Source organism: Lysobacter sp. A289 (assembly GCF_054072675.1).
The window spans coordinates 2221408-2449096 of the sequence record NZ_JBSVRN010000001.1 but is presented as its reverse complement, the minus strand read 5'-3'; the positions used below and the strand labels follow the sequence as shown (position 1 = coordinate 2449096).

Genomic DNA, 227689 nt, shown 5'->3' with positions numbered 1-227689 from the left:
TGCAGCAGGGATGGACAACGACGCACAGCCAGGTTCACGGAGGAACAATGGCTTACACCGATCTGCGCAGAGGACGCGTTTCCCAACCGGGTCTGCCCTATCACATCACAACGGTGACACGGGATCGCTTGCCGCATTTTGCGTCCCTTGATAGCGGACGCAAGGTAGTACGCGAGCTGATGGCATTGCAGAACGAAGGGCGTGCCGAAACCCTGTGTTACGTGGTGATGCCAGATCACCTGCATTGGTTGATGGTGCTACACGAGGGCAAGTTGTCCGACGCGGTGCGTTTGCTGAAAGGACGCACGGCGCGCACGATTGGCCATGGCGTCTGGCAGCCAAATTATTTTGATCATGCGGTGCGCAGGGATGAGCAGTTGCGCGCAATCGCACGCTACATCGTCGCAAATCCGCTGCGAGCAGGTCTGGTCAAGCGGATCGGCGACTATCCGTTGTGGGACGCGATCTGGATCGACGAGACCCTGTCGGGGTAGGTCGGGTTTCAACCCGACATCGGCAGTGATGCCAGATCCCCGGTGTCGGGCTGAAGCCCGACCTACGGCGGAGGGATGCGGTTTGGATCGACGAGACCTTGTCGGGGTAGGTCGGGTTTCAACCCGACATCGGCAGTGACGCCAGATCCGCGGTGTCGGGCTGAAGCCCGACCTACGGCGGAGGGATGCGATCTGGATCGACGAGACCTTATCGGGTAGGTCGGGTTTCAACCCGACATCGGCAGTGATGCCAGATCTGCGGTGTCGGGCTGAAGCCCGACCTACGGCGGAGGGGTGCGGTTTGGATCGACGAGACCTTGTCGGGGTAGGTCGGGTTTCAACCCGACATCGGCAGTGATGCCGGATCCCCGGTGTCGGGCTGAAGCCCGACCTACGGCGGAGGGATCCGGTTTGGATCGACGAGACCTTGTCGGGGTAGGTCGGGTTTCAACCCGACATCGGCAGTGACGCCAGATCCGCGGTATCGGGCTGAAGCCCGACCTACGGCGGGGGATGGGGTTTGGACCGATGAGACCTTGTCGGGTAGGTCGGGTTTCAACCCGACATCGGCGGTGACGACGGATTTGCGGTGTCGGGTTGAAACCCGACCTACGGGGCGGATGGGTGCGTCTTTGCTCCGGCCGGCATCGGGGGCGACAATGGCGGGCCCGACTCGGGGGTGCCGCTGGCGCCGTCGGGTCGACGCGGCGGGGTCGGGTTGAAACCCGACCTACCCGTACGCCCCCATTCCGCACGCGAGACCACCATGCCCAAGATCATCTACACCCTCACCGACGAAGCCCCGCTGCTGGCCACGCAGTCGCTGCTGCCGATCGTCCAGGCTTTCACCGGTACCGCCGGCATCGGCGTGGAGACCCGGGACATCTCATTGGCGGCGCGGATCCTGGCCCAGTTCCCGGAGCTGCTCGGCGAGCGAAAGGTCAGCGACGATCTCGGTGAGTTGGGCGCCATGGCCACCACGCCGGAAGCCAACATCATCAAGCTGCCCAACATCAGCGCTTCGGAGCCGCAGTTGCAGGCCGCGATCGCGGAGTTGCAGCAACGCGGCTACCCGTTGCCGGAGTATCCCAGCGCCCCGGCCAACGACGAGGAGCGCGACATCCGGGCCCGTTACAACCGGGTCAAGGGCAGCGCGGTCAATCCGGTGTTGCGCGAGGGCAACTCCGACCGGCGCGCACCGCTGTCGGTGAAGAACTTCGTGCGCAAGCACCCGCACCGGATGGGCGCGTGGAGTGCGGACAGCAAGTCGCATGTCGCGCACATGGAAAGCGGCGATTTCTACGGTAGCGAGCGCTCGGTGGTGATCGGCCATGACGGCGCAGTCCGGATCGAGCTGATTGGCAACAACGGCGTCACCACCGTGCTCAAGGAAAGCACCGCAGTCCTGGCCGGCGAAATCATCGATGCGGCAACCATGAGTCGGCAGGCGTTGGCAGGCTTCACCGATGCCCAGATCGAGGATGCCAAGGCCAACAACGTGCTGTTTTCGCTGCACCTGAAGGCGACCATGATGAAGGTCTCCGACCCGATCATCTTCGGCGTGGTGGTGCGCGAGTTCTACCAGCCGGTACTGGAAAAACACGCCGCCGTGCTGAAGGGCATCGGCTTCAACCCCAACAACGGCATTGGCGACCTGTACGCGCGCCTGGGCGGTTTGCCGGAAGACCAGCAGGCCGCGATCAAGGCCGACATCGATGCGCTGTCTCAGCGCCCCGGCCTGGCGATGGTCAACTCGGACAAGGGCATCACCAACCTGCACGTGCCCAGCGACGTGATCGTCGACGCCTCGATGCCGGCGATGATCCGCGACTCCGGCAAGATGTGGAACGCGGCCGGCGAGCTGCAGGACACCAAGGCGGTGATCCCCGACCGCAGCTACGCGAGCGTCTATCAAACCGTGATCGACGACTGCAAGGCCCACGGCGCGTTCGACCCGGCGACGATGGGCAGCGTGCCCAATGTCGGGCTGATGGCGCAGAAGGCCGAAGAATACGGCTCGCATGACAAGACCTTCCAGGTGCCCGCCGATGGCTCGGTGCACGTGGTCGACGAGACCGGCAAGATCCTGCTGGAGCATGCCGTGCAGGCCGGCGATATCTGGCGCATGTGCCAGACCCGCGACGCGCCGATCCAGGACTGGGTGAAGTTGGCGGTCAGCCGTGCGCGCCTGAGCCACACGCCGGCGGTGTTCTGGCTGGACCCGCAACGCGGCCACGACACCGAGGTGATCGCCAAGGTCGAGCAGTACCTGAAGGACCACGACACCGAAGGGCTGGACATCCGCATCCTGGCGCCGGTGGAGGCCACGCAGTTCTCGCTGGACCGCATCCGCAAGGGTGAGGACACCATCTCGGTGACCGGCAACGTGCTGCGCGACTACCTGACCGACCTGTTTCCGATCATGGAACTGGGCACCAGCGCCAAGATGCTGTCGATCGTGCCGCTGATGGCCGGCGGCGGCCTGTTCGAGACCGGCGCCGGCGGGTCGGCGCCCAAGCATGTGCAACAGCTGGTGCAGGAAAACCACCTGCGCTGGGATTCGCTGGGCGAGTTCCTGGCCTTGGCGGCGTCGCTGGAACACCTGGCCACGACCACCGGCAACGCGTGCGCGCAGGTGCTGGCCGACACCCTGGACACGGCGACGGGCACCTTTCTGGACAACAACAAGTCACCCTCGCGCAAGGTTGGCGAGATCGACAACCGTGGCAGCCATTTCTACCTGGCGATGTATTGGGCGCAGGCACTGGCCGCACAGGACGTCGACGCGGGCTTGAAGGCGAAGTTCGCCCCGCTGGCCAAAGCCTTGACCGACAACGAGGCAAAAATCATCGGCGAGCTCAACCAGGCCCAGGGCCAGCCGGTCGACATCGGTGGCTATTACCACCCCGACCTGGCGCTGCTGGGCCAGGTGATGCGGCCGAGTGGCACCTTCAATACCGCGCTGGCTTCACTGGCCGGTTAATGGACGATGCTTGCGCTACGCTGCCACCTCCGCTGGTTACAGGATTGCCGCATGAAACGACTTCTCCTTGCCGCCTTGCTGCCGGGGCTGCTCACCGCCTGCAACGTTAATTTCACTGGCGGTTCCACAGACGCGGTCGCACCGGCGGATAGCACTGTCGCCGACGTTCCGGCCAGTGAAACCGCTGCTACCACCCTCGACGCCGCCATTGCCGGCGACTGGCGCGACCCCGCCAACGCGGCGCGCGACCAGTACCGGCACCCTGCCCAGACGCTCGGCTTCTTCGGCCTGCAACCCGACCAGACCGTGGTGGAGATCGTCCCCGGCGGCGGCTGGTATGCCGAGATCCTTGCGCCCTACCTGCGCGACGGTGGCCAGTACATTGCCGCGGTGGTCGATCCAACGGCCCTGCCCGCCGGCAATGGCCGCGATTACCAGCAGCGCACCAAGGACGGAATCGAGGCGAAGTTTGCCGCCGCACCGGCGCAGTTTGATCATGCCAACCTGATCGCCTACGACCCGGCCGCGCCGGTGTTCGGCCCGGCCGGGTCGGCCGATCTCGTGCTCACCTTCCGCAATGTCCACAACTGGCGCTCCAGCGGCCAGGCCGAGGGCATGTTCGAGGGCTTCTTCGCGGTGTTGAAGCCCGGCGGCACCCTCGGTGTGGCCGAGCATCGCGCCGCCGCGGATGTCGCCGACGACGACAAGACCGGCTATGTCGGCCAGGCCCAGATGATCGCGCTGGCCGAGGCCGCCGGTTTCGTGCTCGACGCCAGCAGCGAGATCAACGCCAACCCCCTCGACACCAAGGACCACCCGAACGGGGTCTGGACGCTGCCGCCGAGCAACAACCACGACGATGCCGACGACGCCCGCTACGCCGCGATCGGCGAGAGCGACCGGATGACCCTGCGTTTCAGCAAGCCCGACTGATCACGTCCTGACCCGTCGCTGCCAAGCGTCGTATCGCGTGCCACCGTCGGTACCGACACCATGCTGATCGCGTTCAACAAACCCTACGGTGTGCTGTGCCAGTTCACCGATGCCGCACACGGACGTGCGAACGCAGAGCCTCCGCGGCAGACGCTGTCGGGGTTTGGGCTGCCGCCCGGAGTGTATGCGGCCGGCCGGCTGGACTTCGACAGCGAAGGACTGTTGCTGCTGACCGACGACGGCAAGCTGGCGCATCGGCTGACCGACCCGCGCCACAAGCAGGACAAGACGTACTGGGCGCAGGTGGAGGGCGATCCAAAGCCGGCGCAACTGGCCGCGCTGCGCGCCGGTGTCGAGCTGAAGGATGGGCCGACATTGCCGGCCCGCGCTCGAATGATCGCGCCGCCGGCATTGTGGCCACGCAATCCTCCGGTGCGGTTTCGCAAGAGCGTTCCCGACGCGTGGCTGGAGCTGGCGATCCGCGAAGGTCGCAACCGCCAGGTGCGTCGCATGACCGCCGCCGTGGGACTGCCGACGTTGCGGCTGGTGCGGGTGGCCGTTGGCGCCTATCGGCTGGATACGTTGGCTCCCGGGGAATGGCGCGAATTGTGAGGCCAGTACTACGGCGCCCTGACTGAACGGTTCAGCGTTACTGCCGGCAGCCCTTCCGCTGGGAGCGATATCGCGCCGCCTCGCAGGTCTTTTCTGCTAACGTTTCATTTACGTTCAGCTTCTTCGCACGCCGCGCAACGGGATGAACCCCTTTTGACGGATTCAACCATGCCTGTAGTCACCGCCGTTGGCAGCATCCTGGTCGTCGATGACCAGCCAGCCAACTTGAAGATAGTCAGTGTCTTGCTGACGCGACAGGGCTACCACGTGACGACCGCCACCAATGGCCAGGACGCGCTGGCGTGCTGTGCCGCCGCGGCACCGGACCTGATCCTGCTGGACATGATGATGCCCGGCATGGACGGCTTCGAGGTGCTGGCCGCGCTGCGTGAGCAGGAGCCGAGACTGCAGGTGCCGGTGGTGTTCGTCACTGTCGCCCACGATCGCGATCTGCTGCTGCGCGCATTCGAGGCAGGCGTTGTCGATTACGTGACCAAACCCTTCCTGCCCGAAGAACTCCTGGCGCGCGTCAATGCCCACGTCGGCCTAAAGCTGGCCCGCGACCGCTTGGAACGGGTCGCCCAGGAGCGCCAGGAACTGGTCAACCTGGTTGCGCATGACCTGAAGAACCCACTGTCGAGCGTATTGTTCGCCAGCGAAATCCTGATTCAGGACGGCTGCAAGCAGGAACGCATTCCCCGCTATCTGCAGATGATCCACGAGAGCGCCAATGACGCGCTGGGCTATATCCGCCACTATCTGGAAACCAGTCCGAGGGCGACTGGCGAAGCCGACCCACACGCCTGCGCCAGCCTCGGCGCTACCCTGGAATGGCTCGCGCAGCGCTACGCAGTACAGCTTGAGGCGCACGGCTGCCAATTGCAGCTGTCGCTGCCGGCGGGCGATGCCAACGTTGCAATCGACGAGCGGGTGTTGCGCCAGCTTGGCGAGAACCTGATGACCAACGCGATGAAGTACGCGCCCGGTACCGAGGTCGTGCTGGCGGGACGCGCGGGTGCACCGGGGTTCTGGCAGCTGGTCGCGGCGGACCGTGGACCGGGTATCTCCAAGTCGCGGCAGCGCGAATTGTTCAAGCCGTTCAACCGACTGGATCAGCCCGAGGACGGGAATTCCAGCGGGCTGGGACTATCGCTGGCCAAACAGATCGTCATCAACGCCGGTGGGCAGCTCTGGTACGAAGATCGCGCGGATGGTGGCGCGATGTTCGTGATCGAGTTGCCGGAGGCGGCGTCGACGGCGGGTTGCGATGTAGAGGAAACGCCTGCGCCCGCCTGATTTGGAACGCTGATCCAGTGCGCCTGGTTCAGCCGGGACGAAATCGGTTAATCCGAACGGGCAGTGGTTGCCGCCGCACTGCGCTTGCGCACCGGAGTCTTGCGCGCAGGACGCTTGACTCGCCGCGTCTCCACCCGTTTTGCCGTGCCTTCTATCGCTGCGTTTTCCGCCTGCCTGGCCCGGCGGCGTGCGGCGTACCACAGCAGTCCGGCGCCCGCCGCGGCGGCAACCGCCACCGCCGGGTTGCGGCGGACGAATGTCGTGGCCACGCGCCCACCGGTCTTGAGCGCACCCAGCGCCACTCCGGCTTCCAGCAGGCCGCCGTTGCGCAGCTGCTTCGCGGTGCTCGGGATGGCATGCCGAATGCGGTCGCCGACCTGGCTGGCCAAGTCCAACGCGCGATCTGGGAGGTGGTCGAATCTGCTCATTGCGTTATCCGCGATATAGAGGTCGGATCCCAGTGTCGACAGATCGCCGTTGATGCGGCGTGAGACCGGTGCACCAATACCCGCGTCGGTTCAGGTGCCGCGCGGCTTGGCGCGATGGGTCGCCGTGGCCGTCCACGGGTCTTCCGGCCAGGGATGCTTGGGGTAACGGCCCTTCATCTCCTTGCGGACCTCCGGATAGGTGCGTTCCCAGAACCCGCGCAGGTCGCTGGTGACCTGCAACGGGCGACCACCCGGCGACAGCAGGTGCAAGGTCAGCGGCACCCGTCCGTCGGCGATGCGCGGGGTGTCGGCCAAGCCGAACAGTTCCTGCAGCTTGACCGCCAGTACCGGTGCGAGGGGGACGTCGGCAGCATCGTCGAAACCGTACTCGATCTTGCGTTCCAGCCCTGAGGGCACCGCGATCCGGGTCGGCGCCAAGGTGTCGATCGCCTGCCGCGTCGGCCAAGGCACGCCCGTCTTCAGTGCTTCGGCCAGTTCGGTCTCAGTCACCGCATCCAGCCGGCTCTTGCCCGCCAATGCCGGTTTCAACCAGCTCTCCAAGCTGGCCAGTAACACCTCGTCCGCCAACTCCGGCAGTGATGGATCCGGTCGCCAGACCGCCAGGCAACGCACCCGCGCCCGCCACTGCCGCAAGCCGTCGCTCCATGGCAGTGCCGCCAGGCCGAGTTGCCGCACCGCATCGATCAGGGCCTCGGCATAACGCGAGCGATCCGGGTTCGGCAGCGATTGGCTGTCCAGCACGATGCGGTCGAAGTGTCGCTCGCGCACCGCCGCGATGCGCCGCGCATCCGCGTCCCAGAACACCCGGTCCCGGCTGATGAACCGTTGCGGCCAATCGCGCTCAAGCCGTACCGGATCCAGGGGTACGGCGCGCAGGATTCGCGCATCGCGCGGGTCATCACGCAACTCGCTGACCAGCAGCCACGGCTCGCCAAACACCGCGCTGTCATCAAACAACCGGGCACTGCGGCCATTGGCGAGCTGGTAGCGCAGCGGATCACTGCGGTGCTGGTGGGCTATCCGGTCCGGGAAGGCATGCGCGAGCAGGTCGCCGAGACGGTGGGCGGCGACATCCGTCGGAGACGTCGCGCGAACCCGCAAGCGTCGGCGCCACTGCGCGGCCGCCTGGTCGATTGCCACCAGCGCGCCGCGCGACGCCTCGGCCGGAACGCGACCATTGCGGAAGCTGGCCAACGCCTGCCAACGCGCGGCCAGCGCATCGCTGCGACTGCGCAGCGGGTCGCGCGCCTCGATCAGAGCGGCAAGGTCACAGGCCAGTGCGCACTCGACCGGATCCTCGCAGGCCAGCAACATCGCCGCCAGTCGTGGGTGGGTGCCCAGGCCCAGCATGCGTCGGCCCAGTGCGGTGATGCTGGCCTCGTCGAGCGCCCCCAAGCGCTGCAACAGCTCTCGCGCCGACGCCATTGCACCCGGTGGCGGCGGGTCGACGAAACGCAGCTCCGGATCGCCCCAGGCCGCCAACTCCAGCGCAAGTCCCGCCAGTTCGACCTGGGTGATTTCCGCCCGGCGCTGCGGCTCCAGTCGTTGCGATTGCGGCCACAGGCGGTAAGCCCAGCCATCGGCCACTCGTCCGGCACGACCGGCGCGCTGGTCCGCCGAGGCCTGGGCGATGTGAACGACATCGAGCCGGGAGAAGCCGCTGTTGGGGTCGAAGCGCGGCTCGCGGGCCAGGCCGGTGTCGATCACCACGCGCACCCCGGGCAGGGTGACGCTGGACTCGGCGACGTTGGTGGCCAGTACGACCCGGCGGCGACCCTCGGGATCCGGTTGCAGCACTCGTGACTGCTGCTCCACCGACAACGCGCCATGCAGCGTCAGAATGTCCACGGCAGGGCGCGTTGCCGTGGCTCCGAAAGCGTCCTTCGAACTGCTATCGCGCCCGCCCAGCAACCGCTCAATCCGGTTGATCTCCTGCTGCCCGGGCAGGAACACCAGCACATCCCCGGGATGATCCGCCAAGGCATCCGTTACCGCGCGAGTGACCTGGTGTTCAATCTTCTCGTCACGCCGCGCGGGGAAGTGATGGATCTGCACCGGGTAGCTGCGGCCCTGGCTGCTCAGCCGCGGCGCATCGAGGAACTGCGCCAGTCGCGCGCCGTCCAGGGTCGCCGACATCAGCACGATCCGCAGGTCCTCGCGCAACGCCGATTGCACGTCCAGCGCAAGCGCCAAGCCCAGGTCGGCGGCCAGGTGACGCTCGTGGAACTCGTCGAACACGATCGCGCCGATGCCGTCCGGTCGGCCTTCCCCCAGCGTGGGATCGTCCTGGATCATCCGGGTCAGGATGCCTTCGGTGACCACCTCGATCCGGGTCTGCGCCGAGACCTGGTTGTCGAAGCGGATCCGGTAGCCGATGGTCTGCCCGACCGCTTCCCCGCGCTGGCTGGCCATGAACTGCGCCGCCGCACGCGCCGCCACCCGCCGGGGTTCCAGCACGATTATTTTGCGACCGGCCAGCCACGGCGCGTCCAGCAGCGCCGGCGGCACCTGCGTGGTCTTGCCCGCGCCCGGCGGCGCCTCAAGCACCAGCCGGGAGTGCGTGGCAAGGCTGTCGCGGATCTGCGGCAGCAACTCATCGATGGGAAAGGAAGGTTGACTCACCGGACAAGGATATGGGTAGCGCGCTCGCCTAGACTAGGCGCATGGATTTGATCGATATCGGCGCCAACCTTACCCACGACTCCTTCGACCACGACCGCGACGCGATGATGCATCGCGCGCGCGATGCGGGCGTCGTGCAGATGATCGTCACCGGCGCCAGCCGCGAGCATTCGCCGCAGGCGCTGGAGCTGGCCCGCGCGCATCCCGGCGAGCTGTTCGCGACCGCCGGCGTGCACCCTCATCACGCCAGCGAATACACCACCGAATGCGATGCGGAGATGCGCGCGCTGCATGCCCATCCCGAAGTGGTTGCGGTCGGTGAGTGCGGCCTGGACTACTTCCGCGACTTCTCGCCGCGACCGGCGCAACGGCGCGCATTCCAGATGCAGTTGCAGATCGCTGTCGACAGCGGCAACTCCGCGACCGGGCGGAAACCGCTGTTCCTGCACCAGCGCGATGCCCATGCCGATTTCCTGGGAGTGATGGCCGAGTTCGACGGCCAACTGGGTGCGGCCGTGGTGCACTGCTTCACCGGCAGCAAGCAGGAACTGTTTGATTACCTGGACCGTGACTGGCACATAGGCATCACCGGCTGGCTGTGCGACGAGCGCCGCGGCCTGCACCTTCGCGAGCTGGTGAAGAACATCCCGGCCAACCGTCTGATGATCGAGACCGACGCGCCCTATCTGCTCCCGCGCACGGTCAAGCCCGCGCCCAGCCACCGCCGCAACGAGCCGATGTACCTGGCCCACATCGTCGAGGAGTTGGCGCGCGACCGCGGCGAGGAGGTCGAGATCACCGCGGCCAACAGCGTTGCCACCACGCGCGCGTTTTTTGGCTTGCCGACGCCGGACTGATCTGGCTTCCGCCAGCTCAACTGCGCAGGCCAACCCCGCGCTTCAGCAGCCACAGCGCCAGCGCCGTCAGCGCCACCACGAAGCCGATCATCAGCGCGTAGGCTACCCACAGCGGCACGTCGCTCACACCCAGCAGGCCGTAGCGGAATGCGTTGACCATGTAGAAGATCGGGTTGGCGTGGGTCATCGTCTCTGCCCAGCCGGGTAGCAGCTTGACCGAATAGAACACGCCGCCCAGGTAGGTCAACGGCGTCAGGATGAAGGTCGGCACGATCGCGACATCGTCGAACTTGGTCGCAAACACCGCGTTGATGAAGCCCGCCAGCGAGAAGATCGTCGCGCCCAGCAACACCGTGGTCAGGGTCACCAGCGGATGCGGGATGTGGACGTCGGTAAAGAAGGTGGCGATCAGCAGCACGATCACCCCGACCGCCACGCCACGGGTCACCGCGCCGATGACGTAGCCGCCCAGGATCACCCAGTTAGGCATCGGGCTGACCAGCAACTCCTCCACGAAGCGACTGAACTTGGCGCCGAAGAAGCTGGAGGCGATGTTGCCGTAGCTGTTCTGGATCACGCTCATCATCACCAGCCCGGGGACGATGAAATCCATGTAGCCGATGCCGTCCATGGTCCCGATCCGCGAGCCGATCAGGCCGCCGAAAATCAGGAAGTACAAGGTCATGGTGATCGCCGGCGGCACCAGGGTCTGGGCCCAGATACGCAGGATGCGATGGACTTCGCGACGGGTGATGGTGCCCAGCGCGACCAGGTTGGGATGGCTCATGCGGATTGCTCCGGCCGGGCCACCAGGCGCACGAACAATTCCTCCAGCCGGTTGGACTTGGTCCGCATCGAGCGCACCCGGATGCCCGCCCCGTCCAGGGCGGAGAACACCTGGTTGAGGCTCATCTGCCGGGGCATGTCCAGGTCCAGGGTGTGGTCGTCACGGGGAAACATGATTGCGCCGTCGATCACCGGCAGCACCGGCGGCAGGTCGCCATCGACATCCAGCACGAAGCCTTGCACGTCCAACTGCGCCAACAGACTGCGCATCGGGCCCTGGGCGACGATGCTGCCGTGGTCGATGATCGCCAGGTTGCGGCACAGGCTCTCCGCCTCTTCCAGGTAGTGGGTGGTCAGGATGATGGTGGTGCCGGCGTCGTTGATCTCGCGCAAGGTCTCCCACATGCCGCGGCGGATCTCGATATCGACCCCCGCGGTCGGCTCATCCAGGATCAACAACCGCGGGCGGGTCATCATCGCCCGGGCGATCATCAGCCGGCGTTTCATCCCGCCCGACAGGGTCCGGCTGGTCATCTGCGCCTTGCCCCACAGGTGGGCCCGGCGCAGTTCGACCTCCGCGCGCTCCAGCGCCACCTTGCGCGGCACACCATAAAAGCCGGCGTAGTTCACCAGGATATCGAGGGGCTGCTCGAACAGGTTGAAGTTGATCTCCTGCGGCACCAGCCCGATCAATCGCATGGCGGGCTCGCGCTGCCGGCTCAGGTCGGCCCCGAAGATCTCCACCGAGCCGGAAGTCAGGTTCACCAATGACGAGACAATGCCAATCAGGGTGCTCTTGCCGGCGCCGTTGGGGCCCAGCAAGGCGAAAAAATCGCCCTCCTGGACATCAAGGGACACGCTTTTCAGCGCCTCCACCGTGTTGCCGTAGGTCTTGCGCAGCTCTCGCACCGACAAGGCCGGCGGGGTGAGGGTCGGAACCGGAGCATCGGGCGCGGCCATGGCGCTCGGTCGGGTTTGAGTCATCGGGTTTGCAGCCTTTGCCAGGGCCGTCGCAGGGAAGCGGGGCGACGATCACGGTAGTATAGGCGGCTTGATGGCCACGCCCCGGCCACGCTGTGTTCCGGTTGCCACGCGCCGCCGACACGGTCGCCCACCGACCAAGACAAGGCCTTCGTATTCGTGGCAATCCAGCACTTCTCACTGAAACTCGTTTCCCGCCGCATGATCGCCCCCCAGGTCGGTCATTACGTGTTCGCCCGCGACGACGGCCAACCGCTGGACTTCATCCCCGGCCAGTTCATCCAGGTCCACTTCCACTACGCCGATGGCACTCCGACCAAGCGCAGCTATTCGCTGGCGACCATTCCGGACCCTGCCAGCGACCCGAACCACCTGGTGGAGATCGCCGTCAGCTATGTGCCTGGGGGAGCGGCGACGGCGTTGTTCGAGGGGCTCGAGGAAGGCGACGCGATTGATGCCACCGGGCCGTTTGGGCGCTTTTGCCTGCTGCCCACCGACAGCAACCCGCGTTACCTGTTGATCGGCACCGGCACCGGGGTCACTCCGTACCGGGCGATGCTGCCGCAGCTGGAACAGGCGATTGTCGAGCGCGACCTGCGCGTGGTGCTGCTGTTTGGTGCCCGCAATACCGCCGAGCTCCTGTATGGCGATGAGTTCCGCGCGTTCGCGAATCGCCATCCGGACAACTTCCGTTTCATCCCGTGCTTCTCGCGCGAGTTGCCAGCGCCCGACTCCCCGCATGCGCATCCCGACGTGCGTCATGGTTATGTGCAGCAGTTCCTGCCCGAGTTCGCGCCCGACACCGCCACCGACGTGGCTTATCTGTGCGGCAACCCGAACATGGTCGATACCTGTTTCGAGGCATTGAAAGAGTCCGGCCTTGAGGTTCGTCAGGTCCGACGCGAGAAGTACGTGTCCTCCAAGTAAACCACCGGTCCCTGCCGGCTCGCGTGCATAAATACCGATGCACGTGTCAGGTTTACCGCCCTGGCTACGTCTATCATCCTGAACGGCGCAGCAACCGCGTCGGATTCCTGAAGACAAAAGGGCCACTCATGACGATTCGTTGTTTGCTCGTCGCAATCGCGATGACAGCTTTCCTTGCCGGCTGCGACCAGACCCCCGATGGCGATGTCGACGATGCCGGTGCAGAGCGCGCCGCACCAACGGCGTCGGCCGGCGACCGCCAGGGCATCCGTTATTTCGGGGACATCGCGTTTGAACCGTGCGCGTTGGCCAGCGCCACCGGCGGGAAAACCACCGAGGCCCAATGCGGCAGCTTCCAGGTAGCCGAGAACCCGGATCAACCCGACGGTCGCAAGATCGCCCTGAATATCGCCTGGCTACCCACTGACGGTGGCGGTGCGGCCCCCGACCCGGTGTTCTTCCTTGCCGGAGGCCCCGGCCAGGCCGCGACCGAGCATGCCCAAGCGGTGATGTTGACGCTCGCCGAAGTCGCCAAGCAGCGCGACATCATCCTGGTGGACCAGCGTGGCACCGGTGAGTCCAATCCACTGGATTGCCGGGATGCCAGCGGCGAGCCAATGGAAATGGATGACTCCGTTGTGCCAAGCCTGGCGCAGATGCAAACGTTCGCCGCCCAATGCGCCCGGGGCCTGCAAGATCGCGCCGACCCGCGCTTCTACACCACCACCGACGCCGTGCGAGACCTGGATCTGGTGCGCGCTGCGCTGGGCGCGGAGAAGATGAACCTGGTCGGCGTGTCCTACGGCACCCGCGTCGCCCAGCAGTACGCGGCGACCTATCCGCAGCACACCCGCACCGTCGTGCTTGACAGCGTCGCACCGAACTCGCTGGTGGTCGGCGGCGAGTTCGCCCGCACCCTGGAAGACGCGCTGGCGCTGCAATCGAGCAAGTGCCAGCAGCTGCCGGCCTGTCGCGAACGCTACCCGACCGACATGCGCGAGCAGCTGCGGACGGTGATGACGCAGCTGGAGCAAAACCCGGTCGAAGTCGATTACCGTGATTCGCGCACAGGCGAGCTGCACCACGACACCGTTACCGCGGACGCAGTCGGTGGACTGGCCTTCATGTTCTCCTACGCCCCGCAGACCGCCTCGTTGTTGCCGCTGATGATCGACGAGGCCGCGCAGGGTCGTTACGCGCCGTTGATGTCGCTGGTGCAGATGAACACCGAGCAGATGCAAGGCCAGATGACCCGCGGCATGCAGTGGTCGGTGTTGTGTGCCGAGGACGCGGGTCGCTACCGCCCCGATCCAACGGCGGACGAGACCATCATCGGCAGCGACGTGGCCGAGATCTTCTTTGCGCCATGTTCGGTCTGGCCGCACGGGACTGCCCCGGCCGAGTTCCACCAGCCATTCACCTCGGACCTGCCGGTGCTGTTGTTGTCGGGCGAACTGGATCCGGTCACCCCCCCGCGCTACGCCGATGAGGTCGTCGCCAACCTGGCCAATGGCCGCCACCTGGTCTTGCAGGGCCAGGGCCACAACGTGTCCGGCATCGGCTGCATGCCCAAGTTGCTGGGCCAGTTCATGGAAACCGCCGACGCGGCGGCACTGGAGGCCAAGTGCCTGGACAACCTGAGCTACGTGCCGCCGTTCGTGAACTTCAATGGCTGGCCACCATGAACCGCGCTGCCATCTCGCACTTGTCCACCGCAACGGTCCACGGTTGCCATCGATCCGCAGGGAGTCACCCATGATCAGCGCAGAAAACCTGCACAAGTCGTTCCAGACCAAGAAAGGCAAGAAGGATTCGGGCGTGGTCAAGGCAGTCGACGGAGTCGATTTCCAGGCGCCCGACGGCAAGATCACCGGCTTGCTGGGCCCCAACGGGGCCGGCAAGACCACCACCTTGCGGATGCTTTACACCCTGATGAAACCCGACGCCGGAAAGATCCTGGTCGACGGCATCGACACCGCCATTGACCCGACCGCGGTACGTCGCTCCCTGGGTGTGCTGCCGGACGCACGCGGCGTCTACAAACGCCTGACCGCACGCGAGAACATTGCGTACTTCGGCGAGTTGCACGGCTTGTCGAAGGCCACCATTGCCGAGCGCACCCGGGCCCTGTCGGCCGCGCTGGACATGGACGAGATCCTGGATCGGCAGACCGAAGGGTTCAGCCAGGGCCAGCGCACCAAGACCGCGATTGCCCGCGCACTGGTGCATGACCCGCGCAACGTGATCCTGGACGAGCCGACCAACGGACTGGACGTGATGACCACCCGCGCGATGCGCGGCTTCCTGATGCACCTGCGCGACGAGGGCCGCTGCGTGATCTTCTCCAGCCACATCATGCAGGAGGTCGCCGCGCTGTGTGACCGCATCGTCATCATCGCCAAGGGCCAGGTGGTTGCCGCCGGCAGCGCCGATGAGCTCCGGACCCGGTTCAACGAGCCCAACCTGGAAGACGCCTTCGTCAAGGCGATTGGCAGCGACGAGGGGTTGCACGCATGAGCCGTCAGGATCCGTCCCACCATCGACTCGGCCTCTTCGCCACCTTGTGGTCGGTGATGCGCAAGGAGTTGCGTGATTTTTCCCGCGACCGACGCACCCTGGCATTGACCCTGCTCATGGGGCCGTTGTTGTACCCGGTACTCATCCTGGGCATGGGTGCGCTGGCCGAGAACCGGGCCAAGACCCAGCTGGACAAGGAATTGGAAGTGCCGGTGATCGGCGCGGAACGGGCGCCCAACCTGGTCGCATTCCTGGCCACCCATGGCATCAAGGCGATTGCGCCACCGGCCGATGTCGACGCCGCGGTACGCCAACAGGATGTCGATGCCGCCCTGGCGATCGACGACGATTTCGCCCGGGACTGGAAAGCCGGCCGGCCGGCGCGCGTCGACCTGATCCTCGACAGTACCCGCCGCAATGCGGATATCCCGGTGACCCGGCTGCGGACGGCATTGGCGGCCTATGGCGGGCAGGTCGGAGCACTGCGGCTGTATGCGCGTGGCATCGACCCGGCGATCATGCAACCGGTTGCCGTGGGCCGTCGCGACCTGGCCACCCCGGAGGCCAAGAGCGGCGTGATGATGGCGATGCTGCTGCCCTACCTGCTGATCCTGATGTCGTTCCTGGGCGGCGCCTACCTGATCATGGACGCAACTGCCGGAGAGCGTGAGCGTCAATCGCTGGAACCGTTGTTGGCCACGCCCGCGTCACGTGGAGCGATCGTCAGCGGCAAGATCGCCGCCGCCTGTGTGGTGGGCATCACGTCGCTGTTGCTGACCTTGCTGGCGTTCAAACTGAGTGCGCAGATGGCCGGACAGATGGCCTCGATGCTTGACGTGCGTTTCGCCGCCATCGGCAAGTTGCTGTTGATCCTGTTGCCGATGCTGTTCATTGGCACCACCTTGCTCAGCTACCTGTCGGCCACCTCCAAAAGCATGAAGGAAGCACAAAGCCATATGACCTGGTTGATGCTGCTGCCGATGCTGCCGATCATGTTGCTGGCGGTGAACCCGCTGAAGTCCGAATTGTGGCAGTACGCGGTGCCATTCCTGGCCCAGAACCAGTTGATCCAGAAGGTGATCCGGGCCGAGCCGATTGGCGCGGACATCTGGTTGGTCTACATGGTCGCCGGTTTCGGGCTGGCCGCCTTGTTGTGGTACGCGGCCGTGCGTCGCTACCACCAGGAGAAGCTGGCGATCTCCGGCTGACGGCGATCGCACGCCCACCAACAACAAACCCGGCCGAAGCCGGGTTTGTTGTTGCGCGAGGAACCGGTCGGATCAGCCTCCGGCCGGACTGAAGCCAATGGTGCGTCGGGTGGTCACCGGCGCAGGCAGCGGCTGGAAGCGCCAACGCTCCACGGCCTCCAGGGCGGCGCGATCGAAGATACGTCGCGGCTGGGAGTGGATAACCCGGGCCGAACTGACCGAGCCATTGACCCCCACAATGAATTCAACCTGCACCTCGCCGGACGTCCCGGCCCGGAACGCGGCACGCGGATACTCCGGCGCGGGCGTCGACAGCGGGCGCAAGTCAGCCGCGGTAGGCTTTGCGGCGGCCTTGACCTGCGCAGCAGCAGCCGCTTTCGCCTCCTCGGCCTTGCGCTGCTCGGCCGCTTGTTCTGCCGCCGTGGCGGCTTGTTGCGCCGCGGTGTTCTCGGCATTGTCATCCGCCGCCTGCTTGGCGAGCAGCGCCTTCGCCGCTGCTTCCTGCTGCTGCTTTTGGTCGGCCAAGCGTTGGCGCTCCAGATCGGCTTGTCTGGCCAGTTGTTCCTCAGCAGTCACCTCTTGTCGGGCGGCACGCGCGGCAACCTCTTGCTGACGCGTGTCGATGCTGGACTTCAGGCGCGCCAACGCCGGGTGCTCCGGCTCGGCCTTCTCCAACAAGGCAGCCAGACGCTGGGCTTCGGCGAAGTCCTCACGGCTGATGCTCTGCTCGGTGGCAATCACCGTCATCGGCAACAGGTCGGTCAACGCACTGGACACACCAGCATCGGCAGGCGACTTGTCGCGCAAGGCAAGGAAGTACTCAACCGCGTTGTCCCCGGCGGGTGCGTACAGGCGATTGTCGCTATATGCCTTGCGTGCCGCGTCGCGCAAATCCTCGCTGCTGAGGGCCTGCAGCTCCTCGGACACCGCTGTCTCGGGCGTCGCGGCGGGCGCCGCGGCGGGTGTGGCCGTGGTCGCGGCCGGTGCGGTGACGTCTTCGGCAGGCTGCTCGTTGCCGCAAGCGCCCAACGCCAGGCCCATGGCCACTACCAGTGAAAATCTTGAAACCGTGGACATCCGGCAGGATGGCCGGATGGATGAATTGCTGATCATGACGAGCTCCCCTGAAGCGCATCCTGTTGGACACACTTGCACAAGGTCGCGAGAGTAAGCCTGCTTTGTCAAGTTCAATCGGACAATCGGATACCACGCCGCGGCGCCTGACAGTGGCCCACATTGCCATCAAGGATTCGGCGTGGGTTTTCCTCCGCAGCGTTTTTGTGGTCGAATCGATCCCTTCAAGCCGGTTCTGGGGTGGCTTGGGCGTGGACAGCTCTGGATTCCGGGCCTCACGGGGGAACGCCAAGCATCATGTTGAAAGCAGACTCCGACCACGAATTTGAACTGCGCGGATGGTTGCCGATCCCGGTGCGACTGCCGATGCAACGCGATCCGTCACCTAACTCAGTAAAAAAGGACTTCAGATGAGCCACTTGATCGATATTTTCCTGCAGCCCAGCAAAGTGTTCGCCGATCTGCGCGAGAAGCCCACGTTCGTGCTGCCGTTGCTGGTCATCGCCGTGTTGTCGGCCGCCATGACCCTGGCCTACTTCCTGCGCGTCGATCCGGACTGGTTCCTGGACCAGGCCACCCTGGCGATGAGCGCAAGCGAGGCCGCGCAAGCCCGCGAGATGATGCCGGGCGCGCGCACGATGGGTTACATCGGCGCGATCAGCTCACCGCTGGTCATCGTGGTGATCATGGCCCTGACCGCGTTGTACTACCTGCTGGCCGGCAAGGTCACCGGCAACGCCGTGTCCTTCAAGCACGGCATGAGCCTGGCCAGCTGGGCCAGCATGCCGGCCGTACTGGGCACCCTGGTGGCCCTGATCGGCGCACTGATGATGGACCCGCAGACATCGCTGGAGTCGCTGATGCTGGCCAACGTGGATCCCTTGCTGGTGCAGCTGCCCGCGGATAGCCCCTGGTCTGCACTGGCTCGCAGTTTCAGCTTGCTGGTGTTCTGGTCGCTGTTCCTGACCGCACTGGGCTGGCGCATCTGGGGCAAGACCAGCTGGTTGCAGGCGATCGTGGTGGCAGCGCTGCCGAGCGTGCTGATCTATGGCGGCATGGCTGCTTTCGCGCTGTTGAAGTGACGGATTCGACCGAATGAAGTTCAACAGGAAGTGGGTCGCAGCCGCGTTGGTGATCGCGGTCGTCGTGGTTCCGCTGGTGATCAAGAACAGCCGCGACGCCCGCGGGATCGAGGTCGAGATCGCGCCGGCCGAACAGCACGAGGTGCGGCCGACCATCCTGGCGTCCGGGCTGCTGGCCTATCGCACCGAGGTCGACCTGACTGCCGAGGTGGTCGGCAAGGTGATCGAGATCCTGGTTGAGGAAGGCGATACGGTCGAGAAGGGACAGCTGTTGGCGCGGCTGGACCCGGAGACCTACAACAACGCCATCCAGCGCGAGGAGGCCAGCCTCCGGCAGAACCGCATCAGCATCGAGCGCCAGCGTGCGGAACTGTCGCTGCGACAAAAGCAGTTCGAGCGCAGCCAGCAGCTGGTCGCCGCGCAGATCATCGATCGCAATACCTTTGATGAAGATCGCAACCGCCTGGACGTGGCGCGGGCAGACCTCCGCGGCAGCGAGGAAGCCTTGAAACGCACCGTCGCGGTGCTCGATGAAGCGCGCGAGCAACGGGCCAAGACCGAGATCCGCTCGCCGCAGTCCGGCCAGGTGGTGTCGCTGCCGATCAAGGTCGGCGAGACAGCGATCCCATCGACCTCATCGCTGGCCGGTGCAAAGTTGATGCAGATCGCCGACACCACCACCGTCCAGGCCGAGCTCAAGGTCGATGAGGGGGATATCGCCAAGGTCGCGTTGGGCCAGCACGCCGACGTCTATCCGGCGGCCTATCCCGAACAGGCGATCAAGGGCACGGTCAGCCAGATCGCCCTGGTACCGACGGTCGAAGGCCAGGGCCGCGCCTACCTGGTCACGGTGCACCTGGACCGGCCCGACGGGCTGGTATTGCGCTCCGGCATGAGCGTGCGTGCCGACCTGTTCCTCAGCGATGGCCGCAAACACCTGGTGGTGCCGGTGGAGGCCGTGCTCACCGACACCAGTGAGGCCGACCAGACCACTCGCCATGTATGGGTGGCGCGCGATGGACAGGCGCACAAGGCGACCGTCACCACCGGCCCGTCCGATGACCGTTGGGAGTCGATCGAGAAGGGCTTGTCGGCGGGTGACAAGGTCATCGTCGGTCCCGCCCGCACCCTGCGTACCTTGAACGAAGGTGACAACGTGGAGGCGGTCAAGGCTGACAAGAAGAAGGACGCAGATAGCGACAGCAGCGATCGCGACGACGGCGACAATGCCAGCGACGACGACGCCGCATGATCTCGCTGAGCAATATCGTCAAGCGCTACCAGATGGGCGAAGAGACGGTGATGGCGCTGGATGGCATCGACCTGTTCATCGACCGCAACGAGTATGTCGCCCTGGTCGGCCCGTCGGGTTCGGGCAAGTCGACCCTGATGAACCTTTTGGGTTGTCTGGACACGCCCAGCGAGGGCACCTACACGTTGAACGGCCGCGACACGTCTTCGATGAACGAGGACGAGCTGGCGCAGGTGCGCAACCGTGAGATCGGGTTCGTGTTCCAGAGCTTCCATCTGCTGCCGCGGCTGACCGTACTGCAGAACGTGATGCAGCCATTGGTCTATCGCGGCATGCCGATCGCGGAGCGGCGCAAGCAGGCGACCGAGGCGCTGGTCAAGGTTGGTCTGGCGGATCGGCTTGGGCATCGGCCAACGCAGCTGTCGGGCGGCCAACGGCAACGCGTGGCCGTGGCCCGCGCGCTGGTCGGCCGGCCTTCGATCCTGCTGGCCGATGAGCCCACCGGCAACCTGGATTCACGGACGTCGGCGGAGATCATGGCGCTGTTCGACGAGCTGCACGAACAGGGCCAGACCGTGGTGGTGGTCACCCATGAGCCGAGCATCGCGGACCATTGCCGACGCTCCATCCGGGTCAGCGACGGGCGCATCGTCGAGGATCTCGTCCAGCCTGGCAAGACGTTGGTGAACTGACGTGAGCGCCCTTATGGAGTCGTTTCGCGCCGCCCTGATCAGCCTGACTTCGCACCGGATGCGCAGCTTCCTGACCACCCTGGGGATCCTGATCGGGACCGCCTCGGTGATCGCGGTGGTCTCGCTGGTGCAGGGATTCTCGGACTCGATCAAGAGCCAGCTCGCCGACATGGGCGGCAGCACGCTTACGCTGACCGCGGAGAACAACAGCGAGAACTTCCGCACCGGCAAGCTCAACCACATCACTTTCGATGACATCGACGTGCTGCGCTACCGCGTGTCGGGCGTGGACATGGTGGCACCACTGATGGCGATCCAGGCCACGGGTGCGAGCTATGGCAACCACAGCGCGAGCCCGCAGATCTACGCCACCACCAGCGAGTTCCAGCAGGTTCGCAACGAGTACCCGGAACATGGGCGCTTCATCGTCGAGAGCGACGACCAGGGCCGGCGGCGCGTGGCGGTGATCGGCACCGAATTGCGCGACGAACTGGAGATGCCGGACAACCCGGTCGGCGAGTATTTCCAGATCGGCAGCGAGTGGTTCAAGGTCGTCGGGATGATGGAGAAGAAAGGCAAGATCCTCGGCTTCAGCCAGGACAACTTCGCCTACGTCCCATTCGGCGTTGGCCGGTCAATGATGGGCAACAGCAACGAGCCGATGCTGCAGGCGACCTTCACCGTCGCCAACCTGGAGGACGTCGACCTGGTCCGCGAGCGGGTCGAACGCGCGATCCGGGCCTCGCGCGACATCGCACCGGGCAAGGATTCGGACTTCAAGGTCGACGCCGCCGATTCCTTCCTCAAGCAGTTCAACCAGATCGCCGGCATGGCCACCGCGGTGCTGGGCGGCATCGTCGGCATCTCGCTGCTGGTCGGCGGCATCGGGATCATGAACATCATGCTGGTTTCGGTGACCGAGCGTACCCGCGAGATCGGCATCCTCAAGGCGCTGGGCGCGACCCGCCGCGACATCCTCACCCAGTTCCTGCTGGAGGCGGGCCTGCTGGCTTTGCTGGGCGGGCTGATGGGGATCGTGCTCGGGGTCGGGGTCGGGATGGGCGTTGCCGCGTTGATCCCCGGCTTTCCACCGGCCAATGTGCCGCTGTGGGTGGTGGTGGCGGCGGCCGGTTTCTCGGCCATGGTCGGGGTGGTGTTCGGGATCATGCCGGCATCGAAGGCGGCGGCGCTGGATCCGATCGAGGCGCTGCGCTACGAGTGAGCGCGCCGCGCGGTGGTGCTACTTGCCGACGCAGAAGCTCGAGAAAATGTGTCCCAGCAGGTCATCGGCACGGACCTTTCCGGTGATCTCTCCCAGGGCATCGTGACTGGCGCGCAGAGCTTCGGCGGCCAGTTCAAGCACCTCCTGGTCAAGCTGTGCGGCCGCCTCGACCAGCTCGGCGCGGGCGCGTTGCAATGCGTCCACGTGGCGGGCGCGGGCGGTGAATGCGCCGTCGCCGGCGTCAACTCCATCGCCCAGGGCCAATGCGCCCAGGTGGGCATGCAGGTCGTCCAGGCCGATGTGGGTGCGCGCCGATACCCACAGGTGCGATGACCCGCGATTGGCGTCCATCCGGCCCGATGCCGCTCGGCCGGACTTCATCGAATCGGGGATTCCGTCCTCCAGCAAGTCCGCCTTGTTGTGCAGCCACAAGATCCGCGGCACGCCGGCAATCGCCTTGGCCACCGCCGCGGTGCCGGCCTGCGGGTCGCGTGCATCCAGCACCACGATGGCCAGGTCGGCGCGTTCCAGCTCATCGTGGGCGCGGCGCATGCCTTCGCGCTCGATCGCATCCCCGCCCTCGCGCAGGCCGGCGGTGTCGACCAGGGTCAATTCAACGCCGTCGATGCGCACCACTTCCTGCAACAGGTCGCGGGTGGTGCCGGCGATGTCGGTGACAATCGCCCGGTTGCTGCCGGCCAGCACGTTGAGCAGCGAGCTCTTGCCGGCGTTGGGCGGGCCAATGATCACCGCATGCAGGCCATCGCGCAGGCGGCGGCCACGCTCGGCGGCCGCCAGCAACTGATCCAGGGCTTGCTGCAGCTGCCCCAACTTGGCGCGCAGCTCATTACCACCCAGGGTGTCCAGGGGTTCGTCGGCAAAATCAATGGCCGCCTCCACATGCACGCGCACGCCGATCAGGCCGCTGGCGATCGCCTCGACCCGCGATGAGAACTCGCCGTCCAACGCCCGCCGCGCCGCGCGGGCGGCGCGCACGTCAGCCGCCGCGATCAGGTCGGCAACCGCCTCGGCCTGGGCCAGGTCGAGACGACCTTCCAGGAAGGCGCGCTCGCTGAACTCTCCGGGCCGCGCCTGCCTGGCACCCAGGTCCCAGCAGCGAGCCAACAATGCCTGCAGCACGGCCGGCCCACCATGGCCCTGCAACTCGACCACGTCCTCGCCGGTGTAGCTGGCAGGTGCGGCGAAATACAGCGCGATGCCATCGTCGATCGTCCCACCGCCAGCTTCGGCGAACCGCACGTAATGGGCATGGCGTGGAATCAGCTTACGCAGGCAGACGGCCTCGCCGATCGACCGCGCACGCGGGCCTGACAAGCGCACGATGCCTACGCCGCCGGCGCCGGGCGCGGTAGCGATGGCAGCAATGGTGTCGCGGTCGGGCCCGGTCATGGGGTGCATGGTCGCAGATGGTCTCGTGGTGCGCATCGGCGGCCAATGGCAGAAACCCGCCGGTTGGCGGGCTCCTGTCATCATTCCAGCGCGTGGTCTACGCCTTCACTGGCGCCGGTTCTTCACTGTACTTCTTGATCATCCACCACTGCTGGATCAGGCCCAGGCCCGCGTTGGTCACCCAGTACAGCACCAGGCCTGCCGGGAAGAAGGCAAACATGACCCCGAACGCCAGCGGCATGAACTGCATCATCTTCTTCTGCATCGGATCGACGCCGGCCATCGGAGTGAGCTTCTGGGTCGCCCACATCAGCGCGATATTGATCGCCGGCAGCACGAAGAACGGATCGCGTGCGGTCAGATCCTGGATCCACAGGATCCACGGTGCATGACGCAGCTCGACCGACTCGGACAACATCCAGTACAGGGCCAGGAACACCGGCATCTGCAACAGCAGCGGCAGGCAGCCACCGACCGGGTTGATCTTCTCTTTCTTGTACAGCTCCATCATGGCCGCTTGCAGCTTCTGCTTGTCGTCGCCGTAGCGCTCCTTGAGCTGGGCCATGCGCGGCTGGAACTTGCGCATCTTCGCCATCGACTTGTACTGCGCCGCCGACAGCGGAAACATCACGGCCTTGAGCAGGAACACCAGCCCGACGATCGACCAGCCCCAGTTACCCAACAGGCCATGCAACCACTGCAGCACCCAGAACAGCCAGCCGGCCAGGGTCGCCATCGGTGAAAACCGGCTGAAGTCGACGGCGCGGTCCAGACCCGGCACCTGCTGGGCCTGGATCTGGCTGACCAGCTTGGGGCCCACCCACAGGCGCGCCTGGGTGCTGGCAGTACCGCCTGGCGCCACGCTGACGCCCGGGCCCACTTCACGGATCAGGTACCGGGTGGCCCCGTTTTCACTGGCGGTCGTCAGCGAGAAAGTGCTGGCATCGGCCGCACCGGGAATCCAGGCACCGAAGAAATGGTGCTGCAGGAACGAGATCCAGCCGCCGCTGACCTGCTTGTCGAGCGGGCCGTCTTCGATGAAATCTTCGTAATTGCGCTTCTCGTACTTGTCCGTGGCACTGAACCACGCCGCGCCCTGGAAGCTGTACTTCTCCGGGCTCATCGGCGCGCTGCTTTCCAGTGCGCGCGGTACTCGGCTCAACTGCCGATAGACAAAGCCCTGCCAGGGATCGGTACCGCCGTTGACCACCTCGTCACGGACATCCACCACGTAGTTGCCCCGGTGGAAGGTATAGGTGCGCTGGATGCTCAGGCCATTCGGGCCATTCCATGTGAAAGGCACCACCAGCTGGTCTTCACCCGCATCCAGCCGGAAATCCGTTGCCGCCGGCAGCGCGTCGCGGTCCAGCACGAAACCCGATTGGTGGGTCGGCGTGGTGCCGCTATTGCTGACCCAGCCACTCTGGGCGACGAAATAATCCACCGGATCCTGGCTGAACAACCGAACCGGCGCGCTGTCTTCGTCCGCGGTACTCGGATAGGCCAGCAGATCGGCCTGGAGCACCTCGCCACCATCAAGCACGACCTGGAGCACGTCAGTGGAGACAGTGACCGTGGCCGATTTGACGCCCGAGACGGCAGCAATCTCGGGAGCGGCGGCCGCGGACGGCGCGGCCATGGTCGGTACCCCGGGGACGCCGGCGCCCTGGCTGCTGGCGCCATCAGCCCCGGCGAGGCGGTTTGCGGCCGGGATCGTCGACGTGCTCGCCGAGGTACTGGTCGTCGGCGTCGTGGGAGGCGCGGCCTGCTCCTTGTTCCACTCCATCCACAGCAGGGTCGCCACCATCAGCCAGGCGAAGATCAGGAATACACGGGTCTGGTTCATGGGCAACAGGCAGGCTCATCCGCCGCCGGAAGGCGGCGTGGGGTCGGTGGAAGAAGGAACGTCGGAACGTCGGGATGGCGGCATTGTGCCGTCCGCGCCGGGTGCCGGCAACGGCGCCGACGCGGAACCGCGGGCCGCCATGGCGTCGATCGGCAGTGCACCCGCCCGCTGCAACAGCCCGAGGAAGGCCGCTTGCAATTGCTGGTGGTCACAACGTGCGGCACCGACCCGGGCGACCAGCACGTAATCACCGTCGGCCAAATCAGCACGACAGGCGCGGAAAGTCTCGCGCAACACGCGCTTGATCCGGTTGCGCCCGACCGCATGCGGATCGACCTTGCGCGAGACCGCCAAACCCAGGCGCGGGCCCGAGTCCGGCCGTTCGGGACAAACCTGCCAATGCAATGCAAGCACGGGCAGCGCCACGCGCCGGCCGTGCTTGAATATGCGGTCGAAATCGGATTTCGCGCGAACCCGCGCAGTGCGCGGGAAGCGGATCTTCGGCATCAGGACGTCAACGGCGGCAAAGGGCTGCCGTTGCGACATCACCTGCGCTTAGGCGCAGAGACGCTTGCGACCCTTGGCGCGGCGACGCGACAGGATCTTGCGGCCGTCGGCCGTCGCCATGCGTGCACGGAAACCGTGGTCGCGCTTGCGCTTGAGGTTGCTGGGTTGGTAGGTGCGCTTGGTGGACATGGCTGCGGTTCTGCATTTACGGCGGAATAAGACCGGCAAGTCTAACGAGGATTCAGCGGGCTGGTCAAATGGCGGCGATCCGGGCCGCTGCGCCAGGCGCGCCCAGCCGCTACAACACGCAGCACACCCGGGCAGCTGCGGCACCTGCGCCGGCTTCATCGCCCGGTTCTGCTGCGTGCTAGTCTGGCTGGCCACAACCTTGATCCGCGCGGCGCGATGCCCATCCTCGCACACGCCGATCTTCGCCATTGCATGAAAGACCCTATGGACGCTTGGCCCCACTGCCTGGAACGACTCGAGGCCGAATTGCCGGCCGAGGACGTCCACGCCTGGCTCAAACCACTGCAGGCCAGCCGTCGCGACGGTGCCACCGTGCTTTTCGCGCCCAATGCCTTCGTCGTCGAGCACGTACGGGAGCGCTACCTGGGGCGGATCCGCGAATTGCTCGCGCACTTTTCCGGTGATGGCGATGTCAGCCTGGAGGTCGGCTCCTTGCCGCGGGAAGCCATGCCGGCCGCGCTGGTGCCCTCCCCGGTACGCCCGATCAGCATCGCTGCGATCGAGCCGTTCAACGGCAACCTGGACAACCACTACACGTTCGAGAATTTCGTCGAGGGGCGCAGCAACCAGCTGGGCCGTGCCGCCGCCATGCAGGCGGCACTCAGTCCCGGTGAGCGTGGGCACAATCCACTGCTGCTGTATGGCGGTACCGGATTGGGCAAGACCCACTTGATGTTTGCCGCCGGCAACCTGATGCGTGCCAACAACCCCGCCGCGCGAGTCATGTACCTGCGTAGCGAGCAGTTCTTCAGCGCCATGATGAAGGCGTTGCAGGAAAAGGCCATGGACGGGTTCAAGCGGCATTTCCAGCGAGTCGACGCCTTGCTGATCGACGACATCCAGTTTTTTGCCGGCAAGGACCGTACTCAGGAAGAGTTCTTCCACACCTTCAATGCGCTTTTCGACGGCAAGCAACAGATCATCCTGACCTGCGACCGCTTCCCGCGCGAGGTCGAAGGCCTGGAACCCCGATTGAAATCGCGTCTGGCCTGGGGCCTCAGCGTGGCGATCGATCCGCCCGACTTCGAGACCCGCGCCCAGATCGTGCTGTCCAAGGCACAGGAACGCGGCGTGGCGATCCCGGAGGATGTCGCGTTCCTGCTGGCCAAGAAAATGCGATCCAACGTGCGTGACCTGGAAGGCGCCCTCAACACGCTGACCGCCCGCGCCAACTTCACCGGTCGCGCGATCACCATCGATTTCGCCCAGGAAACCTTGCGTGACCTGCTGCGCGCACAGCAACAAGCCATCGGCATCCCCAACATCCAGAAGACCGTGGCAGACTACTACGGTCTCCAGATGAAGGATCTGTTGTCGAAGCGACGGACGCGTTCGCTCGCCCGCCCACGCCAGATGGCCATGGCGTTGACCAAAGAGCTGACCGAACACAGTCTGCCGGAGATCGGCGACGCGTTTGCCGGACGTGATCACACCACCGTGCTGCACGCCTGCCGACAGATCCGGACGTTGATGGAAACGGACGGAAAGATGCATGAAGACTGGGAAAAGTTGATCCGTAAACTCAGTGAGTAGTCGCTCCGGAAACGGTGTGCAGCAGTGGGGTACAAGTTGTGGATAACTCGAACATCGGGGTACGGGTCAAAACTTGTCCACAGGTTCAAGCTTCATTGAAGCAGCAGTTGTACCAGGTTTTTGATTGGCAATTAATCTAGTTAAATCAATAGGTTGGGATGGTTATCCCGGATATTCCCGAACACCACCACCACCAGGCTTTTGATTTATACATTCTTTTGTATTGGGCATAGGGGTAGGACCGAATGCGTTTCAGCCTGCAACGAGAAGTGTTTCTCAAACCGTTGGCCCAGGTCGTCAACGTGGTCGAACGCAGACAGACCCTTCCGGTCCTGGCCAATTTGCTGGCCCAGGTCAAGGATGGCCAGCTGTCCCTCACCGGCACCGATCTGGAAGTCGAAATGGTCTCGCGAGTGGCGGTGGACGAAGCCGAGGATGGGGAAACCACAATTCCGGCGCGAAAGCTGTTCGATATCGTTCGGGCCCTGCCCGATGGCAGCAAGATCACGGTGTCCCAAAGCGGGGACAAGCTTTCCGTGCAGGCTGGACGTTCGCGCTTCACCCTGGCCAGCCTGCCGGCCAATGATTTTCCTTCGCTGGACGAGGTTGAGGCCACCGAACGGGTGCAGGTCTCCGAAGCAACGCTGAAGGAGTTGATCGAACGCACTGCCTTCGCAATGGCCCAACAAGACGTCCGCTACTACCTCAACGGGCTGCTGTTCGACCTGCGTGAGGAGAGTCTGCGCTGTGTAGCCACCGACGGCCATCGCCTGGCGCTGTGCGAGGCGCCCTACGAGGGCAACGCCCAGACCAAGCGCCAGATTATTGTTCCTCGCAAAGGCGTGACCGAGTTGCAACGCCTGCTGGAAGGCGGTGACCGCGAGCTGGAGCTTGAAATGGGCCGAGGCCACATCCGGGTCAAGCGTGACGACGTTACCTTTACCAGCAAGTTGATCGACGGGCGATTCCCCGATTATGAAGCGGTGATCCCGATCGGCGCCGACAAGGAAGTCCGGATTGATCGTGAGGTACTGCGCGCCTCCCTGCAGCGCGCTGCCATCCTGTCCAATGAGAAGTATCGGGGCGTTCGCATCGAGGTCTCCCCGGGGCAGCTCAAGATCAGTGCGCACAATCCTGAGCAGGAAGAAGCGCAGGAGGAAGTGGAAGCAGATACCAAGGTCGACGACCTGGCGGTTGGCTTCAATGTCAATTACCTGCTGGACGCGCTGTCGGCGCTGAGGGGCGATCAAGTGGTGCTGGCACTGCGTGACGCAAATTCTTCGGCCTTGGTGCGAGAGGCCGACAACGAGCGTTGCCGCCATGTGGTGATGCCGCTCAGGCTTTGACGGGCCCCGTACCCCACATGTTCCACGTGGAACGCGCTGATCCCATCACTACGCCCGGTTCGCCCGGGCGTAGTGGTTTTGGGCCGGCGCCGGTCGGCTTGAGGTGCGGTCAATGCGCGTAACCCGCCTTGATATCCGGTACCTGCGGCGGTTTCAGGAAGTACTGTTGCAACCTGGCCCGAAGGTCAACCTGATCACCGGCGATAACGGCGCGGGCAAGACCAGCATCCTTGAAGCGCTGCACTTGATGGCTTACGGGCGCAGCTTCCGCGGGCGTGTACGCGATGGTCTGGTCCGGCATGGTGACGACGCATTGGAGGTTTTTGTCGAATGGCAGGAATTGACCAGAAGCCGGTCACAGAGCCACGACATGCCAGCAGGAGCCCCTGCCGCCGATATCCGGATACGGAAGGCCGGTTTGCGCCATAGCGGGCAAGACTGGAGTGGCCGGCTCGACGGGACCGGCGTGTCTCATCTGGGCGAACTGTGCGCCGCATTGGCGGTGGTAACGTTCGAGCCGGGAAGTCACGCCCTAGTAACGGGTCCCGCCGACATTCGCCGGCGCTACCTTGACTGGGGATTGTTCCACGTGGAACCTGGCTTTCTCCCCTTGTGGCGGCGTTACTCACGCGCGCTCAAGCAGCGCAACGCATTATTGAAGTCCCGTTCCGGCCATTCACAGATCGGCGCCTGGGATCACGAGCTTGCCGAGGCCGGTGAGCCGCTCACCAGGTACAGGCAAGCTTATCTCTCCGCTCTGCAGCCCCTGTTCAGCGAGGTTGCGGCGGATCTGGCACCGGCATTGGGGGGGGTCACGATGGATTACCAGCCGGGTTGGCGACGTGATGACCTTCCTCTTGCTGATGCGTTGCTGCTGGCACGTGACCGGGATCTACAGACGGGTTTTACCTCACTGGGACCACATCGTGCCGATTGGCGCATCCATTTTGGTGCGCTTCCGGGGAGGGATGCGCTGTCTCGCGGGCAGGGAAAGCTCACTGCGTTGTCAGCCCTGCTGGCGCAGGCGGGTCATTACGCGACGATTCGCGGTGAATGGCCCGTAATCGCCTTGGACGACTTGTCCTCGGAGTTGGACCGCAACCATCAGCAACGCGTGCTTCAACGCTTGTCTGACAGTGACGCGCAGGTATTCATCACTGGAACCGAACTGCCAGCGGCACTGGCTGTCCTGTCCATCGACGCCACCTTGTTCCACGTGGAACAAGGTGTGCTGAGCGCAGGCGATACCATTTAATTTCGCTGCAGGAGGCGGTCCACGCGGCCCATGCGGCTGCCTGAATGCCAATCCGGGCGCCGGGCCGTCGAATCCGTGGCAAGGCGCAAGGAGACTCGTCCTGCCTGCTATACTGAGCTACGTTTCCCCTTGCGTTTCGACGCCGCCGCGTACTTGGCGGCCGCGTCGTCGGAGCCTGTTGCCGCATGACCCAGATCGAACACGATCCTTCCCCGATCCGCAGCGAAACCCAACCGGACGCTACCCTGCCATCGCAAACCTACGATTCCAGCAAGATTACGGTCTTGCGTGGACTGGAGGCCGTGCGCAAACGTCCAGGCATGTATATCGGCGACGTGCACGACGGCACCGGGCTGCACCACATGGTGTTCGAGGTGGTCGACAACGCTGTCGATGAGGCTCTGGCCGGCCACGCCGACGATATCGTGGTTACCCTGCACGAGGATGGCTCGGTGGCGGTGTCCGATAACGGGCGAGGCATCCCGGTCGACCTCCACAAGGAAGAACACGTCTCTGCGGCCGAGGTCATCATGACCGTGCTGCATGCGGGCGGAAAGTTCGACGACAACAGCTACAAGGTATCCGGCGGCCTGCATGGCGTCGGCGTGTCTGTGGTCAACGCCTTGTCCGAGCATCTCTGGCTCGATATCTGGCGTGATGGCTTCCATCACCGGCAGGAATATTCGCTGGGCGAACCGCTGTATCCGCTGAAGAGGGTGGAAGCCTCCGACAAGCGTGGCACCATCCTGCGCTTCAAGCCGGCCACCGAAATTTTCTCAGATGTGGAGTTTCACTACGAAATCCTGGCCAAGCGCCTGCGTGAGCTGTCTTTCCTCAACTCCGGGGTTCGCATCACCCTGCAGGACGAACGCGGCGAACAGCGAAAGGACGTGTTCGAGTACGAGGGCGGCATTCGCTCGTTCGTCGAGCACTTGGCCCAGCTCAAGACCCCACTCCACCCGAATGTGATCTCGGTCACCGGTGAGGAGAACGGCATCACCGTGGACGTCGCGATCCAGTGGACCGACGCCTATCAGGAAACGATGTTCTGCTACACCAACAACATCCCGCAAAAGGATGGCGGTACCCACCTGATTGGTTTCCGGGCCGCGCTGACCCGCACGCTGACCAACTACATCGAGCAGTCCGGGCTGGCCAAGCAGGCCAAGGTGACCTTGTCGGGCGATGACATGCGCGAAGGCATGATCGCTGTGTTGTCGGTCAAGGTTCCGGATCCGAGCTTCTCCTCGCAGACCAAGGAAAAGCTTGTCTCATCCGACGTGAGACCCGTAGTTGAGCACACGTTTGGCGCACGTTTGCAGGAGTTCCTGCAAGAACACCCGGTTGAAGCCCGTGCGATTACCGGCAAGATCCTGGATGCTGCACGTGCCCGCGAGGCTGCACGCAAGGCGCGCGACCTGACCCGCCGCAAGGGCGCATTGGACATCGCCGGCCTGCCCGGCAAGCTCGCCGATTGCCAGGAAAAAGATCCGGCGTTGTCGGAGCTGTTCATCGTCGAGGGTGACTCCGCCGGCGGCTCCGCCAAGCAGGGCCGCAACCGCAAGACCCAGGCGATCCTGCCGCTGAAAGGCAAGATCCTCAACGTCGAGCGTGCCCGCTTCGATCGCATGCTTTCCAGCGCCGAGGTCGGCACCCTGATCACCGCGTTGGGCACCGGCATCGGCAAGGACGACTACGACCCCGACAAGCTGCGCTACCACCACATCATCCTGATGACCGATGCCGACGTCGATGGCAGCCACATCCGGACGCTGTTGCTGACCTTCTTCTACCGACAGATGCCGGAGTTGATCGAACGCGGTCACATTTATATCGGGTTGCCGCCGCTGTACAAGATCAAGCAGGGCAAGACCGAGCTGTATCTCAAGGACGACGCGGCGCTCAACGCCTACCTGGCCAGCAATGCAATCGAAGGCGCGGCGCTGATCCCGGCCGAAGGTGAGCCACCGATCACCGGCGTTGCCCTGGAGCAGTTGTTGCTTGCCTACGCCGGCGCACGCGATGCGATTGCCCGCAATGCGCATCGTTACGACCCCGAGGTGCTCGAGGCGTTGATCGATTTCACGCCGCTTGACGCCGAGCATCTCTCACAGAACATCGACGAACGCCATGAGCTGGATCTTCTGGAACAGCGCCTCAATCAAAAACAGTTGGGCAAACCGCGTTATGCGTTGAGTTTGCAGGCCGCCACCGACGCGCATCCCGCAGCTCTGGTGGCCAAGCGCTCGCACATGGGCGAGGAGTTGCTGCAGGTGCTGCCTTTGGCCGCGTTTGCCGGCGGCGAGTTGCGACCGTTGCGCGAAGCCGCCGCCCAGCTGCATGGGTTGATCCGCGAGGGTGCGAAAATTATTCGCGGCAACCGCGAGCAAGCCATCGACAGCTTTGCCGATGCCCAGGTGTGGTTGCTGGAAGAGGCCAAGAAAGGCCGCCAGATCCAGCGCTTCAAGGGCCTTGGCGAGATGAACCCGGAGCAACTGTGGGAAACCACGGTCAACCCGGAAACCCGGCGCCTGCTGCAGGTGAAGATCGAGGACGCGGTGGCTGCCGACCAGGTCTTCAGCACCTTGATGGGTGATGTGGTGGAACCTCGTCGCGCGTTTATCGAAGACAACGCGCTGAAGGCGGGCAACCTGGATATCTGACCGGTCGTGCACCGGCATGTGAGACCGCGCGGTGCAGGCATCGCGCGGGTGCCCGCTGGTGGCCTTGACCTGGCATTCATCGCTTTGCGGTTACACCGAGGCATTGCAAACAAGGATTATCACTATGAAGCGTCTGCTCCTCGGCGTTGCGATGGCGGCCGTCGTCGCCGCCTGCGCGACCACCACCTCGCCCACTGGCCGCACTCAGGCGGTGGGCGCGATCTCGCAGCAGCAGCTCGACCAGATGGGCGCACAGGCGTTTGCCGAGTACAAGGCCAAACTGCCCCAAAGCAAAAATGCCAGCCAGACCCGTTATGTGCGTTGCGTGGTTGACGCTGTCACGCAGCAGCTGCAAAGCGGTGGCAACACCCAATGGGAGGTGGCGCTGTTTGCCAACGATGAACCGAACGCCTTCGCGCTACCGGGCGGGAAAATCGGCGTCTACACCGGGATCTTCAAGGTCGCCAAGAACCAGGATCAGCTGGCCGCGGTGATCGCCCATGAAATCGGGCATGTCATCGCCCACCACCATGACGAGCGCATTACCCGGCAGATGGGCGCGCAGGCCGGGCTGGGTGTCCTGGGCGCGTTGATCGGTTCGCAATATGGAACCGGCGCAGCGCAAACGACCCAGCAGCTTGGCGGTATGGCGGTACAGACCGCGCTGTTGCTACCCAATAATCGGACCCAGGAGTCCGAGGCGGACGTTGTCGGACAGCGATTGATGGCACAGGCCGGATTCGACCCGGGGCAAGCGGTGAACCTGTGGCAGAACATGATCGGTGCCAGCTCCAGTCGCGCGCCCGAATGGCTGTCGACCCATCCCGATCCGCAGAGTCGTATCGCGGAGCTGGATGCACGGGCGGACGGGTTGGCGGCGACCTATCAGCAAGCTCGCGCCGCCGGCCACGTTCCCAAATGCGGTTAGGACGGCATCGGGGTAGGACGAAATGCACCTTCTACCCGCAATAACTTTCTGCTAGGTTGTTCGTCCACTGTCCTCCAACCGATCCGCCGCCTCTGGCAGCGATCGCTGCCAAGGTGATCCAATGAACGCTTCCATGTCCTCCAAGCGGCTGCTCGCCGTTGCCATCGGCGCGATGCTCGCCGCGGCAGGTGGGGTCGCAGCGGCTCAGACGCAGCAGGCGCCTGACGCCGGTGCGACACAGTCGGCCGCGGCGGCGCAAACCGGCTCTTCGTCGTCCGCGCAGCAATCGACCCAGCGTCGCCGCGGCGGTGCCAGGCAAGCACGGACGGATCGGAACACTCGAGGGAACCAGGACGCGCGGGCTGAGGTTGAGCAGGACTACCCCGAGGCAACCCGGCAGAATCCTGAGACCAATGCGAGCGCGAGCGCATCACGCAAGATGAGCAAGATGATGGATCTGTATGAGGCGGACGAGGGTGCCCAGGCGAGCGCGATCGCCGATGAAATCCTCGCTGACTCGGGAACCAATCCTTACGAGAAGTCCTATTCGGCCCAAGTCGCGGGACAGATCGCCTACGACGCGGATGACGTGGGCGCCGCCATCGGCTACTACCAGCAGGTTATCGAGTTTGATGGGCTGGACAACAACGCCCACTACAACGTGATGTTGAACCTCGCCCAGCTGCAACAGCAGCAGGACCAGTATCCAAAGTCGCAGGCGACGTTTGAGCGCTTCTTCAAGGAGACCGGAAGCCAGGATCCGACCGCACTGATGATGCAGGGTCAGGGCCTCTATCTGATGGAGCGCTACGAGGAAGCCGCTGCGATCATGGAACGAGCGATCGCAGCAAGCGCCGATCCCAGCCCGCAATGGCAGGCGCTGCTCATGCAGGTCTATGCCGAAGGTGGCAACAGCGCCGAGGCGGTCGGCATGGCCGAGAAAGTGGCCGCCGCCAAACCAGACGACAAACGAGCGCAGATGAACCTGGCGGCAACCTACCAAAACGCCGGCATGCCCGACAAGGCAATCGCCATCCTGGAGCAACTGCGTGCCAGCGGTCAGCTCAGCACGGGCAACGAATACCAGGTGTTGTACGCGACCTATGCCAACATGGACGGTCGCGAGAAGGACGTGATAGCCGTGATCAACGAGGGCATGCAAAAAGGCGCGCTGGAACCCGATCACCAAGCCTATGTCGCGCTGGCCCAGGCCTATTATTTCTCTGACCAGCCCGACCTTGCGATCGACACATATAACAAGGCCGCCCCACTGGACAGCGACGGAAGCACGTATCTGAACCTTGCGAAGGTCCTGCATCAGGAAAGCCGTATTTCCGAGGCGAAGGATGCTGCCAGGAAGGCACTTGAAAAAGGCGTCGAGAAGCAGGATGACGCCAACCGGATCATTGCGTTGCCAGGAAGCTAACCGCATCACGAAAACGTGCATTGCCACTTGGAACCAGTGGTTGAGTTTGGTATATCCTAGGAGGTTCCCGCCGCCCAAAAGCAGCGGAAACCATTTGACGGCCCGAGGCGTTACGTACGCTCCCGGCACCCCCACCCGAGCTGATGGCGCATGACGCAAGACCTGGAAATCCCAATCAAGAAACGAGACGACCGCGAAGGGTTGAACTGGGCGCGTGTCGCCGGTATCACCATCGCGATTGCCGTGCACGCCGCAGCGTTGCTGTTGATGCTGGCGCCGATGGCCGCCCCGCCGACGGACACGGCCGAGGAGGAGGTGACGATGGTGAACATCATCAAGCCACCGCCGCCGCCGCCACCGCCGCCGCCGCCGCCGCCGGAGCCGCCCAAGCCGATTACTCCGCCCAAGGAGTTGTCGCCGCCGAAGCAGACGCCGTTGCCGCCGCCGCCGGAGCAACCGCCCATCATCGTCGATGACCCGAGTCCGGTGGATGTCCCGGCGCCGCCCCCGGCACCGCCAGCACCGCCGGCACCACAAGACACGCTGGGCTCGGTCAACCCGTCGTCCAGGGCCATGAACCCGCCGAAGTATCCGCCCTCTGCGGTTCGAAGCGGAATCGAAGGCACGGTGATATTGGTCATCAGCATCGATGCCCAGGGCAACGTGTTGGACATCGAGGTAGAGAAGTCCAGTCGCAACCGCGATCTTGACCGCGCAGCAATAGAGGCGGCCAGAAAGTGGCGGTTTGCTCCGGAGATCAGTAACGGGGTTCCGGTCGCCAGCCGGGTTCGGGTTCCAGTGGACTTCACCCTTGACTGACCTGGCAGCAAATGATTTCGCAACAACTGTCCAGATAACATCCTGTGCAGGCAACACCGATTCCCAGAACCACCCATTGCAGTACTTTGACTTTGCAGTTCCCTTCTTCCACGACATCCAAAGGTAAGCGTCATGCTTCAGGAAACCACCACCGCTGCCGCTGCTGGAGGCAACAACGCCGACGCGTTCCAGCAGATGAGCTTCTCCCACATGGTGCAGAACTTCGATCTGGTAGCCTGGATCGTATTCCTCACCCTCACGCTGTTTTCGGTGCTGTCGATCTACTGGATCGTCGTGAACCTGATCAAGGGTGCGCGGCTGCGCTCCAAGGCCGATCGGGTCATCGAGACGTTCTGGGAAACCACCAACGCGCAGGATGCGATCCGTTACATGGAAGAACAGGGCAGCTCGGAGCCGTTCTCCAAGATCGCCCTCGATGCGGCCCAGGCTGCGGCCCATCATCAGCGCAACGAAGGCTCTCGCCTGGTCGAATCGCTGAATCGCTCCGAGTTCGTCGACCGCGCCTTGCGCCAGTCGGTGACCCGTGAGTCGATGAGGCTTGAAAATGGACTTACCGTACTCGCGACCGTCGGTGCGACCTCGCCGTTCGTCGGTCTGCTGGGTACCGTTTGGGGCATCTACCACGCCCTTATCCGTATCGGCCAGAGCGGCAACGCGTCGATCGATGCGGTGGCCGGCCCGGTGGGTGAGGCGCTGATCATGACCGCATTCGGTCTGTTCGTCGCGATTCCGGCGGTGGTGGCATTCAACTTCTTCACCCGCGTCAACCAGGTGACGAACAGCCGCTTCGACACCTTCGCCCACGACTTGCACGACTTCTTCGCCACCGGTTCGCGGGTGGGTGAGTTGCCGTCCCAGCGCTGATAGTCCAGCGTTCCCAGGCATGAGGTTGGAGTCCGGATATGTCCTTCAGTTCAAATAGCGGCGGCCCGATGGCCGAGATCAACGTGACGCCGTTGGTGGACGTGATGCTGGTGCTGTTGATCATCTTCATGATCACCGCACCACTCATGTCGCACAAAGTCCAGGTCAAGCTGCCTGAAGTGGTGATCGACGATACGAAAATGGAGGCGCCGGAGGTGCCGCCGATCACGATCGCGATCGAGGCCGACGGTTCGGTGTTCTGGAATGACGAGCCGGTCACGCCATCGCTGATGGAGAGTCGTCTGTCGGTCGAAGCCCAGAAGACACCCCAGCCTCAGATCAACGTGCGCGGCGACAAGACCACCAAGTACCGCATCATCAAGGACGTGGTGAACGTTGCGCAGTCGCAAGGCATGCGCAAGGTGGGCTTCATCGCTGTCAGGGATCGCACCCAATAAACCCGGAGAACACCAAATGTCCATGAGTTCCAGCTCCGGCGGCGCGATGGCCGATATCAACGTCACCCCGCTGGTTGACGTTCTATTGGTGCTGCTGATCATCTTCATGGTGACCGCGCCAATTGCCACCTACCCGATCGAAGTCAACCTGCCACAACGCTCGAACCAGCCACCGCCGTTGTCCGAACCACCGCCGCCGATCAGCGTGCGGATCGAGGCCTCCGGCCAGGTGTTCTGGAATAACTCGCCGTACCCGTTGAGCGTGATCGCGAACATGATGAAAACGGAAGTCGCGCGCGATCCGACCAACCAGCCGCAGCTGGAGATCGACACCAACGACGATGCCGACTACGGCACGTTGGCCCAGGTGCTGTCGCTGGCCAGGAATGCGGACATGAAGAAAATCGGTTTCGTCGAGAAATAGTCGTCAAGCGCTACCGTGGATTTGGAAACGCCACCTTCGGGTGGCGTTTTTTTGACCAAATCGATCAGCCCTGATCGCCGTCCTGCAGGATCGATAAGTAGCCGCGTACCGTCGCCGCCAGTCCGGCATATAGCGCTTCGGCAATCAGGGCGTGCCCGATCGATACCTCCAACAAACCTGGCACCGCGCGCACGAACGCCTGAAGGTTGTCCTGGCTCAGGTCATGGCCGGCGTTGATTCCCAGCCCGACCGCCTGCGCCCGGGCGGCAATGGTGTGGAATCGGGCCAGCATCGCTCCGCTGTTGCCAGTCGCTGCGGATTCGGCATACGGGCCGGTATACAGCTCGACCCGGTCGGCGCCTGTCTGTGCGGCCAGCTCGATGCTCGCGGCGCGCTCCGGATCCCACGCGTCGGCAAACAGGCTGACCCGGCAGCCCGACCCGTGCAGTTGGTCCACCAGCGGGCGCAACCGTTCCGCGTCACGTCGGAAATCGAAGCCGTGGTCCGAGGTCAGTTGACCGTCCCCGTCGGGTACCAGCGTCGCCTGGGTGGGTCGCACCCGTTCACACAGGGCCAGGAACCCGGGGTAACCGGGGCGGGCGGGAGCGAAAGGATTGCCCTCCAGGTTTAGTTCCACACCGTGTGAGGCGGTCAATTCCGCCAGCGCAAGCACATCAGCGGCGCGGATATGACGTGCATCCGGACGTGGGTGAACGGTGATGCCATGAGCTCCGGCATCCAGGCAGGCACGCGCGGCATCCACCACGTCAGGCTGGTTGCCACCGCGCGAGTTGCGCAACACCGCGATCTTGTTGACGTTGACACTGAGAAAAGTCATCGCCGCAGCATAACGCGGCGGGCAGGGATAACGCGGACGGAGTACACGATCCCTACAGCAGCGGCGATACCAGCCGGGCCAGCGCCTCCGGTAGCCGGTTACGCCACAACGGTCGTTCCCGGTCATCGCGCACCCGCAACGAGTTTCCGCACTCGTGCTCGACCAGTTGCGCCAGCTGCTGCGCCAACGGCCGGTTGCGAAACAACACCGAGACTTCGAAGTTGAGGCGAAAGCTGCGGTGGTCGAAGTTTGCACTGCCGACGATGACAAGATCCTCGTCGCACACCAATGCCTTGCTGTGCAGCAGGCGCGGACCGTACTCGTAGATTTGTACCCCAGCGGCCAACAGGTCGTCGAAGTACGAGCGTGCCGCGTGGGTAACCAGCCAGCTGTCACTCATCTTGGGCAGCACCAGCCGAACGTCCAGCCCGCCCAGTGCAGCGGAAGTCAGCGCCATCATCGCCGCTTCACCGGGCACGAAATAGGGCGTCATCAGCCAGACGCGGGTGGTGGCGGAATGGATGGCGGCCACGTGCAGCCGGTGGATCGCCTCCCAGGAGGAATCCGGGCCAGATACCAGGGTTTGTGCGGATATCGCGCCTCGCTGCGGCGGCGGGTGATCCAGCGTCAACGGGGCGGCGCCGGTGGCGTAGGCCCAGTCCTCGACAAACACCAGCTGAAGGGAACGCACGACGTTGCCTTCCAGGCGCACGTGCAGATCGCGGTAGGCATTGGGGTGGAGCTGTTCGTCCTGCTCGTCGGTGATATTGATGCCGCCGGTAAAGGCGATGCGACCGTCGATGACCACGATCTTGCGATGGGTCCGCAGGTTCAGCCAGGGGCGCTTCCAGAACCAACGCAAGCGCATCGGATGGAACCAGCAAAACTCGCCGCCGGCATCCAGCAAGGGCTTCAGGAATCTGCGCGAGACCCGTCCGGAACCGACCGCATCCAGCAGCAGGCGCACCTTGACCCCGGCCCGCGCCCGCTCGACCAGCGCGTCGCGCAAAGCTGTCCCGGTGTGGTCGGGCAGGTAGATGTAGTACTCCAGATGGATGTGCTCACGCGCCTGGGCAACGGCGGCGAGCAGTTGCGAATAGGTCTGTGCGCCATCGATCAGCAGCGTGGCGCTGGTGGCGGTATTGGGGGGGATGCCTGTCGTTGACTGGGCCAACCGGGCCAACTCGATCGCATCCGGATCCAGGGACTGGCCGGGCGGTGGCGGTGGCAGCGCGGCATGCGCGCGAACCCGGCGCAGACGATGCCGCTGGATCTTCTGTGGCCCGAAGAAATAGTAGATCAGGAAACCGAGGTAGGGCAGGGCTGCCAGGCTGATCAACCAGCTGAGGGTTGCCGCCGGCCCGCGCTTTTGCAACACGATCCACAGTCCCAGCCACACCACATAACTGGCCCAACCCAGTACCAGCCACAGTTTCAGGTGCTCGATGGTCAGCAGCTCGCGCCATAGACCGGTCAGGAAGTCGATCACGGCGCACCCCGCAGGCTCACGCGGCGACCGCAATCAGAAGAACAGCGGCAGCAGGGGGCCATCCAGCCACAACCAGCGGGTCATCCAGGCGGACACGAATGCAACCAGAATCGTCAGCGGCCCCCCCACCCGCAAGAAGTCGCCGAAACGATATTGGCCTGGCCCGAGGATCAGCAAGTTGCCGTGATGGCCGATCGGGGTAAGGAAGGCGACCACCGCTCCCAACGCGGTGCAGACCACGAACGGGGTGGGGTCCATGCCCAGCGACTGGGCAAGCTCGACGGCAATCGGACCCAGCAGCACCGTGGTTGCGGAGTCGGAAAGGATCTGGGTCAGCAAGCCGGCCATCGAGAACAGCACCAGCAAGATCGCGAGCACTGGCCAGCCGGCCACCACGTGGCGCAATCCGGAGGCCATCAATTGCGCGGTACCGGTCTGTTCCATGGCGATGCCCAGCGGGATTACCCCGGCAATCATCACGAACACCCGCACATCGATTTCCCGGTAGGCCTGGCCGATCTCCACGCAACGGGTCGCAACGATCGCCACCGCGCCCAGCAGGAACGCCAGCGGCACCGGGAGCCACTCGGTCACCGCTGCAAGGATGGTCAAGCCGAGGATCACCAGCGCCAGCGGCGCGCGTACCCGTCGCTTGGCCTCGCCGGCGAACGGCACCAGCATCAGGAACCCATGGTGAGTGGCCAGTTCGGCGAATCGCGACGGCCGGCCCCACAGCACCAGCAAGTCCCCTTCGCGCAGCCGGGCGTCCGCCAACCGTGGCGCGACATGGCCTTCGCGCCGCCACAACCCGACGATGACGGCGCGGAACTGACGCGAGAAATCCAGCTCACGGATGCTGCGACCAATGAACTCCGAACCCGGCGCGACCACCGCCTGGACCAGCTGCGCCTTGCCTTCGTCCTCGCCGGTGGCTCGCGCCCCGAAGCGCGAGATGGCGTGCAGGTCGATACCGGTGTCGTCGTGCAGCGACGCCAGCGCATCCGCCGACGCCTCCACCAGCAGCACGTCGCCGCTGATCAGTGGACTGGAGTCGCCCAGGTCACGGCGCAGCTTGTCGTCGCGCATCCAGCCGATCATGCGGAACTTGTCGCCCAGTGCTTTCTGCAATTCGGCCAATGGCCGGGTGCTCCAGCGCGAGCCTTCCACGATCAGCAGCTCGGTGCGGTAGCGATCCAGCCGCAGGTAGCCCTCATCGCCGAGCTCGGCGCCGCGCTTGGGCAGGATCCACCGCGTGAGCAGCATGTAGACCATCCCGATCAAAACCAGCGCGATGCCGATCGGGGTGATCGAGAAAATCCCCAACCCTTCCGCACCGGTGCGTTCCAGCAGGTTGTCGGCCAGCAGGAAGGCCGGTGCGCTGACCAGGGTCAGGCAGGTACCCAGCGAAGCGGCCAGCGACATCGGCATCAGCAATCGTGATGGGGCCAGCCCCTTGTCCTTGGCCAGCCGGCTCAGGATCGGCAGCATCATCGCGGTCACCATCACGTGATGGGTGAACGATGCCATCACCGCCACTGCCGGCATCGTCACCGCGATCGATCGTGCTTCACTCTTGCCCGAGGCGCGGCCGATCCATTGGCCGATGTGCTCGGTGATACCGGTGGCTGCCAGCCCGCCGGAGATGATGAAAACCGCTGCGACGATGATGGCCGGCTCACTGGCGAAGCCGGACAACGCCTGCTTCTCATCCAGGATGCCGGTGACCACCAGCGCCAGCAGGATCAGCATGGCGGCCACGTCGACGCGCACCCGTTCGCTGATGAACAGGTACAGGCCGCCAGCCAGGATCAGCAGGAATGTCAGTTGTTGCAGGGTTATCGGAAGCCAGTCCATGGGACCCATTGTGCGGTACAACACCGAAGCTTCGCACGGTCGGCGCTTCCGTGACCGGCCACCGAACCATCACAGGCCATCCCATTACAATGGGACTGCCGCGATCACGTACTGCAGATGAACCAGCCCAGCCCCCCACAACCTGGCGATGATTGCTTCCGACTCGCGATGGCGGCTTCCGTCATCGGCATGGGCATTACCGACCTGGAAGGCCGATGGCGCGCGGTCAATCCGGCAATCGAACGGATGTCTGGCCATGATGCGACCCCCCTGATCGGTCGGTCGGCGCTCGACTGCCTTCATCCGGACGACGTGCAATCGACACGCGAACAACTGGCGGCCTTGGTGGATGGCCAGATCGAGACCATCGATCAGCGAAAACGCTACCTGCGCAGCGACGGCGAGTCGGCCTGGATGCACGCCAATGTAGCGATGCTGCGAGACCCCGGCGGCGCGCCGCAATACCTGTTGATGCAATGGCGCGATGTCTCCGCCGAACACGACGCGCAGATCGCCAACCGCCAGCTGCAGCTGTTCGTTGACGCGGCCACGCACGACCTGCGTGCGCCGTTGCGGTCGATCGAAAGCTTCGCCTCACTGCTGACCCATCGCGCTGGCGACGTGCTGGATCCGACCAGTCAGGAGCACCTGACGCGCATCCAGGACGCCGCCAAGCGCATGAGCAGTCTGCTGGCGGCGCTGAGCGACCTGTCGGGTGCGACCCGCGCCGACCTCAAGTACGGCCCGGTGGACATCAGCCTGCTCGCCGACTGGGTGGCGGCGGAACTGCAGGATGCCGATCCGGAGCGGAAAGCCGAGATCGTGGTGCAGCCGGGACTGATGGCACACGGCGATGAGCATCTGCTCAAATTATTGCTGGTTCAGTTGTTGCACAACGCGTGGAAGTTCTCCCGTGACCAGCCTGCGGTGCGGATCGAAGTAACCGGTCGGGTGCAGGGGGCAACCCTGGAGCTGCACGTACGAGACCACGGCTGCGGTTTTGACGGGCATTACGCCCACAAGTTGTTCGAACCCTTCCAGCGCCTGCATGGCCCCGATGACGGCGGTGGACATGGGCTGGGGCTGGCCATTGCCCACCGCATCGTCGATCGTCATGGCGGACGCATCCGGGCGCAGTCCGAGCCGGGCGCCGGCGCCACCTTTCATCTGGAGCTGCCCGCCGCGCGGGCCCGGGAACGCAATGCAGACACATAAGGTCATCCTGCTGGTCGAAGACAACCCCGACGATGTCGAGCTGACCCGGCTTGCCTTCGACGAGGCCAAGATCGCCAACCGCCTGGTCGTGGTCGGCGACGGTGCAGAGGCGCTGGATTACTTGTTCGCGCGCGGCGTCCACGGTGATCGCGATCCGGCCGACCTGCCGTCGATCGTCCTGCTCGACCTGAACTTGCCCAAGGTCGATGGCCGCGAGGTGTTACAGGCGGTGCGCGCCAACGAGGCGACCCGCAGCCTGCCCGTGGTGGTGCTGACCACCAGCACCGAACCGTTTGACGTCGAGGCCAGCTACGCCTTGGGCGTCAACAGTTACATCCAGAAGCCGGTGGACTTCGAGCAGTTCGTCTGGGCGGTCAAACAGGTGGGTTTGTACTGGTTGGTATTGAACCACCCGCGCACGCCGTAACTGCACGAAGCCGCCAGCCGCCAGCCGCCAGCGCGTCACCCCTGCGCATAGAGTGTTTGCGCCCGCTGGAACAGTATCCAGCTGGTGGCAATGACCTTGTCACCGCCCACGGGCCGGTTACCGCGGTGGGTATGGGTGAACGCCGCTGGCGCGATCAACAACGAGCCGGTCCGGGGTGCCACCTTGCGCCGCTGGTACAGGAACTCGGTCTCGCCTTGCTCGAACTCATCGTTCAGGTACACCGTCCACAGCAGGTGCCGGTGCAGGGTTTCCGCGTGCTGGTCGCGGGGATAAAGCTCGCAATGCCAATAGGGATAACCGCCGCGGTCGCCGCGGTAGCGCTGCAGGTTGATCGCCCCCGGTCGCAGGACGGTCTGCACCACCGGCGCAAGGGTCGCGTCGTCCATCGCCCGCAGGCGCTCGGGCGTGAGCCGATGGCGCCGGCCTTCGGCGTCCGGAACTTCCAGCATCAGCGGCGCGATCAACACATGCGGATAACGGCGCAGGTAGGCCAGCAAACCCCGGAGGACCGCATTGTTGAGCGCAGACTCCACATCGCGCCATGGCTCGCGCCCGGTGATGGTCAGGTCCAGGCTGTCCTTCAGGTCGGGGTGCACACCGCCACCGACCCGGCCCGGCACGGTGTCGCTGCTGCGCTCGAAGCGCGCCACCACGTCGGCGCACCAGTCGCGTTCGAGCGCATCGTGTTGGGTCTCGATGAAGTCATCGAGGTGGCCGCTGCCCGGGTCGGTGCGGGGCTCGATTGGTGAGACGGTCACGTCAGGCATGGTGCTCCACGGAGCGATGGCAACAGCGCCCATCCTCGCACTTGGCCGGCGAATATCGAAGCCGGGCGTACGAACCGTACGCCGGCGTTGTAACCCTGCGGTCGTGATGTGTATCACCGGCGTTACACCCCTGAAAGCCAGTCACCGCGGGCGATGAACCAGATCGGGCGGGCCTGGCCTGACTTGATTGTGAGCTGGGTGTAACAACCGGTGATATGAAACCACAAGAATATTTCATTAACTCATTGTAAATATTGGATTTTTCCGATTTGGCATGGTGTCTGCGTGGAGGCTTAGACACCTACCGCGGGGAAATACCATGCAAGGCGCTCGTCTCAATCTCAGTCATTTGCTGTCGCCGCTGTTCATGGGCGTGTTGCTGGCACCGGCGACGGCATTCGCGGCGGATGCCCACCAGGGCGTCAATGCAGAGCCGGGTGAGATCGTGCTGCTGCGGGATGTCTCCGCCCGTCATGCCTACCGGTCACCGCCACCGGGCATGGCGCTGATCGTGGACCCGTCCCCGAAAAGCGAAATCAGCATGATGCTGGGCACCGGCGAGTTGACGGACGCGGAATACGCGTCCATGGGCGCCGGCACCGTGAGCCCGCGGCCGATTACCACCGTGGAGCAGATGACCACCCGCGCCATCGGCGGCTCGCTGGCGGGAGTGACGTCCAACAACGGCATGCTTTCGGGCAGCGGAATCACCCAGACAATGGGTGTATCGATGGGCGCGGTGGGCAATGTGACCCGAGGCGTCGGTGACCAGGTGCGCGGCGCCCTGTCGCAGTTCCCGTTGGTCTCGCCGCCCGCCAATGCGCCGCCGGGAGGGTGAGGATGGACATTCGTTCACTCACTCCGTTGACGACCGTGCTCTGCGCTGCGGCATTGGCCGTGGCCGTGGCCGTCGCGCCCGCCAACGCACAATCGGCCGATGACTACGCCGGCATGCTCGATTACCTGGCCAACAGCCGGATCGATGGTCAAGCGTTCGACGCGGCCAATGGCGCCATCGCTGTCAACCTGGCGGCGGGTGATTTCAACCAGCAAGCCAACCTGCGCAGCTTCTCCAGCGGTGAACGGGCCGATAGCCAGGTCGTGGCCGTCCAGAAACAAACCGACAACCAGTACGACATGCCCGTGCATGCCGCGGCCAGCATTGGCGGCGGAGCGTTCCATCGGGCGAGCGGACTGGTGTCGATCAACCAGGCCAGCGGCAGTGGCAACGCGGAACTGAACGTTGTTACCGCCGCGCTGGCCAACCAGGGCATACGCGAGACGACCGACGGCGGCTTGTCATCGGTCGTCTTGGCGACAGCGGGGGGGCAGCCGCTTCCGGATTCGAACGTGGCCAGGACCGGCACGCGCAGCGTTGCGGTGGAGTCCACCGCGCTGCAGGGATTCGAAGGCGTCCTGCAACTCAACCAGATCGCGGGATCCGGCAACAGCATCAGCAACCAGTTTGGTCTGTCGGTGCATGGAGGCCCGTGAGCGACGTGTTTTTCAAGCAGTACCACGAGAGAGAGAGGAGTTACATCATGATCAACGTAAGGAAAACCGCCATCGCCATGGCTGTCGCCGCATTGGTGACCAGCCCGCTGGCCTTCGCGCAAAGCGTCGACGACCCCAACCTCGACGCCGACATTCTCCATAACCACGTCGTCGTGGAAGACTGGGACATCACCGTCGACGACACCCGCAACACCACCGTCAACAACGACACCACCAACAGCACCACCAACAACACGGTCAATAACACCCAGGATACGGATGTCGACCTGAGCCTGGATGCAGCGGCGCGGTTGCGCCTGAATGCGACCGCCAACATCAATTACGACGGCGATTTCAGCCAAAGCTCCGATGAGAGCTATAGCTCTACGGTGGTTGAGGACTACTCAAGCAACATCGTTTTCGAAGATATCCAGAAGACCGAAGTCGTCAACTCCGATATCCGCAAGGAAGGCAACGAGCATCAGGTCGCGGTATCGCTGAAGAAGGATCTGTCGCTGAGCTCGGATATCGCCATCACCGGCGCCCCCACCGTCTCGGGCGACATCGTCATTGATTCGGCCGCCATTGCGGTCGTAGACAACCGTCAGTCCTCCAGCGACAACGAGGGCTTCAACGACATGTTGGAGAACGAAGCGTCCATCGACGATGACGTCGGCTCGGAAGCGTCCGGCAACCTCGCGTTCAACGTCGCCGCCGGTGACAACAACGTGCAGGACAACGCCGCCGCGCTGTCGGCCGCCGATGCCAGCTTTGCGTTTGGCATGGCCGACGCCGAGGTGTTCGTCAACCAGACCGGCAGCGGCAACCTCACCACCAACGTGGGCGTGACCAATGACGCCAGCCTGGGTGGCAACGCGTTCAATGCCGCTTCCGGCAACATCGGGGTCAACGTCACCTCAGGCAACAACAACCAGCAGAAGAACGCGCTGGCAGCCTCGGTCGCGACCAGTGCCTATGCGCAGTCCAGCGTCAGTTCCAATCAGAACAGCTCGGGCAACCTGACCGACAACATCGGCCATTACGAGCGTCGTAGCGAGACCGTCGATATCGACATCACCGGCTTTGTCGATGGCTTCACCGTCGCCGAAGGCTCGGGCAGCTATGAAGGCAGTGCCTCCGGCGAGTACGCCGGTACCGGCAACGCCTACCAGGCGCACAACTTCTATCCGGATGACTGGGATGAAGGTCCGCACCCGGGCGGTAACGATTCGGGCCATACCGACTTCGACGGCGAGGCCCAGGGTGCGATCAACAACCCGTATCGCGACGTGGACGATGACGGCACGGAAATCGGCGGGTTTGCGTTCGATACCGATGAAGCCGGCACGTACGAAGGCAGCGAGTCCGGGGAGCTGGGCTATTCCGAAATGGGCATAGCGATCCTCGACGCGACGTTGAGTGGCAGCGTCACCAACTGGTATGACATCGCGGTCAATGCCACCAACACGGCCAGCTTGTCGGGCAGCGCGTTCAGTGCCGCCTCGGGCAACATCGGCGTCAACGTGTCGGCCGGCACCGGCAACATGCAGGCCAACAGCCTGGCCATGGCCGTGGCCCAGCCGTCCACCGGCGGTGGCGGCGAAATCCCTCCTGTTGAGTAACAAGATTCATCAAGGAGCGTAAAACCCCGGCCACTCCCTGATGGCCGGGGGTTCCCCGGAAGCCCCGCTCCACTTCCCCCAGGAGTGGGGCTTTCTCTTTCCAATGGATGAACCATGTACCAAGGACTATTGATCACCGCCCTGCTGTCATGCGTCTGCATGGGAGTGGCGGCACCGGCCCAGGCCAGCGAGGTCGCCTTCAGCGGCGTGCTGCCCAACGGCGCGGTGTACACGGGCAACGTGGAGAGCATGCGCGAGGGCCGGTTCCGCAACGTGGTCCGGCAACAGACCGACTACAGCTGTGGTGCCTCCGCGCTGGCGACCATCCTGCGCTACGCCTACAACCTGGATGCGGACGAGAAGACCGTGATCCAGGGAATGCTGGGGGTATCGGACGCGGAGTTGGTGGCCCAACGCGGGTTTTCGCTGCTGGACATCAAGCACTATGTCGAGTCGCTGGGCATGCGCGGTCGCGGCTACCGGGTCACCGAGGCGCGGTTGCGCACGTTGCGGGTCCCCGGACTGGTGTTGATGGATGTGCGCGGCTTCCGCCATTTCGTGGTGCTCAAGCAGGTGGTCGATGGCTATGCGGAGATTGCCGACCCGATCCTCGGCAACCGAAGTGTCCCGATCGAGGAATTCCTCGAGTCGTGGCCCTCACGAGCGGTATTCGTCGTTATAGGCAGTGACTTCAATCGAAACACCGTGTTGCTGGATCCGGTCAGCCGGCCCAGCGCACGCGCATTGCTTGCCCGGCAAGCGCCAGTCACCGATGCGGAGTTGCTGGATTTTGGTTTCACCCATGCGGATCTATTCTGAAGGAGCGCAATCATGCGCATTCGCCATATTCATCTTCTGGTCGCCGCCTTCCTGGCCTGTCTGCCAGCGGTTCCGGCCATCGCGGCGCAGGACGCCGAGCAGGCAACCCCTGGGCAGGCCGCTGCGGCTGGACTGACAGCCATCCCCGATCCCGAACTGGCCCTCATGCGCGGTCGCTATACCGTTGGCGACAACGCAGTGGCGTGGTTTGGGGTGTCGATGATCTCCACCTGGCAGACCGCGTCCGGTCAGACCCTGCAAAGTACGTTGGCGTTGGGTATGGACTTCAGTCAGTCACAAACTCCGACGATCTCTTTCACCCCGACGGTCAGCATCACCGCGGCGGATGCCTTGATGCCGGAGACCAGTGGCGTGGTGCGTAGCGTTGATGCCTCCGGGCTTGCCAACGTGTCGGGCATGACCCAAAGCGTGCAGGTTGCCGGTGATGGCAACCGCGCCAACAACATCACCCAGCTGAATGTCCGTGACGGGTCCGCACCGGCGGGCGCGACGACCGGCATGGGTGCCAATGCGGCCCAGAGCCAGGGCAATGCGTTGGCGAGCGCCAGCTTCCAGGACAACTCGGCCAGCGTGCTGCTGGCCATCGACGGCCAGGGCGCGGTGCGGCAGTGGATCGGCAATGGCGGTCTCGGCCAGTCCATCCAGTTGACCGCGGATAACCAGCAGGTCAGCAACCAGTTGCAGATCGATCTGGTACGACAGTCGCTCGCCGCCAACGTGCAGCTTTCACAGAACGTGGCCCAGGCGATCAACCTGACCCGCGGCATCCCTGGCGGCTACTAGGCGTAGGCGGAGTCGATCCATGAGCAAGGATGGCAGCTTTGACACCCACGGAACTTGGTCGATGAAGATGCTCGCCGCCATGGCTGGCGCCTTGATGTCGGCTGCGTCGGGCCTGGCGCTTGCCCAGCAGGCTCAAACCGCGCCGGATGCGGATGACACGCCAGGTGTTGCCACAGACGTCACTGCCGCTGATCAGGCCGATGTCCAGGCGTTGCTGGCCGAGTTGGAGCTGCTCAAAAACAGCTACGCGCAGGAAGTTCGTCGCCTGCGCGAGCTGGACATGCAGGTCCAGGCCTTGCAGTCGCGCGTGCAGGGCAAGACCATGCCCGCGCAGACTCCCGCGCCAGCCCAGGCTGCTGCAATGCCGGCACAGGCACCCGCGCCGCCGGCGGAAGGCTACGCCAGTACGGCGGCCGAGGCCAAGCAGGCACAACAGGCTCCGACCCGCAGCGTGCAGGACGTAAAGCAACAACAATCGGCGTTGTTCAATCGCCGGTTGACGCTGGAGAACAGCGTTTCCTACAACCGCTACGACCGCAAGCAACTGACCCTCACCGGCTTTCTCGCGCTGGACGCGATCTTCCTGGGCAATATCGCGATCGAGAATGTCGAGTCCGACACGCTGACCCACAACTTCGCCGCCCGGTATGGCGTCAGCCCACGCGTGACCCTCAATCTGGACGTGCCCTATATTGCCCGCAAGACGGTGTACCAGAAGGGCGGTGCAGGCGGGTCGGCAGCGGCGATCGCGCAAGAAGACACCACCGGTCACGGCATCGGCGACATCACCGTCAGTGGCAACTACCGCGTGCATCCGGAGAGCACGAGTTGGCCGGAAACCATCCTCACTCTTGGCGTTACCGCCCCCACCGGACGCGAGCCGTACGGGATCTCCTGGAACGTGCTGGAGCGCGATGACGACGGCTTTATCCGGTTCGCAGTGCCGGAAGACGAGCCCACCGGAAACGGCGTGTGGCAGGCCAATATCGGCATGTCGATGGTCAAGACCGCCGACCCGGCGATCCTGTTCGCGAATTTCGGCTATATCCACTCGTTCAAGAACAGTTTCGACGACCTGGACAACAATCCGGACACCGTCAACCCCGGTGACGTGCAGCTTGGCCGCAGCTTCTACTTTGGCGCCGGCGTTGCGTTCGCCTTCAACGAGCGCACCAGCCTGAGCATTTCGGTGAGCGACAAGCTCAGTGCACGTGCACGCACCCGTTATGACGGTCAGGACTGGCTGAAAATCATCGGCAGCGATGCCAATGCGGCGATGTTCAACCTGGGCGTGACCTACGCGTTAAGCGAGCACACCACCCTGGTCAGCCAGCTTGGTATTGGCTTGACCCCGGACGCGCCGGACTTCAGCCTGTCATTCAAGGTTCCGTACATGCTGTAACCGGTGCCGGCGGCTCGGCGTTGCTAGCGCAGGTCACTCAATACCAGTCCGTGTTTCTTGCACAGCCGGTACACCGTTACCCGGGACACCTTCAACCGGCGCGCGGCTTCGCTGACGTTGTAGCCACTGTCACGCAGGCAAACCAGGATGGCGTCGCGTTCGGCGGCCTCGCGTGCGCGGTCCAGGAGGTTGTTGCCGACAGTGGAAGCGCACTTGCCATGCCCTGCTGGCAAGGCGCCATCCACGTCCGCCAAGCCTGCATCCGCCAAGCCCATGTCCTGTGCGGTTATCAGCTCGGTGTCGGCGGTGACGGCGGCGCGCTGAACCCGGTTGAGCAACTCACGTACATGGCCGGGCCAGCCGAAGCTGCGCATCGCCTGTCGGGCTTGCGGGGTGAATGAGCGTGCACGGCCAGGATACTTGCGCTGGAAATCGTCCAGGAAATGCTGGGCCAGCAGCTCGATGTCGCCGGCCCGGTCGGTCAGATCGGGCATGTGCAGGCGCAGCACGTTCAGGCGGTAGAACAGATCGCTGCGAAACCGTCCTTGCGAGACGGCCAGATCCAGGTCGATATTGGTCGCCGCCAGCACCCGGACGTCAATTTCGATCGACTGGCGGCTGCCGACCCGCTCCAGGCTGCCTTCTTGCAACACTCGCAACAAATTCGTCTGTGCGTCCAGTGGCAGGTCGCTGATTTCATCCAGGAACACGGTGCCGCCTTCGGCGATTTCGAACAGCCCAGCCCGTCGCGCGGTAGCGCCGGTGAATGCGCCGCGTTCATGGCCGAACAATTCCGACTGAACCAGATTGGCCGGCAACGCGCCGCAGTTGATTGCAGCGAACGGCTGGGTGCGGCGGCTGGAAAGATCGTGCATGGCCCGCGCGGCGACTTCCTTGCCGGTACCGGTGGCGCCGGTGATCAAGACTGAAAGATCCACCTGGGCGTACTTGCGGATGCTCAGATGGGCGTCCTGCATGACCGGGCTTTTTCCGATCAACGCATCGATCCCTCGTGCATCGCCGCCGTGCTGGCTGCCGATGGCGATATCCAGTGCATGGATCAGATTGGCCAAGTCCACGGGAGTCGTGAACACCTTCACGCAGTGGTCCAACAGGCGTTGTGTCGCGGGGTCTGCGGTCGTCGCGCGTGCGGGCCGGATGGCCATCAGCAACAGGTAGGTGTAGTCGGAGGTCAATTGTTCGATTTGCGCCAAGCCGTCGTTACCGGCGCTGCGAAAATCGACCAGTCCGACCACCGTATCGCCGCCACGCATGCCGACCCCGCCGCCATCGGCCAGGTCCGCAGTGCGGACTTGCCAACCCGCTGCGGCGAGGGCTACGCGCTCCTGTTGCAGCGGACGCCCAAACCAGATGACGCACTGTCTGGACAGGTGTGGAATCGCAGGCATGAGTCCCCTCGAAAGCCGGTCGAACCGGAACTGCCCGCCGGCCATGGCTGTGCAGCTTTCGGTGGCATCAGTCATCTCGTAGCGCCCATGGGTACCACGTGGCGGTGACGGCGCCATGAAACCGGCGGTACGACAACGCCGATGCATCCCGACGGGAACCTGTCCGGCAAGGGGCGCCACCAAAAACGGCCGGCTACCGCAGTAGCCGGCCATCCCCCCGAGCCGGGCCGCAGATACGCCAGCGGACATTGGCTGTAAACGGCGCCAGGGAGGTTTCCCGGCCACTGCGCGGCAAGCGGTTCAGCAACCCCCGGTTGCGAGGATCCAGGTGGCTGGCTTACGCCTTTGCAGCGTCCTGGTCATGCTCGTGGTGATAGCGCACCGCCGCTTCCACCTCGTGCCGGGAACCCAGGAACACCGGCACCCGCTGATGCAGGCCGGTAGGCCCGACCTCCAGCATCCGCATCCTTCCGGTGCTGGCGGCGCCACCGGCCTGTTCGACCAGCATCGCCATCGGGTTAGCCTCGTACATCAGCCGCAACTTGCCGCCCTTGGCCGCGCATTTGGCATCCAGCGGGTAGCTGAAGATGCCGCCGCGGGTCAGCAGGCGGTGCACGTCAGCGACCATGCTGGCGACCCAGCGCATGTTGAAATCCTTGCCGCGCGGACCGGTCTTGCCGGCCAGCAGGTCGGCCACGTAGGCCTGCATCGGCGGCTGCCAGTGGCGCTGGTTGGACATGTTGACCGCGAACTCCTGGGTGTCGGCCGGAATCTGCATCCCACGGGTGGTCAGCATGAAGCTGCCGATCTGGCGGTCCAGGGTGAAGGCGTGGGTGCCATGGCCGACGGTCAGCACCAGGGTGGTGTTCGGCCCGTAGGTGCAATAGCCCGCAGCCAGCTGGCTGGTGCCCGGTTGCAGGTAGTGCTCGTCGGCCGGCACGGTCACGCCCTCGGGACAACGCAGCACCGAGAAGATCGTGCCGACCGAGATGTTCACATCGATGTTGGAGCTGCCGTCGAGCGGATCGAACAACAACAGGTAGTTGCCGCGTGGATAGACATCGGGGATTGGCACGCTGTGGTCCATTTCCTCCGAGGCAAGCCCGGCAAGGTGGCCACCCCAGGCGTTGGCTTCCATCAGCACGTCGTTGGCGATCACGTCGAGCTTCTTTTGCGCCTCTCCCTGGATATTCATGCTGGCCTGGCCGGGCGTCCCTGCGTCTCCCAGCACGCCGCCCAGTGCCCCTTTTCCAACCTCGATGGAGATGCGTTTGCAGGCCCGTGCGACCACTTCGATCAGCAGGCGCAGGTCCGGACCGATGTGACCGGCGCGTTCTTCCTCGATCAGGAACCGGGTCAGGGAGCGGGGCGAGGAAGTACTGGCAGAGTTGATCATGGCATCGACGTGGCAGTGGCAACGGCCCGCATTGTAAGCCGCCCAGCCGGTTGCGACCGGCGGCACGGCGGTTCAGGCCAGGAGTTCAGGGTGTCAACACCGGTCTTGGCGTGTTTAGATCAACTACCCCATTGGTTGGAGTGTCATGCCTACCTACTCGGCGTTATCACTTGCATGTTTGCTCGTCGCCGGGCTGTTGGCAGGCTGCGAGGCCGCGCCGCCTGCGGCTCCACCGCAAGTGGATGCCAGCGCCACGCCGGCGCGCCAGTTGACCGAGTCGGTGGGCAGCGACGAGCAACTCAGCCTGGATGACCGGCTTACCTGTCAGGAAGCCGAGCTGTTCGAGCAACCGCCCTGGGTCCAGGCGGCGTGGCTGGCCCACGGTGTCGCGTTGTTATGCGAAGTCGATCCCGGCACCGCACCCGAACCGCCGGCGATGCCGACCGCTGACACGACCGACGACGGCCAGCAGCTGCGCGCCAGCGCGAGGTGCACCGGTAACGGCAGCCTGCGCCTGTTCGGCTTGCCGGTACTGGCGGTCCGCGTTGCAGCGGTGGGTCAGCCCAGGCAAGGGCTGGAAATCGACTTGCGCGCCAGTGCCGGTGAGCTGGCCGCCGCCGCCGGACAGGCGCTGGGTCTGGTGCTTGCGCCGCGCCCACCGGTCCCGGGACATGCTGCCCAGGGCGCGGACGACGAGGATGCGTACCAGACAACGGCAGACGACGGCCGCATCTTCTATGTCACTGTGCGACAAACCGGCCCGATCCGGGTGAGCCCGGAGCCGACCGCGACCTTTGGCTGCCTGCGGCCGGACGTCATTATCGCAGCGGCCGATGGTAGAAACGCCGAACCGGGGTAATCGGCTCAGACGTCGCCGTCATCAAGCCAGCCCTCGCCGCTCCCGCGGTGGTAGACCTTGTCGCCATCGCGCACCTCGCCGGCGGGGATTGAATCCTGATCAGCCAGTCGCTGGTAGATCGGCACAAAGTCCGGCCCGGTGGCTTCCATCAGTTGCTCGAAGCCGTCGATCACGAAATAGGTCTTCTGGTAGGTGTCGATGCGGTAGCGGGTGCGCATGATGCGCTCCAGGTCGAAACCGATCCGGTTGGGTGCGTCCGATTGCAGGCAGTGGATCGACTCGCCCTTGGAACTGACGATGCCGCTTCCATAGATCCTCAACCCGTCCTTCTGCTTGATGAGTCCGAACTCGACTGTGTACCAGTACAACCGGGTCAGGTTGACCAGCGCATCGGCGCCGATGCCGTGCGCCTTCACGCCGCCACGGCCGTAGGCCTGCATGTAGTCGGCGAAGACCGGGTTCATCAGCAGCGGCACGTGGCCAAACAGGTCATGGAACAGGTCCGGCTCGGCCAGGTAGTCCATCTGCTCGGGCTTGCGGATCCACCAGGTGACCGGGAAGCGGCGATGGGCGAGGTGCTCGAAGAAGGTCAGCTCGGGCAGCAAGCCCTCCACCCCGATCAACTCCCAGCCGGTGGCCGCGCGCAAGGTCGGGTTGAGATCGGTGAACCGGGGGATCTGGTCGGGCGTCATTTCCATCGCCGCCAGCGCCGCAATGAACTCGTCGCTGGCCAGTCCGGGCAGGACCTGCTTCTGGCGTTGGAACAATTGTGCCCACACCGCGTGGTCGGTCTCGGTATAGCGCTCCCAGGGCTGTTCGACGACGGCGGTGGTATACACCGGCACGTAGCCCTTGTCGGTCATGCCGGATTGATTGTTGTGAGGGGGCGATTCCATGCACGGCTCTCCTGTAACGGGTGAAACCCCGGTGATACACACAACTGTAGCGACAAACCGCCGCAAATGGATTGCGTTGTTGCAGGTGGTGCCGGCTGTATTGCACGATACTTGCGTGTAACAAACCATGAGCGCAGATATATGCCAACCGCCACCCTCGACCGTACCGATCTCCTGTTGCTGGCGGCGCTGCAACAGGCCGGACGGCAAACCAATGCCGAGCTGGCGCAGCAGGTCAACCTGTCGCCATCGGCTTGCCTGCGCCGGGTCCAGCGCCTGGAGCGCGAAGGGGTGATCGCCGGCTACCGGGCGGTGGTCGGCCCGGAACATATCGGGCTCGGCCTGCAGGCTTTCGTACGCGTCCAGTTGAGTCGCCACGACACCAAGGCGATCGATGCCTTCGGGGAGTTCGTCAATCAGTGGGACGAGGTCGTCGCCTGCCACGCCTTGACCGGCGACATGGATTACCTGCTGCAGGTCGTGGTGCGCGACCTGGAGCACTTTTCCCACTTCTTGCTCGACCGGCTGCTCAACCAGGCCGGCGTTGATGACGTCAATTCAAGTTTCGTGCTGCGCACGGTCAAGGCGTTCCGGGGATTGCCGTTGCCAAGTGCCACATCCTGAGTGCCGCTGATCCAGGGCTTGACCTTAGGTGCCAGGCGGCAACTAGCTGCCGCTGTCGGTGATGACCGCGGCACCGTCGCAGTCGGACTTGTCGTCGAACCAGCCTAGTGTGGCTTTGCAGCGGTCAATCGCCTCGGCCTTCGCCGCCGCCGCGGCTCGCGACTTCAGGATCGCGGCATCGACCCGCGCCTGCTTCATCGCCGCCAGCTGCGTGCGTATCTGCGGGATCGCCGCCAGTGCGGCCTGTTCGCCGGCAAGGATCGCGCGGTTGCGCTGCGCGAAATCGGCGGCACCGATATCGTTGACCTTCGGCCGGATCACCACGTCGGCGCGCGCCAGTTCCTGGGTGCCGAGCTGGCGACCCATGATCGTGACCGACTGCTTGATGATGCCCAGCAGGCTGTCGGGCATGTGGCCGCTGGCCTGGCTGGAGATGTCGACCGCGATCACGAACTCCGCTCCCAGCTGACGTGCGGCGTCGACCGGGACCGGGCTGACCACGCCGCCGTCGACGTAATGCCATTGGCCGATCGCCGCGGGTTCGAACACGCCGGGGATGCTGCTGGAGGCGCGCACCGCCTGGCCGGTGTCACCACGCAGGAACACGCTGCGTTTGCCGTCCTCAAGCCGGGTCGCGACCGCGGCGAAAGGTTTGTCAAAGGCGTTGATCGGGCGCTGGTCGACCAGCGTGTTGACGTAATCCTGCAGCAACTGGCCCTTGATCAGGCCGCCCGAGAACAGCCGGACATCGCGGATCTTGCTCTCGTCGAGCGCGACCGCGTGGCGCTGCAACGCGAATGCATCCATGCCGCTGGCGTAGAGCGCGCCCACCATGCTGCCGGCGCTGGTGCCGGCGACCACCTCCGGCTCCAGGCCATTGGCTTCGAGCATCTTGATCACGCCGATATGGGCGAAGCCCTTGGCCGCGCCACCACCGAGGGCGAGGCCGATGCGGATTTCGGGCACCACCGGCTCTGGCGCGACGGCATCGGGTGGCGTCGGCCGGGTCTGACCAAGGCACGCGCTCAGCAGCACGGCGATGGGCAGTAACAGCAGCGGGCGCAGCCGCGAGGGCGCGTTCGTCGACATGATCAGGCAGCGATGCGGGTGAGCGGAGCGCGGAGCATACCGGTAACGGCTTGAACCACGGATTAGAACCCGCGGTCGCCGCTGATCAGGCCGCCAAGGCCGCCGAGCACCGAGCCTTCGCCTTTGTCGCGGCCGCCACCACCGGGCGCCGCCGCCAGCATCCGTCCGGCCATTCGTGAGAATGGCAGCGACTGCAACCAGACCTTGCCCGGCCCGGTCAGGGTCGCCAGGAACATGCCTTCACCGCCGAACAGCATGCTCTTGATGCCACCCACGGCCTTGACGTCCATGTCGACGCTGGAGTGATAGGCCATCACGCAGCCGGTGTCGACGTCGAGCCGCTCGCCGGCCTTGAGGTCGATCTCCATCACGGTGCCGCCGGCGTGCACGAACACCCAGCCGTCACCCTCGAGCTTCTGCATGATGAAGCCCTCGCCGCCGAACAGCCCGGTCAGGATTTTGCGCTGGAACTGGATCCCGATCCGCACCCCGCGCGCGCCGGCGAGGAAGCTGTCTTTCTGGCAGACCAGCCGGCCGCCGTGGTCGGACAGTTTCATCGCCATCACCGTGCCCGGATACGGCGCGGCAAATGCGACCTTGGCCTTGCCCTGGCCGGCGTGGGTAAACACGGTGGTGAACAGGCTCTCGCCGGTGACCACGCGCTTGCCGGCCGACAGCAGCTTGTCCATGAACCCGCCGCCGCCCTGGCCACCGTGGCTGCCATCGCCAAACACGGTGTCCATCTGCACCGCAGCGTCCTTGTACATCAGCGAGCCGGCCTCCGCGATCGCGCTTTCACCGGGATCCAGCTCGACCTCGACGAACTGCATGTCGCTGCCGACGATGCGGTAGTCGATCTCGTCATCGTGGCCGCGGCCGGAGCCGGTTGATGGCAGTGCCGGCATGCTCGGCGGAGCGCCGGCGGTCGCCAGATTCAGTTCGGCGACGTTGCCGACCGGCTGCCATTCGACAAACCCTTCGCGCCAACAGAAGTCTTCGGGATGCTGCTGCGCGTACGCGGATGCCGCGTTGTCGTCGAGCGGGCCGACCCGCGGGCTGTTGCTGCCGGCGCTGAAGTACCAACGGTCCATGGCGAATCCTTGTGTTCTGGTCGGGTGGGAATCCGAGTTTACCCGCCGCTGCGGGTGCCACTTCAACCCGGGGTAGGCACACGAGCGGCAGCGCGGTTGCTCTATGCTCAACCCGTGTTCGAACTCAGAAGCGTCACCAAATCCCACGGTCGGGTGATTGCGCTCGACCGCGTCGACCTGCGCATTTCCGCCGGCCGCACCACGGCGCTGATCGGTCCCAGCGGCGCCGGCAAGTCGAGCGTGCTGCGGATGCTGATCGGGCTGGACTGGCCCGACAGCGGCGAGGTGCGTTTCGATGGCGAGCCGCTGCAGACCGGGCAGTTGCTGGAACAGCGTCGCCGGATCGGTTACGTGATCCAGGAAGGCGGCTTGTTCCCGCATCTGAGCGCCGCTGCGAACGCCGCGTTGCTGGCGCGCACGCTGGGCTGGCCGGCGGCGAGAATCGACGCGCGCATTGCGGTGCTGGCTGATCTTTGCCGGCTGCCGACAGATGCGCTGCGACGTTATCCGGCCGAGTTGTCCGGTGGCCAGCGCCAGCGGGTGGGACTGATCCGGGCGTTGATGCTGGACCCGAAAGTGCTGTTGCTGGACGAGCCGCTGGCCGCGCTCGATCCGATCGTCCGCCATGGGCTGCAGGAGCAGATGCGCGAGCTGTTTGCCGAGCTGCGCAAGACCGTCGTGCTGGTCACCCACGATGTTGCCGAGGCGGCGTACCTGGCCGACACCTTGGTGTTGCTGCGCGGCGGGCGCATCGTGCAGCAAGGCAGTGCGCGTGAGCTGCACGATGCACCGGCCGAGCCCTTCGTGACCGAGTTCATGACCGCCCAGCGCAACCTGGAAGACAGCCTGTGAGGGCGTGGCTGGCGGTGGTTGTGATGGTGATCACGGCGGTGTGCTCGGCCGCAGCGTCGGCGGCGCAAGCCAAGCCGGTGGTGGTCGGCTCCAAGGCCTTCACCGAGTCGGTGATCCTGGGCGAGATCGCCGCCAAGCTGCCGCACCCGGAGGACGTCAACGTCGAGCACCGTCGCCAGCTCGGCGGCACCCGCATCCTATGGCGGGCGTTGATCGAAGGTGAGGTTGACGCCTATCCCGAATACACCGGCACACTGAAGCAGGAGTTGCTGCTGATGCCCGCCGCGACCACCGACCAGGTGCGCGACGCGCTGGCCGAGCGCGGGTTGGCCATGACCGAACCGCTGGGTTTCAACAACACCTATGCCCTGGGCATGCGGGCGACACGGGCGACGGAGCTCGGAATCGAGACGATCTCCGAGCTGCGCGCGCATCCGGCGCTGGTGATCGGCCTGAGCAACGAGTTCATGCAGCGTGCCGATGGCTGGCCCGGCCTGCGACGCGAATACCGGCTGCCGCAACAACCCAACGGGCTCGACCACGATCTCGCCTACCGCGGTCTCGCCAGCGGCGCGCTGGACGTCACCGACCTGTACAACACCGACGCCGAGATCCCGTACTACCAGCTGGCGGTGCTCGAAGACGATCGTGGGTACTTCCCGCAATACCAGGCGGTATATCTGTACCGCGCCGACCTCGCGCAGCGCGCGCCGGACTGGTTGGCGCAGCTGCGGGGCCTTGCCGGACGAATCGATGCGGCTAGCATGCAGCGGCTCAACGCACGGGTGAAGATCGACGGTGAGACCGAAGCGGCGGTCGCGGCGGATTGGCTCGGCGTCGCCGCACCTGAGCAGCGCACTCGCGCATCCCGGGTCTGGCAGCGCACCGGCGAGCATCTCGCGCTGGTCGGCATCTCGCTTGGGTTGGCGTTGCTGGTGGCACTGCCGCTGGGAATAGTGGCCGCTCGCAGGCCGCGGCTGGGGCAGGTGATCCTGACCACAACCGGGCTGTTGCAGACCTTGCCGTCGCTGGCGGTATTCGTGTTCATGATCCCGCTGTTCGGGATCGGCGCCGGGCCGGCGATCGCGGCGCTGTTCCTGTACAGCCTGCTGCCGATCGTGCGCAATACCCACGCCGGGCTGACCGGCATCCCGCGCGAGTTGCGCGAGACCGCCGCCGCGCTCGGGTTGCCGCCGCGCACGCGGTTACAGCGGGTCGAGTTGCCGCTGGCGTCGCGCACGATTCTGGCCGGTATCAAGATTGCGGCGGTGATCAACGTCGGCACCGCGACTCTGGGCGCGCTGATCGGCGCCGGCGGCTATGGCCAGCCGATCCTGGCCGGCATCCGGCTGGATGATATCGGGCTGATTCTGGAGGGCGCGGTACCGGCGGCCTTGCTGGCGCTGGTGGTGCAGGGAGGATTCGAACTGATCGAGCGCGGACTGACCCCGCGCGGGTTGCGGCTGGCCGCGCGGCAGTGACCGCTACGCCGAGGCAGGCGTCATTGCCGGCGACGGAACGGCAACACCACGCCGCGTTGCTCATCCTCGGGCCGATGCCACAGCACCGGCACGTCATCGGGCGAGGGTAGCTCCAGGCTGTCGCGCTCGTCGCGTAGCGCCTCTGCCGCCGCTTGCTCCTCTTCCAGATCCCAGCTGTACTTCTTGCGTGGGGGTTGCGGATCCAGTCGACGCCACAGCAAGGCGGCAAGCACCCCGCCGATGGCGCCGCCGAGATGGGCCTGCCATGAGACCCCGACCTCGCGCGGGAACACCGTCAGCAACATGCCGCCATAGAGGAAGAACGCGATCATCGCCGCCGCGATCGCCGGCCGGTCGCGGCGCAGCAGCCCGAGCACGAACACCAGGAACATCAGGCCGTGGGTGATGCCACTGGCGCCGAGGTGATGCGAGCCGGCCTCGCCCAGCAACCATGCGCCCAGTCCCGATCCCAGCCACATCAGCGGCAGTGCGCGCACCGTGGCGCGCGGGTACATGCCGCCGGCGAGCGTGCCCAGCATCAGCAGCGAGATCGCATTGGCGACCAGATGGTCGAACGAGCCATGCAACAGCGGCGCACCGATCAGGCCCAGCAAGCCGACCGCCGACCACGGCTGCACCATCCAGTTACGCAGGTCGACGCTGCCCTGGGCGGAGAACACCACCAGCAGCAGCAACACAAACCCCAGGCTGAGGTTGAATGCGCCCATCCAGCGCTTTCGGTCCACCGCGCGCTGGGTCTTGGCGTCCAGCGGGCGGGCTTCAATGTCATCAGTGGCAGCCATCACTCAACTGTGGAGACCGCGGCGGCAAATACAAGGCTTGCGGCCCCGGTAGAATGGCCGGATGAACAATGCAATCCCTGCTGCCATCCCCACCGTCCACCTCAAGAACGCCTGGAAATCCTCGCACCCGTGGATCTTCCAGCGGCTGGTCGCCAAGCCCGAAAAGCGGCCCAGGTCCGGCGAGATCGTCGATGTGATCGGGGTGGATGGCGACATGATAGGTCGCGGCTTCTACAACGGCCACTCGCGCATCGCCTTGCGCATGCTCGACCACAACCCCAATGCGGTGATCGATGCGGACTGGTTCGCGCGCAAGATCGCCGCGGCGGTATCGCTGCGCCGGGACGTGCTCAAGCTGGACGAGGTCAGCGATGCCTGGCGCGTGTTCCACAGCGAGGGTGACGGCATCTCCGGTCTGGTGATCGACCGTTACGCCGACTTGCTGGTGCTGGAGTTCTTCAGCGCCGGTGCGTTCCGCTACCGCGAGTGGATCCAGGCGGCGCTGCGCGAGCAGTTCCCCGGTTGCCGCTTCTACATGTTTGCCGACGAGCATGTGCAGAAGCAGGAGAGCTTCGACTTCCGTGGGACCGAGCCGGTCCAGCCCAGCGTCATCACCGAGCACGGGATCAAGTTCCGAGCCGATCCGTGCGGGGCGCACAAGACCGGCTTCTTCGCCGACCAGCGCGACAACCGCCAGTGGCTGAGCCAGCATGTCGAAGGCAAGCGCGTGCTGGACCTGTGTTGCAACACAGGCGGCTTTGGCATTTACGCCGCGGCGCGTGGTGCGGCCGAGGTGGTCGGGGTCGATATCGATGCCGACGTGCTGTCGATCGCCAAGGGCAACGCCAAGCTCAACAACGCTCACGTCAAGTTTATCCAGGCCGATATTTTTCCGTGGCTGCGCGATGCGGGCAACGCGGGCGAGCAGTACGACGTGGTGATCCTGGACCCGGCCAAGATGACCCGCGACCGCGAGCAGGTGATTCCGGCGTTGAAGAAGTACCTGGACATGAACAAGCTGGCGATGAGCGTGGTCAAGCCCGGTGGCCTGCTGGCGACGTTTTCGTGCACCGGGCTGGTGGCCGAGGATCAGTTCCTCGACATGATCCGGCGCGCGGCGTTCTACTCCAACCGCACCGTGCAGATCCTCAAGGTCGCCGGTGCCGGCGCGGACCACCCGTGGCTGGCGCAGGTGCAGGAGTCGCGTTACCTGAAAGCGGTGTTCTGCAGGGTGCTGGACTAAGCGCCGCAACCGCAACCGCGACCGCGAGAGCGAGAGCGAGAGGTATGCGGGCTCCGGATGGGCGACGCCCTGTGCGGGTATTGCTACTCGGTTCGGGCGGCCATCCTTGGCCGCACTCACCGCCGTGCGCCATCCATGGCGCACTCTCCGCAATACCCGCACAGGACGCCGCTTCGGCGTTTGGCTGTCGGCGGCTCTTTGAGTGAGCGTCGTCGCGCGTGACGTACTCGCGACCTCGAATCGGTTAGCGCTCCAAGGAGTATCTGAACAACTGTCATCACCGCGCGGCAAACCGTCACCCCTCAACAACCGTTACCCCAACAAACCGATATCTCCCAACAAACCGTCATCCCCGCGAAAGCGGGGATCCATGGACTTTGAGCTGTTGATCGGCAACGAAGCAGCAGACGATGGGGCAGGAGGTGGCCTGCGGGGGGATTGCGGAAAAGCGGGCCATGGATGGCCCGCGGCCCGCCTCAGGGCAGGGTGAGTGCAGGCGGTTTGCGCGGCACTGCCGCGCATCTGCGCGAACGCCCGGCGGGCTCCCGCCGGGCGGGACCGCGAAGCGGCCCTGACGAAGGGCTGCAGCAATCCCCCCGCAGGTCGCCTCCTGCGCACGACGGGCGCTCCGAAGCCGGTACTCTCCCGTTGTCGCGTCTCAGCTGCCGCGACGGCGCCGGATACACTGGGGGCATGCCTGAATCCTCATTGCTCCTGGTTGTCCTGTTGCTCGCGGTCCTGGTCGCGATCGTATTGCTGGTCCTGCTGTTGCTGCGCAAGCCCGATGCGGTGTTGGAGGCTCATCGGGCCGGGCTGGAGCAGGCCTTGCGCGATGAGCAGCGCGACGGCCGCGGCGAGTTGCGTCAGCAGTTGGACAGCATCGCCGGCCAGCAGGACACGCGCATGGAAGGCTTCGGCGGCAAGCTGACCGAGCTGACCGTGCGTACCGACCAGCGGCTGGACCTGTTGCGCGACGCGCTGCTGGAGGACTCGCGCAAGGCGCGCAGCGAGGGCGCCGAACTGCAGCAGCGCTCCAGCGATGCGGTCGGCCAGCGGTTGACCGAGTTGACCCAGCGCAACGAGCTGCGCATCGGCGAGATGCGCACCACGCTCGAGCAGAAGCTGCGCGAGCTGCAGACCGACAACGCTGCCCGGCTGGAGCAGATGCGCGCCACCGTTGACGAGAAGCTGCAGACCACCCTGGAGACGCGCCTGGGCGAGTCGTTCCGATTGGTGTCGGAGCGGCTGGAGCAGGTTCAGCGTGGACTCGGCGAGATGCAGCAGCTGGCCAGCGGTGTCGGTGACCTCAAGCGCCTGCTGACCAACGTCAAGACCCGCGGGACCTTTGGCGAGGTGCAGTTGGGTGCGCTGCTGGAGCAGGTGCTCACCGTGGAGCAGTTCGACTGCAACTACGCCACGGTGCCGGGCAGCAGCCAGCGGGTCGAGTTCGCGGTGCGTTTGCCCGGTACCCGGCCGGACACACCGGTGCGGTTGCCGATCGATGCCAAGTTCCCACGCGAGGATTACGAGCGCCTGCTGGATGCGCAGGATCGGGCGGACGCGGAGGCCGTCGCAGTGTCGTCGTTGGCGCTGGAGCGCCGTATTCGCGATGAGGCCAAGAAGATCCAGCAAGCCTATGTCGCCCCGCCCCACACCACCGACTTCGCGCTGATGTTCCTGCCCACCGAGGGCCTGTTTGCCGAAGTGCTGCGCCGCCCAGGTCTGTTCGAGAGCCTGCAACGCGAATACCGGGTCACCGTGGTCGGCCCGACCACCTTGCTGGCCCTGCTCAACAGCTTGCAGATGGGTTTTCGCACCTTGGCGATCGAGCAGCGCTCCAGCGAGGTCTGGCAACTGCTGGGCGCGGTCAAGAGTGAGTTCGGGAAGTTCGCCGGGGTGTTGGAGAAAACCCGCAACCAGCTCGACACGGTGCGCAACAGCATCGACGCCGCCGGCGTGCGTACCCGGGCGATCGAGCGCAAGCTCAAGGGCGTGGAAACACTACCGGCCGACCAGAGCCAACGCCTGCTGGGTGCCGCGCTCGAGGTTGATGATGAAGACGAGGGTTGAGCCTGGCTCTCAGTTGCCGGGAGGCATTACCGGCATCGCGCCAACCGGCACGATCGGGTTGTCGTCTTCGAGCAGGTAGTCGGGCAGCGAGGTCTCCCCGTTTTGCTGCATGCGCTCACCAAAGATCTGGTAATCGCGTCGCTGCATCCACGCGTCGCGAACCAGCGCATAGTCGTCGGCGACGCCGACACGCAGGCTGTCGGTGGCCAGCAGCTGGGTACGTACGTTCACCAGTTGCAGGCCCTGCAGCGGGATCCGGACGGCATCTTCATCGACCTGGCGCAGCGGGCTCAACGGCGCATCACCCACCATGCCGAACACGTCACGGATGGTGCGCGGCCCAAACAATGGCAACTCGACGTAGCGTGAGCGCTCCCAACCCCAGATCCCCAGGGTCTGGCCGAAATCTTCACTGCGGTTGTCCAGCGAGGCGTCACTGGCCGGGTCGAAGATGCCGCCGATGCCCAGCGTGGTGTTGAGGGTGAAGCGTCCCAGCGACTGCGCTGCCTCCGCCGGCTTGCCCTGCAGCAGTGCATTGACGGCGGTCACCGGCTGGCCAAGGTTGCTGAAGAAATTACTCACGCCCAGCCGGATCGGGCGCGGTACTGCGGCCACGTAGGCTCGCGCCAAGGGCCGTGCAACGGCGCGATCAATGAAATTGTTGAACACGTGCATCTTGCGGTTGTAGCTTTCCCACGGGTCGTAGGCTCCGCGTATCCGGGCCGGTTCGGGCAGGGTGGGATCGGCCACCGGGTCATAGGGCTGGCCATAAATCGCGGCGAAATCGAGTTCGGCCTGGGTTGGCCGGGGCTCCTCGCTGGCGGGGCGGCTGATGGCTGTGGCTTCCACGGCCGTGACTGTCGCGCTGTCGGTTGCCACGGCCGGTGTGGCAACGCCGCCGGTGACGACCGTCGGTGCCGGCGTTGCAGCAGGTTGTGCGGCGGGAGTCGATGCACAGCCGACCGCGCCAACGGCCAGCGCGAGCGCCAGCACGGGACCACAAAGGGTTGCGGCGTCCTTGTCAAGGCGAGGATTGATGGATTTTTGAAAAGGCATTGAGTGGATTCTAAAGGGCGATCCGGGTGGTTTGGCCGAGCGGCAGCGGGACGCTGAATCCCGGTATCCGGTCACTCAATGGGAGAAATCCAGGTCCGGGCCAAGCCGGTAGGCGGCACGAAGCTCGGCTAAACCGGCTGGATCGCCCACGATGGCGGCCTGATCGGCGCGCGATGCCAGCTCGGCCAACAACGCCACGCCAGCGCTGTCGACCCGGCTGACCTGGCCCAGCTCGAAGCGGATCACGCCCTGCAAGTGCGGCAGGGCGGATTTCCACAATGCGGGCACGGCTTCGCGTTCCAGCGCGCCGTTGAACACCAGGGCATCGCCGTCGCGGGAAACCGTTGCGGGCCGGGTCGCCATGGCTACTTGACGTCCGCCTGCAGCTTGCCGGCTTCCAGGTCAGCGGCAACCTCGGTGATCGACTTGCGCGACAACGCGGTGTCGAACTGGTTGCGGAAGGTCTGAATGAAGCTCACCCCTTCGACCATCACGTCGAACACTTTCCACTCCCCGCCGACCTTGTGCAGCAGGTAGTCGACCGGAATCGGCTGGCCGCCCTGGCGCAGGAACTCGCTGGACACCTTGACCATCGAGCCGCCACGCAAGGGACTCTCGGAATTCACCCGGACCTTCAGCTGGGTGTTGAAGTCCAGCAGCGATGAGCCATAACGCTGCATCAGGTTGCCGGTCAGCGCATCGGCAAAGCGCTTGATATCGGCATCGGATGCACCACGACCATGACGGCCCAGCACCAGCCGCGCGGCGTAGTTGGCGTCGAACATCTGGTCGAATTCACCGGCGATGAACGTGCTCAGCGCGGCGCGATCGGTGGTGAACTCGTCGCGACGGGCTTCCAGGGTGGTCAGGATGCGGGTCGCGTTGTCGAGCACCAGCTTGCTGGGCGCGGTGGCCGGCGCGGCGGTCTCGGCCTGCGCGGGCGCACCGGAGGCGAACGCGAGGACAGGCGCCGTCGTCAGGACGGTGGCGGCCACCAGGGCAGCCAGTACGGTCGGGATCGGATTGCGGTTCATGGGCATTTATTCCGTAACGGGGGCGGGGTCGCTTTCCTGCAGGTAGGCAGGTACGTCGGCGGGGGCCGTCGTGTCGGCATTGGCCGCCGGCTTGTCGCCATTGTCCGGGCCGCCGCTGAACATGTACTTGCCGACCATCTGGATCAGGTCGACCGACGATTGGGTCAGGAAGATCTGGTCGCCGGGCTTCAGCGGCTCCAGGTCACCGCCCGGTTGCAGCCCGATGTAGCTCTCGCCGAGCAGGCCGGAGGTCAGGATCGCCGCGCTGGTGTCCGATGGCAGGTCGTTGTAGCGCTCGTCGATGGCCAGCGTCACCACCGAATCCAGCTTCACCGGATCCAGGGCGATATTCGACACGCGACCAATCGCGACCCCGCCAATTTTGACCGGGGCGTTGGCGCGCAGCGGGCCGAGGTTGCTGAAGCGGGCGGTGATTTCGTAATCGCTGCCGCCAAACCAGCCCAGCTTGCCATTGGTGGAGCTGATCGCCAGCACCAGCAGCGATGCCAGCGCGAGCAGCAGGAACGCGCCGACGGCGAATTCGATACGGGGGCTACGGTTGCTCATGGTGTCTACCTTGGTGCTTCAGCGCATCGATTGATGCATGGGGTTGTTGATGCATGGCGTTACTGGAACAACAGTGCGGACATCACGAAGTTCAGCATCAGCACCAGCAGCGAGGCGTTGACCACCGCCTTGGTGGTGGCGACCGAGGTGCCCTCGATGGTCGGCTCGGCGTGGAAACCGACGTAGGCGGCGACCAGCGCGGCGACCGCGCCGAACACCGCGGATTTCACCATGGCCATGCCGAAGTCATCGACCAGGTCGACGCTGTCGCGCAACACCTGCCAGAAAATACCCGAGTCCACGCCGATCACGTGCACGGCCTCCAGGTAACTGGCACTGATCGCCAGCGAGCAGAAGAACCCGGTCAGCAGCGGCACGCACAACACCGCCGCCCAGAACCGTGGCGCCACCGCCTTGCCGACCGGATCGATGCCCATCAGGCCCAGCGCGGTGATCTGGTCGGTGGCGCGCATCAGGCCCAGCTCGGCGGCGATCGACGAACCGGCGCGGCCGATGAACAGCAATGCGGTCAGTACCGGCCCTAATTCGCGGTAGATACCCAGCCCCAGGATCATGCTGACCTGGTTGCTGGCACCGTAGGTGTCGAGCGCTCGATAGGCCAGCAACGTCAGCGATAAGCCCACGAACGCGCCGCCAACGGCGATGATTGGCAGTGAACGTGCGCCAATCTTGTAGATCTCGCGGACCAGCTCGCGAAACAGGTCGACGCTGGGCACCGAGGCACGCAACACCGACAAGGTAAACAGGCCGGCGCGGCCAACGGAGCGGGTAGCGGCAGCCAGGGCCATCAGGCGACTTCCTTGGTGGTTGCGGTGGCGGCGTTGCCCGGCTCGACGCCGTGAAGTACGGCGCCGCGAGGCAGCGCGTCGAAGCCGATCGGCCCGTCAGGGTTGCCGTCCAGGAACTGCCGGACCAGCGGGTCGGTGCTGGCGTCCAGCGCGGCCGGAGTGCCGGAAAACACGATCGTGCCGTTGGCGATCACGATGGCGTGGTCGGCGATCGGCAAGGTCTCACGGACATGGTGGGTGACCACGATGCTGGTCAGGCCAAGGCTGTCGTTGAGCCTGCGCACCAACTCCATCACCACTCCGCTGGCAATCGGGTCCAGCCCGGTCAGCGGTTCGTCGTAGATCATCAGCGGCGGATCCATCGCCAGCGCCCGCGCCAATGCGACCCGGCGCGCCATGCCGCCGGACAGTTCGCGCGGGAAGGCGTCCGCTGCGGCGCGCAAACCGACCGCGTGCAGCTTCATCCGCACCAGTCGCTCGATCACCGGTTTGGGCAGTCGGGTATGGGTGCGCAAGGGCAGGGCGACGTTCTCGGCGGCGGTCAAGTCGGTCAGCAGGCCATTACCCTGCAACATCACCCCGATGCGCTTGCGCAGCTCCAGCAACGGTCGCGACGCGCGCGGCATCGGCTGGCCGAAGATCTCCACCGAGCCGGCCGCCGGCCACAATTCACCGGTCAGCGCCGCCAACAGGGTGGACTTGCCGCTGCCCGACGGGCCCAGTACCGCGACCACCTGTCCGCGCGGGACTTCCAGGTTGATATCGCGCAGCACGACCTGGTCACCCCGGTCGAGGCGAAGGTTGTTGACGCGGACGATGGGATTGGAATCGGTCATCGGCAAGGCTTGGCGCGCCGCCATGCAGGCGCAGACATCGCGCAGCTTGGTGGGCGGCACCTGAACAAGGGTTGTCGACATTGTCGCAGGCTGTTGCCGATGGCGCAGGCATTGTGGTTGCAGCTGCCCCCGCCAGGACGGTCGTGGCTTGTCGGGTGAGCTGGTCTACACCGCATTGACACGGGCGCGCAGCGAGCTGCATCTGTGCGCCAGCGAGACGATATTGCGCGGCGCATTGGCGCGTCAGGCCGGACGGGTATCCGGGCTGGCTCGGCGCCTGTGCCAACCGTAAAGCGGTGCATGAACGAAGCCCGCCTGTTCATTCATGCCTTCACTCCAGCACCATCAGGCAGCTCCTAGTGTCGTGGCGTCCGGTGCCGCAAGCCGGCTATCCCCCCACAACGGAGCAAGCCCATGAACGATGTCAAGAAAGACCACAGTATTGGTGCAGGTGCCGGCGCGGTCGCCGGCGCGGTGACAGGCGCAGCGGTTGGCGCGGCAGGCGGGCCGATCGGCAGCGCCGTGGGCGCGGTGGCCGGCGGCGTGGTTGGTGCGAAGGCGGGCGATTCCATGGCCGAGGCGGTCAACCCCACCGAGTATCGCGAGCATTTCCAGCGCGAATACAAGAACGCCCCGTACTACTCCGCCGATCGCGAGTGGAATGACTACGAGCCGGCCTATCAGTATGGCTATGACACCTACGGCCAGTACAACGGCAAGAAGTTCGACGATGTCGAGCCTGAGCTGCAGCGCAAGTGGGATCAGACCCGGGCCCAGGACAATTCGCGCCTGGAGTGGAACGACGCCAAGCACGCGGTGCGTGATGGCTGGCACCACATTGAACGCGCCATGCCGGGTGATGCCGACCGCGACGGTCGCTGATCGGCCACAGCCCCGCCCACAATAAAAAACGATGCACCAGTACTTCAACGGGGTCGCCTTGCGGCCCCGTTTTTTTGTTGCTGGAGTAGCATGATCGGCCCGCAATCAGGTGCCGCCACTCATGGCCGACCCCAACCAACCTACTCGTGAGCAGGCCGAAGCCGCCGTGCGCACTTTGCTCAGCTGGGCCGGCGACGACCCCACCCGCGAGGGCCTGCTGGACACGCCCAAGCGCGTCGCCAAGGCTTATGCCGACTGGTTCAGCGGCTATGCGATGGATCCCGACGAGTACCTGGCGCGCACCTTCGAGGAGGTCGCCGGCTACGACGAGTTGATCGTGCTGCGCGACATCCGCTTCGAAAGCCATTGTGAGCACCACATGGCGCCGATCATCGGCCGCGCCCATATCGGCTACCTGCCCGACGGCAAGGTGGTGGGCATCAGCAAGCTGGCGCGCGTGGTGGATGCCTATGCCCGCCGTCTGCAGGTGCAGGAAAAAATGACCGCGCAGATTGCCGACTGCATCCAGCGAGTGCTGAACCCGCGCGGCGTCGGCGTGGTGATCGAAGCCACCCATGGCTGCATGACCACCCGCGGCGTGCACAAGCGTGGCGTGGCGATGATCACCTCCAAGATGCTTGGCGGCTTCCGCGATGACGCCCGTACACGCTCGGAGTTCCTGCAGTTCATCGGTACCACGAGCTCGCGTTGAGTGGCCCGTCACGTCGTCCTAACCCGCCCGGCCATGTCGGTTTGTATGCTTGCACCATGCCCGTGACCATTGACTCTAGGTCGTTGTCGTCGGCGGCCGCCGTGCCGCCCCGCGACCTTGCTGCCCGCTACCGGGACGTGCGCGCTCGCAGCCTCGCGCTGGCTGCCCCGCTGTCGGCCGAGGACGCGATGGTGCAGTCGATGGCCGACGCCAGCCCGAGCAAATGGCACCTCGCGCATACGACCTGGTTTTTCGAGCGTTTCGTGCTCGGGGCCCGGGATGGTTACCAGGCGCTCAATGCGGCCTGGGACTACCTGTTCAACAGCTACTACCAAAGCATCGGGCCCATGCACGAGCGCACACAGCGCGGGCTGTTGTCGCGGCCCACGCTTGCGCAGGTGCTGGAGTATCGCGACCAGGTGGATGCGCGGATGGCCGCTGCGTTCCTTCGCGGCGATTTCGAGTCGGCGGAAGATGGTGGCAGCGGATTGCTGCAGCGCATCGAGCTGGGCCTCCACCATGAGCAACAGCACCAGGAGCTGCTGCTGACCGACATCAAGCACGCCTTGTGGTGCAATCCGCTGAAGCCGGCGTACCGTACCGGTCTGCAGCAGCCACGCAGTCACGCCAGCCCGCTGGAATGGATCGACCAGGACGAGGCCGTCATCCAGGTGGGCGCACCGCCGTGGCCGAATGCCAGCGACGTTTTTGCCTATGACAACGAATCGCCGCGGCACCGGGTATTGATGCCGTCCCACGCGTTGGCAAACCGACCGGTCAGCAACGGGGAATACCGGGACTTCATCGACGATGGCGGCTATCGGAACCCGGTGCTGTGGCTCAGCGCCGGCTGGGCGCAGGTCAGTCAGCAGCACTGGTGCCGACCGCTGTACTGGGAGCAGGCGCTGGAGCGTGAGTTCACCCTTGGCGGGTTGCGGGAGATCGACGCGCATGCACCGGTGTGCCACCTGAGCTATTTCGAAGCCGACGCATTCGCGCGCTGGGCCGGCGCGCGGCTGCCCACCGAGTTTGAGTGGGAGCATGCCGCGCAGTCGCTGCCGGTTGATGGGAACTTTGTCGACGACGACCGGTTGCAGCCGCTTGGCGTTCGCGCCGATGGCCGTACGCCGCGACAGATGTTCGGCGACGTCTGGGAGTGGACTTCCAGCAGCTACGGCGCCTACCCCGGTTTCCGCGAAATGCCCGGCGCGCTGGGTGAGTACAACGGCAAGTTCATGTGCGGCCAACAGGTGTTGCGCGGCGGCAGTTGCGTCAGCCCGGCCGACCACCTGCGAGCCAGCTACCGCAATTTCTTCTATCCGCCCGACCGCTGGCAGTTCTCCGGCCTGCGCCTGGCCAGGGATGCCTGATGACGACCGCTGAGACCGCCGTGCTGCCAAAAATCACCGACCTGCAACCCACCCCCGACGACATCATCGGCGACACTCTGGCCGGCTTGTCATCCACGCCGAAGACGCTGTCGTCGAAGTACTTCTACGATGAGCGCGGCTCGCAACTGTTCGAGCAGATCACCCGCCAGCCCGAGTACTACCTCACCCGCGTCGAGCTGGAACTGCTGCATGCCTCGATGCCGCAAATCCGCGACGTGGTCGCCGCAAACGCGCACGTGGTCGAGTACGGCAGTGGCAGCGGGCGCAAGACCCAACTGCTGCTGGAAGGGCTGGATGACCCGGTCGCCTACACCCCGATCGAGATCTCGCGCACCGCGCTGGTGGCCAGTGTCGAGCGGCTGGCACTGATGTTTCCGCAGATCGAACTGTTGCCGGTGTGCGCCGATTTCACTGATGCGGTACCGCTGCCACGGCCGGTGCGCGAGACGGGCCACACGCTGGTGTTTTTCCCCGGCTCGACCCTGGGCAACTTCGATGAAGCCGATGCGTTGCGTCTGCTGTGCTCGATGCGCGCCACCATGGGTGCGCGCGGCCAGGCGTTGATCGGAATCGACCTGGACAAGGACGCCGGCGTGATCGAGGCGGCCTACAACGATGCTGCCGGCGTCACCGCGCAATTCACCCTCAACCTGCTGGCCCGGCTCAACCGTCAGATCGGCAGCGATTTCGACCTGGCCGGCTTCCACCACCGCGCCGTGTACTCGCGCCCGCGGGGCCGCGTCGAGACCGACCTGGTCAGCCGGCGCGCGCAGGACGTCCATGTCGACGGCCAAGCGTTTCATTTCAACGAAGGTGAGGCAATGCGCGTCGAGTACAGCCACAAGTACACCGACGCCAGTTTCGAGGCGCTGGCCGCCCGCGCGGGGCTTCGGGTAATCGAGCGTTGGAACGACCCGCGAGACTGGTTCGGCCTGCGCCTGCTGGAGCCGCTCCACCACACTTGAACTTCGCCCCTTTGCGGGAATGACGATCCCGGCCTCGGAAACCTCGTTTCGCGCAGGTTGACGCGCTGCATCGAGTGCCTTCACCAAAGCTGACCGTCACCTGCGCGACACTCGCCGGACACTCCATTATTTGAGGTGCGCCATGGCGACCTGTGACGTGTGCGGCAACGACTACGACAAGTCCTTCACCGTGAAGACCCGTGACGGCGGGGGTACATTCGACTCGTTCGAATGCGCGATCCACGCCCTCGCCCCGACCTGCGCGCACTGCCAATGCAGGATCATCGGTCATGGCTGCGAACACGACGGCACGTTTTTTTGCTGCGCCCACTGTGCCAAGCAGTCCGGCATCCTCGGCATTGATGACCGTGTGTGAGCTGGCGTTTGTTCAATCGGCGTGGAGGGCACCACCCGTTTCCTTGACCCGTGGATTACGGCGCGGGGACTAGCGTGGTTTCCACGGCGAAGTCGTTCGGCTTCGCGACCATTGGAGAGACCACATGACCACCCATCGCACTGGCGACAACCCGACCCGCCTGCTTGATGAGACCGGCCAACAGGATTACTGGAAGAACCAGTACAGCAAGGAAGGCTATTACGAGGCCGGCCGCACCTACGACGAGTACGACCCGGCCTATCGCACCGGCTATCAGGGCCAGCAGCGCTACCAGGGCAAAACCTTCGACCAGGCCGAGCCGGAGTTGAAGAGCGACTACGAGCAAGCTCGCGGCCAATCCCAGCTTGGTTGGGAAAAAGCCAAGCACGCCGTCAAGGCCGCCTGGCACCGGGTCGAGGACGCGCTGCCGGGCGATGCAGATCGCGACGGGCACTGACGCGACGGCCACTAAACCGGCGTCTCATCCCAAGGCTTGAACGCTGGGTGCCGTGGATGCCTGCGGCACTCAGGGTTCCAGCGTTTCCAGTGTCTCGGCCGGCAGCGGAACCATCGCCCAGAACGGAACGTTGCGCTCGCACCAATCCGTGGCGGCCTCATTGAGGATCGCCAGCAAGGTATTGAAGCCGGCGTCGGGAGTGGCCTGCCATTGGCCGCTGTTGTCCAGCACCAGCAGGTAGCCGGGTGCGGGCAGCCATGACAGGTCGCCGAGGCAGTCGGCGAGCGCATCCCAGTTGGCGCCGAACCAGTCCGGGAACTGCAACGTCTCGCCGATCCTGGCCAGCCCACCGGCCTTGTCAGCGCAGTTGGCCAGGTCAATGCGCGCCACGGTGAAATCCAGGGACGCGGCAGCGGCAGTCATTGCCGGGGTGTCGCGGTCATCGATGAAGTACGCCCCGGCGCGCAGCGGGTCAACCAGCATCGGACGCAGCTCGCTGGGGTTGGTGGCGTTCATCGCGATGCCGCCGGCAGTTGAAAACGACGGAAGCTGCGGTAATGGTCGTCGGTGTAGAAATACTCCACCGGCGGGTCGCCGCCGGTCACGATGCGCCGCGCGCCGCGATCGCGGGAACCGGGCGTGGGTACGGTGAACTCGTGGTAATAGCCGCGCGGCTGCGCCGGCAACTCGCGTTCGCGATTCTGGAACACGCCGCCGTCCTGACGGTAGTCGTACGGCCCGCCACGGGCGATATCGTCGAGCACCGCGTGTGCCTGGGACGGCAGGAAGGCCGGATAGCCCGGGCCGGCAGCCGACGCGGAACCGGTGACGTCGCCGGGCAATTCACCGGGCGCCGTGGCCGGTGCGTGGACGCCGGGCGCGCTGCCCGGAGGGAGCAATGCGCCGTTATCGGGCCGCTGCGTCCATGCCCACAACCCGACCAGGACAACGCCGGCAACCAGCCAAGCCGATCGTTTGCGATGCATGGCGCTGCGTCCTAGCCGCAGGTCAGGCTGTTGATCGCGCCCAACTCGTTGACGTGCATGTTCAGCCGATCCTCGCGGTAATCCTGGGTCACGGCCTGGTTCGGTTCGATCACCCGTACGTGGCTGCTGTTGCTCTCGATGCGCGCGCGCTCCACGATTTCGGCGGTGGCGGCGTTGCCGATCGCCCACGAGATCGTGTCGGTCGTGCACGGGCCCACGATTACCTGCGGCGGAGGTGCTGCCATCGTGGTGCAGCCGGCGGCCGCGAACATGATGATGGCGGCAGGTAAGGCGATTCGAACCATGGTGCTGCTCCTGATAGTCAATAGCGCGAGCGTGCCGTCGAAACCGTTAGGATCATGTAAAAGCCAGCCGCAGTATCAGCCGCGCCAGGGTCACCACGTCCTGGTGGTTGTGCGCGCACACGCGCCGCAGCAGCGCGGATGAGCCGCCGCGCAGATACGATCGCCACGCCGCAGGTGCTTGCGAGCCGGGCAGATCGTCCTCGCGCACGATCTTCAGCAACTCGCGCTCGATCGTCGCCAACCGGCAGTTCTCCCACGTCCCGCGGTAGCGACGCCGCGTCGGGAACAGCAGGTCGACGTGGTCCAGCGGCGTGATCGGGTCGTCCATCCGCGCGAGCCGGTAGCGCGTCTTCAACAGCGGTGAGTCGTAGCAGCGGCCGTTGTAGCTCGACAGCACCGTGGTCGGCGCCAGCCAGCCGGCGAACGTGCGCAGCATCAGCGGCTCCGCGGCCAGGGTAGTGATCAGCAACTGCCGCACACGCAAGCCATCGCCATGGACCGGATGACGATGCCAGTCCGCCGCGCCGATCTGGAACGCGCGCGTGCCGGTGCCGCCGGCCAAGCCGGTGGTTTCGGTGTCGAAGAACAGCAGGTCACGCAGGTTGACCGTGTCGTCGCGTTTGGCAAAGGACAGCGGCAGCGTGTCGACAGGCGCTGCGAACGGCAGCCAATCCTCGATCAGGCGCAGCCCCGGGGCGATCTCCTCGCCGGGCAGTGAACGGTCAACCGGGCCGCGCGGCGGTGCCGCATAGATGGGCAAACGCTCGCGCACGCCGAGCAGGCGACGCAGCGATTCGATCGACGTCTTCGCGTTTCCGGGGGCCGGTCGGGTGTCCGGCTTGCCTGCCTCGCGCTTGAGCGCGCGCAGCCGTTCAAGCGTGATGCTCACACCGCACCCACGGATGGCACCAGCAGGCCCAGCACCCGTCGCGCCAACGACTTCGGGGTGAGGCCGTCGCCGTCTTCGGTGGCGGCCAGGATCGGCCCGACGCACGCCGGGCAGCCTGCCTTGCAATCGCACCGCTCGACCAGTTCGATCGCGCGCTGTACCAGTTCCGCCTGTCGCACCCACAACGGCTCGCTGAGGCCGACGCCGCCGGGGAAGTTGTCGTACAGGTAGACGGTCGGCACGAACTGGCGGACTTCGATCAGCGCGCGGTTGGTGGCCGCCTGGCTGGCCGGTGAGCGTGAGTCGCCCGTATCGTCATGCCTTCCGCCTCCACGATCTCCGTCGCCTTCCCACCCGCGTAGCCTGCCACGGCCGCTGGCGTCGGCAACGGCGAACCACGCGCCATCGTCGTTGCCGACCGACTTCTGCAAATCGCGCGCATCGGCCATCACCGCCACCGTCGCCACCACGTGCAACGCGTAGGCGGCGCCGAGGAAGCCGTCCAGCGCATCCTGGCGCGACTCGAACCACGCCAGCAGCACCGACTGCGGCAGCTGCCACCACACCGCGGTGGTGTGCAGCTCCTGGTCGGGCAGGTTGACCGGGCCGTAGCCGATGTTCTCGTGGGTGTAGTAGCGGATCTTCTTGTACCCCGACACCCGCCGCACCACGTGAACCTCGCCGTGATGCGCGTTGCCACGACCGGCGAGATCACTGTCAAAGCGCTCCAGCACCTTCAGCTTGGTGTAGTCGATCGAGTCGGTGTAGTAGTCCACGTGGGTGCGGGTGACATAGGCCTTGCGGCCATCCCAATCGAGCCGCTCGACCTGGTACGGCGTGCTTTGGACCATGTGGATCGCGCCCTCGTACAAGGTCAGCGCGGCGGCGGAGTAATCGACCTCGGCGATGATCCGCCGCTGGCCACCGGTCTTGTCGACCACTACGAAGTTGCCGTCGGCGACCGAGCGCAGCGATACCGACCCGGCCGGATAGCTGTCCGCGATCCACTCCCAACGGTCGCCTTCCTTGTGCACGACCTCGGTCTCGGCCAGGGCTTGCAGGTAGACCCCGGGCTCGATCGGCCCGAACGGCTCATCGCGGCCGTTGTGGTCGGTAACGAACGCCAGCTCGAACGCCGCGCAGCGGATGTGGTCGAACAGGATCAGCGGCTGATCCGGGGCAATGCGCGCATGCTCCGGCGGCGCATCGGCGAAGAAGTCCGGGTGCCGCACCACGTACTGGTCCAGCGGCTGCGAGTTCGCCACCAGCACGCCCAGCGATGGCCGCTGCCGCCGGCCGGCACGGCCGAAGCGTTGCCACGTCGCCGCGACCGTGCCCGGATAGCCGTTGAGCACCACCACGTCGAGCGAACCGATGTCCACGCCCAGCTCCAGCGCCGAGGTCGAAATGATTCCGTCGATCCGCCCGTCGCGCATGTCGCGCTCGGCCGCGCGGCGCTCGGTCGGCAAATAGCCGCCCCGGTACGCGCGGATCCGCGGCAGCTTGCGCGGGTCGGAATCGAACACGTCTTTCAGATACTTGGTCAGTACCTCGACCATCAGCCGCGACTGTGCGAACACCAGCGTCTTCAGCCCGGACTTGATCGCGATCCGCGCAATCCGGTTGCTCTGTGACCGCGCCGACGCACGCAGCCCGAGATCCTTGTTGACCACCGGCGGATTCCACAGCAGCACGTGCTTGTCGCCGGTCGGCGCGCCGGACTGGGTGATGGTGTGCACGTCCGCCTCGATCAGTGCGCGCGCATGCTCGCCCGGGTTGCCGATCGTCGCCGAGCACAGGATGAACTGCGGCGTCACCCCATAGAACGCGCAGATCCGCTTCAGTCGGCGCAGCACGTTGGTCACGTGCGAACCGAACACGCCGCGGTAGGTATGGATCTCGTCGATCACCACGTAACGCAGGTTTTCGAAGAACTGCGCCCACTTGGTGTGATGCGGCAGGATCGCCTGATGCAGCATGTCCGGATTGCTCACCACGATGTCGCCGTGCAGCCGGATCGCCTGGCGCGCATCGCCGGGCGTGTCGCCGTCGAAGGTGAACGCCTTGACTCCGAGATTGCCCGCGCGGTTGAGCTCCAGCAACTCGGCTACCTGGTCCTGGGCCAGCGCCTTGGTCGGGAACAGGTACAAAGCCTTGGCCTTCGAATCGCCCATCGACGCCGCCACCACCGGGAGGGTGTAACACAGTGATTTCCCCGAAGCGGTCGGCGTCACGATGGCGATATTTTCGCCACGTTGGGCCGCCTCCCAAGCCTGCGCCTGATGGCTGTACAGCCGGTCGACCCCACGCGCGCGCAATGCCGCCGCCAGCGCCGCCGGCACGTCGTCCGGGATCGGCTCATACGATCCCTCCTGCCCCGGAACCATGAAGCTGCCGGTGATGCGATCCTTGTAGCGTCGCGCCAAGGCCTGGCTCAGCGCGGCCCCATCACCCCCGCGCCGCGCGCCACTGGCCAGCGCCAACGCACGTTCTTCATCCTCGACCCTTCGCGTCAACGCCTGTTGCATCTGCCTTCCCCGCAAATGGGGACAGTGGAGCAGAGGCCGGTCGCAGCAGATGAGACCGGACAACTCAGCCCGCGATTCGACGCAACCGGTTATCCCTGTGTGCGATCCGACGGCACCTGTCCGGCCAGCTCCCGCGCTGATACTTCCCGTACCGCCAGCGCCCGCAACCGGCTCGCACTAGCCACCCCGATGCCTTGCGCGCGCCCGGCGGTGTACAGCGTCACGTGCGGCGGCGGGACCGGCAGCTGGCGGCCAAGCAGACGGCCCAGCGCGTGATGGAACGGGGCCATCGCCGGCAGCTCGACCAGCTCGATGATCGAGTGGGCGGCGACGGCGTGACCTTCCCCACCCAACGGCTTGCGCAGTAGTAGGTACCGGCCGGTGCGACTGAAATCCCAACGCCGGGACGCGAACGCATGGTCAAGCGCGCCGGTGAGACAAGTCTCGGCGAACACGCCGCGCAGTTCGCGGCCCAGGGCGCCGCCGATCAATGTGATGTGGAGTTCGGACTTGGGCTTCAACGCAACCCCGTCGATCGCCATATCGGCACGCGGCGGTGTCCAACGCGCGGGAGCGATCGGCAGGACCAGGGTGTCGTCGGTGAGCATCATGGCGTCATCATGGGCGTGCGACCAACCGCGCGCACCACAGCGTTTTATCCGCGGTTCTGTATTGCCGGCGTGTTGCGACGCACAATACCCGCTTGTCTTCGCAAGGATCCGGCCCGTGGCGGACACCTCAACCTCAACCAACCCGGTGCTCGACCGCCGCCGCATCGCCCTGATCCTGTTCGCCTTGGCGACCGGTGGTTTTGCGATCGGCACCAGTGAGTTCGCGATGATGGGCTTGATGCCGAGCCTGGTGCTGGGCCTGGATATTACCGAGCCGCAGGTCGGCCATCTGATCAGCGCGTATGCGCTCGGCGTCGTGGTCGGCGCGCCGGTGCTGGCGATCCTCGGGGCGCGGTTGCCGCGGCGCTCGCTGCTGCTGGCGTTGATGGGCTTCTACGCGCTCGGCAATCTGGCGACCGCATTCGCCCCGAACTACCACGCGATGCTGGCGTTCCGCTTTATTGCCGGCCTGCCGCACGGCGCCTTCTTCGGTGTCGCGATGCTGGTCGCCGCCTCCATCAGCCGCCCCGACCAGCGCGGCGCGGCGATCAGCAAGGTCATGCTGGGCCTGTCGATCGCCATCCTGGTCGGCAACCCGCTCGCCACCTGGCTGGGACAGGCCCTGAGCTGGCGTTACACGTTTGCCCTGGTCGCGGTGGTCGCGGTGCTGACAGTCGCGATGATCGCGCGCTTCCTGAGCGCTGATCCCTCCGAGCCACGCCAAAGCCCCTTGCGGGAGCTACGCGCGTTCCACCAGTCGCAAGTGTGGTTGACGCTGCTGATCGGCGCGGTCGGCTTTGCCGGCATGTTCTGCGCCTTCAGCTACCTCGCGCCCACGCTGACCGAAGTGACCGGGGTCACCGACGGCTGGATCCCGATCGCGATGGCGGTGTTCGGCGTCGGCTCGGTCATCGGCAACCTCGCTGGTGGCTGGCTGGTCGACCGCATGCAGTTCCGTGCGACGGCGGTGATCCTGGGCTGGTCGGCGCTGGTGCTGCTGATCTACCCGTTCGCCGCGCACTCGCTGTGGAGCATCCTGCCGGTGGTGGTCGCCCTGGGCACGATGGGCGCATTGGCCCCGGTGCTGCAGACCCGATTGATGGACGTGGCCGGCGAAGCGCAGACCCTGGCCGCCGCCTCCAACCACGCCGCCTTCAACGCCGCGAACGCCCTCGGCCCGTGGCTGGGCGGCATGGCCATCAGCGCCGGATTCGGCTGGACCTCGACCGGTTACGTGGGTGCCGCGACGGCGCTCGGTGGATTGCTGATCTATGGGTGGGCGCGTTGGGATGAGCGGCGGTTGCGCGCGTTGGACGTGGCGTAGCCCATCGTAGAAAGTTGACAATAACCGACTTGTCGAGTTTACTCGGTACTTCTGCAACATAAGTCGGATATTGCCGACATTCCTCGCGACGGCTGCGACCATGACTACAAAGTCGGATAACGCCAACATTTCAACGAGTACGCGTTCGCGTAGCCATGCCGTGCAAGGCAGTCAGCCCGAATTGCTCGAGTTGGGCCATGCGGTGCGCAACGCCCGCGTCGCGATGGGCTTGACCCAGGCCCAACTGTCGCTGGTGTCGGGCACCAGCCGCGACACGATCATTGCGCTGGAAAACGGTCGCAGTGGTGTCTCGTTGGGCAATGCCTTGCAAGTTCTCAAAGGGCTTGGCCTGACCATGACGCTCGAGGAGCGCGCGTAATGCTATGCGTGCGCCACGTCGCCCAGCCCGTTGGTTGGCTGTCGCTTGACGGGCGCGCGCTGCGGTTCGCCTATGACCCGGCGTGGCTGGCACGAGGGGACGCGTTCCCGCTGTCGCCGCGCCTGCCATTGGCCGGGCCGGCCTACGTGGGCGACGAGGTGCTGTTCTTCTTCGCCAACTTGCTACCCGAAGGCAACGTACTCGATACGTTGTGCAAGTTACGGCGCCTGCCGCGAGGCAATGTCTTCCGGATGCTGGAGGCGTTCGGGCGCGAATGCGCGGGTGCGTTCGAACTGGTGCCGGAAGCGGGCTTGGAAGCCGATTTTCCTGGTTCCGAACCGGAGTCCTGCTACCTCCCCTACCCGCCCGTGCAACTGGCAACCGACCTCGCCAGTCTGAGCAACAACGTGCCGTTGCTGCAGAGCCACGACGCATTGCGCCTGTCGCTGGCCGGCGCCCAGAACAAGATTCCGGTTCGTTACACCGACGGCCAGTTGTGGCTGCCAGTTCACGGCGCGCCGTCGACTCACATCCTCAAACCTGCATTGCAGCCCGACTCGTTGCTCCCGGATTCGGTGCTGAATGAGGCCGTCTGCTTGCGCCTGGCCAGAGCCGTGGGTCTCGATGTTGCCGACGTCGAAGTGCTGACCGACCCCGAGCCAGTGCTGCTGATCGCCCGCTACGACCGGGTCGTACAGGACGCGCAGGTCCGGCGGCTGCACCAGCTTGATTTCTGCCAACTCGGTGGCGTCCTCCCGGACCAGAAATACGAGGCCGATGGTGGTCCTGGCGTGCTCGACGTGTTCACCGGCATCGACCGGCACAGCGCCCGGCCCGCACTCGACCGGCTGAAGGCGGTGGACTGGCTGCTTTACAACTTCCTGATCGGCAACGCCGACGCACACGGCAAGAACCTGTCGATGTTGTACGACCATACTGGCCGACTGGGTATCGCGCCCGCGTACGATCTGCTGTCATTGGCTCATTGGCCGCAGCTGTCGCAAAAGATGGCCATGGCCATTGGCGGTGAGAGCCGGCCCGACTGGGTGATGGCACGGCATTGGCAACGCCTGTGCGAGGCTGTCGGCTTGAACATCACCCAGTTGCGCAAGCGTGCGGTCGATCTGGCCAACCGAACGATCCAGCAGCTGCCGGACGTGTTGGATGACCTGCAGGACATTCATTCCGAGCGCTTCGCAGCGCGGCTGGCAGAAACTATCGAGCGACGCGCGAGCTGGATTGAGAACCGGCTGAGTGCTGACGGATAACAAAACTCAACCTGAGTGCCGGCTCCAGAAGGACAAGGTTGATGTTCGCCACCTTGCTGCAGCGCGGTCGGTTATCGGCCTGCAAGTTCAGGCCTCTACCTCTTGCAGGAATAGCGCTTGACCGATTGGTCGTTGAGCAATAGCCTCAGGTACTTAATTTGGTTTCGAGGACGAAACAAATGTCGGATCTGCTATCGGTGTATGACGTTTCCGGCAGGCTCGCATACTCCGAACAGTACGTCAGAAGGCTCTTGCGCGAAGGCCAAATGGCGGGAGAGAAGATCGGAGGGGCTTGGACGATCCGTGAGTCCGCGTTGGAGGCGTACCAGACAGGCAGCGAACCCGAGCTAGAGCCAGTCGAGGATCATCCGCTTCGGCAACGGAAAAAGGGCGGCATCAGAGCCCTTAGCTTCTTCAGTGGGGCGATGGGCCTCGACCTTGGCTTGGAGCGAGCTGGGATCGAGATCTCGCTCGCGTGCGAGTTCGACAAAGCCTGCCGTGCCACGATCCAGGCAAACCGGCCTGACATCGCGTTGCTCAGTGACATCAACGACTACGACGCCGTTCAGATCCGGGAAGCAGCAGGGCTGGGTGCGAAGGAAGAAATCCACCTCATCGCGGGCGGGCCGCCATGCCAGGCGTTCAGTTCGGCCGGGCAACGCAAAGGTTTTGACGATGCCCGCGGCAATGTGTTCCTGAAGTACATCGAGCTTGGGCTTGCATTGCGCCCGCGCTACTTGGTTATCGAGAATGTGCGAGGGCTCCTTTCTGCAGCGCTGAAGCACCGACCCCACGACCAACGAGGGAAGGGCTTCGCGCCGCTGTCAAACGACGAACTGCCGGGCGGCGCATTGGCGCACATCATTGGGATGCTTGATGACGCGGGCTACGGCGTAAGTTTTAATCTGTACAACGCCGCAAACTTTGGCAGCCCGCAAACCCGCGAACGGGTGATCCTCATTGCCGCCCGCGGAGGGCGGATCCTGCCGTTCTTGGCGCCGACACACAGCGACCAAGGCCAGCATGGCTTGCCGCGATGGCGCACCTTCCGGCAGACCGTCAAGGGAATGACGAAGGTAGAGCATGACTTCGTTCGCTTCCCAGAAAAGCGGCTGAAGTACTACCGCATGTTGGAGGCTGGCCAGAATTGGCGTGACCTTCCCCCGAAACTACAAAAAGAGGCACTGGGGAATTCATATTTCGCTGGCGGCGGTAAGACAGGCTTCCTGCGACGGCTCGCCTGGGACAAGCCGGCTCCCACGCTGGTCACACATCCGGCGATGCCTGCCACTGATCTTTGCCATCCCGTTGAAGACCGTCCCCTCAGTGTCCAAGAGTACGCACGGCTACAGGAATTCCCGGATACGTGGCATTTCCGAGGTTCGCTGCTGGAGAGGTATCGTCAGATCGGCAATGCAGTTCCGGCAGGCTTGGGCCACGCGTTGGGTAAGCTTGTCAAAGATGCGCTTGCCGACTCGCCAATAGAGGCAACTACGCCATTCCGCTACTCGCGATACCGAGGTACGGATCACGTTAGCTGGCGGGAAGCGATGAAAAAGCAAGCAGCGTCGTTCGGTTTCTCTAACTAGCCGGTCAAAGTCGAAACCCTCGCTAGCTCGCCAGTGTTACGCGTGGCCGGCTGACCAAAGGTCAAGCGCTGGCGCCCACGTGGAAACCGTATGGGCACTCGTGCGCAACCGCTGTGCGATCCACCGCGCCCGACTTCCTTCCATGCACAATGTCGCCTATGTCTAACAGATGCGAGGCCAGAATGACGAAGGCAAAGAAGGTGACATCGAAGAAGATAAAGCAACCGGGTCCTTCGATTTTCCCCGCCCGCCCGTTGCGTCCTGTCATTGGGATATCCCCGCTCACTGCGAAAGTCGAAGCCCTGCTCGCCGAGTTCTACAGCAGGCGAATAGCAGCGCTAGACACGATCGACCTCGAGAAGACACTGCGTCGTAAGAACCCATATTTGTATAAGGCCACGGGGAAGAACAACGCGGCTGACATCGTTAACGAGCTACTAGTCGCGCACACGAGTAGTTCCGACGAGACCTTATTTGGCAATATATTTTTCGAGCCTCTCGCGCTCTGGGTTGCGCAAGAGAGCTTTCGGAATAACCCCGATTATGCCGTGACGATAAGCCACGGTGAGGGCATCGATATGTCTATCGAGCACTACCATGAGCGAGTATCGCCAATAGCTGTCAAGTCCGGTCCAAACGTCTTCAATGCGGCAAGCAAGAAAAAGCAGGCGCAGAATTTCGTCTCCCTTCGAGCGCGGTTGAGCAAGGCAGGAACGCTCTATGACCCCATCATCGGCTATTGCTACGGAAAGAAAAAACAGAGAATAGGTGGTGCAGGGGCTGGCCAGTATCGAGAACTCGCGGGCCAGATGTTCTGGTTCGAGCTGACAGGGGAGCCAGATTTCTATCTCCGAATCATCGACCTCATGGGGGTGTTGCCCGTGGCACATGCGCCACTTTTTGAGGCTGCATTTGATAGGGCTAGTAATCGGCTCGCTACCGCTTTTCTTAATGGCTTCCAGTTGGAGAGCGGAGCGATCAATTGGGAAAAATTTGCGATGTTCAACAGCGCCGCGGAGGTCAAGATCAAGCTGGATTGACCACCAGACCCATCCGGGATCACGACTGAACCGTCCTTGCAGTGACCATCTGCGACGACGTGGAAGCGTTAACCGACCGACGCTATAAATGGACAAAATGGACAAAATGTCCTAATGTGATCCGCATGCCAATCGGAGCCTCGCCATGTCATCCCCCCAGCCCCTTGATGACGTCCGCCAGCTTGTCGGCGGCGACACGCCGGTTCATTCCGCCTCGGAAGTGAAGAGCGGTTGGAGCGGGATCGTGCGCGAGGCGGTGCGTCACGGCGAGGTTCTCGTCACCCACCACGGCAAGCCGCAGGCGGTGGTGGTGGACGTGGTCGCCTACGCCGCACTGGTGCGGCGGGCGCAGGCCAATGATCCGCTGCAGGTGCTGGTCGCCGACTTCGACCGCAGGCTCGCAGTGCTCAATACCCCGGACGCAGGCAAGCGGTTGCGTCGCGTGGTCGCAGGCGGCATCGCCAGCCCGGCCCGACGACGCATCAGCCCCGTGGCCGACAAGTAATCCATGGCGCCCGAAGTCGCGTCCCCGCGCCCGACCCTGCTGGTGCTGGCGGGCGTGAACGGTGCCGGCAAGAGTTCCGTGGCCGGCGCTTCCCTGCGCAGCCAGGGGCTGGATTACTACAACCCCGACGAGGCCACCGCGCGCCTGCTCGCCGACGGCATCGCTCCCGGCGAAGCGAACGCCGCGGCATGGCAGCACGGTCGGCGCGCGCTCGAGTCCGCCATCGTTGACGGTCACAACTTTGCTTTCGAGACCACGCTGGGCGGCAACACCATTCCCGCGTTGATCGGTCGTGCGTGTGACACGCATGCGGTCACGGTCTGGTTTGTCGGCCTCGACAGCCCGGAACGGCATCTCAGCCGTGTCGCCGCGCGTGTCCTTGCCGGCGGCCACGACATTCCCTCCGACAAGATCCGCGCGCGCTGGGACGATGCCCGCCGCAACCTCATCGCTTTATTGCCTCGCCTGCACGAGCTGCGCGTGTATGACAACAGCCAGGAACAAGCGGACGGCGCCGTCGCGGCGAATCCGTTGTTGCTGTTGCACTGGCGCGGTGAGCGAATCATCGCGCCGGTGCCCGCGCGGCTGCGTCGTACGCCGCAGTGGGCGAAGGTCATCGTTGAGGCTGCGTTGCAGCAACAGGGATAGAGAGGCTGCAGCGCATCAACGCGGCAGTGCCACTACCGGCTCGCCTTCATCCTCCTCGCAGTGCGCCCCGGTCTCCGCCACCGGCGATGGCACCTGCCCGGGCACTTCCGACGGCACCGCAATCGCGTCGGGGTCGACCGGCAGCATCGTCGCCTCGCGCCAGCGACCCCATTTGTAATAGGCCAGCGACAACACCGCCGACACTAACGCGCTGACCGGGAAGCTCCACCAGATCGCGTCCACGCCCATCTCGGGTTGCAGCCAGTTGGCGAACGGCACGCGCACGCCCCATAGCGCCAGGCCGAGGATCACCAGCGGCGGGATCACCGCGCCGGTAGAGCGCACTACGCCGGCGACCACGAACGTCACCCCGAAGAACAGGAACGACCACACCGCGATGTGGTTGAGGTGACGGGCGATCTCCAGCGCTTCGCTGCCGGTGGGCATGAACATCGCCAGGGTGTACTGATCGAGCAGAATCAGCGGAGCGATCAGCGCGCCGGTCAACAGGAAGTTGAAGCCGATGCCGTGGCGGGTCGTTGCTTCCACGCGGTCCCAGCGGCCGGCACCGACGTTCTGCGCGGCCATCGAGGAGCACGCCGCGCCGATCGCCATCGCCGGCATCTGCACGTAGGTCCACAGCTGCAGGGCGGCGCCGTAAGCCGCGGTGGTGAGGGTGCCGTACTGGTTGACCATCGTGATCATTGCGATCATCGCCAACGAGATCATCACCATCTGCAGGCCCATCGGCACACCCTTGACCACCAGCGTGCGCACGATGATCCAGTCGGGCTTGAACAGGTGGCTTTCATCACGACCGATCCACAGCGGGTGGCGCTTGTGCCGCAGCCACGCCAGCATCGCCGCCAGCGCGATGACGTTGGCAATCAGGGTGGCCATCGCGCTGCCCGCCATGCCCATCTCCGGCAGCGGGCCGATCCCGAACATCAGCAGCGGCACCAGCACGATGTCGAGCAGCACCGCGATGAACAGGAACAGGAACGGCGTGCGGGTGTCGCCGGCGCCGCGCAGGATCGCCGACAGGAATGCGAACGCGTAGAGGAACGGCAGCGCCAGGAAGATGATCTTCAGGTAGGCGTCGGCCAGTGGCAGCGCCGCTTCCGGGGTCGACATCCAGACCAGTACATGGCGCGACAGCGGCAACCCGATCGCCGCCAGCGCAATCGAGATGCCGAGGAAGAACGTCGCCGCCGAGCCGATCACCCGGCGTGCTTCCGGCAGGTTCTTCCGGCCCATCGCCTGCCCGACCAGGATGGTCGAAGCCATGCCGAAGCCGAACACCCCGCCCAGTAGCAGGAACATGATGTTGTTGGCGTTGGCGATGGCCGTCAGCGCTTCCTCGCCGAGGAAGCGACCGACCCAGACCGCGTTGACCGAGCCGTTGAGGGACTGCAGCACGTTGCCGCCAAGGATCGGCAGGGCAAACACGAACAGGGTGCGCCCAATCGGGCCTTCGGTAAGGGTGCGTTGTTGGATCATCGGCGCTCCAGGCAGGCGGCCAGCGTAACGGGACACGGTGCATGCAGTGCGAATGCGCAATAATCCGCCATGCTTAGAATCACTGATATCAAACTTCCGCTCGACCACGCCGAATCCGCCCTGGTCGATGCCATCGTGGCCCGCCTCGGCATCACGACCGACGAACTGACCGGTTACACCCTCGCCAAGCGCAGTCACGATGCGCGCCGGCGTGGCGGGATCGTGCTGATCTATTCGGTCGACGTGGACACCCCGCGCGAGGCGGAAGTCCTGCAGCGGCTGGCGCAGGAGGTGCCCGCGCCGGGGGGGCCGAAGGTCGGGCCGACCCCGGACACGACTTACAAGTACGTCGCCCAGGCGCCGGCAAAACTGCCGCTGCGGCCGGTCGTGATCGGCACCGGGCCGTGTGGTCTGTTTGCCGGTTTGGTGCTGGCACAGATGGGCTTCCGGCCGATCATCCTGGAGCGCGGCAAGGCGGTGCGCGAGCGCACGGTGGATACCTTCGGGCTGTGGCGCAAAAAAGTCCTCAACCCCGAGTCCAACGTGCAGTACGGCGAAGGCGGGGCGGGCACGTTTTCGGACGGCAAGTTGTACAGCCAGATCGCCGATCGCCACCACCACGGACGGAAGGTGCTGACCGAGTTCGTCGCAGCCGGTGCGCCGCCGGAAATCCTGTACGTCTCCAAGCCGCATATCGGCACGTTCAAGTTGGTGTCGATGGTGGAGCACATGCGCGCGACCATCGAGTCGCTGGGCGGGGAGATCCGCTTTTCACAACGCGTCGATGACGTGTTGGTGGAGACCGATGCCGCCGGCACCCGGCAGGTACGCGGCGTGATGCTGGAAAGCGGCGAGGAGCTGCGCACCGACCACGTGGTGTTTGCGGTCGGCCACAGCGCTCGCGATACGTTCGAGATGCTGCATCGGCGCGGTGTGTGGCTGGAGGCCAAGCCGTTCTCGATCGGGTTCCGCATCGAGCATCCGCAATCGGTGATCGATACCGCGCGGTTTGGCCCGCAGGCCGGGCATCCGGTGCTGGGCGCAGCGGATTACAAGCTGGTGCACCACTGCAGCAACGGGCGTTCGGTGTACAGCTTCTGCATGTGTCCGGGCGGCACCGTGGTCGCGGCTGCGAGCGAGCCCGGCTGCGTGGTGACCAACGGCATGAGCCAGTACTCACGCAACGAGCGCAACGCGAACGCGGCGATCGTGTGCGGAATCACGCCGGCGGACTTCGCGCCTTATGGCCGACAGGATGGTACCGCCGACCCGTTGGCCGGCATCGCCTTGCAGCGCCATTGGGAGGCGCGCGCATTCGAGCTGGGCGGCGGCGAGTACGAGGCCCCGGCGCAACTGGTCGGCGACTTCCTCCACGGCCGCGCCTCGCAGGAATTCGGCACCGTGCTGCCGTCCTACACCCCGGGGGTACGGCTGGGTGATTTGAGCCAGTCATTGCCCGACTATGCAATTGCGGCGATCCGCGAGGCGCTGCCGGCGTTCCACAAACAGTTGCGCGGCTTTGCGATGGGCGATGCGGTGCTGACCGGGGTCGAGACGCGCACGTCCTCGCCGGTGCGCATGGCGCGCAACGCGGAGGGTCACAGCCTCAATACCCGTGGCCTGTTCCCCGCCGGCGAAGGCGCGGGCTATGCCGGCGGCATTCTTTCGGCGGGCGTGGATGGTATCCGGGCGGCCGAAGCGGTGGCACTGAGCATTGTCGGCTCTGGCGATTCCATCGGTTGACCCCGATGCGGCATGCTGGGTGCATGTCAGACAAGCCGTTTTCCCCTTCTTGCGAGCGCAACCGCGAGCCGATCCTCGCGGTGCTGCGGCGCCATTTTACGGGCCGGCACCAGGTGCTGGAGATCGGTGCTGGCACCGGCCAGCATGCAGTGCATTTCTCTGCGGCGATGCCGTGGCTGGTGTGGCAATGCTCGGATCGGGCCGAGCATCTGCCGGGGATCAGGCAATGGCTGGATGAGGCGGCGTTGGCGAACACGCCGGCGCCGCTGGCCCTGGACGTAAGTGCCAGGCCTTGGCCGGTCCACGCGGTGGGCACGGCTGCGGGGGAAGGGCGTGTCCGGTTCGATGCCGCGTTCACCGCCAATACCTTGCACATCATGGGCTGGGCGGATGTGCAGGCGTTCTTCGACGGGCTCGACGCCGCGTTGGCCGAGGACGCGACGCTGGTCGTGTACGGGCCTTTCAACTACGACGGTGAGTACAGCAGCGACAGCAACCGCGAGTTCGATGGCTGGTTGAAGGCCCGCGATCCGCGCTCGGGTATCCGCGACTTCGAGGCAGTCGACGCGTTGGCGCGTGGGATCGGCCTGCAACTGGTGGAGGACGTGGCGATGCCGGCCAATAACCGGTGCCTGGTCTGGACGCGGCAAGCTACCCGCCCGATTCACCACGCCTAGACCCCCGGTGACGCATCGTCAGGGCATCGGCGTGGACGGAGAGTGGGATGAAAACCAACGGCCCGGTATTCGGCGAGCGGTCCTTCAGCAAGGTGGCAGCGCTGTTTTCCGACGAGGCGGCGGCGCGGCAGGTGGCGGCGCGCTTGCGTAGCGAGCTCGGGCTGGGCGAGCAGCAGGTCCAGGTGGTGACGCCCAGCGATCCGCGGCCTGGTCGCAAGATCGAACCCGACAGCCGCGGTATCTGGCACACCGCGATCAAGGCGCACATCACCTTCGGCCTGATTGGCATCCTGGTCGGGCTGGCGGTGTTCATGGTCTTGTGGGGGATGGGTATCGGCGCGGTCCGAAGCTCGCCGTGGGCGACGGGTGGCGCGCTGGTGTTCTTCGGCGCCGTGTTCGGCCTGTTTGGTGGCGGCTTCGTGACTTTGCGCCCGGACCAGGACGTGCTGATCAACCAGGTCCGCGAAGCGATCGAAAACGGGCGCTTCGCGGTCGTCGCCCATCCCGAAAACCACGAGCAACGCGACCGCATCACCGCGATGCTGGAAGCGGCATCGGACGAGGTCGTCGGCACGCTGTAGCACGCGGTCATCGGCCATGCCATTTGGCAGGCGCGCGCGGGTGACCGGCTAGTAGGATGGGGCGGTTGCTTTCCCGGGGGTTTGCCGATGTCGCGGTTGCGTTGCTTGTCTGTCCTGTCGCCGGTGCTGGTCGCCGCGTTGTTGCCTTGCTCCTTCGCCGTGGCCCAGCAGTCACCGCCTGCCACCGCGCCGACCGTTGTATCGGCACCATCGTCGCCGGCAACGGCACCGCTCGACCAGCCATACCCGGGCACGCTGTCGGTCACCGTTGATGCGACCGACCTGGCGCGACGGGTGTTCCATGTGCGCCAGAGCATTCCGGTGCAGGTCGGGACCATGCGATTGCTGTTTCCCAAGTGGATCCCGGGCAAGCACCGTCCGGCCGGGCCGATCCGCAAGTTGGCGGGACTGACGATCCACGGCAATGGCCAGGCGATCCAGTGGCAGCGCGACCCGACTGACGTCTACGCCTTCCAGCTCGACGTCCCCGCCGGTGTGGCCACGCTGGAGATCGAGTTCGACCTGCTTACCCCGACCGCCGGCAACCAGGGCCGGGTGGTGATGACGCAAGACATGCTCAACGTGCAGTGGGGCTCGGTGGCGCTGTATCCGGCCGGTTACTACACCCGCCAGATCCAGATCCGCCCGACCTTGGTGCTGCCCGCCGGGTGGCAGGCCGGCACCGCGCTGGAGCTGCAATCGCGCGCTGGCGACACCTTGCACTACGGCACGGTCAGCTTCGAGGTGCTGCAGGATTCGCCGGTTTACGCCGGGCGCCACTTCCGCCAGGTCGACCTGGATCCGGGCGCGGAGCGGCCAGTGCGTTTCGACATCATTGCCGATTCGGCCAAGTACCTGGAGGCTACCGAGGAGCAGTTGGACAAGCATCGCGCGCTGGTCGAGCAGGCCTACAAGCTGTTCGATTCGCAGCACTACGACCATTACGACCTGCTGTTTTCGCTGTCGGACCGGATGGGCGGACAAGGGCTGGAGCACCAGCGCTCCAGCGAGAACGGGGTGAAGCCGGGCTACTTCACCGAATGGGACAAACACGTGGCCAGCCGCGACCTGCTGCCGCACGAGTTCGTGCATTCCTGGAATGGCAAGTTCCGTCGCCCGGCGGGATTGGCAACGCCGAACTTCCACGTGCCGATGGACGGCAGCCTGCTCTGGGTCTACGAAGGCCAGACCCAGTATTGGGGCATGGTGCTGGCGGCGCGCTCGGGGTTGTGGGACAAGGACGCCGCGCTGGGGGCACTGGCGCTGGTGGCCGCCACCTACGCCACCGACCGCCCGGGCCTGCAGTGGCGCACCGTCCAGGACACCACCTACGACCCGGTGATTGCCGAGCGCCAGCCGCAGCCGTACCGCAGTTACCAGATGAGCGAGGACTACTACAACGCCGGCGCGTTGATCTGGCTGGCGGTCGACAGCAAGCTGCGCGAGCTGAGTGGCGGACGCAAGTCGCTGGATGATTTTGCCAGTGCATTCTTCGGCATCCAGGATGGCAGTTGGGAGGTCGTGCCCTATGAGTTCCAGGACGTGGTCGAGGCACTGGATGGTGTCGCTGCACACGACTGGGCCGGTTTCCTGCGCAGCCGCCTGGATGCCCACTCAGCGCCGCTGGACGGGCTTGCCGCGGCAGGTTGGAAGCTGGTCTACACCGACAAGCCGTCGGACTACCACAAGAGCTTGCTCGCCTCGCGCAAGGCCGCGGACTACACCGCGTCGCTGGGGATGATGCTGGCCAGCAGTGGCGGCAAGGTCAACGCGGTGCGCTGGGATGGGCCGGCATTCAACGCCGGCATCGCCACTGGCAGCACCTTGCTGGCAGTGAACGGCTACGCGTTCGAGACCGGCTTGCTGGACGACGCGATCAAGGCCGCCCACGCGGACGGCACGCCGATCGAGTTGGTGGTCAAGCATGGCGAGGTCGTGCGTACGCTCACGCTGGACTACCGCGACGGGCTGAAGTATCCGCACCTGGAGCGGATCGCCGGTAGCAAGGATCGCTTGAGCCGGATCCTCGCGCCACTGTGAAGCCGGCCATCGCAACCAGCTATCATGCAGGTGAAATCAGGGGGAGTGCGTATGAAAATCAGTAACCGGCCCTTCGCGGGCGTGGTACTCACGGCATGCCTGGCACTTGCTGGAACGGTCTCGGCACAAACCGCCACGATGCCGTTGATGCCAATCTCGGAGTTCTATTTCGCCGAGGACGCGCGTACCACCCAACCCGTGGTGGCCGTCAGGGGCGAAGGTGAGGTAGTCACCCAGAAGCTGGTCAAGGTGCTTGCGCGCAATCCGCGGGCGAAGAAAGAGACGGCACAGCTGGCCCACATTGCGTTGGCCGGCGGCCGCTCGGGATTGGGTGTGGAGTTGTACCAGCGCCTGCTTGGCCAGATGGACATCAATGACGGCCTGTACCGGACGGTGATGTGGAATTACGGCTGGGATCTGTACCGCAGCGGTGACCACGCCGGCGCGTTGACCCAGTGGGAGAGCTTGCTGAAATCGCGCAACATCACGGCTGACTGGATGCCGATGACGCTTGCCTTGGCACTGTGGCAGCTCGACCGCCGCGACGAGGCGGTGCATTGGTACGCGGCCGGTGTGCGCACCCATCCGGCCAAGTGGCGCTCGTCCGACACCCTCGCATCGGCACTGCCCGATTGGAATGCCGATGAGTTGGCAGTGCTGTCCCAGGTGCAACAGGCGTGGGCGGCCAATCCGCCCGAATGGCGCTGACAACCTGGCTATAGCGCCGTTCGCTTCCGGCCCGGTGTACGCTGCAGGCTGTAGCCTCTGACGCTGCGGTAGCCGTGAATCTGGGAGACGCAATGAAGACCGTGCTGGTGGCCAGTTCCAAGGGCGGGGTAGGCAAGACCACCATCGCCGCCCATCTTGCCGCGCAGGCCGCCCTGGCCGGCGCAAACACGGTGTTGGTCGACGCCGATCCGCAGGGCTCGGCTCGTCGCTGGGCCGAACGTCGCTCGGTGCTGGACAGCGCGGTGTTGCCGGTCGATGGCACCCGTCGAGGAACGTGGCGCGCTCGGCTGCCAGCCGATACCGACCTGGTCATCGTGGACGCCGCCGCCGGTGCGATGGCGCGTGAGCTGGAGACATTCCTCGACGTCGCCGCCGCGGTCGTGGTTCCGGTGCAGCCTTCCACATTTGATATCGAGGCCAGCGTGCCGTTCCTGGATTCACTTGCCCAACACCCGCGCGTGCGCCGCGGTGAGTTGCGGGTCGGCCTGGTCGCCAATCGCCTGCGCCCCTGGACCACGGTCTCCCGGGAAGCGCTCGAGCTACTGGAGCAATGGCCGTATCCGCTGGTCGCCCAGTTGCGCGACAGCCAGGCCTATGTGGTCTTGAGCGGCTTGGGAAAGAGCCTGTTCGATTACCACTCCATGCATGTGCGCGAGCATCAGGCCGATTGGAAGCCGCTGCTGAAATGGCTGAAGAAATGACGCGCCGCCTGTTTGCTCCGCACTCGACTCCGGGGCGTGGCTACCTGCGCCGACTTTCCGCTTGAACCTTCCGCTTCGATGAGGTCCCGCCATGCGTGAATTGATCCTGCTCCGTCATGCCCATGCCGATCACGGCGCCACCGGCCACGCCGACATGGACAGGCCATTGTCCTCGGAAGGCTGGGCCGAGGCCGAGGCTGCCGGACATTGGCTGGCGGCGCAGAAGCTGGTGCCAGACTGCGTGTTGTGCTCTCCTGCGCGCCGCACCCGGGAGACCCTGGAGGCCGTACTGGGGGTGATCGGGTACGTCGAGCAGCGTGTCGATGACAGCATCTACGGCGCCGACCCCGGCGCATTGATCGCATTGGCGGACGCCCACCGCGATGTTGGGCGCCTGCTGCTGGTGGGCCACAACCCGGGTCTGGAGCAGTTGGCGGCGTTGCTGCACAGCGGCCAGTCCGGCGACTATCGCGGCATGGCCTCGGGTGGGATCGCGGTGTTGACCATTCCCGATGACCGTCGGCTCGAGCCGGGCGTGGCCCAGCTCAGCGCTTTCTGGTGGCCGTGAGCCCGAGTTACGTATGGCTTGGATGGATTGCGACAGCGCTGTTGGCAATGGCGTCGGCGTTGCCCGCGCATGCCGGCGCAACCGACCCGGCGCCGCCGGGACCGGTGGACACTGGCGGCGATGCCGCCGACGAGATGGGGTTTGATCCACTCAACACTCAATTTAGTTTCGAACTGCGCACCCGCTGGGGACAGCACGTGCAAGGCCGGTTCCCGGTTTATGACGGGGCCAAGGTGACCTTGCCTGACGGTCGCAGCCAGATTTATGTTCGCTTGGCGACCAATGCCGTGGAGGTGACCGATTCCCTTCGCTATAGCGAGCTGGCCCGCGGAGAAGGGTTCTTTGATGCGCAGCGCTACCCGGTGATCGAGTTCGTGTCCGAGCCGCTTGGTGTCGCGCTTGGCCACGACGGTGGCAAGTTTCGGGGTCGGCTCAGCATGCACGGAGTCAGTCGGATAGAGACATTCACGCTGGCGCCGTCCACCTGCATGCGGCCGGCGATGGGGTGTGATGCGGTCGCCGTGGGCAGCGTCAGCCGGCGCGATTACGGACTCGATGGCTGGCGGCTGATGTTGACCGACCAGGTGCAGTTCACCATGCGCGTGCGTTTGCGCGAACCGACACCGACGCCATGAACGCTGCCACGCAAGGCCGTGCGGCCTGGCTGTTGCGGCCGGCCATCGTACTGCTGGCGCTGGCCCTGGGGGCGTGCGCAAGCCTGACACCGCAACAGGCCACTCGCGCCAGCGCGGTTGCCCAGGCCGCGCGCTCGACCCAGTCGAGCTGCGATGCCATCGACGCTTGCGCCCAGCCGTCACCACTACGTGCGCTGGCTGGAAAGGCATTCAGCGAGTCCACGGCGGAGCAACCGCGGCACTACGCATTGCTTCTGGATCGCGGCACCAACGCAATGCTGGCGCGAATCAACCTGATCCGCAGCGCCACCACCGCCATCGACCTGCAGACCTACATCTACGACGCGGACGATGCCGGGCGACTGGTGCTGGACGAGTTGTTGATTGCCGCCCGTCGCGGGGTCCGGGTGCGGTTGTTGATGGACCAGTTGGCGGCGCTGCAGAATGCAGAAACCCTCGCCGCACTTGCAGGCGTCCACCAGAATTTCGAGGTCAAGCTGTACAACCCGGTGCTGCATCGGGCCAGGATCAGCTATCCGCAGTACCTGCTTGCCGCCGCCTGTTGCTGGCGCCAGCTCAACCAGCGCATGCACACCAAGCTGCTGTTGGTGGATGGGGCGATCGGGATCACCGGCGGACGTAACTACCAGGACGCTTATTACGACTGGGACGAGCAGTACAACTTCCGTGATCGCGACGTCCTGGTCGCCGGGCCGGTGGCGCGGGCCATGGCGGTCGACTTCGGCAGGTTCTGGGATGACTCGCGCAGCGTTCCTCCGGCACGGCTGGCCGATGTCGGCCGGGCCTTGCTCGAGCGCGGCGTGCCGGTCCTGCCCACCTACCAGTTCGAGCGCCCGCAACGTGCCCAGGCGATGCGCGACGATGCAAGCGATCGCGCGGTCGTGCAGGCGCGTCTGGTGGACCGCGCGCTCGCGGTGGGCAAGATCCACTACGTTTCCGATGGGCCGGACAAACACCATGCCGAGGTACCGGCGAATTTTGCCGCGGCGTCCCACTCATTGGGCCGGCTGATCGCGTCGGCACAGGAAGAAGTGCTGCTGCAGACGCCGTACCTGGTGCTGTCCAAACCCGCCCAGGGCTTGTTCGAACGCCTGCACGACCGTGCCGACGCGCCGCGGGTGGTGGTCTCGACCAACAGCCTGGCCGCGACCGATGCATTCTTCGCTTATGCGCTGTCCTACAAATACAAACGCCGCTACCTGCGCGATTTTGGCTTCCAGATCTACGAGTACAAGCCGTTCCCCAAAGACGCGCCGATCGACCTGTCGACGACCGGCGCTGTGTTGCCCGACTACGTGCCCGAGTCGATCCAGCCGGCAGCGCCGCCGACCACGCGGCCCGACCGCAACAGTGTGCTGCGCTCGGCCCGCTATCGGCGGCCATTGCAATCGGAATACGGCGCTACCCGCTACTTCCGCCGCCGCGCCAACGAGCCGGTGCCGCTGAAACGTGCCGGGGTGCGCATGGGGATGCATGCCAAGTCATTGGTGATCGATCGCCGGATCGGCGTGGTGGGGACGCACAACTTCGATCCGCGCGGGGACGTCTACAACACCGAGAGCGCGGTGATCATCGATGACATCGCGTTTGCCCGAGCGCTCGCGGCCAGCATCCGGCGCGACACCAGTCCGGCCAATTCCTGGGTGATCGCCCCGCGCGACAAGCCGCCGGTGTTCTCTGGACTGGAGTACTCGTTGGGGAAAATTTCCGAGTACCTGCCCATTTTCGATCTGTGGCCGACGCGGTACGCGACCAGCTACGAGTACGAGCCCAGCCCGGAATGTCCGGCTCCGCTGCCACCCGACGACCCGCGCTTTCGTGCCTGCTATCGGCCGGTGGGTGACTTCCCGGAAGTAAACCTTGTGGGCAAGGGGCTGCCGACGCGACTGTTTACCGCCTTCGGCGCGGGCCTGGCGCCCATCCTGTAACGCGCGTTCCCCCGGCCTCATCGGCATTCCGCAAACGCACCCCTGTCGTTAGTTGGGTGACTTCTGGCACGTGTACGTGACAAATGGTGTTGTACATTACCAACACACCAAATCACTACACCACAGAGGCAAGGCCATGAACGTCCCGTCCAACAACTCGTCCACCAACGCCAACCGCTTCTTTGATCGCCAGCACCACAATGACATCGGCCAGCCGCGCCGCACCGGCGCAGAGCGTGATTTCGGCGTCGGTTACAGCAACCGCGGCTATGCCAGCAATCCGGACTACCTGCGCACACCGCGCTACGCCGGCAACCCCGGGAGCCACCTGTTCAGGATTGGCTGACCCCTATTCATAAATGTAGGCAACTGTGTTATAATATTGCATCCAATATCAACGTAACACCTTGTTTTCAGGAGAAAAAAAGTCAAACTCGAGTCTATTTTCAACAGCGTATCCCAGTCCATCCACCGTAATGGCGATAGTGCACCGGCCGCACGCGTTTCCGCGGCAAGTGACGCCAGCGCCCAGCCAGCACCCGTGCATCACGAACCGCGCCGCCGACACAGCGCTGCACCGCAGGGTTACACCAGCGCCAGCAGCTATCTGACCCGTCCAGCCCGCAGCCGGTTTGGCTCGCGCCAGGTACGGTTCCGGATTGGCTGATCGTCGACTATCGTGTCCCAATGAATGCAACGTCTTCCGAGGGTAACGTCCCGCACCCTGGCGGCCCGGTGAGCAGCCCGTTTCGTCGCCCGACCACCGTTGAGCGTCTCAATGAGCTATCACGCGACACCGCGATAGAGGCGTTGGGTATCGTCTTCACCGAGATCGGGGCCGACTACGTGCGCGCCACGATGCCGGTCGACGCGAAGACACGACAACCCTATGGCTTGCTGCACGGCGGTGCGTCAATGCTGCTGGCAGAAACCCTGGGAAGCAGCGCCGGCAACCTGTGCGTAACGGAGGATCGCGTCTGCGTCGGTATCGAGATCAACGCAAACCACTTGCGTGCCGCGCGAGATGGCGTTGTCACTGGCACCGCGCGAGCGCTGCACGTGGGTGGCCGGACCCAGGTCTGGGAGATCCGCATCGCCGATGACCGCGATCGACTGGTCTGCATCTCCAGGCTGACTTTGGCGGTGGTGGCCAGCCGCGGCGAGTAGCCGGAACGCGCGATGGGTTGAACGGCAGTCATCATTATCCGGCCCTTCCACTGGTATCTTTCACCGCATGAATGCGCCGTCTCCGACCGGCGCCGCGGCGCCTGGCGCACCGCTGGCGCGCCTGTTCCGCTACTGCTATCGCGTACCGATGCTGTTGTGGCATCTGTTGGTCGACCTGCCGCTGGTGCTGGTGTTGATCAGTCCGCTGCTGGGCGGGCTTCAGGTTGGCGGCGAGCGGCTGGATCACCGGATGATCCGCGCGTGGTCGGCCGGGTTGATGCGGGTGTTTGGATTCCGCCTGCGCCGGGTAGGCGCACCCTCGCCGGGGCCGACGATGTTTGTCGCCAACCATGTCAGCTGGATCGACATCGTTGCGCTGCACAGCCAGCGGATGATGGGGTTGGTGGCCAAACGCGAGATCCAGGGCTGGCCGATGGTCGGCTGGTTGGCCGGGCGTGCGGAGACGATCTTCCACTCCCGCGGCAGCACCGAGTCGCTGGGCGGCGTGCTGCATGAGATGTTGGCCCGCTTGCGCAATGGCCGCTCGGTGGGGGTGTTTCCCGAGGGCGGTACCCGCGGCGGCGGCGAGGTCGGGCCGTTCCATGCGCGCATTTTCCTGGCCGCGGTGGAGTCGGGGATGCCGGTGCAACCGGTCGCGCTGCGGTACGGCGAAGGCGGATCCGCCCAGAACAGAGTGGCGTTCGGTAAACGCGAATCTTTCGTCGGCAATTTCTGGCGTCTGTTGGGCGAGCCGGCGCGGGTCGCGGAGATTCATTTCCTGGCCCCCATCGCGTCGGGTGAAGCCGACGGGCGACGAAGGATCGCCGAGCTGGCACGCTCGCGCATCCTGCAGGCAATGGCGAGCTGACGGATTCGTCGATGTTGACCGCGGCCGATTACCAGCCACCGCGCTGGCTACGCAATGCCCACCTGCAGACACTGCTGGGGGGCAGCGTGATGCGCCAGCGGATGGGCCGGCGGGCGTTGGAGGCCACCGCTGCCGTCACCACTTCGCATCTGATTGATGGCGGCCGTGGCGTGCGCCTGCAAGGCCTGCACAGTGCCGTGCCCGGGGTCGCGCCGCGTGGGCTGGCGCTGCTGCTGCATGGCTGGGAAGGCAGTGTCGATTCCAGCTACATGTGTTTGACCGCGGCGCGTCTGTTGGAGTCGGGCTTCGAGGTATTCCGGCTCAACTTCCGCGACCACGGCGGGACCCATCACCTCAACGAAGGCATCTTCCACTCCAACCGGATCGACGAGGTCGTGCATGCGGCCGGCGACGTCGCGCGGCGATTCCCGTTGCGTCCGTTGGTCGTGGCGGGGTATTCGCTGGGTGGGAACTTTGCCCTCCGGCTGGCCTTGCATGCGCCGGCGGCCGGATTGTCGATCGCGCGCGTCGCGGTCGTGTGTCCGCTGATCGATCCGGCGCGCACGATGGACGCAATGGAACGGGGATTTCCGCTCTACATGCAGCATTTCGAGCGCAAATGGCGACAGTCGCTGCAACGCAAACGTTCATTGTTCCCGGAGCAGCATGACTTCGACGACCGGGTACTGGGCCTGAGGATGCGGCCACTGACCCAATGGTTGGTCGAGCGCAATACCGACTTCGGCACGTTGGAACGGTACTTTGATGGCTATTCAATTGCTGGCGACCGGCTGGCCGGCTTGCAGGTGCCGACCAGCGTCCTGATGGCGGCCGACGATCCGGTGATCCCGGTGGCCGGCTGGCAGTCGCAGCAATTGCCAGACACCGTGCAACTGGAAATATCACCTTGGGGCGGCCACTGCGGGTTCTTGCAAAATGCGCGACTGGATGGATTTGGCGAGCGCTGGATCTCGCAGCGCCTGTCCGGGCCGCAATGATTCTGGACGCGGCACCGTAAGGCCCACGTCGCGGCGGGCGACGCACAGCGCCGTTACAATGGGCGATCCGCCCGAATTGCGAGCAGTAATCCATGTACGAACCGATCATCGACGCCCTGCGTCGCGGCGACGCCGCGCAAGCGCTTGAGGCCGCGCGGGATGCCGTCTCCGGGCAACCCCAAGACCCCGCCGCCCACCGGTTGCTGGCCTCCGCGTTGCGACTGGCGGGCGATCAGGCGGCGGCGATCGAGTCGATCGATCGCGCCATCGGCCTTGCCCCCGATGACGCCAATTTGCACCTGGAGCGTGCCGGGCTGCTGTTGCATGAGCGGAAGCTCGATGAGGCGCAAGTCGCTCTCGCCCGCAGCACCGGCCTGGACCCCAACCAGTTCCCGGCCTACATCGTGCAGGCACAGCTGGCGATCGGTCACGGCGACCTGGTGGAGGCCGCGCGGCTGACCCGCACGGCGGCGAGAATTGCACCGGAACACCCGCAGGTCGCCGCTCTGGAAGGCACCCTGGCGCTGCGCGGCGGGGATCCCGACCGCGCGCTGGCGATCTTGAACACGGCCGCCCAACGTTGGCCCGAGGAGCCGACCCTGCGTCACTCGCTGGGTTTTGCCTACATGGCCAAGGGCCACTACGCGTTTGCCGAGCAGGCGTTCGCCAGTTTGCGCGAGGCGAATCCCGACTCGATGCCGTTGCGCGCGCTGGTGGCCGACCTGCTCCGCCGGCAGGGCCGGCCCGAGGCCGCCGCCGACGAGATCGCGCCTTTGCTCGAAGGTGAGCACACCAGCCCGTCGCTGCAACGGATGATGGGCGAGCTGGAGCTGGAAGCCAATCGCAACGAAGCCGCACGTGACCGGCTGCGCGGCGCACTGCAAGCGCAGCCGGGTGACCGTCGTACCCTGTTGGCGATCAGCGAAGCATGGCGTCGGCTGGATGCCGCGGACGAGGCGCGCAGCACGCTGGACGCCCTGTTGGCGGAGCACCCGCAACTGGTGGATCTGTGGCGTGCGCGCCTGTTGTTCGAGCAGTTCGCCAGTGATGATGCGGTCGAAGTGATCCGCCGCTGGCAGCAGGCGATGCCCAACTGCATCCCGGCCATGGAAGCGCAGATCACCGTGCATGATCTGGCCGGCCACCCGGATCAGGGCGACGCCCTGGCCCAACGCATCACCGAGATTGAACCCGGGCACGCCAAGGCCGAGATGCGGATCATCAACGGGCTCCAGCAACGCGACCCGGAGGCGGCCATCGAGCGCGTTGAGGGCTTGCTGGCGCGCGCTACCAACGAGACGGTCAATGGCAACCTTCGAAGGCTCCTGGGCCGCACGTTTGACACTGCCGGACAGCCGGACGCTGCCGTCGCGACCTGGGCCGAGCTGCACGCCGAGGTCGTTTCCAAGCGCCTGCCATTGCCCACGCCCAGCACCCTGGACGGGCCGTGGCCGGAGGCGACCGAGCTGACGCCGGCCCAACAAACTGCACAGCCGGCATTCCTGCTTTGGGGTGCGCCGGGCTCATTGATCGAACGCGTCACCGGCACCCTGCACCTGGGCGGTGCGACGCTGTATGGCGACCGCTTCGGTCCCAATCCGCCCAAGGACCTGTTCCAGCGCTATCTCACCATCGATGCACTCAGCACCGGCACGGCCGAGCCGGCGAACCTGATCGCCGAGTGGAAGGCGGCGCTGCCCGCGCGTGGGATCAAGCCTGCCGAGGTATTTGACTGGCTGCTGTGGTGGGACAACGCCGCTGTGCTTGCGCTGCGCCCGCATCTGCCCGAGGCGTTATTGGTGATCGCGTTGCGCGATCCGCGCGACATGCTGTTGGACTGGCTGGCATTCGGCTCGCCAGCGCCGTTCGCGCTCGAGTCGCCGCTGGTCGCTGCGCGCTGGTTGGCCCAGGTGCTCACCCAGGTCGCCGATCTGCATGAACAAGACCTGCTCAGGCACCGCTTGCTTCGCTTGGATGGCATTGAGAACGACCCGGCCGGGGTTGCCGCAGCGATTGCCGAGGCGATCCAGGTCGCGGTCGCCCCGGCGCCGCCGGGCCGCCTGGGCGAGGACCGGTTCCCCGCTGGCCACTGGCGCGATTTCGAACCGTCGCTCGCTGATGCCTATGCGGTGCTGACACCGGTCGCCGTCCGCCTGGGCTACCCGGAATCCTGAGCCCATCGAGGAGTCCTGCATGCACATCCACAGCAACAGTTTCCAGGCCCGTCAACCGCTGCCGGCGGAGTTCGCCGCCGGGCAACCGGTCGCCGACGGATTCGGTTTTGCCGGCAACCGCAACCCGCACCTGGCCTGGGAGGACGTCCCTGCCGGCACCCGCTCGTTTGCTCTGCTGTGCATTGATCCGGACGCGCCCACGGTGGCCGGGATGGCGGGCAAGGAAGGGGTGCAGATCCCGATCGCGCAACCGCGCGGCGACTTCATCCATTGGGTGATGATCGACCTGCCCACCGACCTGCGCGAGGTCGCCGCCGGCGCGTGCAGTGATGGAGTGGTTCCCCACGGCAAGCGCGAGCCGGCAGGTCCCGCCGGGTCCCGCCAGGGGCTGAACGACTACACCGGCTGGTTTGCCGACGACCCGGACATGGCCGGCGACTGGTACGGCTACGACGGCCCGTTCCCGCCGCCCAATGACCTGCGGTTGCACCGGTACTTCTTCCGCGTGTTCGCGCTGGATGTCGATACCTTGCCGCTGCCGGAGACGTTCACCGCGGCGCAGGTGTTCTCCGCGATGCACGGCCACGTCCTGGCCGAGGCAGCGGTCCACGCGACGTACTCGTTGCACCAATAGCCCGGCAGCAAGCAAGCCGCCGCACGGCTCAGCCGCCGGCGGGCAACCACAGCAGCAACGCGGCACCCAGTGCGATCCGGTAGATCGCAAACGGGGTGTAGCTGTGTTGCTTGATGTAGCCCAGCAGCCAGCGCACCGCGATGAAGCCGGTGATGGTGGCGGCCACAAATGCCAGTCCCAACTCGCCCCAGGCCTCGCCGCCGCCGGCGGCAGCGCCACCTTCCAGGAAGTATTCCAGGATCGTGTAGGCGCTGGCCGCAAACATGGTCGGGATGCCGACCAGGAACACGAACTCGGTGGCCGCCGAACGCTGCCCGGTGCCGGCCAGCATCGCCATGAAGATCGCCGCGCCCGAGCGCGAGGTGCCGGGGAACACGCCGGCCAGAACCTGGGCCAGGCCGACCAGGATCGCGACCGTCCAGGTGACCTTCGTCGAGGGCGGCCGGCCGCTGGCGATCTTTTCGGCAACCAGGATCCAGACCCCGCCCAGAATCAACGCGATCGCGATCGGCGAGACAGTGTCGGGCAGCTCCCAGCCCAGCAGTCGCACCGGCAGCCCGACCAGTGCCGTTACCAGGAAGGCGACCGCGATCTTGCCCAGGTACAAGCGGTTCTCACGATCGCCCAGACCGGTGGCCAACGACCACAGTCGCTCACGGAACACCGCGGTGATCGCCAGGATCGCGCCGGCCTGGATGACGATGTTGAACAGGTCCGAGCGGGCACCCAGCCAGTGCTGGGCGATCAGCAGGTGGCCGGTGCTGGAGACGGGCAGGAACTCGGTGAGGCCCTCGAGGATGCCCAGCAATATCGCGGCGAAGACGTCGAACATGGTCGATGACCCGAATGTGGAGATGGCGCACAGCCGTGCAGTAGCCGCAAAGGATAGCGGAACCCGATCACGCGACGTCGGCATGCGCGCCGTCGGCACGGTGAACCGGTTTGGTGCGAAAATGACGCCGCACCCCACCCGCCACGCCATCCGCGAGAAATCCATGTCCATCGAGAACGTCGAGAAACTCATCCAGGATCACAGCGTCGAATTTGTCGACCTGCGCTTCGCCGACATGCGCGGCGTGCAGCATCACGTCACCTTTCCCAAGTCGATTGTCGATGAGACGTTGTTCGAGGAAGGCAAGATGTTCGACGGCTCGTCGATTGGCGGCTGGAAGGGTATCCACGACTCGGACATGGTCTTGATGCCGGATCCGTCCACCGCCTTCCTGGACCCGTTCACCGCCGATCCGACCCTGGTGCTGACCTGCGACATCCTCGACCCGGCGACGATGCAGGCCTACAACCGCGACCCGCGCGGCATCGCCAAGCGCGCCGAGGCCTACCTCAAGTCCAGCGGTATCGCCGAGCAGGCGTTCTTCGGCCCGGAGCCGGAGTTCTTTATCTTCGACAGCGTCCGCTACGCCAATGACATGGGCCACACGTTCTTTCATGTCGACTCGGAAGAGGCGGCATGGAACTCCGGCAAGGAGTACGCCGGCGGCAACACCGGCTACCGTCCGGGCGTGAAGGGCGGTTACTTCCCGGTCGCGCCGCTGGACTCGCTGCACGACATCCGCGCCGAGATGTGCAAGGCGTTGGAGGCGGTGGGCATCGAGGTTGAAGTCCACCACCACGAGGTGGCCAACGCCGGCCAGTGCGAGATCGGCACCCGCTTCAACTCGCTCACCAAGAAGGCCGACGAACTGCTGACGATGAAGTACATCGTCAAGAACGTCGCCCACCGCAATGGCAAGACCGCGACCTTCATGCCCAAGCCGATCGTGGGTGACAACGGCAGCGGCATGCACGTGCACCAGAGCCTGGCCAAGGGTGGCAACAACCTGTTCTCGGGCGACGGCTACGGCGGCCTGAGCCAGATGGCGCTGTGGTACATCGGTGGCATCTTCAAGCACGCGCGCGCGATCAACGCCTTCGCCAATGCCACCACCAACTCCTACAAGCGGCTGGTGCCGGGCTTCGAGGCACCGGTGATGCTCGCGTACTCGGCCAGCAACCGGTCGGCCTCGTGCCGGATCCCGTATGTCGCCAACCCGAAGGCGCGCCGGATCGAGATGCGCTTCCCGGACCCGATGAACTCCGGCTACCTGATCTTCTCGGCGTTGATGATGGCCGGCCTGGACGGGATCAAGCACCAGATCGACCCGGGCCCGCCGTCCGACAAGGACCTCTACGACCTGCCGCCGGAAGAAGAGAAGAATATCCCGACCGTCTGCCACAGCCTTGACCAGGCGTTGGAGGCGCTGGACCAGGACCGCGACTTCCTCAAGGCCGGAGGCGTCTACAGCGACGACTTCATCGACGCCTACATCCGTCTGAAGATGAAGGAAGTCACCGCATTCCGCGCCGCGACCCACCCGCTGGAATACCAGATGTACTACGCGATCTAGTCGCGACGAAACGCGCCACCAGTTGGCCGACCGTTCCCGAGGGCGCCAGGAAGCCGATATCGCCCGGTTGCCCTTGCGTGTTGAGCGTCCCGTCATCCCCGCGCAGGCGGGGATCCATGGACTTTGCTCTCAACTGGGCTGATGAGGTGCCAGCAACAGCTCCGCCGAGTGTTCGCGGTAGGTGAGCTGCATGGCCGCCACCACCTCGTCGCATGCGTGCCCGACGGCCTCAAATAGCGGGCTGCCGGCCAGCAGTTGCCCATTGAGCGCCGCGCTGAACAGGTCGCCAGTACCCTTGGGCGCGGCGTCAATACGGGCGTGTTCGAGCACTTGCGCGTCGTCGTGGCTGACGATCGCCACCCGCATCCGTCCGTGTGCCCAGGAGCCGGGGGCGGCGCTGGTGACCACGACCCACCGGGTACGGCCGACCAGCAGCGTCCGCGCGGCGGCGATGACCTGCTCGACAGTGTCGACCGGGTGGTCGCTGAGGCGCTGCAACTCGAAGCCATTGGGAGTTAGCCCGTGGGCCAGGGGCAGCAGGTGCTGGCGGTAGGCCGCCACCATTCCGGGGTCGACATACACGCCGGTATCGTGATCGCCGATCACCGGATCGATCTGGACCTGCAACTGCGGGTGAGAGGCTTCCAGCCCGCGGATCCAGCTGGCCAGCGCGAATGCCTGATCCGGGCCGCCGAGGTAGCCGACCAGCACCGCGCGCAGCCGGGTCAGTGCATTGCGCGCCTGCAGGTCGTCCAGGTAGCCGGAGAACCACGCTGTCGGCAGCGCGCCGCCGTGCATCGTCGGGTAATGCGGGGTGTTGCTCAGGATGACCGTCGGCACCGCGGCAACTCGCAGGCCGAGCTTCTGCAGGGTGGGTACGGCAACGCCGTTGCCAACGCTCCCATAGACCACCTGCGACTGCACCGACACGACATCGCTGTGCAGCGGCTGCAAGCGGGCCGATGGGTCTGCGGGATCTGCTGGCGTCATGCCGGGTCAGTCGGCCAGTAGTGACTGTCCGGCAGTGCGCGGGCACCGTAGATCGCCTGGCCGACGCGGACCACGGTGGAGCCTTCCTCCACCGCCAGCTCGAAGTCCCCCGACATGCCCATCGACAATCCGTCGAAGTCCATCCCGTGCGGTGCATCCTGGCGCAACTGGTCGCGCAGGTTGCGCAGCAGGACGAAGCAGGTGCGTACCCGGGCGGCGTCGGAGGACAGAGCGGCCAGCGTCATCAACCCGCGTACGCGCAGCGAAGCAAACGCTGGCAGCTGTTTCACGAATGCGGTCACGTCATCCGGAGACAGACCATATTTGCTGGCTTCGCCCGATGTGTTGACCTGGATGAACACGTCCAGCCGGCGACCTTCGGCCTGCAGGCGGCGGTCCAGTGCTTCGGCCAGTCGCAGGCTGTCGAGGGCCTGGAACTCAGTGGCAAAACGGGCCACCAACTTCGCCTTGTTGGTCTGCAAGTGGCCGATCACCGACCACTGCAAGTCGGTCAGGTCTGCCATGGCTTCCCATTTGCGGTAGGCCTCCTGAACCTTGTTTTCGCCCAGCATCCGGCAGCCGGCGGCATAGGACAGGCGGATGTGCGCCTCGTCGATGGTCTTGCTGACCGGCAACAGCCGGACCTCATCGGGATTGCGTCCCGCTCGCTGGCACGCTGCGGCAATGCGTGCGCGAATCGCCGCGAGGTTGCGTGCGAAGTCGTCGACGGTGACGGCTTGCGGGTAGGCCGGTTGGGGTAGTGGTGATCCGGGGTGCGGAACGTCCAACGGTGGGAGCCTCCAAAGACGATGGGTTGATTGTACCGCTGGTACTCTGTGACCAGGCCACGATTCACCTGTGCTGAACTGCCGCCGCGCTACGGTGCCGAGGTTCACCGGTGCAACGACATTGCCCAACGCCATCGCCCATTGACCCACTGAAGGAGTCATCCATGAAGATCGCCCTGTTTACCAGCGCCAGCCTGCTGAGCCTCGCCCTGGCCGCGTGCAGCACTGCGCCCAGCACCACGCCCGCCAGCACTGACGCTGCCCCCAGCGGCGCCAGTTTGCCGACCGAATCCACCGTTGCCAGCGCGCACGTCAATCTCGCGGCAGCGTCGGGCAGCCTGGTCAGCGGCAAGCTCAGCGTGGTCCCGATGGGCGATGGCGTGCATTTGCGCGGTGAAGTCGGCGGCCTGACGCCCGGCAGTACCCACGCCATCCACATCCACGAGAAGGGCGATTGCAGCGCGGCCGACGCCAGCAGCGCCGGCGGGCACTTCAATCCGACCGCTATGCCGCACGGCAAGGTTGGCACTCCGGCCCATCATGCCGGTGACATGAACAACATCGTCGCCAACGCCGAGGGTGTCGCCACCGTCGACCTGCACGCCAGCGGCCCGGTGTTGGGCGGTGGTGCGGCCAACGACGCCATCGGCAAGGCAGTGATCGTGCATGGCGGGGAAGACGACTACACCAGCCAGCCTTCCGGTGCGGCTGGTCCACGCATCGCCTGTGGCGTGATCCAGGCTGGCTGAAAATCACGCTCAGGCCGGAAGGTGGCGGACGAGCACGCCGGCCGGGTGTGAAGGTGCCTTGGGCGGTTTGACGCCCGGCACCTGCGTCTGGTGCCGGCTTCAGGCCAGAGCGGCGCGGCAATCGGTGTCGCGGCCGCAGTGCACGAACTGCACGGCGATCCCATGCGCTCCGAGCACGGCGGCCATCTGTCGTTGCCGCGCCTGGAAGTGCTGGAATTGCCGGTGACGGTGCTCACCCATCGCGTCCTGATCGCTCGCGGCGGGCGAATGCTCCGCGGCGGCATAACGCTGTTGCCAGGCGGCCGGTGAGAACAGGGCAATCCGTACTTCCCCATCGGTGTAGTGAAGCAGCGGCTCGGGCGGCTGGTCCAGCCAGGCGCGCTGTTGCGGGCGCAGCAACGCGGTTTCCAGTAACGGCCACAGCGGCCCCAGTCCGGCATGGTCGTACTGGATCGAGGTCATCGCGGCGAGGTCGTTCACGGTCAGGTAGCGGGCGTGTTCGACTTGCAGGCCGAACGCCTCCTGCGCGGCCAGGGCGGTATCGGCGGCGGCCATTCCGACTTCGATCAGGTCTTTCTCGAACGCATCGCCAACCCGCGCGACGGCATCGCTTGCGCCGGTCAGCACGAACGGCATCAGCCGCAATGGCCCACCAAGGTAGTCGGAGGAAGGGGCCAGCGTGCCGGGCATTTGCGAATCGCTGGCGCCGAAGGCAATGATCCGGCCGGCGTCGAGGTCGTGGCTGCCGCGCGGCGCACGGGCGGCGAGATCGGCCAGCTCCCGATGCAATGGCCAGCCGGGGCGCAACAGCTCCACCGGGTCGTAGTGGGCGCCCACCGTCACCAGCTCCAGTGCGCTGGCTTCGGGCGCGAAGGAGGCCAGATCGCGCGCAACCAGGTGCGCCAGTGCGCCGACCTCCGGTTGCGAGAGCCGGTCGCGGCCCACCGGCGCGGCGCCGACCACTTCGATGGCGAAGGCACCCAGCACGTGCAGCTCGGGTGTGGGGTGGGCAGTATCGGCGGCTGGACTCATTGGATCCCTGGGAAATTCGCGGGTTGGACACACGGTCTGGAGTAATTGGATACGCAGGCGTTTGGAAGCGCGCAGGTGCAGCGCTACACTGCGGCCATTATGCCCGCAAGCCATTGTGGGACTCACGCAAGCAGCGTTGGCACGAGTGCAACGCCCATCGTCCGAGGTGATCAATGCGCCAAACCCGTCCTGTCGCCGTGCTTGGTGGTGTCCGAATTCCGTTCTGCCGTCAGAACACCGCGTATGCGGATGTTGGCAACCTGGGGATGTCGGTGCGCACGCTGGGCGCGCTGGTAGAGAAATACGGGCTGCACGGGCAACAGTTGGGCGAGGTTGCGATGGGCGCGGTGATCAAGCATTCCAGCGACTGGAACCTGGGTCGCGAGGCGGCGTTGTCGTCCGGGCTGTCGCCACTGACCCCCGGCCTGACCATGCAACGCGCCTGTGGCACCTCGCTGGATACGATCATCACGGTCGCCAACAAGATTGCGATTGGCCAGATCGAGGCCGGGATCGGCGGCGGTTCGGATACCACCTCCGATGTGCCGATTGTCTACGGCAAGGAGCTGCGCCGGCGTCTACTTGCAGCGGCCGCGGCGAAGGATTTCAAGGGCAAACTGGCGGCGTTCAAGGGGTTTTCGCTGCGTGAATTGAAGCCCGACTTTCCCGGCGTCGCCGAGCCGCGTACCGGCAAGTCGATGGGCGAGCACTGCGAGGATATGGCCAAGCAGTGGAACATCGCGCGCGATTCGCAGGACGAGTGGGCGCTGTCGTCGCACTTGAAGCTGGCGGCGGCCTACGAGCGCGGCTTCTTCGATGACCTGGTGGTCAGCTTCCGCGGCGTCTCGCGCGACAACAACCTGCGCCCGGACAGCACGCTGGAGAAGCTGGCAACGCTGAAGCCGGCATTCGACCGGAGCTCCGGCCGCGGCACCTTGACCGCCGCCAACTCGACCCCGCTGACCGATGGCGCGGCCGCGTGTCTGCTGGCCTCCGACGAGTGGGCGCAGGCGCATGGCCACGAGCCGCTGTGTTACCTGCGTGATGCGCAGGTGGCGGCGGTCGATTTTGCCCACGGGGAAGGGCTGCTGATGGCCCCGACCATCGCGGTGCCGGAGATGCTCGCGCGCAATGGCCTGACCCTGCAGGATTTCGACTTCTACGAGATCCACGAAGCGTTTGCCGCCCAGGTGCTGTGCACCCTGCGGGCGTGGGAGAGCGAGGACTACTGCAAGACCCGGCTTGGGCTGGACGCACCGCTGGGTCGCATCGATCCGGCGAAGATCAATATCAACGGCTCGTCATTGGCGACCGGTCACCCGTTTGCGGCGACCGGCGCGCGGATCGTCGCCAGCGCGGCCAAGGAGCTGCAGCAGCGCGGCGGCGGCCGCTGCCTGGTCTCGATCTGCACCGCCGGCGGCATGGGCGTAACCGCCATCCTGGAGCGCTGATCCAACCAGCTACTCGCGCAGTCGCGGCATCCCGTGCTCGTCGCGTTCCTCGATCACCGCGCGATCGTGGATCTGCTGGCGCATGTCACGGCCCGGCAGTTCGGTGACCGCTTCGCCCCGATGCAATCGCAGCGCATTGCCGTAGCTCAGCCGCGCACGCGATTCATCGCCGGCCTGGGCGAAGCCATGGCCGAGCTCTTCCCACGCGTCGCCGCTGGCACCTTGCGCCAGCGCGCGATGCAGATAGTCCTCGGCTTGTGGCCACTGTCCCTGGGCACGATTCAGCCGGGCCAGCGTCAGCAGCAGGCCGGGACTGGCAGGGTGGGCTTGCAACCAGCGCTCGGCATTCTTGTGCCGGCGATCCAGCTGACCGATCGGCAGGCGGCCATACAACCCGGCCAGCGAGTCGTCCCACTGCTTGTCCAGCGCCTGCTCGACACTCTTGGCGGCGGCCTCCTCCCAGCGCAACGCCGCGGCGCGCTCGGCATAGGCGCTCACCGTGCCGGGGTCGGTACGGAACGGCTTGGGCAACGCTTCCCAGCGATCGGCCAGTACATTCGCGTCCGGCGCCTGGCGCAGTGCGGTTTCGGACCACTCGGTTTCCAGTCGGTCCAGTTGAGAGACCGGCAGGACCTTCTGCTGCCGCATTGCGCCCAACAGGCCGTAGGCCTCGCCGACATCGCCGGTCGCGGCCAGTGCCTGCGCGCGCAGGAACAGCCCGCGCGGTGGCAGGGGCTGCACGTTGGGAGTCTCCAGCGCCAGCAGGGCATCGCCCGGCCGTCCGTCCGCCAGTGCCAGGTCCGCCGCGGTCAGCGCACGCGCCACCGGGTGCGGGACCGCCAGACCATCCAGGTACTGGTTCGCCTGGGCGGTGTCGCCGCGGGCGGCAGCGGCGCGTGCAGCGCCAATCCGGGCAATATGGGCGACACCGTCGTCTTCTGCGCCGGGGTTGCGCGCCGCCTCTTCCAGAAGCTTCTCTGCACGGTTCCAGCGGCCCTGCTCAAGCGCGTCCAGTCCATCGATCAGCTTGGCGCGGGCGGCTTTTTTGCGCCGCCGCCGCAGCGCGACGATGGGCAAGCTGATCATCTTCCAGATCAGCCACAACACCAGCAACGACCCCAGCCCGATCAGGACCGCCGCAGCCAGGGTGGTGGTATAGCGGGTGCCGCGATAATCCAGGATCAGCGAGCCGGGGTCTTGCACCAGCAATTGCGCGACCAGCGCGCCGACCAGTATCAGCACGATCCAGAACAACAGGTTTCGGAACAGGTTCATTCAATAGGCTCCCGATGCATGGCGCGAGACTGACGCAATTGGTTCAGTTGGTTCAGTGTGGTGCCAAGGGTTGGAAGCGAAAGTGAAAGTGGCATTGCCGCGATCTCATCCAGCGCGATACGCCGCGCGCGTGTCTCGTCGGCGGCAGCGGGCAGGCGGTCCAGCCAGAGCCCGGCCCGGGCGAGCGCGGACCGGTAACCCTCAACGTCGCGACGCTCTGCGGCCGCCCTGGCCAGGGTGATCTCCAGTTGCAGTCCTGTCTCGGTCGCGGCGAGGTCGGCCGGATCCATGGTTATGGGTTCGTCGTTCCGGGTCACTTCCACGATGCCGCCAAACGCACGCTTCCACCACGGCGCTGCGGCAGCGCTTGGTGGAGTTTGCAGCGGGGGTGTCGCTTCGATGCGCTGGGCGAAACCATCCAGCCGCGCCAGTGCCGCCGCGCGGGGCTCGGTGTCGGCCTGGTCCAGCGCGGCACGTTCCTGCCCCAGGGTCTGGCGCAGGCTCAGATAAGCGGGGTCATCGACGCGGTCCAGCACGCTGGCAGCAAGTGCGTACGCGCGCCGGGCGCCATCCAGGTCGCCGGCAATCATCAGTCGTTGCTGAGCGATGCCCAGCAGCAGTGCGGCCTCGTCCAGCCGTAACGCCTGCACGCCACGAAGGCTGGGGTCGGAATAGCGTGCGAAGCTGCTTTCAATCAAGGCCGAGCGCTCGGCCAGTCCGAGCAATTCGCTGCGCAGGACCTGGTTGGTGGCGACGGCCTGTTGCAGGCGTTGGGTCTGGGCTTTCTGATTGCGGCGCAGCAGGTCGACGCGCTGGCCGAGCGCATCCAACTGCAAACCAGTGGCATTGCTGGTCGCCTGCTCGACGGCCAGGCCCCGTTGCCACTGTTGCCAGCCAACCCATCCGGCTGCCGCGATCAACAGCAGTACGATCAACCACGGCCATTTACGGCGGCGGCGCGGAGTCGAATCGGACGAGGTCGTGGACACGGCAGGCGCAGTCAGGCTGGGGTCAGTCAATGTTACCGGAACTGCTGCCCGAACCCGATGCGGCCGGGCCCCGGGACAGGGCGGCCAGTGACGCGGCGACGAGATCGGTCGGTCGGGCGCTGTGGGCGCGGTGGCAACGGGGGAACCCAAGTTCGCGGGCAAGATCACCCAATCGCTCACTGGCGATGGCGACCGGCATCGCCCGCAACCGCGCGACGACATCGTCGGGGACGCTGGCGACCACCAGTTGCAGGGCCTCTGCACTGGACACCGCCAGCACTGCGGGGGCCGCCAGGCGACGGATCGCGGCCAATGCCCGTGGCGAAGGTGTTACCGGCACCCGCTGGTAGACGTTGGCGCGGATTACCTGTGCGCCGCGTGCCTGCAGGGCCGGTGCGAGGACACCGCGTCCACCGGGGGCGGTCACCAGTCCCAGTGTGCTGCCTTGGAGTTGCTGCAGGCCGGGCAGTGCCAACAAGCCTTCACTGTCCATTCGCTCGGGAGTCACCACCGCCGTGATGCCGGCCCGACGCAAAGCCAACGCGGTACCGGCTCCAACCGCAAACCAGCCTTGGCCGGGCACCACTCGCAACGGTTGCAGTGCCGCGGCGGCGCGGGCCGCGGCAGGACTGGTGAACAGCACTCGCGATGCGGCCAGGGCGGCCTTCAGGGCATCGCGGTTGTCGGGGTCATCAATGGCCTGTAGCGTCCACGGTGACAATGCAAGCAAGCCGCCGTCATGACGCGCAGCGGCCCGCCGCAACGTCGCATGCCCGCCGCGTGGCCGCAGCGAGATCACGTACCATGCAGCGGGCAATGAGCGCGATGACATCGCGACAGCTTGGCATGCGTGTTGGAAGGTTGCATTCGCCATGCCCCAAGCCCGCCACTTTCCCCTCCCCGCCGGTAGCGCCGGCTCGACAGAGTTCCCATGCCGTATAGCGACGCGTTGCAACGCCTCACTCATCACTATCAGTCAATGCCGCCGGTGGCGGCCATGGAACTTCGGATCGACGGTTACGACGGCCAGCGGCTGCAGCTGCATGCGCCGCTGGCGCGTCATCTCAACGACAAGGGCTGCGCGTTCGGCGGCAGCCTGGCGTCGGTCATGACCTTGGCGTGCTGGGGCCTGATGTCGTTGCAGGTCGAGGCAGCAGGCATCCAGGCCGATGTCTATGTCGCCGACAGCCAGGTCCGCTATCTGTTGCCGTTGTTCAATGACCTGCAGGTGAGCGCCGAGCTGGCACCGCGGTCGAACTGGGACCACTTCATCGCCACCTTGCGCCAACGCGGTCGGGCGCGGGCGCATCTGGTGGCGCGGGTGCCGTTGCCCGATGGCCGGATCGCGACCGATTTCACGGCCCGCTACGTCGCCATCGTCCGCTGACCGGCAGCCCGTCACGTAGCCCGCTAGGATGGCGGTTCTGCCACCGCACTGGAACCTGCATGCCCCCTCGCCAATTCGAGTCCACGTCCTGGTTTCATCGCCTTGTCTCGCGCACGTTGTTGCTGGGCGCGCTATTGGGCTTGCTGGCCCTTGGCGGCTGTGCGAGCGGCAGTCCGGCCGCCAGTGCGCTCGATTCCGCGCAGTATGCCTGGTCGGGTGCGATCCGCTGGGGTGATTTCGGCGGTGCGCGCAACCTGGTCGATCCCGACGTCCGGGCCGAAAATGCAATGACCGAGCTGGAGATGAAGCGCTATGAGCAAATCCAGGTCTCTTCGTACCGTGACGTCGGCTCCACCCGCAATCTCGAGGCGGGTACGGCGATGCGCAACATCCAGATCGGTGTGATCAATCGTCACACCATGACCCAGCGAACGGTGAATTACCGCGAACAATGGCGTTACGACGAGGCCGTGAAGGGCTGGTGGCTGACCAGTGACCTGCCCGACCTGTGGGCGGGGGAATGACGGTTTTTTTGCACGCCCGGCGGCGCTGGGCGACAATCCCCGCCCCATTGCCCTGCCCGTGACCCCGTGACTGTCGAAACCCTGCTGGCCTTCGCCGAGCGCAACCTCTACCTGTCCCTGGCGCTGGTGGGTATCACCGTCGCGCTGGCCTATGTCGAGATCTCCCGCCTGTTCCGTGGCTATACCGCGTTGCGGCCGGCCGAGTTGACCGGGTTGATCAACCGCGACAACGCGCTGGTGATCGACCTGTCGCCTGCCAATGATTTCGAAAAAGGCCACATCGCCGGCAGCAAGTCGGTGCAACCCAGCCAGTTCGACCCGGAAAGCAAATTGCTGGCGCCGGTCAAGGCGCTGCCGGTGGTGGTGACCTGCCGTAGCGGCCAGGCCTCGGCCAGCGCCGCCAAGCGATTGAAGAAAGCCGGTTTCGAGAAGGTGTACTGGCTCGATGGCGGCGTCCAGTCCTGGGTGCAGGCGGACATGCCGCTGGTCAAGGGACGCCGTTGATCGGACGCGGCTGGCTATTGCAACCCGGCCAAACGTCCCCAGCCTGAGTTTCCGAGGTGCGCGAACGTGCGTGCCATAATCTTTCCTTGCGCTTTACTGGAGTCCCCTGATGTCCGAAGAAACCCTCAATGGTGCCGCGGTGCCTGCCGATGCCGCCGCCACTGGCCCCTCTTTCACGATCGAGAAGATCTATGCCAAGGACGTCTCGTTCGAGGTTCCCGGCGGTCCGGCCGTGTTCAGCGAGCAGGCGCAGCCGCAGCTGCAGTTGAACCTTAATCAGAGCGTGCAGCGCCTGAACGAGACCAACTACGAAGTCGTGCTCGGAATCACCCTGACCTGCAATGCGGATGACAAGCCGCTGTATCTGGTGGAAGTGAAGCAGGCGGGCGTGTTCACCCTGAGTGGTTTCGAGGCCGCCCAGCTCGACAACCTGCTGGGTATCCATTGCCCTACCGTGCTGTATCCGTACGCGCGTTCATTGATCAGCAACCTGGTCCAGTCCGGTGGCTTCCCGCCGTTTTTCCTGCAGCCGATCAACTTCGATGCGCTGTATGCCGAAGGCCTGCGCCAGCGCTCGGAGAAGCAGGCGGAAAGCCTGGGCAACGCCGAGCCCGCCGGCAACGCCTGAGCGACCAGGATGCCGACCCGTTTGAACGAGGCCGAGGGGTTGCGCATCGCCGTGCTGGGCGCGGGCTCCTGGGGCACCGCCCTGGCCTCGCTGATCGCACGCCATGGGCATCAGGCGGTGCTGTGGGGGCGCGACGCTTCGGTCATCGCGACGATCGACCAGGGCCAGCAGAACACGCGTTACCTGCCCGGTGTGCCGTTGCCCGATACCTTGCGCGCGACCACCGATCTGGCCGTGGCGATGGCGGGTGTCGATCTGGTATTGGTCGCAGTGCCTTCGCACGCGTTCGCGGACACCTTGCGTGCGTTGGCACCGCACCGCCCGGCGCACGCCGGCGTAGCGTGGGCGACCAAGGGCTTTGAGCCCGGCAGCGGCCGCTTCCTGCATGAGGTTGCCGCGCAGATCCTGGCGACCGACCCACCTGGCACGCCGGTGCCACTGGCGGTGGTGACCGGCCCGTCGTTTGCCAAGGAGGTCGCCCGCGGCCTGCCGACCGCATTGACCGTGCACTCCGACACGCCTGCGTTTGCACAGCAGGTCGCCGAGATCCTGCACGGGCCGAGTTTCCGCGCCTACACCGGTGACGACATGCTCGGCGCCGAGCTGGGCGGCGCGATGAAGAACGTGCTCGCGGTGGCCACCGGGGTTGCCGACGGCATGGAGTTGGGGCTGAACGCACGTGCCGGGTTGATCACCCGTGGATTGAACGAGATGCTGCGCCTCAACCGCGCCCTGGGTGGCCGCCCCGAGACCCTGATGGGGTTGGCCGGGTTGGGCGACCTGGTGCTGACCAGTACCGGTGACCTGTCACGCAACCGCCGGCTGGGATTGGCACTGGGCCGGGGGCAGTCGATCGAGGACGCGGTACGCGAGATCGGCCAGGTGGTCGAATCGGTACAGACCGCCGATGAGGTCATGCGGCTGGCGCGTCGACACGACGTCGAGTTGCCGATTGCCGAGGCGGTCTACGCGGTGTTGCATGGCGAGATATCACCGGGCGAAGGTCTGCGCCAGTTGATGGGACGCGAACAAAAAGCCGAGTATCCGGGCGCCCTGTTTGGCTGACACCGATTGATTGGCAGCCAAAAGAAAACCCGGCCGAAGCCGGGTTTTCTGATCGCGACGATCGGGGAGAGAGAGATCGCAATCTGTTGCAGGGTGCTGCTTAGAACGTGATGCGCGGACCGATGAAGTACTGGGTGTCGCCGTCGACGAACTTGACATCGCCGCTCAAGCCCCAGGTCGGGTTGAACTTGAACTGGGCGCCGAGACGGCCGTAGAAATCGCCGTCGTAATCGCTGCCATCCTCATACCCGGCCAGCGCGTAGCCTTCCAGGTTGGGGGTCATCGCGCCACGCACGCCGGCTTCGACGCTGTAACCATTGAGGCTGTTGTTGAATTCGTCCTCGGAGCGCTCGTAGGCAACCCGGGTCAGCAGGTCCGCACGCGGCGAGATTTCGTGGTTGTAACCGACACCCACGCGCATCTGGTCGATGTCGACACCTTCGTACGGAGCCCCCAGGAAGCTGAAGTCGTCCGTCTTCTGGCCGGAGTAACCGCCGAACACATGGAAGTTCGGCGCGATCGCGCCAGAACCGGCGATGGCCCAGCCATCGGCGCCGGTGTTGTCGGTGTCGGTGTTGATGTAACCGCCTTCGACATAGTTATAGGAAACGCCGTCGGCCGCGGACGCCGCGAACGGCAGGGCAGCGACCAGGGTCAGGGCGAGCAGTGACTTCTTCATCGGGCTTGGCCTCTCGAATTTGGTGGTTCGTTCGGGTGCGGCCCCCTCAAACCAAGGCGACATCGCGACCCGACGCCGGCAGTATCGCGGATGCAACAAAATCCCAACTGAATAATGTACGTGCCGGTACAGGAACTACAGGCGGCATTCAGGGTCGTGCGGAAGCTGGTGCCATTGCGGTTGGCCGTTGACGACGGCATGCATGCGCCCGGCCTAGACTGGATGCGCGGGAACAATGACGGAGACCGTGCCCATGACGCCATCGCCAGCCACCCTCGCGCTTGTCGCCGATGTCGGTGGCACCAATTCCCGTTTCGCGTTGACCGATACCGCCGATCCGCGACCCGGGCTGCTGCAGCCGCGCAAGTTGGCCAACGCCGGTTTTCCGAGCCTGCAACGCGCCGCGGAACACTATCTGCAAGAGGTTGGCGTGCGTCCGGCCCGCGCGGCAATCGCAGTGGCCTCCCCGTTGGCCGCCGACGTGATCCAGTTGACCAACCGGGGGTGGTCGTTCAGCCGCGCCGGCTTGCAACAGTCGCTGGGGCTGCACGAGTTGCGGCTGATCAACGACTTTGCGGCGGTCGCGTGGTCGCTGACCGCGCTCCAACCGGATGACTGGACCGCCCTGTCAGGTCCGGATGCACACGGGCTGCGGGGGCCGGTCAGCGTGCTTGGACCCGGAACCGGCCTCGGCGTCGCCCAACTGGTCGGCTGCCCGTCCGGCGGGTGGCACGTGGTGGCGACTGAAGGCGGTCACGCCACATTCGCCCCGGTCGATGAGTCCGAGCACGCCATCGCGACGTGGCTGGGGCGAAAGTTTGGCCGCGTTTCCAATGAGCGGCTGCTCAGTGGCAGCGGGCTGGCATATATCGACGCGGTGTTGCGTGGCGCTGGCCCGCCGGGCGCCGACGAGGGTGTCGTTTTGCGCGCCCCGGCCGAGATCACCCGGGCAGCGCTGGAACGTAAGGAGCCGGCGGCGATACGTACCCTGAACTGCTTCTGCGCGATCCTGGGCAGTGTCGCCGGCGACGTGGCGTTGATCCACGGTGCGCACAGCGTGGCGATCGGCGGCGGTATTGCACCGCGCTTCATTCCTTTCCTGCGCGAAAGCCCGTTTCGCGAACGGTTCCTGGACAAGGGACGTTTGACCGCTCGCCTGGAATCGGTGCCGGTGCACGTGGTGACCCATCCCAACCCGGGTTTGCTGGGCGCGGCGGTCGCATTGCGCGCCGCCGGCGCCTGAACCCGTTCAAGGCGGCCGTCCGGCCTGATCCAGATCAGTGCGATACGCGGACATCGTCGCGAGACTGCGTACATCGGCCCGCCATCCCGCCACAGTTGCAGCGCCTGCAAGGAGCTTCGTCATGACCACCCGCTTCACATCGATCTCGACCAGCATCCTCGACGCCGTCGGCGATACCCCGCTGCTGGAAGTGGAGGGCATCTACGCCAAGCTGGAGTTCCTCAACCCGTCGGGATCGATCAAGGCGCGTATCGCCAAGTACATGATCGAACGGGCCGAGCAATCGGGCGCGCTCAAGCCCGGTGACACCATCGTGGAAGCCACCAGCGGCAACACCGGCAACGCGCTGGCGATGGTGGCCGCGGTGAAGGGCTACCGGATGCTGGTGGTGATGCCGCAAGGACTGTCCAGCGAACGGGTGGCGATTTCACGCGCCTATGGCGCGCAGGTGAGGTTTTGTGGCGACTTCCACGTCAACGCCGCCTTGGAGATGGCGCGTGAACTGGGTGCCAAGCCGGGTCATTTCTGCCCCAGCCAGTTCGAGTCGGAATGGAACGTCGAGGAAAACCGGGTGATCCTCGGTCCGGAAATCCTCGCCCAGTTGCCCGATGGCGTGGTGCCCGACGCGCTGGTGGTCGGGGTCGGCACCGGCGGCACCCTGATTGGCGTGGGCCAGGCGTTCCGTGCGGTCAACCCCAACGTGCGCCTGTTTGCGATGGAGCCGTCGGAATCGCGCACCCTGCTTTGCGGTGAAGTGGCGCTGCACCAGATCGAGGGCATCTCCGATGGCTTCGTGCCGGGGATCTTCCAGCGCCACGGCGCACTGGTCGACGAGGTGACCAGCGTTGCCAGCGCCGAGGCGGTACAGGCCATGCGCGACCTCGCCAGCAAGCACGGTTTGTTCTGTGGCCCCAGCTCCGGCGCCCACCTGCTGGCGGCCAAGCGCGTGCGCGAGCGGCATCCGGAGCTGAAAACCGTGGTGACCCTGTTCTGCGACAAGGGCGAGAAATACCTGCAGGACTACTTCATGCAGGCCGAAGGCGAGCTGCCGGAGCCGAGCCCCTTCGCGTGAGCCCGGCGCGCGCCCGGACATGTGCCGTCCGGCGGCGGCGCGACCGGTCGGCGCGCAGTGCCTGACCATCGGCACGGGGACCGGCCCGGCGGGTTGGTTACCATCAAGGACTTGCCGTGGCCGGCCCGGCCGCGCGTTTCGAGCCGGAGCGTGACGATGCGCCAGTCCAGTCTTTCCCTGATTATCGCCGTGGCATTGGGCAGCCTTGCCGGCTGCCAGTCGACACCACCACCGGCGGAAGCGACGGGTACCTCCGTGTCGGCCGAGTCGACCGCGCTGTCGGCACGCTTTGACAAGGTCGCCGAATCGCTGCTGATGAGCGGGCTGGAACGCAGCCCCGAGCGCTCGATCTACGCCGGCCGTTACGACAACGCGGCGACCTTGACCATCCCCGACGCCGCCCGGCGCACGGAAGATCTTGCCTTCGCCCGCGCCGGTCTCGCCGAGTTGGCCGGGTTCGACCCGGCGCGCCTGGCGCCCAGCGAGCGCATCGACTACGAGCTGTTGAAGAACCAGTTTGAGTCGCGCATCTGGTACCAGACCACGTTCCGCAGCTGGGCCTGGAATCCCGCCAGCTACAATGTCGCCGGGCCGATCGCGCTGCTGCTCAACACCCCATACGCTGAGGAGGATGCGCGCCTGCGTACCGTCCTGGCGCGGCTGGAGCACGTGCCGGAGTACTACGCTGCAGCGCAGGCGAACATCGACAATCCCACCGCCGAGCACGTGGAGCTGGCCATCGTCCAAAGCGATGGCACGTTGAGCGTACTGGGCGATGGCCTGCGCAAGCAGGTGGCCGAGTCGGGTCTGGACGCGGCCGAGAAGGCGCTGTTTTCTACCCGTATCGATGCTGCGCGCACGGCCGTCGAGCACTGGGCCGACTGGTTGAAAGCCGAGCAGTCGCAGCTGGCCGATTCGGGTGACGCGCGTTCGTTCCGCATCGGCGAGGAGTTGTACGAAACCAAGTTCGCTTTCGACGTGCAGTCGCATTTCACCGCAGCGCAGCTGTACCAGCGTGCGGTGGAAGCAAAGAACACCCTGCACGAGCACATGGATGGCCTCACCCTCGAGTTGTGGCCCAAGTACTTTCCCGACACCCCGATGCCGGACGATCGCCTGGTCCGGATCGAGCAGATGATCGACAAGCTTTCCGCGCGTCATGTCGACCGCGACGAGTTCTTCGACGAGATCAATCGCCAGATCCCGTTGTTGGCCGACTTCGTGCGCGAGCATGACCTGCTCGACCAGGACTTGAGCCGACCCCTGGTGGTGCGCGAGACGCCCGAGTACATGCGTGGCGGCGGCGCGGGAGCCTCGGTCAGCGCGCCGGGCCCGTTCAATCCGACCGCCAACACCTACTACAACGTCAGCCCGCTGGATGGTTACACCGATGCGCAGGCCGAGAGCTTCCTGCGCGAGTACAACCACTGGGTGCTGCAGGTGCTCAACATCCATGAGGCGATCCCGGGGCACTACACCCAGTTGATGCATGCCAACAAGAGCCCGAGCCTGATCAAGGCCATGCTCGGCAACGGCGCGATGATCGAAGGCTGGGGGGTGTATGCCGAGCGGATGATGCTGGAGTCCGGTTGGGGCGACCAGGCGCCCGAGATGTGGCTGATGTACGACAAGTGGAACCTGCGCGTGGTGACCAACGCGATCCTCGACTACGCGGTCCATGTGAAAGGCATGACCGAAGCGGAGGCGATGGCGCTGCTGCAGCGCGAGGCGTTCCAGGAAAAAACCGAAGCCGTCAACAAGTGGCGTCGGGTGCGTCTGTCACAGGTGCAGCTGACCTCGTATTTCACCGGCTACACCGAGATCTACGACTTCCGCGAACAGCAGAAGGCCAAGTTGGGCGATGACTTCGACTTGAAGACATTCCACAACCGGTTCCTGAGTTACGGCAATGCGCCGGTGCCGGCGATCGTGGAGTTGATGACCGAGTAAGTCGCCAGGCCCGGTCATCATCGTGGCGGCGTGCCAGGTGGCGTGCCGTCCTGGTCAGGGTCGCTTGGACGGCTACACGCTGCCGGCAAATCCATGCTGGCGCCAAGCTTCGAACATTACTACCGCGACCGCATTGGACAGGTTCACGCTGCGGTTGTCGGGCTGCATCGGCAGCCGGATCTGCTGCTCCACCGGGACCTGTTCCAGTACCTCCGGCGGCAGCCCGCTGGTCTCACGTCCAAACAGGAACGCGTCGCCCGGTTGATAACCCGGGGCGTCAAAGCGGGTTGCCCCGCGGGTGGTTACCGCAAACAGTCGCGGCGTAGTGCGCTGGGCATCGGTGATCGCGGCCAGCGTGGCGGCGAGGGTGTCATGGACCTGTACCCGGGCGTACTCGTGGTAATCCAGGCCGGCGCGGCGCAGGCGCTTGTCGTCCAGCTCGAAGCCCAGCGGCCGGACCAGGTGCAGCCGTGCACCGGTGTTGGCGCACAGCCGGATCGCATTGCCGGTATTGGGTGGGATTTCGGGCTGAAACAGGATGACGTTGAACATCGGCACAGTCTAGAAGCCGTAGCCACCCGCGGGAATGCTTCATGGGGTCCAGCGCGGCGGCGGCGTCCTGATCCGGTCAACATCGGCGGGGGACTTGTGACCCGGTACTCATAACCGCAAGTACCGTTAAGATTGGTGCTTCCGCCCAAGCCGGGCGATCCACATGCAAAAGGAGTATTTCATGTCTGTATCGTCCAGCTTTCCGGCAACCCCGCACCCGGCGACCGTCCGACGCAGCGTGCTCGCACTGGCGCTGGCAGCAGCCGTGGCGGGTCTTGCCTTGGCCCCGACGCTGGCGCGCGCGGACGTTGTTGGCGCCACCGACATCCCGGTCGCGGCCAATACCGGCACCGAGAGCGTGGATATCGCGTACCAGGAATTCACCCTGCCCAACGGGCTGCGGGTGATCGTGCATGAAGACCACAAGGCGCCGATCGTCGCGGTCAACGTCTGGTATCACGTGGGCAGCAAGGACGAGCCGCGCGGCCGCACCGGCTTCGCCCACCTGTTCGAGCACCTGATGTTCAACGGCTCGGAGAACGCCCCCGGCGAGTACTTCGACCCGTTCGAGCTGGTCGGCGCGACCGACATGAACGGCACCACCAACACCGACCGCACCAACTACTTCCAGAACGTGCCGACCACCGCGCTCGACACCGCGCTGTGGATGGAGTCCGACCGCATGGGCCACCTGCTCGGTGCGATCGACCAGAAGACCCTCGATGAGCAGCGTGGGGTAGTCCAGAACGAGAAGCGCCAGGGCGAGAACCAGCCCTACGGCCAGGTCTGGACCAAGCTCAACCTTGCCCTGTATCCGGAAGACCACCCGTACCACCACAGCGTGATCGGCTCGATGGCCGACCTCAACGCGGCCTCGCTGGAAGACGTCAAGAACTGGTTCCGCGCCTGGTATGGCCCCAACAACGCGGTACTGGTGCTGGCGGGCGACATCGACCTGGAGACGGCGAAAAAGAAGGTCGCCCAGTATTTTGGCGCGATCCCGGCCGGTCCGGACATGGCGCAGCCGCCGGTCGATGTCGCCGTGCGTCCCGCCGACACCCGCGAGACCATGCACGACGCCGTTCCGCAGGCGCGCATCTACCGCGCCTGGAACGTCGCGCCGACCGGCACCACCGACGTCGACCAGTTGCACGTACTGGGGCAGATCCTTGGCGGCAGCGACACCTCGCGGCTGGAGAAGCGGCTGGTCCACGGGGATAAACTGGTCGACAGTGTCAGCGCCGGCGTCAGCGAGTCGCAGTTGGGCTCCAATTTCCTGGTGACCGCCAGCGTCAAGGAAGGCGTCGACCCGAAAAAGGTCGAAGCGATCATCGACGAGGAGCTGGCCAGGCTGCTGACCGAGGGCCCGACCGCCCAGGAGCTGGAGCAGGCCAAGACCGTGATCCGCGCCGGTTTCATCCGCGGGGTCGAACGCATCGGTGGCTTCGGTGGCAAGGCCGACGCGCTGGCCAGCTGCGAGATCTTCACCGGCGATGCCGGCTGTTTCCGCGAAAGCATGGCGATGATCGCCGCGGTGACCCCGGCCCAGTTGCAGGCCGTCGGCAACCAATGGTTGGGCGATGGCGACCACACTTTGGTGGTGCTGCCCGGCGAGCGCACCGCGCTGGCCGAAGAGCCGGCCGTCGAGCCCGCGCCGCTCACGCTGCCGCCGGTCGATCCCGGATACAGCGTGTTGCCGGCCACGGTCGATCGCAGCAAGGGCGTGCCGATGCCCGAACAGTTCCCCGAACTCAAGTTCCCGCAACTGCAGCGCGCGACACTCGACAATGGCACCAAGGTGATCCTCGCCGAGCGTCACGCCGTGCCGGTGGTGCAGATGAGCCTGCTGCTGGACGGCGGTTACAAGGCCGACGTGCTGAGTGACGGCAAGCTCGGCACCTCGAGCTTCACCATGAGCATGCTCGATGACGGCGCGGCGGGTTACAGCGCGCTGGAGTTCGCCGCCGCGGCCGAGTCGCTGGGCGCGAACCTGAGTGCCAATGCTTCGCTCGACGGCGCCAGTGCCTCGCTGTCGGCGTTGAAGGAGAAGCTCGACCCGTCGTTGGCCCTGTTCGCCGACATGCTGCGCGAGCCGACCTTCGACCAGGCCGAGATCGACCGCATCAAGGCCAGCTGGATTGCCGGTATCAAGCAGGAGAAGGCGCGTCCGAACGCGGCCGCGCTGCGGGTAATGCCGCCGCTGTTGTACGGCGAGGGTCACGCCTACGCGATGCCATTCAGTGGCTCGGGCACCGAAAAGTCGATTGCCTCGCTGACCCGTGCCGACCTGGTCGAGTACCACGACACCTGGGTACGGCCGGAGAACGCAACGCTGGTCGTGGTGGGTGACACCACCCTGGAGCAGATCGTGCCATTGCTGGAAAAGCACCTGGGCGACTGGAAGGGCGAAGGCGAGCCGGCCGTCACCGCGTCGGTGGCCCAGGTGGCGCTGCCGGATGCGTCGCGCGTGTTCCTGATCGACCAGCCGGGTGCGGTCCAGGCCAATATCTACGTCGGCCAGTTGGTGCCCTCGACGATGTCGGATGACGCTACCGAGTTTGATTTCGCCAACACCGTGCTCGGCGGCCAGTTCAGCTCACGCCTCAACATGAACCTGCGCGAGGACAAGCATTGGGCCTATGGCGCCTACAGCTTCTCGCCAAATGCACTGGGGCAGCGGCCGTGGCTGGCGTTCGCGCCGGTGCAGATCGACAAGACCGCCGAGTCGATGGCCGAGATGAAACGCGAGATCACCGAATACGCGGATGGCTCGGCACCGGCGACGGCCGAAGAAGTCGCGAAGGTGCGTTCCAACGAAATCCGCAGCCTGCCAGGCGCCTATGAAACCGGCCGCGCCGTGCTTGGGACGCTCGCCGGCATCGTGCGCTACGACCGCCCGGATGATTACGTGTTCGAGCACCAGGCCGAGATCAAGGCATTGACTCCGGCGCAGGTGGCCGAGGCCGCCGGCACCATCGCGCCGGGTGCGCTGACCTGGGTGGTGGTGGGCGACCTGGACCAGATCGGCGCGCCGGTGCGGGCGCTCGAGCTGGGCACGGTCCAGGTGCTGGATGCCGATGGCAACCCGGTCGCCGCCACGGCGAAGGCGACGCCGGAACCGACACCGGACGCGATCGAAGCCGCTGACGCCACCGAAACCGACGGCAACGGCAACTGAAGTCGACGTTTTTCATCGCAACCAATCCGGGTGGGCGCGCATCGCGTGTCCGCCCGGCTCGCGCTTGTCTTGTCCAGGCCTGTCTTGTTCAGGCCCGGGTGCAAAAGCGTCGCCAAACGGGGCCACAATTGAACCCCGCTTCGTCGTCCCAGGAGTCCCCATGATTCGCCTGTTCATTCTCGGCTGCGCCACGTTTGCCTTCGCCAGTGGCTGTACCTGGGTGCCCATGGCTCCCGGCGCCAGCGCGGTGCAGGTGATTTCCGCTGGCCCGGCGCCGACCGACTGCACCAAGCGCGGCGACATTGCCGTGTCAGTCAAGGACAGCGTGGCGTTTTACGAGCGCAATGACCTGCGGGTGCGGGAGGAACTGGAAACCTCGGCCCGCAACGAAGCACCGGGTATCGAGGCCGATACCATTCAACCATTGGGGCCGCCTTTGAAGGGGGAGCAGCGTTTCGCCGCCTACCATTGCGGTGGCAACCAGCCGGCGGCCAGTTTGGCGATTCCGGTCGCGCCCAAGGGTGAAGTGCAAACCTATCCGGTCGGTGGCTGACCCGGGCAGCGGCGGATTGGTTAATGCAGGCTTGCCAGCAAAGCGTTAACCTGTCGGGATACCTGTCTTTCTGGTCTACCATTCATGCAGTTCCAACATGTCGCCATCGCCGGCCTGGCCCATATCGACGCGCCGCGCCGGCTGAGCTCGGACGAGATCAACCTCCGGCTCAAGCCGACACTGGACCGTCTGGGTATCCGCACCGACGTATTGGGTGATATCGCCGGTATCCACGCGCGACGTCTTTGGGACGGCGACATGCTGGCCTCCGATGCGGCCACCCTGGCCGCAGTCAAGGCGCTGGCGGATGCGGGCATCGATCCCAACCGGATTGGCCTGCTGGTCAACACCTCGGTCAGCCGCGATTACCTGGAGCCATCCACCGCCTCGATCGTCAGCGGTAATCTCCGCCTGCCCGACACCTGCCAGAATTTCGACGTCGCCAATGCCTGCCTGGCGTTCATCAATGGCATGGATATCGCCAGCCGCATGATCGAGTGCGGCGAGATCGATTACGCACTGGTCGTGGATGGCGAGACCGCCGACCTGGCTTACGAGAAGACCCTGGAGCGCATGACCCGCGCCGACTCCACCGAAGCGGATTTCCGTAGCGAGTTGGCCACCCTGACCCTGGGCTCGGGCGCCGCGGCGATGGTGATGGCGCGTGCCGAGCTGGCGCCGGGTGCACCGCGCTACAAGGGCGGGGTGAGTCGTGCGGCGACCGAGTGGAACAAATTATGCCGGGGCAATCTTGACGGCATGGTCACCGATACCCGCCTGCTTCTCAGCGAGGGCATCAAGCTGGCTGAGAAAACGTTCGGGGTCGCCAAGCAGAAACTGGGCTGGGTAGCCGAGGAGCTGGATGAGTTCGTGATCCACCAAGTCAGCAAGGTGCACACCGCCGCCTTCACCAAGGCGATGGGTATCGATCCGAAGAAAGTCCTGACGATATTCGGCGAGCACGGCAACATCGGACCGGCATCGGTGCCGATCGTACTCAGCAAGTTGCGAGAGATGGGTCGATTGAAAAAAGGCGACCGGGTGGCGTTGCTGGGCATCGGTTCGGGTCTGAACTGCTCGATGGCCGAGGTGGTCTGGTAACCATCAGGTCGTAACGCCGCCGGGCGGGCGGCAACCAGACCCATTGTGCCGATGTTGCCCGCGCTGCCTTACATCGCCGGGCACGCTGGGTCGCGGCCGGCGTAGACGGCACATATTTCCTGACGGCACTTGAGGCCCTTGGCGCTATTGGGCGCAGGGCATTCGCGCAAGTTTTCCTGGATCTGCTGCGAGCGACTCGGCGCCGCGTCAGCACGGCTCACGCGGCGCGAGGGGTCGACCTTGTCGGTCGCTTCCATTTTCAGGATCAATGCGTCCAGCCCGCTGGGTTGCGGGTGGGCGGGCGCCTTGATGTTGCGCAGCAGCGTGGCAAGCAGGTCAGCCTGTTTGTCACCTGTCCCAGCTGCCGGCGAGGCGCGTGGTAGGTCGCGGGGATTCACGGGACGGGTTGGCGGGGATGTGGGGGAGCTGTCGAGGTTGGCGCCCGCGTCTCGCCGGGCTCGGGTGGCGACGGCAATGCCCGCAAAGGGTGATGGCCCGGTAGCCGAAGGCGCGGAACGGCTTGCCGAGCCGTCCTGGGCGCGTGGGTCATTCCTGCTGTCGGCAGCTCCTGGCGCGGCGGTGGGCAGGCCGGAGGCGTCGTCGATAATCGTCGCTGCGAACCGCATGGCCGGCCCGATCATGCTGGCATCGCTCGCCGCGTGCGGCGTTGGTTGGGCCGGCGGCTCCGGGGGCAGACTCCCGGTCGCGCCAGAGCCGCCTTGCCACAACCCGCCCTGCCACAACCCGCCGCCGACAAGCACCACCAGTGCGGCTAGCGACAGCCGCAACCACCAGCGTCGCGGCCGGTTTGCGACCTTGGGCGACGCGGGCTTGCCGCCCGCCATGTCTGCTAGGATTCGCGCCGACGACGCCGGCGTTGCTTGTGCGGGTGTGCCGGCCAGCAGGCTGGGGCGGCGGGGCTTGGCATCTTGCCGATCCACGTGGACTCCTTTCCGAGCCGGCCCAATCGAGCAAGCTTTGATCCTTGATCCGGTATGTCGTCCCGATACGGTGTGAACCGGACCGGGTGCGTCGGCATTCTGCGGCGGTGCCGGGGCCGCGTCAATTCGGCTGCCGACAGCGGTCGGACAACAATCTGGAAAGTGATGATGACGCTATGGATGGCGATGTTCTTCGCAGTGACCGCCGCGGTGGCGTGGCTGGTGCTGTTCCCGGCCGCGCGCGACGACGTGTTGGCGGGCGTGGGCCGGTGGCGGTCGCGGGTGGCCGGCGCGATCGCCCGCTGGCAATTACGGGCCAGCGGCCGCGGGGCCGATTCGTCGCGCGCGCTGCGCGAAGCAACTGGCCGACTGGTGGGCGGTTTGCGGCGCCACCGGTGGTTGCTGATCGGCACTGTGCTGGTGGTGTCGGTGCCGCCGGTGCTGATCCTGCAGCTGCGCCAACAGGTCACGTTGGAAGGATTCGATGGTGAAGCCGTAGTCGCCTCCGATCACCACGTGCTCGAACTGCTGCGCGGCGAGCGCCTGGCGCCACCTCCGGAGTTGCCACCGGCGTTCTTCTTGGCGGCCGAGGCCGAGTTGCAAGCCGACGTCGCGCGCCGCGCGGCGGATACCGGGGTGCCGGTGGCCATTTCCAGCGCCGACCGCAAGTGGGCCCGGATCGAGCCGTCATTCCAGCAGCGAGTGCTGGCGATTTACCAGGTGATGCGTGAGCAATATGGTTACCAGATGGTGCTGGTCGAGGGCTACCGCAGTCCCCAGCGACAAGCGGCACTGGCACGCAGGGGGGGCGCAGTGACGGGTGCGAAGGCCGGCCAGAGCTGCCACCAGTACGGACTTGCGGTGGACAGCGCGCTGTACCGCGACGGCAAACTGCAATGGGACATGGACGATCCGTGGACCCGACGAGGCTACTTCCTGTACGGCGAGCTGGCAACGGATGCCGGGTTGGAGTGGGGCGGCAACTGGCACAGCATCAAGGACTACGTCCATCTCGAACAGAAGACGGCGTGCCGTCAAGCGCGTCGCGCGGCCGGTTACTGATCGTCGCCGGCTGCGGGTGCCCACCCGGGGTGACTCCTGCTATTGTTGGCGCTGGCAACTGGATGCCAATCGCCCCACGGGGCCGCCAGCAGGGAGCACGGCCAATGTCAAAGCCTTTCATCGTCGTGGGCGACAAGATCGACCATGGCGGCGCCGTCGCCAGCAGCACCGCGACCACCGATATCAACGGCCTTCCGGTCGTCCGCATCAACGACAAGGTCACCTGCAGCCAGCACGGTGACACCGTGATCGTGACCGGCGACCCCACCACCATCATCGACGGCCAGCCGGTCGCCCGCCACGGCGACAAGACCGCCTGCGGCGCGACGTTGATTGCGAGCCAGACCCAGACCTTCATCGGCTGACCGGACCCCAGGGAGCGAGGCGTCGGCGCAAGAGGCGCGGGTGCGATTTCGAATGGACACGACACGGAGCAATACCAGCATGGACGCGGGGAGACCGGCTTGAAGCTCGCTCGCGTGCTGCGCACGGGTGCGCTGGTGCTGCTGCTGTTCGCGGCGGTCTGGTTCGCGGCGGTGCTGTATTGGCAGGCCGGCGAAATCAACCCGACCGCGGGCGATCTGACGGGATGGCTGCTTGGCCTGCCGCTGGTCTTGCTTGGCGGCTTCTGGCTGCTGCGGTGGCGCATCCGGCGGGCGAAGCAGAAACGCGCCGCGCCACCGGAGGCGGCTGCGGAGGTCGGCATCGAGCCCGTCATCGACAGCGGGCCGCAGCCTGACCGCATCGTGCATCTGCTGGCGGCTGCAGTGTGGCTGCGCGCCGGCAGTGATGCGGCAGGGGTCGCCGCGGCATTGGCCAAACCCGAGCGGCCGCCGTTGCACCCACGGTTGAAGGACGCGCTCGGCTTGCCGGTGTTCGCCGCCGAAGTTGAAGGGCTCGATCCGGGTTCGGTCGAGGCGGCGCTGGCCGACCCCGGCGCGCTGGACCGGGTATTCGGCGAAGAGAGCCTGCGCGCACTGGCGCTGCTTGATCCGGTGGCCGAGGAACTGTTGGCCGCGGCGTTGCCCCCGGCGCCAACGGTGTCCGATCTACTGCCCTCATGCGGGGGCTTGCATCCGCATGCGATGCACCATTCACGCTCCTCGCGCGCGGCCGCGCCGGCGCCTGCTGCGGCAATGCTGCGGGTGCGCCTGCTGCTACCTGCGACGTGGCCAGCGGCGGCGCGCCAAGCCAGTGGCGACTGGTTGCAGGCCAAGGCTCGCGCGATCGGTTTCAATGAAGACCAGTTCCACGTCGAGGTGGCTCCAGCCCATGCCGCCGGCGATGGCTGGCATCTGCTCGAACAGTTCGCCCAGGCTCAGACCCAAGCGCGAGACGGCGGTGACGACCGCCTGTTGTTGCTGGCCGCACATTCGGCAATCGCCGAGACCAGCATCGAGCGGCTCGACGCGCGCCGCGAGTTGCTGGTCAGCGGCCATCCCGAGGGCCTGATCCCGGGTGAAGGCGCCGCCGGTGTGCTGCTCGGCAATGCGGCACTGCCGCCCGACCCAGATGCGCCGCCGCCATTGCGCCTGCACCGGACGCTGCACGGCCGCGCCGGCACTGGCCGTGGCGCCAGCCGGCAGGCGGGTGAGCTGCTGCAGCACGCGCTGACCACCGCCGCCCAGCCGGCCGAGGCGATTGGAGTGGTGCTCAGCGATGCCGACCACCGCCCCAGCCGCGCGATCGAGATCGCCGGCGCGATCTCGGCAACCCTGCCCGCGCTCGACCCGGTCGATGATGCGCGCCACCTCGGCCTGGCCTGCGGCGACCTGGGTGCGGTCGCGCCGCTTGCCCTGCTCGCCGCCGCGGCGGCGCAGGCGGCGCATGACCAGGCGCCGGTGCTGGTGTTCGGCCTGGCCGACGCGCAGGCGCGGGTTGCGCTGGTGCTGTCGCCCTTGGCGGTCGCCGCTGACGATACCGGCGCCAACTCTCCGGCTTCCCCCGGTTCCACCGAGGCCGCACCCGCGGTCGCGGTCAACGCTTGACGATGATGGGTATGTTTTAGATGAGCAGCTTCTGGATGAACCTTCGTTATTGGCTGATGGATTACCGCGTGCTCGCCGTGTTGGGCATCGCCGGTGCCGCTGCGATCACCTATTTCGGCATCGATGGCCTGATGGCGGCGGGGGGCTGGCTGCTGGTCGCGGTGATCGCCGCGTTGGCGCTGTGGCTGCTGGTGGTGGTCGTGCGCAAGGTGCTGGCATTGCGCGCTGCCAAAGGCATCGACGGCATGGTGTCCGAGCAAGCCGACCAGGCCGTGACCGCCGCGCAGCCGGCCGCGCGCGCCGATGCCGAGATCCTGCGCGAGCGCATGGGCGAGGCGGTCAATGCGATCAAGTCGTCCAGGCTCGGCCAGATGAAGGGCCGAGCCGCGCTGTACGAGTTGCCGTGGTACGTGATCATCGGCAATCCGGCCGCAGGCAAGAGCACCGCGATCCTCAATTCGGGCTTGCGCTTTCCGTTCGAGGACAACCGCAGCAACGTCATCCACGGCCTCGGCGGCACCCGCAATTGCGACTGGTACTTCACCACCGAGGGCATCGTGCTCGATACCGCCGGCCGCTACTCGGTCAGCGCCGAGGACCGGCTGGAGTGGCTGACTTTCCTCGACTTGTTGAAGAAGAACCGCCCACGCGCGCCGATCAACGGCGTCATCATCGCCGCCTCGATTGCCGAGCTGTCGGGCAGCAAACCCGAGTTCGCGATCGACTTGGCCAAGAACCTGCGTCAGCGCGTGCAGGAGTTGACCGAGCGGCTGGAGGTGCATGCGCCGGTCTACGTCGTGTTCACCAAGGCCGACCTGATCAGTGGGTTCAGCGACTTCTTCCACGGACTTGACCCGTCGGAACGGGAAAACGCCTGGGGTGCAACCCTGCCGTTCGACCCGACCGGACAGACCGACGCACTGAGCGCCTTCGACAATCACTTCGACCAGTTGTCCGACGGGCTGCGCGAGATGAGCCTGTCGCAGATGGCCATGGCGCGTGGCCGCGAGATTCCGCCGGGGTTGTTGACGATGCCAATGGAGTTCGCCGGCATCAAGCCGGCGTTGCGCACGTTCATCGCCACCTTGTTCGAGGACAACCCGTACCAGTTCAAGCCGGTATTTCGCGGCTTCTACTTCACCAGTGCGCTGCAGGAGGGGGTCGCGGTGCAGCCGGCGTCGGACCGGGTGAGCCGCCAGTTCGGCCTGCATGCCGGTGTCCACGCCGGCGAATCGATCGTGCCCACCGACAGCAGCCATTTCCTGCTGGGTTTGTTCCGCAAGGTGATATTCGCCGACAGGCAACTGGTGCGGCAGTACGCCAGTCGAAGCCGCACCCGCTGGCGCCACGCTGCGTTCCTGGGCGCACTGGTGCTGTTGGCCGTTGGGCTGGCCGGGTGGACCTGGTCGTACACCGGCAATCAGCAACTGGTCGCCGACGTCACCGCCGATCTGGACAAGGCGGTCGCACTGCAGGTCGACAAGATCGATCTGGAGTCGCGCGTGCAGGCGCTGCTGGTCCTGCAGGACCGGCTGGAGCAGCTTGAACGCTATCGCCACGGCCACCCCTTGAGTCTGGGCCTGGGCCTGTACCAGGGGGAGGCGATCGAAGCCAAGTTGCGCACGGAGTACTTCAACGGCATGCGTCAGCTGATGCTGGTGCCGGTCGCCAGCAAGCTGGAGACCTATTTGGGCCAGGTCATTGCCCATCGCAGCGAATTGGGACCGTCAGCGGCCGCGAACAACGTCGACGTGGAAGCTGGAGCGGTGGTGGCCAGTGAGTCGACCGACGCGCAGCTTTACCAGGACGCCTCCCCGACCGATTCCCAGGATGCCTACAACGCGCTCAAGACCTACCTGATGCTGGGTGATCACGCGCGGGTGGAGAGCACCCACTTCAGCGACCAGGTGACGCGCTTCTGGCGCGGCTGGCTGGAGGCCAATCGCGGGGCCATGAGCCGCGAAGACATGCGGCGCGCGGCCGGTCGCCTGATGACGTTCTACGTGCAGCAATCCGGCCGCGCCGACTGGCCGCAGCTGGAGCTGAAGTACAGCCTTGTCGACGACAGCCGGCAGGCGTTGAAGCAGGTCATGCATGGCACCCCGGCGCGCGACCGCGTGTATGCGCAGATCAAGGCGCGCGCGGCGACCCGTTTCAGCCCCGTCACCGTGGCGGCGCTGTTGGGGGACAAGACGGCCGACGGTGCCATCACCGGCAGTCACCAGATCCCCGGGACGTTCACCCACAAGGCGTGGCAGGACTATGTCGAAGACGCCATCAGCGAAGCGGCCAATACCGAGCTCAGCGGCACTGACTGGGTGCTGGAGACCACCGTCCGCAATGACCTGACGCTGGCCGGCAGTCCGCAGCACATCGCCAAGGAACTGACCGCGATGTACAAGGCCGAGTACGCGCGCGAGTGGCGCCGGTTCCTGCAGGGTGTCAGCGTGGCGCGCTTCGATGATTTCGACGACGCCGTGGTGCAGCTGAACCGGCTTGGCGATCCGCGCAACTCGCCGTTGCGCACGTTGCTGGAGGCCGTCCACCGCGAGACCGTGTGGGACAACCCGGCCGCAGCCAGTGCGGCCGCTGGCGGCGCCCGCAGCGGCATTGCCGGCTGGTTCAACCGGGTGATCATGCGCCGCAACCCGACCTCGATACCGGTGGCCATCGACCCGGACACCGGCCAGGAGGTCGCGGCCGCCGCCGGGCCGGTCGGCCGGCAATTCGACGCACTGGCGCGATTGCTGGTGGAGGGTGACGGCAATCCGGCGCTACTGAACCAGTACTTCGAAGCGCTGGGCAAGGTCCGCAGCCGTTTCAACGCGATCAAGGCCCAGGGCGATGCCGGACCGGGCGCACACCAGTTGATGCAGCAGACCCTGGTGGGCGAAGGCTCCGAACTGGCGGCCGTGCTTACGCTGGTCGATGAGAAAATGCTCAACGGGCTGGCCGAGGAACAGCGCGAGACCTTGCGCCCGTTGCTGCTGCGATTGCTGATGCAGAGCTTCACGGCGTTGGTGCAGCCGACCCAAGTCGAGCTCAACCGGATCTGGAATGCGCAGGTCTACCAGCCGTTCCAGGACGGGATCGGCCAACGCTATCCCTACGCCCCGGACGCGCCGGTAGAGGCCTCACGCGCCGACATCGAGCAGATCTTCGGTGCGCAAGGTGCCATCGCGAAGTTTGGCCAGACCGGGCTGGGCTCGTTGGTGATCCGCCGTGGCAACACCCTGGCCACGCGCCGCTGGGCCGATATCGGCATCAACCTGCGCCCCGAGCTGATTGCCGGCTATGGGCAATGGGTGGGGGCCAGTGCGGCCGGCGAGGGCCCGACGATGGTGTTCCAGGTGTTGCCGCTGGCGGCCAACGGACGCGAGTACACGCTTGCCATCGACGGCCAGCAAATGCGCTATCGCAACACGCCACCGCAATGGCATACCTTCCAGTTGCCCGGCCAAGGGGTGCCCGGGGTCCAGATCAGCGCAGTGACCGGTGACGGTCGCAGCGTGCAGGTATTCGATGCGGCCGGCGATGCCGCCACCTCGGCGATGTTCGATGCGGCAAGCAAGACAAGCCTGGGCAAGCAGCATTACCGGCTGAGCTGGGAGCGCAATGGCGCCAAGGTCGCCGTCGAGCTGCGCATTGTCAGTTCGGTGCAGTCCAATGCCGGTTCCGCGGATTCGGTGGGCTTGCAGCTGCCGGCCCTGGTGGCTGGAGCCGCGTCGGCGGTGGGAGCCGGCGCCACCGGCTCGGTTGCCGCCCCGTCCGGGGTTCAGTAATGGTGGCCGCAGAGACCGCGCTGCCGGTCAGCTATTTTGGCAAGTTGCCCAGTCGCGGCGACTTCGTGCGCACGCCCGACAGCCATCCGCTGATGGTGATGCTCGACCGATGGGCCGGACAGGGACTGGAGTTGCTGGCGCGCGACCCTGGCTGGAAACAGCTCTACGACGATGCGCCAGCGATGCATTTCGCGTTCCTGGGCTCGCGCAGCCGATTGGCGATTGGCGGCCACTTCCTGCCCAGTCGCGACAGCTCCCAACGCCGTTTCCCGTTCCTGGCCGCGACCCGGATAGAGGTCGCCCAACCACTGGCGTTCATCGGCCGCAGTCCGATGGCGCTGTCGCGGCTTTGGGCCAGCCTGGCACGTCACTCCGCCCAGGCGGTGGCGGCCGACGATCCCAGCGGGCCGCTGCGTACGCTGGCCGAAAGTCGGGTCACCATCAATCCCGATCCGCAGATCTACGAAGCGCCATTCAACGACTTCATCGAGTTGCAGGACATCGGTTCGTTGCAGGACTTGCTGCGCCAATCGGGTCATCCCGAGTTGCGTCTGCGCTGGTTGTTGCCGGCACTGGGGTTGCTATTGCAGCCCGTGGTTGCCGGCGGATCGGCGCAGATCGACAAGGCACTGGCGCTGCCGTTGCCGCGTGATGCGCTGTATCGGCCACTGGTCGCCGCGTTCTGGCTCGACCTGGTGGCCGGGTTCCTGACGCGGGTCGACGTTGAACTGGCGCTGCTGGTGATCGAGGGCAGCGCGATGGAGCCGGGGCCACGACTGCTGGTCGCCTTCAATGGTGCCGACGGCCGCACCTTGCAGGCGGCGCTGGATCCGCAGCTGGCACGTGAGCAGATCATCCGCGTCGACGATGCGGAATGGGTCGACGACCAGATCGACGGTGACTATGCCCTCAACAAGCTGGTCAGCTACCTCGATCGCGACGATCTGTCGCTGCGCGCGGCCCGCACGATATTCAATGAGACCTTCCTGGAACCTGATATGCGCCCACATCCCCGCCCACGACTTGCCACCTTCCTGCTGGGACTTGCCGGCGCGACCCTTGCGTGCGCGAGCCTGGCCGCCACCGTTCAGCAGCGGTCGACGCCGACTGCTCCGGTGGCATCCGCCGCCATGGCATCCGCCCCCGATGCGGCCAAGCAGGTCATCGCCGCTGGTACCGTCCCCGACGAGGCGACCCGCGCGGCGATACTGAAACGCCTGGGTGAGCTGTACGGTCCGCAGCGCGTCGTCGACCGGATCGAAGTGGACGCCGTGATCGCTCCGCCCAACTGGCGGGATCGCGTACTTGGCATGCTCGGGCCGCAGCTGCAGCAAGTATCGGCCGGGCAGCTGGCCATCGATGGCACCCGTATCCGCGTCAGTGGCCAGGTCAGTAACGAGGCCGCGCGCCAGCAGGTGGCCAGCGCCATCGCCAATGCTGCCGGCCCGGACTATGTGCTGAAAAATGCGTTGAGCAACGGCGGTGACGATAACGCCGCCAACCCGCAGGCACTCCTGGACGGGGCGCTGGCCGATCGCATCATCGAGTTCGACAGTGGCAGCACGACCCTGACCGCCGGCGGCCGCGCCATCCTGGATGAAATGGCCGCCGCACTGGCGCAATTGGACAACCAGCAGGTCCAGGTGATCGGCCATACCGACAGCGTCGGCCTCCGCCAGGCCAACATTGCCCTGAGCCTGCAGCGGGCGATCGTGGTCAAGGCCTACCTGGAGCACCACGGCATCAGTGCCGACAACCTCGGGGTACAAGGCTTCGGGCCGGATCGACCGATCGCCGACAACGCCACCGATGAGGGTCGCTCGCGCAATCGCCGGATCGAGTTCCGGGTGCTGTGACCTGCATCGGCTGACGCTGGCCGGCCCATCCCACTAAACTGTGGTGATGACTATCCGAACGTTTTCCGACCACACCCCGATCCTTGGCGCACGCGTCTACGTCGACCCGGCCGCCACCGTCATCGGCGCGGTCAGTCTCGCCGACGACGTTTCCATCTGGCCTGGCTGCGTGCTGCGTGGTGACGTCAATTCGATCCAGGTTGGCGCGCGCACCAACATCCAGGACGGCACCATCGTCCATGTCACCCACGAAGGACCGTTCACCCGTCCCGGCGGCTTTCCCACCGTGATTGCCAACGACATCACCATCGGCCATGGCGCGATCATCCACGCCTGCCAGCTGGATGAGTTCTGCCTGGTCGGAATGGGCGCGATCGTGCTCGATGGCGCGACGGTGTCGCGATACGGGTTCGTGGGTGCTGGCGCCGTGGTGCCGCCGGGAAAGACCGTTGGCGAAGCGGAGTTGTGGCTCGGCAATCCGGCGCGTTACGTGCGCACGCTGAGCGACCGCGAGATCGAGCAACTGCAGTACAGCGCGCGCCACTACATGGCCTTGAAGGACCAGTACCTGCAGCAGGCCAAGGCCTGACCGGACGTTTCACCGTCCGGGCGCACTCAGGCGCCCGGGTCGCTCGCGTCAGGCGGGGGTAACCGGCACGTTGCTTCCAGCGCGCAGCTCGGCGTAGATCGCATCGCCGTCCGGACGCACGCCATGCCAGCACTTGAAGCTCTCGGCTGCCTGCTCCACCAGCATCCCCAGGCCATCGATCACCTGGTCGGCGCCCGCGGCGCGAGCCCAGCTCAGGAATCCGATCGCCGCCTCGCCATAGCCCAGGTCGACCACGTCGCAACGCGGGGCAATCAGGGAGTTGGGTAGCGGCAGCTCGCCGCCATCCATGTTCCGGCTGATCGAGGTGGCATTGATGATCAGGTCAAATGCACCCACCGTGCCCAAATCGGAGAAGTTGCGCGGGTGCACCCGGCTGGGCTCGCCCAGCAGGTCGGAGAGTCGATCGGTGCGGGTGTCGGTGCGGTTGACGATGAACAACCCGGCAATGCCGGCATCGAGCAGGGCCGGAGCCACGCCGTGCGCCACGCCGCCCGCGCCGATCAGTAACACCCGGCGTCCGCGCAAATCCTGGCGGTGCCGATCGGTGAGGTCGCGCACCAGGCCGAGTCCGTCGGTGTTGTCACCCTCCCAGCCGGACTTGGTGCGGATCAACGTATTGACCACCCCACAGCGTCGGGCGCGATCGGTCAGGCTGCCGCAGATTGCGGCCGCGCGGGCCTTGTTCGGCAAGGTGACGTTGGCGCCGACGCCGCCATGGGCGGCAAACTCGACCAGTGCAGCGTCGAAATGCTCGGCATCGGCATCGATCCTGTCGTACTCCAGCGCGATCCCGGTTTGCCGACCGTAGGCGGCATGGATCAGCGGTGACAGTGAATGCGCGATCGGGTGACCGATCACGGCGAAGCGGGGAATGGTCATGGTGGCCTCGCTTGAAAATGAAGAATGCATACAGGCAGACGCGCAAAGCGACATCACACGGCCTTGTCGCGCAGTCTACCCGTCGCGGTGTCAACGCGGCCGGCGGCGAGTGGCACCAAAAGTCTTCATGACGCTACCGCGCTTCAGGCCGACTCGTGGATCCACTGGGCTGCATCGAGCGCAAAGTAGGTCAGCACGCCATCGGCGCCGGCGCGCCTGATGCTGGTGAGTGCTTCCATCACACAGCCGCGTTCGTCGATCCAGCCGTTATTCGCAGCGGCCTTCAGCATCGCGTATTCGCCGCTGACCTGGTAAACGAAGGTCGGCACGCCGAACGCATCCTTCACCCGGCGAACGATGTCCAGGTAGGGAAGGCCGGGTTTGACCATCACCATGTCGGCACCCTCGTCCAGGTCCAGCGCGACTTCACGCAAGGCCTCGTCCGAGTTGGCCGGATCCATCTGGTAGGTCTGCTTGTCGGCCTTGCCGAGCGCGGACGCCGAGCCGACGGCGTCGCGGAACGGGCCGTAGAACGCGCTGGCGTACTTGGCGCTGTAAGCCATGATGCGGGTGTGGATGTGGCCTTCGGCCTCCAGCGCCTCGCGAATCCGGCCGATCCGGCCATCCATCATGTCGCTGGGTGCGACGATATCGACGCCGGCGGCAGCATGCGACAGCGCCTGTTTGACCAACGCGTCCACGGTGGTTTCGTTCACCACGTAGCCGCTGTCATCCAGCAGCCCGTCCTGACCATGGCTGGTGTACGGGTCCAGGGCAACATCGGTGATTACCCCGAGCTGCGGGAAACGCTGCTTGAGTGCGCGTATCGCTCGCTGGCACAGACCATCGTCATCCCATGCCGCCGCGGCATCCAGCGACTTGGCGTCCGGTGCGGTGACCGGGAACAGCGCCAGCGCGGGGATCTTCAGCTCGCTGGCCTGCTCGGCGACCTTCAGCAGCTCATCGATCGACAGCCGCTCCACACCCGGCATCGAGGCGACCGCCTCGCGGCCGGTGAGCTCGTGGACGAAGACCGGGTAGATCAGGTCGTTGCAGGTCAGGATCGTCTCGCGCATCAACCGGCGCGAGAAATCGTCGCGGCGCATCCGCCGCGGACGGATATGGGGATAACTGCTCATGGCCGGCATTTTACGCCAGCGCGCCGGCAAGCGCCGGGTCAGCGCTCGCCAGTCAGAAGACCCCGCCACCCAGGCTCAGGCGAACGATGGCGACGATGATCACGATGCCGTTCATCACCAGGCCGGCCTTGGCCCGGCCGCGATTCTGGCTACGGGTGAACGCAATGCCGATGGCGGCGATGACCGCGCCGACCGCGGCGAACGGAATCAGTAGCCAGTTGGTGATGCCGATGATCGGTATGAGTGCAATCACCATCCAGATCATCGCGACAATGCCCCATAACAGGCTGATCAATCCCATGCTGGTTTCTCCGTGATGCTGTCGCTGGTTTCAAGGTGACCATTATCGCGCCCTGGTCGCCGGTGGGCGAGGATCAAAGGTCATGCGTGCCGTCGATTTCCATCCGCAATTCGCGTCGGCAGATCGTGGCATGCAGGATGATCCGCGGTACGTCCGATGCCAGCCGTTGCTCCAGCATCGCGGCCATGTGGTTCAGTTCGGCAGGGTCGCGCACGTACACCTTCAGGTGCGAGCCGGCACCGAAACTGGTCGGCACTCCGGGTCGAAGGCGGCGGGCGGCGCCAATCAGGCTGTCGAAATTGGCCAAGGTCTCGTCGAGCTGGGTCTCGATCGCGTCGGCATGCCGCGACTCGTGGCCGACGATGGCCGCAGTGCCCGACAGCAGCAGCGGCATGGTGCTGCCCGGCGACGGCAGCATTGCGCGAGCGAAGCTGGGCGAACGCAGGCCGTAGCGGCGCGGGTAGCGCCAGGCGCTGATTTGGCGCGGGTTCTCCACCGCAGTTCCGGGCGTCTTCGCCGCCAGCCAGTAGACCTGCAGGCGACGCTGGCCATCGACGCGGCCGACGGCGGTCGCGGCGGGCAGTTGCGTGGCATCGAAATCACCCAGCCCGGTGGCACGGCCGACACAGAAGCGGCGGTAACGCTCGCCATCGCCATCGCCATCGGTAATGGCGTCCAGGTAGTTCCAGATCCGCAGCAGGTGCGGGTAGCCGCGCCTGGCCGTGAATGCCAACAGCTCGCGATACGCCGTCTCGGCCGCCGCGCCAATATCCTCACCCGCGGGCTCGTCGATCTCGATGGCACCAAATTGCAGCGCGCCATCCTCGGCCCAGGCCACATCGCCCTCGCGGCCGCATTGCACGCCAGGGCTGGCGCGCCAGACTTCCAGCGGTGCCTTGCGGAGAGGTTGCAGGCCCACCCGCAGGTAGCGGGGGTCGTCATGGCAAGGTGCGGCGTCGCCAAAACCAAACACCGCCAAGGTGTCGTCCGCGGCTAGCAGTTCGGCCAGATCCTGGTGGACGTAATCGACCGCCAGGCAGGCCGACGTCGGATGCGGGTGGGAGCCGTGGATCAAGGGTTCAGGGTTGGGCTGGATCATGGCGCCCATGATAGCCGGTGGCCCGTGCACGCCCGTGTGGTTGCGCCCGGGAGCGGCATGCCGGATCGTTACCTCTTTGAATTGTCCTGGAACCTGTCAATGCCCGTACAAACTCCTGCCGAGGCCGCCTTGGCGCAATTACTGGTTGAAAGCCTGAACCTGGAGGATGTCGAGCCGGCGCAGATCGACCCGCAGGCACCGCTGTTTGGTGACGGGCTGGGACTGGACTCGATCGATGCGCTGGAGCTGGCCCTGGCGATCAGCAAGGTGCACGGGTTCCAGCTGCGCTCGGACAATGAGGAAAATCGCCGCGTGTTTGCCTCCCTGGCCGCGTTGTCGGCGCATGTCGAACAACATAAGTCCGCCTGACCCGGAACCCGTGCTGACGACCCGTCAATGACGATCGTGGTGGTCGCGCGGTTGGTGCTGGCCGTCGCCTATCCGTTGCTGGCCCATCGCGCCAGCGTCGATGGCGACAACCTGCTGGCGTCGGTGGCGCTGGCCGATCTGGTGCTGGTCGTGCTGCTGGTGCCATTGGTGCGCCTGCGGGGCTGGGCCTGGGCGGTGATGGTGCTGGCCGTGGCCGGGCTGTGGTCGCTTCATGACGGCGACATCCCGGTGTTGTTGCTGCTGGCACCACCAATGCTGTTCACCGCGTTGGTGTCGTGGTGGTTTGGCCGCAGCCTGCGGCCGGGCCGGGTGCCATTGATCAGCCGGATCGCCGCGGCGATGGAAGCCTGCGAGCCCGCTGCGCTGGAACCCCGGCTGCAGCGCTACACCCGTCGGCTTACGCTGGCCTGGGCGCTGTTGCTGGGTACCCTGGCGCTGGCCGATGGCGCGCTGGCGATGATCGCCGTGCCCGACGGTCTGCTGGTCCGCCTCGGTCAGCCGCCGCTGGTCAGCGTGTCGCAGCAGACCTGGTCGTGGTTCGCCAACCTTCTCGACTACGGCATCATCGGCGCCTTCTTCGTTGGCGAGTACCTGTTGCGCAAGCGCCTGTTCCCGGATGCCCCGTATCGGAGTTTTGTTGATTTCCTGCGCCGGATGGCCGCGCTCGGCCCGCGCTTCTGGCGCGACTCATCCTCCTGACCACTACACCGGCACTGGCTTATCCTTGTCTGTTCCATTGCAATCCAGGATTGCCGTGCCGCCGATGCCATTCGTGATCCCGCCTGACCACCCCAGCCTGCCGGGACATTTTCCCGGCCATGCGCTGGTTCCCGGCGTGGTTCTGCTGGATCGGGTCCTGGATGCGGTTGAGCTGATGCAGCCCGGGTTGGAGCTGGGGGGCTTGCGCCTGCCACGGGTGAAGTTCCTGCAGCCCTTGTTGCCCGGCCAGACCGCACGGGTGGAGCTGACCCGGTTGGAGCCTGCAGGCTGGCGTTTCCAGGTATTGCGTGGAGACACCGTATTGGCCCGGGGCGACCTCACGACCGGAGCAGCACGGTGAGCGAGCTCTGGCAGCGGCGCCCCGAGGGTGGCAACCGCACTACGTTGCGGATGATCGTCGCTATCGCTCGTGGTGCGGGACGCTGGCCGGCGCGGCTGTTGCTGTTTCCGATCACCGCGTACTTCCTGCTCATGCGTGGCCCGGAGCGGCGCGCGTCACGCGCCTACCTGACCCGGGTGCTGGGCCGGCCCGCCAGACTGACCGAGGTCGCCCGTCATATCCACGCGTTTGCCGCCACCATCCTGGATCGGGTGTTCCTGTTGGGCGGTGAGCTGGATCGCTTCGATGTGCGTGTGCAGGGCGCGTCGGCATCGCTGGCCCAGATCGCGCGCGGTCGTGGTGCGCTGATGTTTGGCTCCCACCTTGGCAGCTTCGAGGTGTTGCGCGTGCTCTCCACAACCCTTCCGGAGGTCCAGTTGCGGGTGGTACTGGATGTCGGTCACAACCCGGCCCTGACCGCCTTGCTGGATGCGCTGAACCCCGCCGTGGCGCGAACCGTGATCGATGCAGGCCAGGGCGGGCCTTCGGTGTTGCTCGCCATCAAGGAAGCCACCGATGCCGGGGCGCTGGTCGCGCTGCTGGTCGACCGGGTCCAGCCGGGGCAACCCTCGCACCCGGTCGAATTTCTGGGCGATGTCGCCCGGTTCCCGCTGGCGCCCTGGCAGTTGGCCAGTGTCCTTGATGTGCCGCTGGTGCTGGGTTTCGGGCTGTATCGCGGTGGCAACCGCTACGACCTGGTGTTCGAGGTGCTCAGTGAAGGCCTCTCGATACCCCGCAAGGAGCGCCCTGCCAAGCTGGCCGCCCTCGTTCAGGGTTACGCCAGCCGCTTGCAGCACCATGCATGTAGTGCGCCGTACAACTGGTTCAACTTCTATGACTTCTGGCAAGCCGATGATGATGCGATCGATCTCCACCGCCGTGGCACTGACGCTGGCAAGCGTATTGTTGCCGAGCACCGCGACGGCTGAGCCGGCCGCGCCGCAGACGGCGGCCGGGCCGGCAACCGCCGCCAACCAGGTGGACAGCGACTGGATCCTGGCCCGGCTGGCGCGCCCGGCACCGATGCGAACCGCTTTCGTCGAGCTGCGTGAGTCGCCGCTGCTGAAAAATCCATTGCGGCTCAGCGGCGAATACCGCCAACCTGCGGCTGGCGTGCTGGTGCGTGAGGTACGAACGCCCTATGCGGAGACCACCACCATTGCTGCTGGCGAGGCGACCCTCGAGCGCGCCGGAAAATCACCACGCACTTTCTCGTTGACCCGCGCCCCGGAGCTGGCCAGCCTGCAGGCGAGCTTCGGCGCGTTGCTGTCGGGCGATCGCGCCGCGCTGCAACAACACTATGCCGTCAGCAGTGACGGCAGCCGCCAGCAATGGATCCTGACCATGGTGCCGAAGGACCCGCAATTGGCCGGGAAGCTGCGTGATATCACCCTTTATGGCCAAGGCGCGGAGCTGCGGTGCATCGAGACCCGGACCACTGCGGACCCGGAGCCGCAACGCACCCTGTTGGCGGGCGCCGCGCGCGACGCGGCCGGTGTCGACGATGCAACCGCCCTGGCTCGGTTGTGCCACCGCAGCGGCGTGTCTGCGCGATGAGTCCGGCACCATGAGTCCGACGCGGCGGCTGGCGCTGGCGCTGGCGTGGTTGGCGCTGTTGCTGGGCGCGGGCTGGTGGGTCGGCCAGCACCTGCAGCTCAGCGGCGACCTGCGCAAGTTCATGCCCGAGGCGCGAACGCCCGAGCAGAAGATGTTGATTGATGAGCTTGGCGAAGGCCCGGGTTCGCGTTTGTTGTTGCTGGCGTTGTCCAACGATGACCCGCAGGCACTGGCGCGACAGTCCACCGCGTTGCGCCAGACGCTGGCCGACGATGAGCAGTTCAGCCTGGTTGCCAATGGCGGCGTGGCCGGGCTGGAGGCGATCCCTGAGCGATTGCGCCCCTACCGATATTTGCTGTCCGACACCCTGGATTCGCAACGCCTGGATGCGGATTATCTGGCCGACCAGCTGCAGGCGCGGGTGCAGGATCTGGGCTCGCCGGCAGCCGCGCTGATCGAGCCGCTGCTGCCGGCCGATCCGACCCTGGAAATCCTCGCACTGGCGGAGGACTGGCAACCCGAAAGCGCACCACGGCGCCTGCACGGGGTGTGGTTCGATCAAGCCGGCGAACGCGCCTTGCTCGCGGTGCAAACGCAGGCGGCGGGGTTCGACCCAAGCGGCCAGCAGTCGGCGGTGACCGCGATCGAACACGCGTTTGCACAGGTTCGAGGTGACAGTCCGGCGCGGCTGGTGATGACCGGTCCCGGCGCATTCTCGGTCGAGGTCGGCGGACGCACCAAACGCGAGGCCAGCTTGATCGGCACCTTGGACGGGCTGGTGTTCGCGCTGCTGCTGCTGCTCGCCTACCGTAGTTGGAAGGCACCACTGCTGGGTGCATTGCCGCTGGCCAGCGGTGGACTGGCCGGTCTGGCTGCGGTCGCGTTGGGGTTTGATGGCGTGCACGGGATCACCGTGGCATTCGGCTTCACCCTGATCGGGGTCGCCCAGGACTATCCCATCCACCTGATCAGCCACCAGCGGCCCGGTTTGTCGCCGTGGGACAACGCGCGTGAGCTGTGGCCAACCCTGGGCACCGGCGTGGTTGCGACCTGCATCGCCTACCTGACCTTCCTGGTATCGGGCGTGGAAGGCCTGAAGCAGCTGGCGGTGTTCACCATTGCCGGTCTCGGCGTTGCCGCGCTGGCGACGCGTTTCCTGCTGCCGGGCCTGATCGATACCGCCGAGAACGGCGGAAATCCATACGATGCCGCGGCTTCACCGACCATGGCGCGGTTATGGAAGCGGTTCTCGGGCTGGCCGCGGATGGGCGTGGTGCCATGCGTCTTGCTGGCGCTCGTGGCCGCTGCCGTCGCCGGATTCGCTCCGGGGTCGTTCTGGCAGAACGACCTGTCCAGGTTGACCCCGGTGCCGGAGCACCTGCTGGCCCTGGATGGCGAGCTGCGCGGCGAGCTGGGTGCTCCCGACGTGCGCTACCTGGTGACCCTGCAGGCCGATGACACCGAATCGGTCCTGCAGGCGTCCGAGCGCCTGCAACCGGTACTGCGGCAGTTGCGCGGCGACGGGCTGGTGCAGGGGTTCGAGCTGGCCGCACGCTACCTGCCCAGCGCCGCGACCCAACGCGCGCGCCAGGCGCGGCTGCCCGATGCCACCGTCCTGGAGGCATCGCTGGAAGAGGCGGTGGCGGCAAGCCCCTTCCGAAGCGACGTCTTTGCGCCATTTCTGGCGGATGTGGCGGCGGCACGCGTTGCGCCGCCGTTGACGGTCGATGATCTGGCCGGGACGCCGCTGGCGGCGAGCGTCGAGGGCTTGCTCGTACGCGGCGACGGGCATGTCACCGCCCTGGTCGCCCTCAGCGGGCTCACCGATCCGGTTGCCGTCGCCGGCACGATCGAACCGCATGGCGCGACGTTGCTGGACCTCAAGCAGGCGTCCGAGTCACTGGTGGCCGAGTACCGGGAGCGCCTGTTGTGGGCGTTGGCGTTGGCCGCGGTGCTGTTGATTGCCACCGTGTGGGCGGCGCTGCGTGACTGGCGCCGGGCGTTGCGCGTGGTCGCGCCGATGGCCTTGGCGACGTTGCTGCTGCTGGCGGTGTTGCGTGGGCTGGGCGTGGAGCTGAACCTGTTCCACCTGGTCGCGCTGATCCTCGCCGCCGGGCTGGGCCTGGACTACGGATTGTTCTTCGATCACGCCGGGGACGATCGCGACAGTCAGCTGCGCGCGCTGCATGCGATCGTGGTGTGCAGCCTGGCGACGCTGCTGGTGTTTGCGCTGTTGGCCAGCTCCAGCATCCCGGTGTTGCGTGCGATCGGCAGTACCGTGGCGATGGGCGTGTTGTTCAATTTCGTGTTGTCGTTGTTGATCGTGCGCCAGGACGCAGCCGGCAAACCGTCGATGGCAACGTCACGGGACCTGGCGCGGAGTCGCCTGTGAGCCGCCTGTGAGCCGGCCCGTCGGGCGCGACCAGATTGCCCGCCTGATCCCGCACCAGGGCCAGATGTGTCTGTGGGACGAGGTGCTCGACTGGGACGCGGACGTCATCCATCTGCGCACCACGCGTCATCGCGATCCCGCCCACCCGCTGCGCAGCCACGACTGCCTGCGTGCGATCCATCTGTGCGAATACGGCGCGCAGGCGATGGCGGTGCATGGCGGGCTGCTTGCGCAAGCTGCGGGCGGGGTCGCGCGCCCCGGCATGCTGGTTTCCTTGCGTGCGGTCGAGTTGCATGTTGCCCGGATCGACCAGCTTGCCGGCGACCTTGTAGCCGAGGCGCGACTGCTGATTGGTGGCGACCACGGCTGGCAATACCACTTTTGCATCCGCCACGCCGGAAGCCTGCTGGCGGAAGGGCGCGCCGCGGTGATGCCGCAACCTGAGCCTGCTTCGTGAAGCCTGCGCCGTCGTGCGTGCGAGGATGGCTTGACTGCCCTGGAGACCCCTGATGACTGAACCACCCGTCCTGCGTCGCGCACTGGTCACTGGCGGCAGTGGCGATATCGGCAGCGCGATCTGCGCGCGGCTGGCGGCCGATGGCATGCATGTCATCGTCCATGCCAATGCCAACCTCGAGCGCGCGGCCCAGGTGGTCGCGGCGATCCACCACGAAGGCGGCAGCGCGCAGGCGGTCGGCTTCGATGTCACCGATGGCGCCGCGACGCGCACGGCGATCGATACCTTGCTGCTCGATGGCCCGATCCAGGTCGTGATCAACAATGCGGGCATCCATGACGACGCGCCGATGGCGGGGATGGACGAGGAGCAGTGGCGACGGGTGATCGACGTATCCGTGCATGGTTTCTTCAACGTCACCCAACCGCTGCTGCTGCCGATGGCACGCACGCGTTGGGGCCGGGTCGTCAGCGTGTCCTCGGTCGCCGCGGTGCTGGGAAACCGCGGCCAAAGCAACTACGCCGCCGCCAAGTCAGCACTGCATGGCGCCAGCAAATCCCTGGCCCGGGAGATGGCCAGCCGCGGGATCACCGTCAACGTGGTCGCGCCGGGGGTGATCGAAGGTCGCATGGCTGACCAGGCGTTTGCACCGGAGATGATCAAGCAGATGGTCCCCGCCGGCCGCGCCGGGCAACCCGCCGAGGTCGCCGCCCTGGTCGGCTTCCTGTGCTCGCGCGATGCCGGCTACATCAATGGCCAGGTCATCGGCGTTAATGGCGGGATGGGCTGATCAGGGCGATACTCAAGCCAACTGTGTCCACTCGGGCGACCCCGAGGAGTTTCGCCATGCGAATGAAGACTGCGCTCGTTGTGTGCCTTGCGCTGGCCGCCAGTGGCTGCGCCAGCACCTCCAAGGTCATGCTTGGCCCAGCCCGCCCAGCCATCGCGCCGGCCCAGGTCCGGGTCTATTTCTCCCCGCCGCCGGGGCGTTATGAGGAGATTGCGATCCTGGAAACCTCCAGTGGTGGCTTCACCTATGGCGAGCAGAACAAGATGAACGCGGTGATCGGCAAACTGCGGGTGGCCGCGGCCGCCCTGGGCGCGAACGGCGTGCTGTTCCAGGGCGCGGCGGAAGGCTACGGCGGCAGCAACGTCGGCATCGGGGTCGGTAGTGGCCGCTTTGGCGGTCGCAGCCACGTCACTGGCGGCATCGGGGTGGATATCAGCCCGACCCAGAAGCACGCGGCCGGGATCGCGGTCTACGTGCTCAATCCGCCGCCGGTGCAGTCGCGCCCGATCGTTCCTCCGGCACGCTGACCCCCGCAGCCGTTCCGTACCAGAACGGCTCCAGCATCGGTGTGCTGTCATCGTCGATCGCCGGGCCCAGCAACGCAGTCAGTCCGTGGTCGTCAATGTGCGGGTACTCGCTCCGCGCCCGCCCCAGCAACTGGGTCGCCAGCCGCGCCATCAATGCGACGTTTTCGCCCACGCGGGCGACGAACGGGTCGTCGTCCAGCTCGTCGCTGATTGCGGCGTTGATGCGACGGAACCAGTCGATCGGGTACTGATCCAGGTCGCGGCCATCCAGTGGACCGTTGATGCTGCTGGATTGCTCGGCGTTGCGCTCGCCCCACTCACGCAGCAGCGGTTGCATGGCCGCGTTGAGCGAGCTGGCGCGCTCCAGCGTCCCGCGCAGCCGGCCCAGTATCGGTAGCGCCGTGAGTCGCGCGCTGATGAACAGCGGCGCCAGTACCGACCAGTAATAGGTGTAGTCCCAGATCACCTTCAGCGGCATCACCCGGGCATCGCCGAACAACGGGTACTGATCCTGGTACAGGGTCAGGGTGCTGCGGTAGAACGAGAAATACAGCTGCTGGTAGATCTCCGCGTGAGCGGCGAATGGCTGGCCGGCGCGATCCTTGCCGATCAAGTCGCATACGTAGCTGTTGCTGATTGCGATGAAGTCGCTGCCGGGCGAATAGAACGGATCCAGGAACACCCCGGCAACACCAGTGATCGCCCAGCGATCCGCACTGAACACCTGCGTGCAGCCGTGCGAGAAGTGACGCAGGAACTTGAAGTCCTGTACGCGATGCTTGTCTTGCCCCAGCGCCTGGGCCATCCGCGGCTGGTGCTCGGCCAGCCAGGCCATCGCCTTGTCGTGGGTATTCATGGTCGTCAACGGATGCATCCGCGCATCGCACACGATGCCCAGCGAGTGCGAGTCGGACGACAGCGGAATCAGCCAGAACCAATAGCCCGGGCCACACATGTGGTTGGTCGACTGCCAGCGCAGCGGCGGCTTGCAGCGTTGCAACCACGCCTCGTTGCTGGACCAGTCGGCGGGATCGACATGGCCGTCCACGCGCCACCAAGCGGCGTTGACGTCGTGGTCGTTGGGTTCGGCCAGGCCAAGCTTGTGCTTGAGCAGCCCGGTGCGCCCGCTGGCGTCGACCAGCCAGCGCGCCTGCAACGAATCGCTGCTGCCGGCCTGTTCGAAGCGCACGGCATGCGGTTCGTCATCCCCGCCCATTTCGATTCCACGCACCACCGTGCCATCACGAAAATCCACCCCGAGGCTGCGCGCGTGCAGACCCAGGTAGTTCTCGAACCGGCCGCGGTCGAGCTGCCATGACGGCGCTGGCAGGAACTCGCTGATTCCCAGCTCGGTGCAGCGGTCCACTTCCTGGCGGCCCTCGCTGAAGAAGAACCGGAATCCGAACTTCCGGATGTGTTCGCGATCCAGGTAGTCGCGCAAACCCAGCACTTCGGAAAAGTAATGCGCGGCAATCTCGACGGTGGATTCGCCGACCTTGAACGCCGCCTCGCGCACTGGATGGGTATTGCGCTCCAGCACCGTCACCTGGATATCCGGGTCACGCTGCTTGAGCTGTATCGCCAGGCACAAGCCGGCAAGTCCTCCGCCCAGGATCACCACGTCGGTGATGGCGGGTTGGCTCATGAGCTGGCTGTCTGCGGCATCGGCGCGCTGGCAAACTCGCCGGTCGGGTCGTGGATCAGCGGCGGGTTGGCGCGGATACGGCGGTAGGTCGCCGGCATCTGCAGCGGGTGCAGTGACTGGCGCACGATGTGCACGGTGATCCGGGTGAAGTCGCGGATCGGCCGGAAATGGCTGCGGCGGAACGACTCGGTCGGCGGAAGCGGGTCGCCACCGGCACCCGGCGTTGCGCACTGGTAGCGTGATTCGATCGGCACCGACACGCACCGTGCACCCAGCTCGCGCGCCGCCGAGATCAGGATCTGGGCTTCGAACACGAAGTCATCGCCGGGCACGTCGTCCAACGCGGCCACCGCCGCCGGATACAGGCGCTGGCCGCTCTGGCTGTCGGCGACCTGGTAGCCGGTGCCCCAGGCAATGCCCCAGTCGCCGAACGCATTTGCCAGCCGCCGGTAACGGGGTTGTCGGGCGCGTTTGCGCATCCGCGCGCCGATCACGACATGGTCGGGGTAGCGGTTGGCGGCATCGATCAGTCGCGGGATGTCGCTGGCGCTGTGCTGGCCGTCGCCGTCCATCGTCACGATCGCCTTGACACCCAGTCGCAGCGCCTCCTGGAACCCGTTGCGCAAGCTGGCACCCTTGCCGAGGCGAGACGGGTGGCGCAGTACCGTGATGGGCAACCCTGCGACCCGGTCCAGGGTCTCGTCGTCGGAGCCATCGTCGACCAGGATCACGTTGCGGCACTCGGCCAATGCTCCTTCAACCACCCCGCGGATCCGCAAGGCCTCGTTGAGCGCTGGGATCACCACGGCGATGTTGTTGCGATCCAGGCGTTCAGCCATGCGCAGCCTCCGGTGGGACGATCGTGACTTGCAGTATCCGTCCCGGCCCGGCATTCAGCGTGACGACCGGCTGACCGGTGGCAAGTGCATCAAACAGCGGCAGTGCCGGCGCCATCGCGTTGGCGGGTGAATGACGCGCGAGTGCACCGGTTGCGACGGGCGCGTCGCCATCGATGAATGTGACCTGGATCCGCGGAGCACCCGCCTGCGGATCGCGTGACAGCACCAGCGCACCACCCAATACCCCTTCGCTGCGCGAGACCTCGGCCAGTGGCCCGGTCGTGGCGCTGTCGTAGCCGACCAGCAACACCGCCTCCTCGCCAGTGGCCAGTTGCACCAGCGCCTCCAGCAGGCCCTGGGCAAAGGTGGCATCGAAGGCGCTGATCGCGGTGGTCGGCTGCATCGCGCCGGTGCCGATGGTCCAGTAGCCGGCGGCGGCGTTGTGTACCGAGTTGTGGAAACGGGTCGGCGAAATCGTCTCCGGCTGGCTGGCGAGGGTCGCGCACATGTAGTCGGTGATCGCCAGCTCGCCGTGGGTGGAGGCAAACACCGACGGCAGCTCGGCCGGATCACGCCCGGCGGCCTCGCAGGCGGCCAGTGCCACTTCCAACGCCACCGCGACGGTGCCTGGCGCGCGCCGGCGCTCGTTGGGCGCGAGCAACTGTGGTGACGGACGTTTGGGGGCCGTGGTCGGCCGTGTTCCGTCGACAACGAATGCGCACGCGGCGTCCCAGGACGGCAATCCATCGGCCCAGAACCCGATGCCTTCGATGGTGGCGGTGAGCATGCTGGTCATGACCGGCCAAATACCAGCGAGCAGTTGTTGCCGCCAAAGCCGAAGGAATTGTTCATCGCGTGGGAAAGTGGAGACGCGGCCCCGGCGTGGGCATTGTCGAAGCGGATCTGGGCACCGCAGGCCGGATCGGGTAACTCGCTGTTGAGCGTGCCCGGCAGCAATCCATGCTCGAGTGCGAGCAAGGCGAACACCGACTCGACGATGCCGGCCGCGCCCAGGGTATGGCCGGTCCAGCCCTTGGTCGAGCCGGCATGCAGGGTGGCTGGAAAGATCGCATTCACCGCCGCCGCTTCGATGCCGTCGTTGGCCGGCGTCGCCGTGCCGTGCAGGTTGAGGTAGCCGACTTGCCCGGCGTCGATACCGGCGCGGGCAAGCGCATCGCGCATCGCGTACTGCGCCCCCAGGCCTTCGGGATGAGGGCTGGACATGTGGTGGGCATCGCTGGATTCGCCATAGCCGCGCAACTGCAAGCCAGTCTCGCCGGGTTGCGCGCGCTCCAACAGTGCGAAGCCACCCGCCTCGCCAAGTGACAGGCCGCGGCGATTCGCATCGAACGGCTTGCACGGATCCGGCGACACCACCTGCAGCGAACCGAAGCCGTACAACACGCTGCCGCACAGGGTATCCACGCCGCCGACCAGGGCCGCATCGACCAGCCCGGCCTGGATCAGTCGCGCGGCCTGGGCAAACACCTTGGCGCTGGACGAGCAGGCGGTGGCAACGGTGACGCACGGTCCGCGCAGGCCAGTGGCGTGGCGGACGAAGTCGGTCAACGAATGCACGGTGTGGACGATGGGACGTTCCATGTCGGCAGGGAAGTGCGGATTGCCGTCGGCCCCGATCTCCAGTCGCCGGTAGGCCTCCTCGCTGGCACCGATGCTGGAGGTCGACGTGCCCAGTACCAACGCGATCCGTTCGGCGCCATGCCTTTCGACTGTCTCTGCAAGCGCGTCCGGCAGGCCGTCTTGCTGCAACGCGAGCCAGGCCAGGCGGTTGTTGCGGCACTCCCAGTTGGCGAATGCCGGCGGCAACGGGGCGTCCTCCAGCCCATCGACCCGGCCGATCCAGCACGGCAATGGTTGGCCGTCGGTCAGTGGCCCAAAATCATTGCGGCGCAAGCCGCTGCGGCGCTCCAGCAGGGCCGAGCGCTGGGCCTGGATGCCGTAACCCAGTGCGGTGGTCGCGGTCCAGGCCCGCAGCGCAAGCGGCGTCATCGGGACAGGGGAGCGGGGCGAGATGGAGGCTGGCGACACTCGGAGATCCTGTAAGCGGGTTGGGTGGTCGATCGCTCGCGTCGTACAGCGCGCGAGTATAAGCGGCACCCGTCGAGCGCGGCATGACGGTTCCGGTTTATGGTCTACGTCGCGCCAGCCTACCGCTGGTGGCGTTCCAGTCGATCGGCAGGGGTAAATCAATGGGTGCGATGAATGGCAAATCTCGGTTCTACGGTGCGTTGGTGAGTGGATTGCTGGCGACGACGATGCTGCCCGCGGCGGCACAGGACGCGCCGCGGGTACTGACGGCCGACGACTACGCACGCGCGGAAGCGTTCCTGGGATACAACACCACGCCGCTGCTCGACCACGCGGTCAATACGGTGGTGTGGCAGAACGACGACCACTTCTGGTTCCGCGACCACGACGCCGAAGGCGACCATTTCTGGCGGGTCGAGGCCGCCACCGGCGAGGCCACGTCCGCATTCGATCGCGACCTCCTGGCGGCCGCGCTGACCGATGCGGGCGCCGAGGATGTGGACGTCACCAAACTGGCCATTGCCGACGTTCAAATCGCCGCCGATGGTCGCCTCGACATCAGCTTGCGCAACAAACAGCACTATCTTTGCGACCTGCAAGCCGCCCCAGCCTGCGTGGCGGCGCGCGGTACCGATACCCGCAAGCCGGGCAGCGAGGCGGCCGGCACGCCCGGCAATGAGCCGGTGGTTGAGTCGCCCGATGGCAAGCGGGCTGCATTCATCCGCGACTGGAACCTGTGGGTGCGCGACATCGACACCGGCGTCGAGACCCGGCTGACCACCGACGGCGTGACCGATTACGGCTACGCCACCGACAACGCCGGCTGGACCCACAGCGATCGCGCGATCCTGGTGTGGTCGCCGGACTCGAGCAAGATCGCGACCTTCCAGCAGGACCAGCGCAAGACCAGCGAGATGGTGCTGGTCGGCACCAACGTCGGCGCGCCGAAGGTCGAGCGCTGGAAGTACCCGTTCGCCGGCGACGAGCACGTCACCATGATCGAGCGGGTGATCATCGAAGTGGGCGCGACCGCTTCAGGCACGCCCACCGTCACCCGCCTGCAGATGCCACCCGATCAACACCGCTCCACCCTGTGCGATGACGTCAGCTGCGACGGCGGCTGGGAAGACGTGCAGTGGGCGCCGGACGGCAAGACGCTCGCGTTCGCCTCGACCTCGCGCGACCACAAGGACACCTGGCTGCGCGTTGCCGATGCCGCCACCGGCGCCGTGCGCGAGGTCTACCACGAGCACGCGCCAACCTATTTCGAGAGCGGCAACGGCAAGGTCAACTGGCACTACCTGCCGGACGCCAACGAGTTCATCTGGTTCTCCGAGCGCGCCAACTGGGGCGATCTATATCTCTACGACCTGGCCAGCGGCAAGCTCAAGCACCCGATCACCACCGGCGAGGGCAACGTCACCCAGGTGCTCAAGGTCGATCCCGAAACCCGCACCATCTGGTTCCGCGGCGTGGGCATGGAAGATGGCCGCAACCCGTATTACCAGCACTTCTACAAGGTCGGTTTCGACGGCGGCGAGCCGGTACTACTGACTCCCGAAGACGCCAATCACACCGTGACCCTGTCGACTGACGGCACCTACTTTGTCGATGCGTACTCGACCCCGACCATGCCCCCGGTGACGCTGCTGCGCCGCGCTGACGATGGCAGCACCATCGCCGAGATCGCCCGCGCCGACGACAGCCGCCTGCGCGCGACGGGCTGGGTGCCGCCGACCCCGATCACGGTCACCGCACGCGACGGCAAGACCACCCTGTACGGGCTGATGTTTACCCCGACCGATCTCGATGAGTCGCGCAAGTATCCCGTCGTGAACTACATCTACCCCGGCCCGCAGACCGGCTCGGTGCGTGGCCGTACCTTCAGCGCCGCGCGCAGCGACCACCAGGCGCTGGCGGAACTGGGCTTCATCGTGATCGCCATCGACGGCATGGGCACGCCGTGGCGCTCCAAGTCGTTCCACGATGCGTTCGGCGGCGACATCGGCGACAACACCCTGCCCGACCAGGTTGCCGGCCTGCGTGAGTTGGCCGCGCGCCACCCGTGGATCGACCTCGACCGCGTCGGCGTCTGGGGCCATTCCGGCGGCGGCTACGCGACCGTGGATGCGGTGTTCACTTACCCGGACTTCTACAAGGTCGGCATCTCCGAGAGCGGCAACCACGACAACCGAACCTACGAGGATGACTGGGCCGAGAAGTGGCAGGGGCTGGAGGTCGCCGACAAGGATGGCAAGAGCAACTACGACGCCCAGGCCAACCAGAACCGCGCCGCCAACCTGCAGGGCAAGCTGTTGCTCGCCCACGGGATGATGGACGACAACGTGCCGCCGCAGAACACGCTGCTGGTGGTGGACGCGCTGGTCAAGGCGAACAAGGACTTCGACCTGCTGCTGTTCCCCAGCGCCCGCCACGGCTTCGGCGAGGACACCAACTACATGACCCGCCGGCGCTGGGATTACTTCGTCCAGCACCTGATGGGCGCGACCCCGCCGGCGCAGTACAAGATGCAAGCCGCCGACCAGTGACCTGACGCCATTGCCTTGAACATCACCTCCCATCTCCGCCGCGACTGGTTCGGCAATATCCGTGGCGACGTGCTCGCCGGTCTGGTCGTCGCACTGGCGCTGATCCCCGAGGCGATCGCGTTCTCGATCATCGCCGGGGTCGATCCCAAGGTCGGCCTGTACGCGTCGTTCTCCATCGCCGTGGTGATCGCCTTCACCGGCGGCCGGCCGGGCATGATCTCCGCCGCCACTGGTGCGATGGCGCTGGTCATGGTCACCCTGGTCAAGGAGCACGGGCTGCAATACCTGCTCGCCGCGACCGTACTGACCGGCGTGCTGCAGATGGTCGCCGGTGCGTTCAAGCTCGGCAGCCTGATGCGGTTTGTATCGCGATCGGTGGTCACCGGTTTCGTCAACGCGTTGGCGATCCTGATCTTCATGGCCCAGTTGCCCGAGCTGACCGGCGTGCCGTGGACGGTGTACGCGATGACCGCCGCCGGGCTGGCGATCATCTACCTGTTCCCGTACCTGAGCCGTGCGATCCCGTCGCCGCTGGTCGCGATCGTGGTGCTGACCGTCGTCGCGATCGTGCTGAAGCTGGATATCCGCACCGTCGGCGACATGGGCGAGCTGCCCGACAGCCTGCCGATCTTCCTGCTGCCGGACGTGCCGCTCAACCTGGAAACGCTGTGGATCATCCTGCCGGTCTCGGCCACCTTGGCGGTTGTCGGCCTGCTGGAGTCGCTGCTGACCGCGCAGATCGTCGACGAGCTGACCGACACGCCCAGCGACAAGAACCGCGAATGCGTGGGCCAGGGTGTGGCCAACGTCACCACCGGATTCATCGGCGGCATGGCCGGCTGCGCGATGATCGGCCAGTCGGTGATCAACGTGAAATCCGGTGGCCGCGGTCGGCTGTCGACACTGGTCGCCGGTTCGGTGCTGCTGATGATGGTGGTGTTTGCCGGGCCGTGGGTGAAGCAGATCCCGATGGCGGTGCTGGTGGCGGTGATGATCATGGTCTCCATCGGCACCTTCAGCTGGTCGTCGATCAAGAACCTGCGCCATTACCCGACTACCTCCAGCATCGTCATGCTCGGCACGGTGGTGGTCACGGTGTTCACCCACGATCTGGCACGCGGGGTGCTGACCGGCGTACTGCTGTCGGCGCTGTTCTTCGCCCGCAAGGTTGGCCGCGTGCTGCACGTGGCATCGGTCGCCAGGGACGATGGCAACGAGCGCAGTTACGTCGTGACCGGCCAGGTGTTCTTCGCCTCGGCCAGCGCATTCACCGCCGGCTTCGATTTCCGCGAGGTGTTGCAGCGGGTCAGCATCGACGTCTCCAACGCGCGCTTCTGGGACCTCAGTGCCGTCGGCGCGCTGGACAAGGTGGTGATGCGTTTCCGCCGCGAGGGGACTACGGTGGAGGTCATCGGCCTGGATCAGGCCAGCGCCACCCTGGTCGACCGGCTGGGCGTGCATGACAAGCCCGATGCCGAGCGCCTGATGGGCGGCCACTGAGGAGAACGCCGTGATGAGTCAGGCCCCCACGTTCGCCGAACGCCGCGTGCTCGCCGCGGTCGATGTGTCCGATTATGCCGCCAGCGTCGCCGCGCACGCCGGCTGGGCCGCGTCCCGGCTCGGGGCTCCGCTGGAACTGATGCACGCGATCGACCGCGAGGCCGCGCCGGTCACCATCGACCTCACCGGCAACCTGTACCTGGGCACCCAGGAAGGCCTGCTGGAAGAGATGACGCTGCTGGACGAGCAGCGCGGCAAACTCGCCCAGCAGCGCGGGCGGGTGATGTTGGAGCAGGCCCGCGGGATCGCCGAAGCGCACGGCGTCGCGGCGACCGTCCGCCAACGCCATGGCCCGCTGGCGGACACCCTGCTTGAGCTGGAGGACGAGATCCGGCTGTTCGTGCTGGGCAAACGCGGCGAGAACGCCGACTTCGCCCGCGGCCATCTTGGCAGCCACCTGGAACGTGTCATCCGCGCCGTGAGCCGGCCGGTTCTGGTCGCACCGCGCGCCTGGCGGCCGATCCAGCGATTCATGATCGCGTTCGACGGCAGCGCCACCACCCGCCGTTGCGTCGAACTGGTGTCCGCCAGCCCCCTGCTGCGCGGGCTGCCGTGTGACGTGCTGACAGTCGGCGACGCCGCCGAGGTACAGGGCGAACCGATGCAGTGGGCGCAGGCGCAACTGCAGGCCGCCGGCTTCTCACCCGAGATGCGTGCCGTGCCCGGCGCACCGGAAAACGTGATTGCCGAACAGGTCGCCGCGCGCTCCATCGACCTGCTGGTGATGGGCGCCTACGGCCACTCCCGCATCCGCAACCTCATCGTCGGCAGCACCACCACCCAGGTAGTGCGCAACTGCCAGATCGCGGTGTTGCTGCTGCGTTGAGTTGGCGGATCGATCTACCGATTGCTTCCGGGTTCGTCATGACCGGCGAGTGCCGCAACGTACTCCGGAGAATTCGACAGGTTGTTGTGGTTCGCCTCGGCAATCTTGACCACCGTCACCACGCCCGCAGGAAATGCATCGGCCAAACGCTGCGAGCTCTCATTGGGAATGATCCGGTCATGGCCCGCAATGATGATCGTGGTTGGCGCCTGCAGTTGGCTGACATAGCGCCAGGATTCATATTTGTCCTGTAGCAGAAGTCGTGTTGGAAACAGTTTGAACCGTTCGGTCGCCAGCTCCAGCAGGCTGTTGTAAGGGGTGACCAGGACAAGCCGTTCGATGGATCTTGACGCGGCAACCTGGACCGCGATTCCACTCCCCAGGCTGCGGCCGACAATGGATATCCGTGGGTGCTGTTCAACCACGCGGTCAAACAAGGCCGTTGCATCCGAGATCAGTGCGCGTTCCGACGGCGTTCCGGTGCTTCCGCCATAGCTGCGGTAATGCATCGCGTAGATGGCGGCATCCGGAAACGCCTGACTCAACAGTCCGACTGCTTGGGATACATCTTCAGCATTGCCACCGAAATACAGCACGGCACGGTCACTGTCGATGCCGTTGGTGGATACCAGAACCTGCGCATCGCCCCGGTGCAGTGTGATCGTTGGCGTGTCGACACTGCGGCTGGTGGGATAGTAGATGTAGGAACGTTGAGACAGGTAGAGCAGCCCGCAGATGGCCAGGTAAATCACGGCGACCAATGTTGTGCCAATGGCCAGGACTTGGGAAATCTTGATCACGGAAGCCGATACCTGTGGCGTTCTGGCAGAAGTGCCCTGTAGATCGAAAACAATACTGAGTTCAACGACAGGACGCGGCTGCTTCCGTCTGCACCGGCAACCGCCGCCCCACCCAGTAGAATGCCCCGATGGATGTCTCCCACCTGCTTGACGCGCTCAACCCGGCGCAGCGCGAGGCTGTCAGCGCGCCGCCCGGTCACTATCTGGTATTGGCCGGTGCCGGCTCGGGCAAGACCCGCGTACTGACCCATCGCATTGCCTGGCTCAACGAGGTCTTCGGGGTGCCGACCCACGGCATCCTGGCGGTGACGTTTACCAACAAGGCGGCGGCCGAGATGCGCCACCGGGTCGATGCGCAGTTGCGCAACGGCGCGCGCGGGATGTGGATCGGCACGTTCCACGGCCTGGCGCACCGGCTGTTGAGGCTGCACTGGCAGGAGGCGAAGCTGCCGGAAGCCTTTCAGGTACTCGACTCGGACGACCAACTGCGGCTGGTCAAGCGCGTGGTGCAGGGGCTGGAGCTGGACGACACGCGGTTCCCGCCGCGCCAGATCGCGTGGTGGATCAACGCGCAGAAGGACGAAGGACGTCGGCCGCAGCATCTACAACCCGAGCCGGGTGACCAGTGGACCGACGTCATGCGCCGTTGCTACGAGGCGTACCAGGAGCGTTGCGAGCGCGCCGGGCTGGTCGATTTCGCCGAGCTGTTGCTGCGTGCGCACGAGCTGTTGCGCGACAACCCGGCGTTGCTGGCGCATTACCGCCACCGTTTCCAAGAGATCCTGGTCGATGAGTTCCAGGACACCAACGCGATCCAGTACGGCTTCATCCGCCTGCTCGCCGGCGACAGCGGCAAGGTGTTCGCGGTCGGCGACGACGACCAGTCGATCTATGGCTGGCGCGGTGCGAAGGTCGAGAACATGCAGAAGTTCCTCAAGGACTTCGGGGCCAATAATGATGGCCGCGCGCAGACGATCCGGCTGGAGCAGAACTACCGCTCCAGCGCGAACATCCTGGACGCGGCCAACGCGGTGATCGCGCACAACCCGGATCGCCTCGGCAAGCAGCTGTGGACCGATAGCGACAGCGGCGAGCCGATCGACCTGTACCAGGCCTACAACGAGATCGACGAGGCGCGCTTCGTGGTCGAGCGCCTGCGCCAGTGGGTGCGCGACGGCGGCAGCCACGGCGATGTCGCGATCCTGTATCGCAGCAACGCGCAGTCGCGAGCGTTCGAGGAAACCCTGCTCGGCGAGCAGGTGCCGTACCGCGTCTACGGTGGCCAGCGCTTCTTCGAGCGCGCCGAGATCAAGGACACGCTCGCTTACCTGCGGCTGGTCGCCAACCGCAACGACGACGCCGCGTTTGAGCGCGCGGTCAACACGCCCACGCGCGGCATCGGCGAGCGCACGCTGGATGAAGTGCGTCGCCGCGCGCGGGCCGACGGTGCGCCGCTGTGGGTCGCCGCACGCTGGATGACCACCGAGACCCTGCTGGCCGCGCGTGCGCGCAATGCGCTGGCCGGCTTCATCGCCCTGATCGACGGCCTGGATGCCGACATCGTCGAGATGCCGTTGCAGGAGAAGATCGACCACGTGCTCGAACGCTCCGGGCTGCGCGAGCATTACGCGCGCGAGTCTAAGGGCTCGCTGGATTCGCGCACCGACAACCTCGACGAGCTGGTCTCGGTCGCCGCGCGGTTTGTCCGCAACGACGAGGACGACGTGGCGGCGATGCCGGAGCTGGTTGCGTTCCTCAGTTACGCCTCGCTGGAGGCCGGCGAAGGCCAGGCCCAGGCCGGTGAGGACGGCGTGCAGTTGATGACCCTGCACAGCGCGAAGGGGCTGGAGTTTCCGCTGGTGTTCCTGGCTGGATTGGAAGAGGGCCTGTTCCCGAACAACAAGTCGATCGAGGAAGCCGGCCGACTGGAGGAGGAGCGCCGCCTCGCGTATGTCGGCATCACCCGCGCCCGCGAGAAACTGGTGCTCAGCTACGCCGAGGCGCGGCGCATCCACGGTCAGGAAATGTACGGGGTGCCATCACGTTTCCTGCGCGAGATCCCCGCCGCATTGCTGAACGAGGTACGCCCGAAGCTGCAGGTCTCACGGCCGATGTTCAACAGCGCGCCGCGCCGGGACTACGGCCACGCCGCGATGGAGACGCCTGCATTGCCATTGGGCGCGAACGTGCGTCACGCCAAGTTCGGTACCGGCGTCGTCACCGACTTCGAAGGCGGTGGTGCGCACGCTCGGGTGCAGGTGAACTTTGATGATGTCGGCAGCAAGTGGCTGGTGCTGGCGTATGCGAATCTGGAGCCGGGTTGAGGGGTGAGGCCGGCGCAATGCGTTTTGCTTATTGCGCCTTACAGTGTTGCGTGGCTACTTCGGATGCCACTTGTCGTCGTCGCCTTTTTCGTATTTTTGTTTGACTGCAGACCACGCGACCTTGTGTGCGGTCTCCTCGCGCGAGGCGTCGCCGCGGCGGTCATCGGCGTCTTTGTACTCGTCCCACGCGCTGTTGAAGGACTGCTTGTAGATTTCCTGCGCGTGCTTGGGCAGGTTGTCACGGATCGAGTCGGGCAACGCGGTAATGCGGTCGTAGGGCATGACGCGGCTCCTTCAGGACGAGGGGCTCCAACTATCCGCGTCTACGGTTAAACGCTTGAGAAAGTCCATGGATCCCCGCCTTCGCGGGGATGACGGCACCGGATCGCTCAGGTGCCCGGGCGTTGCGCCGGCCTGGGCTCGGATATCTCCCGTCCGCCCTGGGCGCGGCCGGCCATCTCTGCGCCGGCATCCCGGGCCAGGCGCGTCATCATCCATACCGAGCTGGCGGAAATCAGCCCGACGGTGAGGAAAGCGAAGCCGAAGTTGATCGCCGCGTCCATCGGCTGCCCGATGGTGACGCCGATCGCCAGCGCAAGCATGTACGTGGTCAGTGCCAGCCGCAGTGCGACCGGCTCCACCCCCAGGTCTGCCGCGATCATCGGCAGCGAGGTGGTGATCGCGGTGGAGTCCATGTTCTCGATGAACAGCGCGGTCGCGACAATCAGCGGCAGCAGGCGTTCGCGTCTCATCGGCGTAATCAGTCAGTCCGGCCGAGCCCCCGAGGTGCGATGCCGCGTCGTGGAACGAGTCACCTGGCTGCGCTCAGTCCCACTCGAACAACTCCCAGTACACCGGCGACACCGGCGAGCCGTCGTCAGGCTTGCCATCGTCGTTCTCGTCCCGCAGGTAATAGGTCGGCCCGCGCGCGGGCGTGACCTTGACCACCTTGAGCTGGCCGGCCACGCGGTATTCCTCGATCACGTCGCCGTTGGTCTCCACCCGCTGGGTGACTTCGGCGTTGACCAGCCCCGCGGTCGGGTCGTCGTTGGTGGCGCTCATGGTCGCGCAGGCTGCCAAGGCAAACGGTAGCAGGAACATCAGAGCGGTCGGGGCAATGCGCATGACGGGTTCTCCGGTCGCGGATATCGGGGATGGGGCGTGCAAGGGATAAGAGGGGTGCCCGCATCGAGGATACCCCCGTGTGGGCAGCGGTGGATGGGCAGAGCTTCCCACGTAGAATCAGGGCATGAAAAGACTCGTCCTGATCGATGGTTCCAGCTACCTCTACCGCGCCTTCCACGCGCTGCCGCCGCTCACCAACGCCGATGGCGAGCCGACTGGTGCGCTGTTCGGGGTGGTCAACATGTTGCGCGCGACGCTGAAGGAGAAACCCGATTACGTGGCGTTCGTGATCGACGCACCCGGCAAGACCTTCCGTGACGATCTGGATGAGCAGTACAAGGCCAATCGCCCGCCGATGCCCGACGACCTGCGCCCGCAGGTGCAGCCGATGTGCGACATCGTGCACGCGTTGGGGATGGACATCATCCGCATCGATGGGGTCGAGGCCGACGACGTGATCGGCACCCTGGCCGTGCAGGCCGCCGATGCCGGCATCGACGTGACCATCTCCACCAGCGACAAGGATTTCGCCCAACTGGTGCGAGCGGCCAGCGACGACGACGGCGCGCCGCGTGCCGGTATCGCGCTGGTCAACACCATGAGCGGCAGCCGGCTGGACAGCGATGACGGCGTGATCGGCAAGTTCGGCGTGCGGGCCGACCAGATCATCGATTACCTCGCGCTGATGGGCGACAAGGTCGACAACATCCCCGGCGTCGACAAGTGCGGGCCGAAGACTGCGGCCAAGTGGCTGGCCGAGTACGGAACGCTCGATGGCGTGATCGCCCATGCCGACAACATCAAGGGCAAGATCGGCGAGAACCTGCGCGCGGCGCTGCACCGGCTGCCGCTCAACCGCACGCTGACCACGATCAAGCTGGATGTCGACGTGGGGCGTGCGCCGGACGATCTGGTCCTGCGCGATCAGCACGTGGACGACCTGCGCGGTCTGTACGCGCGCTACGGCTTCAAACAGGCGCTGCGTGATCTGGAAGGCGGCCCGGGCGACGCCGCCAGCGACACCGGCAGCGTGCGCAACACCGCCGCCGGTTATGCGCGCAGCAGCACCGCAGCGACCGACGTGCCGGACCCGGCGTTGGCCGCGCCCGGCGAGTACGAGTGCGTGCTGACCCGCGCGCAGCTGGACGCGTGGGTGGCGAAGCTGGAGGCCGCCGACGAGTTCGCCTTCGATACCGAGACCGACGCGCTGGACGCGATGCGCGCCAACCTGGTCGGGCTGAGCTTCGCAGTCGAACCCGGACGCGCCTGCTATATCCCGGTCGGCCACGACTACCCCGGCGCGCCGGCGCAGTTGCCGCGGGAGGAAGTGCTCGACGCCCTGCGGCCGGTACTGGCCGATGCCGGCAAGCGCAAGCTTGGCCAGCACGGCAAGTACGACCTGCACGTGCTGCGTCGGCATGGCGTCGAGGTGCGCGGTTACGCCGACGACACCATGCTGGAGAGTTTCGTCTTCAACGCCACCGCCAGCCGCCACGACATGGACTCGCTCGCCCTGCGCTACCTGGGCTACCAGACGACCAAGTACGCGGACGTCGCCGGCAAGGGTGCCAAGCAGATCACCTTCAACCAGGTCGCGATCGACGATGCCAGCGACTATGCCGCCGAGGACGCCGACATCACCCTGCGGCTGCACCGCGTGTTGTCGGCCAGGCTGGGCGAGGTGCCCGCGCTGGAGAAGGTCTACCGCGAGATCGAGATCCCGCTGGTGCCGGTGCTGGAGCGCATCGAGGCCAACGGCGTGCTGGTCGATGCCGACGAACTGCGCCGGCAGTCGGCCGATCTGGGCAAGCGCATGCTCGCCGCCCAGCAGAAGGCGACCGAGCTGGCCGGACGCACCTTCAACCTGGACTCGCCCAAGCAGGTCTGCGCGTTGTTGTTCGAGGAGCTCAAGCTGCCGGCGCTGGTGAAGACGCCCAAGGGCCAGCCGTCGGCCAACGAGGAGGCGCTGGAGGCGATTGCCGACCTGCACGAACTGCCGCGGGTGATCCTGGACTACCGCAGCCTGGCCAAGCTGCGCAGCACCTACACCGACAAGCTGCCGCTGATGGTCAACCCCGACACCGGCCGCGTGCACACCAGCTACCACCAGGCCGGGGCCGCGACCGGCCGGCTGGCGTCCAGTGATCCGAACCTGCAGAACATCCCGATCCGCACCGTCGACGGCCGCCATATCCGGACCGCCTTCATCGCCCCGGAAGGCCGCCGCATCGTCGCCTGCGACTACTCGCAGATCGAACTGCGGATCATGGCCCACCTGTCGGGGGATGAAGGCCTGCTGCGCGCCTTCGATGCCGGGGTCGATATCCATCGGGCGACCGCGGCCGAGGTATTCGGCAAGACCATCGAGGAAGTCAGTGGCAACGAGCGGCGCGCCGCCAAGGCGATCAACTTCGGCCTGATGTACGGCATGAGCGCGTTCGGGCTGGCCAAGCAGCTGGATGTCTCACGCGGGGAGGCACAGGACTATATCGGCCTGTACTTCAGCCGCTATCCCGGCGTGCGTGAGTACATGGATCGCACCCGGCAGCAGGCGCGCGAGCAGGGGTTTGTCGAGACCGTGTTTGGGCGCCGGCTGTACCTGGACAACATCGATGCACGCAACCAGGGCCTTCGCGCCGGTGCCGAACGCGCGGCGATCAACGCGCCGATGCAGGGCACCGCGGCGGATGTCATCAAGCGGGCGATGATCGACATCCACCAGTGGCTGGCCCCGTACGCGGACCGGGCGCTGATGATCCTGCAGGTTCACGATGAGCTGGTGTTCGAGGTCGATGCCGATTTCGTGGACACGTTGCTGGCCGAAATCCCGGCGCGAATGACCGCCGCGGCGGAGTTGCGGGTGCCGCTGGTGGTCGACAGCGGAGTCGGCGTGAACTGGGACGAAGCGCATTGAGGGCGGTCCAATCGGCCGGTTTCGGTCGCGGCGCGCGATGAGATCGACCCGGCATCGACGTTGACCGCGTATAGCGAGGCTTAACTCCAGCTCACGCCAACTTCGGCAAACTGGGATTCAGTCTTGGTCGTTAACACGGTTTTAACGACATGTTTGACGAAATTAGCCTTCTGAATCATCCCTGAATTATTTCAACTCTTGAACGCCATCTTCACGAACTGTCCATGTGATTAGTGGTCATATGCTCGCGACAGGTGCAACGCCTGTCGCTGATCTCTCCCTCCCCTGGAGTGATCTCGGAGCGAAGGCCCCTCCCCAGGTCCCGCTCCACCAGCCTCACCGGCCCCCCTGCCGGTGGGGCTTTTTTATTGGTTCTTCGCGAAACTATTCCGCCAGCCAGTCACGGGGACGCAGGTAATCGGCCAAGCGCGCTTCGGGGCTGCCCGGCTCGGGGGTGTAGCCGTACTCCCAGCGCACCAGTGGCGGCAGGCTCATCAGGATCGACTCGCTGCGTCCGCCCGATTGCAGGCCAAACAGGGTGCCGCGGTCCAGGACCAGATTGAACTCGACGTAGCGGCCACGCCGGTATAGCTGGAACTGGCGCTCGCGCTCGCTGTACTGGCAATGCTTGCGGCGCTCGACGATCGGCAGGTAGGCGTCCAGAAAGCCATCGCCCACGGCCTGCATGTAGGCGAAGTCGGTTTCAAAGTCCTCGCTGAGGTCATCGAAAAACAGCCCGCCGATGCCGCGCGTCTCGTTTCGGTGCTTGATGAAGAAGTACTCGTCGCACCATTGCTTGTGGGCGTCATAACGAGCCTGGCCGCCGAAGGGCTCGGACAGCTCGCGCGCGGTGCGGTGCCAGTGCAGGACATCTTCGTCGAACGGATAAAAGGGCGTCAGGTCGAAACCACCCCCGAACCAGGAGGCGACGGTCTTGCCATCGCGCATGGCACGGAAGTGCCGCACGTTGGCGTGGGTGGTTGGCAGGTACGGGTTGCGCGGATGGAATACCAGTGACACCCCGATCGCGCGCCAGGAGGCCCCGGCCAGTTCAGGCCGCGAGGCGCTGGCGGACGGCGGCAACCGGGTGCCGGACACGTCGGAGAAGCCGATGCCGGCCTGTTCGAAGACCGCGCCGTCGCGAAGGATCCGGGTACGCCCACCACCGCCCTCGTCGCGGGTCCAGGTGTCCTGGACGAAGCTGGCACCGCCATCGGCTTGTTCGATGGCGGTGCAGATGCGGTCCTGCAGGTTGGTGAGGTAGCCGCGGACGCGGTCGAAATCGGTGTCGGATTCGGCAGGGTTCGGTTTCATCCGGCCATTCTAGTTGAGCGGCGAAGGCCCGGCCGCCCTACATCGACGCCTTAGGGTTGCTGCTCTACTTCAGTGCCCGCTCGAACAGCTCGAAGATGCGCCGGTACTCGTCGTACCAGCTGTCGGAATGGACGAAGCCATGGCGCTCCAGCGGATACGACGCCAGTTCCCAATCGTCCTTGCGCAGCTCGATCAAGCGTTGGGCGATCATCACCGAGTCCTTGTAGAACACGTTGTTGTCCATCATCCCGTGGGCGATCAACAGGTTGTCCTGCAGGCCTTCCGCGTACTCGATCGGTGAGGACTTCAGGTACGCCTCCGGATCGACCTCCGGGGTGTTGAGGATGTTGGAGGTGTACTCGTGGTTGTACTGCGACCAGTCCGCCACCGGGCGCAGCGCGGCGCCAGCCTTGAACTTGCCCGGCTCTTTGAACAGCGCCATGAAGGTCATGAAGCCGCCGTAGCTGCCGCCATAGATGCCGGCGCGGTCGACGTCACCCTGCTTGTTGGCACCCAGCCAGGCCAATCCGTCGAGGTAGTCCTGCAATTCCGGGGTGCCCATCTGGCGGTAGATCGCGGTGCGCCAGTCGCGGCCGTGGCCCGCCGATGCACGGTAATCCAGATCAAGCACGATGTAGCCGTGGTCGACCAGCAGGTTGTGGAACATCTGCTCGCGGAAATACACCGGATAGCGGTCATGCACGTTCTGCAGGTAACCGGCACCGTGGACGAACATCACCACCGGATAATGCTTGCCCGGTTCGAGCACATCCGGGCCGTAGAACTTGCCCCAGATCGGGCCGGCGCCGTCGCTGGACGGGATCTGCACGATCTCCGGTTGGATCCACTGGCGTGCCTTGTACTCCGGGGTGCGGGTATCGGTGAGCGCAATGGTGTGCTCGCCGCTGGTATCGACCACCGCAATCTGGGTCGGCAGGTAGCTGTCGGAATGGCGAACCAGAAGTTTCGAGCCATCCGGTGACAGCTCGAAGCTCTCCACGCCGTCCAGCGCGGTGACTTCGCGAACCTGCTGGCCATCGCGGTCGACGGCGCAGACTTCGTAATCGCCCGGCCAGTTGCGGTTGCACACGAAGTAGAAGCTGCGGCCGTCGATGCCCGGCACCGGCGCGGATGCCTCCCATTGCCCCGAGGTCAGTGCACGCGGGGTGCCGTTGCCATCCGCCAGGTACAAGTGCGAGTAACCGCTCTGTTCGGACAACAGCCACAGGGCGCCATCGTCGGTCCAGCCGAAGTCGTTGAAGCTCCAGTTGATCCAGGCGTCATCGTGCAGGCGCTGGCGCGTTTTCAGCTCCGCATCCGTCACTTGGCCGGCGCGCGGGGTCACCGTCGCAATCCAGCGATCCTTGTTGTCCACCGCGCGCAGCAGTACCGCCGCGCTACTGCCATCGGCGCGCCAATGGATGGCGGGCGTGCTGCCGTAGCCATCGGTCTCCACCCGCACGGCGCGGTCGCCCTTCAGCGGTTCCAGCTCGGCCGCCTCACGCAGGGCCGCCAGCGGGTCGGCATCCACGCCGGGCAGGGCATCGAAGGTCAGCTCGTCCACCGCGCCGCTGGCAACCTCGACCAGCCACAGCTGTTGCGGGACGGGCGCGTTATGGCCGACCCGGGTGCGGACCTCTTCAAACTCTTCGTACCCGGACTCGGTCACGTACTTGGGCATTTTGCCGGCCTGGCCCTCCTTGGCATCCTTTTCCTGGGTGATCACCAGCAGCCATTGCGCGTCAGGTGACAACGCGCTGTCGATGATCTCGACTTTGTCGCCCAGGTAGGCCGGAACCGGTGCGCGGGTCGGGTCGACAGTGCGCCAGGCTTTGGATTGCTCGCGGGCGGCGTCGCGCTTGGCACGGTCCTCGGCGAGGGTGCGGATCACACGTAACTGGCGGTCGCGCAGGTCGTCGGGCTTGGGCTCGGTCGACGGATCCTTCTCCGCCTTGACCAGCGCCGCCTGGCTGCTGCCCTGTCCGGCGCGCCATTGGTACCAGTCGTTGCCGGCACGGAACACCAGATTGCCGTTCCGGCTCCATTGCGGCCGCGATTCGGACTGGTCGCTGCGAGTGACCTGGGTCAGTGCCCCGCTACGCAGGTCACGCACGAAGATGTCGCCGTTGCGGGCAAATGCGGCGCGGGTGCGGCCGGCATCATAGACCGGGTTGGCGGCATCCAGTTGCGCGCGCGCGGCGTCGTCCACCTTGATCGGTGTACCGCCAGCAATGCCGGTCTGCCAGGTGTCGCGGATGGATTCGCCGCTGCGCTTCAGGTGGTATTGGACGTGTTGGCCATCCCACGCCCACCATGCCTGCTCCACCGGTGGCCCAATCCAGTCCGGGTTGGCCATCGCCTGGGTGAGGGTGATGGGTTCCTGGGCAACGGCGGCGAGCGGCAACGCTCCAAGAGACAGCGCTAGGGCGAGCAGGGAAAGACGCATGGGCGGTACCGTATGGTTGCTGAATGGTGGGAAAACCGATCCAGCTTATCAGCGTAAAAAACCCGCGCACGGGCCATCGGTAACAAGGGCGTGGTCACGCCGCAGCCGGTCGCGAGGCTGAACGCGGCGGTGCGCGGCCGCCCGGGTTGCCGGTATGCTTGGACGACCATCCGTCGTAGCGCAGTCTCCCCCGGCCGACGCCATGAAAGCCCATGTATACAAGAGCCTCCGCAAGGACGGCGCCTACCTGTTTCTCGCCGCACGCGACGATTTCGAACGGGTGGCCGCGTCTGTTCGCGGGCCATTGGAGCCCTTCCAGCTGGTGCTGGAGGTCGACCTGACGCCACCGCGCGAGCTGGCCCGGGGCAATGCCGCGGAGGTGCGCGAGAGTCTGGCCCTGCGTGGCTTTCACGTGCAACTGCCGCCAGCCATCGACATTGACCCATTGACCTCCGATTGGGGCACCGATGCTTGAGTCGCGCAGATTGACCAAGCCCGTGGCCGCTCTGGCAATCACCGCGCTGGTGCTGACCGCATTGACCGGCGCGAGTGGCCTGAATGGCTGGGCTGTGGCCATTGCCGGAACCCTGGCGCAGCCCCTGTTTGCGCTGGCCGCCCGGTATTGGCAGGTTCCGGCGCCGTTGGGTCTGGCCCGGTCGCGCGCCGAGTTGGCGCCACTGCTTGCGCTGTGGGCGCTCGCGTTCTCCGCGTTTTCCCTATTGGTGGCGTGGCCGTTGTCGCTGGTACTGGCCAGCGGGTCCCTGCTTTCGACCTTGGCACTGAGCGCGGTGATCGGTATCGCGCTGCTGGCGCTGTGGCGCTGGTGGCCGTTGTGGCAAGGGCTGGAGCATGACGGTGGTTCACTGAGTGACCACTGGCGCGCCCGCGACGGGCTGGAACCGGGCGCCTGGCGTGGTCTGGTCGTGGCCGTGGCAGTGGCGGCAATCAGCGGGTTGATCCTGTGCCTGGCCTGGTCCGGCCTGGCGGTGGGCGCCATGCGTTGGGCGATGGTGGTGGCGCTGGCCGCGGCATCGGTCGGGCTGCACGGGTATCTGCAGCGTGTCACCCCGGCCGACGCAATGGAATATCTCGGTGAGGAAGACCTCGACGACGATCTGCCGCAAGCGGCCGTGGACACGTCCGCCATGGTTGTGGATGAAGCTGATGGAGAACCCGATGGCGCCCCGGCTGTCGCCATTACCGTCGGCGACACCACGGTGGTGCCGGAGGAGGTCGTCATTGCCGTACCGGAGCCGGCCGCGCCGACGGAGCCTCTGGAGCCGGCGTTGTACGACGCTGCCCGCGGTGGCCGCGTCGAGCGCGCGCTGGAGTTGGTGGACGCTGGCGCGGATCCGCATGCGCCGCCACCGGCCGACGATCGCGACCAACGCAGCCTCGCGGTACTGGCGGCCGTGCTGCCCGACCTGCGCTTGTTGCGCGGGCTGATTGCGCACGGCGTCGACCTCAACGGCCTGCATGCCGGGATCACGCCATTGCTGGCGGCGACCCGTGACAGCTGGCACGGCCGGCCCGATGCGGTCACCACCTTGCTGGCCAACGGGGCCGATCCGCGTGCCACCGATGGCGATGGCAATACGCCGCTGCACCTGGCCGCACGCAGCTCCGACCCGGGCGTGGCGGCTCTGTTGCTCGATGCCGCCGCCGATCTGGAAGCACTCAACAGCGAGGCATTGTCGCCGCTGGGGGTGGCCTGCGCGGCCGGCAACTGGCGGTTGGCCAAGTTCCTGCTCGAGCGCGGCGCCAAGCCCGAACCCGTCGATGGTCAGCCTGCACTGTTGGCCGCCGCTGGCGGGGAGGACGACGACACCGCCGGCGTCGCGCTGCTGCTGAAGATGAAAGCGCGCGCGGATGCCCGCGATGGCCAGGGTCGCAGCGCGCTGCACCAGGCCGTCCGTGCCGGCCATGCGGAGATCATCGACGCCCTGCTCGCCGCCGGTGCTGACCCCGCCGCCACCGATGACCAGGGCGCCAATATCCTGACCCTGGCATGCCAGTGCGAGGGCACGGATCCGGAACTGCTGCGCAAGCTGCTCGCGCTGGGAATTGATCCGCAGTTGCACGACAACGTTGGCAAGCGTGCGATCGATTACGCCGCCCAATCCGGCCGCTGGCCGCTGGTGGCGGTGCTCGACCCGGACTACGCGTTCCCGTCCAGGGTCGGCCACGACGACCAGGATCTGCTGGCCGACCGGGCGCCGGCAACCTTGCTGCGCGATGGACTGGCCGAGGGCCGGGAAGATGCGCTCGAGGAGGTTGCCGCCTTGCTTGATCCGCGTCAGTTGGGCGCGTTGTTGCACGATGGGGATACGGCGCTGCCGCCGCGACAGATCGCGTGGCTGCTTGCGCACGGCGCCGACCCGGAAGTTCGTGACGGCCGCGGTATCACGCCGATGTTCGCCATGCTCAAGCGGGGGCCGGCAGCGGTGGACGCGTTGCAGACGCTGCTCGATCACGCCGTTTCCCCGGCCGGGGTGGGCGGTCTGGCCGGCTTCCTGGGCGCGTGTGTCGGCAACGATCGCGCTACCGATGGACTGGAGCGGCTGGCGCTGGAGTTGCTGGAGCGCGGCGCCGACCCATTTGGCAGCAATGGCGCCAACGATCCGCCGCTGACACTGGTGGTGCGGTTGGGCTGGCGACAGTTGCTCGACCGGCTGCTGGCGACCGGGGTGGACTTGGACGCCCGTGACAGCCGCGGCATGAGCGCATTGCACCTGGCCGCCGCACTGGGCCGCCAGGACATGCTGAAACCGCTGGTCGCCCACGGTGCGGCGCCCGATCTGCTCGCCGCCGATGGCCAGACGCCGCTGGGCGTCGCGCTGGCGATTGGTAGGCGCGACCTGGCCGACTGGCTCGACTGGCGCGGTTGGCCACTGCCGCGGCGGCGCCTGCAGCCCGCTGACGTTCCGGCGGCGGCGATCGTGGGCGACGCCGATGCGGTGCGCCGCCTGCTTGAGCTGGGTTTGCCGGTGGATGCCACCGACAGCCAGGGTTGCAGTGCCTTACTGCGAGCATCGGGCGGCGGGCATCGCGCCGTTGTCGACCTGCTGCTGGCCCATGGCGCGGACCCGCGACTCGCGGCCGGCACCGGGGCCACGCCGTTGTCGGCGGCGGTCAGCATGCGCCATACCGATATTGTCGAGCGCCTGTTGGGCGCCGGCGCCGATATCGAGCAGCGGCTGCCGGGTGGGTTGACCGCGTTGATGGTGGCCTGCGCACTGGGGCTGCCGGACCTGGCCGCACGCCTGGTGGGAGCGGGTGCCGATGTGCGGGCACTGGACGCGCAGCATCGGGGCGCGCTGCATTGCGCGGCCATGTTCGGCTTTGCCGCGCAGGACCGCACCCACCTGATGGCCTTGTTCGACATCCTGCTGCTGGCCGGAGCCGAAGCCGATCTGGACGCGGAAGCGGGCCACGCCACGCCATTGCTGCTACTGCTGGGTGCGCGCGCCGAGCCGGGCAGCGCGGCCGTGGAAGAGGTGCTGATTGCCGGCCTGGAGCAACTGGTGGATCACGACGCGCGCCTGGACGTACAGGATCCGCGCGGTTTCGGGCCGTTGCACCTGGCGGCGCTGCACGGGCTGCCCGCGGTGGTCACGTGGCTGCTGCGCGCCGGTGCCGATCCGGATCTGCGCGACACCCTCAACCGCACGGCGCGCGAAATCGCGGTGATGCGTGGCTTCGTCGATATTGCCGCCCAGCTCAGTCCGGGAATGCCGGGTGGCGATGTGTCGATGGCGCGCCTGTTGCGCGACCAGTCCTAGCTTCTGCCGGACTTGCGAGCCTTGGCGGCAGTGTCTTGCTCGGCGTGGTTTACGGCGGCGCCTCGCGTTTGGTGGTGATACCACCCAGCACGCCTTCCCCGCGGTCGGCATCGAACAACTGCTCCAGCTCGCGACGGGCCAAGGTCGACGCCTGCAATATCGCGTCTTCATCGTCATGCACCCGGTATTGCGCCTCCAGCAAACGTTCGTCGAGCGCCAGGAAGCGCTGGGCGTGGTCATGGGCGAGTTCGGCCGGCAGACCCAGCGCGGCCAGCACGTCCTCGCCGAGCTTCAAGCTGGAGTGCAGCATCTCGCGCGTGCCGCGCGCGCCCAGGTCCATCAGCTGCCAAGCGTGGCGCCGGTCACGCGCCCGTGCGAATACCGTCGCTTGCGGATACAGGTGACGGATCACCCGCACCGTGCGCAGGCTGCTGGCAGGGTCGTCGATCGCGATCACGAACACCTTCACGTGCGCGGCGCCGGCCGAGCGCAACAGCTCCGGTCGCGCCGGATCGCCGTAGAACAACGGGTTGCCGAAGCGGCGCATGAAGTCGACCTGGTCGGCGCTGTGCTCGATCGCGATGAACGGGACTTTCTGCGCCACCAGCAATCGCGCCACGATCTGTCCGAAGCGGCCGAAGCCGGCAATCAGTACCTGCGGGTGGCCGTCCTCAGGTGGCGGATCGAAATCGCGTGGCGGCCTGACCACCGGATGGCCTCGCAACAGCCGGGCGACCGCCATCATCAACAGTGGCGTCAGCGCCATCGAGATACCGACCGCAGCGACCAGGCGGTCGCGCATCACGTCCTCGATCAAGCCGGCCTTGACCGCTTCGGAAAACACCACGAAAGCGAACTCGCCGCCCACCGCCAGCACGCTGCCCAGTTGCAGCGCATCGCGTCGCGACAGCCGACCGGGGCGCACGCCAACGCCGACCAGAATGGCGAACTTCACCACGATCAACACCAGCACCATCAGCTCGATCAGCAGTGGTTCGGCGAACACCAGCTTGAGGTCGACACTCATGCCGACCGCCATGAAGAACAGCCCCAGCAGCAAGCCCTTGAACGGCTCGATCTGCGATTCCAGCTCGTGGCGGAACTCCGAGTCCGCCAGCAGCACGCCGGCCAGGAACGCGCCCAGGCCCGCCGACAACCCCGCGCTCTGCATGATCCACGCCGAACCCAGTACCGCCAGCAACGCCGCGCTGGTGAACACCTCGGGCATCGCCGACCGGGCGACGAAGCGGAACACGTGGCGCAGCAGCACCCGTCCGCCGAACACCAACGCTACGATCGCGAATACCGCCTTCGATACCGCCTCCCATCCCAGCCCGCCCTCGGCATGTGCGGCTCCGAGCAACGGAATCGCGGCCAGCAACGGGATGGCCGTCAGGTCCTGGAACAACAGGATCGCGAACGCCAGCCGGCCATGTTCGCTGCTCAATGCCTTGCGTTCGGACAGCAACTGCAAGCCGACCGCGGTGGATGACAGCGCCAACCCGAGCCCAATCACCAGCGCCGCTTTCCAACCGAAGCCGGCCAATGTCGCCAGCAGGCCGAGCGCCAGGCCGGTGACCAGCATCTGCGCCCCGCCGGCGCCAAACACCGGCCGCCGCATCACCTTCAAGCGCGCCGGTGAAAGCTCCAGGCCGATCACGAACAGCATCATCACCACGCCGATCTCGGACGCCGCCATCACCGGCTCCGCGTTGCGGATCACCCGCAGTCCGTAGGGGCCCAGCGCGACTCCCGCGGCCAGGTAGCCCAATACCGCGCCCAGGCCGAAGCGCCGGAACACCGGAACCGCGATCACCGCCGCAAGCAGGAACACCACCGCAAGTTCAAGACCGCCACTGCTCATGCGTCATCCTCCGTTGCTGAATTATGCGCGTGACTCCTCAGCAACCAAACGGGCGCTGAGGTACGCCCCTCGATCGTGGTATCGCCGGGACAGCCGTGTTTGCGCGGTGCGCTGGTTGTGTCTAGTCTCGAGTACGAACCTATTATCCAAGGAGGGTGTCAATGCGAATCGCGATCATTGTTCTCGCACTGTTGTTGCCGTTGGCCGCGCACGCTGACGAAAAGCCGCCGTCGGTGTTCGAACTCAATGCTACTGGCGACATCGAGATCGGACCACAGGGTGAGGTCCACTCATACAAACTTGATGAAGGACTGTCGCCGCCGGTGGAGGAGCTGCTGGAGCAGAGTATCCGGCAGTGGCGCTTCGAGCCGATTACCGTCAATGGCAACCCGGTGATTGCCGCGACCCGCATGCGCCTCGTATTGCAGGCGCTGCCGACCGGCAGTGATGGCTACCGACTGCGCGTCGAGGACGTCTGGTTCGGTGACCCCAGTCGCGAGAAGAATGACATGCAGCCTCCCCACTATCCCCGGAACGCCGTGCGGGCCGGTGTCGGGGCGAAGGTCATGATGGTGGTAAAGATCGATGCGGAGGGCAACGTCGAGCGGGTGCATGCCGAACAGGTAAGCCTCAGCCAGGAATCACGGCGCGATTCGGTCAATCAGCGTTGGCGCAAGGAGTTCGCCGAGGCCAGCGCGCGGGCAGCGGAGCAGTGGTCGTTTGACATCAGCGAGACGATCGGTGGCAATCCGGTCGGCACCAGCGTCCGGATTCCGGTGTCGTATACGCTCGGCGACAACGTCAACAACACCTGGCACGGGTTTGTCCCTGGCCCACTTAACCCGATCCCCTGGCCTACCGGTAGTTCGGTGGCGGACGCCGGCGCAACCACGCTCAAAGACGGCGAGTTGCGTTCGCTCGGATCGCGGTTCGAGCTTGAAACCGATGTGATCGGCTCGATACTCTGACCGCAGCCCACGCACAACTGCTTCGCAAACAAAAACGCCCGGCAACAGATTGCCGGGCGTTTTTATTGGGCCGATGTATTTGGCCGAGTTACAACTCAGCGCTTCATCGAGCCGAAGAACTCGTCGTTGGACTTGGTGCTCTTCATCTTGTCGAGCAGGAACTCCATCGCGCCGATCTCGTCCATGCCGTGCAGCAGCTTGCGCAGGATCCAGATCTTCTGCAGCAGCTCGGGCTCGATCAGGTAATCCTCGCGGCGGGTGCCGGAGCGGTTGATGTCGATGGCCGGGTACACGCGCTTCTCGGCGATGCGGCGGTTGAGATGAACCTCGGAGTTGCCGGTGCCCTTGAACTCCTCGTAGATCACCTCGTCCATCTTGCTGCCGGTATCGACCAGCGCGGTGGCGATGATCGTCAGCGAGCCGCCTTCCTCGACGTTGCGCGCCGCACCGAAGAACCGCTTCGGGCGATGTAGCGCGTTGGCGTCGACACCGCCGGACAGCACCTTGCCCGAGCTGGGCAGGACGTTGTTGTAGGCGCGCGCCAGGCGGGTGATCGAGTCGAGCAGGATCACCACGTCCTTCTTGTGCTCGACCAGGCGCTTGGCGCGCTCGATCACCATCTCGGCGACCTGCACGTGGCGGCCGGCCGGCTCGTCGAAGGTCGAGGAGATGACCTCGCCGCGCACGGTGCGCTGCATCTCGGTGACTTCCTCGGGCCGCTCGTCGATCAGCAGCACGATCATGTGCACGTCGGGATGGTTGTGGCTGATCGCGGTGGCGATCTGCTGCATCATCATCGTCTTGCCGGCCTTGGGCGGGCTGACGATCAGCGCGCGCTGGCCCTTGCCCTGCGGCGCCATCAGATCGAGGATGCGGCCGGTGATGTCCTCGGTGGAGCCGTCACCGCGCTCCAGCTGGAACTTGCGACGCGGGAACAGCGCGGTCAGGTTCTCGAACAGCACCTTGTTCTTGGACGCTTCCAGCGGCTCGCCGTTGATCGTGTCGACGATCGACAGGGCGAAGTAGCGCTCGCCATCCTTCGGGAAGCGGATCCGGCCCGACAAATGGTCGCCGGTGCGCAGGTTGAAGCGGCGGATCTGGCTGGGCGAGATGTAGGTATCGTCCGGGCCGGCCAGATAGCTGGCCTCGGCCGCGCGCAGGAAGCCGAAGCCGTCCGGCAGGATTTCCAGCACGCCGTCGGCGGCGACGCCTTCGCCGTGGCGGGTCAGCACCTTCAGTACCGCGAAGATGACGTCCTGCTTACGTGCGCGGGCGACGCCTTCGGAGATGTTCAGTACTTCGGCGATGTCGAGCAGCTTCTGCGCCTGCATCCGCTTCAGGTCGCCCAGCGAGTACTTCGGGAAGTCCTCGGGGACTTGCGGATTGGTGCGCGGGACGAAGGGCTCGTTGCCGCCGTCATCGCTGGGCAGGCCGTCGCGGTTGCCGCCACCGCCACCGCCACTGCCCTTTCGATCGCCACGATCACGACGACCGCGGAAGCGCTCGCGACGATTGCCGCGACCGCCTTCCTGGTCGCGATGTTGGCCGTCGCGATGGCTTTCGCGCTGCGGGTTGTTATCGCCGCCGTTGCCGTTGCCGTTGCCATTGCCGGATGCGGGTTGTTCACTCACGGGCGCAGGATTTTTCTTCGGCGGATTGGCGGCTGCCGGGTCACCGGATGTGGCTATCGGTGCCGGGTTCGCGGACGGTTGGCTCGAAGGCGCCGGGCTTCCAGCTGCCGGCGCGGCCGGTGCCGGACTTGCCGAAGCCGCATCCGGTGCCGGCTTCGCGGCAGGTCGTGGCTCGGTCTTGACGACGTCGGCCTTGGGTGGCGCAGCGGGCTTCGGGGCGGTGGCCTGTGGCGCATCGCTCTGTGGCGCCTCCACCTTGGTGGCGCTGGCTTTGGGGGCTTCGGTCTTGCCGGTGGTGGCGGCAGCCTTGCTGGCACGCGGCTTGCGCACGCGCTTTTCGGCAGTATCGCCGGCGTCGGGGATGTTGTCGGACAAACGGGTATTCCTCGCTAAGCGGCGAGCGTCCGCATCGGGCGGACGAAGCGTCAGGGACGTTGGGTTTCGAGAAGGGTGCGGCGGGGAACGTGCTTTCGCGGACCGTCAGTTACAAGTGGGCCGCTGGGTCGTTCAAGCGCCGGGTACTGCGAAACTAGCATTGCCACCAGCCCTGCCGCAAGTGGTGCGGCAGGGGTAGCTGACTGAACAGTTCAGCTGGGGTGCAAAAAAGCTCAGAGCACCTTGTCGATCATCTGCGCCAGTTGCACCTTGCCGACCGCGCCAATCTGGGTCTGCTGGACTTCGCCATCCTTGAACAGCAGCAGCATCGGGATCGAGCGCACGTGGTACTTCATTGCGGTGGCGCGGTTGTGGTCGACGTTCAGCTTGGCAATCTTGACCTTGCCGGCATAGTCGTCGGCGAGCTGATCCAGCGCCGGGGCGATCATCTTGCACGGGCCACACCACTCGGCCCAGAAGTCGACCAGTACCGGCTCGGATGATTGCAGTACGACAGCGTCGAAATCGGCATCGCTGACCTGGATGGTTTTATCGCTCACGTGGTTCTCCTGGGGTGGGGCGGGCGCCGATGGCAGGTTTTGCCTGGCTTTGCGCTAAGCTGGGGCGTTTCGCGGCGGCTTCAAGGCCTCCGCACGCTGTGGTCAGGACATGCTGACCGACCTTGGCAGTCTGCTTGGCGGACGCCACCCACGCAAGCGCAGTCCTGCGCGCGGATTCCTGAAACATATGAGTGACAAGCCTTTAACCGACATTACCTTTGATTCCTTTGACCTCCACCCGCGGCTGCTGGCCGGGCTGGAGTCCGCTGGTTTCACCCGTTGTACCCCGATTCAGGCGATGAGCCTGCCGGTCGCGCTGAAGGGCGGCGATGTCGCCGGCCAGGCCCAGACCGGCACCGGCAAGACGCTGGCGTTCCTGGTCGCCACGATCAACCGCCTGCTGACCCAGCCGGCGCTGGCCGAGCGCAAGCCCGGCGATCCGCGTGCGCTGATCCTGGCGCCCACCCGCGAGCTGGCGATCCAGATCCACAAGGATGCGGTCAAGCTCGGGCCGGAAGTGGGCCTGACGTTCGCGCTGGTGTACGGCGGCGTGGATTACGACAAGCAGCGCGAGCTGCTGCAGCAGGGCGTGGACGTGATCATCGCCACCCCCGGCCGGCTGATCGACTACGTCAAGCAACACAAGGTGGTCAGCCTGCACGCCTGCGAGGTCTGCGTGCTGGATGAGGCCGACCGGATGTTCGATCTTGGCTTCATCAAGGACATCCGCTTCCTTTTGCGGCGGATGCCGGGGTGCACGATCCGCCAGACCCTGTTGTTCTCGGCGACGTTGAGCCATCGCGTGCTCGAGTTGGCCTATGAGCACATGAACGAGCCGCAGAAACTGGTCGTCGAGTCGGAGTTCATCACCACCTCGACGGTGCGCCAGTTGCTGTACTTCCCCGCCGACGAAGAGAAGATCCCGCTGTTGCTGGGCCTGCTGTCGCGCAGCGAAGGCGCGCGCACCATGGTGTTCGTCAACACCAAGGTCTGGGTCGAGCGGGTTGCCCGCGCGCTGGAAAAGGGCGGCTACCGGGTTGGTGTACTCAGCGGCGACGTGCCGCAGAAGAAGCGTGAGTCGTTGTTGGCCAAGTTCCAGAAGGGCCAGTTGGAAGTGCTGGTGGCGACCGACGTTGCCGCCCGCGGCCTGCATATCGACGGGGTCAAGTACGTCTACAACTACGACCTGCCGTTCGACGCCGAGGACTACGTCCATCGCATTGGCCGCACCGCGCGGCTGGGTGAGGAAGGCGATGCGATCAGTTTCGCCTGCGAGCGCTATGCCATTGGACTGCCTGACATCGAGGCCTACATCGAACAGAAGATCCCGACGGCACGGGTCGAGCCGGAGTTGCTGGTGCCGCTGCCGCGCCCGGTGCGTGAAAAGGTCGAAGGCGAAGAGCAGGAAAGCGTTGGCGCGATCTTCAAGGAAGCGCGCGAGCAGCGCGCCGTCGAGGAGGAGCGTCGCGGGGGTCGTAGCCGTACTGGTGGTAGTGGTGCAGGTCGAACCGGCGCTGGTAGCCGCCGTGATGGCGCTTCCGGATCACCGGGTCCACGCCGCGCGGCCGCAGCCGGTGCTGCCGCCGTGAACAGCCAGCCCGGTATCGATGCCAGCGCGAGTGCGGATACCGCAGTCACCGCTCCCGCGCAAAGCAGCCCGTTGCACGGTGCGCCGAAGCCGGCTCCGCAGTCGGCAGCTCCCGGCGCCGGGAGCGCGACGGCCGAGGGCGATGAAGCCGCTCGTCCGCCACGCAAGCGTCGCCGGCGACGCCGTGGGCGCAAGCTCGAGGAAGGCCAGACCAGCGGACAGGCCGGGGACCAGACAGCGCAGGCGCCAACCCCGGCCGCAGCCGGCAAGACCCCGGCCGGCAAGACCGGAAATGCAAACGCTCAGCCATCGCGGAGCACGGGCAACACCTCCGGCTCGACCCGACAGGTCACTGCCAACAAGGTGGTTTCGCAGCCCAGGACGCCGCCGTCGTCCAGCGACGAGAAATCCGGACTCCTCGGTCGCATCGGACGCGGATTGAAGTCACTGGTGACCCGCGGGCCACGTTCCAACCATTGATCCCGTCGACGGGGCCGATACCGGTCCCGTCGCTTGGACATCTCCCGGTGATTGGCGCCACGTCGGACAGTGGCGCTAGCCATTGCCGCCGCCGCCGTCGATACTTGGCGCCATCGTCTTCGACAGGTGCGCGATGAGCGTCTTGCGCTTCGACAACGTCAGCAAGCAATACAGCGGTGGTCGCCAGGCCTTGGCCGAGGTCAGCTTCGAGGTCGCGTCGGGCGAGATGCTGTTCGTCACCGGGCATTCCGGTGCCGGCAAGAGCACCTTGCTGAAGCTGATCCACCTGTCCGAGCGGCCCAGTCGCGGCGCGGTGCTGTTTGGCGACAAGAACCTGATGCGGGTGCGTGGCCGCAGGATTGCCATGCATCGGCGCCAGGTCGGCGTGGTGTTCCAGGACCATCGCTTGCTGGCCGACCGCAGTGTCGCCGATAACGTTGCCTTGCCACTGTTGCTGCAGGGCCTGCGTCGGGCCGAGATCATCAAGCGGGTACGTGCCGTGCTCGACCGGGTCAGCCTGGGCGCGCGGGCACAGGCATTGCCGTCCCAGCTGTCGGCCGGTGAGCAACAGCGCGTCGGGATCGCCCGGGCGATCGTGGGCGAGCCGTCGTTGCTGGTTGCCGACGAACCCACCGGCAACCTGGACCCGACCTTGTCGGCGGAGATCATGACCCTGTTCGAGTCGCTGCCCGAGCGCGGCACCAGCGTGCTGATCGCCAGCCATGACCTGGCCCTGGTCAAGCGGATGAAGAAGCGCGTGCTGGTGCTCAACCAGGGCCAGCTGGTGGATGACATCTCGCCCGAGGATCTTGCCGAATGACCGGTCCCGGTACCCGCGCCGAGACTCAGGCGAAGGCGCGTTCGCGCACCCATCGCGGCGGACTGGGGACCTGGTTCGACCACCACGTCTACAGTCTGGTCGCCAGCGTGGGACGCATGGTACGCAAGCCGTGGTCGACGGCATTGACGATCGGGGTGATGGCGTTGGCGTTGGCGTTGCCGCTGGGGCTGTGGTCGGCGCTGGCCAATGTCGAGCGCTTCGCCGGCGACGTCCAGGAGGCCCGCCAGGTCAGCGTTTTCCTGAAGCCGGAGATAAGCCTGGATCGTGCCCGTGTGCTGGCCGACGAACTGCGCGAGCGTCCCGACGTGGCGGCGGTGGAATGGCGCACGCCGGAGCAGGGGCTGGCCGAATTACGCGAGACCAGCGGCCTGGGAGAAACGATTTCCAGCCTCGACGGCAATCCGTTGCCGAGCTTGCTGGTGATCCGGCCCAGTGGCGATGAAGCCTTGTTGGCCGCGTCGCTGGAACAGTTGCCGGAGACCGACATCGTCCAGCACGACGCGGCCTGGCGCGTGCGCCTCGACGGCTGGTTGCGGTTCGGCGGACGCCTGGCCTGGGTGCTGGCGGCGATGCTCGGCCTGGGTGCCTTGCTGGTGGTCGGCAATACCGTGCGCCTGGACATCCAGCAACGCACCGATGAGATCAACGTGCTGCAACTGCTGGGCGCGGCCGATGGCTTCATCCGGCGCCCGTTCCTGTACCTGGGTCTTGGCTATGGTTTGGTCGCCGGGGCGCTGGCTCTGGCGCTGCTGACCGGAGCGGATCTGTCGCTGCGCGCTCCGTTGGCCGAGCTTGCCAACAGCTACGGCAGCAATTTTGCCCTGCAGGGGTTCAGTGTCCGTGCTGCGATCGCCGTCGTAGCCGGTGCCGGGCTGCTGGGCTGGATCGGTGCCTGGCTGGTCACCGGCCACTACCTGCGCCAGACCCGGCCGACCGATACATGACCGCCATGGCCGACAAGTTGCGGCACGTCGCCAACACCGTTCCCCGGGTGATGGTGGTCGATGGCTCGCGACTGGTGCGGCGCTTGATCGGCGATGTACTGGTGCGCGAGTTGGAGCATGTCGAGGTGGTGCCGTGTGCCAGCATCGCCGAGGCCGGCGAGGCGCTTGCCGCCGGCCCGGTGGACCTGGTCACCACCGCGTTGGCGTTGCCCGACGGTGACGGCATCGCGTTGGCGCGAACCGTGCGCGAGGCGGCGGGCCAGGCCTACGTGCCGGTCATCGTGGTCTCCGCCGACGCCCAGACGCACCTGGAGTCGCGCCAGTTCACCGAGGACGTCACCGACTATTTCGACAAATCGCTCGGCCATGCTGCGCTGGCCACGTTCATTTGCGGCTACGTGCAACCGCAGACGATTCCCGGCGCCCGCGTGTTGTACGTCGAGGACAGCCGGGTGGTGGCGTTGGCGACCAAGCGAATGCTGGAGCGGCAGCAACTGGAAGTGCTGCATTTCGTCGGCGTGGAGGAAGCGCTGGAGTACCTGGAAGGCCATCGTGGCCAAGCCGATCCGGGTACCGACCTGGTGCTGACCGACGTCTACCTGAAAGGTGAGCTGGAGGGCAGCGACCTGCTCGACCGGCTGCGCAACGATTTCGGTTACGGCAAGCGCCGCCTGCCGGTATTGGTGATGACCGGTGATGCCAACCTCGACAACCAGAGCGCGCTGCTGCGCGCCGGCGCCAATGACCTGGTGCTCAAGCCCATCGAGGAGCGGTTGCTGGTGACCAAGACCCTGTTCCAGCTGCGGTTGGCGAAACTGGCCTGAGCACGGGCGTTTCGCGGCCGGCTTTTGCGTTTCAATTCGAGCTCCGTTCAGCGTTCTCACGAGCAGGTCATGCCGGCGATGTGAGCATGACTGCATGCACAAAGCCGATGCCGCACCGACCCGCTTCACTGAAGATCAGTTCAGCGAAATCGACTTCAGCGAAGACAAAAAGCTGCTCCTTGCCGAGCCCAACCCGGACTGGGACGTCGTGCTGGGCCACGGCCCGGTAGTCGCCACCGCCATTCACGACGGCCACGCGATACGACCCTCGTTGCGCTCGCACCTGGCCGTCACCGATGACGAGCGACGCCGCGAGGAGGATCCGCTGACCGGCCTGTTGACCGCCGTCGGCGACGTGCGCATCCGGGTCGATGCCTCGCGCTTCCAGGCCGACCTCAACCGCCCGCGCGAGAAGGCCATCTCGACCGATCCGGCGGATACGTGGGGTTTGCGCGTCTGGCGTGGCGAGCTGCCCGCCACCGAGCGCGACCAGTCACTGGCCGACTACGACGCCTTCTACGCCATGGTGGGCGAGTTGATCGAGCGCTTGATCGACCGCTGGGGCACCGTGCTGTTGATCGATATCCACAGCTACAACCACCGGCGCGACGGGGCCAATGCCGCGCCGGCCCCGCAGCAGGACAATCCCGATATCGAGCTGGGTGTGACCACGCTGGATCCGGACCGCTGGGGCGAGGTCGCGCTGCGTTTTGCGCAGGCCTTGCGCGACACCCCGGTTGCGGGGCGCCATCCCGACGTGCGCGAGAACGTGCGCTTCCCGACCGGCGGATATTTCCCGGAATGGGTGTACGCCACCTGGGGCGAACGGGTCTGCACGATCTCGCCGGAATACAAGAAAATCTACATGGACGAGTGGACCGGGCAGGTCAATATCGCGGCGCTGGAGGACTTTCGCCGCGGCCTGCACAACGCCGTCGACGCAGTGCGCGGGCAGTTCACCGCATGCACGTGAATTCGCCCTCGCTCCCGTCATCGCCGACGCCGCGGGTGACGCGCCCGCTGCCGCCGATCGCCGCACGGGTCGACGTTGAACTGGCGCGCATGGACGGCGAAGTCGACTGGCTGTTGGCGCTGTCGCCCATCGGCAACGACCAGCTATGGAGCAGTTTCGAAGCCAGCGGATACACCGCGATCGAGCCGTTGCAGTACATCGACCTGGAGGTCGACCTGCACGCCGTCCGGGAGCGTTTGCGCGGGTTGCCGGTGGACGACATCGAGTCGCCGTTGTTGTCCGGCCTGCTGTCGGAGAAGCAGCGTGAGCTGGAGCGGCAGATCGAATTGGTGCGGCTGCGCGGTACCGATGGCTTCATCAACGCCAGCCTGGATTTGTTTGGTGGGGTGGATCCGCCGCTGCTGCAACTGGCCAAAGAGATCCTGGCCCAGGTTCAGCCGGGCACCGGTCAACAGGCGGACGCCGGCATCGACGAGATCATGGCGGCGGTGGAAGCGGAAGTGGACTGGTACCGCCAGCAATCGCCGGATTTCCATTTCCAGGTGGTGGTCGATACCGATCTCAACTCGCTGATGATGGTCTCGCACGGTACGTTTTACGTTGACGGCGATATCCGCATCCCGCACGCGCGCGTGCAGCCGTTGATCCAACACGAGATCGGCACCCATGTGGTGACCCGGCACAACGGCCACCGGCAACCGCTGCAGCAACTCGAGGTCGGGCTGGCCCATTACGATCCGCTGCAGGAGGGTCTGGGCGTATTGGCCGAGTACCTCGCCGGCTACCTGCCCGCCGAGCGGCTGCGCTCGCTGGCCGCGCGCGTGGTCGCGACTGAGATGGCGATCCACGGCGAGGACGTGCCGGCCATTTTCGACCTGTTGCACCGGACCCACGGGTTTCCCACCGAGGATGCCTTCGATGTCGCCGTTCGCGCGCGCCGCGGCGGCGGCCTGACCAAAGACGCGGTGTACCTAAGCGGTCTGCGCGACCTGATTGATTACCTGCACGCCGGCGGTGCGTTCGAGCCGTTGTTCATCGGCAAGTTCGCCCTGTCGCACCGGGTGGTGCTGGACCAGTTGCTGGAAGAGGGCTGGGCGAGCATGCCCGACTTGCTGCCGCGCTATTGCAGTTTCCCGGAAACCGAAGCACGTCTGGCCCGATGCCGAACCCTTCCCGTTACCCAGTTATTCCACAAGGAACCCGCCACATGAGCAGCACCTCCAAGGCCGATCCAGGCGACAAGACCTCCACCGTGGCCGAGCCGGCCGCCAGCGCGGCGGCATCGCCGGAGCCCGTCAAGCCCGACCCGATCAAACTCGGCTTCGTCATCAACGACATGGCGACCGAAAAGAACAACTACACCACCATCCGGCTCGCGCGCACGGCGATCAATCGCGGCCATTCGGTGGCGCTGATCGGGCTGGGCGACTTCATCTACGATGCCAACGGCACCATTCGCGCGATTGCCCACATACCGCGCCACACGCAGTACAAGGACGACGACGAGCTGCTCGCCGACCTGCAGGACGAGGGCGCGGAGACCCAGCGGATCTCGGTGGAAGAACTCGATGTCCTGTTGCTGCGCAGCGACCCGGCCGAGGAGGTAGTCGACCGGCCATGGGCGCCGAACAGCGGCTTGTTGTTCGCCCAGTTGGCCACGCTGCGCCACGTGATCGTGCTCAACGATCCCACCCACCTGACCGATGCGTCCAACAAGACCTATTTCCAGCATTTCCCCGAAGAGGTGCGGCCGGTCACCTGCATCACCCTGGATGCCGACGAGATCAAGTCGTTCATCAAATCCCACGACGGTTACGGCGTGATCAAGCCGCTGCAGGGCTCGGGCGGGCAGAGCGTGTTCGTGGTGACCCCCGACAGCGACGCCAACCTCAACCAGATGATCGACGCGGTGACCCGCGACGGCTATGCGATTGTCCAGGAATACCTGCCCAAGGCGGTCGACGGCGACCTGCGCCTGCTGACCCTGAATGGCCGGCCGTTGATGGTCGACGGTCATTACGCCTGCTTCCGTCGCTACAACGACAGCGGCGATGCGCGCAGCAACATCACCGCCGGCGGCAAGATCGAGATGGCCGTGCCCGATGCCGATGCGCTGCGCCTGGCCGAGATCGTCGGGCCCAAGCTGATGCGCGATGGCATGTATCTGGCCGGGCTGGATATCGTTGGCGACAAGATGATGGAGATCAACGTCGATACGCCCGGCGGCATCAACATGGCCGAGGAGCTGACCGGCGTCGACTTCAGCAGCCACATCATCGGCGACCTGGAGCGCAAGGTCCGGTTGCGCGACCAGTACAAGCGCACCTTGAGCAACACCGAGCTGGCGATGATGTGATCGCGCCCGGCCTTGTCGAGTCCGCCACTTTGCATTCCACGTGGCCATCGGGTCTGATCGTGCTCCGGCCCCGCACGTGATCCCCATGGCAGACGACGCACGCATCAAGCTCGAACCTTCCTGGCGCTCCCGCGTCGGCGACTACCTGCTGCGCGATGAGATGCAGGCGTTGTCCGCGTTTCTTCGTCAGCGCCATGCCGGGGGTGCCCGGATCTATCCGCCCGGCCGGGACATCTTTGCCGCCTTCGATGCCACGCCGTTCGATGCGGTCAAGGTCGTGATCCTCGGCCAGGATCCGTACCACGGGCCGGGCCAAGCACACGGCTTGTGCTTCTCGGTGCGACCGGGGGTGCCGGTTCCGCCGTCGCTGCTGAATATCTATAAGGAGATCGAACGTGACATCGGCGTCGCCCGCCCCGACCACGGCTGCCTGCTGCCATGGGCCCATCGTGGGGTGTTGTTGCTCAATGCGGTGCTGACGGTGGAAGCCGGTCGCGCGGGTGCCCACCAAGGCAAGGGCTGGGAAGGATTCACCGATCACGTGGTGGACACGCTCAACCGCGAACGCGAGGGTCTGGTGTTTCTGTTGTGGGGCAGCTACGCGCAGAAAAAGGGCCAGATCATTGATCGCCAGCGGCACAAGGTCCTGAAGGCGCCGCACCCCTCACCGCTGTCGGCCCACCGCGGGTTTACCGGTTGCGGGCATTTTTCCGCCGCCAACCAGTACCTGTCCCGGTGCGGCCAGGCACCGGTCGACTGGTCGCTGCCAAGCGCCGCGGCACTGGCCGGGACCGCTGCTGATGACCCCGATTCGACCAGTGCGGTTTGATCGGGAACTCACGCGGCCGCTGGCAGTCTCTAGTTACGAGAATATTGGCCACTGTCCCATGAGCGGAACACTGCCGCCCAATCGATCCATTAGCACACACCCATATAGCCTGCTAAAATGCACCCCATGACTGATATCGCCATTGCCAATCCTCTTGTATCCAACAGCCTGCCGGTTCCCAGTGCGCTGGGATCGCTGGATGCCTATATCGGTGCGGTCCACCGCATCCCCGTGCTCACCGTCGAGAACGAGCAGGCGCTTGCACGCCGCTTCCTTGGTGAGGAAGACCTCGGCGCCGCGCAGGAGCTGGTTCATTCGCATCTGCGCTTCGTGGTTCACGTGGCTCGCGGCTACAACGGTTACGGGCTGGCGCTGGGCGACCTGATCCAGGAAGGCAACATCGGCCTGATGAAGGCGGTCAAGCGCTTCGATCCCGACCAGGGCGTGCGTCTGGTCAGCTTTGCGGTGCACTGGATCCGTGCCGAGATGCACGAGTTCATCCTCAAGAACTGGCGCATCGTCAAGGTCGCCACCACCAAGGCGCAGCGCAAGCTGTTCTTCAACCTGCGACGCAGCAAGAAGCGCCTGGGCTGGATGAACGCCGAGGAGGTGCGGGTAGTGGCACGCGACCTCAATGTGTCCGAGCGTGAAGTGCTGGAGATGGAGTCGCGGCTGTCCGGCCGGGACATCGGCTTTGACGCGCCGACCGCGGACGACGAAGAACGCGCGCCGCCATCGCCTGCCGCCTACCTGCGCACCCACGACGAGGATCCGTCGCAGATCTACGAGCGTGAGAACCAGGAAGACCACCAGGTGGGCCTGCTCCATGAAGGCCTGGCAAAGCTCGACGAGCGCTCCCGCGACATCGTCGCCCGGCGCTGGCTTGGCAACGAGAACAAGGTGACCTTGCAGGAGCTGGCCGACGAGTACGGCGTATCCGCCGAACGGATCCGTCAGATCGAGGCCAACGCGATGAAGAAGATGCGCACCTTGTTCGCCGCGTAGTACTGAGCTCTACATCGCAGTGATCCACAACGGCCCGGGAAACCGGACCGTTTGCGTTTGGGAGCGAAGTTTAAAAAGCCGGGAAAGAAGAAGGCCGCGTCATCCCCCCCGAAGGGCTCGTCATCCCCGCGAAAGCGGGGATCCATGGACTTGGATATTCAAGCAATTAACGCTCATGGTGTTGCACTTCGATATTGAGAATACCCGGTAAGGACCGGTTATCGGGCGGACTGCTCGAAGCTCTTGGTCGGCAACACGGGCTGGCAATGATGACGGTGGTGATGCGTTAGGCTCGACGCAAACCGCATGGAGCCTTACCGATGGCCGATACCGACAAGCGCATTGCCCTGCTGATCGACGCCGACAACGCGCCGGCCGCCAAGATCGACGTCATCCTTGCCGAGGTCGCCCGCTACGGCGTGGCCAACGTGCGGCGCGCCTACGGCGACTGGAAGAACCCGCACCTGAAAAGCTGGGAAGGCTGTCTGCACCAATACGCGATCCGGCCGGTCCAGCAATTCGCCTACAGCCGCGGCAAGAACGCCTCGGACATGGCCATGGTGATCGACGCGATGGACCTGTTGTACGCGCGCAACCTGGACGGGTTCGCGATCGTGTCGAGCGACGCCGACTTCACCCCGCTGGTGATGCGGTTGCTGACCGACGGCGTCAAGGTCTACGGCTTCGGCGAGAAGAAGACCCCCGAACCGTTCGTCAACGCGTGCTCCAAGTTCACCTACGTCGAGGCGCTTGGCCAACCCGAGCAGGTCGGCGCGAGCGCCGCGACCCCGGCAAGCAGTGCCTCCGCCCTGCGCAGTGATGCCCGCCTGCTGCAGATGTTGCGCGGCGCCGTCGACTCGGCCAGCAGCGACGACGGCTGGTCACGATTGGGTGCGGTCGGCCAGCAGATCGGCAACCAGGCCTCGTTCGACTCGCGCAACTACGGCTACCGAAAGCTCAGTGACCTGATCGAGGCGACCGGCGTGTTCGACGTGCGTCGTGACGAACAGACCGTGCTGGTGCGTGAGAAGCCGGCGCGCGCCACCGCCAAGAAGGCACCGGCGCGAAAGAAGGCGGCGCCCGCAACCCGGGCTGCTCAGTAAAGATCGACCGGATCCACGTCTAGCGACCAGCGCACCTTGCGCGCTTCCGGCATTGCATGGATGGTCGGCAATGCGGCATCAAGGGCGGCGTGCAAGCTCCGGCGTCCGGGTGACGACAGCAACAGCTGGCTGCGCTGGTAGCCGGCGCGGCGCGGCATCGGGGCCGGCAACGGCCCGCTGAGTTCCAGTGTCGCGTCCGCCTGGGCTTCAATCGCGGAGCGCGCTGATTGCAGGAAGCCATCGGCCAGCTCGGCTTGCTTGGCTTCCGCCCGCAACATGGCCAGATGGGTGAACGGCGGCAAGCCGGCGGCTTCGCGCTGTCCCAGTTCTGCATGGGCGAACGCGCCATAGCCGCCACTGAGTAGCGTGGCCAGCAACGGGTGCTCGGGATGGTGGGTCTGCAGCACCACTTGGCCCGGCTTGTCGGCGCGGCCGGCGCGGCCGGCGACCTGGATCAGCAATTGCGCGAGCTTCTCCGGCGCGCGGAAGTCCGCACTGAACAACCCCTCGTCGATGCCGACCACGGCCACTAAAGTCAGGTTCGGCAGGTCGTGGCCCTTGGCCAGCATCTGGGTGCCGATCAGGATGCCGGGATGGTTGCCAAACTGCGCCAGGTGGTCTTCCAGGGCGTCCCGGCGACGGGTGGTGCCGCGGTCGATCCGCAACACTGGCAGGTCGACAAAGCGCTCGCGTAGCGCCTCTTCAATCCGTTCGGTGCCCGCGCCTTGGGACTGCAGCGCCAGCCCTCCGCAATCCGGACAGGCATTGGGGGCCGGCCGGCGCGCGCCACAGTGGTGGCATTGCAGTCGCCTGCCGGAAGCATGCACGGTCATCGGCGTGCCCTGGGTCGGCGTGCTGCAGCGCTGGCATTGCGCGCTCCAGCCGCAGTCGTGGCACAGCAGCACTGGTGCGTAACCGCGGCGGTTCTTGAACACCAGCACCTGGCCGTCGGCGGCCAGTGCCTGCGCGACCGATTCCAGCAGTTCCGGCGACAGCCCCGCTTGCAGCGGCCGCTTGCGCACGTCCAGCACCCGCACCCGGGGCGGCCGGGCGTTGCCGGCGCGCTGGTGCAGCCGCAGGTGGGTGTGACGGCCGGTTTGCGCGTTGTGCAGCGACTCCAGCGACGGGGTGGCACTGCCCAAGACGATCGGCACGCCGAGTGCCTTGGCCCGTACCAGGGCGAAGTCGCGCGCGTGGTAGCGGATTCCGTCAAGCTGCTTGAAGCTGCTGTCGTGCTCCTCGTCGATGATGATGATGCCGGCTTCCGGCAGCGGCAGGAACACCGCCGAACGCGTGCCGAGGATGACCCGCGCCTCGCCGCGCAGGCAGGCGGTCCAGGTGCGCGCTCGCTCGCCATCGGACAATCCCGAGTGCAGCAGGTGCACCGGCACTCCGAGGCGGGCGCGAAAGCGGCCGAGCAACTGCGGGGTCAGTCCAATCTCGGGCACCAGCACCAATGCCTGGCGGCCGCGCGCGAGGCAGTCGGCGATCGCGTGCAGGTAGACCTCGGTTTTGCCGCTACCGGTGACCCCGTCCAGCAGGAAGGGTGCGAACTCGTCGCGACCGGCCAGCAGCGCGTCCACTGCAAGCTGTTGCTCGGCGTTCAAGCCAGGCCCGGCGCCTGGAGGGGCCAGCCGTTGCGATGGCGCGATGGCGATCCGCTCGGCCAGCCCGCGTTTGGCCAGCGAGCGCGCGGCGCTGCGCCAGTCCGTGATCGGCGGGTCGAGTGCGTCCTCGGGCACCGCGCCCACTTGCAGCCGCTCGGCCAGCTGACGGGGTCGTCCGGCGCGCATCCCGTCCAGCGCGGTCTGGCCGGCCGGGGTCAGTTGCCACGCCCACGCATGGGTGTCGGGCAGCGGCTCGCCATGGCGCAGTGGCCCCGGCAGCGCGGTGGCGAACACCTCGCCCAGCGGCGCGTGCGCATAGCGGGCCAGCCAGCGCAGCGAGGCCAGCAATTCACCGCCAAACAACGGCGTCGGGTCGAGTACCGCCAACACCGGCTTCAGGGCCGGTGCGCCGGGCTCGGCGTCGGTGCCCAGCGCCGCCACCACCCCGATCCGTTCGCGTGGGCCAAAGGGCACCCGCACGCGGCTGCCGATACTGGCAGGCGTGCCTGAATCGGGCGCCAGATAGTCGAACAGTCGCGGCAATGGCAATGGCAGCGCGACGCGTACGACGTGTGGCACGGGTGGGTGGGCAGGCATCACCCCAGTCTAGCGGTCGGGCCCAATTCACCGGAGTCAAGGATGGGTGAAGTTGCAGGCCATTGTTGCCTGAACCGTGACGAAGTGTGCGCAAGCTCCCGTTTTTGAAGGGGTTTGTCTTTATCCACATTAGTTGTGGATAACTCTGTGGATGGGACCTCGGCAATATTGCGTGATCGCGACGGCACAAGCCCTTCAGCCGGGTTGATGAAAAAAGCGCCAAACCGGATAAACCCATGCAAATCATAAGGTTGTCCGTGAAACATCGCTGAAATATGGCATCGATAAAACTGAACAGAGCGTTTATGTCAAAACGATGACCGCTGTGTACAACCGTTTCCGGTTACAGCCCGTATCCCGCTTCGTTCGTGGCGCATTGGGGGGTTTGTCAAGCCGTCCCGTGCCGTCAGCGGCTGGTTATGATGACGCCATGCCGAAGTTGTCCCGATGACCAACCCCCAACCCGACAATCCGCGACTCACCGGGCGCGCCCCAGCGTCGCCCGCGTTGGCGGCGTTCCTGCGTGGCGTGGAGCGGCGGGGAGCGGTACTGGCGGAACTGCAATGTGGCGATGCGGATACTGGCGACATTGCACTCGGCGCGACGATGGCAAAGTTTCGGCTCCAGGCCGGTGAATGGGCCATGGGCGAGTGGCCGTGGCGCTTCTGGGCGCTGCTGTTGGCGGAGCCGGGGTTACACGCACGGGTGCAGGCTCCGGCGGCGATCGAGCTGGAAGCGACCGACCGTCTGGCGGCGATGGGCAGCGGTCCACGCGCGGCCTTGCTGTTGCGGCTGGCCGCCGGGCTGGGGGAAGCCGATGCCGCCGCGGTGTTTGCGATCAGCGAAGCGACCTATCGCCTCGCCTTGCAGCGGGCACTGCCGCATCACCCCGACGGCCGTGCCGACCCGCGGGCCTGGCAGCGCTTGCGTGAGCAGGTTCACCACCGGATCAAGACCCTTCCGCCGGCGCGACTGGCGAGGCTGGGCCTGATGCGTGAAGCGGCTTTGCGCGGCAATACCGTACCCGGACCGGGCACGGCAGCGGGATCGTCGTGGGGTAGCGGTGCGGCGCCGACCATTCGACCGCGGTGGTTGATGCCGGTGCTGTGGAGCGCACTGGCGTTGTGTGCGCTGGCGTTGGCGGTCACGTTCTGGGAGCCCGCCCGGACCGCGCTGGAAGGGCCCCCCGCAGGTTCGGTGTGGAAACGGGCGTTGCCGGCACAGTCACCGGCCTCTCGCTACGATGCCGATGCGGGCTTGGTGGCTCACCGTGATTTCGAGTTGCTGGCCGATCCCGGCGGTGAGGTCCAGGCACAACGACTCGGCTTCCATTCGTGGCTGGCCGCGCGTGGTGTCAGCACGCCGTTGCCGGGAGCCGAGGCCGGCCCCAGTCGGAAAGCATCGGCCAATGATGATGTCTCGCCGCCCGACATCGACAGCACGGGGGAGACCGCTGATGAACCGTAGTGGCCGCTGGTCGCGCTTTGCTGCAGGACTGCTGGTACTGCTCGCGACTGCGACTACCTCCGCGCAGGACCGCCCGCCGGTGCTGGACGACTTTGCGAACGTCTTGCCACAGCTACAGCCCGAGGCACGCGCCCGGTTGCAGCGCCATGCCGGGCAGTGGGCCGGTTGGAGCGAAGCGCGGCGAGAACAATTCCGGCAGAGTGCAGCGCAATGGAAGGCATTGTCCCCGGCCGAACGTGACGCGCGCCGCGAGCGTCATGCGGCCTGGCAGGCGATGTCGGCCAGTGAGCGCCGGCAGATAGCGGCCGCCGCTGCGGCGTATGCGACGCTGCCCGCGGATCAGCAGCAGGCGTTGCGGAGCGAGTTCGACGCGCTTGATCGCAGTGAGCGCCGTGGCTGGATGCTGGGGCCGGATCTGGGCGCCGACTATTCCGCGTTGCAGCCGCTGCTGGCGCAGGTGCCCGAGGCCGAACACGAGGCATTGTTGGCGGTACTGCGGGAGTTGACGCCGATCCAGCGCCGCGACCTGGCGGTACTGGTCCAGCGCACGCCGCCGCAGGAGCGCGCCCGCGTGCGCAGCGAGTTGGTATCCACCGCCGCGAGCAATCGCGACGACTGGTTGTGGAACCGGCTGCACCGTTGACCGGCCGCCGGCGCGTCGCTCATGCGTGCGCCAATTGGGCGAGAAACATCAGCATCGTCGCGGCCATCAACAGCACGAAATAGATCATGCCGACGACGACGTATTTGACCAGGGTCATCCACCAGCCCTGCTGGTAGACCCGCTTTTGCATGAGCAGCAGGTAGATCGGCATCCACACCACCACGGCGGCGAACAGCACGTCCAGCACGACCCCCAGCCAACTCGCCTGCGGTGCCAGCCAGGAGTCCAGCGACGACAGGGCGAAGGTCAGCGTCAGCGCGATCAACAAAAACACATGGCTGTACAGCGCGACCACCAGGTGCTCCAGGTACAGCCGCCGCTTGAACAGATAGGCCAGCTTCAACATCAACGCGAACACCGGCACCAGCAGGAACAGCGCCGACGGTGCGGCCGACATCAGTACTTGCAACCACACGTCCAGGGTGGCGCCGTCCATCGACTGCATGTTGGTTTCGATGTTGCCGATCTTGCCGTTGAGCCAACGGTTGGCGAAGTCCGGCCACCAGCCGATCACGAACGGATTGGTCTGCGCGTCCCATTCACCGCTGTGGCCGAACAGATTGATCTGCACACGCCTGGGTCTGGATTCCGCGGTTTCGGGTGTGCCGACCACCGCCTGCGCGGCATCGTCCACGGGCGCACCGGTCAGCTCGACCACCCGGTTTGCCGCCGCAGCGCGCACACGCACTTCGGCGGTCACCAGCAGGGTGTCCACGCCGAAGGTCTGGCCGGCCTGCTCACGGGCCTGTTCGATGTCGGCGACCAGTTGGTCGCGGACGCGCTCGACCTCCGCGACGCTGGTTGCCGCCTCGATCGCCGCGACGCCCTCCACCGTTGTCGTGCTTTCGTCGATATGTACCGTCGACGCGCCGATGAAGAAGGCCAGTATGCTGAGGATCACGAATAGCCGCAGCGGCGCGATGTAGCGCGCACGATGGCCGGCGAGGTAGTTGCAGGCGACCTTGCCGGGGATCATCAGTTCGCGCAGGGTGCGGAACACGCGGCCGTCGAGGTGCCAGAACGCTTCGAAGAATTCTTCCACGGCGTGGCCGGCGTGGCGGATCGGGTTGTGCGACGACTGCCCGCACTGATGGCAGAACTCGCCCTGCAATGTCGCGCTGCAGTTCTCACAGTGACTGGAGTCGTGATGGGTCGCGGATTTGCTCATGGCAGGCGCTGTTCACGGGTCGTCATAGGTGAGCCGGTAAGATAGCGCTCCGTCGCGACCCGGCGCCAGCGCCCGACACCGGTTCGGGGCGCGGCTGCAGTTGCGTCCCGGCTTTCCCATGTCGTCCTCCCCACATCCCAGCGTTGCGACCCCGGTCGCCGCTTCGCCGTCGCCGCGACTATCCGCAGAGATCCGCCGCACCGGGATTCTGGCCGGCCCGCTGGTGCTCGGCCATCTGGCCACCGGACTGATTGGTTTCGTCGACGCCGTCATCGCCGGTCACCATGGCACTGACACGTTGGCGGCGGTATCGGTGGGCACCGCGTTGTTCTGGCTGCCGATGATGGTGCCGATGGGCACCTTGATGTCGCTGCCGCCAGCGATCTCGCAACTGGATGGTCGCGGACGTCGGGATGAGATCGGTGCGTTGTTCCGGCAAGCGCTGTGGCTATCCCTGGGCCTGGGTCTGGTGCTGCTCGGTTTCCTCAGCGTGGTCGGCATGGCGTTGGAGCCGATGGGGATCGCCCCGGGCATTCGCGAAGGCGCGCGTGACTTCCTCGGCGGCATCCGCTGGGGGGTGCCGGCGCTGACCTTCTACCTGTGCATGCGTTATCTGTGCGACGGGCTGCATTGGACCTTGCCGACCATGGTGTTCGGCTTTGGCGGCCTGCTGGTGCTGGTGCCGTTGGGGTATGCGTTGGCCTACGGCATGTTCGGCATGCCCGAGCGGGGTGCGGCGGGGCTGGGAATCGCGTCGGCAATCATGATGTGGATCCAGGCGATTTCCTTCTTGCTGTATCTGCGCCGGTCCAGGCGGTTTGCCGGGTTGCGCCTGTTCGCGCGCTTCGACGCGCCGCAATGGCCGGCGATCCGCGGGTTGCTGGGCACCGGCTTGCCGATTGGGGTGACGGTGGCGATGGAGGGCGGCCTGTTCGTTGTCACCGCGCTGTTGATCGGACGGTTGGGCGAGGTGCCCGCGGCCGCGCACCAGATCGCGATCAACGTCGCCAGCCTGTGCTTCATGATTCCGTTGGGGCTGGCGGAGGCGACCACGGTGCGGGTCGGGCATGCACTGGGTCGCGGCGACCTCGACGGGGTACGTCGGGCGGCTTGGGCGGGCTACGCGATCGTGCTGGGGACCCAGGCGATGTCCGGGCTGACGCTGCTGCTGGGCCATGACCTGGTGGTCGGCTTCTACACCGCAGATGCGGCGGTCGCCTCGGCGGCGGCGGTCTTGTTGTTGTATGCCGCCGCGTTCCAGTTGCCCGACGGCATCCAGGTCATCTCCGCAGGCGCGTTGCGTGGCCTGCGTGACACCCGGGTGCCGATGCTGATGGTGGCATTCTCGTACTGGGCGGTGGGCATGCCGCTGGGCGGAATGTTGGGGCTGGGCTGGGGCGGTCTCACCCCGGCGTGGGGCCCTCGTGGGATGTGGGTCGGCCTGATTGCAGGATTGCTGGTCGCCTCGGTACTGCTGGGGCTGCGATTGCTGTATTCGAGCCGGCCGGCGCGGTTGCGCCAACTGCTGGAATCGCCGCGGAAATGACCAATGATGGATGAATCGATGCCGCCGTACGGGTACGCTGCGCGCATCATCTTGGAGTGTCTGCAATGAACCAGGTTTCCCGTCGCGGTCCCATCGCCCGTTTTTTTGTCGGCCTGTGGGATGCGATGAACTTCACCCGCCGGCTGATCTTCAACCTGGTGTTCTTCACCCTGTTGTTCCTGATACTGGCCGCGATCAGCGCCGGCGACCGTGCCGAGCCATTGCTTGAGCGCACCACGTTGGTGATCGCCCCCGAGGGCACCCTGGTCGAGCAGTACAGCGTCGATCCGGCGACCCGCGCATTTACCAGGGCGATGGGCGCAAAGGGCGGCGAGGTCCAGTTGCGCGACGTGGTGCGTGCGCTGGATGAAGCCCGCGACGACAAACGCATCGAGCGCGTGGTGCTGCGGCTGGATCAACTGGCGGGCGGTGGCATGGCGTCGCGCCGCGCGATTGCCGACGCGATTGCACGGGTGCGCGACAGCGGTAAACAAGTGGTCGCTTTTTCCGATTCGATGAGCCAGCAGCAGTACCTGATCGCCGCGCAGGCCGACGAGGTCTACCTGGACCCGATGGGCGGGTTGCTCCTGGAAGGCCTGGGCCGCTACCGCCAGTACTACCGCGAAGGGCTGGAAGACAAGCTCGGCGTGGACGTGCACCTGTTCAAAGTGGGCGAGTACAAGTCGGCGGCCGAGCCCTTTGTGCTGGATGCCGCATCGCCGGAGTCCAAGGAAGCCGATCTGTACTGGATGAACGACCTGTGGCAGCGGTATCTGGCCGACATCGGCACCGCCCGCGGGATCGCGCCGGCGCAGATCGCCGCCGACATCGCCCAGCTCCCGGCCGGCATTGCCGCAGTACACGGCGACTTGGCCCAGTACGCGTTGCAGCACAAGCTGGTCGACGGCTTGAAAACCCGCGAGCAGGTGGCCGACCTGCTGGTCGAGCGGGGCGTGGCCGATGAGGACGCCAGCGGCGGGTTCCGCCAGGTCTCGATGGACGGCTACCTGGCCCATCTGGATACCGCCTTGAAGTCGGTTGCCGATGTGCGGCCGCAGGTGGCGGTGGTGGTGGCCGCCGGGTCGATCACCGGTGGCGAACAACCGCCGGGCAAGATCGGTGGCGAGTCCACCTCCGCCCTGCTGCACCAGGCTCGCGACGACGAAAACGTCAAGGCGGTGGTGCTGCGGGTGAACTCACCCGGCGGCGAGGTGTTCGCTTCCGAACAGATCCGCCGCGAGGTGGTCGCCCTGCAGGAGGCCGGCAAGCCGGTGGTGGTGTCGATGGGTGACCTGGCGGCATCGGGCGGTTACTGGATATCCATGAACGCCGACCGGATCTATGCCGATGCCTCCACCATCAGCGGCTCGATCGGGATCTTCGGCATGATCCCGACCCTCCCGCGCGCACTCGACAAGATCGGCGTGCACACCGACGGGGTCGGCACCACCGCGTTTGCCGGTGCATTCGACATCACCCGTACGCTGGATCCGGCGGTCGGCGAGGTGATCCAGTCCGTCATCGAGAAGGGCTATCGCGACTTCATCGGCAAGGTCGCCAAGGCCCGCGGCAAGTCGGTTCCGCAGGTCGACGAGATTGCCCAGGGCCGGGTCTGGAGCGGCGCGCAGGCCAAGGCGCGCGGACTGGTGGATGAGTTGGGCGGCCTGCAGCCGGCGATCATCGATGCCGCCACCCGCGCCAAACTGGGCGAGGGCGATTACGCGGTGCACTACGTCGAAAAGGCGGCGACGCCATTCGAGCAGTGGTTCAGCGGATTTGCCAGCAGCCGGGTCGGTGCGTACTGGCTGAGCGAGTCGGATCTGGTCCGAGGGATGATGGCCATGGCGTTGCCCAATAGCCAGGCCGACCTGGAGCTGCTTGGCGGTGCCATGGCACCGACCGCTGGCGTGCCGGTGAAGTCGCTGGCGTATTGCTTCTGCCGGTTGGACTAGCTGGGTAAGTCCGGCTAACCGCCGGCCTTCTCGATCGCGGCTCGCTGCGCATCGGCCGCCTTCCGGGTGGCGTCCTCTACCGCGCGCGCCTTGTCCAGTGGCGCGTGGATGGCGTCATGCAGTTGGGTGTGCTCGGCCTGCGGCTCCGGCGGGCGCTCGGTGTCCGGGACGTCGGGCCGGTTGCATGCCGCCATTGCCAGCACGAGCGTGAACAACGCCAGGCAGGAAACAAGGTTGAAAGCAGGTTTCAGAACCGGTGTCGGTGACATGAGCAGGCATCCTGATGGTGACCGACGCTATGCTAACGCGGTCGCGGAGGCGCGACCTGTCGGCGCAATGGCCCATGCTCGGCGGCTTGCGCCCGGCGACACACGATGACGAGCACAGGAGCAGGCATGGACCCCAAGCGTTGGCGACTGGACGGGCAGCTGGCACTGGTCACTGGCGGCAGCGCCGGCATCGGCCGCGCAATCGCGCGCGAGTTGCTGGGATTTGGCGCCGACGTGCTGCTCGCCGCGCGCAACAGCGCCGGCCTGGAAGACGCCCGGGCCGAATTGCTGGAGGATTTCCCGGAGCGCGATATCCAGGTATTTGCCGCCGATGTCGGCATCGAAGAAGAGCGCCGCGCCCTGCTCGACTGGGTCGAGGACCAGGGTGATGGCGGCCTGCATATCCTGGTCAACAACGCAGGCGCCAACGTCAGCAAGCCGGCCGGCGAGTACGCCGAGGACGAGTGGCGCGAGATCTTCGAGGTGAACGTATTCGCCGCCTTCGAACTGTCCCGCTACCTGCACCCGTTGCTGACCCACCACGCCGCATCGAGCATCGTCAATGTCGGCAGCGTGTCCGGCCTGACCCACGTACGCACCGGCGCCCCGTATGGCATGAGCAAGGCGGCGATGCACCAGATGACCCGCAACCTGGCGGTCGAGTGGGCCGAGGACGGCATCCGCGTCAACGCCGTCGCCCCGTGGTACATCCGCACCCGTCGCACCTCCGGCGCACTGGCCGACCCGGACTATCTGGACGAGGTCTTGCTGCGCACCCCGATCGGCCGCATCGGCGAGCCCGAAGAAGTCGCCGCGGCGGTCGCCTTCCTGTGCCTGCCAGCGGCCAGTTACGTCACCGGCGAATGCATCGCCGTGGACGGCGGGTTCTTGCGTTACGGGTTTTGAGCCGACCCGTCAGGTCAAATTTCAATCGTGATCAATTCCCCAACGGCAAACTCAACGTCTCCTTGACCTCCTCCATCACGATGTAGCTCTTTGAGTCGCGCACGTTGGGCATGGTCAGCAGGGTGTTGCCGAGCAGCTTGCGGTACGACGCCATCTCCGAGATGCGCGCCTTGATCAGGTAGTCGAAATCGCCGGAGACCAAGTGGCATTCCAGCACGTGGGGCAGGCGCAGTGCCGCGGCGCGGAACTCCTCGAAGATGTCGCCGGACTTGTACGCCAGGCTGATCTCGACGTAGACCAGTAGCCCGGCGCCCAACTGGTGTGGATCCAGGCGGGCGTGGTAGCCGGTGATGACGCCGTCACGCTCGAGTCGGCGCACCCGCTCGGTGCACGGGGTGGTGGACAGGCCGACGCGCTCGCCCAGTTCGGTAAACGAGATCCGACCCTCCTGCTGCAAGATGCGCAGGATGTTGCGGTCTATTTTATCTATTCCGCGGTTTCTGCCCGCCATGAAAGCTCCAAAAATAGCCTGTCTTGCAGTGATTTTGCCTGAAAATGACGGGAAATACAGGGGGCAACATTTGGCGATCATTCCTATACTCGCAGTCACTGATGTCCCGGCGAATCATTCGCCGGGAAACCACCGGAAGGCGCGTGCGATGCGGGTATTGGTACTGGGCAGTGGTGTGATCGGCGTGTGCAGCGCGTGGTATCTCGCGCAGGCCGGCTTCGAGGTGACCGTGGTCGACCGTCAGCCGGCGCCGGCGCAGGAAACCAGCTTCGCCAATGCCGGCCAGGTGTCGCCGGGTTACGCCGCGCCGTGGGCGGCGCCCGGGGTGCCGTTGAAGGCGTTGAAGTGGTTGTTCTCCCGCCACGCGCCGCTGGCGATCAAGCCCGGTCTGGACCCAAACCAGTACCTGTGGCTGCTGCAGATGCTGCGCAACTGCACAATCGATCGCTATGGGGTCAACAAGTCGCGGATGGTGCGCTTGTCGGAGTACAGCCGCGACTGCCTGGACGAGTTGCGTCGCGAGACCGGGATGGATTACGAGGGCCGGCAGCTCGGGACCGTGCAGTTGTTCCGGACCCAGCGGCAGCTGGATGACGCCGCCAAGGACATTGCGGTGCTGAAGCAGTACGCGGTGCCGTACGAGTTGCTGGATCGTGACGGGATCGTTGCGGTGGAGCCGGCGCTGGCGGGAGTGACCGACAAGCTCACTGGTGCGCTGCGCCTGCCGCATGACGAGACGGGCGACTGCGAATTGTTTACCCGGCTGCTGGCGCAGCGTGCGCAGGCGGCCGGAGTCGAGTTCCGCTTCGGGGCGACCGTCGACCGGCTGCTGGCCGATGGCGGTCGCGTCACCGGGGTGAGCATCGACGGCCAGGTCGAGCGCGCCGACCGCTACGTGCTCGCCCTGGGCAGCTACAGCCCGCAGTTGCTGGCACCGCTGGGGATCAAGCTGCCGGTGTATCCGTTGAAGGGGTACTCGCTGACCTTGCCAATCACCGATGCGGCGATGGCGCCGACATCGACCATCCTCGACGAGAGCTACAAGGTCGCGGTCACCCGTTTCGACCAGCGCATCCGGGTCGGCGGCATGGCCGAGGTCGCCGGTTTCGACCTGTCGCTGAATCCGCGCCGCCAAGCGACCCTGGAGAAGGTGGTCAATGACCTCTACCCGCACGGCGGCGACCTGGCCCGGGCGGAGTTCTGGACCGGCCTGCGCCCGGCGACCCCGGATGGCACCCCGGTGATTGGCGCGACCAGTCTGGACAACCTCTATCTCAACACTGGCCACGGCACGCTGGGCTGGACGATGGCGTGTGGTTCGGGCCGCTATCTGGCCGACCTGATGGGTGGCCAGACGCCCCTGATCAGTGGCGAGGGGCTGGATATTTCGCGCTACGGCGGCCGCGCGCGCCGTTCGTCGTCGCTGGCAGGCCGCGCCTGATGCGCCCCGCTCAAGCGCTTATCGACCTGGACGCATTACGCCACAACTATCGGCTGGCGCGGGAGTTGGGCGGGCACAAGGCATTGGCGGTGGTCAAGGCCGATGCCTACGGTCACGGCGCGGTCCGCTGCGCCCGCGCATTGGAGGCCGAGGCCGATGGCTTCGCGGTGGCCTGCATCGAGGAAGCACTGGAGTTGCGCGAGGCCGGCATCCGCGCCCCGATCCTGTTGCTGGAAGGATTCTTTGAAGCCGATGAGTTGGCGCTGATCGACCGCCACCAGCTGTGGTGCGTGGTGCAGTCCGAATGGCAGGTCGAGGCGATCGAGTGCGCGCGGCCGGCGCGGCCATTCAAGGTATGGCTGAAACTGGACTCGGGCATGCACCGGCTCGGCCTTTCGGCGTCGGCGTACCTGGACTGCCTGCGGCGGTTGCAGGCATTGCCGCAGGTGGCTGAGGTCGTCGCCATGACCCATTTTGCGCGCGCCGATGAACTCGGCAATGTGCGTACTGCCGAGCAGGTGACGCTGTTTGAACAAGTCCTCGAGCAAGTCCTGGAGCAGGCGCGAACCGGTGTCGGTTCCGGGGCCGCGCCGGTCGATGCGCCATTGATGGCGGACGAGGCCACCGGAACCCTGCCCGATATTCCTCGGGCCTTGCCCACCAGTGTGGAAAATTCGGCGGCGCTGCTGGGCTGGCCCGGGGTGGACGGCGAGTGGGGCCGGCCGGGATTGATGTTGTACGGGGCCAGCCCGTTCGATCAGCCGCATCCGGTCGCGGACCGCCTGCAGCCGGTGATGACGGTTCAGTCACAGGTGATCGGGGTGCGCGAACTGGCGCCAGGCGAGCCGGTTGGTTACGGCGCGAAGTTCGTCACCCGGCGGCCGAGCCGGGTGGGTGTGGTGGCCATGGGCTATGCCGATGGTTATCCGCAATTCGCACCCAATGGCACCCCGGTGGCGATCGATGGTCAACCCGGTGAGGTGATCGGGCGGGTATCGATGGACATGCTGACGGTGGATCTCACCGACCATCCGGCGGCAGGCCTGGGCAGCCGGGTCGAATTGTGGGGCAGACAGGTGCGTGCGGCCGATCTGGCACGCCATTGCAGCACCAGCGCCTACCAGTTGCTGTGCGGGTTGAAACGGGCGCCACGTCGTTACCTGGGCGACTGAGCGCGCTCGTCATCCCCGCGAAGGCGGGGATCCATGGACTTTGATGTTCACGGGCTTAATGTCCTTGGACTCCCGCCTTCGCGGGAGTGACGGCACTGGTTCAGGCGCTTCCCGGGGAGCGGGAATGACGGCAATGGTTCCGGCACTCCGGCGAGCGCGCCTATCGGCGGCAGGTGCTGGCATCCACGATCGCGCCGATCCGCTCGACTTCCGCGCGCGTGCCAGCCGGATCCGGTGCGCGGCCGAACTGCAATATCGCCTCGGTGTCATTGAGGTACTTGCGCCATTGCTCGCACAGCTGATCCTCGGCGACCGGCTCGCAGTGGTCACGCTTGATCTCGCACGCGACCCCGGCGCCGGCCGCCGGATCCCCGCCCAGTCCAGTGGTTTCCAGCGGCGCGCAACGCTCGGCCGGGACGGCATTGTCGGTCAGCAGGATCTGGCGGTCCCAACTGCGGCAGGAAAACAGCGGTGGCGGTGGTTGCAAGTCAGCGGGCGGCGGGTTGGAACCGATGTCCAGGGCGGGCTCATCGGGTTCGCCGGCCGTGGCGACGGCGTCTGTGGCCGTGATCTGGCCAGTGGCCGGATCGCTGATCGGGAGCAACGGCACCACCGGAACCGCCGCGGCTGGTGGTGCCGGTGTCGGCCGCTCGGTTTCAATTACCCGGCGTTGCTGCTGGCTGCCCTTGGCGCACGGGATGTCGTTCTGCACGCTGACGGCACCAGTGGCGTCGGTACAGCGATAGATGACCACCGAATCCTGCGCGGTGGCGGTACCGGCCAGCAGTCCCAGCAGCAATAACAGCGCCGCGCGCATCAGCCGGACCTGCAATCGTTGCTCAGGCGTGCATCGATCTGGCGCTGCTCGGCATCAATCTGGCGGCGCTCACTTTGCATCGCGCTGTTGTAGCGTCGGCCGAGCTCCCAGCGCCGATCCCGCAAGTGGTTGCACACCTGATCTTGTGGCAGCCGGTGACACTGGTCGCTGATCCAGGAGCCCGGCGATATGCCAAGTCCGGCCATCGGCGGAGGCACTGGCAAGCCGGGAGCACTCCGGGAAGGCTCTGGCGTTGGCCTGCCGACGCTGTCGAACTTGAAGCGACTGACCTGGCGTCCGCTGGGAGCCGGTCTGTGCGGGGTGACGGCAGAGTGGTGGCCAGGTCGTCCGACCCGAACGGGCCGTGGATAGACCGGGTAGCCCAATGTCCACAGCGGTACCCAGCGCGGATTGCCGGCGGGATTGTCGCTGGTGTAGCGCTCGCCTTCGTGCGTCACGCATTCGTAAACCGGTTGCGGCGGCTGGATCACGATCACCTGCGGCGATGCCTGCGCGGTGGTTGAGGTGACGGTCGTCGGGACGGTTGTCGTCGCTGCGTCGGCAACCGGCCGGGGCGGTGGATCCCGGGGTCGCACCATGTCGACGCGTTGCTGCTGTTGTCCGTTCGCGCACGGGGTGTCGCGCAGGCTCAGTCGCCCCTGCCCATCGGTGCAGCGGTAGATGGTGATCTCGCCGGTGGACTTGCCGCTAATCCCGTCGCTGCCCGAAGCCGGCGACGGGCTTGCCAGTGCCAGGGCGACAATGCCGAACAACGATGGCCAGGTGGGGCGATGCATGGCGCCATCTTGCCCGCTCCACGATGAACGCGAAAGCGGACGTCGGGGCGTCAATCGCGCAGGGTGATGCCGCTGCGTGCGTCGCGGATCGTGGTCGGTGCGTTGCGGCCGCCGGTGGCACCGGGGACGAGTGCATCGACCTGGTCCAGCAGAGCGGGGTCCAGGGCGTCGCGCTGGAGCGCCGGTGGCCGACCCGCGAGGTTGGCACTGGTCGATACCAGCGGCCCGCCGAACGCGGCACACAGTGCCACCACGGTGGGGTGCGCGCTGACCCGGGCGGCGACACTGGTGTGGTTGCCGGTGATCCAGCCGGGCACTTGCGAGGTCGCCGGGAAGATCCAGGTATTGGGCCCGGGCCAACTGCGCAATACCGGTTCGCGGCAGCCGGCCGGCAGGGCGTCCCAGTCGAGCAGCCCGTCCAACTGGTTCGTGGATCCGGCGATCAGGATCAGGCCCTTGTCGACGGCGCGTTGCTTGATACGGAGGAGTCGAGTGACCGCGTCGCCATCGAAGGGATCGCAGCCCAGACCCCAGACCGCCTCGGTCGGGTAGATGATGATGCCGCCCCGGTGCAGGGCGGCGACCGCGGCGGAAAGGTCGGGGGGCGGAGACATGCCGGAAGCATAGCGCTACGCGCGGTGGAGCAAGGCGCGAACGCTTCGGTGGCCGGCAGCTCCCGGGCAGCGCGACTCACGTCGCTGCTGCATCCGGGTGTTGCCGATGGGGTCAGCTGGCTGCGCTGACCGCCTTCTTCACCACCTTCTTGGCGACGGTTTTCTTGCTTGCCTTTTTCACCGTCTTCTTTGCGGCTTTCTTCGCGACTTTTTTCACGGCTTTCTTGGCCGGGGCATTTTTCACGACTTTTTTCGCCGCCGCCTTCTTCGCGACTTTCTTGGCCGGCGCCTTCTTGCCGAAGCCCTTTCGCATCGGCTTTCCGGTCTCCTCCATCAGCTTGATCACTTCTTCCAGCGTCAGTGACGCCGGCTCGCGATCCTTGGGGATCTTGCCGTTGAGCTTGCCGTCGCTCAGGTACGGGCCGTAGCGGCCGTTCAGGACCTGGATGTCGCTGCCGTCGAACTGCTTGATGATCCGGTTGCGCGCGATCTCCTCTTTTTCCTCGATCAGGAAGATCGCGCGCGCCAGCTCGACCTTGTACGGGTCGTCCTCCTTGGGCAGCGAGGCATAGACGCTGCCGCGCTTGGCAAACGGCCCGAAGCGGCCGATGCCGACACTGACTTCCTCGCCGTTGGACTCGCCCAGCAGGCGCGGCATCTTGAACAGCTCCAGCGCGTCTTCAAGGCCGATCGTATGCATGCTCTGGCCGGGCCGCAGCGAGGCGAACTTCGGCTTGTCCTCGGCGTCCTCGGCGGTGCTGCCGATTGCCGCGTACGGCCCGTAGCGACCGAGCCGGACGCTGACCGGCTTGCCGGTCTTCGGATCGGTGCCCAACTCGCGCGCGCCGGTCGCCTGGTTGCGGTCGACCGATTCCATCTTCTCGTCGACCATTTCCTTGAACGGCGTCCAGAACCGCTCCATCAGCGGCACCCACTCCTCCTCGCCGCGCGACACCGCATCGAGTTCGTCCTCGAGCTTGGCGGTGAAGTCGTAGTCGACGTACTGGGTGAAATGGCCGGACAGGAAGTTGCTGACCGCCCGGCCAACATCGGTCGGCCGGAAGCGGCGGCTTTCCAGTTCGACGTACTTGCGATACAGCAAGGTGGCGATGATCGAGGCGTACGTCGACGGCCGGCCAATCCCGTATTCCTCCAGGGTCTTGACCAGCGAGGCTTCGGAAAACCGCGGCGGTGGCTCGGTGAAGTGCTGGTTGGCCTGGATGGCCTGGACCGGAATCCGGTCGCCGGTCTTCATTGCCGGCAACTTGCGGCCCTCATCGTCGGCATCGGTGGCCTTGGCGTCCTTGCCTTCCTCGTAGACGGCCAGGAACCCCGGGTTGACCACGGTGGTGCCCGAGACCCGGAAGCTGTGCTCGCTGCCGGCGGCCAGGTCGACCGAGACCGTATTGAGGATCGCCGGGATCATCTGGCTGGAGACCGCGCGCTTCCAGATCAGCTCGTACAAACGGCGTGCGTCGTCTTCCAGGAAGCTGGCCATCTGCGCCGGTGTGCGCAGCGCGGACGTCGGGCGTATCGCCTCATGAGCTTCCTGTGCGTTCTTGGCCTTGGACTTGTAGACGTTGGGCTGGTCGGGCACCGCGCCGGTGCCGTAATCGCGCGCGATCACGTCGCGGATCTCCGCGACGGCCTCGACCGACAGGTTGACCGAGTCGGTACGCATGTAGCTGATCAGCCCGACGGTGCCTTCCTCGCCACCCAGCGCCACGCCCTCATAGAGCTTCTGGGCGACCTGCATGGTGCGCTTGGTGGTAAAGCCCAGCTTGCGCGCGGCCTCCTGCTGCAGGGTGGAAGTGGTGAACGGCGCGGTCGGGCGGCGCTTGCGCTCCTTGCTGGTGACATCGGTGACCTGCAGCGCGCTGCCGGCGGCGCTGGTGATGCGCTGGCGGGCGGCTTCGGCGGTGTCGCCATCGGTGATGGTGAATTGCTCGAACTTCTTGCCGTCCAGCTTGGTCAGCCGGGCACTGAAGGCCTGGCTGGGGTGTTGGCAATCGGCCTGGATCGACCAGTATTCCCGGGCCTTGAAGGCCTCGATCTCCAGCTCGCGCTCCACGATCATCCGCAACGCGGGTGACTGCACGCGACCGGCGGACAGGCCGCGCTGGACCTTGCGCCACAGCACCGGGGACAGGTTGAACCCAACCAGGTAGTCCAGCGCCCGGCGCGCCTGCTGCGCATCGACCAGGTCGGCGGCGATATCGCGCGGGTGGGCCATTGCCTCGGTGATCGCGCGCGGCGTGATCTCGGTGAATACCACTCGCTTGAGCAGCTTGTCTTCCAGCAAGCCGCGCTCGCGCAGGATTTCGGCGATATGCCAGCTGATCGCCTCACCCTCGCGATCAGGATCGGTCGCCAGATAAACCGCTTCGGCTTTTTTGGCCGCCTTGGCAATCGCCTCGACGTGCTTCTCGTTGCGCTCGATCAGGTCATAGCGCATCGCGAAGCCGGCGGCGGGATCGACCGCGCCTTCCTTCGGCACCAGATCGCGCACGTGGCCATAAGAGGCCAGGACGATGAAGTCCTTGCCGAGGTACTTGTTGATCGTCTTGGCCTTGGCGGGCGACTCGACGATGAGGAGGTTCTTGGCCATTGCGGCACAGCCTGTGGTCAGTGGCGGAGACGCGTCGTGGAGCTGACGCGGAAGAAAGACGTACTACAACAACGCCCGTGAACTGGCCGCGGACACGAGAAAATCGCTTTCCAGTGAAATCATGCCGCGGGCGCCGCTGTCAAGCATTTCAATGCACGGGCTCGGGCTCTTCCTCGAACATCTGGGTTTCCATCCAGGCGTACGCCGCCTCGCTGCCGGGCTGGTTGAACAGCACCATCAGCACCACCCACTTGAGGTCGTCCAGGTCGATCTCGTGCTGGTCCAGCGCCATCGCCCGGTCGACCACCAGCTCGCGCTGGCCGGCGTCGAGGATCCGGTGCTGCTCCAGGAACAACAGGAACCCGCGGCAGTCGGTATCCAGGCGGTCCAGCTCGGGGCCGGCGTAGACGCGGGTGGGGCCGTCGGCGCGCAGCGGGCTGGCTGCGGGTCGTTGGCTGGCCAGCGCATCAAGCCACTCGAACGCCTTGTTGATCTCGGCAGGACTGAAGCCGGCCTGGCCCAACTCTTCGAACAGAGGGCCGCTTTGCAGGTTCTCACGGTCGCGAACCAGGTCCGCGTCTTCGGTGAAGTAGTGTTCAAACAGGTACAGCAGGACGTCCAGGATGCTTTCTTTCATTTCCCCTCGGCCTGCGCCGCTGTTGGCGCGGTGGGTCAGGAGTTGTTGGGACCGCCGGGCGCGTCCGGGGGACGGTTTCGGCGGCTGCGATAGTACCGGCCGTGCTGCGTGACCACGCGACCCTCTAGCTCCATCGGCAGGAGCATGGATGACAGCTGCGCAGCCGTCAAACCGGTGCGCTCCACCAGTTGGTCCATGTCACAGGGGTCGTGGCCCAGCGCTTGCCACAGTTTTTGCTGTTCGGCGCCAATGGCTGGGGCAGCGAGGATGGGATCGGTCTCGGTGGTGGCTTGACTCCCTGACGTGGGGGCGGACAACCGCTGGCGCAAGTCGTCGGCCAGATCACCGGCCGCCACTGCCACCAGGTCGATGACCTCTTGTGGGCGTTCCACCAGGCAGGCGCCGTCGCGGATCAGGCGATGGCAGCCACGGGCCAGCGGATTGTGGATCGAGCCGGGCAACGCCATCACCTCGCGCCCGTACTCACCGGCCAGGCGCGCGGTGATCAGCGCCCCGGAGCGATGGGCGGCTTCAATCACCAGGGTGCCAAGGCTCAGTCCGGCGAGGATCCGGTTGCGGCTGGGGAAGTGCTCCTTGCGCGGACCGGTTCCAGGAAGATGTTCGCTGATGACGGCACCTTCGGCGGCAATACGGGCACGAAGAGCGATGTTGCTGCGCGGATAGGCAACGTCGGCACCCGTGCCCAACACCGCCAACGTGACCCCTCCAACCGCCAACACGGCATGGTGGGCGGCGGTGTCGATCCCGGCCGCCATCCCACTGGCCACCGCCAGGCCCGCAGCGGCGAAGCGGCGACCAAACTCGGCAGCATTGTCATGTCCGCCTGGCGTGGGTGAGCGGCTGCCGACCAGCGCGATTGCCGGGCGCCACAGCAGGCTTGGGTCGCCATCGACGAACAACACCAAAGGTGGGTTCGGGATGTTTCGCAGCAAGGGCGGATAGTCGGGGTCATCCCAGCCGAGCAGGTGATGCCCGGGCTCGGCAAGCCAGGCGCGGGCGCGCTCGAGGGTTGCCGGTGCGGGGCCACGTAGCGCGGTGACTTGGGCGGCGTTCAGCCCGCAGACACGCCACAGCGTCGCACCTGCGTCCAGCGCGCGGGCAGGCGGGACTTGTTCAATCAGGCGCCGGCGGGGCTCGCACGGCCCGCCGCAGGCCACCAGCCGCAGCAGGGCTTCGCTACGTGCTGGACTGGTTGGATTGGCGTGATCGATGCTCAAGGGGTCGGGTTGGCTGGCATGCATCGCTCCAGCATCCGGCCCAAACAACGACGGCGCCCTCGGGCGCCGTCGTGTATCGCTGTAGGAAAACCCCGCGCGCTGGGTCAGCGCGTTGGGTCAGTACGGCGCATCCGGATGCTTCAGCTCGTAGCCGACCTTGATCGGGCGGATGCCCTCCATCACCAGGGCGTAGCTGACCTTGTCGAAGGTGCGGAACACCATCAGGTGGCCGGCGAATTCATCGGGCAGACGGACCCGGTCGTTGCGACCGAAGGTGTCCTCGCTGCGATCCCAATCGCCATTGGTGGTGACCCGGTCGGCCACTTCGGTGCCAACCCGCCAACTGGAGAACACGGTGCCGTTGTCGATGCCTTCACGGGCGCCGACCGACAGCGCTACCACGCTGTACGGGCCGCCGGTACGCAGCTGGTCGGCCACCGCCATCACCTGCGCGCGACCATAGTCAAGCTGCTGGCGCGGCGGATGCGGGAAGAACTGCAGGTCATACGGCTGCGCTTCAACCGGAATCAACCGGTCACCGATGCGAACCTCGCGGGCGCTGGTATCCAGCAGCAGCGTCGATGCCTCGATGCCGCCGACTTCGCCGCGGGTGACGGTGCCGGTTGCCTGCTGCATCAGTTCGAAGCCGAGTACTTCCTGGCCGTGGTCGGGCACAACGACGTTGTTCCAGTAGCCTTCGAAATCGGCGGCGCGGCGGCCGCGGCTATCCAGGCCCTGGCCGTCAAACAGGTCGCAGCAGGCGACGCGATCCAGATGCGTATAACGCTGGGTCGGACGCACGACCGCATAACGCTGGCCCGGTGTTGCCTGGGCAAGACCCTTGACGTAGATGACCTGCCCGTTCGCGCTGCGCAGCCGGTCCTCTTCCAGCCCCACCACGTAGGGCAGGCTGTCGATCTCATCGACCACGCGCAGGTTTTTCAGGAACGGCTCGACCTGCGCCAGCGGTACCCCGGTCACCGGTGCAGCAGCGCGTGGCCCCGGCTCAGCCATGGTTACGCGGTTGAGGTACGCCAGCGACAGCACATCGCCCGGATAAATCAGATGCGGATTGGCAACCTGCGGGTTGGCCTGCCAGATCTCCGGCCACAGCCATGGCTTGTCCAGGAAAGTCCCGGCGATATCCCACAAGGTGTCACCCTTTTGAACGACATACGTGTCTGGGTGGTCGCCACGAATTTCGGCGGCCATCGCAAAGGTGGCAATCGTCAGCAACGCCACGGCCATTGCCGTGCGGATTGGTTTCAACATAATTGGTTTACCTGATTCCCCGTGCAGGTGCGTCCTGACGTCACAAAGCGACGCGGACGGGGCACTATAGCCTAGAAGATCCGCGCCAATGCAAGCGTTCGGCGTGTATTTGAGACGTTATAATGGGTTGGCACCTTGTGGATGTGACCCACGCCCCCATTTCAGAGCCATGGCCCAGCTACCCATCCTGGAGTTTCCCGATTCCCGACTGCGCACCGTCGCCGTCGATGTCGATCCTGCCCGCATTGTCTCCGCGCAATTCCAGCAATTGCTCGATGACATGTTCGAGACCATGTACGACGCCCCCGGCATCGGCCTTGCGGCCAGCCAGGTTGATGTCCACCAGCGGTTCATGGTGATTGACGTGTCCGACGAAGGTGACACGCCGATGGTATTCATCAATCCGCGGATCACGGCGCGCGACGGTGAGCAGGTTCATCAGGAAGGGTGTCTGTCGGTGCCGGGCATCTTTGCCGACGTCACCCGGGCCGAAGCGATCACGGTCGAGGCGATCGGTCGCGACGGCGTGCCGTTCCAGTTGCAGACCGACGGCCTGCTGGCGGTTTGCGTCCAGCATGAGATGGATCACCTGATGGGCAAGTTGTTCGTCGACTACCTCTCGCCGCTCAAGCGCGAGATGGTGCGCAAGAAGCTCGCCAAGGCCCGCCGCAACGCCGCGTAGGTATCGCAGGCCGTTCGATGGAGCGATCCGGTTGAGTGCGTGGTTCCGGGCCCAAACCGTCTGGCGCCGCTGTGTCGGCTGATAAGATGACCCGATGAGAATCGTCTTTGCCGGTACCCCGGATTTTGCCGTGCCCAGCTTGCGCGCCGCCGCGCAGCGCAATGAAGTGGTCGCCGTGTATACCCAGCCCGACCGCCCTGCCGGCCGTGGCCGCGGGTTGGCGCCGTCGCCGGTCAAGCGCGAGGCGTTGGCACGCGGGATCGAGGTGGTACAGCCGGAAAACTTCAAGTCGCAGGCCTCGCGCGAGGCGCTGGCCGCGTTCAAGCCCGACTTGCTGGTGGTGGTCGCCTACGGCCTGATCCTGCCGCAGGCGGTGCTGGACATCCCCACCCAGGGTTGCTGGAACGTGCATGCCTCCCTGTTGCCGCGTTGGCGCGGGGCGGCACCGATTCAGCGCGCCATCCAGGCCGATGACGCGCGCACCGGCGTGTGCCTGATGAAGATGGAGAAAGGCCTGGACACCGGCCCGGTGGTGCTGTCGTTGACGCTGGACATCGGTAGCGACGAAACCGGTGGCCAGTTGCACGATCGCCTGGCGGAGCTGGGCGCGCAGGTGTTGGCCGACGGGCTGGGCCTGTTGCGCGCCGGCATCCGTCCGATACCGCAGCCGCAGGCCGATACCGGCGTGACCTACGCGCACAAGCTGGACAAGGCCGAAGCGCGGCTGGACTGGTCGCGCCCGGCCGTCGAGCTGGCCCACAAGGTGCGCGCCTTCAACCCGTGGCCGATGGCCGAGGCGCAGGTGGCCGGCGAACGCTTGCGCCTGCATGGTGCGATCGCGTTGCCGTTGGCGCACGACGCGGTGCCGGGCACGCTGCTGGCCGCCGGACGAGATGGCCTGGATATCGCTTGCGGCGAAGGCGCCCTGCGCATCCGGGTATTGCAACGCGACGGCGGCAAGGCGATGACCGCGGCCGATTACCTCAACGGTCGCGCCGAGCTGAGAACCGGATGATCCCCGCGACCGCCGCCGTGGCGCAGCCGGCGTGAGTCACGGCGCCGCACCCCGCGCCATCGCCGCCACCGTGCTCGATGCGGTGCTCAATCACGGGCGTTCGCTGAAGGCCGAGCTGGCGGTCGCCCTGCCACCGCTGGTCGATCCGCGTGATCGCGCCCTGGTCGAGGCCATCTGTTTCGCCGTGCTGCGCCAACCGCAACGGTATGAGGCCGCGTTGGCGGGGTTCCTGTCGCGTCCGCTGCCCAAGCGCGATGCCAAGGTACGCACCTTGCTGTACGCCGGTTTCGCCCAGCTCGATCCGCTCGGCTTGCCCGCACATGCCGCGGTTGCCGCTACGGTCGAGGCGGCACGGATGCTTGGACACGAGCATCAGGCCGGGCTGGTCAATGCGCTGTTGCGCCGCGCCCAGCGTGAGGGTTTGCCGGCCGTCGATCCCCACGCACACTGGCCGCCGTGGTTGCGCGACCGGTTGCAGCAGGACTGGGGTGACAAGACCCCGGCAATACTGGAAGCCAGCGCCAAGCCGGCGCCCATGTGGCTGCGGGTCAATGCGCTGCGCGGTAGTCGTGACGCCTACGCCGAGCGCTTGCGGGCAACCGGGGTGGAAGTGGCCATTGATCCGTCGCTGCCCGATGCGCTGCGGCTGGAGGTCGGCGTGCCGGTGGCGGCATTGCCGGACTTCGACCTTGGCGCGGTCTCGGTGCAGGACGGGTCGGCGCAACAGGTGGCTGAGGCACTCGCGCTGGAACCGGGTGCACGGGTGCTGGATGCCTGTGCGGCGCCGGGCGGCAAGGCTGCGCATCTGCTCGAACGGGATCCGGCGTTGTCACTGGTGGCGGTCGAGATCAACGCGGCGCGCCTGCGCCGCATGCGTACCGGTTTCGCGCGGCTCGGCCTTGCCGGACGCGGACGCCTGGTCGCCGCCGATGCCACGGCGTTGTCGACGTGGTGGGATGGCGTGCCGTTCGATGCGGTGTTGCTGGATGCGCCGTGTTCGGCGACCGGCATTGTCCGGCGCCAGCCCGACGTGCTGATACATCGGCGCGAATCCGACCTGGTGGCATTGACGGCCCTTCAGGCGACATTGCTCGACGCACTGTGGCGAACGCTCGCGCCCGGCGGCCTGCTGTTGTATGCCACCTGCTCGATCCTAAAAAATGAGAACGAGGCGCAGGTGGAGGCATTCCTCGCCCGAACCCCGGATGCCAGCGCCGAGCCGCTGGACGACCGTTTCGGCCATGCCAGTGGCCCGGGCCGCCAACGCCTGCCGGGCGAGGGTGGCATGGACGGCTTCTTTTACGCGCGTTTGCGCAAGGCCTGAGGGCAGCGCGTCATGCCCTTGATACGCATCCTCGGCCGTGATAACGGCGCCGGCCTGAGTCGCGACTTGACGTTGGTCGCCGGCTTGCTGGCGCAGGCCGGCAACACCGTCGAAGCGGTCGGCTTTGGCAATGAAAAAGGTATCCGCACCCTGCGCCAAGCGGGCATGTGGGTCGCCCGCAGCTGGCAAGGTCGCGCCGACCTGCAGATCTCGCTGGAGCATGTCTATCCGTTGTCGCTGGGGTTGGCGAAACGCAACTGGCTGATTCCCAACCCGGAGTGGTTCCGGGACCGATGGTTGCCGGTGTTGCCACGCTTTGACCAGGTCTTGTGCAAGACCCGCCACGCCCAACGGATCTTCGCGGACCTCGGCAGCCAGACCGCCTTCATCGGCTTCACCTGCGATGACCGGATGGATGCCAGCGTGCAGCGCCAACCCGGGTTTTTCCATCTGGCCGGTCGCAGCCCGGTCAAAGGCACCGAGGTGCTCCTCAAGGCATGGAGGCGGCGTCCGGACTGGCCGAAACTGGTCGTGGTGCAAGGCAGGAAAACCGCCCGTCCCGGTCCGGCCGCCGACAATATCGAGCACCGCATCGGCCACATTGAAGACGGCGAGCTGCGGCGCCTGCAAAATACCTATCCATTTCATATCTGTCCGTCCGAGGCCGAAGGGTTCGGGCACTGCGTGGACGAGGCGATGAGCGTGGGTGCGGTGACGTTGACGGTTGACGGCGAGCCGATGAACGAGCTGATCGAGCCCGGCCATGGCCTGTTGATCGCGCCGGCCCGGGTCGGTCAACTGGGCCTGGCGTCGCGCTACTACGTGGACGTCGAGGGCGTGGACACGGCGGTGGATCGTCTGTTGGCGCTGCCCGCCAGTGAGCGCGAGGCGATGGGCGCACGCGCGCGTTCTCGATTCCAGGCGATGGATCTGGCGTTCCGGCAGCGTCTGGTGGAAGAGGCAAGGGAGTCCTGATGTCGAAACGCTATCTGCTTTACGGGTCCGTCCGCTACGCCCTGGCCATCCTGCGCCCCTTGCAGGACGCCATCCGTGCCCGCGGCGGCGAGGCGGCGTGGTTCTTCGACAGTGACGGCACCGGCGCCGACGAGCTGGTGGAAGGCGAGCGCCTGCTCGCCAGCGTTGCCGACGTACGCGACTGGAACCCGATCGCCATATTCACCTCGAGCAATGCCCTGCCGCACTTCTTCCCCGGGGTGAAGGTCCAGACCTTCCACGGCTTCGATGCCGGCAAGCCGCGACACATCTACATCCGCGCGTTCTTCGATTTGTACTGCACGACCGGCCCGGATGACACGCGAGCGTTCCAGACGCTCGCCGACAAACTGGGCTACTTCAAGGTCACCGAGACCGGCTGGCCGAAGCTCGATCCGTTCCTGAAGGCAATCGACGGGCCGCTGCCGCCAGCTCGCCAGCCACCGGTGATCCTCTACCACTCCACGTTTTCTCCGTCCTGGAGCGCGGCGCCGATCCTTTACGACCAGGTTCGGCGGCTGTCGCGTGACGGGCGTTGGCGCTGGATCGTCAGCCTGCATCCCAAGACCGACCCGCAGGTCATCGCGAAGTACCGGGCGCTGGAGAACGAGAATCTGCGTTTCGCCGACAACGACAACATCCTGGAGCTGTTTCCGCAGGTCGACATGATGTGCTCGGACACCTCCTCGGCGCTCAGCGAGTTCCTGCTGACCGGCAAGCCGGTGGTGACCTTCCGCAACCGTCGGCCGGGGCCGCAGCTGATCGATATCAACGATCCGGCGCAGCTCGAGCCGGCGATCGAACGGGCATTGTCACGACCGCCGGAACTGCTGGCGGCGATCCGCGCCTTTGCCGACCACCTCCATCCTTATCGGGATGGGTGCTCCAGCGAACGCACGCTGGACGCGGTCGACGAATTCCTGGCCCAGGGCGGCGTTGCCTGCCTGCGCCGCAAGCCGCTGAACCTGTGGCGAAAGACCAAGATCCGTCGTCGCCTGAAGTACTGGGGGCCGCAATAATGCGCATCGTCCATCTGCTGCTGACCAGCCGCTTTGCCGGCAGTGAGCGCCATGCACTGGAGCTGGCCGCCGCGCAGTCGGCGCAGCACGAGGTCACGCTGGTTCTGCGCCGCGATGGTGCCGCCGGGCGCTCCGATGCCATAGCCCATCGGGTGGACCCGCGGGTCAAGGTCGAAGTGGTCGGGAACCTGTTGCCATCACTGCAAGCGCGGCGGCTGCTGCGGCGCTTGCGGCCCGACGTCGCCCACGCCCACCTGAGCGCCGGATCGCGCGCGCTGCATGGACTGGACGTCGACGGCTGCCTGCGCGTCGCCACCCTGCACATTAGCTACAAGCCGCGCCAGCACGCGCCGCTGGATGGCCTGATTGCCATCGCGCCGTGGCAACTGGCCGATATCCCCGATGGGCTGCGAGAGCGCACGGTCCAGGTCGACAACTGGACTCTGCCACGCCCGCCTGCCGCCGGCGCACGCGCCAAGTTGCGCGCCGAGCACGGCATCAGCGACGACACTTTCCTGATCGGCGCCTTGGGTCGGGTCGAGCCGGGCAAGGGACTGGATGTGCTGGTGGCGGCGTTCCAGCGCGCTGGTTTGCCGAACGCGCGCCTGGCCATCGTCGGCCAGGGCAGCGCCTGGGATGCGGTGCGCAAGCAGGCGGGCGCCGAGGTGCTGATGCCCGGTTTCGCGGAGCGGCCGGAAGACTGGCTGTCCGCGTTTGACGGCTTCGTCAGTGCCGCCCGGCGTGAACCCTTCGGACTGGTGTTGCTGGAAGCGATGGAAGCGGGCCTGCCGATCGTCGCGACCGCCAGCCAGGGCGCCCAGCACCTGTCCGCGCAACTGCTGTCCGCGCTGGTGCCGATTGACGATGCGGACGCGTTGGCCGGCAGCCTGCAACAAATGTGCGCGCAGGGCCAGCAGCGGATGGCTTACCCGATGGACGGGTTCCGGATCGAGACCAAGCTGGCGCAGATTGAAGCGTTCTACCGTGATGGGCTGGCGCGCCTGCGCGGCAGCTGAATCACCACCGCAGCCGTCGATGCGCCAACTCGGCGGACAGCCGCTGGTAAATCGCCAGCGCCTGCGCTTCGGGCACGAACCGGATCCGCAACGGCAGCGACGTCGCGCCGGCACCGGCGGTGTCCAGCCACACCGAGGCGGTACCGCAATAGCGGTCCAGCGGGTTGCGCGACAACCGCAGCGCCTGCAGTTTGTCGATCTCGGCAAACCGCCAATGCCGGTCCAGCCAACCCTCGCGCACCGCGACCAACTCGTCGCCCAGCGCCCAGGCGGCCCACGCCGCACGTCGCCGTGCCTTGAAGGCGGCCCACGGCAGCCACGCCAGCGCGAGCAAGCCCCAGCGGCCAAATTCCGATCCCAGTAGCGCAGCGACCAGCAATGTCAGCGGCAATGACGGCAGCCATCGACGCACCCAGCTGATCACCGGCACCGGCTGCCAGTCGAGCTGGTCCCAATGCCCGCGCGGCAGCAGGTTCCGGATCAGGTCGGCGCATTGTCGTGGTGTGGCAATGGGCGCGATATCGCGCAACGCACGCGACTGGTTTTGCTGCTCGGCCACGGCGGTGTCGACCTTCAACGATTGCCGCCCCAGCCAGCGGTGCATCAAACCCTCGTGCAGGGTTCCCGCCTGGATCCGGCGGCGCGATGCGCTGGTGCGCCAGCGGCCCAACAGGCCGCGTTCGACGGTCAGCCGGCGATCCTGCTCGCTGAGCCGAAAGCCGTAGTACTGCAGCAACGCCAGGGCGACCGACAGCAACCGCAATAGCAGCACTACCAGCACCACCAGACTGACCGCGGCGAGTGCAAACTCGGCAGTGCCAAAATGGCGCTCGCCGGCCCAGCCAAACAGCGTCTCGCCCCATTGCTCGAACACGCGTGGCATCAGCTCACCGTTGAACTGGGCGATACCGCCGAATGCCGCCGCCAACAGGATCAACCCGCGGTTGGACACCAGTCCCAGCCGCAACACCTCACCCATTGGCAGCTCCAGCAACGTGGCGCTGGCCGTTGTGGTGGTGGGCGCGATTGTGCCGGCGCTGGAGCGGGCACGGCGGCGCACCAGTGCCTCAAGCGCCAACGCATCGTCGAGCTTGAGCACCCGCATCTCGGCTTCGGGCTTGGTGCCGCCGGCCGATTCAAGCCGTACCTCGGCGACGCCAAAAAGCCGATGCAGCAATGATTGCTGCAAGGCGACATTGTGGATGCGGACAAACGGGATCACCCGCACGCTGCGCTCAAGCAGGCCGCTGCGTACCACCAACGCATCGTCACCGACGCGGTAGTGGTAAGTGAAGTAGTGCCACAGCGACACCAGCGCCAGCGCGCCGACGCCGATCAATGGCCACCACGCGCTGTCGCCGTAGCCGCTGGAGCCGCCGCCGCCGAATACCAGCAGGGCCAGCAGCGGCACGATGAATTGCCTGAGCTGTGCCAACAACACGAACAGCCACGACATCGGATGCAGCCGGTGCTCGACGTCGCCGGCGTTGTCCAGTGAGGTCTCCACCGGGGCGTGGCCCGGCTCGGCGTCAGTCATCGTCGCCGTCGTCGATTTGATGGCCGAGACGGTCACGCAGCCGTCCGGCATCGTCGGCGTCCAGGTTGGGCACGGTCACCGCGCTGTGGCGGGTCCCGGCGGTGTGGACGACCAGTGTTGCCAGCTGGCGGCGGCGTTGCAGCGGGCCGCGCTTGATGTCCAGGTGCTGGACCCGGCTCGCGGGCACCCGGGTCTCGTGTCGCCACAGTTTTCCACGGCGCAGCGCCAAGCCGTTTTCATCGAGTCGCCAGAACGTGTGGCGGTATTGCTTCAAGCCCAGCCACAGGCCGAATCCGCCGCCCAGTGCCGCCCCCAGCGCCGCGGTGGCGATCGCGCCAACCAGGGACAGCTCCATGGCGGCGGTGGCCACCGCAAAGGCAAGCAATCCCGCCAGGGCGAGCGCGGGCACAGTGCCGAGCAGGAACAACGCCCGCGAGCGTGGCGGCAATGGCTGCCACGCGGACGCGTCCGGTCGCCCGGGCCGATCCGGAAAATCAATGGATCCAACCGGGTCGGTCGCCGGGTCGCGGTTCATCGTGAGTGCCTGTGCATCGGAATTCCCCTGGTTGGCCGCGCTGGCCTGGCGCTGGCCCGCGCTAGCGCCGGTAGCACTGCGGCCAGTACGGATTCTCCTCGCCGCTACCGTGTGGCTGCCGCGAGAAACGTTTGTAGGTCCATTGGTACTGCGCCGGGTCGCGCCGTGCAACGCGCTCGATGGCCGCGTTGAGCGCAGTGACACTGACTTTGGGGTCGGGGTCGGCCACCGCGGCGGGCGCCGGCACGATATGCAGGGCGAACCGCGGACCCTTGCTGCCGGTGCCGCCGTCGATCCGTTCGCACCACGCGACCACCACCGTGGCGCCGCTGCGTGCGGCGAGCCGGCCGAGCAGGGTCATGGTCAAGGCCTCGTGGCCAAAAAACGGGCCGAACTCGCCATCGCCCAGCTTGGGCTGCTGGTCGGGCAGGATGCCGACCACGCCGCCACTGGCCAGTCGCTTGAACAACTGGCGCACTCCCGCCCCTTCGGCGCGGACCTGGGTCACCCGCGCGGCAGCCCCGTCATCGGCGCGCACCCGTTGCAGGAACGCCTCGCCAATCGCCGAGTCCGGCGGCGCGTACAGGATCGCCAACGGCGTGCGCGAGGCGAGCCACTGGTTCAACAGCTCCCAGTTGCCGTGATGGGGCGCGGCAATGATGACGCCCTCGCCGGTCGCGAGTGCGGCATCCAGGTGTTCCAGCCCGTGCATCTCGCTGATCAGGGCTAGGTTCTCCGCATGCGGGCGGGTCCACAGCCGCAGCGTCTCGACCAGTTGCCGTGCCGTATTGCGCAGGATCGATTGACGCAGCTGGTCGCGCTGGCCGGGTAGCAACTCGGGGTAGGCCAAGGCCAGGTTGCATGCGGTCACCCGCGATGCGCGGCTGTTGGCGCGCAGGCTTCGCGCCGCCACCGCGTCACCCAGCCGATACAGCCACCGCCAGGGCAGCCGGGTCAGCGCGGCGACAATCAGATACAGCAAGTGGGCGACAAACGTGGTCATCGGCGGCAGTGTAGCTACCCCAGCCTCGCCACGGTCGGTATCGTGTGCCGATGCTTGCCCTCATCCAGCGCGTCACCCAGGCCAGCGTCCGCGTCGACGGTGAGTTGATCGGTGCCATCGGCCCGGGTTTGCTGGCACTGGTCGGTATTGAACCCGCGGACGGCGACGCGCAGGTCGCGCGAATGGCGGAGCGCTTGCTCGGCTACCGGGTGTTTGCAGACCAGCAGGGCCGCATGAACCTGAGCCTGGGCAATACCGGGGGTGGATTGTTGCTGGTCAGCCAGTTCACCCTGGCCGCGGATACCTCCAGTGGCATGCGGCCGGGCTTCAGTACCGCCGCGGCGCCCGACCTGGCTGAACCGGTGTTCAACCAATTGCTGCAAACCTGCCGGGCCCGGCACCCTGCAGGGGTGGAAACCGGCCGCTTCGGTGCCCATATGGTGATAGGTCTGGTCAACGATGGCCCGGTCAGCTTCCTTCTTCGGGCCTGATCCCCGGCGCCATCCCCTGCCACAGCTTGCTTTCAGGCGGTGGCGCCAGACGCTGGTATAATAGAAGGTTCCTTCCTCCCCATTACATGGTGGCGCAGCCGTATGGCAAACGAACGTCAGGCTCCCCAGTCCGATATCAAATCGCTGATCAGCAAGGGCCTGGAACAAGGCTACCTGACCTACGCGGAGGTCAACGATCACCTGCCCGACGATATCGTCGATGCAGAGCAGATCGAAGACGTCATTGCGATGATCAACGGCATGGGCATCGAAGTGCACGAAGTTGCACCCGATGCCGACACGCTGTCGATTGGCGACAGCAGCGCCAGTGCCCGCGAGGTGGACGAAAGCACCGCCGAGGAAGCTGCGGCCGCATTGACCAGCCTCGACGCCGAAGGTGGCCGCACCACCGACCCGGTGCGGATGTACATGCGCGAGATGGGCACGGTCGACCTGCTGACCCGCGAGGGCGAGATCGAGATCGCCAAACGCATCGAAGATGGCCTGAACCAGGTCCAGGCTTCGGCCGGCCTGTTCCCGGGCACGATCGAGTTGATCCTGCAGGATTACGAGCTGCACAAGGCGGGCAAGAAGCGCCTGGCCGAGTTGCTGGTTGGCTTCCTGGATCAGCTCAACGACCCGACCGTGGCCCCGCCGCCGCGTGAGGCGATGTCGATCAGCCCGGAAGAAAGGCAGGAAGAGCTGGACGCCAGGGCCGCAAGGGAAGAGGCGCGGGCCGCAAAGCAGGCCGCCAAGGAAGCAAGGGAAGCGGCCAGGCAGGCCGAAAAGGGCAGTGATGACGATGCCGACGAAGATGACGACGAGGACGAGGATGATGATGACGTCGCCGATGACGGCCCGACCGGCCCGAATCCGGCCGAGGTCACCAGTCGCTTCGAGTACCTGAGCGGGCTGTACGCCAAGTTCGAGAAGGCCTACGCCAAGCACGGCCCGAGCCACAAGTCCGTGACCAAGCTGCGCGAGGACATGGCCGAGGTGTTCGTCACCCTCAAGCTGCCGTTGCCGCTGATTGATGCGCTGGTGCAGAACATGCGCGACACCCAGGCCGAGATCAAGCGCCACGAGCGCCGGATCCTGGAGCTGTCGACCCGCGTCGCCAAGATGCCGCGCAAGGACTTCATCCGCTCCTGGGATGGCAATCAGACCAACCTGGAGTGGGTCGACGAGCTGCTCAAGCGCAAGCAGAAGTGGGCGTCCGGCCTGCGTGACGTCAAGGACCAGATCATCGCCGAGCAGGAGGCCACCATTGCCACCGAGCTGGCGATGCGCATGACCCTGGGCGACCTGCGCGATATCAGCCGCACCATGGCCTATGGCGAGACCCGGGCCCGCAAGGCCAAGCGCGAGATGGTCGAGGCCAACCTGCGCCTGGTGATCTCGATTGCCAAGAAGTACACCAACCGCGGCCTGCAGTTCCTCGACCTGATCCAGGAAGGCAACATCGGCCTGATGAAGGCGGTCGACAAGTTCGAGCATCGCCGCGGCTTCAAGTTCTCGACCTACGCCACCTGGTGGATCCGCCAGGCGATCACACGCTCGATTGCCGACCAGGCACGCACCATCCGCATCCCGGTGCACATGATCGAGACGATCAACAAGCTCAACCGGATCTCGCGCCAGATGCTCCAGCAGTACGGCCGCGAGGCGACGCCGGAAGAGTTGGCCAAAGAGATGGAGATGCCCGAGGACAAGGTTCGCAAGGTGATGAAGATCGCCAAGGAACCGATCTCCATGGAGACCCCGATCGGCGACGACGAGGACTCCCACCTGGGTGATTTCATCGAGGACACCAACGTGGAGTCCCCGGTGGAGGCGACGGTCAACATCAACCTGACCGAAACCGTGCGCGACGTGCTGTCCGGCCTGACCCCGCGTGAGGCGAAGGTGCTGCGCATGCGCTTCGGCATCGACATGAACACCGACCACACCCTGGAAGAAGTCGGCAAGCAGTTCGATGTCACCCGCGAGCGGATCCGCCAGATCGAGGCCAAGGCGTTGCGCAAGCTGCGTCATCCGACCCGCTCGGAGCAACTGCGCAGCTTCCTCGACATCGAGTAACCCCGCAGTCCCGGATCTACCCGAAGCCCCGCCAAGCGCGGGGCTTCGCGTTTCCGCAGGCTACAATTGCACCCCGCGATGCGGGCCTATAGCTCAATGGTTAGAGCAGCGAACTCATAATTCGTTGGTTCCAGGTTCGAGTCCTGGTGGGCCCATTTTTCGATGGCCATCTCGCTGCGCTGCCGTCGCATCGCCGCCACATGCTCGGGCATCGGCTCCAGCGGCTGATCGAGACGTTCGTCTCCCGCGTTTCAGACAGCGGTTCTGTTCCGCGCCCGCCACGCGACCTTGCAGGCCGCGGCGATGGCCAGCGTCAGCACGAACGTGGACAGCAGTTGCAGCCGCGAGTCGGGCGACAGCAGCGTCAGCGCGAAGATCAATGCAAGGATCGCCAGGCCCAGCCAGGTCACGTACGGGAAACCGCGCATGCGGAACGGCAACGGTGCGCCGGCCCGGTCCGCGCGACGGCGCAGGATCAGCTGCGAGACCAGGGTGATCGTCCATACCATCAGGCAGGTCGATCCGACCAGGTTGAGCAGCGCGGGCAACACCCGCTCGGGGAACCACAGCTCCAGCAGGGTGGCAAAGAACCCGAATGTGACGCTTGCCAGCACCGCGACCAGCGGCACCATGCGGCGGTTCACCCGGGCCAGGCCGCGAGGCGCCTCGCCGCGCTCGGCCAGCGAGAAGATCATCCGCGAGGCGCCATAGAGGTTGGCGTTGAGCGCCGACAGCAGCGCGATCACCGCGACCAGGGTGATCGCGGTGGCGGCACCCGGGATCGCGGCGACCTGCAGCACCGCCGCGAACGGCGACTTCAATGCGTCGCTGGTCCACGGCACCACCGCGATGATCACCGCGATCGAGCCGATGTAAAACACGAGGATGCGCCAGGCGACGGTACGGATCGCGCGGGCGAGACTGCGTCCTGGCTGCTCGGATTCGGCGGCGGCGATGGCGACGATCTCGGTGCCGCCGAACGCGAACACCACCACCAGCAAGGCCGCGCCAATCCCGGCCAGACCCTTGGGCGCGAAGCCGCCGTGGGCGGTGAAGTTGGATAGCCCCGGCGAGGGTGCCGCCGGCAGGAGTCCGAGCAGCAGCGCCGCGCCGATGGCGATGAAGGCGAGGATCGCGATCACCTTGATGATCGCGAACCAGAACTCGAACTCGCCGAAGTTGCGCACGCCCAGCAGGTTGATCGCGGTGAATATCGCCATGAACAACAGCGACAGCCAGGGCACCGGCAACGAGGGCCAGACCGTGGCCAGCAGTCCGGCGGCACCGACCGACTCGGCCGCGACCACGATCACGACCTGCAGCCACCACAGCCAGCCGACGGTGGCGCCCGCAGTCGGCCCCATCGCGTCGGCGGCATAGACCGAGAACGCGCCGCTGGACGGACGCGCGGCGGCCATCTCGCCCAGCGCGTGCATCACGATGATCACCAGCGCGCCGGCGATCAGATAGGAGACCAGCACCGCCGGCCCCGCCGCCTGCACGCCCACGCCCGAGCCGAGGAACAGGCCCGCGCCGATGGCGGTGCCCAGGCCCATCATGATCAGCTGGCGGGGCTTCAAGGCATGCTGAAGCCGCGGCTCGCCGGCGGTGGGAGAGCTGGCGGAGGTGTTGCTGGATAGCTGCGGAGGAAAGGACATTCGGTGGACGGGCTGCGAGTGGCGAGCCCGCAACGATACCCGTCAGTGCGATTCGCGGGGCGGCGGTCGTTCTGGGGTAGTGGCCGGTGCGCCGGGGCTGGCCGGCAACGCAGGTATCGTCGCCATGAGGTGCCGCTGGTGGTCACACAAAGGCATTGTGCCAAATATAGAACGTATAGATATAAATCTGTCTGTTTATCCTAATTGTGATATCAATCAAGCTGTTTGCATCAGGCGACGCACCGTCGCCCTTGAACACGGAGACCGCCGACATGATCACTTTGCGCCCCGCCTCGGAACGCGGCCACGCCAACCACGGCTGGCTTGACTCCCACCACAGCTTCTCGTTCGCCGGTTACCACGACCCGAACCACATGCACTGGGGCCCGCTGCGGGTCATCAACGAAGATCGGGTGCAAGGCGGCAAGGGCTTCGGCACCCACCCGCACCAGGACATGGAGATCATCAGTTACGTCCTCGATGGCACGCTGGCCCACCGCGACTCCATGGGCACCGGCGCCACCATCGTGCCGGGCGAGGTGCAGCGGATGAGCGCTGGCACCGGCGTCACCCACTCCGAGTACAACCACGAGCAGGGCAAGACCACGCACTTCCTGCAGATCTGGATCATCCCCTCCGTGCGCGGCATTCAGCCCGGCTATGAGCAGAAGACGTTCCCGGAGGCCGAGAAGCGCGGCCGCCTGCGGCTGCTGGCCAGCCCGGACAGCGCCGACGGTTCGGTGCTGATCCACCAGGACGCACGGATGTACGCCGGGCTGTTCGACACCGGCGAAGCGGCCGTGCTGGAGCTGGCACCCGGCCGCCTGGGCTACGTGCACATGGCCCGCGGCAGCGCGGTGGTGAACGGTCACGCCGTCTCCGCCGGTGACGCGTTGCTGTATGCCGACGAGTCGAAGGTGCTGATCGAGCGCGGCGAAGGTGCCGAGATCCTCGTCTTCGACCTGCCGCAGCTGCAATGAGGCCGGCCGGGATGAGTCTCAAGGACAGTGCCGGCAAGCGCCGTCCCGACCGCTGGTCACCGGTGAGCCAACTGCTGCACTGGGCCACGCTGGCGCTGATCGTCTGGCTGGCGTGGCGGGGGCTGTCGATGGTCGACATGCCCAACACGCCGGCGAAGATCAACGCCTATGCGCTGCACAAGTCACTGGGGCTCACCCTGCTGGCGCTGGTGGTGGTGCGACTGGCGTGGCGGCTGCTGGCCCGTGCGCCCAGGCCGGTGGCTGGCACGCCGGCCTGGCAGGAGCGGATCGCATCGCTGACCCATGTCGGGCTCTACGTGTTGCTGTTCGCGATGCCGGTGAGCGGATGGCTGTTCAACTCCGCCTCCGGTTACCCGTTGCAGTGGTTCAAGCAATTCAATCTGCCCCCGATCGCCGGACGCGATACCGGGTTGGCCGAGCTGGCCGGCAATGTGCACGAGTGGGGATTCTGGCTGCTGGTGCTGCTGGTAGCCCTGCATGCCGGCGCGGCCCTGTACCACCACTTCGTGCAACGAGATGACACGTTGTTGCGCATGTTGCCGCGCATCCGGGGCGGCAAGCAGACCCCTCCTACTTCTACCTTTGATCTGGAACACTGACATGACCTTCAAGCATTCCCTGTTGTTCTTTTCCCTCGCCACCGCCGGCCTGGTTGCCGGTCCCGCCAACGCTGCGGACTATGTCCAGTCTTCGGGTGCGCTGACCTTCGCCAGCGAGTACCAGGGCGAGATCTTCACTGGCCAGTTCCCCGGCTTCCGTACCACCCTCAGCTTCGACCCGGCGGCCCCGCAGGACGCAAGGCTCGACGTGCTGATTCCACTGGCCGGGGCGGACACCCAGAACCCCGAGCGCAACGACACGTTGCAGAGCCCGGATTTTTTTAACGTCGCGAAGTTTGCGCAGGCGCGCTACACCGCCGAGGGTTTCCGTAGCCTGGGTGGCAACGAGTACGCCGCCGATGGCACGCTCAGCCTGCGCGGCGTGGGAAAGCCGGTCACGCTCACGTTCACCTGGACACCGAGCGAGGCGCCGGTGCTGTCGGGCAGGGCGAAGGTCGAGCGCCTGGCGTTCGGGGTCGGCGGCGGTGACTGGGCCGACATCGGCATCATCCCGGACGAGGTCGCCATTTCGACCCGCGTCCGGTTCTCGCGCGCGCCCTGAACCTCCTTCTTCACTGCCGCTGGCCCCATTCCCGAAGCGAAGAGCCGGTAGGCCCGCGATGTATCGGGTGGCCAGCGGCGCCGCATAATCGACACACTCCTCGGCTAGCCTGCCCGTTGTTTCGTGCGTAGGGGGCGCAAACATGGGCATGGCGGATCGATTGGGGCACGCGGCGATGCTGGCCGTGCTGGCGACCTCGGCATTCGTGACCGGGTGCGGACCGGCGCCGGTGGATGGCACCTCCTCAGCTGCCGCCGGGCCGGCGGTGCCGGCGCGTGACGTCATCGAAAAGCGCATCGACCCACGCCGCGGCGATCTCGCCGTGCTCGCCATGGCGGCGATGGCTGAAAACCGCATCCACTCGCCGGTCGGCGACAGCGCGATTGACTACTACCTGGCGCTGCGCGAGCAGCGGCTCAATGACGCGGGAGTGGGCGCGGCGCTGGCCGAGTTGTCGCCGTACATGGTGATCGCCACCGAGCAGGCGATCGTGCAGGAGGATGTGTACGAGGCGGATCGCTTGTTGGCGCTGTTGCGACGGATCGACGCCGATACGCCAGCCTTGCCGCGGTTGGGCGAGGGTCTGCAGGCATTGCATCAAGCGCGCCAGGCCGAGATGGAACGCGCAGCCAGCGAGTCGTCGCGGCGGGCATCAACGTCGGCGCTGGTACTTGTTGCCGACCCGGGCAAACCGGCGCCAACGGCGGCGGCCGCGCCCGCCATCGTGGCCTCGCCGTCGGAGCCCCCGGCCCAGCCGCCGCGCGTCGAGCTGGCGAGCGTCGAACCCGTCCCTCCGCCGACGCGGCCGCAATCAAAGCCAAAGCCGGCGATTCCGCGCCTGCTCCAGGATGCCGCTCCACGATACCCGTTGTCGGCATTGCGGCGCGGCATCGAGGGCCACGTCCAGGTCGCTTTCACCATCAAGCCGGACGGCAGCGTCAGCGCGCCGCGGCTGCTTTCGGCCAATCCCGAAGGTGTGTTCGACGAGGCTGCGATCGCGGCGGCGAGGCGCTGGCGGTTCGAGCCCGGCGCGACCGCGGTCACTACCAACCGTGTGGTCAACTTCACCCTGCCCGAAGGGTGACGGCGCTTGGTCGCTGGCCGCCTCGAGGCACAACGGCGACAATGGTGCGATGAACGATACCGCCCAACTGCTCGAAACCGTCGAGCACGAAACCGGCCCGGCCCCGACCTGGGCCGTCATCTGGCTGCATGGCCTCGGTGCCGACGGCAATGACTTCGCGCCGATCGTTCCCGAGCTGGTCCGCAAGGGTTGGCCGGGACTGCGCTTCGTGTTTCCACACGCGCCCATGCGCGCGGTCACGATCAACAACGGCATGTCGATGCGCGCTTGGTACGACATTGTCAGCCTCGACGCCGACAAGATGACCGACCGCGCCGACGAGGCCGGGGTCACCCAGTCGGTGGCGCAGGTCGAGGCGTTGATCGCCCGCGAGCTCGAGCGTGGCATCGCGCCCGACCGCATTGTGCTGGCCGGGTTCTCGCAGGGTGGCGCGGTCGCGCTGGCCGCGGGGCTGCGGCGCAGCGAACCGCTGGCCGGGCTGGTCGCGTTGTCGACCTACTTGCCGCTGTCGACCGCGGCGCTGGCCGGCTTGGAACAGTCGGTGCCGGCCGCAGCGCCGACCCAACCGCTGTTCATGGCCCACGGCCAGTTCGACCCGGTGGTGCCGTTCGCGGCAGGCCAAGCCAGTGCCGAACGGCTGCGCGCGCTGGGGTTCAAAATCGACTGGCACGCCTACCCGATGGCCCATCAGGTTTGCGCCGAACAGATCCGCGACCTTGGCGACTGGCTGGCGGCGCGCTTTGCCGCCAGCTAGAACGGCGACGCGGCGAAGCTCACACGACCATACGATTACAGGGGCAGGCCGATGAAAGTAGTCATCGTCGACGACGAACCACTGGCGCGCGAGCGCTTGCGCGGACTGCTGAAGGACATGGACGGCATCGAGGTGGTCGCCGAAGCCTGTGACGGCGCCGAGGCCCTGCACGCCAGCGCCGAGCATTCCCCCGATCTGGTGTTGCTGGACATCGCGATGCCCGGCATCGACGGACTGGAAGTAGCGCGTCACCTGGCGGCCTTCGAGCCGCGTCCGGCGGTCGTGTTCTGTACTGCCTACGACATCCACGCGCTGTCGGCATTCGAGGCCGAGGCGATCGACTACCTGGTCAAGCCGGTTCGCGCCGAGCGCCTGGCCGCCGCGCTGGAACGGGTGCGTACCTTTGCCGCCGGTCGCGAGCGTAGCGGTGATCATCCCGGTGGCCCGCGCAGCCATCTTTGCGCGCGCCTGCGTGGCAGCCTGCGGCTGATCCCGGTCGAGGACGTGCATTACCTGTACGCCGATGAGAAGTACGTCGTGGTCCACCACGCGCGTGGCGAAGACCTGATCGAGGCGTCGTTGAAGTCGCTGGAGGACGAGTTCGGTGAGCGCTTCCTGCGCATCCATCGCAATTGCCTGGTTTCCCGTCACCTGGTCACCGAGCTGCGCCGCAGCCCGGACGGACAGGTAACGGTACTGCTCGGGAACGTGGCCGAGCCGCTGGAAGTCAGTCGGCGCTGCGCGAGCGCGGTGCGCGAAGTGCTGAAGCAGCTTTAACGGCGATAATGACCGCATGACTACCCTGCGTATCGCCACCCGCAAGAGCCCGCTCGCCCTGTGGCAGAGCGAACACGTCGCCGACGCCCTGCGCGCGGCGCATCCCGGAATCCTCGTCCAGTTGGTGCCGATGAGTACCCGCGGCGACGAGGTGCTGGACCGCTCGCTGGCCGCGATCGGCGGCAAGGGCCTGTTCCTGAAGGAGCTGGAGATCGCGATGCAACGCGGCGAAGCAGACTGCGCGGTGCATTCGCTGAAGGATGTGCCGATGGCGCTGGAGCCGGGCTTTGCGTTGCCCGCGATCCTGCCACGTGCCGACTATGCCGACGCCTTCATCAGCAACCGTTTCGACGATAT

General features: G+C 65.8%; 207 protein-coding genes, 1 tRNA gene and 3 pseudogenes (2 of these 211 running past the window's edge). 137 read left to right on the top strand and 74 right to left on the bottom strand.

Annotation, left to right across the window (positions count from 1 at the left end; all coding sequences use genetic code 11):
* From ACW5DN_RS11340 to ACW5DN_RS11320, 5 genes are all read left to right on the top strand, one after another.
* On the top strand, positions 1-494 hold the 3' portion of the coding sequence (locus tag ACW5DN_RS11340; RefSeq protein WP_456962765.1) for an REP-associated tyrosine transposase. The gene continues 82 nt to the left of window position 1, outside the view; the window shows 494 of its 576 coding nt (coding positions 83-576); the start codon falls outside the window, past its left edge; it ends in the stop codon at positions 492-494.
* A 766-nt stretch (positions 495-1260) separates the two neighbouring features.
* Positions 1261-3477, top strand: a complete 2217-nt coding sequence (locus ACW5DN_RS11335; RefSeq protein ID WP_456962764.1) for an NADP-dependent isocitrate dehydrogenase — start codon at positions 1261-1263, stop codon at positions 3475-3477.
* Between the two features lie 51 nt (positions 3478-3528).
* Positions 3529-4410, top strand: coding sequence for a class I SAM-dependent methyltransferase (locus ACW5DN_RS11330; RefSeq protein ID WP_456962763.1), 882 nt, complete (start codon positions 3529-3531; stop codon positions 4408-4410).
* A 60-nt stretch (positions 4411-4470) separates the two neighbouring features.
* Complete coding sequence (locus tag ACW5DN_RS11325; RefSeq protein ID WP_456962762.1) at positions 4471-5022, top strand: pseudouridine synthase; 552 nt, start codon at positions 4471-4473, stop codon at positions 5020-5022.
* A gap of 168 nt (positions 5023-5190) precedes the next feature.
* Positions 5191-6318: a hybrid sensor histidine kinase/response regulator gene (locus ACW5DN_RS11320; RefSeq protein ID WP_456962761.1), complete on the top strand. Its 1128-nt coding sequence runs from the start codon at positions 5191-5193 to the stop codon at positions 6316-6318.
* A 47-nt stretch (positions 6319-6365) separates the two neighbouring features.
* Here ACW5DN_RS11320 and ACW5DN_RS11315 read toward each other — a convergent pair whose 3' ends face one another.
* Together ACW5DN_RS11315 and hrpB are read right to left on the bottom strand one after the other, a co-directional pair.
* Positions 6366-6746 carry a hypothetical protein gene (locus tag ACW5DN_RS11315; RefSeq protein ID WP_456962760.1) on the bottom strand — a complete coding sequence of 127 codons (381 nt, stop codon included), beginning with the start codon at positions 6744-6746 and terminating at the stop codon, positions 6366-6368.
* A 90-nt stretch (positions 6747-6836) separates the two neighbouring features.
* Positions 6837-9389, bottom strand: a complete 2553-nt coding sequence (hrpB, locus tag ACW5DN_RS11310; RefSeq protein ID WP_456962759.1) for an ATP-dependent helicase HrpB — start codon at positions 9387-9389, stop codon at positions 6837-6839.
* 41 nt (positions 9390-9430) lie between these two features.
* Here hrpB and ACW5DN_RS11305 point away from each other — a divergent pair, with 41 nt between their 5' ends.
* Complete coding sequence (locus tag ACW5DN_RS11305; RefSeq protein WP_456962758.1) at positions 9431-10246, top strand: TatD family hydrolase; 816 nt, start codon at positions 9431-9433, stop codon at positions 10244-10246.
* Between the two features lie 16 nt (positions 10247-10262).
* Here the strand turns inward: ACW5DN_RS11305 and ACW5DN_RS11300 are convergent, their stop codons facing one another.
* A complete protein-coding gene (locus ACW5DN_RS11300) occupies positions 10263-11033 on the bottom strand; it encodes an ABC transporter permease (protein ID WP_456962757.1) in 771 nt (256 codons plus the stop codon).
* Positions 11030-11992 (bottom strand): ABC transporter ATP-binding protein, encoded by a 963-nt coding sequence (locus tag ACW5DN_RS11295; RefSeq protein ID WP_456962756.1) that lies wholly within the window; start codon positions 11990-11992, stop codon positions 11030-11032. The genes ACW5DN_RS11300 and ACW5DN_RS11295 overlap by 4 nt, the downstream gene beginning before the upstream one ends.
* 222 nt (positions 11993-12214) lie before the next feature.
* On the opposite strand from ACW5DN_RS11295, the gene ACW5DN_RS11290 reads away from it, so the two are divergent.
* From ACW5DN_RS11290 to ACW5DN_RS11275, 4 genes are all read left to right on the top strand, one after another.
* The gene (locus ACW5DN_RS11290) at positions 12215-12940 is read left to right on the top strand and encodes a ferredoxin--NADP reductase (protein WP_456962755.1); all 726 of its coding nucleotides are present in this window, start codon (positions 12215-12217) and stop codon (positions 12938-12940) included.
* 128 nt (positions 12941-13068) lie between these two features.
* Positions 13069-14625 (top strand): alpha/beta hydrolase, encoded by a 1557-nt coding sequence (locus ACW5DN_RS11285; RefSeq protein WP_456962754.1) that lies wholly within the window; start codon positions 13069-13071, stop codon positions 14623-14625.
* 70 nt (positions 14626-14695) lie between these two features.
* On the top strand, positions 14696-15457 hold the full coding sequence (locus ACW5DN_RS11280) for an ABC transporter ATP-binding protein (protein ID WP_456962753.1): 762 nt from the start codon (positions 14696-14698) through the stop codon (positions 15455-15457).
* Positions 15454-16665, top strand: coding sequence for an ABC transporter permease (locus ACW5DN_RS11275; RefSeq protein ID WP_456962752.1), 1212 nt, complete (start codon positions 15454-15456; stop codon positions 16663-16665). Before ACW5DN_RS11280 ends, ACW5DN_RS11275 begins: the two co-directional genes overlap by 4 nt.
* 72 nt (positions 16666-16737) lie before the next feature.
* Here the strand turns inward: ACW5DN_RS11275 and ACW5DN_RS11270 are convergent, their stop codons facing one another.
* Entirely contained in the window at positions 16738-17742 is a 1005-nt protein-coding gene (locus ACW5DN_RS11270; protein ID WP_456963055.1) for an energy transducer TonB, read from the bottom strand.
* A gap of 407 nt (positions 17743-18149) precedes the next feature.
* On the opposite strand from ACW5DN_RS11270, the gene ACW5DN_RS11265 reads away from it, so the two are divergent.
* From ACW5DN_RS11265 to ACW5DN_RS11250, 4 genes are read left to right on the top strand one after another with little or no spacing between them, the layout of a single operon-like run.
* Positions 18150-18821, top strand: coding sequence for a YIP1 family protein (locus ACW5DN_RS11265; protein WP_456962751.1), 672 nt, complete (start codon positions 18150-18152; stop codon positions 18819-18821).
* Positions 18822-18834: 13 nt separating this feature from the next.
* Positions 18835-20073, top strand: coding sequence for an efflux RND transporter periplasmic adaptor subunit (locus ACW5DN_RS11260; RefSeq protein ID WP_456962750.1), 1239 nt, complete (start codon positions 18835-18837; stop codon positions 20071-20073).
* Positions 20070-20765, top strand: a complete 696-nt coding sequence (locus ACW5DN_RS11255; RefSeq protein WP_456962749.1) for an ABC transporter ATP-binding protein — start codon at positions 20070-20072, stop codon at positions 20763-20765. The genes ACW5DN_RS11260 and ACW5DN_RS11255 overlap by 4 nt, the downstream gene beginning before the upstream one ends.
* A 1-nt stretch (position 20766) precedes the next feature.
* On the top strand, positions 20767-21987 hold the full coding sequence (locus ACW5DN_RS11250) for an ABC transporter permease (protein ID WP_456962748.1): 1221 nt from the start codon (positions 20767-20769) through the stop codon (positions 21985-21987).
* 18 nt (positions 21988-22005) lie between these two features.
* Here the strand turns inward: ACW5DN_RS11250 and mnmE are convergent, their stop codons facing one another.
* The 4 genes from mnmE to rpmH form a co-directional block, all read right to left on the bottom strand.
* On the bottom strand, positions 22006-23397 hold the full coding sequence (gene mnmE, locus ACW5DN_RS11245) for a tRNA uridine-5-carboxymethylaminomethyl(34) synthesis GTPase MnmE (RefSeq protein ID WP_456962747.1): 1392 nt from the start codon (positions 23395-23397) through the stop codon (positions 22006-22008).
* A gap of 97 nt (positions 23398-23494) precedes the next feature.
* On the bottom strand, positions 23495-25243 hold the full coding sequence (yidC, locus tag ACW5DN_RS11240; RefSeq protein ID WP_456962746.1) for a membrane protein insertase YidC: 1749 nt from the start codon (positions 25241-25243) through the stop codon (positions 23495-23497).
* A 15-nt stretch (positions 25244-25258) separates the two neighbouring features.
* On the bottom strand, positions 25259-25750 hold the full coding sequence (gene rnpA / locus ACW5DN_RS11235; RefSeq protein WP_456962745.1) for a ribonuclease P protein component: 492 nt from the start codon (positions 25748-25750) through the stop codon (positions 25259-25261).
* Positions 25751-25798: 48 nt separating this feature from the next.
* A complete protein-coding gene (gene rpmH / locus ACW5DN_RS11230; RefSeq protein WP_456962744.1) occupies positions 25799-25939 on the bottom strand; it encodes a 50S ribosomal protein L34 in 141 nt (46 codons plus the stop codon).
* Between the two features lie 264 nt (positions 25940-26203).
* Here rpmH and dnaA point away from each other — a divergent pair, with 264 nt between their 5' ends.
* The 10 genes from dnaA (at position 26204) to ACW5DN_RS11180 (ending at position 37736) form a co-directional block, all read left to right on the top strand.
* Positions 26204-27532 (top strand): chromosomal replication initiator protein DnaA, encoded by a 1329-nt coding sequence (gene dnaA, locus ACW5DN_RS11225; protein ID WP_456962743.1) that lies wholly within the window; start codon positions 26204-26206, stop codon positions 27530-27532.
* Between the two features lie 245 nt (positions 27533-27777).
* Positions 27778-28878, top strand: coding sequence for a DNA polymerase III subunit beta (gene dnaN / locus ACW5DN_RS11220; protein WP_456962742.1), 1101 nt, complete (start codon positions 27778-27780; stop codon positions 28876-28878).
* 112 nt (positions 28879-28990) lie between these two features.
* On the top strand, positions 28991-30133 hold the full coding sequence (gene recF / locus ACW5DN_RS11215) for a DNA replication/repair protein RecF (protein WP_456962741.1): 1143 nt from the start codon (positions 28991-28993) through the stop codon (positions 30131-30133).
* 185 nt (positions 30134-30318) lie between these two features.
* On the top strand, positions 30319-32796 hold the full coding sequence (gene gyrB / locus ACW5DN_RS11210; RefSeq protein WP_456962740.1) for a DNA topoisomerase (ATP-hydrolyzing) subunit B: 2478 nt from the start codon (positions 30319-30321) through the stop codon (positions 32794-32796).
* A gap of 124 nt (positions 32797-32920) precedes the next feature.
* Positions 32921-33724: a M48 family metallopeptidase gene (locus ACW5DN_RS11205; RefSeq protein ID WP_456962739.1), complete on the top strand. Its 804-nt coding sequence runs from the start codon at positions 32921-32923 to the stop codon at positions 33722-33724.
* Between the two features lie 121 nt (positions 33725-33845).
* Positions 33846-35150, top strand: coding sequence for a tetratricopeptide repeat protein (locus tag ACW5DN_RS11200; RefSeq protein WP_456962738.1), 1305 nt, complete (start codon positions 33846-33848; stop codon positions 35148-35150).
* Positions 35151-35300: 150 nt separating this feature from the next.
* Positions 35301-35969 (top strand): energy transducer TonB, encoded by a 669-nt coding sequence (locus ACW5DN_RS11195; protein ID WP_456962737.1) that lies wholly within the window; start codon positions 35301-35303, stop codon positions 35967-35969.
* A gap of 132 nt (positions 35970-36101) precedes the next feature.
* On the top strand, positions 36102-36854 hold the full coding sequence (locus ACW5DN_RS11190) for a MotA/TolQ/ExbB proton channel family protein (RefSeq protein ID WP_456962736.1): 753 nt from the start codon (positions 36102-36104) through the stop codon (positions 36852-36854).
* A gap of 38 nt (positions 36855-36892) precedes the next feature.
* Positions 36893-37312 (top strand): ExbD/TolR family protein, encoded by a 420-nt coding sequence (locus tag ACW5DN_RS11185; RefSeq protein ID WP_456962735.1) that lies wholly within the window; start codon positions 36893-36895, stop codon positions 37310-37312.
* Positions 37313-37334: 22 nt separating this feature from the next.
* Entirely contained in the window at positions 37335-37736 is a 402-nt protein-coding gene (locus ACW5DN_RS11180) for an ExbD/TolR family protein (RefSeq protein ID WP_456963054.1), read from the top strand.
* Positions 37737-37800: 64 nt separating this feature from the next.
* Here ACW5DN_RS11180 and ACW5DN_RS11175 read toward each other — a convergent pair whose 3' ends face one another.
* The 3 genes from ACW5DN_RS11175 to ACW5DN_RS11165 are packed head-to-tail and all read right to left on the bottom strand — an operon-like array spanning position 37801 to position 41917.
* Complete coding sequence (locus tag ACW5DN_RS11175; RefSeq protein WP_456962734.1) at positions 37801-38574, bottom strand: pyridoxine 5'-phosphate synthase; 774 nt, start codon at positions 38572-38574, stop codon at positions 37801-37803.
* A 52-nt stretch (positions 38575-38626) separates the two neighbouring features.
* Positions 38627-40063, bottom strand: coding sequence for a cardiolipin synthase (gene cls / locus ACW5DN_RS11170; RefSeq protein ID WP_456962733.1), 1437 nt, complete (start codon positions 40061-40063; stop codon positions 38627-38629).
* A gap of 33 nt (positions 40064-40096) precedes the next feature.
* Positions 40097-41917, bottom strand: coding sequence for an SLC13 family permease (locus ACW5DN_RS11165; protein ID WP_456962732.1), 1821 nt, complete (start codon positions 41915-41917; stop codon positions 40097-40099).
* 117 nt (positions 41918-42034) lie between these two features.
* Here ACW5DN_RS11165 and ACW5DN_RS11160 point away from each other — a divergent pair, with 117 nt between their 5' ends.
* Together ACW5DN_RS11160 and ACW5DN_RS11155 are read left to right on the top strand one after the other, a co-directional pair.
* Complete coding sequence (locus ACW5DN_RS11160; protein ID WP_456962731.1) at positions 42035-43132, top strand: ATP-binding protein; 1098 nt, start codon at positions 42035-42037, stop codon at positions 43130-43132.
* On the top strand, positions 43119-43559 hold the full coding sequence (locus ACW5DN_RS11155) for a response regulator (protein WP_456962730.1): 441 nt from the start codon (positions 43119-43121) through the stop codon (positions 43557-43559). The genes ACW5DN_RS11160 and ACW5DN_RS11155 overlap by 14 nt, the downstream gene beginning before the upstream one ends.
* A 35-nt stretch (positions 43560-43594) precedes the next feature.
* Here ACW5DN_RS11155 and ACW5DN_RS11150 read toward each other — a convergent pair whose 3' ends face one another.
* The gene (locus tag ACW5DN_RS11150; protein WP_456962729.1) at positions 43595-44347 is read right to left on the bottom strand and encodes a 2OG-Fe(II) oxygenase; all 753 of its coding nucleotides are present in this window, start codon (positions 44345-44347) and stop codon (positions 43595-43597) included.
* A gap of 319 nt (positions 44348-44666) precedes the next feature.
* Between ACW5DN_RS11150 and ACW5DN_RS11145 the strand changes: the two genes are divergently transcribed.
* The 6 genes from ACW5DN_RS11145 to ACW5DN_RS11120 all read left to right on the top strand — a co-directional run bounded on the left by ACW5DN_RS11145 (position 44667) and on the right by ACW5DN_RS11120 (position 50488).
* A complete protein-coding gene (locus tag ACW5DN_RS11145; protein ID WP_456962728.1) occupies positions 44667-45185 on the top strand; it encodes a hypothetical protein in 519 nt (172 codons plus the stop codon).
* 2 nt (positions 45186-45187) lie between these two features.
* Positions 45188-45841 (top strand): hypothetical protein, encoded by a 654-nt coding sequence (locus ACW5DN_RS11140; RefSeq protein ID WP_456962727.1) that lies wholly within the window; start codon positions 45188-45190, stop codon positions 45839-45841.
* 47 nt (positions 45842-45888) lie between these two features.
* The gene (locus ACW5DN_RS11135) at positions 45889-47463 is read left to right on the top strand and encodes an adhesin (RefSeq protein ID WP_456963053.1); all 1575 of its coding nucleotides are present in this window, start codon (positions 45889-45891) and stop codon (positions 47461-47463) included.
* Positions 47464-47622: 159 nt separating this feature from the next.
* On the top strand, positions 47623-48282 hold the full coding sequence (locus ACW5DN_RS11130; protein WP_456963052.1) for a C39 family peptidase: 660 nt from the start codon (positions 47623-47625) through the stop codon (positions 48280-48282).
* 12 nt (positions 48283-48294) lie between these two features.
* Entirely contained in the window at positions 48295-49086 is a 792-nt protein-coding gene (locus ACW5DN_RS11125; protein WP_456962726.1) for a hypothetical protein, read from the top strand.
* Between the two features lie 94 nt (positions 49087-49180).
* The gene (locus ACW5DN_RS11120; RefSeq protein WP_456963051.1) at positions 49181-50488 is read left to right on the top strand and encodes a transporter; all 1308 of its coding nucleotides are present in this window, start codon (positions 49181-49183) and stop codon (positions 50486-50488) included.
* Positions 50489-50511: 23 nt separating this feature from the next.
* On the opposite strand, the gene ACW5DN_RS11115 is transcribed toward ACW5DN_RS11120, so the two are convergent.
* The gene (locus ACW5DN_RS11115) at positions 50512-51897 is read right to left on the bottom strand and encodes a sigma 54-interacting transcriptional regulator (RefSeq protein ID WP_456962725.1); all 1386 of its coding nucleotides are present in this window, start codon (positions 51895-51897) and stop codon (positions 50512-50514) included.
* A 337-nt stretch (positions 51898-52234) separates the two neighbouring features.
* Positions 52235-53293, bottom strand: a complete 1059-nt coding sequence (locus tag ACW5DN_RS11110; RefSeq protein WP_456962724.1) for a class 1 fructose-bisphosphatase — start codon at positions 53291-53293, stop codon at positions 52235-52237.
* A 145-nt stretch (positions 53294-53438) separates the two neighbouring features.
* On the opposite strand from ACW5DN_RS11110, the gene ACW5DN_RS11105 reads away from it, so the two are divergent.
* Complete coding sequence (locus tag ACW5DN_RS11105; RefSeq protein ID WP_456962723.1) at positions 53439-54152, top strand: hypothetical protein; 714 nt, start codon at positions 53439-53441, stop codon at positions 54150-54152.
* Between the two features lie 5 nt (positions 54153-54157).
* Here ACW5DN_RS11105 and phhA read toward each other — a convergent pair whose 3' ends face one another.
* Positions 54158-55048, bottom strand: a complete 891-nt coding sequence (gene phhA, locus ACW5DN_RS11100) for a phenylalanine 4-monooxygenase (protein WP_456962722.1) — start codon at positions 55046-55048, stop codon at positions 54158-54160.
* A 141-nt stretch (positions 55049-55189) separates the two neighbouring features.
* On the opposite strand from phhA, the gene ACW5DN_RS11095 reads away from it, so the two are divergent.
* Positions 55190-55672 (top strand): Lrp/AsnC family transcriptional regulator, encoded by a 483-nt coding sequence (locus tag ACW5DN_RS11095; RefSeq protein WP_456962721.1) that lies wholly within the window; start codon positions 55190-55192, stop codon positions 55670-55672.
* 42 nt (positions 55673-55714) lie between these two features.
* On the opposite strand, the gene ACW5DN_RS11090 is transcribed toward ACW5DN_RS11095, so the two are convergent.
* Positions 55715-56761, bottom strand: a complete 1047-nt coding sequence (locus ACW5DN_RS11090; protein ID WP_456962720.1) for a patatin-like phospholipase family protein — start codon at positions 56759-56761, stop codon at positions 55715-55717.
* A gap of 62 nt (positions 56762-56823) precedes the next feature.
* Positions 56824-57852 carry a TIGR00266 family protein gene (locus ACW5DN_RS11085; RefSeq protein ID WP_456962719.1) on the bottom strand — a complete coding sequence of 343 codons (1029 nt, stop codon included), beginning with the start codon at positions 57850-57852 and terminating at the stop codon, positions 56824-56826.
* A gap of 114 nt (positions 57853-57966) precedes the next feature.
* Here ACW5DN_RS11085 and ACW5DN_RS11080 point away from each other — a divergent pair, with 114 nt between their 5' ends.
* Both ACW5DN_RS11080 and ACW5DN_RS11075 read left to right on the top strand, forming a co-directional pair.
* Entirely contained in the window at positions 57967-58704 is a 738-nt protein-coding gene (locus ACW5DN_RS11080) for an ATP-binding cassette domain-containing protein (protein ID WP_456962718.1), read from the top strand.
* Positions 58705-58727: 23 nt separating this feature from the next.
* Positions 58728-60185, top strand: a complete 1458-nt coding sequence (locus ACW5DN_RS11075) for an ABC transporter permease/substrate-binding protein (RefSeq protein ID WP_456962717.1) — start codon at positions 58728-58730, stop codon at positions 60183-60185.
* 20 nt (positions 60186-60205) lie between these two features.
* Here the strand turns inward: ACW5DN_RS11075 and ACW5DN_RS11070 are convergent, their stop codons facing one another.
* Positions 60206-60988, bottom strand: a complete 783-nt coding sequence (locus ACW5DN_RS11070) for a rhomboid family intramembrane serine protease (RefSeq protein WP_456962716.1) — start codon at positions 60986-60988, stop codon at positions 60206-60208.
* 61 nt (positions 60989-61049) lie between these two features.
* Here ACW5DN_RS11070 and ACW5DN_RS11065 point away from each other — a divergent pair, with 61 nt between their 5' ends.
* Positions 61050-62231 carry a class I SAM-dependent rRNA methyltransferase gene (locus ACW5DN_RS11065; RefSeq protein WP_456962715.1) on the top strand — a complete coding sequence of 394 codons (1182 nt, stop codon included), beginning with the start codon at positions 61050-61052 and terminating at the stop codon, positions 62229-62231.
* A 693-nt stretch (positions 62232-62924) separates the two neighbouring features.
* Positions 62925-64301, top strand: coding sequence for a DNA recombination protein RmuC (locus tag ACW5DN_RS11060; protein ID WP_456962714.1), 1377 nt, complete (start codon positions 62925-62927; stop codon positions 64299-64301).
* Between the two features lie 9 nt (positions 64302-64310).
* On the opposite strand, the gene ACW5DN_RS11055 is transcribed toward ACW5DN_RS11060, so the two are convergent.
* The 6 genes from ACW5DN_RS11055 to ACW5DN_RS11030 all read right to left on the bottom strand — a co-directional run bounded on the left by ACW5DN_RS11055 (position 64311) and on the right by ACW5DN_RS11030 (position 68603).
* Entirely contained in the window at positions 64311-65357 is a 1047-nt protein-coding gene (locus tag ACW5DN_RS11055; protein WP_456962713.1) for an MlaA family lipoprotein, read from the bottom strand.
* A gap of 75 nt (positions 65358-65432) precedes the next feature.
* Positions 65433-65720, bottom strand: a complete 288-nt coding sequence (locus ACW5DN_RS11050) for an STAS domain-containing protein (RefSeq protein WP_456962712.1) — start codon at positions 65718-65720, stop codon at positions 65433-65435.
* 2 nt (positions 65721-65722) lie between these two features.
* A complete protein-coding gene (locus tag ACW5DN_RS11045; protein ID WP_456962711.1) occupies positions 65723-66391 on the bottom strand; it encodes an MlaC/ttg2D family ABC transporter substrate-binding protein in 669 nt (222 codons plus the stop codon).
* A 6-nt stretch (positions 66392-66397) separates the two neighbouring features.
* Positions 66398-66958: an outer membrane lipid asymmetry maintenance protein MlaD gene (gene mlaD / locus ACW5DN_RS11040; RefSeq protein ID WP_456962710.1), complete on the bottom strand. Its 561-nt coding sequence runs from the start codon at positions 66956-66958 to the stop codon at positions 66398-66400.
* Between the two features lie 59 nt (positions 66959-67017).
* Positions 67018-67767: an MlaE family lipid ABC transporter permease subunit gene (locus ACW5DN_RS11035; RefSeq protein ID WP_456962709.1), complete on the bottom strand. Its 750-nt coding sequence runs from the start codon at positions 67765-67767 to the stop codon at positions 67018-67020.
* Positions 67767-68603 carry an ABC transporter ATP-binding protein gene (locus tag ACW5DN_RS11030; protein WP_456963050.1) on the bottom strand — a complete coding sequence of 279 codons (837 nt, stop codon included), beginning with the start codon at positions 68601-68603 and terminating at the stop codon, positions 67767-67769. The genes ACW5DN_RS11035 and ACW5DN_RS11030 overlap by 1 nt, the downstream gene beginning before the upstream one ends.
* Positions 68604-68714: 111 nt before the next feature.
* Here ACW5DN_RS11030 and ACW5DN_RS11025 point away from each other — a divergent pair.
* The 7 genes and pseudogenes from ACW5DN_RS11025 to ACW5DN_RS10995 form a co-directional block, all read left to right on the top strand.
* Positions 68715-68895 (top strand): annotated as a pseudogene (locus ACW5DN_RS11025) (exodeoxyribonuclease V subunit alpha); the annotation flags it as partial.
* 122 nt (positions 68896-69017) lie between these two features.
* The gene (locus ACW5DN_RS11020) at positions 69018-69485 is read left to right on the top strand and encodes a hypothetical protein (RefSeq protein ID WP_456962708.1); all 468 of its coding nucleotides are present in this window, start codon (positions 69018-69020) and stop codon (positions 69483-69485) included.
* Positions 69486-69606: 121 nt separating this feature from the next.
* Positions 69607-70197 carry a GTP cyclohydrolase I FolE gene (gene folE / locus ACW5DN_RS11015; protein ID WP_456962707.1) on the top strand — a complete coding sequence of 197 codons (591 nt, stop codon included), beginning with the start codon at positions 69607-69609 and terminating at the stop codon, positions 70195-70197.
* Positions 70198-70253: 56 nt separating this feature from the next.
* Positions 70254-71567 (top strand): ergothioneine biosynthesis protein EgtB, encoded by a 1314-nt coding sequence (gene egtB, locus ACW5DN_RS11010; protein ID WP_456962706.1) that lies wholly within the window; start codon positions 70254-70256, stop codon positions 71565-71567.
* Complete coding sequence (egtD, locus tag ACW5DN_RS11005; RefSeq protein WP_456962705.1) at positions 71567-72553, top strand: L-histidine N(alpha)-methyltransferase; 987 nt, start codon at positions 71567-71569, stop codon at positions 72551-72553. The genes egtB and egtD overlap by 1 nt, the downstream gene beginning before the upstream one ends.
* Before the next feature lie 142 nt (positions 72554-72695).
* Positions 72696-72929, top strand: coding sequence for a hypothetical protein (locus tag ACW5DN_RS11000; RefSeq protein ID WP_456962704.1), 234 nt, complete (start codon positions 72696-72698; stop codon positions 72927-72929).
* Between the two features lie 124 nt (positions 72930-73053).
* Entirely contained in the window at positions 73054-73386 is a 333-nt protein-coding gene (locus tag ACW5DN_RS10995) for a hypothetical protein (RefSeq protein ID WP_456962703.1), read from the top strand.
* A gap of 69 nt (positions 73387-73455) precedes the next feature.
* Here ACW5DN_RS10995 and ACW5DN_RS10990 read toward each other — a convergent pair whose 3' ends face one another.
* The 6 genes from ACW5DN_RS10990 to ACW5DN_RS10965 form a co-directional block, all read right to left on the bottom strand.
* The gene (locus tag ACW5DN_RS10990; protein ID WP_456962702.1) at positions 73456-73902 is read right to left on the bottom strand and encodes a barstar family protein; all 447 of its coding nucleotides are present in this window, start codon (positions 73900-73902) and stop codon (positions 73456-73458) included.
* Positions 73899-74372, bottom strand: a complete 474-nt coding sequence (locus tag ACW5DN_RS10985; protein ID WP_456962701.1) for a ribonuclease domain-containing protein — start codon at positions 74370-74372, stop codon at positions 73899-73901. The genes ACW5DN_RS10990 and ACW5DN_RS10985 overlap by 4 nt, the downstream gene beginning before the upstream one ends.
* An 11-nt stretch (positions 74373-74383) precedes the next feature.
* Complete coding sequence (locus ACW5DN_RS10980) at positions 74384-74677, bottom strand: I78 family peptidase inhibitor (protein WP_456962700.1); 294 nt, start codon at positions 74675-74677, stop codon at positions 74384-74386.
* A 52-nt stretch (positions 74678-74729) separates the two neighbouring features.
* Positions 74730-75566 carry a ribonuclease H-like domain-containing protein gene (locus tag ACW5DN_RS10975; protein ID WP_456962699.1) on the bottom strand — a complete coding sequence of 279 codons (837 nt, stop codon included), beginning with the start codon at positions 75564-75566 and terminating at the stop codon, positions 74730-74732.
* On the bottom strand, positions 75563-78094 hold the full coding sequence (locus tag ACW5DN_RS10970) for a DEAD/DEAH box helicase (RefSeq protein ID WP_456962698.1): 2532 nt from the start codon (positions 78092-78094) through the stop codon (positions 75563-75565). Before ACW5DN_RS10970 ends, ACW5DN_RS10975 begins: the two co-directional genes overlap by 4 nt.
* Positions 78095-78183: 89 nt before the next feature.
* Entirely contained in the window at positions 78184-78705 is a 522-nt protein-coding gene (locus ACW5DN_RS10965) for a hypothetical protein (protein WP_456962697.1), read from the bottom strand.
* 115 nt (positions 78706-78820) lie between these two features.
* On the opposite strand from ACW5DN_RS10965, the gene ACW5DN_RS10960 reads away from it, so the two are divergent.
* The 7 genes from ACW5DN_RS10960 to ACW5DN_RS10930 all read left to right on the top strand — a co-directional run bounded on the left by ACW5DN_RS10960 (position 78821) and on the right by ACW5DN_RS10930 (position 85458).
* Positions 78821-80029 (top strand): MFS transporter, encoded by a 1209-nt coding sequence (locus ACW5DN_RS10960; protein ID WP_456962696.1) that lies wholly within the window; start codon positions 78821-78823, stop codon positions 80027-80029.
* A gap of 100 nt (positions 80030-80129) precedes the next feature.
* The gene (locus tag ACW5DN_RS10955) at positions 80130-80408 is read left to right on the top strand and encodes a helix-turn-helix domain-containing protein (protein WP_456962695.1); all 279 of its coding nucleotides are present in this window, start codon (positions 80130-80132) and stop codon (positions 80406-80408) included.
* Entirely contained in the window at positions 80408-81676 is a 1269-nt protein-coding gene (locus ACW5DN_RS10950) for a HipA domain-containing protein (RefSeq protein ID WP_456962694.1), read from the top strand. Before ACW5DN_RS10955 ends, ACW5DN_RS10950 begins: the two co-directional genes overlap by 1 nt.
* Positions 81677-81855: 179 nt before the next feature.
* Positions 81856-83265 (top strand): DNA cytosine methyltransferase, encoded by a 1410-nt coding sequence (locus ACW5DN_RS10945; RefSeq protein WP_456962693.1) that lies wholly within the window; start codon positions 81856-81858, stop codon positions 83263-83265.
* Between the two features lie 182 nt (positions 83266-83447).
* Positions 83448-84305, top strand: a complete 858-nt coding sequence (locus ACW5DN_RS10940; RefSeq protein WP_456962692.1) for a PmeII family type II restriction endonuclease — start codon at positions 83448-83450, stop codon at positions 84303-84305.
* A gap of 145 nt (positions 84306-84450) precedes the next feature.
* Entirely contained in the window at positions 84451-84810 is a 360-nt protein-coding gene (locus ACW5DN_RS10935; protein WP_456962691.1) for a type II toxin-antitoxin system prevent-host-death family antitoxin, read from the top strand.
* Positions 84811-84813: 3 nt separating this feature from the next.
* Positions 84814-85458 carry a hypothetical protein gene (locus ACW5DN_RS10930; RefSeq protein ID WP_456962690.1) on the top strand — a complete coding sequence of 215 codons (645 nt, stop codon included), beginning with the start codon at positions 84814-84816 and terminating at the stop codon, positions 85456-85458.
* Between the two features lie 15 nt (positions 85459-85473).
* On the opposite strand, the gene ACW5DN_RS10925 is transcribed toward ACW5DN_RS10930, so the two are convergent.
* A complete protein-coding gene (locus ACW5DN_RS10925) occupies positions 85474-86958 on the bottom strand; it encodes an MATE family efflux transporter (RefSeq protein ID WP_456962689.1) in 1485 nt (494 codons plus the stop codon).
* A gap of 69 nt (positions 86959-87027) precedes the next feature.
* Here ACW5DN_RS10925 and ACW5DN_RS10920 point away from each other — a divergent pair, with 69 nt between their 5' ends.
* The 15 genes from ACW5DN_RS10920 (at position 87028) to ACW5DN_RS10850 (ending at position 102422) form a co-directional block, all read left to right on the top strand.
* Complete coding sequence (locus ACW5DN_RS10920) at positions 87028-88701, top strand: NAD(P)/FAD-dependent oxidoreductase (RefSeq protein WP_456962688.1); 1674 nt, start codon at positions 87028-87030, stop codon at positions 88699-88701.
* Between the two features lie 23 nt (positions 88702-88724).
* Positions 88725-89378, top strand: coding sequence for a DUF938 domain-containing protein (locus tag ACW5DN_RS10915; protein ID WP_456962687.1), 654 nt, complete (start codon positions 88725-88727; stop codon positions 89376-89378).
* Positions 89379-89425: 47 nt separating this feature from the next.
* Complete coding sequence (locus ACW5DN_RS10910; protein WP_456962686.1) at positions 89426-89959, top strand: hypothetical protein; 534 nt, start codon at positions 89426-89428, stop codon at positions 89957-89959.
* A gap of 87 nt (positions 89960-90046) precedes the next feature.
* Positions 90047-91999: a M61 family metallopeptidase gene (locus ACW5DN_RS10905; protein WP_456962685.1), complete on the top strand. Its 1953-nt coding sequence runs from the start codon at positions 90047-90049 to the stop codon at positions 91997-91999.
* A gap of 51 nt (positions 92000-92050) precedes the next feature.
* On the top strand, positions 92051-92707 hold the full coding sequence (locus tag ACW5DN_RS10900; protein WP_456962684.1) for a tetratricopeptide repeat protein: 657 nt from the start codon (positions 92051-92053) through the stop codon (positions 92705-92707).
* 92 nt (positions 92708-92799) lie between these two features.
* Positions 92800-93429, top strand: coding sequence for a nucleotide-binding protein (locus ACW5DN_RS10895; RefSeq protein WP_456962683.1), 630 nt, complete (start codon positions 92800-92802; stop codon positions 93427-93429).
* Positions 93430-93520: 91 nt separating this feature from the next.
* Entirely contained in the window at positions 93521-93997 is a 477-nt protein-coding gene (locus ACW5DN_RS10890) for a SixA phosphatase family protein (protein WP_456962682.1), read from the top strand.
* A 47-nt stretch (positions 93998-94044) separates the two neighbouring features.
* A complete protein-coding gene (locus tag ACW5DN_RS10885; RefSeq protein WP_456962681.1) occupies positions 94045-94632 on the top strand; it encodes a YceI family protein in 588 nt (195 codons plus the stop codon).
* Positions 94629-96581 (top strand): phospholipase D family protein, encoded by a 1953-nt coding sequence (locus ACW5DN_RS10880; RefSeq protein ID WP_456962680.1) that lies wholly within the window; start codon positions 94629-94631, stop codon positions 96579-96581. The genes ACW5DN_RS10885 and ACW5DN_RS10880 overlap by 4 nt, the downstream gene beginning before the upstream one ends.
* A gap of 136 nt (positions 96582-96717) precedes the next feature.
* Positions 96718-96927 carry a hypothetical protein gene (locus ACW5DN_RS10875; RefSeq protein WP_456962679.1) on the top strand — a complete coding sequence of 70 codons (210 nt, stop codon included), beginning with the start codon at positions 96718-96720 and terminating at the stop codon, positions 96925-96927.
* A gap of 341 nt (positions 96928-97268) precedes the next feature.
* Positions 97269-97748 carry a hotdog fold thioesterase gene (locus tag ACW5DN_RS10870; RefSeq protein ID WP_456962678.1) on the top strand — a complete coding sequence of 160 codons (480 nt, stop codon included), beginning with the start codon at positions 97269-97271 and terminating at the stop codon, positions 97746-97748.
* A gap of 67 nt (positions 97749-97815) precedes the next feature.
* Entirely contained in the window at positions 97816-98616 is an 801-nt protein-coding gene (locus ACW5DN_RS10865; protein WP_456962677.1) for a lysophospholipid acyltransferase family protein, read from the top strand.
* A 14-nt stretch (positions 98617-98630) separates the two neighbouring features.
* The gene (locus ACW5DN_RS10860; RefSeq protein WP_456963049.1) at positions 98631-99614 is read left to right on the top strand and encodes a YheT family hydrolase; all 984 of its coding nucleotides are present in this window, start codon (positions 98631-98633) and stop codon (positions 99612-99614) included.
* Between the two features lie 92 nt (positions 99615-99706).
* Positions 99707-101788, top strand: a complete 2082-nt coding sequence (locus tag ACW5DN_RS10855) for a tetratricopeptide repeat protein (protein WP_456962676.1) — start codon at positions 99707-99709, stop codon at positions 101786-101788.
* 19 nt (positions 101789-101807) lie between these two features.
* A complete protein-coding gene (locus tag ACW5DN_RS10850; protein WP_456962675.1) occupies positions 101808-102422 on the top strand; it encodes a YbhB/YbcL family Raf kinase inhibitor-like protein in 615 nt (204 codons plus the stop codon).
* 28 nt (positions 102423-102450) lie between these two features.
* Here ACW5DN_RS10850 and ACW5DN_RS10845 read toward each other — a convergent pair whose 3' ends face one another.
* Positions 102451-103254: an undecaprenyl-diphosphate phosphatase gene (locus tag ACW5DN_RS10845; RefSeq protein ID WP_456962674.1), complete on the bottom strand. Its 804-nt coding sequence runs from the start codon at positions 103252-103254 to the stop codon at positions 102451-102453.
* Between the two features lie 163 nt (positions 103255-103417).
* Between ACW5DN_RS10845 and glnA the strand changes: the two genes are divergently transcribed.
* The gene (gene glnA / locus ACW5DN_RS10840) at positions 103418-104827 is read left to right on the top strand and encodes a type I glutamate--ammonia ligase (protein ID WP_456963048.1); all 1410 of its coding nucleotides are present in this window, start codon (positions 103418-103420) and stop codon (positions 104825-104827) included.
* Between the two features lie 129 nt (positions 104828-104956).
* Here the strand turns inward: glnA and pdxK are convergent, their stop codons facing one another.
* Complete coding sequence (gene pdxK / locus ACW5DN_RS10835; RefSeq protein WP_456962673.1) at positions 104957-105817, bottom strand: pyridoxine/pyridoxal/pyridoxamine kinase; 861 nt, start codon at positions 105815-105817, stop codon at positions 104957-104959.
* Positions 105814-106605, bottom strand: coding sequence for a YggS family pyridoxal phosphate-dependent enzyme (locus tag ACW5DN_RS10830; protein ID WP_456962672.1), 792 nt, complete (start codon positions 106603-106605; stop codon positions 105814-105816). Before ACW5DN_RS10830 ends, pdxK begins: the two co-directional genes overlap by 4 nt.
* 164 nt (positions 106606-106769) lie before the next feature.
* Between ACW5DN_RS10830 and ACW5DN_RS10825 the strand changes: the two genes are divergently transcribed.
* Positions 106770-107354 carry a superoxide dismutase family protein gene (locus ACW5DN_RS10825; protein WP_456962671.1) on the top strand — a complete coding sequence of 195 codons (585 nt, stop codon included), beginning with the start codon at positions 106770-106772 and terminating at the stop codon, positions 107352-107354.
* 99 nt (positions 107355-107453) lie between these two features.
* Here ACW5DN_RS10825 and ACW5DN_RS10820 read toward each other — a convergent pair whose 3' ends face one another.
* Positions 107454-108386 (bottom strand): hypothetical protein, encoded by a 933-nt coding sequence (locus ACW5DN_RS10820; protein WP_456962670.1) that lies wholly within the window; start codon positions 108384-108386, stop codon positions 107454-107456.
* 173 nt (positions 108387-108559) lie between these two features.
* On the opposite strand from ACW5DN_RS10820, the gene ACW5DN_RS10815 reads away from it, so the two are divergent.
* On the top strand, positions 108560-109837 hold the full coding sequence (locus ACW5DN_RS10815; RefSeq protein WP_456962669.1) for an acetyl-CoA C-acetyltransferase: 1278 nt from the start codon (positions 108560-108562) through the stop codon (positions 109835-109837).
* Positions 109838-109846: 9 nt separating this feature from the next.
* Here ACW5DN_RS10815 and ACW5DN_RS10810 read toward each other — a convergent pair whose 3' ends face one another.
* Genes ACW5DN_RS10810 through ACW5DN_RS10800 form a run of 3 tightly spaced genes read right to left on the bottom strand, consistent with a single transcriptional unit; the run spans position 109847 to position 112933 of the window.
* On the bottom strand, positions 109847-111112 hold the full coding sequence (locus ACW5DN_RS10810) for a heme biosynthesis HemY N-terminal domain-containing protein (protein WP_456962668.1): 1266 nt from the start codon (positions 111110-111112) through the stop codon (positions 109847-109849).
* The gene (locus ACW5DN_RS10805; RefSeq protein ID WP_456962667.1) at positions 111109-112131 is read right to left on the bottom strand and encodes a uroporphyrinogen-III C-methyltransferase; all 1023 of its coding nucleotides are present in this window, start codon (positions 112129-112131) and stop codon (positions 111109-111111) included. Before ACW5DN_RS10805 ends, ACW5DN_RS10810 begins: the two co-directional genes overlap by 4 nt.
* Entirely contained in the window at positions 112124-112933 is an 810-nt protein-coding gene (locus ACW5DN_RS10800) for a uroporphyrinogen-III synthase (protein WP_456962666.1), read from the bottom strand. Before ACW5DN_RS10800 ends, ACW5DN_RS10805 begins: the two co-directional genes overlap by 8 nt.
* A gap of 99 nt (positions 112934-113032) precedes the next feature.
* Here ACW5DN_RS10800 and ACW5DN_RS10795 point away from each other — a divergent pair, with 99 nt between their 5' ends.
* The 5 genes from ACW5DN_RS10795 (at position 113033) to ACW5DN_RS10775 (ending at position 116209) form a co-directional block, all read left to right on the top strand.
* Positions 113033-113488 (top strand): YiiD C-terminal domain-containing protein, encoded by a 456-nt coding sequence (locus tag ACW5DN_RS10795; RefSeq protein ID WP_456962665.1) that lies wholly within the window; start codon positions 113033-113035, stop codon positions 113486-113488.
* A gap of 59 nt (positions 113489-113547) precedes the next feature.
* Positions 113548-114012: a hypothetical protein gene (locus ACW5DN_RS10790; RefSeq protein ID WP_456962664.1), complete on the top strand. Its 465-nt coding sequence runs from the start codon at positions 113548-113550 to the stop codon at positions 114010-114012.
* Positions 114013-114078: 66 nt separating this feature from the next.
* The gene (locus ACW5DN_RS10785) at positions 114079-114516 is read left to right on the top strand and encodes a rhodanese-like domain-containing protein (RefSeq protein ID WP_456962663.1); all 438 of its coding nucleotides are present in this window, start codon (positions 114079-114081) and stop codon (positions 114514-114516) included.
* A gap of 109 nt (positions 114517-114625) precedes the next feature.
* Entirely contained in the window at positions 114626-115144 is a 519-nt protein-coding gene (gene secB / locus ACW5DN_RS10780; RefSeq protein WP_456962662.1) for a protein-export chaperone SecB, read from the top strand.
* Positions 115145-115153: 9 nt separating this feature from the next.
* Positions 115154-116209 carry an NAD(P)H-dependent glycerol-3-phosphate dehydrogenase gene (locus tag ACW5DN_RS10775; protein ID WP_456962661.1) on the top strand — a complete coding sequence of 352 codons (1056 nt, stop codon included), beginning with the start codon at positions 115154-115156 and terminating at the stop codon, positions 116207-116209.
* A 100-nt stretch (positions 116210-116309) separates the two neighbouring features.
* Here the strand turns inward: ACW5DN_RS10775 and ACW5DN_RS10770 are convergent, their stop codons facing one another.
* On the bottom strand, positions 116310-116888 hold the full coding sequence (locus tag ACW5DN_RS10770) for an outer membrane beta-barrel protein (protein ID WP_456962660.1): 579 nt from the start codon (positions 116886-116888) through the stop codon (positions 116310-116312).
* A gap of 253 nt (positions 116889-117141) precedes the next feature.
* Here ACW5DN_RS10770 and glk point away from each other — a divergent pair, with 253 nt between their 5' ends.
* The 3 genes from glk to ACW5DN_RS10755 all read left to right on the top strand — a co-directional run bounded on the left by glk (position 117142) and on the right by ACW5DN_RS10755 (position 121153).
* Positions 117142-118131 carry a glucokinase gene (glk, locus tag ACW5DN_RS10765; RefSeq protein WP_456962659.1) on the top strand — a complete coding sequence of 330 codons (990 nt, stop codon included), beginning with the start codon at positions 117142-117144 and terminating at the stop codon, positions 118129-118131.
* A gap of 121 nt (positions 118132-118252) precedes the next feature.
* Positions 118253-119203: a PLP-dependent cysteine synthase family protein gene (locus ACW5DN_RS10760; protein ID WP_456962658.1), complete on the top strand. Its 951-nt coding sequence runs from the start codon at positions 118253-118255 to the stop codon at positions 119201-119203.
* Positions 119204-119359: 156 nt separating this feature from the next.
* Complete coding sequence (locus tag ACW5DN_RS10755; protein WP_456962657.1) at positions 119360-121153, top strand: DUF885 domain-containing protein; 1794 nt, start codon at positions 119360-119362, stop codon at positions 121151-121153.
* Positions 121154-121225: 72 nt separating this feature from the next.
* Here the strand turns inward: ACW5DN_RS10755 and ACW5DN_RS10750 are convergent, their stop codons facing one another.
* On the bottom strand, positions 121226-121705 hold the full coding sequence (locus ACW5DN_RS10750) for a tRNA (cytidine(34)-2'-O)-methyltransferase (RefSeq protein WP_456962656.1): 480 nt from the start codon (positions 121703-121705) through the stop codon (positions 121226-121228).
* Positions 121706-121886: 181 nt separating this feature from the next.
* On the opposite strand from ACW5DN_RS10750, the gene ACW5DN_RS10745 reads away from it, so the two are divergent.
* The 3 genes and pseudogenes from ACW5DN_RS10745 (at position 121887) to ACW5DN_RS10735 (ending at position 126537) form a co-directional block, all read left to right on the top strand.
* Entirely contained in the window at positions 121887-124883 is a 2997-nt protein-coding gene (locus ACW5DN_RS10745) for a M16 family metallopeptidase (protein ID WP_456962655.1), read from the top strand.
* 160 nt (positions 124884-125043) lie between these two features.
* Positions 125044-125361, top strand: a pseudogene (locus tag ACW5DN_RS10740) (DUF4156 domain-containing protein); the annotation flags it as partial.
* A gap of 159 nt (positions 125362-125520) precedes the next feature.
* Entirely contained in the window at positions 125521-126537 is a 1017-nt protein-coding gene (locus tag ACW5DN_RS10735; protein WP_456962654.1) for a 3-oxoacyl-ACP synthase III, read from the top strand.
* A gap of 68 nt (positions 126538-126605) precedes the next feature.
* Here the strand turns inward: ACW5DN_RS10735 and ACW5DN_RS10730 are convergent, their stop codons facing one another.
* Positions 126606-127478, bottom strand: a complete 873-nt coding sequence (locus ACW5DN_RS10730) for a hypothetical protein (protein ID WP_456962653.1) — start codon at positions 127476-127478, stop codon at positions 126606-126608.
* Between the two features lie 165 nt (positions 127479-127643).
* Between ACW5DN_RS10730 and ACW5DN_RS10725 the strand changes: the two genes are divergently transcribed.
* From ACW5DN_RS10725 to ACW5DN_RS10700, 6 genes are all read left to right on the top strand, one after another.
* Positions 127644-128540 (top strand): M15 family metallopeptidase, encoded by an 897-nt coding sequence (locus ACW5DN_RS10725; protein WP_456962652.1) that lies wholly within the window; start codon positions 127644-127646, stop codon positions 128538-128540.
* A 104-nt stretch (positions 128541-128644) separates the two neighbouring features.
* Entirely contained in the window at positions 128645-128905 is a 261-nt protein-coding gene (locus ACW5DN_RS10720; protein ID WP_456962651.1) for a PAAR domain-containing protein, read from the top strand.
* Positions 128906-129004: 99 nt separating this feature from the next.
* On the top strand, positions 129005-130528 hold the full coding sequence (locus ACW5DN_RS10715) for a hypothetical protein (protein ID WP_456962650.1): 1524 nt from the start codon (positions 129005-129007) through the stop codon (positions 130526-130528).
* 35 nt (positions 130529-130563) lie between these two features.
* Positions 130564-134310: a type VI secretion system membrane subunit TssM gene (gene tssM, locus ACW5DN_RS10710; RefSeq protein ID WP_456962649.1), complete on the top strand. Its 3747-nt coding sequence runs from the start codon at positions 130564-130566 to the stop codon at positions 134308-134310.
* Positions 134311-134312: 2 nt separating this feature from the next.
* Entirely contained in the window at positions 134313-136166 is a 1854-nt protein-coding gene (gene tagF / locus ACW5DN_RS10705) for a type VI secretion system-associated protein TagF (RefSeq protein ID WP_456962648.1), read from the top strand.
* A gap of 43 nt (positions 136167-136209) precedes the next feature.
* Positions 136210-136755 (top strand): gamma carbonic anhydrase family protein, encoded by a 546-nt coding sequence (locus ACW5DN_RS10700; RefSeq protein WP_456962647.1) that lies wholly within the window; start codon positions 136210-136212, stop codon positions 136753-136755.
* Positions 136756-136803: 48 nt separating this feature from the next.
* Here the strand turns inward: ACW5DN_RS10700 and aroE are convergent, their stop codons facing one another.
* The 4 genes from aroE to ACW5DN_RS10680 all read right to left on the bottom strand — a co-directional run bounded on the left by aroE (position 136804) and on the right by ACW5DN_RS10680 (position 140194).
* Complete coding sequence (gene aroE, locus ACW5DN_RS10695) at positions 136804-137655, bottom strand: shikimate dehydrogenase (RefSeq protein ID WP_456962646.1); 852 nt, start codon at positions 137653-137655, stop codon at positions 136804-136806.
* A gap of 143 nt (positions 137656-137798) precedes the next feature.
* Positions 137799-138794: a porphobilinogen synthase gene (gene hemB / locus ACW5DN_RS10690; RefSeq protein WP_456962645.1), complete on the bottom strand. Its 996-nt coding sequence runs from the start codon at positions 138792-138794 to the stop codon at positions 137799-137801.
* A 52-nt stretch (positions 138795-138846) separates the two neighbouring features.
* A complete protein-coding gene (locus ACW5DN_RS10685) occupies positions 138847-139095 on the bottom strand; it encodes a hypothetical protein (protein WP_456962644.1) in 249 nt (82 codons plus the stop codon).
* Positions 139096-139168: 73 nt separating this feature from the next.
* Positions 139169-140194 (bottom strand): chorismate transformation enzyme, FkbO/Hyg5 family, encoded by a 1026-nt coding sequence (locus ACW5DN_RS10680; protein ID WP_456962643.1) that lies wholly within the window; start codon positions 140192-140194, stop codon positions 139169-139171.
* 99 nt (positions 140195-140293) lie between these two features.
* Here ACW5DN_RS10680 and ACW5DN_RS10675 point away from each other — a divergent pair, with 99 nt between their 5' ends.
* The 9 genes from ACW5DN_RS10675 (at position 140294) to ACW5DN_RS10635 (ending at position 147406) form a co-directional block, all read left to right on the top strand.
* Entirely contained in the window at positions 140294-140563 is a 270-nt protein-coding gene (locus tag ACW5DN_RS10675; protein ID WP_456962642.1) for a phosphopantetheine-binding protein, read from the top strand.
* A 36-nt stretch (positions 140564-140599) separates the two neighbouring features.
* Positions 140600-141283, top strand: a complete 684-nt coding sequence (locus ACW5DN_RS10670) for a ketosynthase (RefSeq protein ID WP_456963047.1) — start codon at positions 140600-140602, stop codon at positions 141281-141283.
* Positions 141284-141347: 64 nt separating this feature from the next.
* Positions 141348-141644, top strand: coding sequence for a hypothetical protein (locus ACW5DN_RS10665; RefSeq protein ID WP_456963046.1), 297 nt, complete (start codon positions 141348-141350; stop codon positions 141642-141644).
* The gene (locus ACW5DN_RS10660; RefSeq protein ID WP_456962641.1) at positions 141641-142612 is read left to right on the top strand and encodes an acyltransferase; all 972 of its coding nucleotides are present in this window, start codon (positions 141641-141643) and stop codon (positions 142610-142612) included. Before ACW5DN_RS10665 ends, ACW5DN_RS10660 begins: the two co-directional genes overlap by 4 nt.
* Entirely contained in the window at positions 142536-143240 is a 705-nt protein-coding gene (locus ACW5DN_RS10655; protein WP_456962640.1) for a LolA-related protein, read from the top strand. The genes ACW5DN_RS10660 and ACW5DN_RS10655 overlap by 77 nt, the downstream gene beginning before the upstream one ends.
* 10 nt (positions 143241-143250) lie before the next feature.
* Positions 143251-145632 (top strand): MMPL family transporter, encoded by a 2382-nt coding sequence (locus tag ACW5DN_RS10650; protein WP_456963045.1) that lies wholly within the window; start codon positions 143251-143253, stop codon positions 145630-145632.
* Positions 145633-145696: 64 nt separating this feature from the next.
* Positions 145697-146089, top strand: a complete 393-nt coding sequence (locus tag ACW5DN_RS10645) for a phosphotransferase (RefSeq protein ID WP_456963044.1) — start codon at positions 145697-145699, stop codon at positions 146087-146089.
* A gap of 52 nt (positions 146090-146141) precedes the next feature.
* Positions 146142-146879, top strand: coding sequence for a 3-oxoacyl-ACP reductase FabG (gene fabG / locus ACW5DN_RS10640; RefSeq protein ID WP_456962639.1), 738 nt, complete (start codon positions 146142-146144; stop codon positions 146877-146879).
* A 56-nt stretch (positions 146880-146935) separates the two neighbouring features.
* Positions 146936-147406 carry a hypothetical protein gene (locus tag ACW5DN_RS10635; protein ID WP_456962638.1) on the top strand — a complete coding sequence of 157 codons (471 nt, stop codon included), beginning with the start codon at positions 146936-146938 and terminating at the stop codon, positions 147404-147406.
* Here the strand turns inward: ACW5DN_RS10635 and ACW5DN_RS10630 are convergent.
* The 4 genes from ACW5DN_RS10630 to ACW5DN_RS10615 are packed head-to-tail and all read right to left on the bottom strand — an operon-like array spanning position 147357 to position 151900.
* Positions 147357-149051: an NAD(P)/FAD-dependent oxidoreductase gene (locus ACW5DN_RS10630; protein ID WP_456962637.1), complete on the bottom strand. Its 1695-nt coding sequence runs from the start codon at positions 149049-149051 to the stop codon at positions 147357-147359. The genes ACW5DN_RS10635 and ACW5DN_RS10630 overlap by 50 nt on opposite strands.
* On the bottom strand, positions 149048-149890 hold the full coding sequence (locus ACW5DN_RS10625; protein WP_456962636.1) for a glycosyltransferase family 2 protein: 843 nt from the start codon (positions 149888-149890) through the stop codon (positions 149048-149050). Before ACW5DN_RS10625 ends, ACW5DN_RS10630 begins: the two co-directional genes overlap by 4 nt.
* The gene (locus ACW5DN_RS10620) at positions 149883-150677 is read right to left on the bottom strand and encodes a beta-ketoacyl synthase chain length factor (protein ID WP_456963043.1); all 795 of its coding nucleotides are present in this window, start codon (positions 150675-150677) and stop codon (positions 149883-149885) included. Before ACW5DN_RS10620 ends, ACW5DN_RS10625 begins: the two co-directional genes overlap by 8 nt.
* A 5-nt stretch (positions 150678-150682) precedes the next feature.
* Positions 150683-151900 (bottom strand): beta-ketoacyl-[acyl-carrier-protein] synthase family protein, encoded by a 1218-nt coding sequence (locus ACW5DN_RS10615; protein WP_456963042.1) that lies wholly within the window; start codon positions 151898-151900, stop codon positions 150683-150685.
* A gap of 200 nt (positions 151901-152100) precedes the next feature.
* On the opposite strand from ACW5DN_RS10615, the gene ACW5DN_RS10610 reads away from it, so the two are divergent.
* From ACW5DN_RS10610 to ACW5DN_RS10600, 3 genes are read left to right on the top strand one after another with little or no spacing between them, the layout of a single operon-like run.
* Positions 152101-154488, top strand: coding sequence for a DPP IV N-terminal domain-containing protein (locus ACW5DN_RS10610; RefSeq protein ID WP_456963041.1), 2388 nt, complete (start codon positions 152101-152103; stop codon positions 154486-154488).
* 15 nt (positions 154489-154503) lie between these two features.
* Positions 154504-155988 carry a SulP family inorganic anion transporter gene (locus ACW5DN_RS10605; protein ID WP_456962635.1) on the top strand — a complete coding sequence of 495 codons (1485 nt, stop codon included), beginning with the start codon at positions 154504-154506 and terminating at the stop codon, positions 155986-155988.
* 13 nt (positions 155989-156001) lie between these two features.
* The gene (locus ACW5DN_RS10600; protein WP_456962634.1) at positions 156002-156874 is read left to right on the top strand and encodes a universal stress protein; all 873 of its coding nucleotides are present in this window, start codon (positions 156002-156004) and stop codon (positions 156872-156874) included.
* 14 nt (positions 156875-156888) lie between these two features.
* Here ACW5DN_RS10600 and ACW5DN_RS10595 read toward each other — a convergent pair whose 3' ends face one another.
* Positions 156889-157674 (bottom strand): alpha/beta hydrolase, encoded by a 786-nt coding sequence (locus tag ACW5DN_RS10595; RefSeq protein ID WP_456962633.1) that lies wholly within the window; start codon positions 157672-157674, stop codon positions 156889-156891.
* Between the two features lie 128 nt (positions 157675-157802).
* Between ACW5DN_RS10595 and uvrD the strand changes: the two genes are divergently transcribed.
* Entirely contained in the window at positions 157803-159998 is a 2196-nt protein-coding gene (gene uvrD, locus ACW5DN_RS10590) for a DNA helicase II (RefSeq protein WP_456962632.1), read from the top strand.
* A 54-nt stretch (positions 159999-160052) separates the two neighbouring features.
* Here uvrD and chaB read toward each other — a convergent pair whose 3' ends face one another.
* The 3 genes from chaB to ACW5DN_RS10575 all read right to left on the bottom strand — a co-directional run bounded on the left by chaB (position 160053) and on the right by ACW5DN_RS10575 (position 161123).
* The gene (gene chaB, locus ACW5DN_RS10585; protein WP_456962631.1) at positions 160053-160280 is read right to left on the bottom strand and encodes a putative cation transport regulator ChaB; all 228 of its coding nucleotides are present in this window, start codon (positions 160278-160280) and stop codon (positions 160053-160055) included.
* A 107-nt stretch (positions 160281-160387) separates the two neighbouring features.
* Entirely contained in the window at positions 160388-160750 is a 363-nt protein-coding gene (locus ACW5DN_RS10580) for a hypothetical protein (protein ID WP_456962630.1), read from the bottom strand.
* A 73-nt stretch (positions 160751-160823) separates the two neighbouring features.
* Positions 160824-161123 (bottom strand): DUF2782 domain-containing protein, encoded by a 300-nt coding sequence (locus ACW5DN_RS10575; RefSeq protein WP_456962629.1) that lies wholly within the window; start codon positions 161121-161123, stop codon positions 160824-160826.
* 124 nt (positions 161124-161247) lie between these two features.
* Here ACW5DN_RS10575 and polA point away from each other — a divergent pair, with 124 nt between their 5' ends.
* Positions 161248-164037: a DNA polymerase I gene (gene polA / locus ACW5DN_RS10570; protein WP_456962628.1), complete on the top strand. Its 2790-nt coding sequence runs from the start codon at positions 161248-161250 to the stop codon at positions 164035-164037.
* Between the two features lie 384 nt (positions 164038-164421).
* On the opposite strand, the gene hemF is transcribed toward polA, so the two are convergent.
* Both hemF and ACW5DN_RS10560 read right to left on the bottom strand, forming a co-directional pair.
* Positions 164422-165351 carry an oxygen-dependent coproporphyrinogen oxidase gene (gene hemF, locus ACW5DN_RS10565; RefSeq protein WP_456962627.1) on the bottom strand — a complete coding sequence of 310 codons (930 nt, stop codon included), beginning with the start codon at positions 165349-165351 and terminating at the stop codon, positions 164422-164424.
* Between the two features lie 64 nt (positions 165352-165415).
* Positions 165416-167797 carry a prolyl oligopeptidase family serine peptidase gene (locus tag ACW5DN_RS10560; protein WP_456962626.1) on the bottom strand — a complete coding sequence of 794 codons (2382 nt, stop codon included), beginning with the start codon at positions 167795-167797 and terminating at the stop codon, positions 165416-165418.
* 202 nt (positions 167798-167999) lie between these two features.
* Here ACW5DN_RS10560 and ACW5DN_RS10555 point away from each other — a divergent pair, with 202 nt between their 5' ends.
* Together ACW5DN_RS10555 and ACW5DN_RS10550 are read left to right on the top strand one after the other, a co-directional pair.
* Positions 168000-168272, top strand: a complete 273-nt coding sequence (locus tag ACW5DN_RS10555; protein WP_456962625.1) for a YcgL domain-containing protein — start codon at positions 168000-168002, stop codon at positions 168270-168272.
* A gap of 298 nt (positions 168273-168570) precedes the next feature.
* A complete protein-coding gene (locus ACW5DN_RS10550) occupies positions 168571-171579 on the top strand; it encodes an ankyrin repeat domain-containing protein (protein ID WP_456963040.1) in 3009 nt (1002 codons plus the stop codon).
* A gap of 49 nt (positions 171580-171628) precedes the next feature.
* Here ACW5DN_RS10550 and ACW5DN_RS10545 read toward each other — a convergent pair whose 3' ends face one another.
* Complete coding sequence (locus ACW5DN_RS10545; protein WP_456962624.1) at positions 171629-173443, bottom strand: monovalent cation:proton antiporter-2 (CPA2) family protein; 1815 nt, start codon at positions 173441-173443, stop codon at positions 171629-171631.
* Between the two features lie 161 nt (positions 173444-173604).
* Here ACW5DN_RS10545 and ACW5DN_RS10540 point away from each other — a divergent pair, with 161 nt between their 5' ends.
* Complete coding sequence (locus tag ACW5DN_RS10540; RefSeq protein WP_456962623.1) at positions 173605-174411, top strand: energy transducer TonB; 807 nt, start codon at positions 173605-173607, stop codon at positions 174409-174411.
* 95 nt (positions 174412-174506) lie between these two features.
* Here the strand turns inward: ACW5DN_RS10540 and rho are convergent.
* Together rho and trxA are read right to left on the bottom strand one after the other, a co-directional pair.
* A pseudogene (rho, locus tag ACW5DN_RS10535) lies at positions 174507-175931 on the bottom strand (transcription termination factor Rho); the annotation flags it as partial.
* A gap of 719 nt (positions 175932-176650) precedes the next feature.
* A complete protein-coding gene (gene trxA, locus ACW5DN_RS10530) occupies positions 176651-176977 on the bottom strand; it encodes a thioredoxin TrxA (protein WP_456962622.1) in 327 nt (108 codons plus the stop codon).
* A gap of 187 nt (positions 176978-177164) precedes the next feature.
* Here trxA and rhlB point away from each other — a divergent pair, with 187 nt between their 5' ends.
* From rhlB to ACW5DN_RS10480, 10 genes are all read left to right on the top strand, one after another.
* Positions 177165-179045, top strand: coding sequence for an ATP-dependent RNA helicase RhlB (gene rhlB / locus ACW5DN_RS10525; RefSeq protein WP_456963039.1), 1881 nt, complete (start codon positions 177165-177167; stop codon positions 179043-179045).
* A 133-nt stretch (positions 179046-179178) separates the two neighbouring features.
* On the top strand, positions 179179-179865 hold the full coding sequence (ftsE, locus tag ACW5DN_RS10520; RefSeq protein ID WP_456962621.1) for a cell division ATP-binding protein FtsE: 687 nt from the start codon (positions 179179-179181) through the stop codon (positions 179863-179865).
* On the top strand, positions 179862-180830 hold the full coding sequence (gene ftsX / locus ACW5DN_RS10515; RefSeq protein ID WP_456962620.1) for a permease-like cell division protein FtsX: 969 nt from the start codon (positions 179862-179864) through the stop codon (positions 180828-180830). Before ftsE ends, ftsX begins: the two co-directional genes overlap by 4 nt.
* Positions 180831-180835: 5 nt before the next feature.
* Complete coding sequence (locus tag ACW5DN_RS10510) at positions 180836-181654, top strand: response regulator (protein ID WP_456963038.1); 819 nt, start codon at positions 180836-180838, stop codon at positions 181652-181654.
* Positions 181655-181748: 94 nt separating this feature from the next.
* A complete protein-coding gene (locus tag ACW5DN_RS10505; RefSeq protein ID WP_456962619.1) occupies positions 181749-182627 on the top strand; it encodes an N-formylglutamate amidohydrolase in 879 nt (292 codons plus the stop codon).
* Positions 182618-183838, top strand: a complete 1221-nt coding sequence (locus tag ACW5DN_RS10500; RefSeq protein WP_456962618.1) for a flavohemoglobin expression-modulating QEGLA motif protein — start codon at positions 182618-182620, stop codon at positions 183836-183838. Before ACW5DN_RS10505 ends, ACW5DN_RS10500 begins: the two co-directional genes overlap by 10 nt.
* Positions 183835-184983 (top strand): ATP-grasp domain-containing protein, encoded by a 1149-nt coding sequence (locus ACW5DN_RS10495; protein ID WP_456962617.1) that lies wholly within the window; start codon positions 183835-183837, stop codon positions 184981-184983. The genes ACW5DN_RS10500 and ACW5DN_RS10495 overlap by 4 nt, the downstream gene beginning before the upstream one ends.
* Before the next feature lie 85 nt (positions 184984-185068).
* A complete protein-coding gene (ung, locus tag ACW5DN_RS10490) occupies positions 185069-185812 on the top strand; it encodes a uracil-DNA glycosylase (RefSeq protein WP_456962616.1) in 744 nt (247 codons plus the stop codon).
* A 126-nt stretch (positions 185813-185938) separates the two neighbouring features.
* Positions 185939-186817 (top strand): RNA polymerase sigma factor RpoH, encoded by an 879-nt coding sequence (gene rpoH / locus ACW5DN_RS10485; protein ID WP_456962615.1) that lies wholly within the window; start codon positions 185939-185941, stop codon positions 186815-186817.
* A gap of 320 nt (positions 186818-187137) precedes the next feature.
* A complete protein-coding gene (locus tag ACW5DN_RS10480; RefSeq protein WP_456962614.1) occupies positions 187138-187920 on the top strand; it encodes an NYN domain-containing protein in 783 nt (260 codons plus the stop codon).
* On the opposite strand, the gene ACW5DN_RS10475 is transcribed toward ACW5DN_RS10480, so the two are convergent.
* Positions 187914-190124 carry a primosomal protein N' gene (locus ACW5DN_RS10475; protein ID WP_456962613.1) on the bottom strand — a complete coding sequence of 737 codons (2211 nt, stop codon included), beginning with the start codon at positions 190122-190124 and terminating at the stop codon, positions 187914-187916. The genes ACW5DN_RS10480 and ACW5DN_RS10475 overlap by 7 nt on opposite strands.
* Before the next feature lie 447 nt (positions 190125-190571).
* On the opposite strand from ACW5DN_RS10475, the gene ACW5DN_RS10470 reads away from it, so the two are divergent.
* The gene (locus tag ACW5DN_RS10470; RefSeq protein WP_456962612.1) at positions 190572-191591 is read left to right on the top strand and encodes a hypothetical protein; all 1020 of its coding nucleotides are present in this window, start codon (positions 190572-190574) and stop codon (positions 191589-191591) included.
* Entirely contained in the window at positions 191581-192234 is a 654-nt protein-coding gene (locus ACW5DN_RS10465) for a DUF3106 domain-containing protein (RefSeq protein ID WP_456962611.1), read from the top strand. Before ACW5DN_RS10470 ends, ACW5DN_RS10465 begins: the two co-directional genes overlap by 11 nt.
* A gap of 19 nt (positions 192235-192253) precedes the next feature.
* On the opposite strand, the gene ACW5DN_RS10460 is transcribed toward ACW5DN_RS10465, so the two are convergent.
* Positions 192254-193423: a DUF3667 domain-containing protein gene (locus ACW5DN_RS10460; RefSeq protein ID WP_456962610.1), complete on the bottom strand. Its 1170-nt coding sequence runs from the start codon at positions 193421-193423 to the stop codon at positions 192254-192256.
* Positions 193424-193541: 118 nt separating this feature from the next.
* Here ACW5DN_RS10460 and ACW5DN_RS10455 point away from each other — a divergent pair, with 118 nt between their 5' ends.
* Together ACW5DN_RS10455 and sppA are read left to right on the top strand one after the other, a co-directional pair.
* A complete protein-coding gene (locus ACW5DN_RS10455) occupies positions 193542-194969 on the top strand; it encodes an MATE family efflux transporter (RefSeq protein WP_456962609.1) in 1428 nt (475 codons plus the stop codon).
* 65 nt (positions 194970-195034) lie between these two features.
* On the top strand, positions 195035-196921 hold the full coding sequence (gene sppA / locus ACW5DN_RS10450; RefSeq protein WP_456962608.1) for a signal peptide peptidase SppA: 1887 nt from the start codon (positions 195035-195037) through the stop codon (positions 196919-196921).
* A gap of 14 nt (positions 196922-196935) precedes the next feature.
* Here the strand turns inward: sppA and ACW5DN_RS10445 are convergent, their stop codons facing one another.
* A complete protein-coding gene (locus tag ACW5DN_RS10445) occupies positions 196936-197190 on the bottom strand; it encodes a hypothetical protein (protein ID WP_456962607.1) in 255 nt (84 codons plus the stop codon).
* A gap of 126 nt (positions 197191-197316) precedes the next feature.
* Here ACW5DN_RS10445 and ACW5DN_RS10440 point away from each other — a divergent pair, with 126 nt between their 5' ends.
* Positions 197317-198096: an SDR family oxidoreductase gene (locus ACW5DN_RS10440; protein ID WP_456962606.1), complete on the top strand. Its 780-nt coding sequence runs from the start codon at positions 197317-197319 to the stop codon at positions 198094-198096.
* Positions 198097-198127: 31 nt separating this feature from the next.
* Here ACW5DN_RS10440 and ACW5DN_RS10435 read toward each other — a convergent pair whose 3' ends face one another.
* Positions 198128-198607 carry a winged helix-turn-helix transcriptional regulator gene (locus tag ACW5DN_RS10435; protein WP_456962605.1) on the bottom strand — a complete coding sequence of 160 codons (480 nt, stop codon included), beginning with the start codon at positions 198605-198607 and terminating at the stop codon, positions 198128-198130.
* 148 nt (positions 198608-198755) lie between these two features.
* Here ACW5DN_RS10435 and ACW5DN_RS10430 point away from each other — a divergent pair, with 148 nt between their 5' ends.
* The gene (locus ACW5DN_RS10430) at positions 198756-200048 is read left to right on the top strand and encodes a D-amino acid dehydrogenase (protein ID WP_456962604.1); all 1293 of its coding nucleotides are present in this window, start codon (positions 198756-198758) and stop codon (positions 200046-200048) included.
* A complete protein-coding gene (locus ACW5DN_RS10425; protein WP_456962603.1) occupies positions 200048-201220 on the top strand; it encodes an alanine racemase in 1173 nt (390 codons plus the stop codon). Before ACW5DN_RS10430 ends, ACW5DN_RS10425 begins: the two co-directional genes overlap by 1 nt.
* Positions 201221-201380: 160 nt before the next feature.
* On the opposite strand, the gene ACW5DN_RS10420 is transcribed toward ACW5DN_RS10425, so the two are convergent.
* From ACW5DN_RS10420 to ACW5DN_RS10390, 7 genes are all read right to left on the bottom strand, one after another.
* Positions 201381-202037, bottom strand: a complete 657-nt coding sequence (locus ACW5DN_RS10420) for a DUF4124 domain-containing protein (RefSeq protein WP_456962602.1) — start codon at positions 202035-202037, stop codon at positions 201381-201383.
* On the bottom strand, positions 202037-202834 hold the full coding sequence (locus ACW5DN_RS10415; RefSeq protein ID WP_456962601.1) for a DUF4124 domain-containing protein: 798 nt from the start codon (positions 202832-202834) through the stop codon (positions 202037-202039). The genes ACW5DN_RS10420 and ACW5DN_RS10415 overlap by 1 nt, the downstream gene beginning before the upstream one ends.
* A 50-nt stretch (positions 202835-202884) precedes the next feature.
* Positions 202885-203448, bottom strand: a complete 564-nt coding sequence (locus tag ACW5DN_RS10410; protein WP_456962600.1) for an L-threonylcarbamoyladenylate synthase — start codon at positions 203446-203448, stop codon at positions 202885-202887.
* A gap of 112 nt (positions 203449-203560) precedes the next feature.
* On the bottom strand, positions 203561-206056 hold the full coding sequence (locus tag ACW5DN_RS10405) for a DNA topoisomerase I (RefSeq protein ID WP_456962599.1): 2496 nt from the start codon (positions 206054-206056) through the stop codon (positions 203561-203563).
* Between the two features lie 148 nt (positions 206057-206204).
* Entirely contained in the window at positions 206205-206693 is a 489-nt protein-coding gene (locus tag ACW5DN_RS10400; protein ID WP_456962598.1) for a DUF494 family protein, read from the bottom strand.
* A 35-nt stretch (positions 206694-206728) separates the two neighbouring features.
* Positions 206729-207955 (bottom strand): DNA-processing protein DprA, encoded by a 1227-nt coding sequence (gene dprA / locus ACW5DN_RS10395; protein ID WP_456962597.1) that lies wholly within the window; start codon positions 207953-207955, stop codon positions 206729-206731.
* A gap of 93 nt (positions 207956-208048) precedes the next feature.
* Positions 208049-209203, bottom strand: coding sequence for a LysM peptidoglycan-binding domain-containing protein (locus ACW5DN_RS10390; protein ID WP_456962596.1), 1155 nt, complete (start codon positions 209201-209203; stop codon positions 208049-208051).
* Between the two features lie 169 nt (positions 209204-209372).
* Here ACW5DN_RS10390 and def point away from each other — a divergent pair, with 169 nt between their 5' ends.
* From def to ACW5DN_RS10360, 6 genes are all read left to right on the top strand, one after another.
* Positions 209373-209885 (top strand): peptide deformylase, encoded by a 513-nt coding sequence (gene def / locus ACW5DN_RS10385; RefSeq protein ID WP_456962595.1) that lies wholly within the window; start codon positions 209373-209375, stop codon positions 209883-209885.
* Between the two features lie 94 nt (positions 209886-209979).
* Complete coding sequence (gene fmt / locus ACW5DN_RS10380) at positions 209980-210900, top strand: methionyl-tRNA formyltransferase (protein ID WP_456962594.1); 921 nt, start codon at positions 209980-209982, stop codon at positions 210898-210900.
* Between the two features lie 31 nt (positions 210901-210931).
* Positions 210932-212224, top strand: coding sequence for a 16S rRNA (cytosine(967)-C(5))-methyltransferase RsmB (gene rsmB, locus ACW5DN_RS10375; protein WP_456962593.1), 1293 nt, complete (start codon positions 210932-210934; stop codon positions 212222-212224).
* Positions 212225-212236: 12 nt separating this feature from the next.
* The gene (locus ACW5DN_RS10370) at positions 212237-213199 is read left to right on the top strand and encodes a glycosyltransferase (RefSeq protein WP_456962592.1); all 963 of its coding nucleotides are present in this window, start codon (positions 212237-212239) and stop codon (positions 213197-213199) included.
* Positions 213199-214236: a CDP-glycerol glycerophosphotransferase family protein gene (locus tag ACW5DN_RS10365; RefSeq protein ID WP_456962591.1), complete on the top strand. Its 1038-nt coding sequence runs from the start codon at positions 213199-213201 to the stop codon at positions 214234-214236. Before ACW5DN_RS10370 ends, ACW5DN_RS10365 begins: the two co-directional genes overlap by 1 nt.
* Positions 214236-215252: a glycosyltransferase gene (locus ACW5DN_RS10360; RefSeq protein ID WP_456962590.1), complete on the top strand. Its 1017-nt coding sequence runs from the start codon at positions 214236-214238 to the stop codon at positions 215250-215252. The genes ACW5DN_RS10365 and ACW5DN_RS10360 overlap by 1 nt, the downstream gene beginning before the upstream one ends.
* A gap of 1 nt (position 215253) precedes the next feature.
* Here the strand turns inward: ACW5DN_RS10360 and ACW5DN_RS10355 are convergent, their stop codons facing one another.
* The 3 genes from ACW5DN_RS10355 to ACW5DN_RS10345 all read right to left on the bottom strand — a co-directional run bounded on the left by ACW5DN_RS10355 (position 215254) and on the right by ACW5DN_RS10345 (position 218327).
* The gene (locus ACW5DN_RS10355) at positions 215254-216789 is read right to left on the bottom strand and encodes a PH domain-containing protein (protein ID WP_456962589.1); all 1536 of its coding nucleotides are present in this window, start codon (positions 216787-216789) and stop codon (positions 215254-215256) included.
* Positions 216782-217324, bottom strand: a complete 543-nt coding sequence (locus tag ACW5DN_RS10350) for a PH domain-containing protein (RefSeq protein ID WP_456962588.1) — start codon at positions 217322-217324, stop codon at positions 216782-216784. Before ACW5DN_RS10350 ends, ACW5DN_RS10355 begins: the two co-directional genes overlap by 8 nt.
* Before the next feature lie 61 nt (positions 217325-217385).
* Entirely contained in the window at positions 217386-218327 is a 942-nt protein-coding gene (locus tag ACW5DN_RS10345; protein ID WP_456962587.1) for a lauroyl acyltransferase, read from the bottom strand.
* A 50-nt stretch (positions 218328-218377) separates the two neighbouring features.
* Between ACW5DN_RS10345 and dtd the strand changes: the two genes are divergently transcribed.
* From dtd to ACW5DN_RS10330, 3 genes are all read left to right on the top strand, one after another.
* Entirely contained in the window at positions 218378-218818 is a 441-nt protein-coding gene (gene dtd / locus ACW5DN_RS10340; protein WP_456962586.1) for a D-aminoacyl-tRNA deacylase, read from the top strand.
* 102 nt (positions 218819-218920) lie between these two features.
* Positions 218921-220897 (top strand): RNA polymerase sigma factor RpoD, encoded by a 1977-nt coding sequence (gene rpoD, locus ACW5DN_RS10335; protein ID WP_456962585.1) that lies wholly within the window; start codon positions 218921-218923, stop codon positions 220895-220897.
* Positions 220898-220979: 82 nt separating this feature from the next.
* Positions 220980-221052 (top strand) — tRNA-Ile (locus ACW5DN_RS10330).
* A 96-nt stretch (positions 221053-221148) separates the two neighbouring features.
* On the opposite strand, the gene ACW5DN_RS10325 is transcribed toward ACW5DN_RS10330, so the two are convergent.
* Positions 221149-222555 carry an amino acid permease gene (locus ACW5DN_RS10325; RefSeq protein ID WP_456962584.1) on the bottom strand — a complete coding sequence of 469 codons (1407 nt, stop codon included), beginning with the start codon at positions 222553-222555 and terminating at the stop codon, positions 221149-221151.
* A gap of 272 nt (positions 222556-222827) precedes the next feature.
* On the opposite strand from ACW5DN_RS10325, the gene ACW5DN_RS10320 reads away from it, so the two are divergent.
* The 7 genes from ACW5DN_RS10320 to hemC form a co-directional block, all read left to right on the top strand.
* The gene (locus ACW5DN_RS10320) at positions 222828-223535 is read left to right on the top strand and encodes a pirin family protein (RefSeq protein ID WP_456962583.1); all 708 of its coding nucleotides are present in this window, start codon (positions 222828-222830) and stop codon (positions 223533-223535) included.
* Between the two features lie 11 nt (positions 223536-223546).
* Complete coding sequence (locus tag ACW5DN_RS10315; protein WP_456962582.1) at positions 223547-224155, top strand: cytochrome b; 609 nt, start codon at positions 223547-223549, stop codon at positions 224153-224155.
* A gap of 1 nt (position 224156) precedes the next feature.
* On the top strand, positions 224157-224717 hold the full coding sequence (locus ACW5DN_RS10310; RefSeq protein ID WP_456962581.1) for a YceI family protein: 561 nt from the start codon (positions 224157-224159) through the stop codon (positions 224715-224717).
* Positions 224718-224865: 148 nt separating this feature from the next.
* Positions 224866-225801, top strand: coding sequence for a TonB family protein (locus ACW5DN_RS10305; RefSeq protein ID WP_456962580.1), 936 nt, complete (start codon positions 224866-224868; stop codon positions 225799-225801).
* A gap of 49 nt (positions 225802-225850) precedes the next feature.
* Positions 225851-226555: an alpha/beta hydrolase gene (locus ACW5DN_RS10300; protein ID WP_456962579.1), complete on the top strand. Its 705-nt coding sequence runs from the start codon at positions 225851-225853 to the stop codon at positions 226553-226555.
* Between the two features lie 51 nt (positions 226556-226606).
* The gene (locus ACW5DN_RS10295; RefSeq protein ID WP_456962578.1) at positions 226607-227332 is read left to right on the top strand and encodes a LytR/AlgR family response regulator transcription factor; all 726 of its coding nucleotides are present in this window, start codon (positions 226607-226609) and stop codon (positions 227330-227332) included.
* Positions 227333-227348: 16 nt separating this feature from the next.
* Positions 227349-227689, top strand: the 5' portion of a protein-coding gene (gene hemC, locus ACW5DN_RS10290) for a hydroxymethylbilane synthase (protein ID WP_456962577.1). 598 nt of this gene lie beyond the right edge of the window; 341 of the gene's 939 nt are visible here — the first part of the coding sequence; its start codon is at positions 227349-227351; its stop codon lies off the right edge, out of view.

Bases quoted from the DNA above. Each gene is read 5' to 3' on its own strand.
- ACW5DN_RS11335 (WP_456962764.1), top strand. From the start codon at position 1,261: ATGCCCAAGATCATCTACACCCTCACCGACGAAGCCCCGCTGCTGGCC.
- ACW5DN_RS11330 (WP_456962763.1), top strand. From the start codon at position 3,529: ATGAAACGACTTCTCCTTGCCGCCTTGCTGCCGGGGCTGCTCACCGCC.
- ACW5DN_RS11325 (WP_456962762.1), top strand. From the start codon at position 4,471: ATGCTGATCGCGTTCAACAAACCCTACGGTGTGCTGTGCCAGTTCACC.
- ACW5DN_RS11320 (WP_456962761.1), top strand. From the start codon at position 5,191: ATGCCTGTAGTCACCGCCGTTGGCAGCATCCTGGTCGTCGATGACCAG.
- ACW5DN_RS11315 (WP_456962760.1), bottom strand. From the start codon at position 6,746: ATGAGCAGATTCGACCACCTCCCAGATCGCGCGTTGGACTTGGCCAGC.
- ACW5DN_RS11305 (WP_456962758.1), top strand. From the start codon at position 9,431: ATGGATTTGATCGATATCGGCGCCAACCTTACCCACGACTCCTTCGAC.
- ACW5DN_RS11300 (WP_456962757.1), bottom strand. From the start codon at position 11,033: ATGAGCCATCCCAACCTGGTCGCGCTGGGCACCATCACCCGTCGCGAA.
- ACW5DN_RS11295 (WP_456962756.1), bottom strand. From the start codon at position 11,992: ATGGCCGCGCCCGATGCTCCGGTTCCGACCCTCACCCCGCCGGCCTTG.
- ACW5DN_RS11290 (WP_456962755.1), top strand. From the start codon at position 12,215: ATGATCGCCCCCCAGGTCGGTCATTACGTGTTCGCCCGCGACGACGGC.
- ACW5DN_RS11285 (WP_456962754.1), top strand. From the start codon at position 13,069: ATGACGATTCGTTGTTTGCTCGTCGCAATCGCGATGACAGCTTTCCTT.
- ACW5DN_RS11280 (WP_456962753.1), top strand. From the start codon at position 14,696: ATGATCAGCGCAGAAAACCTGCACAAGTCGTTCCAGACCAAGAAAGGC.
- ACW5DN_RS11275 (WP_456962752.1), top strand. From the start codon at position 15,454: ATGAGCCGTCAGGATCCGTCCCACCATCGACTCGGCCTCTTCGCCACC.
- ACW5DN_RS11270 (WP_456963055.1), bottom strand. From the start codon at position 17,742: ATGTCCACGGTTTCAAGATTTTCACTGGTAGTGGCCATGGGCCTGGCG.
- ACW5DN_RS11265 (WP_456962751.1), top strand. From the start codon at position 18,150: ATGAGCCACTTGATCGATATTTTCCTGCAGCCCAGCAAAGTGTTCGCC.
- ACW5DN_RS11260 (WP_456962750.1), top strand. From the start codon at position 18,835: ATGAAGTTCAACAGGAAGTGGGTCGCAGCCGCGTTGGTGATCGCGGTC.
- ACW5DN_RS11255 (WP_456962749.1), top strand. From the start codon at position 20,070: ATGATCTCGCTGAGCAATATCGTCAAGCGCTACCAGATGGGCGAAGAG.
- mnmE (WP_456962747.1), bottom strand. From the start codon at position 23,397: ATGACCGGGCCCGACCGCGACACCATTGCTGCCATCGCTACCGCGCCC.
- yidC (WP_456962746.1), bottom strand. From the start codon at position 25,243: ATGAACCAGACCCGTGTATTCCTGATCTTCGCCTGGCTGATGGTGGCG.
- rnpA (WP_456962745.1), bottom strand. From the start codon at position 25,750: ATGCCGAAGATCCGCTTCCCGCGCACTGCGCGGGTTCGCGCGAAATCC.
- rpmH (WP_456962744.1), bottom strand. From the start codon at position 25,939: ATGTCCACCAAGCGCACCTACCAACCCAGCAACCTCAAGCGCAAGCGC.
- dnaA (WP_456962743.1), top strand. From the start codon at position 26,204: ATGGACGCTTGGCCCCACTGCCTGGAACGACTCGAGGCCGAATTGCCG.
- dnaN (WP_456962742.1), top strand. From the start codon at position 27,778: ATGCGTTTCAGCCTGCAACGAGAAGTGTTTCTCAAACCGTTGGCCCAG.
- recF (WP_456962741.1), top strand. From the start codon at position 28,991: ATGCGCGTAACCCGCCTTGATATCCGGTACCTGCGGCGGTTTCAGGAA.
- gyrB (WP_456962740.1), top strand. From the start codon at position 30,319: ATGACCCAGATCGAACACGATCCTTCCCCGATCCGCAGCGAAACCCAA.
- ACW5DN_RS11205 (WP_456962739.1), top strand. From the start codon at position 32,921: ATGAAGCGTCTGCTCCTCGGCGTTGCGATGGCGGCCGTCGTCGCCGCC.
- ACW5DN_RS11200 (WP_456962738.1), top strand. From the start codon at position 33,846: ATGAACGCTTCCATGTCCTCCAAGCGGCTGCTCGCCGTTGCCATCGGC.
- ACW5DN_RS11195 (WP_456962737.1), top strand. From the start codon at position 35,301: ATGACGCAAGACCTGGAAATCCCAATCAAGAAACGAGACGACCGCGAA.
- ACW5DN_RS11190 (WP_456962736.1), top strand. From the start codon at position 36,102: ATGCTTCAGGAAACCACCACCGCTGCCGCTGCTGGAGGCAACAACGCC.
- ACW5DN_RS11185 (WP_456962735.1), top strand. From the start codon at position 36,893: ATGTCCTTCAGTTCAAATAGCGGCGGCCCGATGGCCGAGATCAACGTG.
- ACW5DN_RS11180 (WP_456963054.1), top strand. From the start codon at position 37,335: ATGAGTTCCAGCTCCGGCGGCGCGATGGCCGATATCAACGTCACCCCG.
- ACW5DN_RS11175 (WP_456962734.1), bottom strand. From the start codon at position 38,574: ATGACTTTTCTCAGTGTCAACGTCAACAAGATCGCGGTGTTGCGCAAC.
- ACW5DN_RS11165 (WP_456962732.1), bottom strand. From the start codon at position 41,917: ATGGACTGGCTTCCGATAACCCTGCAACAACTGACATTCCTGCTGATC.
- ACW5DN_RS11160 (WP_456962731.1), top strand. From the start codon at position 42,035: ATGAACCAGCCCAGCCCCCCACAACCTGGCGATGATTGCTTCCGACTC.
- ACW5DN_RS11155 (WP_456962730.1), top strand. From the start codon at position 43,119: ATGCAGACACATAAGGTCATCCTGCTGGTCGAAGACAACCCCGACGAT.
- ACW5DN_RS11150 (WP_456962729.1), bottom strand. From the start codon at position 44,347: ATGCCTGACGTGACCGTCTCACCAATCGAGCCCCGCACCGACCCGGGC.
- ACW5DN_RS11145 (WP_456962728.1), top strand. From the start codon at position 44,667: ATGCAAGGCGCTCGTCTCAATCTCAGTCATTTGCTGTCGCCGCTGTTC.
- ACW5DN_RS11140 (WP_456962727.1), top strand. From the start codon at position 45,188: ATGGACATTCGTTCACTCACTCCGTTGACGACCGTGCTCTGCGCTGCG.
- ACW5DN_RS11135 (WP_456963053.1), top strand. From the start codon at position 45,889: ATGATCAACGTAAGGAAAACCGCCATCGCCATGGCTGTCGCCGCATTG.
- ACW5DN_RS11130 (WP_456963052.1), top strand. From the start codon at position 47,623: ATGGGAGTGGCGGCACCGGCCCAGGCCAGCGAGGTCGCCTTCAGCGGC.
- ACW5DN_RS11125 (WP_456962726.1), top strand. From the start codon at position 48,295: ATGCGCATTCGCCATATTCATCTTCTGGTCGCCGCCTTCCTGGCCTGT.
- ACW5DN_RS11120 (WP_456963051.1), top strand. From the start codon at position 49,181: ATGTCGGCTGCGTCGGGCCTGGCGCTTGCCCAGCAGGCTCAAACCGCG.
- ACW5DN_RS11115 (WP_456962725.1), bottom strand. From the start codon at position 51,897: ATGCCTGCGATTCCACACCTGTCCAGACAGTGCGTCATCTGGTTTGGG.
- ACW5DN_RS11110 (WP_456962724.1), bottom strand. From the start codon at position 53,293: ATGATCAACTCTGCCAGTACTTCCTCGCCCCGCTCCCTGACCCGGTTC.
- ACW5DN_RS11105 (WP_456962723.1), top strand. From the start codon at position 53,439: ATGCCTACCTACTCGGCGTTATCACTTGCATGTTTGCTCGTCGCCGGG.
- phhA (WP_456962722.1), bottom strand. From the start codon at position 55,048: ATGGAATCGCCCCCTCACAACAATCAATCCGGCATGACCGACAAGGGC.
- ACW5DN_RS11095 (WP_456962721.1), top strand. From the start codon at position 55,190: ATGCCAACCGCCACCCTCGACCGTACCGATCTCCTGTTGCTGGCGGCG.
- ACW5DN_RS11090 (WP_456962720.1), bottom strand. From the start codon at position 56,761: ATGTCGACGAACGCGCCCTCGCGGCTGCGCCCGCTGCTGTTACTGCCC.
- ACW5DN_RS11085 (WP_456962719.1), bottom strand. From the start codon at position 57,852: ATGGACCGTTGGTACTTCAGCGCCGGCAGCAACAGCCCGCGGGTCGGC.
- ACW5DN_RS11075 (WP_456962717.1), top strand. From the start codon at position 58,728: ATGGTGATCACGGCGGTGTGCTCGGCCGCAGCGTCGGCGGCGCAAGCC.
- ACW5DN_RS11070 (WP_456962716.1), bottom strand. From the start codon at position 60,988: ATGGCTGCCACTGATGACATTGAAGCCCGCCCGCTGGACGCCAAGACC.
- ACW5DN_RS11065 (WP_456962715.1), top strand. From the start codon at position 61,050: ATGAACAATGCAATCCCTGCTGCCATCCCCACCGTCCACCTCAAGAAC.
- ACW5DN_RS11060 (WP_456962714.1), top strand. From the start codon at position 62,925: ATGCCTGAATCCTCATTGCTCCTGGTTGTCCTGTTGCTCGCGGTCCTG.
- ACW5DN_RS11055 (WP_456962713.1), bottom strand. From the start codon at position 65,357: ATGCCTTTTCAAAAATCCATCAATCCTCGCCTTGACAAGGACGCCGCA.
- ACW5DN_RS11050 (WP_456962712.1), bottom strand. From the start codon at position 65,720: ATGGCGACCCGGCCCGCAACGGTTTCCCGCGACGGCGATGCCCTGGTG.
- ACW5DN_RS11045 (WP_456962711.1), bottom strand. From the start codon at position 66,391: ATGAACCGCAATCCGATCCCGACCGTACTGGCTGCCCTGGTGGCCGCC.
- mlaD (WP_456962710.1), bottom strand. From the start codon at position 66,958: ATGAGCAACCGTAGCCCCCGTATCGAATTCGCCGTCGGCGCGTTCCTG.
- ACW5DN_RS11035 (WP_456962709.1), bottom strand. From the start codon at position 67,767: ATGGCCCTGGCTGCCGCTACCCGCTCCGTTGGCCGCGCCGGCCTGTTT.
- ACW5DN_RS11030 (WP_456963050.1), bottom strand. From the start codon at position 68,603: ATGACCGATTCCAATCCCATCGTCCGCGTCAACAACCTTCGCCTCGAC.
- ACW5DN_RS11020 (WP_456962708.1), top strand. From the start codon at position 69,018: ATGAACGATGTCAAGAAAGACCACAGTATTGGTGCAGGTGCCGGCGCG.
- folE (WP_456962707.1), top strand. From the start codon at position 69,607: ATGGCCGACCCCAACCAACCTACTCGTGAGCAGGCCGAAGCCGCCGTG.
- egtB (WP_456962706.1), top strand. From the start codon at position 70,254: ATGCCCGTGACCATTGACTCTAGGTCGTTGTCGTCGGCGGCCGCCGTG.
- egtD (WP_456962705.1), top strand. From the start codon at position 71,567: ATGACGACCGCTGAGACCGCCGTGCTGCCAAAAATCACCGACCTGCAA.
- ACW5DN_RS11000 (WP_456962704.1), top strand. From the start codon at position 72,696: ATGGCGACCTGTGACGTGTGCGGCAACGACTACGACAAGTCCTTCACC.
- ACW5DN_RS10995 (WP_456962703.1), top strand. From the start codon at position 73,054: ATGACCACCCATCGCACTGGCGACAACCCGACCCGCCTGCTTGATGAG.
- ACW5DN_RS10990 (WP_456962702.1), bottom strand. From the start codon at position 73,902: ATGAACGCCACCAACCCCAGCGAGCTGCGTCCGATGCTGGTTGACCCG.
- ACW5DN_RS10985 (WP_456962701.1), bottom strand. From the start codon at position 74,372: ATGCATCGCAAACGATCGGCTTGGCTGGTTGCCGGCGTTGTCCTGGTC.
- ACW5DN_RS10980 (WP_456962700.1), bottom strand. From the start codon at position 74,677: ATGGTTCGAATCGCCTTACCTGCCGCCATCATCATGTTCGCGGCCGCC.
- ACW5DN_RS10970 (WP_456962698.1), bottom strand. From the start codon at position 78,094: ATGCAACAGGCGTTGACGCGAAGGGTCGAGGATGAAGAACGTGCGTTG.
- ACW5DN_RS10965 (WP_456962697.1), bottom strand. From the start codon at position 78,705: ATGATGCTCACCGACGACACCCTGGTCCTGCCGATCGCTCCCGCGCGT.
- ACW5DN_RS10955 (WP_456962695.1), top strand. From the start codon at position 80,130: ATGACTACAAAGTCGGATAACGCCAACATTTCAACGAGTACGCGTTCG.
- ACW5DN_RS10950 (WP_456962694.1), top strand. From the start codon at position 80,408: ATGCTATGCGTGCGCCACGTCGCCCAGCCCGTTGGTTGGCTGTCGCTT.
- ACW5DN_RS10945 (WP_456962693.1), top strand. From the start codon at position 81,856: ATGTCGGATCTGCTATCGGTGTATGACGTTTCCGGCAGGCTCGCATAC.
- ACW5DN_RS10940 (WP_456962692.1), top strand. From the start codon at position 83,448: ATGACGAAGGCAAAGAAGGTGACATCGAAGAAGATAAAGCAACCGGGT.
- ACW5DN_RS10935 (WP_456962691.1), top strand. From the start codon at position 84,451: ATGTCATCCCCCCAGCCCCTTGATGACGTCCGCCAGCTTGTCGGCGGC.
- ACW5DN_RS10930 (WP_456962690.1), top strand. From the start codon at position 84,814: ATGGCGCCCGAAGTCGCGTCCCCGCGCCCGACCCTGCTGGTGCTGGCG.
- ACW5DN_RS10925 (WP_456962689.1), bottom strand. From the start codon at position 86,958: ATGATCCAACAACGCACCCTTACCGAAGGCCCGATTGGGCGCACCCTG.
- ACW5DN_RS10920 (WP_456962688.1), top strand. From the start codon at position 87,028: ATGCTTAGAATCACTGATATCAAACTTCCGCTCGACCACGCCGAATCC.
- ACW5DN_RS10915 (WP_456962687.1), top strand. From the start codon at position 88,725: ATGTCAGACAAGCCGTTTTCCCCTTCTTGCGAGCGCAACCGCGAGCCG.
- ACW5DN_RS10910 (WP_456962686.1), top strand. From the start codon at position 89,426: ATGAAAACCAACGGCCCGGTATTCGGCGAGCGGTCCTTCAGCAAGGTG.
- ACW5DN_RS10905 (WP_456962685.1), top strand. From the start codon at position 90,047: ATGTCGCGGTTGCGTTGCTTGTCTGTCCTGTCGCCGGTGCTGGTCGCC.
- ACW5DN_RS10900 (WP_456962684.1), top strand. From the start codon at position 92,051: ATGAAAATCAGTAACCGGCCCTTCGCGGGCGTGGTACTCACGGCATGC.
- ACW5DN_RS10895 (WP_456962683.1), top strand. From the start codon at position 92,800: ATGAAGACCGTGCTGGTGGCCAGTTCCAAGGGCGGGGTAGGCAAGACC.
- ACW5DN_RS10890 (WP_456962682.1), top strand. From the start codon at position 93,521: ATGCGTGAATTGATCCTGCTCCGTCATGCCCATGCCGATCACGGCGCC.
- ACW5DN_RS10885 (WP_456962681.1), top strand. From the start codon at position 94,045: ATGGCGTCGGCGTTGCCCGCGCATGCCGGCGCAACCGACCCGGCGCCG.
- ACW5DN_RS10880 (WP_456962680.1), top strand. From the start codon at position 94,629: ATGAACGCTGCCACGCAAGGCCGTGCGGCCTGGCTGTTGCGGCCGGCC.
- ACW5DN_RS10875 (WP_456962679.1), top strand. From the start codon at position 96,718: ATGAACGTCCCGTCCAACAACTCGTCCACCAACGCCAACCGCTTCTTT.
- ACW5DN_RS10870 (WP_456962678.1), top strand. From the start codon at position 97,269: ATGAATGCAACGTCTTCCGAGGGTAACGTCCCGCACCCTGGCGGCCCG.
- ACW5DN_RS10865 (WP_456962677.1), top strand. From the start codon at position 97,816: ATGAATGCGCCGTCTCCGACCGGCGCCGCGGCGCCTGGCGCACCGCTG.
- ACW5DN_RS10855 (WP_456962676.1), top strand. From the start codon at position 99,707: ATGTACGAACCGATCATCGACGCCCTGCGTCGCGGCGACGCCGCGCAA.
- ACW5DN_RS10850 (WP_456962675.1), top strand. From the start codon at position 101,808: ATGCACATCCACAGCAACAGTTTCCAGGCCCGTCAACCGCTGCCGGCG.
- ACW5DN_RS10845 (WP_456962674.1), bottom strand. From the start codon at position 103,254: ATGTTCGACGTCTTCGCCGCGATATTGCTGGGCATCCTCGAGGGCCTC.
- glnA (WP_456963048.1), top strand. From the start codon at position 103,418: ATGTCCATCGAGAACGTCGAGAAACTCATCCAGGATCACAGCGTCGAA.
- pdxK (WP_456962673.1), bottom strand. From the start codon at position 105,817: ATGACGCCAGCAGATCCCGCAGACCCATCGGCCCGCTTGCAGCCGCTG.
- ACW5DN_RS10825 (WP_456962671.1), top strand. From the start codon at position 106,770: ATGAAGATCGCCCTGTTTACCAGCGCCAGCCTGCTGAGCCTCGCCCTG.
- ACW5DN_RS10820 (WP_456962670.1), bottom strand. From the start codon at position 108,386: ATGAGTCCAGCCGCCGATACTGCCCACCCCACACCCGAGCTGCACGTG.
- ACW5DN_RS10815 (WP_456962669.1), top strand. From the start codon at position 108,560: ATGCGCCAAACCCGTCCTGTCGCCGTGCTTGGTGGTGTCCGAATTCCG.
- ACW5DN_RS10810 (WP_456962668.1), bottom strand. From the start codon at position 111,112: ATGAACCTGTTCCGAAACCTGTTGTTCTGGATCGTGCTGATACTGGTC.
- ACW5DN_RS10800 (WP_456962666.1), bottom strand. From the start codon at position 112,933: ATGTCATCGCGCTCATTGCCCGCTGCATGGTACGTGATCTCGCTGCGG.
- ACW5DN_RS10795 (WP_456962665.1), top strand. From the start codon at position 113,033: ATGCCGTATAGCGACGCGTTGCAACGCCTCACTCATCACTATCAGTCA.
- ACW5DN_RS10790 (WP_456962664.1), top strand. From the start codon at position 113,548: ATGCCCCCTCGCCAATTCGAGTCCACGTCCTGGTTTCATCGCCTTGTC.
- secB (WP_456962662.1), top strand. From the start codon at position 114,626: ATGTCCGAAGAAACCCTCAATGGTGCCGCGGTGCCTGCCGATGCCGCC.
- ACW5DN_RS10775 (WP_456962661.1), top strand. From the start codon at position 115,154: ATGCCGACCCGTTTGAACGAGGCCGAGGGGTTGCGCATCGCCGTGCTG.
- ACW5DN_RS10770 (WP_456962660.1), bottom strand. From the start codon at position 116,888: ATGAAGAAGTCACTGCTCGCCCTGACCCTGGTCGCTGCCCTGCCGTTC.
- glk (WP_456962659.1), top strand. From the start codon at position 117,142: ATGACGCCATCGCCAGCCACCCTCGCGCTTGTCGCCGATGTCGGTGGC.
- ACW5DN_RS10760 (WP_456962658.1), top strand. From the start codon at position 118,253: ATGACCACCCGCTTCACATCGATCTCGACCAGCATCCTCGACGCCGTC.
- ACW5DN_RS10755 (WP_456962657.1), top strand. From the start codon at position 119,360: ATGCGCCAGTCCAGTCTTTCCCTGATTATCGCCGTGGCATTGGGCAGC.
- ACW5DN_RS10750 (WP_456962656.1), bottom strand. From the start codon at position 121,705: ATGTTCAACGTCATCCTGTTTCAGCCCGAAATCCCACCCAATACCGGC.
- ACW5DN_RS10745 (WP_456962655.1), top strand. From the start codon at position 121,887: ATGTCTGTATCGTCCAGCTTTCCGGCAACCCCGCACCCGGCGACCGTC.
- ACW5DN_RS10735 (WP_456962654.1), top strand. From the start codon at position 125,521: ATGCAGTTCCAACATGTCGCCATCGCCGGCCTGGCCCATATCGACGCG.
- ACW5DN_RS10725 (WP_456962652.1), top strand. From the start codon at position 127,644: ATGATGACGCTATGGATGGCGATGTTCTTCGCAGTGACCGCCGCGGTG.
- ACW5DN_RS10720 (WP_456962651.1), top strand. From the start codon at position 128,645: ATGTCAAAGCCTTTCATCGTCGTGGGCGACAAGATCGACCATGGCGGC.
- tssM (WP_456962649.1), top strand. From the start codon at position 130,564: ATGAACCTTCGTTATTGGCTGATGGATTACCGCGTGCTCGCCGTGTTG.
- aroE (WP_456962646.1), bottom strand. From the start codon at position 137,655: ATGACCATTCCCCGCTTCGCCGTGATCGGTCACCCGATCGCGCATTCA.
- hemB (WP_456962645.1), bottom strand. From the start codon at position 138,794: ATGAGCAGTTATCCCCATATCCGTCCGCGGCGGATGCGCCGCGACGAT.
- ACW5DN_RS10685 (WP_456962644.1), bottom strand. From the start codon at position 139,095: ATGGGATTGATCAGCCTGTTATGGGGCATTGTCGCGATGATCTGGATG.
- ACW5DN_RS10680 (WP_456962643.1), bottom strand. From the start codon at position 140,194: ATGATCCAGCCCAACCCTGAACCCTTGATCCACGGCTCCCACCCGCAT.
- ACW5DN_RS10675 (WP_456962642.1), top strand. From the start codon at position 140,294: ATGCCCGTACAAACTCCTGCCGAGGCCGCCTTGGCGCAATTACTGGTT.
- ACW5DN_RS10665 (WP_456963046.1), top strand. From the start codon at position 141,348: ATGCCATTCGTGATCCCGCCTGACCACCCCAGCCTGCCGGGACATTTT.
- ACW5DN_RS10655 (WP_456962640.1), top strand. From the start codon at position 142,536: ATGATGATGCGATCGATCTCCACCGCCGTGGCACTGACGCTGGCAAGC.
- ACW5DN_RS10650 (WP_456963045.1), top strand. From the start codon at position 143,251: ATGAGTCCGACGCGGCGGCTGGCGCTGGCGCTGGCGTGGTTGGCGCTG.
- ACW5DN_RS10645 (WP_456963044.1), top strand. From the start codon at position 145,697: ATGTGTCTGTGGGACGAGGTGCTCGACTGGGACGCGGACGTCATCCAT.
- fabG (WP_456962639.1), top strand. From the start codon at position 146,142: ATGACTGAACCACCCGTCCTGCGTCGCGCACTGGTCACTGGCGGCAGT.
- ACW5DN_RS10635 (WP_456962638.1), top strand. From the start codon at position 146,936: ATGCGAATGAAGACTGCGCTCGTTGTGTGCCTTGCGCTGGCCGCCAGT.
- ACW5DN_RS10630 (WP_456962637.1), bottom strand. From the start codon at position 149,051: ATGAGCCAACCCGCCATCACCGACGTGGTGATCCTGGGCGGAGGACTT.
- ACW5DN_RS10625 (WP_456962636.1), bottom strand. From the start codon at position 149,890: ATGGCTGAACGCCTGGATCGCAACAACATCGCCGTGGTGATCCCAGCG.
- ACW5DN_RS10620 (WP_456963043.1), bottom strand. From the start codon at position 150,677: ATGCTCACCGCCACCATCGAAGGCATCGGGTTCTGGGCCGATGGATTG.
- ACW5DN_RS10615 (WP_456963042.1), bottom strand. From the start codon at position 151,900: ATGACGCCGCTTGCGCTGCGGGCCTGGACCGCGACCACCGCACTGGGT.
- ACW5DN_RS10610 (WP_456963041.1), top strand. From the start codon at position 152,101: ATGGGTGCGATGAATGGCAAATCTCGGTTCTACGGTGCGTTGGTGAGT.
- ACW5DN_RS10600 (WP_456962634.1), top strand. From the start codon at position 156,002: ATGAGTCAGGCCCCCACGTTCGCCGAACGCCGCGTGCTCGCCGCGGTC.
- uvrD (WP_456962632.1), top strand. From the start codon at position 157,803: ATGGATGTCTCCCACCTGCTTGACGCGCTCAACCCGGCGCAGCGCGAG.
- chaB (WP_456962631.1), bottom strand. From the start codon at position 160,280: ATGCCCTACGACCGCATTACCGCGTTGCCCGACTCGATCCGTGACAAC.
- ACW5DN_RS10580 (WP_456962630.1), bottom strand. From the start codon at position 160,750: ATGAGACGCGAACGCCTGCTGCCGCTGATTGTCGCGACCGCGCTGTTC.
- ACW5DN_RS10575 (WP_456962629.1), bottom strand. From the start codon at position 161,123: ATGCGCATTGCCCCGACCGCTCTGATGTTCCTGCTACCGTTTGCCTTG.
- polA (WP_456962628.1), top strand. From the start codon at position 161,248: ATGAAAAGACTCGTCCTGATCGATGGTTCCAGCTACCTCTACCGCGCC.
- hemF (WP_456962627.1), bottom strand. From the start codon at position 165,351: ATGAAACCGAACCCTGCCGAATCCGACACCGATTTCGACCGCGTCCGC.
- ACW5DN_RS10560 (WP_456962626.1), bottom strand. From the start codon at position 167,797: ATGCGTCTTTCCCTGCTCGCCCTAGCGCTGTCTCTTGGAGCGTTGCCG.
- ACW5DN_RS10555 (WP_456962625.1), top strand. From the start codon at position 168,000: ATGAAAGCCCATGTATACAAGAGCCTCCGCAAGGACGGCGCCTACCTG.
- ACW5DN_RS10545 (WP_456962624.1), bottom strand. From the start codon at position 173,443: ATGAGCAGTGGCGGTCTTGAACTTGCGGTGGTGTTCCTGCTTGCGGCG.
- ACW5DN_RS10540 (WP_456962623.1), top strand. From the start codon at position 173,605: ATGCGAATCGCGATCATTGTTCTCGCACTGTTGTTGCCGTTGGCCGCG.
- rhlB (WP_456963039.1), top strand. From the start codon at position 177,165: ATGAGTGACAAGCCTTTAACCGACATTACCTTTGATTCCTTTGACCTC.
- ftsE (WP_456962621.1), top strand. From the start codon at position 179,179: ATGAGCGTCTTGCGCTTCGACAACGTCAGCAAGCAATACAGCGGTGGT.
- ftsX (WP_456962620.1), top strand. From the start codon at position 179,862: ATGACCGGTCCCGGTACCCGCGCCGAGACTCAGGCGAAGGCGCGTTCG.
- ACW5DN_RS10510 (WP_456963038.1), top strand. From the start codon at position 180,836: ATGGCCGACAAGTTGCGGCACGTCGCCAACACCGTTCCCCGGGTGATG.
- ACW5DN_RS10505 (WP_456962619.1), top strand. From the start codon at position 181,749: ATGCACAAAGCCGATGCCGCACCGACCCGCTTCACTGAAGATCAGTTC.
- ACW5DN_RS10500 (WP_456962618.1), top strand. From the start codon at position 182,618: ATGCACGTGAATTCGCCCTCGCTCCCGTCATCGCCGACGCCGCGGGTG.
- ACW5DN_RS10495 (WP_456962617.1), top strand. From the start codon at position 183,835: ATGAGCAGCACCTCCAAGGCCGATCCAGGCGACAAGACCTCCACCGTG.
- ung (WP_456962616.1), top strand. From the start codon at position 185,069: ATGGCAGACGACGCACGCATCAAGCTCGAACCTTCCTGGCGCTCCCGC.
- rpoH (WP_456962615.1), top strand. From the start codon at position 185,939: ATGACTGATATCGCCATTGCCAATCCTCTTGTATCCAACAGCCTGCCG.
- ACW5DN_RS10480 (WP_456962614.1), top strand. From the start codon at position 187,138: ATGGCCGATACCGACAAGCGCATTGCCCTGCTGATCGACGCCGACAAC.
- ACW5DN_RS10475 (WP_456962613.1), bottom strand. From the start codon at position 190,124: ATGCCTGCCCACCCACCCGTGCCACACGTCGTACGCGTCGCGCTGCCA.
- ACW5DN_RS10470 (WP_456962612.1), top strand. From the start codon at position 190,572: ATGACCAACCCCCAACCCGACAATCCGCGACTCACCGGGCGCGCCCCA.
- ACW5DN_RS10465 (WP_456962611.1), top strand. From the start codon at position 191,581: ATGAACCGTAGTGGCCGCTGGTCGCGCTTTGCTGCAGGACTGCTGGTA.
- ACW5DN_RS10460 (WP_456962610.1), bottom strand. From the start codon at position 193,423: ATGAGCAAATCCGCGACCCATCACGACTCCAGTCACTGTGAGAACTGC.
- ACW5DN_RS10455 (WP_456962609.1), top strand. From the start codon at position 193,542: ATGTCGTCCTCCCCACATCCCAGCGTTGCGACCCCGGTCGCCGCTTCG.
- sppA (WP_456962608.1), top strand. From the start codon at position 195,035: ATGAACCAGGTTTCCCGTCGCGGTCCCATCGCCCGTTTTTTTGTCGGC.
- ACW5DN_RS10445 (WP_456962607.1), bottom strand. From the start codon at position 197,190: ATGTCACCGACACCGGTTCTGAAACCTGCTTTCAACCTTGTTTCCTGC.
- ACW5DN_RS10440 (WP_456962606.1), top strand. From the start codon at position 197,317: ATGGACCCCAAGCGTTGGCGACTGGACGGGCAGCTGGCACTGGTCACT.
- ACW5DN_RS10435 (WP_456962605.1), bottom strand. From the start codon at position 198,607: ATGGCGGGCAGAAACCGCGGAATAGATAAAATAGACCGCAACATCCTG.
- ACW5DN_RS10430 (WP_456962604.1), top strand. From the start codon at position 198,756: ATGCGGGTATTGGTACTGGGCAGTGGTGTGATCGGCGTGTGCAGCGCG.
- ACW5DN_RS10425 (WP_456962603.1), top strand. From the start codon at position 200,048: ATGCGCCCCGCTCAAGCGCTTATCGACCTGGACGCATTACGCCACAAC.
- ACW5DN_RS10420 (WP_456962602.1), bottom strand. From the start codon at position 202,037: ATGCGCGCGGCGCTGTTATTGCTGCTGGGACTGCTGGCCGGTACCGCC.
- ACW5DN_RS10415 (WP_456962601.1), bottom strand. From the start codon at position 202,834: ATGCATCGCCCCACCTGGCCATCGTTGTTCGGCATTGTCGCCCTGGCA.
- ACW5DN_RS10410 (WP_456962600.1), bottom strand. From the start codon at position 203,448: ATGTCTCCGCCCCCCGACCTTTCCGCCGCGGTCGCCGCCCTGCACCGG.
- ACW5DN_RS10405 (WP_456962599.1), bottom strand. From the start codon at position 206,056: ATGGCCAAGAACCTCCTCATCGTCGAGTCGCCCGCCAAGGCCAAGACG.
- ACW5DN_RS10400 (WP_456962598.1), bottom strand. From the start codon at position 206,693: ATGAAAGAAAGCATCCTGGACGTCCTGCTGTACCTGTTTGAACACTAC.
- dprA (WP_456962597.1), bottom strand. From the start codon at position 207,955: ATGCATGCCAGCCAACCCGACCCCTTGAGCATCGATCACGCCAATCCA.
- ACW5DN_RS10390 (WP_456962596.1), bottom strand. From the start codon at position 209,203: ATGTTGAAACCAATCCGCACGGCAATGGCCGTGGCGTTGCTGACGATT.
- def (WP_456962595.1), top strand. From the start codon at position 209,373: ATGGCCCAGCTACCCATCCTGGAGTTTCCCGATTCCCGACTGCGCACC.
- fmt (WP_456962594.1), top strand. From the start codon at position 209,980: ATGAGAATCGTCTTTGCCGGTACCCCGGATTTTGCCGTGCCCAGCTTG.
- ACW5DN_RS10370 (WP_456962592.1), top strand. From the start codon at position 212,237: ATGCCCTTGATACGCATCCTCGGCCGTGATAACGGCGCCGGCCTGAGT.
- ACW5DN_RS10365 (WP_456962591.1), top strand. From the start codon at position 213,199: ATGTCGAAACGCTATCTGCTTTACGGGTCCGTCCGCTACGCCCTGGCC.
- ACW5DN_RS10360 (WP_456962590.1), top strand. From the start codon at position 214,236: ATGCGCATCGTCCATCTGCTGCTGACCAGCCGCTTTGCCGGCAGTGAG.
- ACW5DN_RS10355 (WP_456962589.1), bottom strand. From the start codon at position 216,789: ATGACTGACGCCGAGCCGGGCCACGCCCCGGTGGAGACCTCACTGGAC.
- ACW5DN_RS10350 (WP_456962588.1), bottom strand. From the start codon at position 217,324: ATGAACCGCGACCCGGCGACCGACCCGGTTGGATCCATTGATTTTCCG.
- ACW5DN_RS10345 (WP_456962587.1), bottom strand. From the start codon at position 218,327: ATGACCACGTTTGTCGCCCACTTGCTGTATCTGATTGTCGCCGCGCTG.
- dtd (WP_456962586.1), top strand. From the start codon at position 218,378: ATGCTTGCCCTCATCCAGCGCGTCACCCAGGCCAGCGTCCGCGTCGAC.
- rpoD (WP_456962585.1), top strand. From the start codon at position 218,921: ATGGCAAACGAACGTCAGGCTCCCCAGTCCGATATCAAATCGCTGATC.
- ACW5DN_RS10325 (WP_456962584.1), bottom strand. From the start codon at position 222,555: ATGTCCTTTCCTCCGCAGCTATCCAGCAACACCTCCGCCAGCTCTCCC.
- ACW5DN_RS10320 (WP_456962583.1), top strand. From the start codon at position 222,828: ATGATCACTTTGCGCCCCGCCTCGGAACGCGGCCACGCCAACCACGGC.
- ACW5DN_RS10315 (WP_456962582.1), top strand. From the start codon at position 223,547: ATGAGTCTCAAGGACAGTGCCGGCAAGCGCCGTCCCGACCGCTGGTCA.
- ACW5DN_RS10310 (WP_456962581.1), top strand. From the start codon at position 224,157: ATGACCTTCAAGCATTCCCTGTTGTTCTTTTCCCTCGCCACCGCCGGC.
- ACW5DN_RS10305 (WP_456962580.1), top strand. From the start codon at position 224,866: ATGGCGGATCGATTGGGGCACGCGGCGATGCTGGCCGTGCTGGCGACC.
- ACW5DN_RS10300 (WP_456962579.1), top strand. From the start codon at position 225,851: ATGAACGATACCGCCCAACTGCTCGAAACCGTCGAGCACGAAACCGGC.
- ACW5DN_RS10295 (WP_456962578.1), top strand. From the start codon at position 226,607: ATGAAAGTAGTCATCGTCGACGACGAACCACTGGCGCGCGAGCGCTTG.